Origin of the sequence: Arthrobacter sp. YC-RL1, assembly GCF_001454985.1 — a bacterium.
Lineage (GTDB): Bacteria > Actinomycetota > Actinomycetes > Actinomycetales > Micrococcaceae > Glutamicibacter > Glutamicibacter soli.
On record NZ_CP013297.1, the window covers coordinates 2,907,112 to 3,133,343 of the forward strand.

The 226,232-nt window shown below is 64.7% G+C and carries 209 protein-coding genes, 2 tRNA genes, 1 pseudogene and 1 riboswitch (1 of these 213 running past the window's edge); of the genes and pseudogenes, 77 read left to right on the plus strand and 135 right to left on the minus strand.

Features of this window, described 5'->3' with window-relative positions; genetic code table 11:
* The 3 genes from dnaG to dusB form a co-directional block, all read right to left on the minus strand.
* Window positions 1-379: the 5' end (the start) of a DNA primase gene (gene dnaG / locus ATC04_RS13475; RefSeq protein WP_047118575.1), read on the minus strand. The gene continues 1,505 nt to the left of window position 1, outside the view; 379 of the gene's 1,884 nt are visible here — the first part of the coding sequence; it begins with the start codon at window positions 377-379; its stop codon lies off the left edge, out of view.
* A 9-nt stretch (window positions 380-388) separates the two neighbouring features.
* Window positions 389-1,672: a deoxyguanosinetriphosphate triphosphohydrolase gene (locus ATC04_RS13480; RefSeq protein ID WP_047118574.1), complete on the minus strand. Its 1,284-nt coding sequence runs from the start codon at window positions 1,670-1,672 to the stop codon at window positions 389-391.
* 65 nt (window positions 1,673-1,737) lie between these two features.
* Window positions 1,738-2,922 carry a tRNA dihydrouridine synthase DusB gene (gene dusB, locus ATC04_RS13485; protein ID WP_113606695.1) on the minus strand — a complete coding sequence of 395 codons (1,185 nt, stop codon included), beginning with the start codon at window positions 2,920-2,922 and terminating at the stop codon, window positions 1,738-1,740.
* Window positions 2,923-3,025: 103 nt separating this feature from the next.
* On the opposite strand from dusB, the gene ATC04_RS13490 reads away from it, so the two are divergent.
* The 4 genes from ATC04_RS13490 to ATC04_RS13505 all read left to right on the plus strand — a co-directional run bounded on the left by ATC04_RS13490 (window position 3,026) and on the right by ATC04_RS13505 (window position 6,064).
* Window positions 3,026-3,487, plus strand: coding sequence for a hypothetical protein (locus ATC04_RS13490; RefSeq protein WP_047118573.1), 462 nt, complete (start codon window positions 3,026-3,028; stop codon window positions 3,485-3,487).
* A gap of 2 nt (window positions 3,488-3,489) precedes the next feature.
* Window positions 3,490-5,163, plus strand: a complete 1,674-nt coding sequence (locus ATC04_RS13495; RefSeq protein ID WP_047118572.1) for a DUF5671 domain-containing protein — start codon at window positions 3,490-3,492, stop codon at window positions 5,161-5,163.
* 209 nt (window positions 5,164-5,372) lie between these two features.
* On the plus strand, window positions 5,373-5,654 hold the full coding sequence (locus tag ATC04_RS13500) for an antibiotic biosynthesis monooxygenase (RefSeq protein ID WP_047118571.1): 282 nt from the start codon (window positions 5,373-5,375) through the stop codon (window positions 5,652-5,654).
* 50 nt (window positions 5,655-5,704) lie between these two features.
* Window positions 5,705-6,064 (plus strand): RDD family protein, encoded by a 360-nt coding sequence (locus tag ATC04_RS13505; protein ID WP_286158849.1) that lies wholly within the window; start codon window positions 5,705-5,707, stop codon window positions 6,062-6,064.
* Between the two features lie 184 nt (window positions 6,065-6,248).
* Here ATC04_RS13505 and chrA read toward each other — a convergent pair whose 3' ends face one another.
* The 4 genes from chrA to ATC04_RS13525 all read right to left on the minus strand — a co-directional run bounded on the left by chrA (window position 6,249) and on the right by ATC04_RS13525 (window position 10,940).
* Complete coding sequence (gene chrA / locus ATC04_RS13510) at window positions 6,249-7,472, minus strand: chromate efflux transporter (protein ID WP_047118569.1); 1,224 nt, start codon at window positions 7,470-7,472, stop codon at window positions 6,249-6,251.
* 55 nt (window positions 7,473-7,527) lie between these two features.
* On the minus strand, window positions 7,528-8,535 hold the full coding sequence (locus ATC04_RS13515) for a DMT family transporter (RefSeq protein ID WP_052772288.1): 1,008 nt from the start codon (window positions 8,533-8,535) through the stop codon (window positions 7,528-7,530).
* 82 nt (window positions 8,536-8,617) lie between these two features.
* Window positions 8,618-9,547 carry a GNAT family N-acetyltransferase gene (locus ATC04_RS13520; protein WP_047118568.1) on the minus strand — a complete coding sequence of 310 codons (930 nt, stop codon included), beginning with the start codon at window positions 9,545-9,547 and terminating at the stop codon, window positions 8,618-8,620.
* 7 nt (window positions 9,548-9,554) lie between these two features.
* Window positions 9,555-10,940 (minus strand): glycine--tRNA ligase, encoded by a 1,386-nt coding sequence (locus tag ATC04_RS13525; protein ID WP_047118567.1) that lies wholly within the window; start codon window positions 10,938-10,940, stop codon window positions 9,555-9,557.
* Window positions 10,941-11,121: 181 nt separating this feature from the next.
* Here ATC04_RS13525 and ATC04_RS13530 point away from each other — a divergent pair, with 181 nt between their 5' ends.
* Window positions 11,122-11,352, plus strand: a complete 231-nt coding sequence (locus ATC04_RS13530; RefSeq protein ID WP_047118645.1) for an RNA-binding S4 domain-containing protein — start codon at window positions 11,122-11,124, stop codon at window positions 11,350-11,352.
* A 300-nt stretch (window positions 11,353-11,652) separates the two neighbouring features.
* Here the strand turns inward: ATC04_RS13530 and ATC04_RS18905 are convergent, their stop codons facing one another.
* The 3 genes from ATC04_RS18905 to ATC04_RS13535 all read right to left on the minus strand — a co-directional run bounded on the left by ATC04_RS18905 (window position 11,653) and on the right by ATC04_RS13535 (window position 13,592).
* Window positions 11,653-12,207, minus strand: a complete 555-nt coding sequence (locus ATC04_RS18905) for a GNAT family N-acetyltransferase (protein ID WP_082123831.1) — start codon at window positions 12,205-12,207, stop codon at window positions 11,653-11,655.
* A gap of 367 nt (window positions 12,208-12,574) precedes the next feature.
* Window positions 12,575-12,862 carry a hypothetical protein gene (locus ATC04_RS19405; protein WP_152666802.1) on the minus strand — a complete coding sequence of 96 codons (288 nt, stop codon included), beginning with the start codon at window positions 12,860-12,862 and terminating at the stop codon, window positions 12,575-12,577.
* A gap of 76 nt (window positions 12,863-12,938) precedes the next feature.
* Window positions 12,939-13,592 carry an alpha/beta fold hydrolase gene (locus ATC04_RS13535; RefSeq protein ID WP_047118566.1) on the minus strand — a complete coding sequence of 218 codons (654 nt, stop codon included), beginning with the start codon at window positions 13,590-13,592 and terminating at the stop codon, window positions 12,939-12,941.
* Between the two features lie 182 nt (window positions 13,593-13,774).
* On the opposite strand from ATC04_RS13535, the gene ATC04_RS13540 reads away from it, so the two are divergent.
* Together ATC04_RS13540 and ATC04_RS13545 are read left to right on the plus strand one after the other, a co-directional pair.
* The gene (locus ATC04_RS13540) at window positions 13,775-14,155 is read left to right on the plus strand and encodes a hypothetical protein (RefSeq protein WP_052772287.1); all 381 of its coding nucleotides are present in this window, start codon (window positions 13,775-13,777) and stop codon (window positions 14,153-14,155) included.
* Window positions 14,156-14,204: 49 nt separating this feature from the next.
* The gene (locus ATC04_RS13545) at window positions 14,205-15,062 is read left to right on the plus strand and encodes an SGNH/GDSL hydrolase family protein (RefSeq protein ID WP_120989810.1); all 858 of its coding nucleotides are present in this window, start codon (window positions 14,205-14,207) and stop codon (window positions 15,060-15,062) included.
* A 65-nt stretch (window positions 15,063-15,127) separates the two neighbouring features.
* Here the strand turns inward: ATC04_RS13545 and ATC04_RS13550 are convergent, their stop codons facing one another.
* Both ATC04_RS13550 and ATC04_RS13555 read right to left on the minus strand, forming a co-directional pair.
* Window positions 15,128-16,276, minus strand: coding sequence for a homoserine O-acetyltransferase (locus tag ATC04_RS13550; protein ID WP_082123830.1), 1,149 nt, complete (start codon window positions 16,274-16,276; stop codon window positions 15,128-15,130).
* Window positions 16,277-16,278: 2 nt separating this feature from the next.
* Entirely contained in the window at window positions 16,279-17,622 is a 1,344-nt protein-coding gene (locus tag ATC04_RS13555) for a bifunctional o-acetylhomoserine/o-acetylserine sulfhydrylase (protein WP_047118565.1), read from the minus strand.
* Between the two features lie 89 nt (window positions 17,623-17,711).
* Window positions 17,712-17,830, minus strand: a riboswitch (SAM riboswitch).
* Between the two features lie 173 nt (window positions 17,831-18,003).
* On the opposite strand from ATC04_RS13555, the gene ATC04_RS13560 reads away from it, so the two are divergent.
* Entirely contained in the window at window positions 18,004-18,648 is a 645-nt protein-coding gene (locus ATC04_RS13560; RefSeq protein ID WP_047118564.1) for a VOC family protein, read from the plus strand.
* Window positions 18,649-18,734: 86 nt separating this feature from the next.
* On the opposite strand, the gene ATC04_RS13565 is transcribed toward ATC04_RS13560, so the two are convergent.
* The 3 genes from ATC04_RS13565 to ATC04_RS13575 all read right to left on the minus strand — a co-directional run bounded on the left by ATC04_RS13565 (window position 18,735) and on the right by ATC04_RS13575 (window position 21,381).
* Complete coding sequence (locus tag ATC04_RS13565) at window positions 18,735-20,039, minus strand: hypothetical protein (RefSeq protein ID WP_047118563.1); 1,305 nt, start codon at window positions 20,037-20,039, stop codon at window positions 18,735-18,737.
* A gap of 125 nt (window positions 20,040-20,164) precedes the next feature.
* Complete coding sequence (locus ATC04_RS13570) at window positions 20,165-20,578, minus strand: GNAT family acetyltransferase (protein WP_047118562.1); 414 nt, start codon at window positions 20,576-20,578, stop codon at window positions 20,165-20,167.
* Window positions 20,579-20,598: 20 nt separating this feature from the next.
* Window positions 20,599-21,381, minus strand: coding sequence for a type II CAAX endopeptidase family protein (locus ATC04_RS13575; RefSeq protein ID WP_047118561.1), 783 nt, complete (start codon window positions 21,379-21,381; stop codon window positions 20,599-20,601).
* Between the two features lie 92 nt (window positions 21,382-21,473).
* On the opposite strand from ATC04_RS13575, the gene ATC04_RS13580 reads away from it, so the two are divergent.
* A complete protein-coding gene (locus ATC04_RS13580) occupies window positions 21,474-22,328 on the plus strand; it encodes an aminoglycoside phosphotransferase family protein (protein WP_060617033.1) in 855 nt (284 codons plus the stop codon).
* A 40-nt stretch (window positions 22,329-22,368) separates the two neighbouring features.
* Here ATC04_RS13580 and ATC04_RS13585 read toward each other — a convergent pair whose 3' ends face one another.
* The 16 genes from ATC04_RS13585 to ATC04_RS13660 all read right to left on the minus strand — a co-directional run bounded on the left by ATC04_RS13585 (window position 22,369) and on the right by ATC04_RS13660 (window position 39,486).
* Entirely contained in the window at window positions 22,369-23,148 is a 780-nt protein-coding gene (locus ATC04_RS13585; RefSeq protein ID WP_047118560.1) for a DeoR/GlpR family DNA-binding transcription regulator, read from the minus strand.
* 12 nt (window positions 23,149-23,160) lie between these two features.
* Window positions 23,161-23,868, minus strand: coding sequence for a copper homeostasis protein CutC (locus ATC04_RS13590; RefSeq protein WP_052772284.1), 708 nt, complete (start codon window positions 23,866-23,868; stop codon window positions 23,161-23,163).
* Complete coding sequence (locus ATC04_RS13595; protein WP_231735983.1) at window positions 23,868-24,725, minus strand: carbohydrate ABC transporter permease; 858 nt, start codon at window positions 24,723-24,725, stop codon at window positions 23,868-23,870. Before ATC04_RS13595 ends, ATC04_RS13590 begins: the two co-directional genes overlap by 1 nt.
* A gap of 2 nt (window positions 24,726-24,727) precedes the next feature.
* The gene (locus tag ATC04_RS13600) at window positions 24,728-25,645 is read right to left on the minus strand and encodes a sugar ABC transporter permease (protein ID WP_231735984.1); all 918 of its coding nucleotides are present in this window, start codon (window positions 25,643-25,645) and stop codon (window positions 24,728-24,730) included.
* Window positions 25,646-25,777: 132 nt separating this feature from the next.
* Window positions 25,778-27,037 carry an extracellular solute-binding protein gene (locus ATC04_RS13605; protein ID WP_047118559.1) on the minus strand — a complete coding sequence of 420 codons (1,260 nt, stop codon included), beginning with the start codon at window positions 27,035-27,037 and terminating at the stop codon, window positions 25,778-25,780.
* Window positions 27,038-27,230: 193 nt separating this feature from the next.
* Entirely contained in the window at window positions 27,231-28,082 is an 852-nt protein-coding gene (locus tag ATC04_RS13610; protein ID WP_047118558.1) for a class II fructose-bisphosphate aldolase, read from the minus strand.
* A gap of 14 nt (window positions 28,083-28,096) precedes the next feature.
* Entirely contained in the window at window positions 28,097-29,029 is a 933-nt protein-coding gene (locus tag ATC04_RS13615) for a 1-phosphofructokinase family hexose kinase (protein WP_047118557.1), read from the minus strand.
* Window positions 29,026-29,964 (minus strand): ROK family protein, encoded by a 939-nt coding sequence (locus tag ATC04_RS13620; protein ID WP_047118556.1) that lies wholly within the window; start codon window positions 29,962-29,964, stop codon window positions 29,026-29,028. Before ATC04_RS13620 ends, ATC04_RS13615 begins: the two co-directional genes overlap by 4 nt.
* Window positions 29,965-29,969: 5 nt before the next feature.
* Window positions 29,970-30,872, minus strand: a complete 903-nt coding sequence (locus ATC04_RS13625; RefSeq protein WP_047118555.1) for an SIS domain-containing protein — start codon at window positions 30,870-30,872, stop codon at window positions 29,970-29,972.
* Window positions 30,873-31,147: 275 nt separating this feature from the next.
* Window positions 31,148-31,645: a thiol peroxidase gene (tpx, locus tag ATC04_RS13630; RefSeq protein WP_047118554.1), complete on the minus strand. Its 498-nt coding sequence runs from the start codon at window positions 31,643-31,645 to the stop codon at window positions 31,148-31,150.
* Between the two features lie 45 nt (window positions 31,646-31,690).
* Window positions 31,691-32,890, minus strand: coding sequence for an imidazolonepropionase (gene hutI, locus ATC04_RS13635; protein WP_047118553.1), 1,200 nt, complete (start codon window positions 32,888-32,890; stop codon window positions 31,691-31,693).
* Entirely contained in the window at window positions 32,887-34,116 is a 1,230-nt protein-coding gene (locus ATC04_RS13640; protein ID WP_047118552.1) for a formimidoylglutamate deiminase, read from the minus strand. Before ATC04_RS13640 ends, hutI begins: the two co-directional genes overlap by 4 nt.
* Entirely contained in the window at window positions 34,113-35,390 is a 1,278-nt protein-coding gene (locus ATC04_RS13645; RefSeq protein WP_082123828.1) for an allantoate amidohydrolase, read from the minus strand. The genes ATC04_RS13640 and ATC04_RS13645 overlap by 4 nt, the downstream gene beginning before the upstream one ends.
* Window positions 35,391-35,400: 10 nt before the next feature.
* Entirely contained in the window at window positions 35,401-36,750 is a 1,350-nt protein-coding gene (locus ATC04_RS13650) for a YjiH family protein (protein ID WP_082123827.1), read from the minus strand.
* A 4-nt stretch (window positions 36,751-36,754) separates the two neighbouring features.
* Complete coding sequence (gene hutU / locus ATC04_RS13655) at window positions 36,755-38,434, minus strand: urocanate hydratase (protein WP_047118550.1); 1,680 nt, start codon at window positions 38,432-38,434, stop codon at window positions 36,755-36,757.
* Between the two features lie 212 nt (window positions 38,435-38,646).
* The gene (locus ATC04_RS13660; protein ID WP_047118549.1) at window positions 38,647-39,486 is read right to left on the minus strand and encodes an IclR family transcriptional regulator; all 840 of its coding nucleotides are present in this window, start codon (window positions 39,484-39,486) and stop codon (window positions 38,647-38,649) included.
* Window positions 39,487-39,689: 203 nt separating this feature from the next.
* Between ATC04_RS13660 and ATC04_RS13665 the strand changes: the two genes are divergently transcribed.
* Window positions 39,690-40,307, plus strand: a complete 618-nt coding sequence (locus ATC04_RS13665; protein ID WP_082123826.1) for a HutD family protein — start codon at window positions 39,690-39,692, stop codon at window positions 40,305-40,307.
* 856 nt (window positions 40,308-41,163) lie between these two features.
* Here the strand turns inward: ATC04_RS13665 and ATC04_RS13670 are convergent.
* The 6 genes from ATC04_RS13670 to tdh form a co-directional block, all read right to left on the minus strand.
* Window positions 41,164-42,111, minus strand: coding sequence for a carbohydrate ABC transporter permease (locus ATC04_RS13670; protein WP_047118548.1), 948 nt, complete (start codon window positions 42,109-42,111; stop codon window positions 41,164-41,166).
* The gene (locus tag ATC04_RS13675; RefSeq protein WP_047118547.1) at window positions 42,108-43,247 is read right to left on the minus strand and encodes a sugar ABC transporter permease; all 1,140 of its coding nucleotides are present in this window, start codon (window positions 43,245-43,247) and stop codon (window positions 42,108-42,110) included. Before ATC04_RS13675 ends, ATC04_RS13670 begins: the two co-directional genes overlap by 4 nt.
* Before the next feature lie 68 nt (window positions 43,248-43,315).
* Entirely contained in the window at window positions 43,316-44,674 is a 1,359-nt protein-coding gene (locus ATC04_RS13680) for an extracellular solute-binding protein (protein WP_047118546.1), read from the minus strand.
* A 134-nt stretch (window positions 44,675-44,808) separates the two neighbouring features.
* Window positions 44,809-45,825, minus strand: coding sequence for a LacI family DNA-binding transcriptional regulator (locus tag ATC04_RS13685; RefSeq protein WP_047118545.1), 1,017 nt, complete (start codon window positions 45,823-45,825; stop codon window positions 44,809-44,811).
* Window positions 45,826-45,895: 70 nt separating this feature from the next.
* Window positions 45,896-47,095: a glycine C-acetyltransferase gene (locus ATC04_RS13690; RefSeq protein ID WP_047118544.1), complete on the minus strand. Its 1,200-nt coding sequence runs from the start codon at window positions 47,093-47,095 to the stop codon at window positions 45,896-45,898.
* Between the two features lie 32 nt (window positions 47,096-47,127).
* Window positions 47,128-48,180 (minus strand): L-threonine 3-dehydrogenase, encoded by a 1,053-nt coding sequence (gene tdh / locus ATC04_RS13695; RefSeq protein WP_047118543.1) that lies wholly within the window; start codon window positions 48,178-48,180, stop codon window positions 47,128-47,130.
* A gap of 134 nt (window positions 48,181-48,314) precedes the next feature.
* On the opposite strand from tdh, the gene ATC04_RS13700 reads away from it, so the two are divergent.
* The 4 genes from ATC04_RS13700 (at window position 48,315) to ATC04_RS13715 (ending at window position 52,218) form a co-directional block, all read left to right on the plus strand.
* Window positions 48,315-49,220, plus strand: a complete 906-nt coding sequence (locus ATC04_RS13700; protein WP_047118542.1) for a LysR family transcriptional regulator — start codon at window positions 48,315-48,317, stop codon at window positions 49,218-49,220.
* 229 nt (window positions 49,221-49,449) lie between these two features.
* Window positions 49,450-50,637 carry an MFS transporter gene (locus ATC04_RS13705; RefSeq protein WP_047118635.1) on the plus strand — a complete coding sequence of 396 codons (1,188 nt, stop codon included), beginning with the start codon at window positions 49,450-49,452 and terminating at the stop codon, window positions 50,635-50,637.
* A gap of 91 nt (window positions 50,638-50,728) precedes the next feature.
* On the plus strand, window positions 50,729-51,337 hold the full coding sequence (locus ATC04_RS13710; RefSeq protein WP_047118541.1) for a GNAT family protein: 609 nt from the start codon (window positions 50,729-50,731) through the stop codon (window positions 51,335-51,337).
* Window positions 51,338-51,540: 203 nt separating this feature from the next.
* Entirely contained in the window at window positions 51,541-52,218 is a 678-nt protein-coding gene (locus tag ATC04_RS13715; RefSeq protein WP_047118540.1) for an HAD family phosphatase, read from the plus strand.
* Between the two features lie 73 nt (window positions 52,219-52,291).
* On the opposite strand, the gene ATC04_RS13720 is transcribed toward ATC04_RS13715, so the two are convergent.
* From ATC04_RS13720 to ATC04_RS13755, 8 genes are all read right to left on the minus strand, one after another.
* Window positions 52,292-53,473, minus strand: a complete 1,182-nt coding sequence (locus tag ATC04_RS13720) for a Gfo/Idh/MocA family oxidoreductase (protein WP_047118539.1) — start codon at window positions 53,471-53,473, stop codon at window positions 52,292-52,294.
* 38 nt (window positions 53,474-53,511) lie between these two features.
* Window positions 53,512-54,549 (minus strand): dipeptide ABC transporter ATP-binding protein, encoded by a 1,038-nt coding sequence (locus tag ATC04_RS13725; protein ID WP_047118538.1) that lies wholly within the window; start codon window positions 54,547-54,549, stop codon window positions 53,512-53,514.
* On the minus strand, window positions 54,542-55,546 hold the full coding sequence (locus tag ATC04_RS13730; RefSeq protein WP_047118537.1) for an ABC transporter ATP-binding protein: 1,005 nt from the start codon (window positions 55,544-55,546) through the stop codon (window positions 54,542-54,544). Before ATC04_RS13730 ends, ATC04_RS13725 begins: the two co-directional genes overlap by 8 nt.
* Window positions 55,546-56,451, minus strand: a complete 906-nt coding sequence (locus ATC04_RS13735) for an ABC transporter permease (RefSeq protein WP_052772282.1) — start codon at window positions 56,449-56,451, stop codon at window positions 55,546-55,548. The genes ATC04_RS13730 and ATC04_RS13735 overlap by 1 nt, the downstream gene beginning before the upstream one ends.
* A complete protein-coding gene (locus ATC04_RS13740; protein WP_047118535.1) occupies window positions 56,448-57,371 on the minus strand; it encodes an ABC transporter permease in 924 nt (307 codons plus the stop codon). The genes ATC04_RS13735 and ATC04_RS13740 overlap by 4 nt, the downstream gene beginning before the upstream one ends.
* Before the next feature lie 85 nt (window positions 57,372-57,456).
* Window positions 57,457-59,055 carry an ABC transporter substrate-binding protein gene (locus ATC04_RS13745; protein ID WP_047118534.1) on the minus strand — a complete coding sequence of 533 codons (1,599 nt, stop codon included), beginning with the start codon at window positions 59,053-59,055 and terminating at the stop codon, window positions 57,457-57,459.
* A 123-nt stretch (window positions 59,056-59,178) separates the two neighbouring features.
* On the minus strand, window positions 59,179-60,366 hold the full coding sequence (locus ATC04_RS13750) for an ROK family protein (RefSeq protein WP_082123823.1): 1,188 nt from the start codon (window positions 60,364-60,366) through the stop codon (window positions 59,179-59,181).
* A 101-nt stretch (window positions 60,367-60,467) separates the two neighbouring features.
* Entirely contained in the window at window positions 60,468-61,376 is a 909-nt protein-coding gene (locus ATC04_RS13755) for an aminoglycoside phosphotransferase family protein (RefSeq protein WP_052772281.1), read from the minus strand.
* Window positions 61,377-61,399: 23 nt separating this feature from the next.
* Here ATC04_RS13755 and ATC04_RS13760 point away from each other — a divergent pair, with 23 nt between their 5' ends.
* Window positions 61,400-61,756 (plus strand): hypothetical protein, encoded by a 357-nt coding sequence (locus ATC04_RS13760; protein WP_147407212.1) that lies wholly within the window; start codon window positions 61,400-61,402, stop codon window positions 61,754-61,756.
* A 74-nt stretch (window positions 61,757-61,830) separates the two neighbouring features.
* Here the strand turns inward: ATC04_RS13760 and gatB are convergent, their stop codons facing one another.
* The 4 genes from gatB to ATC04_RS13780 form a co-directional block, all read right to left on the minus strand.
* Window positions 61,831-63,339 (minus strand): Asp-tRNA(Asn)/Glu-tRNA(Gln) amidotransferase subunit GatB, encoded by a 1,509-nt coding sequence (gatB, locus tag ATC04_RS13765; RefSeq protein WP_047118531.1) that lies wholly within the window; start codon window positions 63,337-63,339, stop codon window positions 61,831-61,833.
* 6 nt (window positions 63,340-63,345) lie between these two features.
* Entirely contained in the window at window positions 63,346-64,893 is a 1,548-nt protein-coding gene (gene gatA, locus ATC04_RS13770; protein ID WP_152666801.1) for an Asp-tRNA(Asn)/Glu-tRNA(Gln) amidotransferase subunit GatA, read from the minus strand.
* Window positions 64,890-65,186, minus strand: a complete 297-nt coding sequence (gatC, locus tag ATC04_RS13775) for an Asp-tRNA(Asn)/Glu-tRNA(Gln) amidotransferase subunit GatC (protein WP_047118529.1) — start codon at window positions 65,184-65,186, stop codon at window positions 64,890-64,892. Before gatC ends, gatA begins: the two co-directional genes overlap by 4 nt.
* 85 nt (window positions 65,187-65,271) lie before the next feature.
* Window positions 65,272-65,799, minus strand: coding sequence for a 1,4-alpha-glucan branching protein (locus ATC04_RS13780; RefSeq protein ID WP_157359289.1), 528 nt, complete (start codon window positions 65,797-65,799; stop codon window positions 65,272-65,274).
* A gap of 93 nt (window positions 65,800-65,892) precedes the next feature.
* Between ATC04_RS13780 and ATC04_RS13785 the strand changes: the two genes are divergently transcribed.
* Window positions 65,893-66,252: a hypothetical protein gene (locus ATC04_RS13785; RefSeq protein WP_047118528.1), complete on the plus strand. Its 360-nt coding sequence runs from the start codon at window positions 65,893-65,895 to the stop codon at window positions 66,250-66,252.
* Between the two features lie 407 nt (window positions 66,253-66,659).
* The gene (locus tag ATC04_RS19410) at window positions 66,660-67,250 is read left to right on the plus strand and encodes a hypothetical protein (RefSeq protein ID WP_146955883.1); all 591 of its coding nucleotides are present in this window, start codon (window positions 66,660-66,662) and stop codon (window positions 67,248-67,250) included.
* Window positions 67,251-67,306: 56 nt separating this feature from the next.
* On the opposite strand, the gene ATC04_RS13795 is transcribed toward ATC04_RS19410, so the two are convergent.
* Both ATC04_RS13795 and ATC04_RS13800 read right to left on the minus strand, forming a co-directional pair.
* Complete coding sequence (locus tag ATC04_RS13795; RefSeq protein ID WP_047118526.1) at window positions 67,307-69,217, minus strand: penicillin-binding transpeptidase domain-containing protein; 1,911 nt, start codon at window positions 69,215-69,217, stop codon at window positions 67,307-67,309.
* A 47-nt stretch (window positions 69,218-69,264) separates the two neighbouring features.
* Entirely contained in the window at window positions 69,265-69,798 is a 534-nt protein-coding gene (locus tag ATC04_RS13800) for a GNAT family N-acetyltransferase (RefSeq protein ID WP_047118525.1), read from the minus strand.
* Window positions 69,799-69,836: 38 nt separating this feature from the next.
* Here ATC04_RS13800 and ATC04_RS13805 point away from each other — a divergent pair, with 38 nt between their 5' ends.
* The 3 genes from ATC04_RS13805 to ATC04_RS13815 all read left to right on the plus strand — a co-directional run bounded on the left by ATC04_RS13805 (window position 69,837) and on the right by ATC04_RS13815 (window position 72,527).
* A complete protein-coding gene (locus tag ATC04_RS13805; protein WP_052772279.1) occupies window positions 69,837-71,147 on the plus strand; it encodes a glycoside hydrolase family 3 N-terminal domain-containing protein in 1,311 nt (436 codons plus the stop codon).
* 114 nt (window positions 71,148-71,261) lie between these two features.
* Window positions 71,262-72,068, plus strand: coding sequence for a glucosamine-6-phosphate deaminase (locus ATC04_RS13810; RefSeq protein ID WP_047118523.1), 807 nt, complete (start codon window positions 71,262-71,264; stop codon window positions 72,066-72,068).
* Between the two features lie 9 nt (window positions 72,069-72,077).
* Complete coding sequence (locus ATC04_RS13815) at window positions 72,078-72,527, plus strand: SRPBCC family protein (RefSeq protein WP_047118522.1); 450 nt, start codon at window positions 72,078-72,080, stop codon at window positions 72,525-72,527.
* On the opposite strand, the gene ATC04_RS13820 is transcribed toward ATC04_RS13815, so the two are convergent.
* On the minus strand, window positions 72,528-72,989 hold the full coding sequence (locus tag ATC04_RS13820) for a hypothetical protein (protein ID WP_147407214.1): 462 nt from the start codon (window positions 72,987-72,989) through the stop codon (window positions 72,528-72,530).
* Between the two features lie 189 nt (window positions 72,990-73,178).
* On the opposite strand from ATC04_RS13820, the gene ATC04_RS13825 reads away from it, so the two are divergent.
* Entirely contained in the window at window positions 73,179-73,745 is a 567-nt protein-coding gene (locus tag ATC04_RS13825; protein WP_146955885.1) for a hypothetical protein, read from the plus strand.
* 28 nt (window positions 73,746-73,773) lie between these two features.
* On the opposite strand, the gene ATC04_RS13830 is transcribed toward ATC04_RS13825, so the two are convergent.
* From ATC04_RS13830 to ATC04_RS13860, 7 genes are all read right to left on the minus strand, one after another.
* Window positions 73,774-74,571, minus strand: a complete 798-nt coding sequence (locus ATC04_RS13830) for an inositol monophosphatase family protein (RefSeq protein WP_047118519.1) — start codon at window positions 74,569-74,571, stop codon at window positions 73,774-73,776.
* 4 nt (window positions 74,572-74,575) lie between these two features.
* Window positions 74,576-76,846: an NAD-dependent DNA ligase LigA gene (ligA, locus tag ATC04_RS13835; RefSeq protein ID WP_047118518.1), complete on the minus strand. Its 2,271-nt coding sequence runs from the start codon at window positions 76,844-76,846 to the stop codon at window positions 74,576-74,578.
* A gap of 203 nt (window positions 76,847-77,049) precedes the next feature.
* Window positions 77,050-78,009: a protein phosphatase 2C domain-containing protein gene (locus ATC04_RS13840; protein ID WP_047118517.1), complete on the minus strand. Its 960-nt coding sequence runs from the start codon at window positions 78,007-78,009 to the stop codon at window positions 77,050-77,052.
* Window positions 78,009-79,217 carry an adenylate/guanylate cyclase domain-containing protein gene (locus tag ATC04_RS13845; protein WP_047118516.1) on the minus strand — a complete coding sequence of 403 codons (1,209 nt, stop codon included), beginning with the start codon at window positions 79,215-79,217 and terminating at the stop codon, window positions 78,009-78,011. Before ATC04_RS13845 ends, ATC04_RS13840 begins: the two co-directional genes overlap by 1 nt.
* Window positions 79,214-79,702 (minus strand): hypothetical protein, encoded by a 489-nt coding sequence (locus tag ATC04_RS13850; protein ID WP_146955887.1) that lies wholly within the window; start codon window positions 79,700-79,702, stop codon window positions 79,214-79,216. Before ATC04_RS13850 ends, ATC04_RS13845 begins: the two co-directional genes overlap by 4 nt.
* 147 nt (window positions 79,703-79,849) lie before the next feature.
* Window positions 79,850-80,716 carry a biotin--[acetyl-CoA-carboxylase] ligase gene (locus ATC04_RS13855; protein ID WP_052772278.1) on the minus strand — a complete coding sequence of 289 codons (867 nt, stop codon included), beginning with the start codon at window positions 80,714-80,716 and terminating at the stop codon, window positions 79,850-79,852.
* Window positions 80,717-80,758: 42 nt separating this feature from the next.
* Window positions 80,759-81,616 carry an NAD(P)-dependent oxidoreductase gene (locus ATC04_RS13860; protein ID WP_047118514.1) on the minus strand — a complete coding sequence of 286 codons (858 nt, stop codon included), beginning with the start codon at window positions 81,614-81,616 and terminating at the stop codon, window positions 80,759-80,761.
* Between the two features lie 195 nt (window positions 81,617-81,811).
* Between ATC04_RS13860 and ATC04_RS13865 the strand changes: the two genes are divergently transcribed.
* Complete coding sequence (locus ATC04_RS13865) at window positions 81,812-83,422, plus strand: acyl-CoA carboxylase subunit beta (protein ID WP_047118513.1); 1,611 nt, start codon at window positions 81,812-81,814, stop codon at window positions 83,420-83,422.
* A 49-nt stretch (window positions 83,423-83,471) separates the two neighbouring features.
* Window positions 83,472-83,693 (plus strand): acyl-CoA carboxylase subunit epsilon, encoded by a 222-nt coding sequence (locus ATC04_RS13870; protein ID WP_047118512.1) that lies wholly within the window; start codon window positions 83,472-83,474, stop codon window positions 83,691-83,693.
* A 103-nt stretch (window positions 83,694-83,796) separates the two neighbouring features.
* On the opposite strand, the gene ATC04_RS13875 is transcribed toward ATC04_RS13870, so the two are convergent.
* The gene (locus ATC04_RS13875; RefSeq protein ID WP_047118511.1) at window positions 83,797-84,369 is read right to left on the minus strand and encodes a TetR/AcrR family transcriptional regulator; all 573 of its coding nucleotides are present in this window, start codon (window positions 84,367-84,369) and stop codon (window positions 83,797-83,799) included.
* Window positions 84,370-84,408: 39 nt separating this feature from the next.
* Window positions 84,409-85,629 (minus strand): multidrug effflux MFS transporter, encoded by a 1,221-nt coding sequence (locus ATC04_RS13880; RefSeq protein ID WP_047118510.1) that lies wholly within the window; start codon window positions 85,627-85,629, stop codon window positions 84,409-84,411.
* Between the two features lie 182 nt (window positions 85,630-85,811).
* On the opposite strand from ATC04_RS13880, the gene ATC04_RS13885 reads away from it, so the two are divergent.
* Complete coding sequence (locus tag ATC04_RS13885; RefSeq protein ID WP_047118509.1) at window positions 85,812-87,482, plus strand: DUF885 domain-containing protein; 1,671 nt, start codon at window positions 85,812-85,814, stop codon at window positions 87,480-87,482.
* A gap of 91 nt (window positions 87,483-87,573) precedes the next feature.
* Here ATC04_RS13885 and ATC04_RS13890 read toward each other — a convergent pair whose 3' ends face one another.
* The gene (locus ATC04_RS13890; RefSeq protein ID WP_047118508.1) at window positions 87,574-87,963 is read right to left on the minus strand and encodes a VOC family protein; all 390 of its coding nucleotides are present in this window, start codon (window positions 87,961-87,963) and stop codon (window positions 87,574-87,576) included.
* Window positions 87,960-88,256, minus strand: a complete 297-nt coding sequence (locus ATC04_RS13895; RefSeq protein ID WP_047118507.1) for a metalloregulator ArsR/SmtB family transcription factor — start codon at window positions 88,254-88,256, stop codon at window positions 87,960-87,962. Before ATC04_RS13895 ends, ATC04_RS13890 begins: the two co-directional genes overlap by 4 nt.
* Before the next feature lie 350 nt (window positions 88,257-88,606).
* Between ATC04_RS13895 and ATC04_RS13900 the strand changes: the two genes are divergently transcribed.
* The 5 genes from ATC04_RS13900 (at window position 88,607) to ATC04_RS13920 (ending at window position 96,418) form a co-directional block, all read left to right on the plus strand.
* Complete coding sequence (locus tag ATC04_RS13900; RefSeq protein WP_231735985.1) at window positions 88,607-89,935, plus strand: dicarboxylate/amino acid:cation symporter; 1,329 nt, start codon at window positions 88,607-88,609, stop codon at window positions 89,933-89,935.
* A 166-nt stretch (window positions 89,936-90,101) separates the two neighbouring features.
* The gene (locus ATC04_RS13905; RefSeq protein ID WP_152666800.1) at window positions 90,102-91,523 is read left to right on the plus strand and encodes a heparan-alpha-glucosaminide N-acetyltransferase domain-containing protein; all 1,422 of its coding nucleotides are present in this window, start codon (window positions 90,102-90,104) and stop codon (window positions 91,521-91,523) included.
* 80 nt (window positions 91,524-91,603) lie between these two features.
* A complete protein-coding gene (locus tag ATC04_RS13910; RefSeq protein WP_052772276.1) occupies window positions 91,604-92,275 on the plus strand; it encodes a TetR family transcriptional regulator in 672 nt (223 codons plus the stop codon).
* A gap of 4 nt (window positions 92,276-92,279) precedes the next feature.
* Complete coding sequence (locus tag ATC04_RS13915; protein ID WP_047118505.1) at window positions 92,280-95,780, plus strand: MMPL family transporter; 3,501 nt, start codon at window positions 92,280-92,282, stop codon at window positions 95,778-95,780.
* Window positions 95,777-96,418, plus strand: a complete 642-nt coding sequence (locus tag ATC04_RS13920) for a nucleoside triphosphate pyrophosphatase (protein ID WP_047118504.1) — start codon at window positions 95,777-95,779, stop codon at window positions 96,416-96,418. The genes ATC04_RS13915 and ATC04_RS13920 overlap by 4 nt, the downstream gene beginning before the upstream one ends.
* A gap of 71 nt (window positions 96,419-96,489) precedes the next feature.
* On the opposite strand, the gene ATC04_RS13925 is transcribed toward ATC04_RS13920, so the two are convergent.
* Entirely contained in the window at window positions 96,490-96,930 is a 441-nt protein-coding gene (locus ATC04_RS13925; RefSeq protein ID WP_047118503.1) for a hypothetical protein, read from the minus strand.
* Between the two features lie 303 nt (window positions 96,931-97,233).
* Here ATC04_RS13925 and ATC04_RS13930 point away from each other — a divergent pair, with 303 nt between their 5' ends.
* Both ATC04_RS13930 and ATC04_RS13935 read left to right on the plus strand, forming a co-directional pair.
* A complete protein-coding gene (locus tag ATC04_RS13930) occupies window positions 97,234-97,731 on the plus strand; it encodes a hypothetical protein (RefSeq protein WP_152666799.1) in 498 nt (165 codons plus the stop codon).
* Between the two features lie 17 nt (window positions 97,732-97,748).
* A complete protein-coding gene (locus ATC04_RS13935) occupies window positions 97,749-99,035 on the plus strand; it encodes a glutathionylspermidine synthase family protein (protein ID WP_047118629.1) in 1,287 nt (428 codons plus the stop codon).
* A 30-nt stretch (window positions 99,036-99,065) separates the two neighbouring features.
* Here ATC04_RS13935 and ATC04_RS19415 read toward each other — a convergent pair whose 3' ends face one another.
* Window positions 99,066-99,269, minus strand: coding sequence for a hypothetical protein (locus ATC04_RS19415; RefSeq protein ID WP_113606745.1), 204 nt, complete (start codon window positions 99,267-99,269; stop codon window positions 99,066-99,068).
* Window positions 99,270-99,294: 25 nt separating this feature from the next.
* On the opposite strand from ATC04_RS19415, the gene ATC04_RS13940 reads away from it, so the two are divergent.
* Both ATC04_RS13940 and ATC04_RS13945 read left to right on the plus strand, forming a co-directional pair.
* Window positions 99,295-99,810 (plus strand): CGNR zinc finger domain-containing protein, encoded by a 516-nt coding sequence (locus tag ATC04_RS13940; protein ID WP_047118501.1) that lies wholly within the window; start codon window positions 99,295-99,297, stop codon window positions 99,808-99,810.
* Between the two features lie 284 nt (window positions 99,811-100,094).
* Window positions 100,095-101,882: a biotin carboxylase N-terminal domain-containing protein gene (locus ATC04_RS13945; protein ID WP_047118500.1), complete on the plus strand. Its 1,788-nt coding sequence runs from the start codon at window positions 100,095-100,097 to the stop codon at window positions 101,880-101,882.
* 85 nt (window positions 101,883-101,967) lie between these two features.
* On the opposite strand, the gene ATC04_RS13950 is transcribed toward ATC04_RS13945, so the two are convergent.
* Entirely contained in the window at window positions 101,968-102,315 is a 348-nt protein-coding gene (locus ATC04_RS13950; RefSeq protein ID WP_047118499.1) for a hypothetical protein, read from the minus strand.
* Between the two features lie 234 nt (window positions 102,316-102,549).
* Here ATC04_RS13950 and ATC04_RS13955 point away from each other — a divergent pair, with 234 nt between their 5' ends.
* On the plus strand, window positions 102,550-103,020 hold the full coding sequence (locus ATC04_RS13955; protein ID WP_047118498.1) for a hypothetical protein: 471 nt from the start codon (window positions 102,550-102,552) through the stop codon (window positions 103,018-103,020).
* Window positions 103,021-103,037: 17 nt separating this feature from the next.
* Here ATC04_RS13955 and ATC04_RS13960 read toward each other — a convergent pair whose 3' ends face one another.
* The gene (locus tag ATC04_RS13960; RefSeq protein ID WP_047118497.1) at window positions 103,038-103,778 is read right to left on the minus strand and encodes an SDR family oxidoreductase; all 741 of its coding nucleotides are present in this window, start codon (window positions 103,776-103,778) and stop codon (window positions 103,038-103,040) included.
* A gap of 299 nt (window positions 103,779-104,077) precedes the next feature.
* On the opposite strand from ATC04_RS13960, the gene ATC04_RS13965 reads away from it, so the two are divergent.
* A complete protein-coding gene (locus ATC04_RS13965; RefSeq protein ID WP_047118496.1) occupies window positions 104,078-104,689 on the plus strand; it encodes a DUF6308 family protein in 612 nt (203 codons plus the stop codon).
* Between the two features lie 84 nt (window positions 104,690-104,773).
* Here ATC04_RS13965 and ATC04_RS13970 read toward each other — a convergent pair whose 3' ends face one another.
* Together ATC04_RS13970 and ATC04_RS13975 are read right to left on the minus strand one after the other, a co-directional pair.
* Window positions 104,774-106,162: an MFS transporter gene (locus ATC04_RS13970; protein WP_047118495.1), complete on the minus strand. Its 1,389-nt coding sequence runs from the start codon at window positions 106,160-106,162 to the stop codon at window positions 104,774-104,776.
* Between the two features lie 321 nt (window positions 106,163-106,483).
* The gene (locus ATC04_RS13975; protein ID WP_047118494.1) at window positions 106,484-107,887 is read right to left on the minus strand and encodes an NAD(P)H-quinone dehydrogenase; all 1,404 of its coding nucleotides are present in this window, start codon (window positions 107,885-107,887) and stop codon (window positions 106,484-106,486) included.
* A 134-nt stretch (window positions 107,888-108,021) separates the two neighbouring features.
* On the opposite strand from ATC04_RS13975, the gene ATC04_RS13980 reads away from it, so the two are divergent.
* From ATC04_RS13980 to ATC04_RS14005, 7 genes are all read left to right on the plus strand, one after another.
* Window positions 108,022-108,822, plus strand: coding sequence for a purine-nucleoside phosphorylase (locus tag ATC04_RS13980; RefSeq protein WP_047118493.1), 801 nt, complete (start codon window positions 108,022-108,024; stop codon window positions 108,820-108,822).
* 75 nt (window positions 108,823-108,897) lie between these two features.
* Window positions 108,898-110,616 carry a phospho-sugar mutase gene (locus ATC04_RS13985; protein WP_047118492.1) on the plus strand — a complete coding sequence of 573 codons (1,719 nt, stop codon included), beginning with the start codon at window positions 108,898-108,900 and terminating at the stop codon, window positions 110,614-110,616.
* 43 nt (window positions 110,617-110,659) lie between these two features.
* Window positions 110,660-111,346, plus strand: a complete 687-nt coding sequence (gene deoC / locus ATC04_RS13990) for a deoxyribose-phosphate aldolase (RefSeq protein WP_047118491.1) — start codon at window positions 110,660-110,662, stop codon at window positions 111,344-111,346.
* A gap of 32 nt (window positions 111,347-111,378) precedes the next feature.
* Window positions 111,379-111,636 carry a hypothetical protein gene (locus ATC04_RS13995; protein WP_047118490.1) on the plus strand — a complete coding sequence of 86 codons (258 nt, stop codon included), beginning with the start codon at window positions 111,379-111,381 and terminating at the stop codon, window positions 111,634-111,636.
* A 121-nt stretch (window positions 111,637-111,757) separates the two neighbouring features.
* Entirely contained in the window at window positions 111,758-111,925 is a 168-nt protein-coding gene (locus ATC04_RS19420; protein WP_157359290.1) for a hypothetical protein, read from the plus strand.
* A gap of 145 nt (window positions 111,926-112,070) precedes the next feature.
* Window positions 112,071-113,969 (plus strand): heavy metal translocating P-type ATPase, encoded by a 1,899-nt coding sequence (locus ATC04_RS14000; protein WP_197413535.1) that lies wholly within the window; start codon window positions 112,071-112,073, stop codon window positions 113,967-113,969.
* A gap of 1 nt (window position 113,970) precedes the next feature.
* The gene (locus tag ATC04_RS14005; RefSeq protein WP_052772275.1) at window positions 113,971-114,471 is read left to right on the plus strand and encodes a tetratricopeptide repeat protein; all 501 of its coding nucleotides are present in this window, start codon (window positions 113,971-113,973) and stop codon (window positions 114,469-114,471) included.
* Here the strand turns inward: ATC04_RS14005 and mfd are convergent.
* Window positions 114,468-118,082: a transcription-repair coupling factor gene (mfd, locus tag ATC04_RS14010; RefSeq protein ID WP_047118489.1), complete on the minus strand. Its 3,615-nt coding sequence runs from the start codon at window positions 118,080-118,082 to the stop codon at window positions 114,468-114,470. The genes ATC04_RS14005 and mfd overlap by 4 nt on opposite strands.
* Window positions 118,083-118,326: 244 nt before the next feature.
* Here mfd and ATC04_RS14015 point away from each other — a divergent pair, with 244 nt between their 5' ends.
* Both ATC04_RS14015 and nhaA read left to right on the plus strand, forming a co-directional pair.
* Window positions 118,327-118,821, plus strand: coding sequence for a DUF2505 domain-containing protein (locus ATC04_RS14015; RefSeq protein WP_047118488.1), 495 nt, complete (start codon window positions 118,327-118,329; stop codon window positions 118,819-118,821).
* A 172-nt stretch (window positions 118,822-118,993) separates the two neighbouring features.
* Window positions 118,994-120,346: a Na+/H+ antiporter NhaA gene (gene nhaA, locus ATC04_RS14020; protein WP_047118487.1), complete on the plus strand. Its 1,353-nt coding sequence runs from the start codon at window positions 118,994-118,996 to the stop codon at window positions 120,344-120,346.
* An 80-nt stretch (window positions 120,347-120,426) separates the two neighbouring features.
* Here nhaA and sufU read toward each other — a convergent pair whose 3' ends face one another.
* From sufU to ATC04_RS14045, 5 genes and pseudogenes are all read right to left on the minus strand, one after another.
* Window positions 120,427-120,873, minus strand: a complete 447-nt coding sequence (gene sufU, locus ATC04_RS14025; protein WP_047118486.1) for a Fe-S cluster assembly sulfur transfer protein SufU — start codon at window positions 120,871-120,873, stop codon at window positions 120,427-120,429.
* Window position 120,874: 1 nt separating this feature from the next.
* Window positions 120,875-122,167 (minus strand): SufS family cysteine desulfurase, encoded by a 1,293-nt coding sequence (locus ATC04_RS14030; protein ID WP_047118626.1) that lies wholly within the window; start codon window positions 122,165-122,167, stop codon window positions 120,875-120,877.
* Between the two features lie 252 nt (window positions 122,168-122,419).
* The gene (locus ATC04_RS14035; RefSeq protein WP_152666797.1) at window positions 122,420-123,427 is read right to left on the minus strand and encodes a GGDEF domain-containing protein; all 1,008 of its coding nucleotides are present in this window, start codon (window positions 123,425-123,427) and stop codon (window positions 122,420-122,422) included.
* A gap of 190 nt (window positions 123,428-123,617) precedes the next feature.
* A complete protein-coding gene (gene pth, locus ATC04_RS14040) occupies window positions 123,618-124,199 on the minus strand; it encodes an aminoacyl-tRNA hydrolase (protein ID WP_047118485.1) in 582 nt (193 codons plus the stop codon).
* A 42-nt stretch (window positions 124,200-124,241) separates the two neighbouring features.
* A pseudogene (locus ATC04_RS14045) lies at window positions 124,242-124,514 on the minus strand (50S ribosomal protein L25); the annotation flags it as partial.
* Between the two features lie 281 nt (window positions 124,515-124,795).
* Here ATC04_RS14045 and ATC04_RS14050 point away from each other — a divergent pair.
* Complete coding sequence (locus tag ATC04_RS14050) at window positions 124,796-125,227, plus strand: DUF1801 domain-containing protein (protein WP_047118483.1); 432 nt, start codon at window positions 124,796-124,798, stop codon at window positions 125,225-125,227.
* A gap of 94 nt (window positions 125,228-125,321) precedes the next feature.
* On the opposite strand, the gene ATC04_RS14055 is transcribed toward ATC04_RS14050, so the two are convergent.
* The 3 genes from ATC04_RS14055 to ATC04_RS14065 all read right to left on the minus strand — a co-directional run bounded on the left by ATC04_RS14055 (window position 125,322) and on the right by ATC04_RS14065 (window position 128,030).
* Window positions 125,322-126,302 (minus strand): ribose-phosphate diphosphokinase, encoded by a 981-nt coding sequence (locus ATC04_RS14055; protein WP_047118482.1) that lies wholly within the window; start codon window positions 126,300-126,302, stop codon window positions 125,322-125,324.
* Between the two features lie 69 nt (window positions 126,303-126,371).
* On the minus strand, window positions 126,372-127,823 hold the full coding sequence (gene glmU, locus ATC04_RS14060) for a bifunctional UDP-N-acetylglucosamine diphosphorylase/glucosamine-1-phosphate N-acetyltransferase GlmU (RefSeq protein ID WP_047118481.1): 1,452 nt from the start codon (window positions 127,821-127,823) through the stop codon (window positions 126,372-126,374).
* A 135-nt stretch (window positions 127,824-127,958) separates the two neighbouring features.
* A tRNA-Gln gene (locus tag ATC04_RS14065) sits at window positions 127,959-128,030 on the minus strand.
* Window positions 128,031-128,232: 202 nt separating this feature from the next.
* Between ATC04_RS14065 and ATC04_RS14070 the strand changes: the two genes are divergently transcribed.
* The 3 genes from ATC04_RS14070 (at window position 128,233) to ATC04_RS14075 (ending at window position 132,659) form a co-directional block, all read left to right on the plus strand.
* Complete coding sequence (locus ATC04_RS14070; protein ID WP_047118480.1) at window positions 128,233-130,023, plus strand: ABC-F family ATP-binding cassette domain-containing protein; 1,791 nt, start codon at window positions 128,233-128,235, stop codon at window positions 130,021-130,023.
* A 794-nt stretch (window positions 130,024-130,817) separates the two neighbouring features.
* Window positions 130,818-131,354, plus strand: coding sequence for a GNAT family protein (locus ATC04_RS18910; protein WP_082123819.1), 537 nt, complete (start codon window positions 130,818-130,820; stop codon window positions 131,352-131,354).
* 189 nt (window positions 131,355-131,543) lie between these two features.
* Window positions 131,544-132,659: a DNA alkylation repair protein gene (locus ATC04_RS14075; RefSeq protein WP_231735986.1), complete on the plus strand. Its 1,116-nt coding sequence runs from the start codon at window positions 131,544-131,546 to the stop codon at window positions 132,657-132,659.
* Window positions 132,660-132,895: 236 nt separating this feature from the next.
* Here ATC04_RS14075 and ATC04_RS18915 read toward each other — a convergent pair whose 3' ends face one another.
* The 4 genes from ATC04_RS18915 to ATC04_RS18920 form a co-directional block, all read right to left on the minus strand.
* A complete protein-coding gene (locus ATC04_RS18915) occupies window positions 132,896-133,381 on the minus strand; it encodes an AAA family ATPase (RefSeq protein WP_160309070.1) in 486 nt (161 codons plus the stop codon).
* A 188-nt stretch (window positions 133,382-133,569) separates the two neighbouring features.
* Window positions 133,570-133,662, minus strand: a complete 93-nt coding sequence (locus ATC04_RS19425; protein ID WP_113606762.1) for an LPXTG cell wall anchor domain-containing protein — start codon at window positions 133,660-133,662, stop codon at window positions 133,570-133,572.
* Window positions 133,663-133,836: 174 nt separating this feature from the next.
* Window positions 133,837-134,358, minus strand: a complete 522-nt coding sequence (locus ATC04_RS19430) for a hypothetical protein (RefSeq protein ID WP_152666796.1) — start codon at window positions 134,356-134,358, stop codon at window positions 133,837-133,839.
* Between the two features lie 133 nt (window positions 134,359-134,491).
* A complete protein-coding gene (locus tag ATC04_RS18920; protein WP_082123817.1) occupies window positions 134,492-134,875 on the minus strand; it encodes a hypothetical protein in 384 nt (127 codons plus the stop codon).
* A gap of 200 nt (window positions 134,876-135,075) precedes the next feature.
* On the opposite strand from ATC04_RS18920, the gene ATC04_RS14080 reads away from it, so the two are divergent.
* The gene (locus tag ATC04_RS14080) at window positions 135,076-135,384 is read left to right on the plus strand and encodes a hypothetical protein (protein ID WP_146955896.1); all 309 of its coding nucleotides are present in this window, start codon (window positions 135,076-135,078) and stop codon (window positions 135,382-135,384) included.
* A 279-nt stretch (window positions 135,385-135,663) separates the two neighbouring features.
* Here the strand turns inward: ATC04_RS14080 and ATC04_RS14085 are convergent, their stop codons facing one another.
* From ATC04_RS14085 to ATC04_RS14110, 6 genes are all read right to left on the minus strand, one after another.
* Window positions 135,664-136,653, minus strand: coding sequence for an SRPBCC family protein (locus ATC04_RS14085; RefSeq protein ID WP_047118477.1), 990 nt, complete (start codon window positions 136,651-136,653; stop codon window positions 135,664-135,666).
* Complete coding sequence (locus ATC04_RS14090) at window positions 136,650-136,895, minus strand: hypothetical protein (protein WP_047118476.1); 246 nt, start codon at window positions 136,893-136,895, stop codon at window positions 136,650-136,652. Before ATC04_RS14090 ends, ATC04_RS14085 begins: the two co-directional genes overlap by 4 nt.
* Window positions 136,896-137,881: 986 nt before the next feature.
* Window positions 137,882-138,118 (minus strand): hypothetical protein, encoded by a 237-nt coding sequence (locus ATC04_RS14095; protein WP_047118475.1) that lies wholly within the window; start codon window positions 138,116-138,118, stop codon window positions 137,882-137,884.
* A gap of 193 nt (window positions 138,119-138,311) precedes the next feature.
* On the minus strand, window positions 138,312-139,655 hold the full coding sequence (locus ATC04_RS14100) for a DUF4240 domain-containing protein (protein ID WP_047118474.1): 1,344 nt from the start codon (window positions 139,653-139,655) through the stop codon (window positions 138,312-138,314).
* Window positions 139,656-139,835: 180 nt separating this feature from the next.
* On the minus strand, window positions 139,836-140,306 hold the full coding sequence (locus ATC04_RS14105; RefSeq protein WP_047118473.1) for a GNAT family N-acetyltransferase: 471 nt from the start codon (window positions 140,304-140,306) through the stop codon (window positions 139,836-139,838).
* Between the two features lie 164 nt (window positions 140,307-140,470).
* On the minus strand, window positions 140,471-141,151 hold the full coding sequence (locus ATC04_RS14110) for an SDR family oxidoreductase (RefSeq protein ID WP_047118472.1): 681 nt from the start codon (window positions 141,149-141,151) through the stop codon (window positions 140,471-140,473).
* Between the two features lie 60 nt (window positions 141,152-141,211).
* Between ATC04_RS14110 and ATC04_RS14115 the strand changes: the two genes are divergently transcribed.
* Window positions 141,212-141,937, plus strand: a complete 726-nt coding sequence (locus ATC04_RS14115) for a PIG-L deacetylase family protein (RefSeq protein ID WP_197413536.1) — start codon at window positions 141,212-141,214, stop codon at window positions 141,935-141,937.
* Window positions 141,938-142,036: 99 nt separating this feature from the next.
* Here ATC04_RS14115 and ATC04_RS18925 read toward each other — a convergent pair whose 3' ends face one another.
* From ATC04_RS18925 to ATC04_RS14145, 6 genes are all read right to left on the minus strand, one after another.
* On the minus strand, window positions 142,037-142,525 hold the full coding sequence (locus ATC04_RS18925) for a GNAT family N-acetyltransferase (protein WP_231735987.1): 489 nt from the start codon (window positions 142,523-142,525) through the stop codon (window positions 142,037-142,039).
* Window positions 142,526-142,675: 150 nt separating this feature from the next.
* The gene (locus ATC04_RS14125) at window positions 142,676-144,046 is read right to left on the minus strand and encodes an FAD-binding oxidoreductase (protein WP_047118470.1); all 1,371 of its coding nucleotides are present in this window, start codon (window positions 144,044-144,046) and stop codon (window positions 142,676-142,678) included.
* Window positions 144,047-144,160: 114 nt separating this feature from the next.
* Complete coding sequence (locus ATC04_RS14130) at window positions 144,161-145,093, minus strand: 4-(cytidine 5'-diphospho)-2-C-methyl-D-erythritol kinase (RefSeq protein WP_047118469.1); 933 nt, start codon at window positions 145,091-145,093, stop codon at window positions 144,161-144,163.
* A 2-nt stretch (window positions 145,094-145,095) separates the two neighbouring features.
* On the minus strand, window positions 145,096-145,977 hold the full coding sequence (gene rsmA, locus ATC04_RS14135) for a 16S rRNA (adenine(1518)-N(6)/adenine(1519)-N(6))-dimethyltransferase RsmA (RefSeq protein WP_047118468.1): 882 nt from the start codon (window positions 145,975-145,977) through the stop codon (window positions 145,096-145,098).
* Window positions 145,978-146,081: 104 nt separating this feature from the next.
* A complete protein-coding gene (locus tag ATC04_RS20040; RefSeq protein WP_047118467.1) occupies window positions 146,082-147,260 on the minus strand; it encodes a resuscitation-promoting factor in 1,179 nt (392 codons plus the stop codon).
* A gap of 255 nt (window positions 147,261-147,515) precedes the next feature.
* The gene (locus ATC04_RS14145; RefSeq protein ID WP_047118623.1) at window positions 147,516-148,451 is read right to left on the minus strand and encodes a TatD family hydrolase; all 936 of its coding nucleotides are present in this window, start codon (window positions 148,449-148,451) and stop codon (window positions 147,516-147,518) included.
* Window positions 148,452-148,701: 250 nt separating this feature from the next.
* On the opposite strand from ATC04_RS14145, the gene ATC04_RS14150 reads away from it, so the two are divergent.
* Genes ATC04_RS14150 through ATC04_RS14160 form a run of 3 tightly spaced genes read left to right on the plus strand, consistent with a single transcriptional unit; the run spans window position 148,702 to window position 153,436 of the window.
* Window positions 148,702-149,664, plus strand: coding sequence for a MoxR family ATPase (locus ATC04_RS14150; protein WP_052772273.1), 963 nt, complete (start codon window positions 148,702-148,704; stop codon window positions 149,662-149,664).
* A gap of 11 nt (window positions 149,665-149,675) precedes the next feature.
* Complete coding sequence (locus ATC04_RS14155) at window positions 149,676-151,001, plus strand: DUF58 domain-containing protein (RefSeq protein ID WP_047118465.1); 1,326 nt, start codon at window positions 149,676-149,678, stop codon at window positions 150,999-151,001.
* On the plus strand, window positions 150,998-153,436 hold the full coding sequence (locus ATC04_RS14160) for a DUF3488 and transglutaminase-like domain-containing protein (RefSeq protein WP_047118464.1): 2,439 nt from the start codon (window positions 150,998-151,000) through the stop codon (window positions 153,434-153,436). Before ATC04_RS14155 ends, ATC04_RS14160 begins: the two co-directional genes overlap by 4 nt.
* 67 nt (window positions 153,437-153,503) lie before the next feature.
* On the opposite strand, the gene ATC04_RS14165 is transcribed toward ATC04_RS14160, so the two are convergent.
* Both ATC04_RS14165 and rsmI read right to left on the minus strand, forming a co-directional pair.
* On the minus strand, window positions 153,504-154,988 hold the full coding sequence (locus ATC04_RS14165; RefSeq protein WP_047118463.1) for an NAD-dependent succinate-semialdehyde dehydrogenase: 1,485 nt from the start codon (window positions 154,986-154,988) through the stop codon (window positions 153,504-153,506).
* Between the two features lie 136 nt (window positions 154,989-155,124).
* Complete coding sequence (rsmI, locus tag ATC04_RS14170; RefSeq protein ID WP_231735988.1) at window positions 155,125-155,985, minus strand: 16S rRNA (cytidine(1402)-2'-O)-methyltransferase; 861 nt, start codon at window positions 155,983-155,985, stop codon at window positions 155,125-155,127.
* A 67-nt stretch (window positions 155,986-156,052) separates the two neighbouring features.
* Here rsmI and ATC04_RS14175 point away from each other — a divergent pair, with 67 nt between their 5' ends.
* Window positions 156,053-157,663: a phospholipid carrier-dependent glycosyltransferase gene (locus ATC04_RS14175; RefSeq protein ID WP_047118461.1), complete on the plus strand. Its 1,611-nt coding sequence runs from the start codon at window positions 156,053-156,055 to the stop codon at window positions 157,661-157,663.
* A gap of 90 nt (window positions 157,664-157,753) precedes the next feature.
* Entirely contained in the window at window positions 157,754-159,595 is a 1,842-nt protein-coding gene (locus ATC04_RS14180; protein ID WP_047118460.1) for an AMP-dependent synthetase/ligase, read from the plus strand.
* 85 nt (window positions 159,596-159,680) lie between these two features.
* Here ATC04_RS14180 and ATC04_RS14185 read toward each other — a convergent pair whose 3' ends face one another.
* Together ATC04_RS14185 and ATC04_RS18930 are read right to left on the minus strand one after the other, a co-directional pair.
* Window positions 159,681-161,117: a TIGR01906 family membrane protein gene (locus ATC04_RS14185; protein ID WP_052772272.1), complete on the minus strand. Its 1,437-nt coding sequence runs from the start codon at window positions 161,115-161,117 to the stop codon at window positions 159,681-159,683.
* A 277-nt stretch (window positions 161,118-161,394) separates the two neighbouring features.
* Window positions 161,395-161,778 (minus strand): DUF3499 domain-containing protein, encoded by a 384-nt coding sequence (locus ATC04_RS18930; RefSeq protein WP_053797515.1) that lies wholly within the window; start codon window positions 161,776-161,778, stop codon window positions 161,395-161,397.
* Window positions 161,779-161,845: 67 nt separating this feature from the next.
* Here ATC04_RS18930 and ATC04_RS14195 point away from each other — a divergent pair, with 67 nt between their 5' ends.
* Both ATC04_RS14195 and ATC04_RS14200 read left to right on the plus strand, forming a co-directional pair.
* Window positions 161,846-162,304, plus strand: coding sequence for a metallopeptidase family protein (locus tag ATC04_RS14195; protein ID WP_047118458.1), 459 nt, complete (start codon window positions 161,846-161,848; stop codon window positions 162,302-162,304).
* Between the two features lie 65 nt (window positions 162,305-162,369).
* Window positions 162,370-162,573, plus strand: coding sequence for a hypothetical protein (locus ATC04_RS14200; protein WP_047118457.1), 204 nt, complete (start codon window positions 162,370-162,372; stop codon window positions 162,571-162,573).
* Window positions 162,574-162,668: 95 nt separating this feature from the next.
* Here the strand turns inward: ATC04_RS14200 and ATC04_RS14205 are convergent, their stop codons facing one another.
* The 3 genes from ATC04_RS14205 to ATC04_RS20045 are packed head-to-tail and all read right to left on the minus strand — an operon-like array spanning window position 162,669 to window position 169,098.
* Complete coding sequence (locus ATC04_RS14205) at window positions 162,669-165,098, minus strand: DUF5719 family protein (protein ID WP_052772270.1); 2,430 nt, start codon at window positions 165,096-165,098, stop codon at window positions 162,669-162,671.
* Entirely contained in the window at window positions 165,095-168,628 is a 3,534-nt protein-coding gene (locus ATC04_RS14210; protein WP_082123813.1) for a glycosyltransferase family 2 protein, read from the minus strand. The genes ATC04_RS14205 and ATC04_RS14210 overlap by 4 nt, the downstream gene beginning before the upstream one ends.
* On the minus strand, window positions 168,574-169,098 hold the full coding sequence (locus ATC04_RS20045; protein WP_082123812.1) for a WhiB family transcriptional regulator: 525 nt from the start codon (window positions 169,096-169,098) through the stop codon (window positions 168,574-168,576). Before ATC04_RS20045 ends, ATC04_RS14210 begins: the two co-directional genes overlap by 55 nt.
* Window positions 169,099-169,385: 287 nt before the next feature.
* On the opposite strand from ATC04_RS20045, the gene ATC04_RS14220 reads away from it, so the two are divergent.
* On the plus strand, window positions 169,386-170,111 hold the full coding sequence (locus tag ATC04_RS14220; RefSeq protein ID WP_146955898.1) for a TIGR03089 family protein: 726 nt from the start codon (window positions 169,386-169,388) through the stop codon (window positions 170,109-170,111).
* Window positions 170,112-170,120: 9 nt separating this feature from the next.
* On the opposite strand, the gene ATC04_RS14225 is transcribed toward ATC04_RS14220, so the two are convergent.
* Entirely contained in the window at window positions 170,121-170,714 is a 594-nt protein-coding gene (locus ATC04_RS14225) for a GtrA family protein (RefSeq protein WP_047118455.1), read from the minus strand.
* Between the two features lie 234 nt (window positions 170,715-170,948).
* Between ATC04_RS14225 and ATC04_RS14230 the strand changes: the two genes are divergently transcribed.
* The 4 genes from ATC04_RS14230 (at window position 170,949) to manA (ending at window position 175,631) form a co-directional block, all read left to right on the plus strand.
* Complete coding sequence (locus ATC04_RS14230) at window positions 170,949-172,109, plus strand: 5-(carboxyamino)imidazole ribonucleotide synthase (RefSeq protein ID WP_047118454.1); 1,161 nt, start codon at window positions 170,949-170,951, stop codon at window positions 172,107-172,109.
* A 76-nt stretch (window positions 172,110-172,185) separates the two neighbouring features.
* Window positions 172,186-172,716, plus strand: a complete 531-nt coding sequence (purE, locus tag ATC04_RS14235; protein ID WP_047118453.1) for a 5-(carboxyamino)imidazole ribonucleotide mutase — start codon at window positions 172,186-172,188, stop codon at window positions 172,714-172,716.
* A gap of 18 nt (window positions 172,717-172,734) precedes the next feature.
* Window positions 172,735-174,357 (plus strand): LCP family protein, encoded by a 1,623-nt coding sequence (locus ATC04_RS14240; protein WP_047118452.1) that lies wholly within the window; start codon window positions 172,735-172,737, stop codon window positions 174,355-174,357.
* Window positions 174,358-174,422: 65 nt separating this feature from the next.
* A complete protein-coding gene (gene manA, locus ATC04_RS14245; RefSeq protein ID WP_047118451.1) occupies window positions 174,423-175,631 on the plus strand; it encodes a mannose-6-phosphate isomerase, class I in 1,209 nt (402 codons plus the stop codon).
* A gap of 104 nt (window positions 175,632-175,735) precedes the next feature.
* Here manA and glpX read toward each other — a convergent pair whose 3' ends face one another.
* A complete protein-coding gene (gene glpX / locus ATC04_RS14250) occupies window positions 175,736-176,770 on the minus strand; it encodes a class II fructose-bisphosphatase (RefSeq protein WP_047118450.1) in 1,035 nt (344 codons plus the stop codon).
* Window positions 176,771-176,918: 148 nt separating this feature from the next.
* On the opposite strand from glpX, the gene ATC04_RS14255 reads away from it, so the two are divergent.
* The 5 genes from ATC04_RS14255 (at window position 176,919) to ATC04_RS14275 (ending at window position 182,525) form a co-directional block, all read left to right on the plus strand.
* The gene (locus ATC04_RS14255; RefSeq protein ID WP_047118449.1) at window positions 176,919-177,599 is read left to right on the plus strand and encodes a DUF4245 domain-containing protein; all 681 of its coding nucleotides are present in this window, start codon (window positions 176,919-176,921) and stop codon (window positions 177,597-177,599) included.
* 72 nt (window positions 177,600-177,671) lie between these two features.
* A complete protein-coding gene (locus ATC04_RS14260) occupies window positions 177,672-178,307 on the plus strand; it encodes a carbonic anhydrase (RefSeq protein ID WP_082123811.1) in 636 nt (211 codons plus the stop codon).
* Between the two features lie 130 nt (window positions 178,308-178,437).
* Entirely contained in the window at window positions 178,438-179,850 is a 1,413-nt protein-coding gene (locus ATC04_RS14265) for a class II fumarate hydratase (protein WP_047118447.1), read from the plus strand.
* A gap of 126 nt (window positions 179,851-179,976) precedes the next feature.
* Window positions 179,977-181,296: a hypothetical protein gene (locus tag ATC04_RS14270; protein ID WP_047118446.1), complete on the plus strand. Its 1,320-nt coding sequence runs from the start codon at window positions 179,977-179,979 to the stop codon at window positions 181,294-181,296.
* 38 nt (window positions 181,297-181,334) lie between these two features.
* Complete coding sequence (locus ATC04_RS14275; protein WP_047118445.1) at window positions 181,335-182,525, plus strand: dipeptidase; 1,191 nt, start codon at window positions 181,335-181,337, stop codon at window positions 182,523-182,525.
* 16 nt (window positions 182,526-182,541) lie between these two features.
* Here the strand turns inward: ATC04_RS14275 and ATC04_RS14280 are convergent, their stop codons facing one another.
* Entirely contained in the window at window positions 182,542-183,108 is a 567-nt protein-coding gene (locus ATC04_RS14280) for a GNAT family N-acetyltransferase (RefSeq protein ID WP_047118444.1), read from the minus strand.
* A 98-nt stretch (window positions 183,109-183,206) separates the two neighbouring features.
* Between ATC04_RS14280 and ATC04_RS14285 the strand changes: the two genes are divergently transcribed.
* Window positions 183,207-183,872, plus strand: a complete 666-nt coding sequence (locus ATC04_RS14285) for a TetR/AcrR family transcriptional regulator (protein WP_047118443.1) — start codon at window positions 183,207-183,209, stop codon at window positions 183,870-183,872.
* Window positions 183,873-183,897: 25 nt separating this feature from the next.
* Window positions 183,898-185,601, plus strand: a complete 1,704-nt coding sequence (locus ATC04_RS14290) for an MDR family MFS transporter (protein ID WP_047118442.1) — start codon at window positions 183,898-183,900, stop codon at window positions 185,599-185,601.
* Window positions 185,602-185,704: 103 nt separating this feature from the next.
* Here the strand turns inward: ATC04_RS14290 and ATC04_RS14295 are convergent, their stop codons facing one another.
* Together ATC04_RS14295 and ATC04_RS14300 are read right to left on the minus strand one after the other, a co-directional pair.
* Window positions 185,705-186,172: an NUDIX domain-containing protein gene (locus ATC04_RS14295; protein ID WP_047118441.1), complete on the minus strand. Its 468-nt coding sequence runs from the start codon at window positions 186,170-186,172 to the stop codon at window positions 185,705-185,707.
* A gap of 4 nt (window positions 186,173-186,176) precedes the next feature.
* Window positions 186,177-186,695, minus strand: a complete 519-nt coding sequence (locus ATC04_RS14300; protein ID WP_152666795.1) for an A24 family peptidase — start codon at window positions 186,693-186,695, stop codon at window positions 186,177-186,179.
* Window positions 186,696-186,792: 97 nt separating this feature from the next.
* Here ATC04_RS14300 and ATC04_RS14305 point away from each other — a divergent pair, with 97 nt between their 5' ends.
* Entirely contained in the window at window positions 186,793-187,608 is an 816-nt protein-coding gene (locus ATC04_RS14305; protein ID WP_052772267.1) for a hypothetical protein, read from the plus strand.
* Here ATC04_RS14305 and ATC04_RS14310 read toward each other — a convergent pair.
* From ATC04_RS14310 to mca, 5 genes are all read right to left on the minus strand, one after another.
* Window positions 187,605-188,921, minus strand: a complete 1,317-nt coding sequence (locus ATC04_RS14310) for a PhoH family protein (protein WP_047118440.1) — start codon at window positions 188,919-188,921, stop codon at window positions 187,605-187,607. The genes ATC04_RS14305 and ATC04_RS14310 overlap by 4 nt on opposite strands.
* 262 nt (window positions 188,922-189,183) lie before the next feature.
* The gene (locus ATC04_RS14315) at window positions 189,184-189,945 is read right to left on the minus strand and encodes an isoprenyl transferase (protein WP_047118439.1); all 762 of its coding nucleotides are present in this window, start codon (window positions 189,943-189,945) and stop codon (window positions 189,184-189,186) included.
* A gap of 97 nt (window positions 189,946-190,042) precedes the next feature.
* Window positions 190,043-192,148 carry a DUF255 domain-containing protein gene (locus ATC04_RS14320; RefSeq protein WP_082123810.1) on the minus strand — a complete coding sequence of 702 codons (2,106 nt, stop codon included), beginning with the start codon at window positions 192,146-192,148 and terminating at the stop codon, window positions 190,043-190,045.
* Window positions 192,149-192,167: 19 nt separating this feature from the next.
* Window positions 192,168-192,467, minus strand: coding sequence for a hypothetical protein (locus tag ATC04_RS14325; protein WP_157359291.1), 300 nt, complete (start codon window positions 192,465-192,467; stop codon window positions 192,168-192,170).
* Between the two features lie 25 nt (window positions 192,468-192,492).
* The gene (gene mca / locus ATC04_RS14330) at window positions 192,493-193,395 is read right to left on the minus strand and encodes a mycothiol conjugate amidase Mca (RefSeq protein ID WP_047118616.1); all 903 of its coding nucleotides are present in this window, start codon (window positions 193,393-193,395) and stop codon (window positions 192,493-192,495) included.
* 206 nt (window positions 193,396-193,601) lie between these two features.
* On the opposite strand from mca, the gene ATC04_RS14335 reads away from it, so the two are divergent.
* Both ATC04_RS14335 and greA read left to right on the plus strand, forming a co-directional pair.
* Window positions 193,602-194,021 carry a DUF4307 domain-containing protein gene (locus ATC04_RS14335; protein WP_047118437.1) on the plus strand — a complete coding sequence of 140 codons (420 nt, stop codon included), beginning with the start codon at window positions 193,602-193,604 and terminating at the stop codon, window positions 194,019-194,021.
* A gap of 276 nt (window positions 194,022-194,297) precedes the next feature.
* Complete coding sequence (greA, locus tag ATC04_RS14340; protein WP_047118436.1) at window positions 194,298-194,792, plus strand: transcription elongation factor GreA; 495 nt, start codon at window positions 194,298-194,300, stop codon at window positions 194,790-194,792.
* Window positions 194,793-194,866: 74 nt separating this feature from the next.
* Here greA and ilvA read toward each other — a convergent pair whose 3' ends face one another.
* The 5 genes from ilvA to ATC04_RS14360 form a co-directional block, all read right to left on the minus strand.
* Window positions 194,867-196,138 carry a threonine ammonia-lyase gene (ilvA, locus tag ATC04_RS14345; protein WP_047118435.1) on the minus strand — a complete coding sequence of 424 codons (1,272 nt, stop codon included), beginning with the start codon at window positions 196,136-196,138 and terminating at the stop codon, window positions 194,867-194,869.
* Between the two features lie 4 nt (window positions 196,139-196,142).
* Window positions 196,143-197,444 carry an AI-2E family transporter gene (locus ATC04_RS14350; RefSeq protein ID WP_052772265.1) on the minus strand — a complete coding sequence of 434 codons (1,302 nt, stop codon included), beginning with the start codon at window positions 197,442-197,444 and terminating at the stop codon, window positions 196,143-196,145.
* A 115-nt stretch (window positions 197,445-197,559) separates the two neighbouring features.
* The gene (locus ATC04_RS14355; RefSeq protein WP_181728046.1) at window positions 197,560-198,372 is read right to left on the minus strand and encodes a Bax inhibitor-1/YccA family protein; all 813 of its coding nucleotides are present in this window, start codon (window positions 198,370-198,372) and stop codon (window positions 197,560-197,562) included.
* Window positions 198,373-198,774: 402 nt separating this feature from the next.
* Window positions 198,775-198,990: a hypothetical protein gene (locus ATC04_RS19435; protein ID WP_152666794.1), complete on the minus strand. Its 216-nt coding sequence runs from the start codon at window positions 198,988-198,990 to the stop codon at window positions 198,775-198,777.
* 34 nt (window positions 198,991-199,024) lie between these two features.
* Window positions 199,025-199,897, minus strand: coding sequence for a GAF domain-containing protein (locus tag ATC04_RS14360; protein ID WP_152666793.1), 873 nt, complete (start codon window positions 199,895-199,897; stop codon window positions 199,025-199,027).
* 163 nt (window positions 199,898-200,060) lie between these two features.
* Here ATC04_RS14360 and ATC04_RS14365 point away from each other — a divergent pair, with 163 nt between their 5' ends.
* Window positions 200,061-200,492, plus strand: a complete 432-nt coding sequence (locus tag ATC04_RS14365) for a hypothetical protein (protein WP_152666792.1) — start codon at window positions 200,061-200,063, stop codon at window positions 200,490-200,492.
* A 384-nt stretch (window positions 200,493-200,876) separates the two neighbouring features.
* On the opposite strand, the gene ATC04_RS19440 is transcribed toward ATC04_RS14365, so the two are convergent.
* Complete coding sequence (locus tag ATC04_RS19440; RefSeq protein WP_157359292.1) at window positions 200,877-201,038, minus strand: hypothetical protein; 162 nt, start codon at window positions 201,036-201,038, stop codon at window positions 200,877-200,879.
* On the opposite strand from ATC04_RS19440, the gene ATC04_RS14375 reads away from it, so the two are divergent.
* Together ATC04_RS14375 and ATC04_RS14380 are read left to right on the plus strand one after the other, a co-directional pair.
* Window positions 201,037-202,247 (plus strand): IS3 family transposase gene (locus tag ATC04_RS14375; protein ID WP_157359293.1). Its coding sequence is split into 2 segments (ribosomal slippage): window positions 201,037-201,283 and window positions 201,283-202,247, totalling 1,212 coding nucleotides; the frame shifts between segments, so codons are not numbered across the junction. The genes ATC04_RS19440 and ATC04_RS14375 overlap by 2 nt on opposite strands.
* A 38-nt stretch (window positions 202,248-202,285) precedes the next feature.
* Window positions 202,286-202,783: a site-specific integrase gene (locus ATC04_RS14380; RefSeq protein ID WP_052772263.1), complete on the plus strand. Its 498-nt coding sequence runs from the start codon at window positions 202,286-202,288 to the stop codon at window positions 202,781-202,783.
* A gap of 80 nt (window positions 202,784-202,863) precedes the next feature.
* Here ATC04_RS14380 and ATC04_RS14385 read toward each other — a convergent pair.
* Window positions 202,864-202,948: transfer RNA gene (locus ATC04_RS14385), tRNA-Leu, on the minus strand.
* A gap of 116 nt (window positions 202,949-203,064) precedes the next feature.
* The gene (locus ATC04_RS14390; RefSeq protein WP_047118429.1) at window positions 203,065-204,432 is read right to left on the minus strand and encodes an FAD-dependent oxidoreductase; all 1,368 of its coding nucleotides are present in this window, start codon (window positions 204,430-204,432) and stop codon (window positions 203,065-203,067) included.
* Between the two features lie 250 nt (window positions 204,433-204,682).
* Here ATC04_RS14390 and ATC04_RS19445 point away from each other — a divergent pair, with 250 nt between their 5' ends.
* The gene (locus tag ATC04_RS19445; protein ID WP_152666791.1) at window positions 204,683-204,925 is read left to right on the plus strand and encodes a hypothetical protein; all 243 of its coding nucleotides are present in this window, start codon (window positions 204,683-204,685) and stop codon (window positions 204,923-204,925) included.
* A gap of 137 nt (window positions 204,926-205,062) precedes the next feature.
* Here the strand turns inward: ATC04_RS19445 and ATC04_RS14395 are convergent, their stop codons facing one another.
* The 6 genes from ATC04_RS14395 to ATC04_RS14420 all read right to left on the minus strand — a co-directional run bounded on the left by ATC04_RS14395 (window position 205,063) and on the right by ATC04_RS14420 (window position 211,353).
* Entirely contained in the window at window positions 205,063-206,448 is a 1,386-nt protein-coding gene (locus tag ATC04_RS14395) for a S8 family serine peptidase (protein ID WP_231736106.1), read from the minus strand.
* Between the two features lie 154 nt (window positions 206,449-206,602).
* The gene (locus ATC04_RS14400) at window positions 206,603-207,535 is read right to left on the minus strand and encodes a Ppx/GppA phosphatase family protein (RefSeq protein ID WP_047118427.1); all 933 of its coding nucleotides are present in this window, start codon (window positions 207,533-207,535) and stop codon (window positions 206,603-206,605) included.
* Window positions 207,535-208,233 carry a DUF501 domain-containing protein gene (locus ATC04_RS14405; protein ID WP_047118426.1) on the minus strand — a complete coding sequence of 233 codons (699 nt, stop codon included), beginning with the start codon at window positions 208,231-208,233 and terminating at the stop codon, window positions 207,535-207,537. Before ATC04_RS14405 ends, ATC04_RS14400 begins: the two co-directional genes overlap by 1 nt.
* Window positions 208,234-208,256: 23 nt before the next feature.
* On the minus strand, window positions 208,257-209,159 hold the full coding sequence (locus ATC04_RS19920) for a septum formation initiator family protein (protein WP_231735990.1): 903 nt from the start codon (window positions 209,157-209,159) through the stop codon (window positions 208,257-208,259).
* A 124-nt stretch (window positions 209,160-209,283) separates the two neighbouring features.
* Window positions 209,284-210,564, minus strand: coding sequence for a phosphopyruvate hydratase (eno, locus tag ATC04_RS14415; RefSeq protein WP_047118425.1), 1,281 nt, complete (start codon window positions 210,562-210,564; stop codon window positions 209,284-209,286).
* Between the two features lie 90 nt (window positions 210,565-210,654).
* Complete coding sequence (locus tag ATC04_RS14420) at window positions 210,655-211,353, minus strand: MazG nucleotide pyrophosphohydrolase domain-containing protein (protein ID WP_047118424.1); 699 nt, start codon at window positions 211,351-211,353, stop codon at window positions 210,655-210,657.
* A 121-nt stretch (window positions 211,354-211,474) separates the two neighbouring features.
* Between ATC04_RS14420 and ATC04_RS14425 the strand changes: the two genes are divergently transcribed.
* On the plus strand, window positions 211,475-212,965 hold the full coding sequence (locus ATC04_RS14425; RefSeq protein ID WP_047118423.1) for an aldehyde dehydrogenase family protein: 1,491 nt from the start codon (window positions 211,475-211,477) through the stop codon (window positions 212,963-212,965).
* A gap of 91 nt (window positions 212,966-213,056) precedes the next feature.
* On the opposite strand, the gene ATC04_RS14430 is transcribed toward ATC04_RS14425, so the two are convergent.
* From ATC04_RS14430 to betT, 10 genes are all read right to left on the minus strand, one after another.
* Window positions 213,057-214,265 carry an adenosine deaminase gene (locus ATC04_RS14430; RefSeq protein WP_047118422.1) on the minus strand — a complete coding sequence of 403 codons (1,209 nt, stop codon included), beginning with the start codon at window positions 214,263-214,265 and terminating at the stop codon, window positions 213,057-213,059.
* A 91-nt stretch (window positions 214,266-214,356) separates the two neighbouring features.
* Window positions 214,357-215,046, minus strand: coding sequence for a DedA family protein (locus tag ATC04_RS14435; RefSeq protein ID WP_047118421.1), 690 nt, complete (start codon window positions 215,044-215,046; stop codon window positions 214,357-214,359).
* Window positions 215,047-215,292: 246 nt separating this feature from the next.
* Window positions 215,293-216,606: a thymidine phosphorylase gene (locus tag ATC04_RS14440; RefSeq protein WP_047118420.1), complete on the minus strand. Its 1,314-nt coding sequence runs from the start codon at window positions 216,604-216,606 to the stop codon at window positions 215,293-215,295.
* 28 nt (window positions 216,607-216,634) lie between these two features.
* Entirely contained in the window at window positions 216,635-217,045 is a 411-nt protein-coding gene (locus ATC04_RS14445; RefSeq protein ID WP_047118419.1) for a cytidine deaminase, read from the minus strand.
* A 9-nt stretch (window positions 217,046-217,054) separates the two neighbouring features.
* The gene (locus ATC04_RS14450) at window positions 217,055-218,329 is read right to left on the minus strand and encodes an ABC transporter permease (RefSeq protein WP_047118418.1); all 1,275 of its coding nucleotides are present in this window, start codon (window positions 218,327-218,329) and stop codon (window positions 217,055-217,057) included.
* The gene (locus tag ATC04_RS14455) at window positions 218,326-219,480 is read right to left on the minus strand and encodes an ABC transporter permease (RefSeq protein ID WP_231736110.1); all 1,155 of its coding nucleotides are present in this window, start codon (window positions 219,478-219,480) and stop codon (window positions 218,326-218,328) included. The genes ATC04_RS14450 and ATC04_RS14455 overlap by 4 nt, the downstream gene beginning before the upstream one ends.
* A 50-nt stretch (window positions 219,481-219,530) precedes the next feature.
* A complete protein-coding gene (locus ATC04_RS14460; RefSeq protein WP_060617037.1) occupies window positions 219,531-221,144 on the minus strand; it encodes an ABC transporter ATP-binding protein in 1,614 nt (537 codons plus the stop codon).
* A gap of 116 nt (window positions 221,145-221,260) precedes the next feature.
* Window positions 221,261-222,349, minus strand: coding sequence for a BMP family ABC transporter substrate-binding protein (locus tag ATC04_RS14465; RefSeq protein WP_047118415.1), 1,089 nt, complete (start codon window positions 222,347-222,349; stop codon window positions 221,261-221,263).
* Window positions 222,350-222,629: 280 nt separating this feature from the next.
* A complete protein-coding gene (locus ATC04_RS14470) occupies window positions 222,630-223,835 on the minus strand; it encodes an amidohydrolase (protein WP_047118414.1) in 1,206 nt (401 codons plus the stop codon).
* 133 nt (window positions 223,836-223,968) lie between these two features.
* A complete protein-coding gene (betT, locus tag ATC04_RS14475; RefSeq protein ID WP_047118413.1) occupies window positions 223,969-226,101 on the minus strand; it encodes a choline BCCT transporter BetT in 2,133 nt (710 codons plus the stop codon).
* Window positions 226,102-226,232: the final 131 nt, after the last annotated feature.

The window sequence follows — 226,232 nt, forward strand, 5'->3', positions numbered from 1 at the left end:
CCTCGGCGACCTTGTGCGCGTCGACCAGGCGCTGGCGCTTGCCGTAGTCCTCGCGGCGCGGGCCCGGGCCGCCGTCCTCGTAGTGCAGCTCGTAGTTGATGCGGGCGGCCAGCAGCTCCACGGTCTCGGTGAACGAGGAGTGGTCCATCTTCTGGATGAAGGCGATGACGTCGCCCGACTCCCCGCAGCCGAAGCAGTGGAAGGTGCCCAGCTGCGGGCGGATGTGGAAGGAGGGGCTGCGCTCGTCGTGGAACGGGCACAGCCCCTTGAAGGAGCCGATGCCCGCGGATTTGAGCGTGACATAGGATTCGACGACCTCGCGCAGGTCGGTGCGGTTGCGCACCTCGTCGATGTCTTCGCGCTTGATCAGCCCTGCCATGATTCCCTTCTAAAATAGCGTTGCGTCCGGGGCCTCGCCCTTGACCAGGTAGGAGTGCCACTGGGTGGCCGACACGTCGGTGAGCGAGGCAACCTGGTCGATCACCACGCGCAGCTGCGCGTCCGTATCCGCCGCGTCCTCCCAGTCCGCGGCGAAGATGGGCTCAAGGTTGTCCCGGCCGGTCTCCATCAGCAGCTGGACCAGTTCCGAGAGCAGCGTGCGCTGGTCCTCGTAGAGCGGCTGGCGCCCCTCAGAGGTCATCACGTAGCTGGCGGCGATGCCCTTCATCACCGCGATCTCGTGCGCGGTGGCTTCCGGGACGATCAGGCTCGCGTTGTAGCGGGTCAGGTGCCCGGTGCCGTAGCGGGCGCGGGTGGCGTCCATCGCGGCCGCGGCGAAGCGCCCGATGAACTGACTGGTCATGTCCTTCAGCCCTGCCATGGAGCGGCGCGATCCGTCGAAGTGCGCCACCCATTCCTGGCTCTGCTCCAGGCGGCGCAGCGCCGCCTCGATGTCCTCTTCCGCGGTGGTGGGCAGGTACCAGTCCTTGGTGACCTGCAGCGCCCGCGCACGGGCAGCGTCTTGCTTCAGCCAGCGCAGCTGCAGGTTGCCGCCGACGATGGCGTCCTCCACATCATGCACCGAATAGGAGATGTCATCGGCCAGGTCCATGACCTGGCCCTCCATGCACACCACGCCGGTTTGGGCCTCGGGCACCGAGCGCAGCCAGTCGAAGACCGGTGCGTCATCCGCGTAGACCCCGAACTTGCGGGTGGGTTTCCCGTCGACCTGCGGAGCGTCGGCGCGCAGCCACGGGTACTTGCAGGCAGCGTCCAGCGAGGCGCGCGAGAGGTTCAGCCCGGCCGAGTGGCCGTTGTGCCTGAAGGTCTTGGTTTCCAGCCGGGTCAGCAGCCGCAGGGTCTGGGCATTGCCCTCAAAGCCGCCGATGCCAGCGGCCAGCTTGTCCAGCGCCTTCTCGCCGTTGTGCCCGAAGGGCGGGTGGCCCAGGTCGTGGGCCAGGCAGGCGGTGTCCACCACGTCCGGATCGCAGCCCAGCGCGGCGCCCAGCTCGCGGCCCACCTGGGCCACCTCCAGGGAATGGGTCAGCCGGTTGCGCACGAAGTCGTCCTGGGTCGGGGCGACCACCTGGGTCTTGGCGCTCAGCCGGCGCAGCGCCGAGGAGTGCAGCACGCGGGCGCGGTCGCGTTCGAAGGCGGTGCGGTAGGATTTCTTGGCCGGCTCGGGCACCCAGCGTTCCGCATCGGCATCGGTGTATCCGGGGATCTGAGTCATAGCTCCAAGTCTAGTGACTAATTGGCGGGCCGCCGGGGTTATCCACCGTCGGCGTAGAAGCCGGCCTAGCCGCCGGAGATGTCCAGCTCGGCGGCCTTGATCATTTCGCGGTGCGCATCGGTCATGGTGCGGGTGTCCAGCCAGCCGTCAGGGACGTGGGTCTTCTTGGGGTGGCCGGCGCGTCCACGGGTGCCTTCGGCGGCCTCGCCCGGGTACGGCAGGTCCAAATCCAGCTGGTCCAGCAGTTCGCGCAGGCGCGCAAGGGACGGGACCTGGGCCAGCTGGGAGCGGATCTCCCCGCCCACCGGGTAGCCCTTGAAGTACCAGGCGATGTGCTTACGGATGTCGCGCATGCCCTTGCCCTCGTCCTCGAAGAACTCGGCCAGCAGCTCGCCATGGCGGTACACGGTGTCCGCGACCTTGCGCACGCCGGGGCGGATGCGGTCGGCACGACCCTCGAAGGCCGCCTGCAGGTCGCCGAAGATCCACGGGCGGCCCTGGCAGCCGCGGCCGACCATGACGCCGGCGGCGCCGGTCTGCTCCACCATCTCGATGGCGTCCTCGGCGCTGAAGATGTCGCCGTTGCCCAGCACCGGCATGTCGTCCATGGCCTCGCGCAGGGTGGTGATGGCCGACCAGTCGGAGTGGCCGGCGTAGTACTGGCCCGCGGTGCGCGCGTGCAGGGTCACCGCGGCGGCGCCGTGGTCGCGGGCGATCTTGGCGGATTCCAGGTAGGTCTGGTGGTCGTTGTCGATGCCGGTGCGGATCTTCACGGTCAGCGGGACATCTCCCTTGGCCGCCTCGCGGGTGGCCGCCTCGATGATCGAGGTGAACAGGTCGGTCTTCCACGGCAGGGCCGAGCCGCCGCCCTTGCGGGTTACCTTGGGCACTGGGCAGCCGAAGTTCAAGTCGATGTGGTCTGCGCGGTCCTCTTCCACCACCAGGCGCACGGCGGCGCCGACGGTGGCCGGATCCACGCCGTAGATCTGGATGGAGCGGATGTCCTCGTCGTCGTCATGGGAGATGATGCGCATGGATTCCGGGTTGCGCTCGACCAGCGCGCGGGCGGTGACCATCTCGGTGACATACAGCCCGCCGCCGTATTCGCGGCACAGCCGGCGGAAGGCGCGGTTGGTCACGCCGGCCATCGGGGCCAGCACCACCGGGGTCTCGATGGTGAGTTTGCCCAGCTGCAGCGGGGGCAGCTTGAGGGTCGGCGTTTCGCTTTGCACATCAGTCAGGGTCGTCACCACTCCATTATCGCCCATGGGGGCAAATCCAGTGGTGAGATCTTGATCAAACCGCAATGTCACAGTACTGGTTTATCAATCCGCGGTAGTAGAAAATTAGGCTATGACAAGTATTTCTATGCCTGCGAAGGGCGCATTGATCGCCCTGGCAACGCTCAGTGTGGGCTTGATTATAGCCGCCCTGATTGTTGTTTCCCTGCGCCCCGCCCCTCCGCTGCGCGATGCTGACACCCCTACCGGGGTGGTCCAGCGCTACGTGCTCGCGTTCCAGTCCTCGGACCTGTCCGCGGCGCAGAAGCTTGTCGAGGACGGCGGCGACAAGCAGGTCTGCGACCCCTACTCCAGCGAGGGTGAGATCGCACAGGTCAGCCTGGTTCGCGAGGCCACCACCGAACAGACGTCGACCATTACCGTATCCATGGCCTACGGGAGCGAAGGCGGGTTGTTCTTCGAATCCTACGAATCGCAGGACGTCTTCGAACTGAAGAAGGTCAACGGCACCTGGCTGATCACCGCCACACCGTGGCAGATGGGCCTGTGCACCGCCGAAGAAATGGGGCTCTAGCCATGAGCTCACCGTCTAAATCCGCCACCGGGCAGACCGTCAACGCCCTGCGCGGCCTGATCCTGCACGGCCTGCTGCTGGTCCTGCTGATCCTGCTGGGCACGGGGCTGTCGTTGCTCGTCGGCATGGCCCTGCGTGGCCTGGTCGTCGACGACGACCGGCAGCTGGTCCTGGCCACCGCCTTGGCCTTCACCGTCATCCCCGGGCCATTGGCCTGGCTGCTGTGGGTGTGGATCCGCAAGAAGCTAATCGACGCGCACCCCACCGATGCGGCCATCTGGTCCCTGCAGGGGGCGGCCGTCTACCTGATCGCGCTGGTGATGTCCTCGGTCGCGCTGCTACGGCTGCTTTCCGGGCTGGTCGACGGCATTGCCTCGAATTCCTGGCAGGAGTTGACCGGCACCGTCGTGGGCTGGGGCTTGGTGGCCTTCTGGCAATTCCGGATGCTGAATTCAGTGAAGTACGCGCCGCGCGAACTGCCGCACCTTGCGGCCTGCCTGGGCAACGCCTATGCGCTGGGCCTGACCGCATTCTCCCTGGCCGCGGCACTGCGCACCGCGCTGGATCTGCTGTTCGTTCCGTCCGTGATCTTGGTGGGCCAGAGCCCGCTGCCGCGCCTGCTGGGCTCGGTGATCTGGGTGTTGGGCGCCGCCTTATTGTGGTTCTGGCACTGGAAGCTGCAACGGGTCCAGGCCCTGCGCGATATCTTCAGCTCCTTCGTGGTGATGCTGGTCGGCGTCTGCCTGGCCGCGCTGGCCACGCTGCTGGCGGCCGCGGCGACGTTGAACATCGTCATCCCGCTGCCGTGGGATTTCACCGAGATGGGCCTACGTTTCGCGGACTCGGGGCCGCTGGCGATCTCCGCGCTGCTGTCCGGCGCCATTTTCTGGACCTACCACCACCGGCAGCTCGCCGGCCGCGGCCTGCTGGTGGTAACGGTGTCGCGGCAGATCATCAGCGGCATTTCGCTCGCGCTGTTGGCCAGCGGCTTGGGCATGGTCGTGAACGCGCTGCTCGCTTCGGTCTCCTCGCCGCTGAATTCCGACACCGCTCCGTCGGTGCTGCGCACCGGCATCGCGCTGGCAGTGGTCGGTGTGGTGTTCTGGGCATTGTACTTCCGTCCGGGGGTCCCGGCAGATCCTGAGTCCCGGCGCGTGTACCTGGTGCTCTTCTTCGGCGTCAGCGCCGTGGTCGCCCTGGTTGCGCTGTTGATTGTCGGTTACCGCGTCTTCGAGATCCTGGTGGCCGGCACGTCTGCTGCGCTGAACCTGTTGGACTACATCCGCGCCCCGCTGGGATGGCTGCTCGCCACCGCGGGGGTGTCGGCCTACCATTTCGCCCTGTGGAAGTCGGACCGGGAACGGCTGGCCGCCCAGCGGCCGCAAGCCCCGGCGGCCCCGTCCGCAGGCTCCCCGGTTCCGGCCGAGCCGGCCCCGGCAGCAGCACGGACGGTCATCGTGGTGGCGCCGCATGGCAGCGACCATCTGCTCGCCACGCTGCAGCTCACCGAAGGACTGGCGGTGCGCTGGATCGCTTCCAGCGGCCCGCGCCTGCCCGAGGAAATCACCCAGCAGCTGGCCAACCGGATCACCGAAACCCTGGCCGCCCGGCCCGGCTCGCTGCTGGCCGTGGCCGGCTCCGACGGACAGGTGAGTTTCACGGAACTGGCGGACTGATCCCGGGCACCGCCGCGAGGGGTGCGGCAAGGAAGGCGCGCTCCTGGCTGGAGACGACGCGTGATCCCACGGCGGACAACGACAGGCCAGGGCGCCTTCGCCTCTTGCCTTCGGGCTCGAGGCCTGCAGGGGTCGATCGGTATTGAACCCTTAGGCATCAACGGGCGAAGGAATCCGACCGGGACTCAACCGAAACGGAGAATTGACGAATGGACCACGTGCGCTTGAGCGGCCGGCTGCTGTGCAAAAACACGACGGAAGCCGAACTGATGACGGCTTATCTCCCCGGGCATATCGAGCTCACCCGCAAGGAGCCGGGCTGCATCCTTTTCGAGGTCGCACCGACGCAGGATCCGCTGATCTGGTTGGTCGAGGAACGTTTCACCGATCCAGAGGCGTTCAGGACCCACCAAGAACGCGGGGCTTCGAGCTTGTGGGGACGGATGACCAGCGCAATCACCCGCGACTACAAGATCAGCGGGCTGGGCTGATAACGCCGCAAGCCATGGCAGGCCCTCCGGAGCCGTGTTAGCGTACAGCCGTGGCGGGCGCGCAGGAGTCGACCAGACCCGCTTTTTGGGGTCGGGTTCTGGCTTCGCTCGTGGATTACCTGATGATCCTCGGGTGGATGCTGGCGCTCGCGGCCACCGTCGCTCTGCTCTGGTTAAGCACCGGCAAGATCTATAACTGGCTTGAGCTGAGCCCGACCGGCGCACAGCTGCTGGGTTTCGCGGTCCTGGCGCTGCCCGTGGGCAGCTCCCTGTTTCCCACCGAGTCCTCCGCCGCCCGGGCGACACTGGGCCAACGCCGGCTGCAGCTGCAGGTCGTCGACGAGCGCACCGGTGAACGGGCTTCCTTACCGCAGATCCTGCTGCGCATCGCGGGCAAGCTGCTGCCGTAGAAGATCGCGCCTTTCTCCGTCTGGAATTTCGCGGCCATCGCTTCCACCGCCAGCAGCATGTTTCCGGTCTGGCTCTACACGGCGGCGGTTGTCGCCAACGTGCTGCCGGCGATTTATCTGCTGATGCCCGAGGTACAGCGTGAGGGCCGCGGACCACATGACCAGGCGGCCGGCACCAAGGTCCTCAGGCTCCGGCCAGCGCCAGCAGAACTCCTCCCAGGGCGCCGATAACCACCACGCTCCACGGCGGAAGCTTCCACGACACCAGCAGCACGAAACACAGCAGGCCCAGGGCGAACTGTCCTGCTCCCGTGACCGCGCTGGTGAACACCGGGCTGTATAGCGCGGCGGCCAGGATACCCACCACCGCCGCGTTGGCTCCGCGCATGAGGGCCTGCGCCCGCGGATGCGCTGACACTTTGTTCCAGAACGGCAGCACCCCCACTAGCAGCAGGAAGCCGGGAAGGAAGATGGCCGCCAAGGCGATCGCTGCACCGAGCACGCCGCCAGGACCCACCGTGGAGATGGTTCCCAGATAGGCGGCGAAGGTGAACAGCGGCCCTGACACTGCCTGCGCCGCTCCGTATCCGGCCAGGAAATCCTGGTTCGAGACCCAGCCGGTGTCCACCACCGCGCCCTGCAGCAGCGGCAGCACCACATGCCCGCCGCCGAAGACCAGCGCGCCCGAACGGTAGAACGCGTCGAACAGCGACAGCGCTCCCCACCCCGTGGCCGCCGCCGCAATCGGGGCACCCACCAGCAGCAGGGCCAAAGTGCCCAGGCTGACAGCGCCGGCACGGCGGCTGACAGTGAAACGCAGCGGCGCCTCCGAGCTCCCTGCCTGTGCAAGCTCAGGCGTGCGGCAAAAGAAGTAGCCGGCCGCCAGACCCAGCACGATCGCCAGCACCTGTCCCAGGCTGCCGCCCAGCAGCAGGGCGGCCAGCGCGGCGACCACCGCAATCGTGGCGCGGGTGGCATCCGGGGTCAGCGTCTTGGCCATGCCCAGCACCGCCTGGGCGATGATGGCCACCGCCACGATCTTCAGCCCGGAGAGCACCCCCTGGCCTATCGTCCCGGAGAAGAGCGAGGCACCGTAGGCGAACAGGGCCAGCAGCACCGCGGAGGGCAGCGTGAAGGCGGCAAAGGCGGCCAGCGCCCCGCGCATCCCGGCGCGATGCAGGCCCAGGGCGAAACCCACCTGGCTTGAGGCAGGCCCGGGAAGGAACTGGCACAGGGCCACCAGCTGCGCATACTGCGTGTCGGTGACCCAGCGGCGGCGTTCGCTCAGCTCGGTCCGGAAGTAGCCCAGGTGCGCTATCGGCCCGCCGAAAGAGGTTAATCCTAGCTTCAGGAAGACCCGGAACACTTCCCACGCCGATCCCCTTGGGGTGTGCTGCTCGCTGTTCATGGAATCAGCCTACTCGGGCAAGGAAAACACCAGGTAAACGGCGTTTCGTCCAGAACTAGCGGTGGATTTTCTGCCGGGTTTCCACCGCTGCGGTGGTCCCGCGAGCCCCCGATACCGAAGCCAGCGCCACCGCCAGCAGGGTCAGCAAGGTGCCCAGCACCGTCGCGGTGCTCACGTGGCTGCCGGCGGCCGGCACCACGATGTCCAGCACCAGCGAACCGACCAGCTGCCCGCCCACCGCGGCCAGGCTGGTGACCAGCACCCCCAGCCGCTTGATCACGGTGGCGGTCAGGCCCACGAAGATGCAGCCCAGCAGCCCGCCGATGTAGTACCAGGGCTCGGTGGGCAGCGGCGCGAGTTCCACCCCGCCGGCCAAGCGCGCGAGCAGCACGGTGGCCAGCACCGCGAAGCCCACCACGAAATTCACCATGGTGGCGGCGATCGCACTGCCGTAGGCCGCTGACTGCGCCCCGTTGGCCGCGCCCTGGAAGCCCATCAGCATGCCCACCAGCAGGGCGAAGCCCATGGGCAGCAGCTGGCTGGCCAGCTCGGTTCCGGCCGCGCCGGGGTTCACCGCCCACACCACACCCGCAATGGTCAGCACCACGCCGGTCACGCGCAGCGCGTTGATCTTGCGCGGCACCGCCCCGCCGAATCCCACGCGGTCCATCACCATGGAGCCGATGGACTGCCCGGTGACCAGGCAGACGGTGAACAGGGCCACCCCGATCAGCGGGACCGTGGCGGACTGGCTGAACACGATCATCGCTCCGACCGCTCCGGCGGCCAGGTACCACCAGGGGAACCGGCGCGCGCGCAGCACCGCAGGGATCCGCCGCACGCCCCGACGGGCCGTGGGCGTCACCAGCGCGGTGAGCACCAGGGCCAGCATGCCCACCCCGAAGCTGAACGTGGCCGCGGCGATCGGGTCGCCCAGCGCCGTGGCCAGCGCGCCGTTGATGCGCGACTGGATGGACAGCAGCAGCCCGGAACCGACGCTGAGCAGGATGAAAAGCAGGGTGCCGCCGGTGCGGGAGCCCGGCGTGGTGGTGCGGGAGGTCAAGAGCTGGCTTTCGTGCGGTAGATGTCCGGTTCACAAACTGCAACGGGACCTGCAATGCAGGTCCCGTTGCGGTGTGCCATGGCTAGCGAGCTGCGTCGCTGGCCATGATGTGGGTTGTGGAGATGACGGTGGCCTGCTCCACGCTGGCCAGCGCATCGACCAGCGAGGAGAGCACGAACATCGACGAGTCGACTTCGAGCTTCACCGGGTACTGGTAGACCAGCATGGCGACCATGTCGCGCACCGCCTCGGCCACCTCGTCGTCGCTGAAGGCCGGGTTGTGTCCCACCAGCACGTCGGAGGGGGCGTTCTCGCGGGCAGGGATGTAGCTGACGGCGAAGGCCAGCGGCACCCCGCCCTCGGACTTCGGCTTATCGCGCAGCACCAGCGCGGCCTGCGCCCCGGTGTTCTCGTCCAGCAGCATACGCTGGGCCGAGCCCACGGTCATGGCCGCCGGGTCCCAGTCCGCGTGCACCGCATTGTAGAAGTCCATGACCAGGCGGGTCAGTTCCACGCTGCCGGTGGACAGCTCCTCGATGACGCGGTCATTGGTGTCGAACACCGGTTCCGCCAGGGCTCCGGGTTCGATGATGACGTCTCGCGAGACCTGGATTTCGCCCAGGCCCAGCGCGGCGCAGAACGCCGCGGCGGCCTGCGCGCTGTCGCCGGCGGTCACGGTGTAGCGGGCCTTGAGCTCGCTCGCGGTCCCCGCCGGGATCTGCTCGCGCAGCCGCGCCACCAGTTCGGTGCCCACGCCGTTGCGGCGCATGTCCGGGGCGACCTCGACGTACAGCCACAGCCGCTGCGGGTGCAGCGACGAGGCGAAGACGACGCCCGCGCCGACGGCCACCGTGTCGACGGTGGCCACCAGCGTGCGGGAGAACGGCGCATCGCTGTTCTCGCGCAGCATGGTGCGATCCTGGTGGGCCTGCGGGGACCGCGGGTCGCCGAAGATCTGCAGCAGCTCAAGGTCGTCCCCGGAACGCCAGGGGCGGAATTCCAGTTCATTCATCGGGCGCCTAGGCTCCGTTCAGACGCTCGGCGAGGTAGGTCGCCACCTGGTCCAGGGAGACGCGCTCCTGGGCCATGGTGTCGCGCTCGCGGATGGTCACTGCCTGGTCCTCGAGGGTGTCGAAGTCCACGGTGATGCAGAACGGGGTGCCGATTTCGTCCTGGCGGCGGTAGCGGCGGCCGATGGCGCCGGCATCGTCGAAGTCGATGTTCCAGCGCTTGCGCAGCTCGGCGGCCAGGTCCTTGGCCTTCGGCGAGAGGTTCTCGTTGCGCGAGAGCGGCAGCACCGCGGCCTTGACCGGAGCCAGGCGCGGGTCGAGCTTGAGCACGGTGCGCTTGTCCACGCCGCCCTTGGTGTTCGGGGCTTCGTCCTCGGTGTAGGCGTCGACCAGGAATGCCATCATCGAACGGGTCAGGCCGAAGGACGGCTCGATCACGTACGGGGTGTAGCGTTCGCCGGTGGCCTGGTTGAAGTAGCTCAGCTCTGCGCCCGAGGCCTTGGCATGGCTGGACAGGTCGTAGTCGGTGCGGTTGGCGACGCCCATGAGCTCGCCCCATTCCGAACCCTGGAAGCCGAAGCGGTACTCGAAGTCGATGGTGCCGGCCGAGTAGTGGGCGCGCTCATCCTCGGGAACGTCGAACTGGCGCAGGTTCTCTTCCTTGATGCCCAGGTCCAGGAACCAGTCCCAGCAGTCCTTAACCCACGCATCGAAGAACTTCGGTGCGTCTTCCGGAGCAGTGAAGAATTCGATCTCCATCTGCTCGAACTCACGGGTGCGGAAGATGAAGTTGCCCGGGGTGATCTCGTTGCGGAAGGCCTTGCCGATCTGGCCGATGCCGAACGGCGGCTTCTTGCGGCTGGCGGTGAGCACGTTGGCGAAGTTCACGAAGATGCCCTGGGCGGTCTCCGGGCGCATGTAGGCCAGGCCGGCTTCGGAGTCCACCGGGCCGAGGAAGGTCTTCATCAGGCCGGAGAACTGCTGCGGTTCGGTGAACTGGCCCTTGGTGCCGCAGTCGGGGCAGGCGATTTCGCTCATGCCGTCCTGCGGGGCGCGGCCCTTCTTGGCCTCGAAGGCCTCGATCAGGTGGTCCTGGCGGTGGCGCTTGTGGCACTGGGTGCACTCGACCAGCGGGTCGGTAAAGGTTGCGACGTGGCCGGAGGCCTCCCAGACGGCCTTGGGCAGGACGATAGACGAGTCAAGACCCACCATGTCCTCGCGGCCGCGCACGAAGTTCTGCCACCATTCGCGCTTGATGTTTTCCTTCAGTTCGGTGCCCAGGGGCCCGTAGTCCCATGCGGAGCGGGAACCGCCGTAAATTTCACCGGCCTGGAAGACGAACCCGCGACGCTTTGCGAGGGAAATGACCTGATCAAGCTTGGACTGTGGCGCCATATCAACTCCATAGGAAATTACGAGGCCGCTGGTTGCGGTCCGTAGAAAAATACATACCCTCCAAGACTATCGTTTCAAGGCCTGTGAAACTAAGTCGGTCCAAGTTATCGGCAGGTGAACTTCCCCGCTCTTTTGCCACAGCAGCGCATGGACACCCCGTGCATAGGGAAGAATGGAGCACATGAGTGCTTCCGAAGCTTTTGAACTTGAAATCCGCGACGAGTCCATCCGGCTGGGACAGCTGCTGAAGCTGGCCAATCTTGCCGAAGACGGCATCCACGCCAAGGAACTGATTTCCGAGGGCGAAGTGACCGTGAACGGCCAGGTGGAAACCCGCCGCGGCGCCCAGATCCGCCAGGACGACGTGGTGTGCGTCAACGGAGAATGCGTGAAGGTTTCCAGCCGCGCCTAGTTCAAGGAAGTTCGGCTTCTGGGGGCGAAGGCGCTTGCCGACTGATTGGGAAGAGATGTCGGTATCCACAGGGCAAGTCTCGATCTTCAAGCACCGGCTTGTCGCTGATGGAGACTGGACGCGGGCAACCGAACAAGAAGGATGCCGTTCTGCTACCAGGATGGACCGGACGGCGCATATTGTGTCAAAGCTTCTGGCTGCAAAGTGCCTGTTGGCAATCTGAAGCGACTATCTATCGCTTAGAACCGTAGACGGTCGTCTGGGTGTGCCATGAAGCCAACGCTGCCGATGACCGACCGTTCACCAAGGCGTCCCCCGAAGATCGATATCGCCTTCCGGCCATTCACTCGCATGGCGCTTGACGGAACAGACGAGATTCGGGGCTCCCGCTGACACAATTTTTGAGCTCTGGTCGAGACGAGACAAACTACGCTCCGTGGCGTAAATCCGAACCCATCCTGCAGACTCGTAAAACGGTACAACTTCTTCTCTGCATCCAAGAAAACCAAATTCGATGCCAGCATCGTCGCGCATCACAGTTTGAGCGCAGCGCATTGTTTGTCTACCGATGCCGGTCCCGCGAAAACGTTTGTCTACTAGGACGCCGCCTGTTCCTGCAACCAGGATGTCCCGTGTCCCGACTAAAATCAGTCGACGCTGGAAACCAACGTGTGCAACCAACTCTCGTCCATGGAACGCCAACACATGAGTATCGGCAGGAGAATAGCCGTAGGGTTGTTCGGAGTCCCATGCGCCGAACTCGTTTAGGTACTCACTGTCGAAAAGTCTCTCAAGTGCACCAATTTCTTCCGTCGTAAGCTCGAAGTGCCGACGCACCTGCATAACTCCGTCCATGCCTCGCGTCTAAGCCGATGCACTGGTTGTACAGTCGATGCCGGGCTGCCCGTAGACCGGGTTTTTACAGGTGACGATGGGGTTCATGTCCGTCTATCCGCGTAAAACAAAAATTTCGTCCGGTCCGTCGCCGAACGACACCGGCTCATTTGCAGAAAAGACGCTCACTGACCATGGCGATGTGAGGCGAAATGGGGTTAGGTGCCAATCGGAGAATCGGTGCATCAGGTTCCGCCCGTTCCGGCCACAGCCTTGTCATGAGCTTTCGGTCCGCCTTGGAAATCTGTAGTCGTACCAAGGACGAAAATGCCGCCATGATTCAGCAATTCTGCGACCTGGCGAAAACTTGCCTTTGGTTCATCAACCTTCAAGAATGAAGGAATGTTCCCCGACATGAGGATTGCATCATAGGATCGGGAAGACCTTTCAGAGCGAGGTTTCCGGATGTGGTGTCGATGGCCGCTATGTTGCGAAAATACGCATGGCCATAGAGGTCTGCTGCAACGTCGGGGACTTCAGTGGTTGGATCAACTCTGTAAGCATCATGCCCAAGAGTTCGCAACCCGTTGACGGCATTGCCGATGCCGCACCCGATATCAAGGACAATGGAATTTCGCTTGATCATCATGTCAACAAACCGAACATCGACTTCCATATCATAGTCCAGGCTGAGAGCCCTTCATCGCGGGCCACAGGGCCTGAGCCAAGTACTCCGGCTCCGCAGGTCCGGCCTAGGATTCCAGCTTCAAGACTTCGCGTTTGAGGAAGGCATCGACATCCTGGATTTCTTCCATGCTCACCGAGTGGGCAATCTGCGGGTAGGTCTCGCTGGTCAGCTCGGTGTGGGATGGAACCCAGCCAAGGGTGAATTCGATCTTGTCACGGGTGATGACCGGGTCAGCGAGGTCCCGACCCCAGAACAGCGGCAACGGGTTGGCTTTGAGCTTCGCGTCGTCGAAGATCTCCAGTTCCGGGGCTTCTACTGCGAAACCGGACAGGCCGACCACTGCGGACACCGCCTCGCGCTGGTAACGGGCCAGCGACGTGGCCATGGCCATGCCCTGCGAGAAGCCGAGCAGCGTGAGGGACGAGTGCTGCGCCGCAATCGGTTCCAGGAAGGCCCAGAGGCCTTTCACGCTTTGCGCCACTGCGTCGACAGAGTAGTCGATCTCCTGCGACAGCGGGAACCAGCTGAACCCCGGTCCGGCCTGCAGCGGAGCCCGCACCGAAAGATAGGTGAATTCCTGCGGCAAATAGCGCGACAGGCCCATCAGGTCTTCTTCATTCGAGCCGTAGCCGTGCAGGAACACCAGCAGCGGCGTGCCCAGTCGGGATTCATCATTGCGGGAAATCAGCGCAACCGTGGATGCTTCAGGATTAGTCATAGTGTTCTAAGCCTAGCGACCCCCGCCCCTCGCCAGCGCATCGGACGACGCCAAAAGTACCAATCGCCCCGTTGCAATTCTGTAACGTTTGGATTTACTCGGGGCGTTGGCTTAACCATCGTGGTTGACTTGTGGAAATAGATGAACGATGTTTTCTCCACCCACCGAAAGCAGCCTCCGCGATGAATTTTGATGACGCCCCGCCGGAACTGATCGAAGAGCTCAACGATCCGGAAACACTATTCGATTCCGACCCGACCGGCACCATGGACGCGGCCTTTGCCGGCGTCAGCATCTTGTCCATACTCTTCCTTGTCGTTTTCACGCTGGTAGTCGTATTCATCATCGTTGTCTGGGTGCGCAACTACCGGGCGGCGAAGAACGCCGGGGTTGACATCTTCACCGTGCAGACCGACATCGCGGCCAAGGCCTCGAAGTCCGCGCTGCTCGCCCCGGCCCAGTCAAAGGAGGACCGGCTGCGCGAGCTGGAGGATCTGCGTTCCAAGCAGTTGATCAGCGCCGAGGAATACGCCGAGGCCCGCAGCAAGGTCCTGCTCGGATAGTTTTCTCGAATCGTTGACACAACGTTACTAACGAGTAACAATGTAGCTTGTGGCTATTTCCCCAAGTTTCGAAACTCCTGATTCCGAGAATTCCACGGTGCACCCTTGGCGGCGCTATGTAGCGGTCGGCGATTCTTTCACCGAGGGCGTGGGAGACCCCGATCCCCTGGCCCCGCAGTCCTTCCGAGGCTGGGCCGACCGTCTGGCCCAGGAGCTCAGTCGGGGCGTGCCTGACTTCGCCTACGCCAACCTCGCGATCCGCGGCCGGCTGATTGCCCAGATCATCGAGGAGCAGGTCCAGCCGACCATTGATCTGAAGCCCGACTTGATTTCCATCTGCGCCGGAGGCAACGACGTGCTGCGCCCGGGAGGGGATCCGGACAAGATCGCCGACCAGCTCGATTCCACGATTTCCCGGCTGAATTCCACGGGGGCCACCATCCTGCTGTTCACCGGGCCGGATATCCGGGACACCCCGGTGCTCGGAAGCATCCGCGGCCGCGTGGCCATCTACAACGAGAATGTCCGCACCGTCGCCGCACGCTACGACGCGATCGTGGCAGACATGTGGGCGCTGCGCGAACTGCACCAGCCGGTGATGTGGTCTGCGGACCGCCTGCACTTCTCGCCGCTGGGCCACCAGCGCATTGCGGCGATGGCACTGGATGCCTTGAACGTCCCGCACACGCTTGACACCCGTATCGACGCAGTCGAGGACACCCGCAGCTGGAAGGAAGCGCGGATCGAGGACCTGCACTGGGCCCGTGAGCACCTCGCCCCATGGGTACTGCGCCGGCTGCGCCACCAGTCCTCGGGAGATGGCATCACCGCCAAGCGCCCCACCCCGATGCCCTTTGCGGACAGCGCCCCGAACGACTCGCTGGGCGCCGGCGACAGCGCCCGATAGCCCCCGGACACGGCGGAGGCCGCGCCACCGATAACTGGTGGCGCGGCCTTCGCTTTGTGCGTGGATCAGTCTTCGTCGAAGACCAGGGTACGCAGCACCCCATCCAGCTGGGCGGCGTCCGTCAGGAAGCCGTCATGGCCGATCGGCGAATCGATGTAGTGCACGGGCTTGGGTGTGGCCAACGAGGCGGCCAGCTTCACCGACTGCTCCGGGTAGTACAGGCGGTCCGATTTCACGGCGGCCACCAGCACATTGACCTGCTCCAGCCGAGCCAGCGCCTGCTCATAGGAGCCGTGCCCGCGCGCCACGTCGTGGCTCATCAAGGCCTCGGTCAGCACCAGGTAGCTGTTCGCGTCGAAGCGGTTGACCAGCTTGCTGGCCTGGTGGTCCAGGTAGCTTTCCACCTGGTAGCGGCCGCGCTTGCCTTCGAAGGGGCCTGCCGGCACCTCGCCCTCCTGCGCCTTGCGGCCGAAGCGGTGCTCCAGCTCCGCCTCGGAACGGTAGGTCAGGTGGGCCAGCCGGCGGGCCAGTCCCAGCCCCTCGTCCGGGCGCGCCTGGTTCAGGTAGTAGTCTCCCCCGGCGAAATGCGGATCAAGCCGGATGGATTGGGTCTGCACCTGCGCGAACGCTATCTGTTCTGCGCTGGCTTGGCCGGTGGAAGCCATGACCACCAGGTTCGCGACCTGCTCAGGGAATTCAACCGCGTATTCCAGGGCCCGGGCTCCGCCCATGGACCCGCCGAGCACGGTATGCCAGCGCTCAATTCCCAGCTGCGTAGCCAGCCTTTGCTCCAGCCGTACCGAATCCTTGATGGTGACGAACGGGAAACGCGAACCCCACGGCACACCTTGCTCATCCAGCGATGCGGGGCCGGTGGATCCATTGCAACCGCCGACCATGTTCACCGAGACCACGAAGAAGCGGTCGGTGTCCACTGTCAGGCCGGGGCCGACGAAGTCCTCCCACCAGCCGTCGGTCTGCGAATCGCCCCGGGAGACGTGGGCGTCTCCGGTCAGGGCGTGCATCACCAGCACTGCGTTGCTGCGCTCGGCATTCAGCTCCCCCCAGGTTTCGTAGGCCAGGGCCACCTGCGGCAGGTAGCCGCCGAACTCGAAGGAGTACTCGCCCACGGACGCACGGCGCAAAATGCCGTGGGTCCCTTCGGCGAGCTCTTCGGTGCCGATGGTGTCTTCGGTAGTCACAATGGATGCCATGCCTAGCGGGTTTCCTGCAGTTCCTTGCCCTCAAGGGCTGCGACCGCCTGGAACCCAAGCTCGAGGTCGGCCAGGATGTCGTTGATGTTCTCCAGCCCGACGCTCAGGCGCACCAGTCCCGGGCGCACCCCGGCGGCCAGGCGCTCCGCGTCGGAGAGCTGGGCGTGGGTGGTGGAGGCCGGGTGGATGACCAGCGAGCGGACGTCACCCAGGTTCGCCACATGGGAGTGCAGCTGCAATGCGTCCACAAAAGCCTTGCCGGCTTCGACTCCACCGGGCAGGTCGAAGGCCAGCACCGAGCCGGCGCCCTTCGGGCTGTACTTGCGTCCGCGCTCGAACCACGGCGAGGATTCCAAGCCGGCGTAGGCCACAGCTTCCACATCCGCGCGGGCTTCGAGCCAGTTCGCGACAGCGGAGGCGTTCTCCACATGGCGTTCGATGCGCAGGGACAGGGTCTCCAGACCCTGGGCGATCAAGAACGCGTTGAACGGCGCCGGGGCCGAACCCAGGTCGCGCAGCAGCTGTACGCGGGCCTTGAGGATGTAGGCCAGGTTGGCGCCGAGGATGCCGTTGACGCCCAAGTCGCGGGCGTAGACCAGGCCGTTGTAGGACTCGTCCGGGGTGTTGAAGCTCGGGAAGCGCTCGGGATCCTTGGAGAAGTCGAAGTTGCCCGAATCCACGATCACGCCGGCGATCGCGGTGCCGTGGCCGCCGAGGAACTTGGTGGCCGAATGGATCACGATGTCCGCACCCCATTCGATGGGACGGATCAGGTACGGGGTGGCCAGGGTGCTGTCAACCAGCAGCGGCACGCCGACCTCGTGGGCGATCGCGGAAATGCCCTCGATGTCCAGCACATCCTGGCGCGGATTGGAGATGGTCTCGCCGAAGAACGCCTTGGTGTTCGGCTGGACGGCGTCGCGCCATTCCTGCAGGTTGTCCGGGTCGGAAACGAAAGTGACCTCGACGCCCAGCTTCTTCAGCGTGTGCTTGAGCAGGTTCTGGGTTCCGCCGTAGAGGCTCGGGCTGGCCACCAGGTGGTCGCCGGCCTCGGCGATGTTCAGGATCGCGAAGGTGGTTGCCGCCTGGCCAGAGGACAGCAGCAGTGCGCCCACGCCGCCTTCGAGGTCGGCGATGCGCGTTTCCACGGCCTCGGTGGTCGGGTTGCCGATGCGGGTGTAGATCGGCTCCAGCTCCTGCAGGGCGAAGCGCGCTGCGGCGCTTTCGGCGCTCGGGAAGACGAAGGACGTGGTCTGGAAGATCGGCAGGGAGCGAGCACCGGTAACCGGGTCAGGGCTCTGTCCTGCGTGGATCTGACGGGTTTCAAACGACCAATTGTTGCTCATGGCAGCCTCCAAAAGTTCTGTAACTATGGGGGTACACCACTGAACACACACCACCGGGAAGAACCTCAACGAGGTGCTGCCAGAGGGGTAACCCGCGCTTGTCCTTGACGCCGAGCGGCTCAAGGGCCAGGTCTTCACCCGGGGCACCCCACCGCGGTTGGAGGGTTGCCGCCCAGTAAGCCGGGGCTTGTTACTGGGACTCATGACCTGCCACCAGTGTGCCCGAAAATCGAATATCTTGGCAACCCGAGGCCGGATCCAGAGTCTCAATCGGTCATATTCACGTCCGAGCGACGTCTTATTGCACAGAATTCGACAAGAGTCCAGATCTTAGGATCACCTAAGTAGAGACTGGGATCACATTGTTGTCATGATTGGCACATGATGAGGCTAGATCACGTTACGTACGCATGCGGCCCGGATGGGCTGATGCCAACCGCTGAAAGAATTGCAGAGTCCCTGGGCCTGGAATTCGTCAAGGGAGGCGTGCATCCACGGTTTGGAACTCGCAATGTAATTTTCCCGCTGAAGCACAACCAGTACCTTGAGGTCGTCGAGGTACTGAACCATCCTGCCAGCCTCAAGGCACCTTTCGGACAGGCCGTGCGCGCGCGCTCCGAGCTGGGCGGCGGCTGGATGGGTTGGTGCGTGTCATTGGACGACCTGAGCGGAGCGGAAGAACGCCTGGAACGCAAGGCAGTTCCCGGGAACCGCAAGTTCCCCGACGGCCGCGAACTGACCTGGCAGCAGATCGGCATCAAGGGCCTGATCGCGGATCCGCAGGTGCCCTATCTGCTGCGCTGGGACGACGGCACCGAGGACCTGCATCCGTCGCGCGCGCTGGAGCCTACCGGTGAAATCAGCGAGATCAACATTGCAGGATCCCGCGAGCGCGTGCTTGAATGGCTGGGGCAGCCGGAGAACGTGAATCTCGGACCGGTGACCACCAAGTACCAAGCTCCCAACGGGACGCCGGGCATCCTGTCGGTAACTTTCAATACCGCCAAGGGCACGGTCGTTCTCTAGGAACATCGGGGACCACAGCACAAGATAGGCGGGGACAATGGAGTCCCCACCTACCTTTGCTTGTTAATTGGACGGTTGGTGCAGCCCTAGGATCCGGGTAGCTGCACCAGCTGGCAGTTTTCGACTCCCGCGGCCGCCCGTTTCACCCAGCTGATTTGGGACTGCTCGTCCAGCGCGTTCAGCGCGTCGAGCTGCTCAGACTGGGCTGAGTCGACGAATTCCCGGTCTGCCTTTGTAGTCCACCATTGGTACAGCAGGTTGGACTGCGCCCACATGTGCCGCTGCGCTTCGGTAGCGGCACTCGAGGTGCCAACAATGCCGTGGCTCGCCGCAAGGCTGCCCAAACATTGTTCGGTGGGGTTGACCGACATTTTCATGGCCAGATCCCACTTGACGGTTTCCGGGGAATAGCGGTCCTCGAAGCCCAGCAGCAGACCGCCGGTTGCCTCGGCATGGGCCTTGCTGCTGGTGATGATGCGCGGCTGCTGGATTCCTGTGGCCTGTTCCAACTGGCCGACACCCGCGGTGATGTTAGACCTCCAGTCGTTCCAGTGCTCCGCTTCCCCGGGCCAGAAACAGTACTCGTGCCCGTCGCCGGGTTCTTCGCAGCGTAGCTCGGAGGTGCGGCTGAGCTGCTGCTCTTCGCCCGCATCCTGCGCCGCCAGCGCCCCGCCGCCCCAGAGCACTGTCAGCGACAATGCTCCGGCCACGGCCAGCGCGCGACGCGCCATTCGGTTCATGTTCTGCGCCTTGACGCAGATGGCCAACACGCCCAACATCGACCAGCCCAGATAGCACAGGGCGACTGCCTGGATGACTATGGGATTCGGTGCCGAATCCCGGGTGCAGCACTCTGAAAGCCCTGCCATGTTGCTCAGCATGGGGCCAGGGGCCACCAGGGAAAGCAGTTGCAGTCCGGAGAACAACACGATGCTCAGCCCGATGGCCAGCTTCGGGGCGAACAGCAGTCCCAGCCCCAAACCGCCCAGGCACAGGCCCAGCATCATGAGCATGGAGAGCAGGAATAGTCCGGGGTCGGGGACGAACACTTCGCCCATCCGGTACATCACCGTCGCGTAGCCCAGCAGGTAGGCGCTGGCGCCGACAACCAGCGGGGGCGCCAGCAGCTGCAGGGCGGTTGCCGCGATGCGGTGCGGTCCGCGTACCCGGCGCAGGGCCGCGATGCCGAAGCGGCCGCCCACCCATGCGGCGTAGGTGCCCAGCACGACGCCGCAGAAGAGCATGCCGAAGGAGGAGGCGACGCTCAGGCCTTCCCTGCTGGTATGTTCGGTCTCCACCGGAACCAGCAGCGCCAAGAGCTCGGTGAAGATCAGCATCGCCATCAGCGCGAGGCAGGCCCGCGACTTGCTCCAGAGTTCGGCGAACTGCATGTCTTCCCTTCGAGTTCCTGACGGATGCTCTCTCATCAGGAAGTCTTTCATCAGATTGGCGGATATTTTGTACCGGAGTAACTTTATCCGCTTTTTCTGGACGTCCGCTTCAAATACCCTGCTGGTTAGGGAACCAGCCGTTTGCCCAGCACTGCGACGTTCAGGCGTTCGAAACCGAGTTTTTCGTAGAACTGCGTAACCGAGTCATTGCCGGCGCGGACCATCAGCTGGACCTTGACGGTTCCCCGGGCGCGCAGCCATTCTGCTGCCGCTTCGACGATGCGCCACCCGCAGCCCTGGTCCTGCAAGTCGGGGTCGACGGCGACGTAGTAAAGCCAGCCGCGATGCCCGTCATCTCCGGCCATGGCGGTGGCGGCCAGCCGCTCCCCCTGGACGAGCGCCAGGATGGTGGACTCAGGGCCCGCGAGGGCCTTGCGGGCGTCGGCGTGCGGATCGTTCCACGGTCGGGTCAGCCCGGTGTGTTCCCACAGCGCGACAGCCCGCTCGACCCAGGCCTCGGAAAGTTCGATTAATTCCATGTCAGAAGGCTATGGGAAGGCTACGCGCCGATGCCAATCGCCGGTCCGAGCAGCAGGTAGCCGACGAAGCCGATGGCATCGAGCAGGAAGTGCGCGATCACCAAGGGCATGACCCGGGCGTAGCGGTGGTAGACCCAGCCGAACACCACACCCATGACCACGTTGCCGATCATCGGCCCGATGCCTTGGTAGAGGTGGTAGCTGCCGCGGATCAGCGCCGAGGCTAGGATCGTGGTCCACAGTCCCAGCTTGAGCTTGCGGACGTAGGTGAACAGGAAGCCGAGCATGATCACTTCCTCCAGCACCGCGTGGCGTGCGGCCGAGAGCATGAGCACCGGGACGCTCCACCAGTAGTCCCCGAGGTTCGCGGTGGACAGCGCCGTGGTGATGCCCAAAGCCCTGCCCGCAGCGTAGACTCCGAGGGTTCCCAGGCCCATGGCCAGGAACAGGCCGGCGCCCAGCAGCGTATCCCGCCCGGGTTTGCGCAGGTCGAAGCCGATCATCGACACGGTGGTGCCGGTGCTGCGCTTCATGAGATAAAGCGCCAGCAGCACGGGAACCAGGGCGAAAACGATGTCCAGCAGCTGGTAGGCCAGGTCGAAGTACTCGCGGGTGCTCAGCGGGTTGTTCATCGAGGTCGTCTGCTCGGACAGCGGCGCCTTGGTGACCTTGTCGGCGAAGCTGATGATCGAGTACACCGCGCTCTGTCCCAGGCACAGGGCCATCACCAGCGCGATCTCGATCTTCAGCGTGCGCCGGTCCACGGTTTGGGTGCTGGTCTGTGCATTCACGTCTTTGATCATAGACCGCGCACGCTGTGCGGACACCCAGCGATCGGGACGCCATGCGATAGCCTGAAGAAGCTGTTTTCCCTGATCCGCGAAGCGAGTTGCCTGTGTCCCGTCCCGCCACCGAAGCCGAGATGAACCTGGGCACGATGCTGCGCCCGGACCTGCCCTGGGAAGGAGGGGTCGTCAACGAGGGCGGACAGTTCCACACAGTGCTGCTGGCCAACGAGCAAGCTGTCATCCGCATGGCCCGTACACCCCAAGCCAGTGCCCAGATGCCGCGCAGCGTCCGGCTCCACCGGCTCCTTGCCGAGCAGCTGGATTACCTGCTTCCCACTGACTGCAGCGACATCCTGACCATCGACGGGCTATCTTCGGTGGCCACCGTATTCGTACCGGGGAGCGCCCACGAACCGCATAGCGGAGACCCTGCGCCACTTCGCCGCTTGGTTCGGGAGCTGGCCGAGGTGCACCTGCAGCCGCTGGAAGATGAACTGGCCGAGCCCTTTGCATTTCGAGGTCCGTGGACGCCGGCGCGCCAGCAGAAATGCTTCGATGCGCTTCCGGAAGAGCTCCGCTCGGCGTCCGCGCTCCTGTGGGATCAGTTGGATTACCTGGCGCAAAGCCCAACCAGCTTGGTCCACGGCGATCTCGCTGGCCACAACATGCACTGGGTGGACGGGAAGCTGGTCGGAATCCTGGACTGGGATCTTGCCTGCGCCTGGGACCCTGCGTTGAATACGGCCTACCTCTCCTTGTGGCATGGGCAGGACCTGATCGAGCAGATTGCCCCGGATGCCGAGCAGGCCCGCAGAGCCAGGATCTGGCTGGGCCTGATGAGCCTTGAACGGCTCTCCGACACGCTCACGCGCAGCGACAGTCCCCGGCTGGACAAGCTCATGCGCAAGATCGGCCCGCGCATCCTGTCCGCGGCCGAGGCGGCGGGCTCCCGCCCGCGTTAGTCTGCCGGGCTTCCGGTCGGGTCCTGCCATGCGGGTGCGGCTAGCCGAGGACAGGCATGCCCCCGGCGGCCAGGGCCTTGCGTTGGGCCGCGGTGATTTTGGCGTCGGTGATGATCCCGGTGAGGTGTTCGGTATCCAGGATGACGAACGAGCGTTGGCCGATCTTGGATGAATCCACCACCACGAAGCTGCGCGCGGACTGCCGGATCAGCTGTTCGTTGACCGCCGCTTCCATCTCGTCGCCGACCATCGGGCCGGTGTCCGCATCCAGCCCATTGACCCCCACGAAGGACAGGTCGAGGGTGATCTTCGCGAGCGAGGACTGCGCCATGGGGCCGACCAGCTCGTAGGAGCGGTCGTTGAGCACCCCGCCGGTGACCATGACCCGGATGTGCGGGCGCACCGCCAGCAGCGAGGCGATGTTCACGGCGTTGGTGACCACTGTCAGGGTGACCCGCCCCGGCTCCCCCACCAGTTCCTGGCGCAAGCCCAGCTCGGTGGCGATGGCCTTGGTGGTGGTGCCTCCGGACAAGCCGACCACCATGTCCTTGCGCACCAGCGCGGCGGCGGCCTTGGCCACCTGGGCCTTCTCTTCGTCGTGCTCCTCGCGCTGGTAGCGCGAGGGCAGCTCGTAGGCCACGGAGTTGGAGACCGCTCCGCCGTGGGTGCGGGTCAGCAGCGAGGCCGCGGCCAGTGAATCCAGGTCCCGGCGGGCGGTTGCCGGGCTGGTGTCCAGCTGCTGCACGATCTCATCGACGTCGATCTGGCCGCGGCTGGCCAGCAGGTCGAGGATGTGGTTAAGCCGCTCCTCGCGTTTCATGGATCCTGCCCCTTACTTGGTCAGTGCGTTCAGCGTGCTGCGCAGCTGGCGCACCTGTTGCTCCGACACCCTGATGGTGCCGGCATAGTGTGTCTTGGCGGAGAAATGCACGGCAGCCGCACCGGCGCCGCGCGCCGGGCCGATGTCCTGCGCCCTCATGCCGCCGCCGGCCATGATCTGGATCCTGCCGGCGGCCGCCTGCGCCATCCGGGCAATGACCTCCAAGCCCTCGCCGGCGGCGTCTCGCCCTCCACTAGTCAACACTCGGTGGATGCCAAGTGCCAAAAGCTGTGTCACGGAGGCCACCGGATCCGCGCTGGCGTCGATGGCCCGGTGCATGGTGATTTCAAGCTCCGGATTCACCTCCAGGCCGGCCGCGGCCATCCGTGCCACGGCTTCCAGGTCCACCGCGCCTCCGGCGTCCAGCGCCCCGAGCACCAGCCCGTCCACGCCGGAGCGGGCCAGCCGCCTCGCCTGCCGTTCCATGACCCGCAACTCCGCGTCCTCGTAGTGGAAGTCGCCGGGCCGGCTGCGCAGCAGCGCGTGCACCCCCAGCGCCGGGCGGTGTTCCAGGATGTCGTCCAGGACTTCGGGTCCCGGGGTGATGCCGCCCAGTTCCAGGGCTTCGCAGGCCTCGATGCGGTCAGCCCCGGCGGCCGTGGCCGTCCGGGAGCACCGCCCGCTGGTGGCGACGATTTCCAGGGCCGTGCTCGGTTCCATTACTTCACCGCTCCGGCGGCCAGGCCGCCGATCAGGCGCTTCTCGATGAGCGCGAAGAGGACGATGACCGGGACGATGGCCACGATGGAGACGCCGAAGACGTACTGCCAGGCGGTGGCGTACTGGCCGACGAACTTGGTCAGCGCCACGCTCAGCGGCTGGTTCTCGGCGGTGGACAGGATCACCAGCGAGGCGGCGAATTCATTCCAGCAGGACACGAAGGTGAAGATCACCGCGGTGACGATGCCCGGCCAGACCAGCGGCAGGTTGATGGTGAACAGCACACGCAGCTTGCCGGCGCCGTCGATCTGCGCCGCCTCGTCGATGCTGCGCGGCACCCCGGCGAAGAAGGAGTGCATGATCCACACCGCGAAGGCCAGGTTGAAGGCCGCGTTGATCAGAATCATGGCCAGCCAGGTGTCGTTCAGATCCCAGGCCAGCATCTGCTTGAACAGGCCGGCGGTGAGCACCGCCGGCTGCAGCATCTGGGTGACGATCACCAGGAACATGAACACCATCTTGCCCGGGAACTTGAAGCGCGCGGTGAAGTAGGCGGCCGGGGTGGCCACCAGCAGCACCAGCAGGGTTGCGAACACGGAGATCACGATGGTGGAGATGAGGTTGTAGGGCACCGGGGTTTCCGGGGTGTCCCACATGCTGACGTAGTTGGACCACTGCAGCCCGTCCTGCGGCATGAAGCTCGGCGGGATCTGCAGGATTTCGGCTTGGGTCTTCAGCGAGCCGATCATCATGGTGCCGTACGGGATCAGGAAGACGATAACGACCACCAGGCCGATGATCATGCGGCCGATTACTGTCTTGCGGCTGGCGCGGTCTTCGGTATCGAGGAAAGCCACGATCACACCTCCTGCATCGGCTTGACGGTTTTGACGTAGATGGCGACGATGACCAGCACAATCGCGAAGTTCACGACCGACAGGGCCGAGGACAAATCCAGCCGGCGGTCGAACTGCAGGACCTTGAAGATGTAGGTCATCAGCGTGTCGGCGCTGTTGCCCGGGATGGATCCGGTCATGACCTTCAGGATCGGCAGGTTGTTGAAGACGTTGATGATGTTGATCAGCACCGCCACCGCCAGCGCGGAGCGCAGCTGCGGCAGCACCACGAACAGGTAGGTCTTCCAGCGGCCGGCCCCGTCCATGCGGGCGGCTTCCAGGGTGTCGCCCGGCACGGCCTGCAGGCCTGCGAGCAGCGTGTAGGTCGTGAACGGGATCGAGACGAAGATTGCCACGACCACCGAGACCGCCATGGCCGGGATCGCGTTCTTGGTCCAGCCGAAGCCTTCGTCCATGAAGCCGATCTGCACGAAGAAGTGGTTGAAGATGCCGTAGTTCGGGTCCAGGCCATAGTAGAACACGGTGGTGGTCATGACGACGGAGGCGGCCCAGGGGACGATCACCGCCATGCGCACGATGGTGCGTCCGGGGAATGGCTTGGAGAGGAACTGCGCCAGCGCCAGGGAGATGACGACGGTGATCAGCACGACCGAGACCACCCAGAAGAAGGTGTTGGCCAGGATCCGCGGCAGCGCCGGATCGGCGAAGATCGTGGAGAAGTTGGCCAGGCCCGCCGAGTGCAGGTCGGTGCCGACCGAGGAGATCTTCCGGGTGGAGTTGTAGATCATGTAGCCGGCGGGGAACACCACGATGGCCAAGATCAGCAGCAGCGCCGGGCCGATCCACGGCAGCGAGGAGATGAATGACTGGGTATCGGTGCTGCGCCGGAGCTTGCGTCCGGCCGGTGCTTTGACTGGCACTGGGGAGCTCATGGAAGGCTCGCTTTCATTGCATGCTGTTCGGGAGGGGACCGGAAAATCATGTGCCGATCCAGCAGGAAAGGCCCGGCGTAGCGACGTCGGGCCTCCCCTGCGAACTAGGTCGCCTGCCGTTTACTTGGCGGCGTCGGCCTTCGCCTGGATTGCGTCCAGCACTTCCTGGGCGGACTTGCCGGTGGCGATTTCACCCATCAGCGACTTGAACGCGCCGTCGGTGGCGTTCCAGGCCGGGTTGGTGGTCGGGTAGAACACCGCGTTGGGCAGCAGGTCCAGGAACGGCTTGAGGGTTTCGTCCCCGGCCAGCTTCTCGGAACCCGACTTGGTGGTCGGCAGGAAGCCCTCGGTGGACACCCAGTCGGTGTAGACGTCGGCGGAGAAGAAGTAGTCGAAGAACTCCTTGACCGCGGCCGACTTGCTGCCGTCGTTCTTGAAGGACATCAGGCGGTCGGCGACACCCAGCGTGGCCGGCGAGCCGGTCTTGGTGGCCACGGCGGCGATGCCGTAGTCCAGGTCCGGGTTTTCCTTCTTGATCTGGCCCACGGTCTGCGGCAGCGCGTAGGCGAAGCCCAGCTTGCCCTGGATGAAGGTGTTCAGCATCGGGGTGCGCTGGGTGGCTCCCGGGTCGTTCTGGGTGACGCCGTCGTCGATCATCTTCTTCATGAATTCCGCGGCTTCGAGGTTGGCCGGGGTGTTCACCGCGATCTTCTGCGCATCGCCGAAGTTGCCGCCGTTGCCGGCGAACCAGATCAGGGACTCGCCCTGGGCTTCCTCGCTGCCCAGCGGCATGCCGTAGCCGTCGGCCTTGGTCTTGTCGCTGATGGCCTTGGAAGCGTCATGCAGCTGGTCCCAGGTGGTCGGGACGTTCTTGACCCCGGCTTCCTCCATCAGGTCCTTGTTGTAGAACAGGGCGCGGGCGGAGGCGATCAGCGGCAGGCCGTACTGGGTGTCCTGGTACTTCTCCGCGTCGGCGAAGGTGGTCTGGAAGTCGGCCAGGGTCTCGGCCGAGGCGACGTCGCTGGCAGGGGCCAGCAGGTCTTCCGCGGCGAATTCCGCGAAGGCGCCGCCGTTGTAGATGTCCGGCGCCTGGTTGCCCTGCAGCTTGGTCTTCAGGACGTTCTCGATGTTCTCCCACGACTGGACTTCGAGGTTCACCTTGATGTTCGGGTGCTCGGTCTCGAAGTCGTCGATGACGCCTTCCCACAGCGCCTTGGTGCCGGTGGAGTAGGTCGGGACGAGCATTTCCAAGGTCGTCTGTGCGCCTTCGGACTCGGCCGATCCGCCACTGTCATTGCCGCCGGAGAACCCGCAGCTGGTCAGGAGCAGTGCTGCTGCGGCCGAGAGAGCCAGTACCGCGGAGCGCTTGGTTCGTTTCATGGTGTTCCTCAGGGTTCGTGATGCCGCAGCACCAAAGCGAGTGATTCTTTTATGATTTTTTCGGGAACATTCAATCAAGAAAAATCATGTTCACCTCGAGTATGAAGTGCGCCACACCAAGCGTCAAGGGTGTGACTGATATTTTTCGACCAGGAAACAATTCAAGAAATCAGAAACGCTCACAGGCTGCCTGCTAGGCGCGGCTCCGTCCCGCGGAGGCGAACAACTCAAGCATCCGGGCGGCCTCTGCGGCCATGGCTGTGCGCCCCGCCCCCAGGTACTTGCGGGAGTCCACCGCCTGCTCATTAGCCGCCAGCCACTGGCGCACGGCGCGAGTGAAGAACCCGTTCAGGTGGGTGGAGACGTTGATCTTGCGCATGCCCGCCTCGATGCCCGCGACCAGGGTCGCATCCGGAACCCCCGAGGAGCCGTGCAGCACCAGCGGGACCTCCAGCGCCCGGTGCAGCCGGGAAATCAGGTCCAGGTCCAGCGATGCGCCGCGTTCCAGCATCGCGTGCGAGGAGCCCACCGCCACAGCCAGCGAATCGATGCCGGTCAACTCGACGAACTGCACGGCCTCGTCCGGGTCCGTGCGCACGCCAGGGGCGTGGGCTCCGTCCTTGCCGCCGATTTCGCCCAGCTCGGCTTCCACCGTGGCTGATGCGGCCCGTGCCGCGGCGACCACGCGCTGCGTGGCGGCCACGTTCTCTCCGAAGGGCAGTTTGGCCCCGTCGTACATGACCGAGCCGAAACCCAGGTCGAGGGCCCGGTACACCAGTTCCTCGTCCTCGGCGTGGTCCAGGTGCAGCGAGACCGGCACGCTGGCTTCCTCGGCCAACGCGAGCGAGGCGGCGGCGATGGGGCGCAGTCTCCCGTGGTACTTCACGCAGTTCTCGCTGATCTGCAGGATCACCGGCAATCCGGCCTGCTCGGCGCCGGACACCAGCGCCTGGGCGGTCTCCAGGTGGATGACGTTGAACGCCCCCTGGCCGTAGCCCCCGGCAACGGCGGCCTGCATGATCTGACTTGTTGGAACCAACGGCATGGGAGTTTTCTCCTTTAGATGTCCTCGCCCTCGGGCAGGATGCGGTAGGTAACGTCGGCGAGCAGCGCTTCGTGCTTCGGGGACAGCGCGCCGGCGGTGGGCATGAGCACCGTGGAGGCGGACCAGGCCACGGCCCGGCGCAAGGTGGACTCGCGGTCCAGCGACGCCACGCTGCTGGACAGCAGCGCGGCCACGGCCGAGTCCCCGGCGCCGGTGGGGTTGCCGGTCAGCTTGCGCGGCAGCTTGGCATGGGCCACCAGCGGGGTCTCCCCGGTGAAGTGGTACAGCCCGTTTTCGCCGGCGCTGAGATAGATTTCCGCCGCGCCCCGCTCCAGCAGGTCCGCGGCCCCTTCGGCCAGCGACCCGGCACCGGTGGCGGCGAGCAGTTCGTGGTGGTTGGGCTTGAGCACCGCGCCGCAGGCCGCGGCGTCCAGCAGCAGCGGGCCGCTGGTGTCCACCACGGTGTAGATTTCCCGCTGCACGGCGGCCTTGATCAGCGTGCGCATGGTTTCGCGTTCGGTCCCCGGAGGCCAGGATCCGCAGATCGCCACCGCCCGGGCGTGCTCCAGCAGTCCCTGGTAGGCCTGCGCCAGCGACTCCCATTCGGCGGGGTCCACGGCGGATCCGGCCTCGTTGAAGATGGTGGTGGTGTCGGCCTCCGGGTCCACGAAGGCCATGGAGCGCCGGGTCGCCCCAGCCACGGGGACCGCGGTGAATACGATGCCGGCGGCGGACAGCTCGGCGGTGAGCTCCCGGCCCGAGGCGCCTCCGGCGGGGAACAGCGCGTGGACGGCGAAGTCCTGCGAGTGCAGCACCCTGGCGATGTTCAGGCCCTTGCCTCCGGCCTGGCTGTGGCTGCGCACCACCGTGTGGCTGGCGTCCACCGCGACCCCGGGGGCGCTGTAGGTTTCATCGATGGCCGGGTTCGGCGTCAGCGTGAGGATCATAGGGCGATGCGGGTCGAGCGTCCGGCCGCGTCCCGGGCGAGGATCATCGCGCCCTGCAGGCCGGCGTCGGCTCCCAGGTGCGCGGGGATCAGCCGCGGTTCGCGGTGGAAGGACAGCCTGCGGTGCAGGGATTCGCGCAGTTCGGCGAAGAACGACGGCCCGGCCTGGGCCAGCCCTCCGCCCAGCACGATGCCCTCCGGGGCGACCGAGGAGCACAGCTGCGCCATGGTGAAGGTCAGCGCCTCGATGGCATCGTGGATGATGCCGGCGGCGATCTCGTCCCCGGCGGCCCGGGCGGCGAACACTTCCCTTGCTCCCCCGCGCTTGCCGGTGGCGGCGAGGTAGCGCTTGGCGATGGCGCCGGCGGAGCCCAGGGTTTCCAGGCAGCCGGTGGCGCCGCAGGCGCACGGCAGCCCGCCGGGCACCTGGGCGTGGCCCAGTTCCCCGGCGTATCCCCCGGCGCTGACCAGCCGTCCGTCGACCATCAGCGCGGTGGCGATGCCGGTGCCGATGACCATGACCACGGCGTTGCGGCGCAGCGCCGCGTCCTTGGCCCCGCTGCCCAGTTCCAGCTCGGCGCGCGCGGCCATGGCCACGTCGTGCCCAAAGCCGACCGGGATGCCAAGCGCCTTGGAGGCCATCGCCTGCAGCGGCGCGTCGCGCCAGCCCAGGTTGGCGGAGAAGATGCCGGTGCCGGTCTCCGGGTCGACCAGGCCGCAGACGGCCAGGCCCGCGGAAACCGGGGTGGTGCCGGAGTCGGCCGTCAGGCGGCGCGAGATTTCGCCGAGCTGGGTGACCAGTTCGGCGGCGGATTCCTCCGGTGCTGTTTTGCGGGTTGGTTCGCGCAGCACCTGGAGGATTTCGCCGTTGGTGTTGGCCAGCCCCGCCTTGATGTCGGTGCCTCCGACGTCAAAGAGCAGGAAATGTTCACTCATGGCCTTTAGCCTTCCAGGATGACCGATCGGGTCAGGTTGCGTGGGCTATCCGGATCGAGATTGCGCGCGCGAGCCCGGTCCAGGGTCACCCGGTGGATGTATGCAAGGTCGGCCAGCGGATGGCGGTCCTCGTTCACGTAGATCGCGCCGGTGCGGGTCACGTCGGCGTCCAGGCCTTCGGGCTGGGCGCCAAGCATCCACGTTACCCGGTTTGGCGCGGCGATGGAGATCGGGCCGTGGCGGTAGTCCATGGCCGGGTAGGCCTCGGTCCAGCCCTGCACGGCTTCGCGCATCTTCAGCGCGGCCTCGTGGGCCAGTCCCACGGACAGCCCGCGGCCCAGGAAGGTGAACTGCTCGGCATCCAGCAGTTCCTGCGGGGTGGCGGAGTTCACCAGCTGCTGCGCCTGCGCGATGGCCGGCTCCAGGTCCTCGCCGACGCTGGAAAGCAGGTAGGCCAGCGCGGTGGTGGCGAAGCGGGTCTGCACCACCGACTGCTCATCCGCGTAGGGCAGCTCCACCACTGCGTCGACCTGCTGCACGATCGGCGAGGTGGTGTCGCCGATGACCGCGACGGTGCGGAGGCTGCCGTCCAGCTCGGTCAGCAGTTGCAGCACCTCGGAGGTGGTGCCGGAGCGGGTGATGGCCACCAGCACGTCGTAGTCGCGGGTGGCGATGCGCGCCTCGGAGGCGGCGAAGGAGTCGGTGATGCCGTGGCCGGCGGCTTCGCGGGCGGCGGCGTAGGCTTCGGCCATAAACCAGGAAGTGCCGCAGCCGACGACCGCGACCTTGGCGCCCTTGGTCGGAAGCAGGTCTTCGGAATGCTGCTGGGCGATGGCGCGGCGCCACATCTCTGGCTGGGAAACCAGCTCCCGCTCCATGTGCGCACCCAGGACTGACTGCTCGCTCATCGATAATCTCCCTTGCTCATTCACAGTGAAACCGTTTGACTACTCAGTGAAACGTACCTGATGTTTTGTGATTCTTTTTCGCTCATAACAATCATAAGCAATCTACAAAGAGTATAGGGATAGAAGTGCGTCTTGAGAATCCCCTGGAGCAAAGTCGTTGGTGAATCTTGGACAGCGGGGCCGGGCGCATACAAAAATGGCGTCTTCGCCGACCACAGGTCGGCAAAGACGCCATTGGGCAATCACCTCAGCGGCGCACGGCCGCCGGCTGATTGCTAGTTCAGGACTGCGATAGCTGCATCGTAGTCAGGTTCGGTGGTGATCTCCGGGACCACCTGGGTGTAGATGACCTTGCCCGACTCGTCCAGCACGACAACCGAGCGTGCCAGCAGGCCGGCCAGCGGGCCGTCGATCTGGGTGACACCGTAGTCGGAGCCGAAGTCCGAGCGGAACACGGAGCCGGATACGACGTTCTCGATGCCTTCGGCACCGCAGAAGCGGGCCATGGCGAATGGCAGGTCGGCGGAGACGCACACCACGGTGGTGTTCTCCAGGCCGGCGGCCAGTTCGTTGAAGCGGCGGACGCTGGCTGCGCACACACCGGTGTCAACCGATGGGAAGATGTTCAGCACCACGCGGCGGCCGGCCAGCGACTCGCTGGTGACGTCGGCCAGGCCGGTGTCGGTCAGGGTGAAGGCGGGAGCCTGCGAGCCTACGGCCGGCAGGTCGCCAATGGTCTGGACAGGGGTACCTTTGAATGCAGTGTTAGCCATACACCTTGTTTACCACGAAGGTGCCCGGCATCACTAGCTGGCGCGCTAGAACCTGCCCGAGGCAAGCTCGCCGGCGCGGAAGACTGGACCGGAGAGGTTCATGCCGGGGCGGTAGGCCAGGTGCGCCACGGACGGGGCGTTCAGCAGCTGGATGTCAGCCCGCTTGCCCACCTCCAGGCTTCCCACCCGGTCCTGCACGCCCAGCGCCAGCGCGCCGCCGTAGGTGGCTGCCACGATGGCTTCCTCGATGCTCAGGTGCATCTGCAGCACTGCGGTGCTGACGCAGAAGGCCATGGATGAGGTGTAGGAGGTTCCCGGGTTGCAGTTCGACGCCAGGGCGATCTGCACCCCGGCGTCGATCAACTCACGGCCCGGGGCGAAGGGCATCCGCGTGGACAGGTCGCAGGCTGGCAGGCAGGTGGCCACGGTTCCCGCGGTGCCGGTACGGGACTGGGCATCCCAGTCCGCCCAGGATCCGGCGAGCGCCGCGACGTCCTGTTCGTCCAGGAAGTTCACGTGGTCGACGCTGGCCGCGCCGAATTCCACTGCCAGCTTGGTACCGGGGCCCGGGCCCAGCTGGTTGCCGTGCACGCGCAGGCCGAGCCCGGCGTCCTTCGCGGCGGCGAGCACCTGGCGCGACTGGGCCTCGTTGAACGCGCCGCGTTCGCAGAACACGTCAGCGAACTGCACAAAGGGCAGCACACGTTCCAGCATCTCTCCGCAGACCAGGTCCGTGTATTCCTGGGCATCCATGTCCGCGGGAACCAGGTGGGCTCCGAGGAATGTCACCTGGTCGACCACCGCGGAGGCGATACGCGCATGGCGCGCTTCCTCCTCGACGTTCAGCCCGTAGCCGGTTTTGGTTTCCAGGTAGGTGGTGCCTCCGGCCAGGGCTTCGGCGGCCCGTCCCATGACCAGTCGGGTCAGGTCGTAATCAGTGGTGGCGCGGGTTGCCTTGGTAGTCACCGCGATGCCGCCGGCGGCGTAGTCCTGCCCCGCCATGCGGGCCACGAACTCGCGGCTGCGGTCCCCGGCGAACACCAGGTGGCTGTGCGAATCCACCCAGCCCGGCAGCGCTGCGCGCTGGCCGGCGTCGATGACGGTGTCGGCCTCCGGGGCCTGCCCGGCTTCGCCGATCCAGGCGATGTCCTGGCCATCGATGAGGATGGCGGCGTTCTCGACCAGGGTGTGCGCCGCGTCCGAGATGAATGCCTCGGAGATGTTGGTGATCAGTGTGGTGCTCATGAAAACTCCGGGTACTCGGTGAAGAATGCTGCGTACAAATCCGCCGGGTCTCCCAGCGTGGTGTGCAGGCCATTGCTGGCTACCAGCTTGCCATTGACATGGACCTGCGCGACATCTGCGGCGGTGGCGCTCAGCGGCAGCTGGGCGGTGCGCGACCCGGAGGTGCGCATGGTGTCGGTGCGCACCACGAGGTAGTCCTCGTTCTCCGCCAGGCCCAGCGAGCGCAGACCGCCCTCGCGGGCGGCGGCGGAGATTTCCGCCGGGGAGAAGCGCCCGCGTTGCCCGCTGCGCAGCCGCTCGCCGTATTCAAGGGCGCGCTGCTCCAGGTAGGGGTCCAGCACCGCGTGCTGGTCGCTGCCCAGCGAAATCACGGCACCGGCGTCCGCCAGTTCGCGGGCCGGGCCGATCCCGTCGCCCAGGTCCGCCTCGGTGGTGGGGCACATGACGATGCCCGCACCGGCGGCGCCCAGCGCGGCGATGTCCGCATCGCTCAGGTGGGTGGCGTGCACTGCCGAGAGCCGCGGGGCCAGCAGGCCGTGGCGTTCAAGCAGCCCGGTCGGGCTCAGTCCGAAGGCCGCCTGGCAGGACGCGTTCTCGGCCGGCTGCTCGGACAGGTGCACATGCAGCGGCAAGGCAGGGTCCAGCCCGGCGGCGATGGCCTCCAGCTGGGCCGGCGGCACCGCGCGCACCGAGTGGATGGCGGCTCCCAGGCTCAGCAGCCCTTCCCCTGCGTCCAGCTCGGCCAGGGCCTCGCGCAGCCGCGCGTGGCGGGCCAGCCAGCCGGCGGTGTCCCCGTCGGTGAAGCGCCGCTGGGTTTCGTTCAGCTCGATGGCGTTGCCCAGGGCGTCCAGCCCGCCCTGCAGGTAGCAGGTGTCCAGCAGGACCAGGCGGATGCCCGCGGCCTTCGCCGCGCGGCCCAGCGCGAGCTCCATGCCGTGCTCATCTGTCCCGGCGTAGGGCGCACCGGTCGCGTCGTGGTGCAGGTAGTGGAACTCCCCCACCGCGCTGTAGCCGTTGACGACCATTTCCGCGAAGACCGCGGTGGCCAGCTGCTCGTAGCCGGCCGGGGTGAGCCCGGCGGCGGCGGCGTACATCTGTTCGCGCCAGGTCCAGAAGTTCCCGGCTCCGCCGTTTTCCCCCTGGTGGGTGCGGCCGCGCAGGATCCGGTGGAAGGCGTGCGAGTGCGCGTTGACCGGCGCCGGAACGGTAGTGGTTTTTCCGCTCACAGCAGGTCCTCCAGAGCGTCGGCCAGGGCCAGCACGCCGGCCTCGGCATCGGCGTCTTCCACGTATTCTTCCGGCGAGTGGCTGATGCCCGAAGGGTTGCGCACGTACAGCATGCCGGTGGGCAGGTAGGCGGCCAGCACGCCGGCGTCGTGGCCGGCGCCGGTGGGCAACGCCGGGGCGTCGGGAACCAGGCGGTGCACGGAGCGTTCCAGCGAGGCGCTCAGCGCGGCGTCGAAGTGCACGGTGCCGGAGAGCGATTCCTCGGTCAGCACCACGGAGCAGCCCTCGAAGGCGGCGATCTTCTGCGCCTGGCCGTGGATCTTCTCCACCAGCAGGGCGGTGACCGCGTCCTCCGGGTGGCGCACGTCCAGCCAGATGTCCACGCGGGAGGCGATCACGTTGGTGCCGCCGGGCACCGGCTCCAGCCGGCCCACGGTGGCGCGGGCGTCGGGCTGCGCCGTGGCGATCTCGCGGACCTTGAGCACCAGCTGGGCGGCGGCCACCATCGGATCGGCGCGGTCGATCATCAAGGTGGTGCCGGCGTGGTTGCCCTGGCCGCTGAAGTTCAGCCGCCAGCGGCCGTGGCCAAGGATGGAGCTGCCCACCGCGACGGCCGGCCCGCGGCCGGCGGCGTCGGTGTATTCCTCGGTGTTCAGCCCGCGGCCCTGCTCCACATGCAGCTCGATGAAGTCGCCGATCCGGGCCAGGGCCTTCTCGTCGCGGCCCATGCGCGCCGGGTCCAGCCCGTTGTCGGCGGCGATGTCAGCGAAGGTGTTGCCCTCCGCGTCGCGCAGGTTCAGCGCCTTCACCGGGTCGATGGCGCCGCTGAGCAGCCGGGAGCCCAGGCAGGCCACCCCGAAGCGCGAGCCTTCCTCCTCCGGGAAGACGGCCAGCGCCAGGGCACGGTTTCGCACCAGTTCGCCGGAGGCTTCCCGGTCGGCCAGCACGTCATAGGCGGCCAGCGCGCTGGCCACGCCCAGCGGGCCGTCGAAGGCCCCGCCGCCGGGCACGGAGTCCAGGTGGGAGCCGGTGACCAGCGAACCCTTGCGCGAGGCGTCGTCCCCGGCGGACCCCGGAAGATCCCACCAGGCCCAGATGATGCCGTTGGCATCCGTGGACACCTCCAGCCCGCGCACGGAGGCTTCGGCAATGAACCACTCGCGCAGCGTGATCTCGGCGTCCGAGTAGACCGGGCGCGAGTAGCCGCCGCGCTTGGCGTCGCGGCCCTCGCCGCTGATCGCGGCTAGCAGGGAATTTACGCCGTGTGTAGGCATTGTCATGGTCCTATCTGCCCACTATCAGGTAGGCGAGCGGGGTGGTGATCAGCAGGGTCAGGGCGACACGCTGCGCCCAGATGACCAGCAGATGCCATACCTTGATGGGAATGCGGGTTGCGAGGATGCAGGGCACCAGGGCGGAGAAGAAAATGATCGCCGACACGCAGACTACCGCAATGACCAGACGCAGCGCGTCGGACTCATGCCCGGCGACGATGGTCGCCGGAAGGAACATCTCCGCGATGCCCACCGAGGAGGCCTTGGCCGCCAGCAGCGGGTCGGGCAGGCCCAGCGCCCAGGTGATCGGCAGGAACAGGTAGCCCAGCCAGTCGAACAGCGGGGTGAAGCGGGCCAGCACCAGGCCGATCAGGCCCACGGAGAGGATGGAGGGAAGGATGGCCATGGCCATCAGGATCCCGTCCTTGAAATTCTCGCGGATGTTCGCCCCGAGTTTCGGGGCGTTGCCCAGCATGCCCATCGCTTCCTTCCACGCCGTGGCGAAGCGCCGGCTGGTGACCTTGGCTTCCGGCTGCGGCGTGGATACCGGGAAGTACTCATCCGGGATGCGGCTGAGCGGCGGGATGCGCACGGCAATCGCGGTCACCAGGAAGGTGACTCCGAAGGCCAGGAAGAAGTACGGCAGCCACAGGTGCATGATGTCCAGGGTCTTGGCCACGATCACCATGAATGTCACCGAGACGGTGGAGAAGCCCGTGGCGATGATGGCCGCCTCGCGCCCGGTGTACCGGCCGGCCTGGTACATGCGGTCGGTGATCAGCAGGCCCAGCGAATAGCTGCCTACGAAGGAGGCCACCGCATCGATGGCCGAGCGGCCCGGGGTCCGCCAGACGGGGCGCATGACCGGTTGTACCAGCACCCCAACGAACTCCATCAGGCCGTAGCCCACCAGCAGGGCCAGGAAGACGGCGCCGATTGGAACGATCATCCCTACCGGGATCACCAGCTTGTTGAACAGGAAGGGTCCCATGTCCGGGTCGAAGAGCCAGGCCGGGCCCACGTTGAACACCAACGCGATGCCCGTGGCCAGTCCCAGCACGTTCAGGAACGCGAACAGCGTCTTGAGCCGTGATTCCTTCCACCGTCCGGTCGCGAAGGGATAGATGGTCCCTGCGAGGATCACTCCCAGGATCAGGTACTTCACGGCCGGACCCAGCAGGCCGGTAATCCAGCCCACCAGGTGGTCCAGCGGAATGGTCTCCTTGCCCCCGATATTCACGGGGATGAAGAACATGAAGATCCCGATCAGGGAGTAGACGAAGAATCGCCAGACTCCGCGCGGGCCCCCGTCCTTGCGTTCGCGTTCTACAAGCCGTCCAATGGCGCCGTCGTTCGACATGTCGCTACTCCGCCATCGGGATGCGCACGCCGCGCTCGTTGGCAACCTCGACCGCGCGCTCGTAGCCTGCATCCACGTGCCGGATGACACCCATGCCCGGGTCGTTGGTCAGCAGCGCTTCGAGCTTGGCCGCTGCCAGCTCGGTGCCATCGGCCACCGAGACCTGGCCGGCGTGGATGGAGCGGCCAATGCCGACTCCGCCGCCGTGGTGCAGCGAAACCCAGCTGGCGCCGGAGGACACCGCGGTCATGGCGTTGAGCAGCGGCCAGTCGGCAATCGCGTCTGAGCCGTCCTTCATGGCTTCGGTTTCGCGGTACGGGGAGGCTACCGAACCGGAATCCAGATGGTCGCGGCCGATCACGATCGGTGCGGAGATTTTGCCCTCGGCGACCAGCTTGTTGAACAGCAGGCCGGCCTTGTGGCGCTCGCCGTAGCCCAGCCAGCAGATGCGGGCGGGAAGACCCTCGAATTCAACGTGCTCGGCGGCCGCATCGAGCCAGCGGCGCAGGTGCTCGTTCTGGGGGAAGAGCTCCTTGAGCGCCTCGTCGGTGACGCGGATATCCTCCGGATCGCCGGACAGGGCCACCCAGCGGAACGGGCCAAGGCCCTCGCAGAACAGCGGGCGGATGTAAGCCGGAACGAAGCCCGGGAATTCGAAGGCCCGCATGTAGCCGCCCTTGCGTGCCTCGTCGCGGATCGAGTTGCCGTAGTCGAAGACCTCGGCGCCGACGTCCTGGAAGCCGACCATGGCTTCGACTTGGGCGGCCATGGCGGCCTGGGCCTTCTTGGTGAAGCCGATTTCGTCGGCCTTCGCCTCGGCGTCCCACTGCTCCACGGTGTATTCCACCGGAAGGTAGGACAGCGGGTCGTGGGCCGAGGTCTGGTCGGTGACGATGTCGATGGAGATCTCGCCGGCCTTCTGGCGGCGCAGCAGTTCAGGGAAGACCTCGGCGGCGTTGCCGACGTAGCCCACGGACAGTGCGCGGCCTTCGTTCTTGGCTGCGGTGACCTTGGCGACGGCCGCGTCCAGGTCCAGCTCCACGTCGTCCAGGTAGCGCTTGCCCATGCGGCGGCGCAGGCGGTCCTCGGAGACGTCAACGATCAGGCAGGCGCCGCCGTTGAGGGTGACGGCCAGCGGCTGGGCGCCGCCCATGCCGCCGCAGCCGCCGGTCAGGGTCAAGGTGCCGGCCAGGGTGCCGTTGAATCGCTTGACACCGATGGCGGCGAAGGTCTCGTAGGTGCCTTGCAGGATGCCCTGGGTGCCGATGTAGATCCAGGAACCGGCGGTCATCTGGCCGTACATCATCAGGCCCTCGGCCTCGAGCTTGCGGAACTCGGGCCAGGTGGCCCAGTCGCCCACCAGGTTCGAGTTGGCGATCAGCACGCGCGGCGCCCACTTGTTGGTCTTGAACACGCCGACCGGCTTGCCGGACTGGACCAGCAGGGTCTCATCCTCTTCAAGATCGGTCAGGGTCTTGATAATGGCGTCGTAGGCTTCCCAGGAGCGGGCGGCGCGGCCGGTGCCGCCGTAGACCACCAGGTCTTCGGGACGCTCGGCGACCTCCGGGTCGAGGTTGTTCATCAGCATGCGCAGCGGGGCTTCGGTGGCCCAGGACTTGGCGGTGAGGGTGGTGCCGCGAGGTGCGCGGATGACCCGTGACGGGTCGTGCTGGGTGAAGCTCATCGAAATTCCTTCGTTCGTAATAATGAAGACGCAGGTTGGTGTTCTGCGGCCCGTTGCTTGATTTCCATCCAAGCATTCATACGAGCGGAAATGTGCCCTGAGGCACACTAATCAGTCTGGGATACGAGACTTTGATGCGATGTGGGCAGGAATCTTCTGATTTGCCGGACGGGGCGGTCCTTGCGCGGGGCGTCACCGCTGACAAGTTCGTCTTAACCGGCCGGACGTAGGCGGCGGGAAATTTCGGTTGCTGTTCTGGTCACCTCGGGAAGCCACTGGGACACCAGGTCTTCCAAGTGCACCGTTCTCTCTGCCGCGAGCCCGGGCGATGCGCTGCGGGCCGAAACCGCTTTGCCGGCTTTCGCCCTGTTGGCGATGGTCAGAGTCACGCTGGCAACTGCGTGCCCCGCGTGGTCCTTTACGGGGACGGCGATGGACGAGAACCCTTCGGTCACTTCGTCCTGTTCCCAGGAGTAACCCACCTCGCGAATTTGGGCCAGAAGTTCTTTGAGCGCTTCGACGGAATGAACTCCGGTCTCGTATCTCGTGGGAAAGGCTTCCGGGCCCGGGTACAGGGCCGCCAGCTGATCCGCGGAAAATGTCGCCAGCATGGCTCGCCCGCTGGCGGTGAGATGGGCCGGCAGCCTCACCCCGGGGTTGGTGACAAGTTCAGCTTGTCTTTTGGCACGCTCCTCAATGACGTAGATGACGTCGCGGCCGTGCATGATGGCCAGGTGCGCCGTGCGCTTGGTCCGTTCAACAAGCCGCTGCATCGGGAACCGCGCGATCCGTTGCAATGGTGCTTGCCTGGAATACCCCGTACCCAGTTCATGGGCGGTCACACCCAGCGCGTATTTGCGTTCCTCGGGCAGGTGGACTACAAATCCGTCATCGATTAATGCGGCCAGCAGGTGGTAGGTCGTCGACCGGGGCAATCCGACATCCCTGATGATCGTGCCCGCGCCGACAGGGCCCGCCTGTGCCGCGATATAACGCAGCACCGAGAGAACATTTTTTGCGGCCGGCACCTGCGGATGGTTGTTTTTCCCCATGCGCTGATCCTATGCGCATAGAAGGGGCTCCGCGCCTCCCCTGGCATTGGGGCCCACCGGCGAGCGGCTCGGCGTCCCATTGGTTGTTCCAGTTGGTTCCAGCGGCGGCAGCGCACGGTGTTGCTCCCGTGCACGGCAAATTGTAGCTAGCTCAATAAGTGTCAGGGCCCGCATTCACGAGTCCGGACGATTAGGCTCGAACCATGAGCCAAAGCAATGCCTCGCTGTCCACCGGAACTCAGATCCAGCTTTCTTCAAGCCCCAAGAAACCGTGGGGAGCAGCCCAGGGGCAGATCCGTGAAATCGCCAAGGGCATCCTGGCCGATGACGGATCACTGGCCACTGCTCCGGAAGGCGGTTGGGACTGGCGGATTTCGGTCGCATCCATCGAGAAAGCCGGGGACTTCACGCCCTACGACGGTTGCGAACGCACCCTCACGGTCATCGCCGGGGAGCTGCTTGAACTCACCGTCGACGACGCCTCGCAGGCGCTGGAGATCTACCGTCCCTTCAAGTTCCCCGGCGCGGCGGCCACCTCCGCGGCGCTGCCCACCGGGGAGATCCTGGCGCTGAACCTCATCACCCGCAACGGCAAGGTACGCGGCAACGTGCGCATCGTGGAGCTGTCGAAGAAACGTGAACAGCACCTGTTCGGCTCCCAGTTCGGGGTGCTGCTGCAGGGCAAGGCCAGCGTCCTGCGCGAGAACTCCGAGTCGGCGCTGGAGCTTCGCGACACCGTGATCGGCGGCGAAGAGGATTCGCCGCGCATCAGCGGCCGCGGCTTCATGGCGGTCATCTCACTGGATCTCACAGATGAATAAGTCCTCATACCCCGGACCTGAGCAAAGCCCCTTGAGCAGAACAAAAATCTGGTCGCGGGGCCTTTTAAAGCTTGGATCAAAAAGAGCACCGGTCTGATTTGTCCCCCAAAGTTGGAACGAGCACCGTGAAAACAAACCGATGAGGGAACAAACCGGGTAGACGAGATGACTTGGCAGAGACCCCGGCACTCCGACCGGGGTGAACGGCTTGGAATCGAAGCCGGTCCCATGGCCATCTTTGGAGCCCCGACCCGCGACGAGGCCCTAGCTAGGGTCAAAGCCCGGGCATTGGCGAAGCTGCACAAAACTCGGGACTGCCGCGAAGGATCCCACCGGTCCTCGAATCTTCACGTATGTTCATTCGCGAAATCGCCCGGGGAAACCTGGCCATTGCAGCCGCAGGAGACTTCATGGGTTTTGCCTTCTGATCCCTGCGGTTCCGGGCAGACCCATGCCCACTGACAAATCAGAATGCGAAGTTCACCGTTACCGAGCTAGCTGGTTTTCGATCGGGTCAATGCAAGGCCACCAGTCCCGTAGTACTTTCCGGACAAACGCCTCGCGGCTTCCGCGGCGTGATCCGCACCGAGTGCCAGACGCTAGCAAGAATCGGGCAATGTGGTGAGGCGAGTCGGCACTGGAATCACGCAGTTTCCCAGAACAGTTCCGATTGCGTCGTCAATCAGAAGCTACGCGTTATTCGGAAAGCGCATCCATTGTCAGATCCTGCTGCGCTCTGGGATTCCAGACGCAGCTTGCCAGCATCCGGCTAATTGACCAATGCCTAGCTCCCCGGGCAAATGCCAAATGCATCGGGGAGCCGAGGGCCAAGTGCGCTGATGCAATCCACGTTGTCTCAACCCTTGGTGGCGCCAGCCAACAATCCGCGCACGAAGAACCGCTGCAGCGCGAAAAAAACGGCCAGCGGAATGATCATCGAGATGAAAGCACCTGCGGTGAGCAGTTCCCAGGATTGCCCGTACGTACCCGAGAGGTCCTGGAGCGCCTTCGTAATCGGCAATTCTCCACCCGAAGTGAAGACCGTTGCCACCAGCAGGTCATTCCATACCCAGAGGAACTGGAAAATTCCGAAGGAAGCAATGGCCGGCATTGTCAAGGGCAGGACGATTTTCGAGAAGATCTTCCCGTGCCCGGCACCGTCAACGCGCGCGGCCTCTATGACCTCATCCGGGATCTCCGAAATGAAGTTGTGCAACATGAAGATCGCCAACGGCAAGGCGAAGATCGTGTGGGCGATCCAGACCTTGGCGTAGGCGCCGTCCAATCCGTTGACTCCCAAACCGGGCAGGATGTATAGCCCGCCAATTTTCACGCCGTCCGAGAAGAGCTGGAGCAGCGGAACCAGCGCCATCTGGATTGGGACGATCTGCAGTGCGAAAACCAGCACGAAGAGCGTATTGCGTCCCTTGAAGTTGATCCAGGCGAAAGCGTAGGCTGCCAAGCTGGCGATCAGGATCGGCACAACGGCCGCCGGGATGGTGATGACCAGCGAATTCAGGAAGGCCTTGGACAGCGGAAGGCTGTCGCCGGAGGCAAAGGCCTGCGCGTAGTTATCCAGCGTGAACGACGGGTTGGACAGGGCCGTCCACCAGCCCGAGGTCTTGATGTCGTCAGCCTGCCGGAAGGAGGAGACGAACAGCCCGAAGGTGGGAATGGTCCACACTGCGGCAATGATGAACGCCGCAATCGTGGCTCCGCGGGAGGTGGTGGCTTTGCGCAGTTTCCCGCTGGTTCTCTCGGTGGCCGCCATCAGGCGCTGAGAGGATTCACCCACGGTGCTCATCGCATTACCCCTTGCTTCTTATGCTGTCGGACGTTGTAGATGATGATCGGCAGTACCAGGATGAACAGGATGACGGCCAGGGCCGAGCTGTATCCGGTGCGTGCCCCGAGCTGGAACTGGCGCACCATTTCGTAGGCCAGGACCGTCGTATCCGAGCGGCCGCCGGTCATCGATGAGACGATGTCGAAGACCTTGAGCGACGCAATGGAAATGGTGGTCAAGACGACGATAACCGTGGAACGAATCCCCGGCAGGGTGACATTGGCGAAGCGCTGCCATGGGCTGGCTCCGTCCAGGGCCGCTGCTTCCAATTGCTCAGCCGGCACGCCCTTGATGGCCGCGGACAGGATGACCATGGCGAATCCCGCCTGTGTCCAAATCAGGATGACCACCAGGAACAACGTGTTCCACGGTTCAAGCCCGAGCCAGTCGACCGGCTTGGCGCCGAATGCCGTGATGATCGCGTTGAGCACGCCGATTTGATCGCCCTGGCGAACGTCGTAGAAGAATTTGAAGATAATCGAAGCGCCCACGAAGGAAATCGCCATGGGCATGAATACCAGAAGCTTGAAGTACTTCTCGCCGCGGCTCTTGTCGATGAAGACCGCATAGGCCAATCCGATGATGGTGGAGACCACGGGCGCCACCAGAACCCAGATCAGGGTGTTGAGCAGTGCGGTCAGGCCATCGGGGCTGGTGAACACCCAGCGGAAATTGCCCAGGCCCACGAAGCCCGACCCGTCATTGGCCATGAAGGCGCTGATGGCGGTGCGGATCGTGGGGTAGATCAATCCGATCGCGAGCAGCAGCATGGCCGGAGCCAGGAAGCCGGACAGCTGCAGCAGCGAGCCGGCTCCGGATCGCGAGCGCCGGTCCACGAAGAACAGCACCGCGCCGAGCACCGCGGCCAGCGCGGCCACCCACATCACCGAGTTGTACAGGCCCAGTACCAGCAGGATCGCCACAGGAACCACGACCGCGGCGAGAAAACGCACCACGGTAAATGCTCGTCCGCCATTGGTCGCTACCTCGACAAAGCCGAGGATCGCCCCGATCAGGATCGCGAAGGCAAGCAGCACCACCGGCACCTGGATCAGCGGCGGGACGCCGGCAAGCCATTGGAAGAATTCGGACATGGCCTCAGGCTCCTGTAATCTCGCCAACGGCCGGGGTTCCCGGCCGTTGGCGGCTGGCAAGGTGGTGACTAGGAGTCATAACCGGACTGGATGTTTTCAAGCACTTCCTTGGTCGGTTTGCCGTCGATCCAGTCCACCAGGCCCTTCCAGAAGGAGTCGGAGCCGACGCTCTTGGGCATCAGATCAGAACCGTCGAAGCGGAAGGTGGTGTTCGGATCCTGTAGCAGTTCAACGGCGGAGCGCAGCAGGTCGCTGCTGGCGTTCGCTGGATCAAGTCCGGAGTTGGCGGAGATCACGCCGCCGAGTGAGACTCGGCTATTGGCCCAATCCGCGCTGGCCAAGTATTCCTGGACCTTGGCGGTCTCTTCATCGTTGGAGAAGGCTGCCACGAATTCGCCGCCGCCGACGATGGATACCGGGTCATCGGCCTTGACTGGCGGGGCGACGAAGGCCCAGACATCTCCGTCAGGTGCCACGGTGGCCTTCTCGCCATCGGCGTTCTTGGAATCCAGTACATATCCTTCCAGGAAGGAGGCCTGGTGGGTCAGCGGGCAGGTTCCCTTGGCCACTGCAGTACCGACATCGCCGAAGGCGGTGGCGTTGATCGACTTCACATCGCCATATCCGGCGTTGACCTGCTCGGGGTCAAGCAGGATCTTTCCAACGGAATCGAAGGCGCTGGCAATTTCTGGCGAGGTGAATTCCAGCTCGCCGGCTACCCACTTGTCATAGGCCTCGGGTCCGGACTGGCGCAGCACCGCGTCTTCAATCCAGTCGGTGCCCGGCCATCCCGATGCCTCGCCCGAAGCGAATCCGGCGCACCAGGCCGGCTCATCGGTCTTCTTTGAGATTTCGGCGCCCAGTGCGGTCATCTCATCCCAGGTCTGAGGCACGCTCACACCCCACTGCTCGAACTGCTTGGGCGAGTACCAGATGTAGCCCTTGACGCTGGCCATCAGCGGCACGCCGTACTGCACACCATCGACCTTGCCGTAGTTCTGCCAATCCTCGGACCAGTTGTTCTGCAGCTGGGACTGCACTGCTTCGGGCAGCTGCTGCACCTTGCCCTGGGCCACGGTGGCCTGCAGCAGGCCGGGCTGCGGGAAGACTGCCAAATCCGGGGTGTCGCCGCCTTGGACCTTGATCCCGATCTGGGATTCGAAGTTCTTGTCGCCGGTGTAGCGGATCTTGATGCCGTTCTCCTCGGACCACTTGGCCCACGACTTTTCCAGCAATTCCGCTTCAAGGCCGGTGACCGGACCATAGATGTCGACGACCCCGTCGGCTTGGCCCACCTGGGCGGCCGCGCCGCCGGAGGCGTTGGGGTCATTGGGGTCTGCTCCGCCCGAGCAACCGGCCAGGAGCATGCCGATGGCTGCCATCGAGATAACCGGCGCGAGCTTCAGCCTGCGTTGTGCTTTCTTCATGATGCCCTCCACGTTGACTAGTACCTTGCCGAGTGAAGCGGCCTGGCACGAATGATCCCCTCAATAGTGACGCAGGTCATCGACGCGCGTCAACACCTATGCGGGAACAGCGTGGAGAATTTGGCGTGGAACTGTCAGCGCGGTGCCGGGCCGGTGCTGTCGCGGACCGTCATCAGCGGCGCGATGAGCTGTTGCACGGCGCCTTGGGAACTGCCTTCGATTTTCTGCACCAGTGCGTCGACCGCCGCATGGGAAACGACCTCCCCCGGCGGTGCCACCGTGGTCAGTGCCGGGGCAACCATTTCGGCCGATCGATCACCGACACCCAGTGCAATCACCGAGAGGTTTTCGGGGATGCGCAACGATGCCATGCCCGCGGCGTTGACGAATCCAGCGGTGGCGAATTCCTTGAGCGCCAGCACCGCAGTAGGGCGCGGGTGCAGGTCCAGATAGGCGTCCAGCGCCGCGCGGCCGCCGCGCGCGTTGTTTTCCACCGGCACCTCCCGCATCGACATGCCTTGGACGCGCACGGCATCTGAGATGGCACGGGCCGTGCGGATGGCCGGGCCGTTGCCGGCGTCCTGGTCTTCCACGGAGACGTTGATGTACATGATGGATTGGTGGCCGAGGCCTGCCAGGTAGTCCACCGCCATGCGCCCGGCCTCGGCAAAATCATTATCGACATAGGACAGGTCAGCGCTGTCATCGGGCCGGCCAATGGAAGCGAAAGGTATGCCCGCGCGCCGCAAGACATCGAAGCGCGGGTCATTGATCGACACTTCCATGAGCAGCACCCCGGCCACCAGCTTCTGCCCGACCAAGCTTTCCAATCCCATGACATCGGTCATCGGATTGGACCACAACAGCATGTGGTAGCCCAGCGCGCGGGCACGCTCCATGGCGGCGGTGACGTATTCGAACTCGGTGGAAGAATAGCCGTCCACGCTGGTAGGAAAGTGCAGGGCAAGGATCCCCCGGCGCGACCCGGCCAGGCCCTGGGCAAAGGCATCCGGGGTGTAGCTCAGCTCCCGCATGGCCGCCAGGACCCTGGCCTTGGTCGCCTCGGAAATGGTGCGCCGGCCGCTGATCACGTAGGACACGGTACTGGGAGATACGCCGGCCAAGCGCGCCACCTCATCCCTGGTAGCCATGAGCCCTCCGCCTTTGGTTATGCCAACTCGTCATCCCTATTGAAACACGGCGCCGGGCCAACCGAGCTGGTCAGCGGCTGGCGACGAAGGCCTGCACGCAAGCCTCGATGTCCTCGGCCGAGTGGGCGGCGGAGAGCTGCACGCGGATGCGCGCTGCGCCCTTCGGAACCACCGGGAAGCTGAAGGCGGTCACGTAGACGCCGTGCTCCAGCATCTTGCCTGCCACCTCTGCGGCCTTGACCGCATCCCCGAACATGACCGGGACGATGGCGTGCTCCCCGTCCAGCAGGTCGAAGCCTTCCTCGCTCATGCGGCGGCGGAAGAGCGCTGCGTTCTCGAGGAGCTTCTCGCGCAGCTCGCCGGAGCCCTCCACGAGCTCCAGCGCCTTCAACGTCGCCGCCACGATGGCCGGGGCCAGCGAGTTGGAGAACAGGTACGGGCGGGCCTTCTGGCGCAGCATCGCAACGATTTCGCCGCGGCCGGACACGTAGCCGCCCGAGGCGCCGCCCAGCGCCTTGCCGAAGGTGCCGGTGTAGATGTCCACGCGGTCCGAAACCCCTGCATGCTCCGGGGTGCCGGCGCCGGTGGCGCCCATGAAGCCCACGGCGTGCGAGTCATCCACCATGACCAGCGCGTTGTACTGCTCGGCCAGGTCGCAGATGGCTTCCAGCGGAGCGATGAAGCCGTCCATGGAGAAGATGCCGTCGGTGACGATGATGGTGCGCCGTGCCCCGGCCCCGTCGTTCATGGCGGCCGCGGCCTGCAGCTGGACTTCCAGGTCTGCCATGTCCTGGTTGGCGTAGCGGAAGCGGGCGGCCTTGGACAGACGGATGCCGTCAATGATCGAGGCGTGGTTCAGCGCATCGGAGACAATGGCGTCTTCCGGGCCGAACAGCGACTCGAAGACGCCGCCGTTGGCGTCGAAGCAGCTGGAGAACAAGATGGTGTCCTCGGTGCCCAGGAATTTGGAGACGGCTGCCTCCAGTTCCAGGTGTAGGTCCTGGGTGCCGCAGATGAAGCGGACCGAAGCCATGCCGAAGCCGCGCTCGTCCATGGCCTGCTTGGCGGCCTCGATGATGCGCGGGTCGTCGGCCAGCCCCAGGTAGTTGTTGGCGCAGAAGTTCAGCACCTTGCGGGAGTCCTGGCCCAGCGAACCGGCCAGGATGGACGCGGACTGCGCCGAGTCGATGTGGCGTTCGGCCTTGAACAGGCCCGCGGTGCGCAGCTCATCCAGTTCCCCGGCAAGCTGTCCCTTGAGGTCGGTATACATTCCCAATTACTCCTTGTTGATCCGAGCGATTCTTAGCTGCTGAAGACTGTCCAGTCCAGCACGACCTTGCCTCCGTGGCCGCCACGGGCTGCCTCGAAGCCCTGCTGCCATTCGCTGGCCGGCAGGAAATCGGTGACGACCGAGGAGATGCGCTCGCGCATCAGCTCGGAGCTGGTGAGCATGGCGCTCATGGCATACCAGGTTTCGAACATTTCGCGGCCGTAGATGCCGCGCAGGGTCAGCATGTGGGTCACGACCTTGCCCCAGTTGATGTCGATGGACTCGCTGGGCAGGCCGAGCATGCAGATCTTGCCGCCGTGGTTCATGTTCTCGATCATTTCCGGCAGCGCGGTCTTGTGACCGGACATCTCCATGCCGTAGTCGAAGCCTTCGATCATGCCCAGCTCGCCCTGGGCGTCCTTGATACGCTGCTTGGCGACGTTGACCGCCAGGTCCACGCCCATGGTCTTGGCCAGCTCCAGACGCTGCTCGGAGATGTCGGTGATGGCGATCTTGCGGGCGCCGATGTGGCGGGCCACTGCGGCGGCCATCAGGCCGATCGGTCCGGCGCCGGTGATCAGTACGTCTTCGCCGACCATCGGGAACTGCAAGGCGGTGTGCACGGCATTGCCGAAGGGGTCGAAGATGGCGCCCAGCAGCGGGGTGATGCGTTCGTCGCGGTGCACGTAGACGTTGCTCTCCGGGATGGAGACGAATTCTGCGAAGGCGCCGTCGCGCTGCACGCCGACGGAGCTGACGTTGATGCACATGTGCTTGCGGCCGGCGCGGCAGTTGCGGCAAAGCCCGCACACCACGTGGCCTTCGCCGGAGACGCGGTCCCCGACCTTGACGTTATGCACGAAGTCGCCCACCTCGACAACCTCGCCGTAGAACTCGTGGCCCGGGACCAGCGGGGTGTTGATCATGGCCTTGGCGGCTTCGTCATAGGCTTCGATGTGCAGGTCGGTGCCGCAGATGCCGGTGGTCATGACGCGGATCTTGACGTCGTGGACGCCTACTTCCGGCTCCGGACGTTCAACGAGTTCCAAACCGGCGTGTGGTCCGGACTTGTACAAGGCTTTCATCAGGGATTCCTTTGATCAAGAAGCTGCGTCATGAGCACGAATGGTGGGATCAGTTCAAGTGTCGCACCGACCAAGCACGGATGACACCTTAGTTGATCATCGAAATACTGATCTGACGATTTAGTATTTACTTCATGGAATTACATCAGCTGAGAATCCTGCGCGAATTGGAGGACCTGGGAAGCGTCAACGCCGTAGCCAAGGCACTCTACGTCTCCCCCTCGGCCGTTTCCCAGCATCTGGCCCAGCTCCAGCGCAATTTCGCGGCACCATTGACCATGAAGGACGGCCGGCGCCTGGTTCTGACCGCCGAAGGCAGGCTGCTGGCTTCGGCCGCGGCGCAGGTCGCCTCGACCCTGGCCGAGGCTTCGGCGAAGATCCAGGCGCAGGATCAGGACCGGCAGACCCCCGTCAAGGTCGCAGGATTCCATTCCATCGGCCAGACGATCTTCGCCCCGCTGCTGACGTGGACGGAGCGCTCGCTGCCACCCCTGAGGTTTTCCGACGAAGATGTCTCGCAACAGGACTTCCCTGCGCTGACATCCGCCTACGACCTGGTGCTGGCGCACCGCATGCCCCACACCGCGCCGTGGCCGCAAAACCATGTGGCAGTCATCCCGCTGGCCTTCGAGCCCTTGGATATCGCGCTGCACCGGGATCACCCGCTGGCAGCGTTCGAAGAGCTCTCTCCGGAACAGGTGATCGGCGAGCGCTGGGTTGTGTCGAGATCCGGCTACTCCCCTGCCGACGTCTTGGAAACGATTGCCGCCCTGGCCGGCCGTGCACCGACGGTCGAGCATCGGGTCAACGACTACGCCACCGCAGGGTCGCTGATCGAGTCCAGCGGCTGCCTCGGGATCCTGCCTCGCTATACCGCGCGGAAATCCCTGGACGACACGGTGACTTTACGACCAATCAAAGGCCTTTCAGCAGGTCGACAAATCGACGTCTTGATCCGCGCGGAGCATCTTTATCGAGAGCCCGTCGTGGCTGTCGTTGAAGCGATCCGGCAGACCATCCAAGAGCTTGTCGGAGGATAGCTTCACGCGTACATGCACCCTGAGGTGAATGCACATGTTCAAGAGCTCCTCGCGCTCTGGATTCGACGAATTCAGCGCGCGCTGGGGGCTCTGAGGAAAACCACTGCGACGGACCTGCTTGGCGAACGCCGCCGATGGCCCGTGCCACGCCGATTTCCTTCGCGTAACGTGCCAAGAATTCATCCGTTTCCTCTCGTCCACGCCAATCCACCACGGTTACGCTGGGTGCGTGGTTGATCAGAAGGGCGGATTGGGTCCGCTGTACTTGGCGGGATTCACGACGGCATTCGGCGCCCACGGCGTTGCTGCTGCGCTGGGCACCGAAACGGAGAATCTCGGGCTGGCCTTTGCCACGCTCGGCTTGATCCTGGCGACATATGACATCGCCGAGGTGATCCTGAAACCCGTCTTCGGCACGCTAAGCGACCGGGTCGGCGTGAAGCCGGTAATCGTGGGAGGACTGCTGGTTTTCGCGGCGGCCTCGCTGCTCGGCGTCTTCGCCGCATCACCGTTGCTGCTCGCCCTAGCGAGGCTGGCCCAAGGTGCGGCCGCCGCAGGCTTCTCCCCCGCTTCTTCCTCGGCCGTTGCCCGGCTGGTGGGGCCTTCTCTCGCTGGACGCTACTTTGGCAAATACGGTTCGTGGAAGGGGCTCGGGTATGCCGGCGGCCCGCTGCTCGGAGCGGCCCTCATCACGTGGGCGGGCTTGCCGGCACTGTTCCTGGTGCTGGCTGGGCTCTCACTGGTCGCATCCCTGTGGACGGCCATCTCAATGCCTTCCGTGCCGGTCCTGCCGAAACACTGTTCCACGCTGGCAGATATTGTGAAACAATCCACGGCGCCGGCATTCCTCGGACCAGTACTCCTGTTGGCCGTTGCCACCGCGGTTTTGGGCGTCGCGGTGGGTTTCATCCCGTTGCTAGCAGCCCGACTCGGTGCTGACCCGATCATCGGCATGGGCGCTGTTAGCATCCTCGCCGTCATATCTGCCCTCGTGCAACCTCTGACCGGACGGATCCACGATTCTGCCCCGCAACGGGTCAATACCCTGATATCCGCCGGCGCAGCACTGCTGCTTGCCGCAGTAGCTCTGCTCGCGGTGGTCCCGTCCCTGCCGGTGATTCTGCTTGGCGCCGCGGCAATCGGCCTCGGGGTCGGGCTGATTACGCCACTAGGATTTGCCCGACTCGCCGCAACCACGCCGCCAGAACGCATGGGGCGCACCATGGGCAGCGCCGAGCTCGGGCGGGAGGTCGGAGATGCCGGGGGCCCGATCCTCGTGGGGCTGGTGGCCGGGGCGGCGACGCTGCCCTTGGGCCTGGGCGCACTAGCAGTCGCCTGCGCGGTGGCGGCGGCAGGCGGGGCAATAATGATGCGCTCACCGGCTTCGTCTGCGGATCATCCGAAGGGCACCGAATGAACCGGTCCCCGGTCCGGCGTTTGCCTTCCGCCCGGGAGAACGTAGACGCGCAGGGGTGCCGCAGAGATTTCTCAGCACGTACAGTATTCGCATGAAAATCCTTGACCCCGTCACCCTGCGCGGCACCCATGTCACCCTCGAGCCGCTGTCCATGGACCACCATGACGATCTGGTACAGGCAGCCAGCGACGGCGAACTGTGGAACCTCTGGTATACCTCGGTACCGCGTCCCGGAGACATGCGCGAAGAAATCCGCAAGCGCCTGGCGAGGCAGTCGGAAGGCTCAATGCTGGCCTTCACCACCCGACTCAATGATCCCGCTACCGGATTGCCCGGCAGGATTATAGGCATGACCACCTACTGCGGCATCGACCTCGGACTGCCCCGCGTGGAGATCGGCTACACCTGGAACGCCGCCAGCACCCACGGTTCAGGGGCCAATGCCGAGAGCAAGCGCCTGTTGCTGGGCTACGCCTTTGAAACGCTGGGCTGCGAAGTCGTGGTGTTCTGCACGCACTGGATGAATTTCCAGTCGCGCATGGCCATCAGCCGCTTGGGCGCCAAGCAGGACGGAGTGTTGCGGGCCCATTGTCGGATGCCGGACGGATCGCTGCGCGACACCGTGGTCTTCTCGATCTTGAAGACGGAGTGGCCGCAGGTGCGCAACGAACTGGACCGCCGAATCGCCGCCTATTCGTAAGGTTCCGCTCCATCCATCGCAGGCCGGAACAAAACAGCAGCCGGAGCGGAGGCAAGTGGGCTGGCGCTGATGGAACAGCGTGGTGCCCGGGAACAAACTAATCTTGTTCTAGGCGGCGGCGAATGCCCGCTGCCCCAGTGTTGCTCCTGCAATCCGCGGTCAAACACTCTCCACGTCTTCTAATCGAATGGGAATCCCACGCCTTGCAGCAGAAATTCTCCGCCGTCCTCTTCGACTGCGACGGGGTCCTGGTGGACTCCGAGCTCATCACCAACTCCGTCCTGCGGGACATCCTGCGGGAAAACTGCTGGGAGATCAGCATGGAAGAGAGCATCAAGATCTTCATCGGCAAGGCGCTGAAGGACCAGTGGGAACCGATCTACCAGCACACAGGGGTACGCATCGACGATGCCTGGCTGGCGCAGTTCCGGGCCCGGCGCGACCAGGCGCTGCGCACGCAGCTGCGCCCGGTGGAAGGGTCCGCCCAGGCCGTGGCGGCGGTCGCCAGCGTCTACGGCTCGAAGATCGCCTGCGTCACCGGCGCGGACCGCGCCAAGGTGGAAATGCAGCTGGAACTGACCGGGCTCGACCAGTATTTCGGCGACCGGGTGTTCAGCGGCATGGAGTTCCCGCGCAGCAAGCCGGCCCCGGACGTGTACCTCGCGGCCGCCACAGCGCTGGGCATAGATCCCCGAGAGGCGCTGGTCATCGAGGACACCGCCACGGGCGTGACTGCCGGAGTCGGCGCCGGGGCGACGGTCTACGGATATTCCTCCGGCGGTCCGACCAGCACCGACCCCGAGTCACTGCGCCAGGCCGGTGCCAGCAGGATCTTCACCCACATGGACCAGCTGGCGGAACTGGCCATAGAGGTCGAGTAGCACGACGGGCCAAAACGACAACGCAGGGCTCGGTGAACCGTCCGGTTCACCGAGCCCTGCGGTCATTTTCCGGCTATTTGACTGCTTCGGCCTGCTGGCCGGCTTCGAAGTAGCGCACCACGGCCTGGCCCGGGGAAGGGATCTGCAGCGTCTGCCCCTGATCGCGCAGCGAGCGGGCGCCCAGGTCCCCCACGGCCACCGCTGCGCGGGCCGCCAGCGGTGAGGTCTCGGTGGCTCCCCCTTCACGGGCGAAACGCAGGAATTCGGCGATCAGGTTCGGGTCCGCGCCGCCGTGCCCTTCCTCGTCGCCGTGAATTTCCACCTTCACATCCGGTTCGGCGAAACCGTGGGTGGTGCGGGTGTTCCAGACATGGATGAAGTCTCCCGGTCCGTCGCCGAAATTCTCCAGCCGCCCCTCGGTGCCGATCACCGTGTAGTTGCGCCAGTAGTCGGGGGTGAAGTGGCACTGCTGGTAGGAGGCGAGCACTCCGTTGTCCAGCTTCATTTGCACCATGGATAGGTCTTCAACGTCCAGGTTCGGGTTCAGGTCGCGCTGTTCGGCAGGAGGCCAGTTCTCCAGGGAGAACCAGTCGCGCATGCGCCGGTCGGCATTGTCCCGGCGGTCCTGTACCCCGCCGTAGACGGCAAGTGCCCCGACTCCGGAGACCTGGGTGCTGTAGCCCCCGGCCAGCCAGTGGATCACGTCGATGTCATGGGCGCCCTTCTGCAGCAGCAGGGTGTTGGCGTAGCGGCGTTCGGCGTGCCAGTCCTTGAAGTAGTAGTCCCCGCCGTTGCCCACGAAGTGCCGGCACCACACGGCCTTGACCTCGCCGATGGCACCCGAGTCGATCAGCTGCTTCATCTGCCAGATCACGGGCATGTGGCGCATGTTGTGGCCCACGTACAACCGGGTTCCGGTGCGCTGCGCGGTGGCCAGGATGTCATCTGCCGCCTCCAACGTGATGTCCAGCGGCTTTTCCACGAAGGTGGGGATGCCCGCCTCCAGGGTGCGGACCGCCACCTCGCGGTGCGTGAAATCAGGGGTGAGCACCAGGACCGCGTCGAGGTCAGCTGCCAGCAGCTCGTCCAGCTCGGCGGTGATCAGCGCCTCGGGCAGGGCCTGCGCGGCATCGGCACGGCCGCGTTCGCTGATGTCGCACACCATGCTCACCACGCTGCCCTCGCCGGGGCGCTGCAGATAGCGGTGCAGGGAAGCACGCAGGCCGAAGCCTACGATTCCAACTTTAAGATCCATGGGAATTCTCCTTGTCGTCACCTGTCGGTGCGCTCTGACTAATTGTTGGTCGGGCCAATAGGCCCGGGGAAAAAGCACCGTGCCGCATGGCCCTCGCCCACCGGGTCGAGGCCCGGCTCGGCGGTGGCGCAGGATGGGCGGGCCACGGGGCAGCGGGTGTGGAAACGGCAGCCGCTGGGCGGATCGATCGGAGACGGCGGGTCGCCCTGCAGCATGATCAGCTGCCGGGACTTGCCTGGCTCCTGGCGAAGCTCCGGCGCGGCGGACAGCAGCGCCTGCGTGTAGGGGTGCGCGCTGCGGTCGTAGACCTGGTCGTAGGTGCCGGTTTCAATGACGCGTCCCAGGTACATGGCGGCCACCGTGTCGGAAATATGCCGCACGATCTGCAGGTCATGGGCGATGAACACGTAGCTCAACCCCAGTTCCTGCTGCAGCGAGGCCAGCAGGTTCACCACCTGCGCGCGCACCGAAACGTCCAGGGCGGAGACCGCCTCGTCGCAGATGAGCACCTTGGGATTCAGCGCGATGCCGCGGGCGATGCCGATGCGTTGCTGCTGCCCGCCGGAAAAGTTGTGCGGATAGCGTTCCAGATGGTCAGGATTCAGCCCCACCAGTTCCATCAGTTCGGCGATCTTGGCCCGCCTCCCGGACCGCGGCACGGCGTCGGGGTGGATTTCGAAGGGTTCCATGAGGATCTGCTCGATCGTCATGCGCGGATTGAGCGAGGCGTAGGGGTCCTGGAAGATCAGCTGGATGTTCCGGCGCATCTGCGCCCGTTCAGCTCCGTGCAGGGTGTTGATGTCCTGGCCTTCGAACAGGACCTGTCCCTCGGTGGGCTTCTCCAGTCCACTCAGCACGCGGGCCAGCGTGGACTTGCCGCAGCCGCTTTCCCCGATGATGCCAAGGGTTTCGCCCTGCCGGATTTCCAGGTCCACCCCGTCCAGGGCCTTGACGGTCTTGCGCGGGCCGAAGGGCATCGCCCGGGCCACCGGGTAGTGCATCTTGACGCCGCGAAGCTCCATGAGCGGGCCTTGGACTGAATCCTTCGGCTGTTGTTCAAGCTGGGTATTAAGCATGGACCAGCACCTCCTCGGATTTGAAGCACGCGGTGTCGCGCTGCAGCGCAACTGGCTGCAGGACGGGAATCGTGGCCGTGCATGCCTGGTCGGCCAGCGGACAGCGGGCGGCGAAGGAGCAGCCCTGCGGAAGGCGCAGCAGATCCGGCGGGCTGCCCGGGATGGCAGGCAGCTGCTGCCCCTTGAGCTCTTCGCTAGCGATGGACGCGGCCAGGCCCCGGGTGTAGGGGTGCGCCGGATGCGCCAGCACCTCGGCGGTCGGGCCACGCTCGATGATGCGTCCTGCATACATGACTGCCACCTCGTCGGTCACCTCGCGGACCACCGAAATGTCGTGGGTGATCAGGATCAGCCCCATGTTGTTTTCCGATTGCTGTTCCTTGAGCAGTTCAAGGATCTGTGCCTGGACCGTGACGTCCAGCGCGGTGGTCGGCTCGTCGGCGATCAGCAGTTCCGGATCCAGGGCCAAGGCCATGGCGATCACGATGCGCTGGCGCATGCCGCCGGAGAACTGGTGCGGATAGTCGTTCACGCGCTTGGCCGCGGCCGGGATGCGCACGCGGTCCATCATCTCGATGGCCGCCCGCTTGGCCGCCGCCCGGCTGTAGCCACGATGCACCCGGTACAGCTCGCCGATCTGGCGTCCCACCGGATGCACCGGGTTCAGCGCGCTGAGCGCATCCTGGAACACCATGGCCACGCTGGCGCCGTTCAGGCTGCGCCGGCGCTTGGCGCTGACCGCCAACAGGTCTTCCCCGTTGAGCAGGATCTGCCCATGGGTCACCCGCGCCGGAGGAGTATCCAGCAGGCCCATGATGGTTCGGGCGGTCACCGACTTGCCGGAACCCGACTCGCCCAGGATTCCCAGCGAGCGCCCGCGCTGCAGCGAGAGGTTGACCCCGTTGATCGCGGTCGCCACCCCCTGGCGGGTTGCGAATTCCACCCGGAGGTCCTTGATCTCCAGCAATGACGGTGCTGCTTCATGCGGCTTGTTCATCACTTGCCCTTCGGGTCGAATTCATCGCGCATGGCCTCGCCGAAGAGGACGAAACCGAGCACGGTAATGGTCAGGAAGATCGCCGGGAACATCAGCAGGTGCGGCGCCGCATCGATATACTCACGGGCTGCCGCCAGCTGCAGGCCCCAGGAGACCGCCGGCGGGGTCAGGCCGATGCCGATGAAGGTCAGACCGGCCTCGGCGGAAATCATGCCGCCCACACCAAGGGTCTGCAACACCAGCAGCGGGGTGATCGCGTTGGGCACAATGTGCTTGCGCAGGATACGGCCGTTGCCGGCGCCGAGCAGGCGGGCGGCCTGCACGTATTCGCGGTTGCGCACCTCCAGCACGGAAGAGCGCATGAAGCGCACGCCGCCGGGCCAGCTGAACAGGGCAAGCGCGAAAATCACGGTCCAGACATTGCGTTCGCCGAACAGCTGCAGCACCACGATGGCGGCGAGGATGAAGGGCAGGCCGAAGGCCATGTCGCAGATGCGGGAAATCACCGCATCCACCCACCCGCCGAAGTAGCCGGCCAGGGCGCCAACGAGGGCGGCGATGCCGAAGGCGATGGCCGAGACCACGATGCCCACCAGGATCGAGGCGCGGGCGCCGTAGATGACGTTGGTGTAGTAGTCGCAGCCCTGGATGTCTATGCCGAACAGGTGCTCGGCACTGGGTGGCTGGTTGGACTTGAGGATGTCGCAGTTCTCGGTTGGACCCGGACCGAATCCGGTGAACAGCTGAGGGAACGCGGCCATCACGATCATCAGCAGCACGATGGCGCCCGAAATGACGAAGCGCGGTTTCAGCCACCAGCGTCGGTGGGCGCCGCGCACCTTGTCCGGGGCGCGGTCCACTGCCTTGGCGCCGTCGAGGGGATTAACCGTTGTTGTCGTGCTCATATTCTCACCCGTGGGTCGATCAAGCCGTAGGTCAGGTCAACCAGCAGGTTGAAGACCAGGTACACCAGCACCAGCAGGGTGGCGATGCCGACCACGATGGTGCCTTCCTTGTTGTTGATGGAACTGACCATCAGTCCCCCGATGCCCGGGATGTTGAAGATCGCCTCGATGATCACCGCGCCGCCGAGCATTCCGGCCAGGCTCAAGCCCAGGTAGGTGACCACCGGGATCATCGCGTTGCGCAGGGCATGGCCCCAGATGATGCGCTTGGGCGAAAGGCCCTTGGCCTTGGCGGTGCGCAGGTATTCGGCCCGCAGCACGTCCACCAGCGAGGTGCGCGTGAGCCGGGCCAGGCCGGCGGCCGCTTCCAGGGCCATGACCAGCGCCGGCAGGATGAAGGCCATGGGCCAGCCCGCGCGGATGCCGGCCGGATCCACCCAGCCAAGGTGCACCCCGAAGTAGGTCTGCGCGCCCAGGGCGATCACGAACCCGGGAACACCCATGAACAGCACCGTGAATACCAAAGCGAAATGGTCTCCTGCCTGGCCGCGGCGCAGTCCGCCGTAGACTCCGATGATCAGGCCGACGAACAGCTTGAGCACCCAGGCGGTCATGGCCAAGGCGAAGGTCGCGGGGAGGCGTTCGAGGATCAGGTCGAGCACCGGACGGCCGAAGAAGTCGATGCCGAAGTCTCCGCGGAAGACGCCCAGGATGTAGTTTCCGTACTGGATGATGAACGGGTCATCCAGGTGGTAGGCCTGGCGGATCTGCGCCACCGTGGCCTCCGGCAGCGGGCGCTCGCCGGTCAGCGCGGAAATCGGATCGCCGGGCATCAAGAATGTCAGTGCGTAGATGATGAAGGTGGCGCCCAGCAGCACCGGGATCATCTGCAGGATGCGCCGTACGGTATAACCCAGCATTGGTTACCCCTTTTGTCTGTGTGTTTCCGGCAAGCCGGGCGCCGGAAAATCATTTCCGGCGCCCGGCTTCCTGTCACGGTTCGTGCTAGCAGCCGTAGCCGGCGCGGTAGTACTGTAGGTCGCCCTGGACGTCGTTGAGCACGGCGCACTTGGACTGCAGTCCGTAGTCGGTAGGGATGAACAGCGGGATGGCCGGCAGGTCCTTGATGATGATCGCTTCGGCCTGTTTGAACAGCTCGGCCGACTTGGCGTCGTCCATTTCGGCGCGGGCTGCCTGGAGCAGCTTGTCGACCTTCGGGTTGGAGTAGGCGGTGGCGAGGTTTCCGTCGCCGCCGGTTTCATACTGGCTCAGGTACTGGTCCGAAGACTTGTAGGACCAGCCCCACAAACCGAAGGCGGCGCCTTCGAGCTTCTGGCTGTTGCGGCGCTCCGAGAGCTCGGTGCCGAGCATCGGCTTCATCTGCACGCTGATGCCCAGGTTGTCCTGGATCTGTTTGGCGATGGCCTGGACCAGCTGCTGGTCCGAAGCGGAGTTGCTTTCGATGACCAGGGTGCCGTCGAATCCGCCGTCATCGGCCAGGATCTTCTTGGCCTTCTCAGGATCGAAGGTGCAGGCGTCGCAGGAGCCTTCAACGTAGGAGTCCAGCGCCGGAGGCACCAGCGAATCCGATGGCTGGGCATGGCCCTTGAGCAGCGAGGTCGCGATGGCCTCCCGGTCGATGGACATCGACACGGCGTCGCGCAGCGCCTTCGAGGACAGCTCGTCGACATAGGCCGGGATCTGCAGGGTCTGTTGCTTGGAGCCGATCTTGACCTCGAACAGCGATTCCTCGCCCAGCTGGCTCTTGGCCTTGTCGACCATGGTGGCAGGCACGTTGCGGATCATGTCCAGGTTGCCGGCGGTCATGTCGGTGTAGGCGGGGTCGATCGAGGTGTAGATTTTTCCGACCAGCTGCTGCGCGCCGCCGGAGAAGCCGGCAGCGCCCTTGAATCCGTCCCACTTCTCCATGACGACCTGCTGGTTGTGGTCCCAGGAAACGAACTTGTACGGGCCGTTGGAAACCGGCGCCTCATCGTAGGCTGCCTCGTCGTCGAAGGCGCTTTCAGGCATCGGGCAGGTCGGGTTGGTGCTCAGGATTGCCGGGAAATCACGGTTCGGGGCCTTGAGGGTCACTGTCAGGTGGGTGTCGTCCACGACCTTCACGCCGGACAGTTCGGTGGCCTTCGCCGTGGAGCCGTCCAGCGGGTTCAGCTCGTCATAGCCCGCGAAGGAGACGAAGGTTCCGTTGCCCTGCCAGGCGTTAGCGCCGGTGGCGGTGGCGTTCCAGGCGTCGGCGAAGGAGTTCGCGGTGACCGGCGTTCCGTCATGGAAGGTCCACCCGTCCTGCAGTTCGATGTCCCAGACCTTGGCGTCATCGCTGGACACGGACTTGGCGGCCAGCGGTTCGAGCTCCTGGCTCTCGACATTGACTTCCATCAGGTTGGCGCACAGCGCCATGCCGATCTGGCTCCCCGGATCCTTCTGCGGAACGATGCTCTTCGGCTCGCTGGTCATGAACGACAAGGTCGCGATGTCCGAGCCGTTGCCAGACGCGGCCTGGCTGCCGGAGCCCGAGCAGGCGGTCGCGGCGAGCATCAGCGATGCGGCGCCGGCGACAAGCGCCAATTTCCTGGATTGCTTCATCCTGTTTCCTCCTACATGCGGCATTCCAGGCCTGTTCGCCGAGGTGTTGCTGCCGTCACATTTATTTATTTTATGAAATAAAGTAAACATGACAGGGGTGTGATGTCAAGAACAGGAAAAAAATTACTTAGCGCTAACCAGCTGCTGCAGGTTCTCGATGAACGCCAAAGGACTGCTCAACACCTCGTTGACCATAATGCTCGCGGCAAAAATCGACAGCGAAAGCTCGTGGTCGCTGGAGTACACCACACGCTGCCCGGCAACTCCTTGCTGCACGGACTTCTCGGTAACAGTCCGCTGCACGTGCGCCAGGGTTTCCGGCCGCTCGGCAGGCGTTCCCGCGATCACCAGCAGCCCCGGGTCCAGCAGGTCGAACAGCAGGGCGGCGGCCGTGGCGACATAGCCGTCGCGCTGTGCCACGAGCTGCCGAATCTGGGCATCCCCGGCATCATAAAGCCGGTCGATGTCTCCGTAGTTAATGACGTCGGTGCGATTGAGATCATGGGCACGGCGCACGGTCGCTTCATCGGTGGCCATGACCTGCAGGCAGCCTCGCCGGCCGCAGGCGCAGGGATAGCCAGCTGCGTCAACCTGGATGTGGGCGATGTTTCCCGCATGCTGGGAACGCCCGGCCCGGATCTGGCCGTCGCTGACCAGTACGGCCCCGAGGTCGGAGGTAATCACCATCAGCAGGAAGTCGGATTCCTTGGCGCCTTGCCCGTAGAACAACTCGGACTGGGCTGCGGCGCGGGCGTTGTTATCCAGGACCAGCGGTTGGGGAAGGGCTTCGAGCATCCGCTGCGCAGGAACCTGCGACCATCCGGCTCCGGCGTTCTCGACGATCAGCCCTTGCTCCCGATCTACGATGCCTCCGGTAGCCACCCCGGTGCCCAAGACCGGCCGTCCGTCGGCATGGTCCGCGACCAGTGTCTCTGCCTGGGCGATCACCAGTTCAAAGGCCTCTGCTGCGGTCATCCCCGAGTGCGGGACGAGCACGGAGGCTTTGGCAACTCCGTCCAGCCCGGTCAGCACGATACCCGTGACTCGCGGGCCGAGGTGGATCCCCATAACCAGGTTCGAGTCGGTGTCAACGCTCAGCGGAACCCTCGGACGGCCCTGCCCCGCGGCGACCGGGGCAGATTCGCTGATCAGCCGATGTTCCAGAAGGCTGGCGGCAATGCTGGTCACCGAGGCGGCGCTGATGCCGATGGCATTCGCGATGTCCTTGCGCGAGCGCCCGGGCTCCGCGAAGATTTCCTGGAGCACCGACGCGAAATTCCTGGCACGAGCCGGATCTGACCTGCGGGTCATGGCAAGGGCACCTTTCTCTCTGACCTCGCACTCTGGCAAAGGAAGACTCTCATCATTCTGTCATCTGCGATGCTTTCTTTCGCAATGCGCCGGGCGACTAGTTAGTGTCGAAGCAGCCCCCGCAGAGTTTCCAGGCCGATTCTTCCCAGCGGGTCATCGGGTCCCAGCGGTGAGGTGAGCATGGCGTAGCGCAGGGCCCAAGCCCGGGACCGCAGCCACGTGTCACTGCCTTTGAGGACCCCGTACTCGGCCAGCGCGCTGTCGCGGCTATCCGCGCTGAAGTGCAGCCACAGCATGCCCAGATCCGACGAGGGATCGCCCGCGCACAGATCGCCGAAGTCCACCAGCGCAGCTAGTTCGAAACCGTCCGGCCCGTTCTGGACGATGGTGTTGTGCGGGTGCGGATCACCGTGGAGCCAGTGTGCCGGTCCGTTGTATTCGGCGGCCTTCAGCCCGGCTTCCCAGATGGACTGGGCTGCTGGCCGTTGCGCGGTGGGCAGCAGCTCAATGCGTCCGCGGGTTGCATCGTCCAGCTCCCGCAACGGCCTTCCGCGGAAGGCGCTGCGCGGCGCCTCTGGCGGGGCCACTGCGTGCAGGGAGCGCAGGTATCCCGTAAATTGCCGCGCATAGTGGTCACGTTGGACACGGGAAATGCCGGCTGCACTCACTCCGGGAACATAACGGCAGATGGAGAAGCTCCAGGGATATTCCGCGGTCGGCATCCCGGAAAACAGCGGCGCACTCAGATCCAGTCCGCTGTCGGCCGCGGCCCGGTCCAACCATAGCCGTTCGCGCTCGGCCAGCTGCGCGGCCAAGGCCCGGCGGGGCACGCGCACCAGCAGCCGCTCCCCCAGCCGATAGACCTCATTGTCCCATCCCGTGGCCAGGTAGGAGATGGGAAGCCGCACCCACTGCTTCGGCGCCTGGCTAGCGACCAGCCGCTCCACGAGGGCCAGATCGATGGACGTTTCAGCCTCGGGAAAACCCGAAAGTGGTTGGGCGGTGGTCATCCAGCAATCCTAATGCAGACCTGGTGATGACCCGATCCGCTGGGGCCAAATGGTCGGAGCGGACGGGCTTACCGGGTGATTTGCAGCAGCTTGATCGGGATGACGCAGGAAGTACGGTCAAGATCATCCGTGGTTTTCAGCCGATTGTTCGTCCCAGTGTCATCGCACCCGACCACGTCAGCGGGAATTGCGATGACTTCCAAGGTGCCCGGAGGCAATTGCTGCGGGACAGCGAACCCACCGATACGTTGACCTACCGGTATTCGTTCATCTTCGATTCGGCCACGGGACATTTGAACGCTTTCGAAGAAGTCGCGGTCAATGTCGACGGATTCGTCCAGGGCGGAACGCTCAACAGCATTACTGTCGCGCCCCTCTGATCCGATTCAACAAACGAGGCTCCCATTTCCGTCAGCGACGGAAACGGGAGCCTCAGTTGTTTGAGCAGCGAACCTTAGAGGCCCAGCTTCTCCATTACGATCTCGCGGACGCGACCGGCGTCGGCCTGGCCGCGGGTGGCCTTCATGACCGGTCCCATCAGCGCACCGATGGCCTGCATCTTGCCGCCCTTGATCTTCTCGACCACGTCTGGCATGGCCGCGATGGCGTCATCCACGGCCTTGCCCAGCGCGTCGTCGTCGTTCACGACTGCCAGCGAGCGCTTCTCGACGATCTCCGCCGGGGAGCCCTCCCCTGCCAGCACGAATTCCAGGACCTGGCGGGCGATCTTGTCATTGATCTTCTTCGCTTCGATCAGCGAGTTCAGCTCAACGATGGTCTGCGGCGTGACACCCAGATCCGCAATCTCCTTCTCGGCGGCCTTGGCCAGACGGGCGATCTCGCCCATCCACCACTTGCGGGCCACGGCGGCGGAGGTACCGGCGGCGATGGTCGCCTCGATCTCATCCAGCACGCCGGCGTTCACGACGTCGCGGAACTCCTTGTCCGCGTAGCCCCACTCGGCCTTCAGCCGCTTGCGGCGGTCTGCCGGAGGTTCCGGCAGGCGGGAGCGAAGCTCCTCGACCCATTCGGCGGTGGTGACGATCGGCACCAGGTCCGGCTCCGGGAAGTAGCGGTAGTCATCCGCATCCGACTTCGGGCGGCCCGAGGTGGTGGAGCGGGTGTCCTCATGCCAGTGGCGGGTTTCCTGGACGATCTTGTTCCCGGAATCCAGCACTGCCGCGTGGCGCTCGATCTCGAAACGCACGGCGTGCTCCACTGCGCGCAGCGAGTTCACGTTCTTGGTCTCGGTACGGGTGCCGAACTTCTCGGCGTCCTTCGGCATCAGCGAAACGTTGGCATCGCAGCGCACGTTGCCGCGTTCCATCTTCGCGTCCGACACACCCAGGTTCTTCACGATCTCGCGGATCGCTGCCACGTAGGCGCGGGCCAGCTCCGGGGCGCGCTTGCCGGCGCCCACGATCGGCTTGGTCACGATCTCCACCAGCGGCACGCCGGCGCGGTTGTAGTCGACCAGCGAGTAGTCGGCGCCCTGGATGCGGCCTGCGGCGCCGCCCATGTGGGTCAGCTTGCCGGCGTCCTCCTCCATGTGGGCACGCTCGATCTCCACGCGGAAGACCTCGCCGTCCTCCAGCTCGATGTCCAGCCAGCCGTCATGGGCGATCGGGTCATCGTACTGGGAGGTCTGGAAGTTCTTCGGGGTGTCCGGGTAGAAATAGTTCTTTCGGGCGAAACCGCACTTTTCGGCGATCTGGCAGTTCAGCGCCAGGCCGATCAGGATGGAGTACTCCACGGCGGTCTTGTTGACCACCGGCAGCACGCCTGGCAGACCCAGGTCCACCGGGGTGACGTTGGTGTTCGGGGCGTCGCCGAAGGCGTTCGGGGCGTCGGAGAACATCTTGGTTTTGGTGTTCAGCTCCACGTGGACTTCGAAGCCCAGCACCGGATCATAGCGATCCAGGGCCTCGTCGAAATCGACTAGTTCATCGGTGTAGTTGCTCATGATTCCCTAGGCCTCCTGCGCGATCGAAGCGGTGTCAATGGCTGGTGCCTGCGAGATGAGGGTGTGGCCCCACTGCTTTTCCAGCAGGGTCTCCAGTGCGGCACCGGCGCGGTACAGGCGGGCATCCTCGTAGGCCGGAGCCAGGAACTGGATGCCCACCGGCAGGCCCTCGGACAGGCCGCCGGGCACGGTGATGCCCGGGACGCCGGCGAGGTTTGCCGGGATGGTGGCCACGTCGTTGAGGTACATGGCAACCGGGTCGTTGTCGTTCGCGCCGAGCTCGAAAGCCACGGTCGGAGCGGTCGGGGAGATCAGCACGTCGGCCTGCTCGAACGCGGCGTCGAAGTCGCGCTGGATCAGGGTGCGGACCTTCTGGGCCGAACCGTAGTAGGCGTCGTAGTAGCCGGCGCTCAGGGCGTAGGTGCCCAGGATGATGCGGCGCTTGACCTCGTCGCCGAAGCCGGCGGCGCGGGTGGCGCCCATGACGCGTTCAATGGTGAGCGGACCCTCGGTCGGCAGCACACGCTGGCCGAAGCGCACGCCGTCGAACTTGGCGAGGTTCGAGGAGACCTCGGAAGGCATGATCAGGTAGTAGGCGCCCAGCGCGTACTTGAAGTTCGGGCAGGAAACCTCAACGATTTCCGCGCCGGCGTTCTTGAGCAGCTCAAGGGACTCGTTGAAGCGCGCCTGCACGCCCTTCTGGTAGCCCTCGCCCTGCAATTCCTTGATGACGCCAACACGCACGCCGGACAGGTCGCCGGCGGCGCCGGCCTGCGCGGCGGCCACCAGGCCTTCGAGGTCCTGCGGCAGCGAGGTGGAGTCCTTCGGGTCGTGCCCGCCGATCAGTTCCTGCAGCAGCGCCGAGTCCAGCACAGTGCGGGACACCGGGCCGATCTGGTCCAGCGAGGAGGCCATGGCGATGGCGCCGTAGCGCGAGACCGCGCCGTAGGTCGGCTTCACGCCCACGGTGCCGGTGACCGCGCCCGGCTGGCGGATGGAGCCGCCGGTGTCGGTGCCCAGGGCCAGCGGGGCTTCGAAGGCCGCCACGGCTGCTGCCGAGCCGCCGCCGGAGCCGCCCGGGATGCGGCCCAGATCCCACGGGTTGCGGGTCACGCCGTAGGCCGAGTGCTCGGTGGAGGAACCCATCGCGAACTCGTCGAGGTTGGTCTTGCCCAGCATCGGGAGCTTCGCGGCGCGGATCTTCTCAATCACCGTCGCGTCGTATGGGCTCATCCAGCCCTCGAGCATCTTGGATGCGGCGGTGGTCGGCTGGCCCTTGGTGACGATCAGGTCCTTGATGGCGATCGGCACGCCGGCCAGCGGGTGCAGCGCTTCGGCTTCGGCGCCGCCGGCGGCGCGGATGGCGTCCACCTCTGCGGCCACGGCGAGCGCTTCCTCGGCGTTAACGTGCAGGAAGGCGTTCAGGGTGCCGTCGACCTCGGCGATGCGGTCCAGGTGCGCCTGGACGGCTTCCACGGAGGTGGTTTCGCCGGCGCGCAGCTTGGCTGCCAGTTCGGCGGCGGAGAGCTTAATCAGTTCGTTCACGTGGATTATTCACCATCCAAAATTGCCGGGACCTTGAAGCGATCCGAGTCCGAATCCGGCGCGTTGAGAAGCACGTCGTCAATGCTCAGCGTCTGGCCCACCACGTCCTCGCGCAGGACGTTGGTCAGCGGGATCGGGTGGCTGGTTGCTGGAATGTCGGAGGAGGCGACTTCGCTGACAGACGCGATGGCACCGACGATAGCGTCGAGTTCACCGGTCATCTTGTCCAGCTCTGCGTCGCTCATCTCGATGTGGGCCAACTGTGCCAGGTGCACAAGGTCCTCACGGCTGATGGCAGACATATATCTCCCTAGAATGGGCGGATGGGTTTCATAGACAAGTCTATCCCGTGCCGGACTGCCATCAGGCCGTAATGTGGCGCATCAGCTACGCTGTGCGCAATACCAAACCGGTCAGCTCCTGCCCCAGGGCGTTCTCCCAATATCCCACGACCCCGGACTGGGCTCCGGCCAAGCGCACCGGGCGGCGGATGATCTGCAGCTTCTTTCCGGCGGCGTCCTTGGTCAGGGCGACCCGCGGTTCGTCCATAAAGGATTCGGTGTGGTGCTGCGGGACGGCCTTGCCGTCGGCGAACGCCTGCAGCTGCGCGGTGAAGACCGGGTCTCCTTCGGCGTCGTAGATGTAGCGGGTGCCGAGGATGCCATGCTCGCTGGTACCCAGCAGATACTTCTGGGCCCCGGGCAACGGCGCGTCCCGGTAGGTCAGCGGTACGTGGTAGATGACGTCGCTCAGATCGGCGTTATCCGCATAAAGACGGAACTCGATGCCGACCTCCCCGGCAGGGTCTTCCAGCCGGAACCCCCCGACGTGGATGAGCTGCGGCTTCTTCTTGCCGGTGAAGAAATCCTGGCGGACCAGCCAGTCTTCAACCAGCTCGTTTTTGCTCGGCTTCATCGTCGTGTTGTAGATGATTCCCATGCGCATCGACTTTCAGGTGGGTTGTTTTGGCACAAGCACTGCACCAAATGATCAGGAGCCAGGTCGTTTATGCCTAGCATAGACGGCATGGAAACTAACTGCGAGTGGACCACCGGGGAGCAAACCCAGGCCTACGGGACAACGCTGTTTGAAGTCGATGCAGTTGTGCTGCGAGAGTCCGAGCCGGAGGACTTCGCGGTGCTATCTCTGTCGTTGAACGATCCGCGGTGGGCCGGGGCGCAGCAAAAGGTTGCCAAGCCCCAGCTTTCCCAGCATCCGGCGGACCGGTTCGCGTCCTGGTGCCGCAATCGGTCGGAGGGCGGCGATGCAGGCTTCAGCATTTTCGAGGAAACCACCGCTCCCCTGGTGGGGCATGCGACGTTGTACGGCGGCACGCTCCCCGTCGCATTGCCGACCTGTCGATCATGACCGGCCCGAAATACGTGGACAAGGGATTGGTCACCCGCGCGATGAAACTCATGTGCAGTTATGGTTTCAAGGCATTGGGCCTGCACCCCGTCAGCCTGCGCGTGGCTTCCTATAACCCCGGGCCATCCGAGCCTGGGAAAAGGCTGGTTTCAATATCGAGGGCAGTGAACGGGATTCGCATTTCCATGACGAGCTCATCGTGGGAATCGTGGACTGCGGCTACTTCGCCAGCTGACACCGTATTCTTGGCCGGTTGTACAGTTCGAAGGTGCACAGATAGGCTACCGGCAAGCAACCGAAGCTGTCCGTGGCTGCACAAGGATATCTGCAGTCTGACTTGAAGTATCATTCATACTCACCGGCGGCCAAAGCCGCAGTCAAGCGGTAGACCGACAAGGAGAAAATAGATGAAGCAAGGCCGCATCGCAGCGTTGGCAGCTTGCCTGTCCTTGGGACTTGTCTCCTGTACGAGCCCTGGTCTGCCGCAAGGGGAGGAAATCCCGACGCCAACACCCACCACTTCTTGCGATCGACCATATGTGGTCAGTGCGGGGCAGTCCGAAGGAAAACCCCAATTCATCCGGGTCGACAGGTTCTACGATCAGGATCTGGGCAAAACAGTGCTCGATCAGGAAGTTGCATCTTCCGTCGCGTGGACCCCGCTGCCCGCATGGGACAACCTTGATGCGGTTGTCACTGCAGTGAATGCCGTATCTCCTGACCGGCTCGAAGAACTGCCCTTCCCCCGCGCCGGCGAATTTGATTCGCTGCTCGCCAATTCCGATCGATCTGCCGGCAATTTGGTGTACCTCGCCGCGACGCCGCTGACCCATGAATTCAGCGTCCAATGCCAGAATGAGCCGGAAAACCGGTACAAGCTGGAATTCTCCACGTGGATCGATCCCGACTCGGGAGTTCTGGACTGCTCCTTGACGCTGGATGCGAAAGCTCCGGATGCGGCGCGCAAGGCGTACGGGGCCTACTGCCAAGAGGCGTAAGCCGCAATCAGAAACTGCCCTCCAGAAATTCCTGGAGGGCAGCGCGAACCTGATGCCTACTGTGCAGCCTTGAGCATGTCCTTCACCAGCGGACCTGCGGTCTGCGCTCCGCCGTTGCCGTCCTCGACGAAGGCGGCAATAGCGATGTCGCCCTGGGCGGCAATGGCCCAGGCGTGGGCGTTGCGCTCGCTGTCGTATTCGGCGGTGCCGCTCTTGCCGATGATCTTCCCGGTGCCGGTGCCCTTCAGGTCCTTGAGCGTTCCGTGGTCGACTACGGCGGCCATCATCGTGGCCAGCTCGCTGGCTTCCTCCTCGGTGAGCTTGGACTTCGCGGTTTCAGGCGCCTTGGGTTCCGGTGAGATCACCAGCTTGGGCGACACGGTTTGTTTGGCCTGGACGGAGGCTGCGACAGTTGCCATGCCCAGCGGCGAGGCTTCCACCACGCCCTGGCCGATCATGTTCGCCGCCTGCTCGGTTCCGGTGGAATCGGTGGGCACCGAACCGAGGACCGCGCCGGCGCCGGTGCCGTCCTCACCGGTCAGCCCCAGGGCTGCTGCGGCCTCGGCCAGCTTGGTTCCGCCGATCTTTTCGCCTTCGTCGACGAAGACCGTGTTGCAGGACTGGGCGATGGCTTCGGACAGCGGGATTTTGCCCAGTGCTGAGGCCGGGTAGCCGTCGAAGTTCTTGAAGGTCTTGCCGTCAATCACGGTGGTGGCCTTGCAGTCGAATTTGGTGCTGGCGCTCGCGCCGTCACGGAGCATTGCCAGGGCGCTGATGACCTTGAAAGATGAGCCCGGGGCATATTTCCCCTGCAATGAGGTGTTCAGTCCCGAGGACACCGGGCCGGAGGATGCGGCAAGCACCGCGCCGTCGGACGGCCGGATGACCACGATGGCCGAGTTGGATTCGGCCTCCTGCAGCAAATCGTCGGCTTCTTTCTGCAGGTCCTGGTCCAGCGTCAGCTGCACGTCCTTGCCGTCCACCGGGTTGCTGGAGAACAGCTCGGACTGGGCTTCCTTGGCCGCGTTGTAGCGTGAGATGGTTACCCCTGAGGTGCCCGAGAGGGTGTCGTTGTAGGTTGCCTGCAAGCCGGAGAGGCCTACCTGGTCCCCTGCATGGATCTTGCCCTCGGACTTCTCGACGATTTCCGCGGTGGCTTCGCCGACCGAGCCGAGCAGCGGCCGGGCGAAGGAGCGGGTCGGAGCGAGCGGGATCTGGTCGGCCTGCCCGACGGCTCCCGGGATCTTGGCGATCTGCTCGTCGGTGACCTCGCGGGTTGCGTCATCGCGCAGGACGATGGCCTGCACCCAGGCTTTCTCGCCGGCGGCCTTGACCTTGGCCACGAAGGCGTCTTCGTCGATGTCCACGAGCTTGGCCAGCGCCTTTGCCGAGGATGCCCATTCATCGCTGGTCGCACGGGTCTTGTCGATGCCGACATTGATCACCGGACGCTCGGTGACAATGTTCTTGTCTTCACCGTCAGTGATGTTGCCGCGCTGGCCTGGCTCGAATCTGGCCGCCAGGAAGTCGCCTTCGGCCATGTCCGGCGCAAGGATCGAGGGGTCGAAGCGCAGCTGCCAGCTCTTGCCTTCGTCGTCGTATTGCCAGACGGCTTGGGTCTGGTAGCTCAGATCCGTCTCGGTCTCATCCACATCCCAGACGGTCTGGATGGTAGCGGTAGCGGTGGTGACCCCGTCCTGCTTCTGGTCATCCGTGGCCACCGAATTGACGGTGCTGGTGCGCTTGATGTCATCTAGTTTGCCGAATGCCGTGTCCAGCGTCGCCGCGGCCGCGGCCGCATCAGAGTTGCTGAATGCAATGCCGGAGAAGTCGCCGGAATTCAGCGCGGCGGCCAGCGCGTCTGCCGACGGAGCCGGGTCTGCAGGGGCTGAACTGCAGGCGCTCAGGGTGCCTGCAACAAGGCTCGCAACTGACAGGGCAATGACTTTTCGGCGAAGTGCACTCATGGCGCCATTCTATGGCCCGGCGCTGAGAACCAACAATGACATGACCGTTAACGGAGATCCATGGTGTAAACGACCAGCAGGATCTCGGTATTGGGCACGTACCAGTCGCGCTGCGCGCAGTGCGCAAATCCCAGGGATTCGTAAAAGGCCCGGGCCGCGGTCCAGTTTCCTCCGGTGGTCAGCGAGACCGCGTGCACCTCCGGAAGCTGCCGTGCGCGCTCGATCGCGGCAAGCACCATGGCCTTCCCTGCACCCGAACGCTGCGCCGCGGGATCCACGCTGAGCATGCGGATCTCCAATTCGCCTGCGCGGGCGATGTCGGCATATTCGCTGCCGAAGGGAACCAGGGTCATGGAGGCAATGACCGCGCCCTCGCGACGGGCCACGTAGACTTCCGCCTTGGCCGCGCGGTCCGCGATCCTGCGGACGAACTGCATGTACTCGTGCTGGGGGTCGTCGAAGTGCCCGGCCGCCAGGTAGGCGTCAACGGTGAGGTCGCCGACTCGCTCAAAGTCGGCTGGCGCGGCTGGTTCGATAACCAGTCCGTCGCAGGTCACGCGAAATTCATCAATCAAAGACATGGTTCGTTAATAGTGCCACCGTTCGACTACCGGATCCCATGGGGTCGCTGTGCATCTACGGCGGCAATATCCAGGACACCCAACAGCTCTCCGACCTCATGACCCAGATCCGCCAGGCGTCCCCCAACGCCATTCTGGCACTGGATGAAGAGGGCGGAGACGTCACCCGGCTGCACTACCGCGACGGCTCCAATCAGCCGGGCAACGCGGTGCTGGGCCGACTCGACGACCCGCAGCTGACCCGCGCCAGCGCCCGGGCCATCGCCAGGGAAATGCGCGCCTACGGTTTCAACCTGAACCTGGCGCCCGACGCGGACGTGAACACCAACGCGCAGAATCCGGTCATCGGGGTGCGCTCCTTCGGGATCAGCCCGCGCAAGGTGGCAATGCACACGGCCGCGTTCACCGTGGGGCTGCAGGGGGAAATGGTCGCCGCGTGCGCCAAGCACTTCCCCGGCCACGGTGACACCTCCACGGACTCGCACCTGTCGCTGCCGGTGGTCGCGGTGGATCCCTTCACCCTGGCCGAACGCGAGCTGGCCCCGTTCACCGCGGCGATCCAGACCGGCATCGCCGCCATCATGACCAGCCACATCATGGTCCCGGCGCTGGACGCGGAGAACCCCGCCACCTTCTCCAGTGCCATCTTGGGCAAGTTGCTGCGCGATGAACTGGGGTTCACCGGCGTGATCGTCACCGACGCCTTGGACATGGCCGGCGCCAGCGCGGAAACCGGAATCCCTGTGGCCGCCGTGCGTGCGCTGCGCGCCGGGGCCGACCTGCTGTGCCTGGGCACCGACATGAAACGCGAAGACTACGAACAGGTTGTCAACGCCATCCTCCACGCGGTGCACGAAGGCGCCTTGGATCCCCAGCGCCTGCGCGATGCGGCGGCCCGCAACACCGCCTTGGCCACCCACTACCGGGTGCAGGACGAGGCCTGCGAACCATGCGAGCTGGTGACCGGCGATTGGTCCAAGGCCTTCGAAACCTCCTCCGAGGTCGAAGGCTGGATCGCGGATCCTGCCGAAGTGCAGCTGGTCCAGGTGGACACCGACAGCAACATGGCCGTGGGACACGTGCCGTGGGGCCTGTCGAGCGTCGCTCCGACCGAGGCCGCGGAGGACCTGCGTCCCGGCGCCAAGGTGCTGCTCGCGGCCCGCGCCCTGTCCGAGACCCATGCCGTGCATGAGCTCGCCGCCCAGCTGCGCCAGGACGGACACCGCGTACTGGTGGTCAACTTCGGTTGGCCCGCCCCGCGCGCCGACATCACCACCTACGGCGCCTCACCGGTGCTGGCGCGCACCGTGATCGAGATGTTGCAGATTCCTGCGGCGCAAAAGTGCTAGCGACGCAGGAAACCTGCAAGAATAGTAATTTCACGGTCCTGCCCTTGCCCTGACTCCGGCTGGCCGCGGCGCCGCCCGGCGCACCCCGTTATTTGAAGATTGGATCCTCCTTCTATGCGCGTACTGATTGGTTCGAGCGCCGACCAGGTAGCTCGTATCGCCGCTGACAACGTCCTGGCCGGCCTGGCCGAGCACGGGAACGGCAAGCGGCAGGTGCTGGGCTTGGCTACCGGTTCATCCCCGTTGGGGCTGTACCGCGAACTGGGCAAAGCGGTCTCCGAATCACGCGCGGACTTCTCTGACACGCTCGGTTTCGCGCTGGACGAGTACATCGGCATCCCGGACACCCACGAGCAGTCCTACCGCCAGACCCTGGTCAACGAGGTTTGCAACGTCATCGGCCTGCGCCCGGAGAACCTCTGCGTGCCGCAGGGCACCGGCGACTCGGTAATCGCGGTCCAGGCAGCAGCGGATGCCTACGATGCCGCAATCAAGGCAGCCGGCGGCGTCCAGGTCCAGATCCTTGGCATCGGAGCCAACGGCCACCTGGGCTTCAACGAGCCAGGCAGCGCGCTGACCAGCCGCACCCGCATCAAGCGGCTGGCATCCAAGACGCGCGAGGACAACGCCCGCTTTTTCGCCGGCATCGAGCACGTGCCGACCCACTGCGTCACCCAGGGCCTTGGCACCATCCTGGATGCCGGCCGCCTGGTTCTCGTGGCCACCGGCGCCGGCAAGGCCGACGCCATTGCCGCCGCGGTCGAAGGCCCGCTGTCCGCAGCATGCCCCGGCTCGGTACTGCAGCTGCACCGCGACGCCGTTGTGGTACTGGACGAGGCAGCTGCCTCCAAGCTGACCCAGCGCGAATACTACGACGATGCGGCAGCCGGAATTTCCGAAGAGAATCTGGTCGTCGTCTAGTCTGGCCTTATGGCCGTCTACTTCGAGTGCGTCTCCCGCACGTCCCAGAGCGTCCAGGCGCTGTGGGACAAGTCCCTGAATATCGACGCTCACACGGAATCCATGAAGGATTCCGCAGAGCGGGCCGTCGCCGGTGTCACCACTGGAATGATCGGTCTCGGCGAGCAGGTGACTTGGCGGGCGACGCACTTTGGCGTTCTCCTGCGCATGACCTCACGGATCACCGCGCTGGAGAAGCACACATCATTCACGGACGAGCAGCTGCGTGGCCCGTTCAAGCACTTCCGGCACGTCCACGAGTTCATCGACTGCGGCCATGAAACCGTGATGATCGACAAGATCAGCTTCGCCGCGCCGTGGGGCCCGCTGGGCTGGCTGGCGGAAAGACTCGTGCTGAGCTGGTACATGCCACGGCTGATCCGCAGCCGGAATAGTTTCCTTCTGGGAACCGTAGGCTGACTATTTCAAGACTTCAATGCGAGTATCCAGTTCATGGATCCATGCGGCACACGCGGCGTAGTCTTCGTCGCAGCCCGGAACGCCGCCGTGGACCGTCACCACCAGCTGGCCGCTCGTGTTCCGCGGATCCACCGGCAGCATCGCGTGCATGGAGCCGTCCGCCGGCATCTGCGCCTGGCTCTGGCCCTCTTGCGGTACTGGGGCATCCGTCACCGAGAATTCAAGATAGATCAGCTGCCCATCGCGCAGGTCCAGGTCGCATCCAGCAGGATCCACCACCACTTCGAGGTCTTCTCCTGCAGCGCCCTTGCCGCCAACCAAATACGGCGTATTCAGTTCGCAGGATTCATCTTTTCCTGTATCGGGTAGGAGCATTGAGGCCACGATTCCAGTTGCGGCAACTCCCACCAGCCCGGCCAGGATCAAGGCCGTTCGTGTTACCCAACTGGCTATCTTGAGCATGCTGTCCCTCCCGCATCTCCTGCCACGCGTGGCCTGCCCGGTGGAGACGGGATGCCTCCGCAAACTGCCGCGCCGGAGCGAAAACCCCGGTCCGCACTAGGCTTGGGAGCATACCAAAGACGACAACTTGCGAGGTACTACTCCATGCAGCTCACCGGGGATGCTCCCGCTGCCCAGAAAGTCCGACAGTTGGCACTCGTTTTTTCGCATGTGCTTTCACCGGCGGCCTTGGCGACCTTGCTGCGGCTCTCAACGCCGCTGCGCCGCGCGCAGATGGGCTGGTCCGACGCGCTGGTCGCCGCCTTGTTCACCACGATCATCCCGTGGCTGGTGCTGCTGGCGGCGAAGCTGCGCGGCATGGTCACCGACATGCACGTGACGCAGCGGCGGCAGCGGCACCGGCTGTACGCGCTGGCTGCCGGGTCCATCCTCGGCGGCCTGCTGCTGCTCCAGGTCATGAATGCCGGCGCAGCGATGTTCCGCGAAGTTCTGGCGATCTTGCTTGGCCTGCTTGTCGTGTCGGTGGTCAATTTGTGGTGGAAGGTCTCCGTGCACCTGTCGGTGGGAACCTATGTGGCATTGCAGGCCGCCGACGGCATGGGCGGGTACATGCCTGTGGTCGTCGCCGGCATCGCGGTGCTGTCCTGGGCGCGGATCCGCAGCGGAGAGCACACCGCCTCACAGGTGTGCGGCGGTGTGCTGGTCGGCGTGGCGATCCACTATGCGAGCAATCTGCTCGGCACGGTATTGAATTAGGCGGCTGGGACGTTCACGGCGCTTACGCTCACTCGGGCATCGGCAGCTTGGAAGAGTCCACCAGTCCCGCGTACTGCCATCCCGGATAACCCACGGGCCGCCCGACCAGGGTTCCGGCTTCCTCGGCGATCAGCGCGCCGGCGGCCCAGTCGTATTCCCGGGTGCCGAATTCGGCGTAGGCATCCAGCGCGCCCTCGGCCACCAGGCACAAGTCCAGCGCCGCAGAGCCCAGTCGGCGCACGTTCACGTAGTCCCCGATGACCTCTTGCAGCACCGATGCCTGGAATTCCCGGCGTTCGGGGTCGTAGCCGAAACCGGTAGCGAGGATTCGGGCCTCGGTGTCGGCCGGTCCGTGCAGCTGGGTGATCTTGCCGGTGTGCAGGTCCTGCTTCCAAGCGCCCAGCCCGCGTCCGGCGAAGTATTCGACGTGCAGCGCCGGGGCCACAATGGCAGCGGCCACCCAGCGCTCGATCCCGTCCTCGGTCTTCTCGCAGGCCGCCACCGATGAGCAGTAGTAGGCGATATTGCGCACGAAGTTCGTGGTGCCGTCCAGCGGATCGATGCTCCAGCGCAGGCCGCTGGGATTGGCCGGCCGGTCGCTGGGGTATTCCTCCCCGGTCAGCTCGTCATTCGGCCTTGTGGTCACGATGGTCGCCCGGATGGCTTCTTCCGCGGCGCGGTCGAAGTCGGTGACCCAGTCCCCCGCTGCGGACTTCTCATTGGTGTTGAACTTCGACTCGTCACGGCGGGCAAGGACCTCGGCGCCGGCTGCTGCCGCCCTGCGCGCCAGCAGCACCAGCGGATCGTGGGAAATGGCTCGATCCATGGCCTTATGCTCCTTCCGGTGCGGACAGCGCCGCTTCGCGGGCTGCATCCGGCCCCTGGCCGAGCAGGATGCCGAAACCTGCTTCATCCAGCACCGGCAGCCCCAGCGACTGGGCCTTGTCCAGCTTGGATCCGGCGGCCTCGCCGGCCACCAGGAAATCGGTTTTCTTCGAGACGCTGCCGGTGGCCTTGCCTCCGCGCACGATGATCGCTTCCTTGGCGGTGTCGCGCGAGTAGTTCTCCAGCGTCCCGGTGACCACGATGGCCAGGCCTTCGAGGTTCTTGGTGATGTTCGCGTCGCGCTCGTCGACCATCTTCACCCCGGCCGCCTGCCAGGCGCTGACGATCTCGCGGTGCCAGTCGACCTTGAACCAGTCGACCAGGGCCTCGGCGATGATGGAGCCCACCGAGTCGATCTGGCTCAGCTCCTCCACCGCGTTGCCGGCATCAATGACCTCAAGCAGCGCGTCCATGGAACCGTAGCGGGTGGCGATGGCGCGGGAGGCGTTGGGTCCGACATGGCGGATGGACAGCGCCACCAGCACCCGCCACAGCGGATTGCCCTTGGCCTTCTCCAGCTCGTCGAACAGCTTCTCGGTGCTCTTGGTCGGCACCGAGGGCTTCTTCGCGGTGGCCTTGGTGAAGAAGTAGGGCACCAGATCGAACCTGCCCGTTCCCTCCCCCTTGACCCGCTTTTCGCGCCAGACCTTGACCTCGGCCAGCTGATCCAGCTTGTCCTTCAGGTCGAAGAGCTCGGCTTCGTTGCGCAGCGGGCCCGGGCCCGCCGGCAGGATCAACCCGCCCTGGGTGGCCGGGTCCTCGCCCGGCCCGCTGGTCAGCGCGGCGGCGGCCTCGTAGCCCAGCGCCTCGATGTCCAGGGCGCTGCGTCCGCCCAGGTAGGCGACGCGTTCGGTGAGCTGCACCGGGCAGGATTCCGCGTTCAGGCAGCGGATGTCCACGTCGCCTTCCTTGGCCGGGGCCAGCGGCTGGCCGCAGGAGGGGCATTCGGTGGGCATGATGAAGTCGACTTCGGTGCCGTCGCGCAGCGCGAGCACCGGGCCGACGATCTCCGGGATCACATCTCCCGCCTTGCGCAGGATGACGGTGTCCCCGATCAACACGTTCTTGGCCTTGACGACCTCCTGGTTGTGCAGGGTCGCGCGGGCCACGGTGGACCCTGCCACCAGCACCGGTTCCATGACGCCGAAAGGGGTCACCCTGCCGGTGCGCCCGACCTGAACCTGGATGTCCAGCAGCTTGGTGTGCACTTCTTCCGGCGGGTACTTGTAGGCCACGGCCCAGCGCGGCACGCGCGAGGTGTAGCCCAGCTGCTCCTGGGTGGAGAGGTCGTCGACCTTCACCACGATGCCGTCGATGTCGTGGATCAGTTCATGGCGCTTCTCGCCGTGCTCGGCAATGAACTCCCTCACCTGGGCCAGCGACTCGACCACGCGGCCGTACGGGGACACCGGCAGTCCCCACTCGCGCATCAGCTCGTAGGCCTGGGACTGCTCGGTGATCGGGAAGTCGCGGCTGCGCCCCAGCCCGTGCACGAACATGCGCAGCGGGCGCTTGGCGGTCTGTTCCGGGTCCTTCTGGCGCAGCGAGCCGGCGGCGGCGTTGCGCGGGTTGGCCAGCGGCGCCTTGCCCTGCTCGATCAGCGCCTCGTTGTAGGCGTTGAAGTCGTCGGTGGCGATGAAGACCTCGCCGCGGACCTCGAATTCCGCTGGCCAGCCCGAACCGGAGAGCTGCTGCGGGATGTCGCTGATGGTCATGGCGTTGTGGGTGACGTCTTCGCCGGTAGTGCCGTCGCCGCGGGTGGCGGCGCGGACCAGCTTGCCGTCGCGGTAGGTGAGGTTCAGGGCCAGGCCGTCGATTTTCACCTCGCACAACCAGCGCACGGGAATCTGCGGGTGCAGGCGGTTGGCGTTGGCGCCGGCGCGTTCCAGCCAGGCATCCAATTCCTCCAGGGAGAACACGTCTTCCAGCGAGTACATGCGGCTGGCGTGGGTCACCGGGGCGAAGGCCGCGGACACCTCGCCGCCGACCTCCTGGGTGGGTGAATCCTGGCCCGCCAGGATGGGGTATTGGGCTTCGAGCAGTTCCAGCTCCTGGAACAACGCGTCGTATTCGGAGTCCGAGACCAGCGGGGCATCCTGCTGGTAGTAGGCTTCCCGATGCGTCCGGATTGCCTCGACAAGCTCGTCGTGTCGTTCACGCGCCGGTGCAGGCGGGGCGTTCGTGGTCTCAACTGGCGTTACGTCATTTTCACTCACGTATCCAATTGTGCCCCAGGGAGCCGACGGATTCACCACGCCCACACCACATTGCCAGAAGCCCTCCCCGGCCCGCCGACGTGGGCTTGCGGCGACTGGATCAGCGGCGGAGGGCGCGCCAGGGAACGGCGGCAGGAATCCAATGCCCTGAACCAGCGGCAGCGTGCGCCCCTGGCCCAGGAGCCGCCACGACGCCGGCGGGCCTACAGTGCCGGAGCCTGGGTTGCGGTTCCAGGCGGCACGGGGGGCGCCAGCACGTCGATGACAATCACAGCGATGTTGTCCCGCCCTCCGGCTTCCAGCGCGGCGCCGGTCAGCACCTCGGCGGCAACTTCGCGGTCCTTGTAGCTGACCAGCAGGCTCTGCAGCAGGTCCTCGGTCAGCTCGCCGCTCAGCCCGTCCGAGCACAGCAGATAGCGGTCCCCGATGCGCGGCTGCAGCACGGTGATGTCCGGATGGCTTTCGGCCCCGGCGCCCAGCGCGCGGGTGATCAGGTTGCGGTGCGGGTGGTTCCGCGCCTCCAGCTCGGTGATCTGGCCGGCATCAACCATTTCCTGCACGGCAGAGTGGTCGCGGGTCAGCTGCTGCAGGGCCCCGTCGCGCAGACGGTAGCCGCGCGAGTCGCCCACGTTGACCAGCGCCAGGTTCGGCACTTCCTCGATAACAGGCATCGCGGCGGTGGCCGGGTCCTGTCCGCGGCGGTGGGCCTCGAGCATTTCCGGGGTGATCTTCGAAATGACGTCGGTGGTGCCCTGGGCCGCGAAGCCCTGGGTCCACGGAGGGATGGCCACCGGCGCGGTGACCGAGTCGCGGCCCTGCCCGGAGGCCTTGATCAGCACCAGCGCGCACAGCGTGGTGCCGCCGCGGGACTCCAGCGCCTCGCGGATGCGGTCATCGGCCAGCTGCACCTGCCGCTGGACCTGCTGCACGGTGGGCAGGCTCGGCACGGAGGTCTTGGCCGCGCGGGTGCACAGCTCTTCCATGGTCTCCACGGCCAGCTGGCTGGCTACTTCGCCGGCCTCGTGGCCGCCCATGCCGTCCGCCACCGCATAGGCCACCTGGCCCAGCAGGATGCGGTCCTGGTTCTCGGTGCGCCGCCGGCCCACGTCGGTGCGCCCGGCCGCGGCGAGGACGAAGGGGACGGACTGGGCTTCTGCGTGCATCAGTCCACCACCAATCCGGTACCCTCGCCATGGGACAGTTCAAAGGGCTGGATCTCCCCGAAGCCGCGCACCGCGGTGATTTCCTGGGCGGTGAGCACGAACCGCGGATCGTTTTTCAGCGTATTGGCGGTCAGCGCGTCGGTGAGCACCGTGCCGGGTTCAGCCAGCGAGGTCAGCCGGGCGGCCATGTTCACCGTCGGTCCGTAGATGTCTCCCAGCCGGGAGAGGATGCGTCCCCAGACCACCGCGCCGCGGGTCTGCGGCAGCATTTCATCGGCTTCGAACTCCTGCGACAGCGCCAGCGCGATCCGGGCGCCTGCCTGCGGGGTTTCGGCCACGTACAGCACTTCGTCGCCGATGGTCTTGACCAGCCGGCCGCCGCCCACGGAGATGATCTCCGCGCTCTTGGATTCGAAGCGCTGCACCATCTTGGCCAACGTGCGTTCGTTCATGCGCCGTGACAGCGAGGTGTAGGAGACCAGGTCCGCGAAACCCACCGCGCGGGCCAATGGCAGCGGGGTGTCGTCGTCCCCGCCCCCGCCCTGGTTGTAGGCGGCCACGCCGGCCTCGGCGCGCAACGCCATGCGGTGCACCGCGGAGTTCAGCTGGCGGCGCCATGAGTAGAGCAGCAGGTTCTCGATCTGCGGAATCAGGTCCGGCAGCATGTCGAACAGCTGGCGCCGGGCCTGGCGGTCGGACATGTTCTGGTTGGCGATCATGTCCTCCACGAGCGCCTCGATCTGCCAGACCACCATGCGGTCGGTCATCTGGCCCACCGAACGCATCAGGGAGATGGCGGTTTCCTCGGTCAGCTGCCCTTCGCGCACCATGCCGACCATCGTGGCCAGCGCTTCCTCGTCGCGCTTGGTGAAGAAAACGTCGTCGTCGCTGAGTTCCGGGAAGCCGATCGCGCGCCAGAGCTTGCGGGCCGAATGCAATGAGATGCCGGCGTCGGCCGCCACCTCGCGGCGGCGCAGCTCGCGTTGCCCGCCGATCAGCTGGCGTTCCAAAGCCGCGACGGTGTCGCGGATGGCGTCGGGGGTGTGGGCCGGGACCTGCAGCGGTTTCTCCATGGCCTGGGCGAGTTCCAGGATCGGATCCGCTTCGGGGGCGGTCTCCACCGGGGCGTGTTCGCGGGCCTGGTGGGCCGCGACGGAGGCGGACTGCGGAGTGTCGGCCCGTGGCGTATTGCTGTGCTCGGTGCTCATGGAGCCATGCCCTCACTCTTGGATGCCTCGGTCTGCACCGGGGACTGGTTGTTGCGCAGGTTGGTTATCGCGTCGATGGCCAGGGACCTGAAGTACGGGACGGAGGGAACGTGGGCAATCCTGACGTAGCCATGGCCCAGCACGATATCCAAGGTGCCGGCGCGGGTCATGGCGTTCTGCTTCTTGGTGTGGGCAATCAGGTCGCGCACCGTATACAAACCCACCGACTGCAGCTTGCCGGAGGTGAAGGACGAGCGGAACAGGATCCGCTCGGTGGTCAGCACGATCCGGCTGCGCAGCCAGCGCACCCACGGGGCCACGCACCAGATCAGCGTCAGCGCCGCCCAGAGGACCAGCGTCACCACGACCCACAGTCCGGCGTTCTCCGCCAGCCAGGGCGAAAGGTCGGTGCGGCTGAGGTAGCCGAGCAGGAACGTGCAGACCACGGTCAGCAGCAGGAAAACGACAATTGGTTGTCTCAGCACTTTGGAATGTTCACGCGTCTTGATGATCACGCGTTCCCTCTCATGCAGCGGCACCTTCATCGTCAGTATCCTCGTCCCTCCTGCCCTGGTTGGTCCTTGAAGCCTCAGTTCTACTAATACTAGTCCCGGTGCAGTTGCACTAGCAGGTTAGGCGTACTTTCCATCGGCGCGCCGCACATGGTGGACGTCCCCGGCCAGCACCCGGTGGGTGCGTGCGGCGCCGTCGCGCACCAGCAGCGCGCCGTCGGGTTCAAGGTCCACCGCTTGGCCTTCAAGCAGGCTCCCATCTGGGAATTCAACACGGACGTCGTGTCCGAGCGTAGCCAGCTTCGCGGCGACCATGCCAGCCAGGCTGGCCCCGGAGAAGCCATTCATCCCGGCCGCGGCATTGCCGCGGACTTCGCGGAAGGCGATATCCAGGGCGGCGAAGCGGCGCAGATAGCCGGTTAGCAGGGCGCTGCGCGACACCGGCGATCCGCTGGCCAGGCGCAGCGAGGTGGCGGTGGGGACCGGCAGCTCGGTGGCGTCCTGGTCCACGTTCATGCCGGTGCCGACCACCACGCCGAAGCCCTTCGGCGTGGAGACCAGCTGGGCCAGGATGCCGCAGATCTTCTTGTCCCCGGCCAGCACGTCGTTGGGCCACTTGATGCGGGCTGCCACCCCGGTGAGTTCTTCAACGGCCTGGCACCAGGCCAGGGCCGCGAGCATGGTGTACCAGGACAGCGAGTCGGTGGGCATGCTTTCTCCAGGCACCGCGAGCACGCTGACGGTGAGGGAGGACCCGGCCGGGGTGACCCAGTCGCGGCCCAGCCGCCCCTTGCCCTGCTGCTGGTGCTCGGTGAAGTACACGCTCAGGTTCCCGGCCTGCCCGGAGGCGGCCAGGTCCGCCAGCTCGGTGTTGGTCGAGCCGGAGGTTTCACGGATGCTGACCAGGCCCAGTCCCAGCTCGCCGGCCAGGGCGTCGAAGACGGCCGGATCCAGCGCGGCGCGGGCACAGTGCTTCTCAATGCTCATGAAAACCACCCTAAGCCACGCGGGCCTGTGCGGCAGCTGGCTTTACAGGAAGATGTCTTCCACCAGCGGAACCTCGGGATCCAGCGCATAGCCGCTCAAGTCGTCGACCCCGGCCAGCTTCAGCACCTGGCCGTCGGTGAAGAAATTGCCGCTGACTCCGGCAGGATCGCTGGAGAGGATCGCCATGGCGGCGTCCGCAACGATGTCCGCGCTGCGCGCGCCGTGGACCATCTGCTGGCCGCCTGGCAGGTTGCGGATCGCGGCGGTGTCGATCAGCGTCTCCGGCCACAGGGAGTTCACCGCGATGCCGGCGTCCTTGAGCTCTTCGGCCAGACCCAGCGTGGTCAGCGACATGCCGTACTTGGCCATGGTGTAGCCCAGGTGCATCCCTGCCCACTTGGGATCCAGGTTCAGCGGCGGGGAGAGCGTCAGGATGTGGGCGTGAGCGGACTCGCGCAGGTGCGGCAGCGCGGTCTTGGACAGCAGGAAGGTGCCGCGCACGTTGATGTCCTGCATGAGGTCGTAGCGTTTCATGTCCAGCTGGTCGGTTTTGGCCAGGTTGATCGCCGAGGCATTGTTCACCACGATGTCGATGCCGCCGAAGGCATCGATGGCTTGCTGCACCGCGCGCTGCACGTCCTCGTCCACCCGCACGTCGCCCACCACGGCCAGTCCCTTGCCACCGGCGTCGTTGATCTGCTGCACGGCGGTATGGATGGTGCCTTCCAGGCTCGGGTGCGGCGTGTCGGTTTTGGACAGCAGCACCACATTGGCGCCGGCCCGGCCAGCGGCGGTCGCGATGGCCAGGCCGATGCCGCGGCTGCCGCCGCTCATCAGGATGGTGCGTCCGGCCAGCCGGGAATGCTCGGGGGCGATGAGGGTTCGCGATTCAATAGTCATGTGATCTAGGTTACGGCAGATGGGGCGCGCAAGCTACTGTTGAGTAACTTATTCTGGGGTGGGTCATGCTCAGGATTGCCCCAATTTGTAAGATTCCTACAAACAAACTGGCTGTTTTCCCAGTTAGACTGGCTTGGTTGGCAATTTTCTTGTGCCATTCCTACACATTGAGACCGATCCGAGGGAGACCAGGGCATGACGCAGGGCCGTACCGAGGCAGACGAAGCAATCGACCTGTCCACCACCGCCGGCAAGCTCGCTGAGTTCCGCCGCCGCCAAAAGCTCTCCGAAGCACCCAGTGGACAGGCAGCCGTCGAGAAGCAGCATGCGCGCGGCAAGCACACCGCCCGCGAGCGCATCGAGATGCTGCTGGACGAGGGTTCCTTCGTAGAATTCGATGCCCTGGCAGTCCACCGCTCGACCGCCTTCGGCATGGAGAAGAAGAAGCCGATGGGCGACGGCCTGGTCTCCGGCTACGGCACCGTGGACGGCCGCCAGGTCGCCGTCTACTCGCAGGACTTCACCGTCTACGGTGGTTCCCTCTCGCAGGTCAACGGCGAGAAGATCGTCAAGGTCCAGGAATTCGCGCTGCGCAATTCCTGCCCGGTCATCGGCATCCTGGACGGCGGCGGCGCCCGCATCCAGGAAGGCGTGGCCTCCCTGGCCATGTTCGCGGACATCTTCCGCAACAACGTGCACGCCTCCGGCGTGGTCCCGCAGATCTCGCTGATCATGGGCCCGAGCGCCGGCGGCGCCGCCTACTCCCCCGCGCTGACCGACTACGTGATCATGGTCGACAAGACCAGCCACATGTTCATCACCGGACCTGACGTCATCAAGACCGTCACCGGCGAGGAAATCGATATGGAGACCCTGGGCGGCGCGCGCCAGCACAACGCCAACACCGGCACCGCCACTTATCTGGCCGCCGATGAGGAAGACGCCATCGAGTTCTGCAAGGACCTGCTGGACTACCTGCCCTCCTCCAACCTCTCCGATGCGCTGATCGCCGAATTCGACGAAGAGCTGGAGGTCACCGAGGACGACCTGGAACTGGACACCCTGATCCCGGACTCGGCCAACCAGCCCTACGACATGCGCACCGTCATCGAGTCCGTGGTGGACGACGGGCAGTTCTTCGAGATGCAGGCGCTGTACGCGCCCAACGTGCTGATCGGCTACGCCCGCATCGAGGGCCGCACCGTAGGCCTGGTGGCCAACCAGCCGATGCAGTTCGCCGGCACCCTGGACATCAACGCCTCGGAGAAGGCGGCGCGCTTCGTGCGCCACTGCGACGCCTTCAACATCCCGATCGTGACCCTGGTGGACGTGCCAGGCTTCCTGCCCGGCAAGGACCAGGAATTCCAGGGCATCATCCGCCGCGGCGCCAAGCTGCTCTTCGCCTACGCCGAGGCCACCGTGCCGAAGCTGACCGTGATCACCCGCAAGGCCTACGGCGGAGCGTACATCGTGATGGGCTCCAAGAAGCTGGGCGCGGATCTGAACCTTGCCTGGCCTACCGCGCAGATCGGCGTGATGGGCGCGCAGGGCGCGGTCAACATCCTGTACCGCCGCGACCTGGCGGCGGTGGAGGCCGAGGGCGGAGACGTCGAGGCGCGCCGCAAGCAGATCATCGACGACTACGAGGCCGAGCTGCTCAACCCGTACCAGGCCGCCGAGCTTGGCTACGTGGACGCGGTCATCGCCCCGAGCGAGACCCGCCTGCAGCTGGTACGCGGGCTGCGCGCGCTGCGCGAGAAGCACGCCAGCCTGCCTCCGAAGAAGCACGGCAACATCCCGCTGTAAGGACCCTGCGGCACACACCCTTCTTCCACGACGCACAAGGAGTTCTCCCATGGATCAGCAGGCCCTCGCCTCCGCTGCCGCGCAGCTGACCGTCACCCGCGGCAACCCGACGCCCGAAGAGCTGGCCGCGGTGACCGCGTTGCTGATGGCGCTGGACTGCCAAGAGCAGCAGACCGCACGCGCCGTGCCGGCGGCCAAGCGCGTGACGCGCTTGCGCAAGCGCAATGCGCTGAGCACCCCGCGCCTGTCCTGGAACCTGGGACGCCGCTAAACACGCCAGCGACAAGAATGCCGGAGCACCTCCCTTGGGATGCTCCGGCATTCTTGTCTGCACTATGACTGCATGGCCGCTTCGTGCCGGTGGCAATATTGCGTCACTGCGCCGCGGCGAACGTCCCCAGCATCAGGCGCATGGCATCGCGCCGCACCTCGAAGGTCTGCGGGGAGTTGTAGATCAACTCGACCTGCAGGCTGTCGACCACTCCGAGAAACGCCTCGGCCAGCAGAATCGCCCGGTCCTCCGCGAGGTTCGAGTCAAGGCCTTCCATAAAGGCCGCCCGAAGCTCGGACTCGTAGCCGCGGTACTTCTCGATGACCTGCTCGCGCAGGGCCACCGGTGGCGCGTAGACGGTCCGCAGCAGGAATTGGAAGTGCGGCGAACCGTCATAGCGCTCCTGGAGCCCGGAGATATAGCCGTCTCCCGGAACCTCCGAAGACCCGCCCCCTGCGGCCAGGGCCGCGCGGGCCACCACTTTCTCCTCGTCCAGCGCGGTTTCCAGCACCTGCAGGAACAACGCGTCCTTGCCGGCGAAGTGCGCATACAGCGAGGGCTTGCGCATGCCCGCCCCCTCGGCGATGGCTGCCAGGGACGAGGCGTCGTAGCCGAACTGGGCGAAGTGCTTGACCGCGACGTCGCAGATCTTCTGGGCCGAGGGGGAAAGTGACATGGTGCGCTGATTGCTCCGCTTGATCCGTGCTCGTGGTTCCTAGTGGCTTTCCAAATCGGTCAGCACCGGCGCCCGCTTGGCGCTGATACCCACAATAACAAGAGCCGCCGCCGCGCCCGCCATCAGGAATCCCAGCCAGGCAGGAACCCCGGCTTCGACCGCGAGGCCGGACAGCGGGGTGGCCGCCGAGGAAATGGTCAGCTGCAGCGCGCCGAGCAGGGCGGCGGTTGAACCCAGCGAAACGTCCTGCGAGCCCATGGCCAACGCCATCAGCGTCGACTCGGCAACCCCCAGGCCGAACAGGGAGAGGAACATGCCAGCCACGATGCCGCCCAGCCCCAGCCCGGCCGCATGCAGGGCGAAAGCCAGCACCGCCCCGCCCAGCACCAGCGCGGTGCCGATGAACGCGAGCTTGGCCGCGCCCCAGCGGGAAACCATCCGCCCGGTGACAATGGCGCCGAGCATCACTGCCAGCCCGGTGCAGCCGAAGAGCAGCCCGAACTGCCCTGCGTCCAGGCCGAACTCGCCCTGGTAGACGAACGGCGCGCCGCCGATGTAGCCGAACAGGAAAAAGAAGACCAAGGACAGCCCGAGCGTGGGCAGCAGTAAGGCAGGGTCCTTGGCGATGCGCGCGTAGGTGCGCAGGATTTCCCTCGGGCGAAGCTGGATCCGCGAGGACTTGGGAAGGGTTTCGGGCATGGTGAAGGTGGTGTTCACGGTGGCGATGGCGGTCAGGCCGGCCAGCACCAAAAACACCATGCGCCAGCCGAAGTGCTGGTCGATGAATCCGCCGGCGGTCGGTGCCAGCACCGGCAGCAAACCCTCGATGGTCATCAGCAGGGCGAACAGCTGCGCCGCCCGCACCCCTTGGGCTGCGTCGCGCACCATGCTCAGCGCCACCACCAAGGTGAGCGCCGCGGCCAGCCCCTGCAGGGCACGAGCTCCGAGCAGAACCTCGAGGCTCGGGCTGCCGGCCGCCCACAAGGAGGCTGCGAGGAAAGCGACCAGCGCCGCCAGCAGCGGCTTGCGCCGGCCAAAGGCATCGGTGAGCGGGCCGAAGACCAGCTGCCCGACACCCATGGCGAGCAGGTAGACCGTCAAGGTCAGCTGGCCCATGGATTCAGTGCCCTTCAGGTCCGCGACGATGTCAGGAAGGGACGCAAGGTACATATCGGTGCCGGCCGGCCCCAGGATGGTGACCAGAGCCAGCGAGATGGCGAACCAGGCACCGACCTTGGCGGCGGTCTGGGTTGCGGGCATCTGCTTCTCCTCAAAAAGGTTGACGCGAGGTGATTCTCGATTCCTACCTACCGATAGGTAGGCAATAGTTAACCACCATAGCCCCGTTTCCTCCGAGGCGCCATTCAGACGCCGGTAGGCACCGTCGATTCATTTTCACTTCATCTCTTCAACATCTGTTTCAGATCAACTAGGCTTGCCGCATGAACAACGAGACATCACCTCGCGCCGCCACGGCCATCGACGCCGTAGCAGATGAACACTTCGAGCACACCCTGCGGATCTACCCGGACCTCGGGGCGGAACTCGGACTGCCCGGATACGAAAGCCTGTACGGCGACTACTCCCCCGAGGGAACCCGGCGCTACGCCGAGGCCGCCCGCAACACATTGGCCAAGCTCGGAGAGCTGCAGCCCGTGGACGACATCGACAAGGTCACCCTCGATGCCATGCAGGAACGCCTGGGGCTGGAGCTGGAGATCATTGCCACCGGCCGCACCGAACTGAACAACATTGCCTGCCCGGCCCAGGGGATCCGCGCCATCTTCGACCTCATGCCGCAGGACTCGGCCGAGGACTTCGGGCATATCGCCCGGCGACTGGCGAATCTGCCGGCCGCCATGGACGGCTACATCGAGTCCCTGCGCGACTCTGCTTCCAAGGGGCTGGTCGCCGCACACCGCCAGGTGAAGATCGTCATGGAGCAGTCGACGGACTACGCCAAGGACGGCGGCTTCTTCGACGAGCTGGCGGCTCACGGCGCCAAGCTGGACGCCTCGCTGAGCGAAGCCTTGGCCTCCGGCGCCGACGCATCCAAGGCTGCATACCGCAAACTGGCCTCGGTCCTGGAAGACGAGCTGCTGCCCGCGGCCCCGGCCAAGGACGCCGTGGGACGCGAGCAGTATGCCCTCGCCTCGCGCGATTTCCTGGGCGCCGAAGTCGATCTCGAGGAGACCTACGCCTGGGGCGTCGAGGAGCTGGGCAGGATCATCGCCGAGCAGGAACGCGTGGCGCAGCAGATCAAGCCCGGTGCCTCCATCGCGGAGGCCAAGGAGATCCTGAACGCGGATCCGGAGCGCAAGCTGGCCGGCAAGGACGCGCTGCGCGAATGGATGCAGTCCAAGGCGGACGCCGCGGTCCGGGACCTGGCCGGAACACACTTCGACATCCCGGCGCCGATGGACCGCATCGAGTGCATGATCGCCCCGACCGAGGACGGCGGCATCTACTACACCGGCCCGTCCGAGGACTTCTCCCGCCCCGGACGCATGTGGTGGTCCATTCCGCCGGGCGAGGACGAGTTCACCACCTGGTCCGAACTCACCACGGTGTACCACGAGGGCGTTCCGGGCCACCACCTGCAGATCGGCACCGCGCAACTGCAGGCGGACACGCTGAACAAGTGGCGCCGCAACCTGTGCTGGGTTTCCGGACACGGCGAAGGCTGGGCCCTGTACTCGGAGCGGCTGATGCAGCAGCTGGGCTACCTGAACGACCCGGGAGACTACATGGGAATGCTCGGCGCGCAGCGGATGCGCGCGGCCCGCGTGGTCTTCGACATCGGTGTGCATCTCGAGCTGGAGATCCCCGCCGCATGGGGCGAAGGAATCTGGACCCCGGAGAAGGGCTACGACTTCCTGCGCGCCAACTTCGACGATTCCCCCGGACAGCTGGACTTCGAATTCACGCGCTACCTGGGCTGGCCGGGGCAGGCTCCGAGCTACAAGGTCGGGCAGCGCCTGTGGGAGCAGATCCGCGATGAGCTGGCCGCCCGCGAGGGCGAAAACTTCGATGTGCGGGCCTTCCACACCCGGGCGCTGAAGCTGGGTTCGGTCGGCCTGGACACGCTCAAGCGCGCACTGCTGGACGGCTGAGAAGCCGCCGGAAAACTTATATGAATGCGACAGGGTTCCCTCGACCACGCGGTCGAGGGAACCCTGTCGCCGTTTGCGGACTGCCGCGAATTCAGTCCTTGTAGTTGGACAGCTGGATCAGGTTGCCGCAGGTGTCATCGAAGACCGCGGTGGTGACCGGACCCATTTCTGTGGGCGGCTGGGTGAAGACGACACCCAGGGCAAGCATCCGCTCGTATTCGGCGTTGACATCCTCCACGGCAAAGGACGTGAACGGGATGCCGTCGCTGACCAGTGCTTCGCGGAACGGAGCCACCGCCGGGTGGCCGGAGGGCTCCAGCAGCAGCTCGGGACCGGCGAGCGCATCCGGCGAGGTCAGCGTCAGCCAGCAGTCCTCCCCCACCGGGATGTCGTGCTTGACCACGAAACCCAGCACCTTGGTATAGAACTCGCGCGCCTTGGCTTGGTCGTCGACAAAGACGCTGGTGATATAGATCTTCATTGGTTCGTCCCTTGGTCGTTGGTATGGGTTTGCGGCCACCGTTCGGCGATCTCCCGCAGCGGAGCGGTATCCAGGTGGTGCAACTTATAGCGGCCCTCCCGGCGCGAGATGACCAGACCGGCGTCTTCCAGCACCGCCAGATGCTGCGAGACGGCCTGCCGGCTCATGGCCAGCTCGTGGATCATGGCCAGCCGCCCGCAGATTTCGAACAGGGTCTGGCCATCGCGCAGCGCGAGTTCGTCCATGATGATGCGCCGCGTGCTGTCTGCCAGAGCCTTGAATAGATCCGCCATGCAACGAGAATAGGCAAGTATCCACTTGCCTGTCAATGTTCGCGGCGAGGCTTTTCCCGCCTGGCGGAGACCTGTTGGCCGGAGCGCCGCGTTGTCAACTACCACCGGCGTTCGGCGTGTAGCGCTCACGTTTCATGCCGTCTAATCCAGCCGTCATATTTCGAAATCCCGGCAGGAAATTCCCCACTTGACAGTGATCCGCGGCTCAATCCCGCTTTCCAGGGGCGTCACAAATCACAGAAAATCCGCATTCGTCATGTTGCGTAACAGAAACTGCGCGCCCCGGGAATTTAAGGCCTACGGTGTGTGACATGTCAAAAACCGCACCTTCTTCCCGACTACCACGTTGGATGACAAGCTTTGGGCCGCAGATCATCGCGGCTCTCATTGTCGGCCTGTTGCTCGGCCTGGCCGCCAAGTACACCGGCAGCACTGCCGAACAGCCCAACGGTCTGGGTGAAGCCCTGCAGATCATTGGCTCAAGCTACGTGGCCCTGCTGCGCACGGCGGTCATACCGCTGATCTTCTTCGCTGTGGTCGCCTCGATTGCAAACCTCTCCAAGGTCACCAACGCGGCCCGACTGGCCTGGCAGACCCTGCTGTGGTTCGGCATCACCGCGCTGATCTCCGTGACCATCGGCATGGCCCTCGGACTGGTCTTCCAGCCGGGAGCCAACACCGGGCAAGGAACCCCGGAAGAGTACACCGGCAAAACCGGCGACTGGCTGGGCTTCCTCACTGGGTTGATCCCGTCGAACTTCCTGGGCCTGGGCGCCAGCACCCGGATGGAGGACGGCGTCGCCAGCACCTCGGTCAGCTTCAACGTGCTGCAGATCCTGGTGATCGCCATCGCCGTGGGCGTGGCGGCGCTGAAGGTCGGCAAGGCCGCCGAGCCGTTCCTGAACTTCTCCGCATCGATCCTGGCCATCATCCAGAAGGTGCTGTGGTGGATCATCCGTCTTGCGCCAATCGGCACCGTGGGCCTGATCGGCAACGCCGTCGCCACCTACGGCTGGGACACCATCGGCGCGCTGGGCAAGTTCACCCTGGCGATCTACGTCGGCCTGGCCCTGGTGCTCTTCGCGCTCTACCCGGTCCTGGTCCGCCTGCACGGTCTGTCCATCAAGCAGTACTTCTCCGGCGTCTGGCCGGCGGTCCAGCTGGGCTTCGTCTCCCGCTCCTCGATCGGCACCCTGCCGCTGACACAGCGCGTGACCGAGCGCAACCTCGGCGTGCCCTCGGGCTACGCTTCCTTCGCCGTGCCGCTGGGCGCCACCACCAAGATGGACGGCTGCGCGGCGATCTACCCGGCGATCTCCGCGATCTTCGTGGCCCAGTTCTTCCAGATCGACCTGACGCTGGCCGACTACCTGCTGATCGCCCTGGTTTCGGTTCTGGGCTCGGCGGCCACCGCTGGCACCACCGGGGCCATCGTGATGCTGACCCTGACGCTGTCCACCCTGGGACTGCCATTGGCCGGCGTAGGCCTGCTGTTGGCAGTGGACCCGATCGTGGACATGGGCCGCACCGCGGTCAACGTCGCCGGCCAGGCGCTGGTCCCGACCATCGTCGCCAAGCGCGAAGGCATCCTGGATCTGGACCTCTACAACGCGCCGCGCAACGGGAATCCGTTCGCCGAGGACAACCTGTCCGAGGAACTGGAGCCAGCCAAGGCCTAGCTCCCGAATATTCGCCGTCGTTTGACCACCAAACCCTTTGGGGTTTGGTGGTCACTTCGGTTAAGCCCCCAGAGCTCTTGCCGGGAAATGGCAAAGCGACGTCAAGGCAATAAAAGTATCCAAATTGTTACAGGTCACACACGAAATCGACTATAAGATTCAGCTTGTGACGACCATCGAACAGAGCGAAGATCCGGTAGCTCCCGCGCATTCCCAGGCAAGCTTCAGAACCCGGCTGCAGAATTTTGGACGGCCCCCACGTGTCATGGGATTGGACCTGGCTCGCGGCTTGGCAATTCTGGGAATGGTCCTCGCGCACCTTGATATGCCCGAAGAAGTCGACTTGTTCACACCGGGCACCTGGGGCGCGTTGGCCAACGGCCGGTCTTCTCTCCTTTTCGCCCTGCTGGCAGGCATCTCCATCAGCCTCATGACAGGAGGCAGGTCGCGCCCCTCGGCTGCTGAGCTCCCCCAGATCAGGCTTGCCATGTTGGGTCGAGGCGCCTTCATCTTTGCCATTGGCCTGGTCCTAGAATTGCTGAACACTCCCATCGCGGTGATCTTGACGATCTACGGAGTGCTTTACGTAGCGGCAATACCCTTTCTACGTTGGAGCGCAGGCAAACTCTTGGTGTTGTCGGTTATTTGCGCTGTGCTGGGCCCCGCCACACTAGCAGTGTTGAAGACCGTCCTCTTGGAACCCTCCGCCCCCGGAGCCATGCTGACGTTCTTCGGCATCTACTCGGCCGCCGCCTGGCTGGCGCTGATCTTTGCGGGGATGGCCATTGGACAATTCCGACTTGCCTCAGCAGCCACGGCCGGCAAGCTCCTGGCCGCGGGAATGGTGCTGGCATTCATCGGCTATGGTGCAGCCATCATCCCCGCGCCGGGATCCGTCACGCCATTCTTGGAAGAAAGCTTTGACGGTGAGGACCTGATCGGTGATTCCAGCATGCCAATGCCCGAGTATGTGCCGGCAGAGAAACTCGATCTGGGCGGGATGTACTGTGAAGGCGAGCCCGGTTCCTACGTGAGCTGCGTGCCGCCGGAGGAGGTCCCCGAGCGGCAAAGCATGGATGAGCCGGGGCTTTCTTCAGACCAATGGCCCGATAGCTCCTCCTACGATGCTTCGTATTTCTCCGGCATAGGCTGGGCAGAGCTTGCGCAGACAATCAGCCCCGAAGAAATCGGGGCCTCCGCATGGCTGGCGTTTTTCAGCGCAGAACCGCACTCCGGCGCCACTGCGGAAATTATCGGCTCGGGCGGGTTCGCCATCATCGTTCTCGGCCTGTGTCTTCTGGTTGCTGCGCCGCTGCGCTGGATAGCTCTGCCCGTGGCCGCCATGGGCTCGATGCCGCTGACCGCCTACTGCGCCCATCTGGTCAGCTATTTTATTGCTGCCGGGCCCGGGGGCATGCTCATGTCGGATACGGCCTTGCCCCTCACCGTGATGGCGCTGTTGATCGGAAGCACCCTCTGGGCCATTTTCCTGGGACGCGGTCCGCTGGAACGGCTGGCCGGCTTGTCAGCCCGTGCTATGGCTGGAGCCCCCAATCCAGTTCAGACCGGCAACCGCACCACGGAATAGCCGAAATCATCAGTGCCGCAATGCACGTTGCACTCATTTTTGTTTTGCACAGAGTGCAACTTTGCACGTAGTGTAAGTATGTGACTTCCCTCAGCGTCGGCAATCGCCGCGAAAAAAACAAGCAAGCCACCCTGCAGGCGATCGTCGCCGCCGCATCGGATCTCCTTCACGAGGGGCACGGCGCCGGCATCACCGCCACGCAGATCGCGGAGGCCGCCGGCATTTCCCGGCGCACGCTGTTCAACTACTTCCCCACGGTGGACGCGATCCTGTCCTACCCGCTGCATGCGGTGCTGGAAACCATGGTCGAGTCGATCAACGAGCTGACCGACACGATGCCGCTGATCGAGGCCATCGTGCTGGCGCTGAAATCCGACGAGGTCGCCAAGCTCCTGGGCCAGGTCGCCTTGTTCGGCGCCTATCTCAAGACAGATTCCCCGACCGGCTGCTACCCGGCCAACATGGACGAATGGCAGATCGCTACCACGGATGTCATCCAGCGGGTCGCCCGCCGTTATCCGCAGGCCGACAGCTTCTCCATCCGCGTGTTCACCCACGCCATCCTGGGCGCCGGACAGGCAGCCTTCGATGAATGGATCGAACGGCTCCCGAGCCCCAACGGATCCCCCATGGAACTCTCCGACGAGCTGGTCGCCGAGTTCCACCATCTGATCACCCAGGCGATGAAAACCCTCGACGAGGGATTCGCCGCCCTGCCCACCACCGCCGCGCTACCACTCCAGGAAGACTGATCCCATGGCTTCAATGCTTTACCGCCTCGCCCGGTGGGCTCATCGGCACCACTACCGCGTGATCGCGATGTGGCTGGCCGCATTCATTTTCATCGGCGTTTCCGCCAGCCTCTTCATGGGGCAGCTGTCCAACACCTTCACCATCCCGGGCACCGAAACCCAGCGCACCCTGGACCGGATGAAGGAAGAGCTGCCGGATCTCGCCGGCGGCTCGGGCTCCATCGTGTTCCGCGAAAGCTCGGGCAAACCGCTGAACGAAGCGCAGAAGCAGTCGATTGCCGACTCGCTGGAGCAGCTGGGCCTGCACCCGCAGGTGGTGGACGCCACGAGCCCGTTCAAGCTGCAGGAGCAGCTTGACGATGCAAAGCCTGAGCTGGACAAGGCGCAGCAGAAGCTGGTCGACGGGCAGAAGAAGCTGGACGACGGCAAAAAGCAGATCGCCGACGGCAAGCAGCAGCTGGCAGACGCCAAGCAGGACATCACCGACGGCTGGGCCGAGTACAACAAGGGCCAGGACCAGATCGCCGCCGGGCAGCCGCAGATCGATGCGGCCGCGGCGCAGCTGGCCACCGGCCGCGCCGAGCTGGAGCGGGCCGAAGCGCAGCTGACCAGCGGCCAGGCGCAGCTGGATGCCGGGCAGAAGAAGTACGACGCGGGCCTGCAGGAGTACAACGCCGGCCGCTCGCAGTACGACAAGGGACTAAAGCAGTTCCAGGCCGGAGAGAAGAAGCTCGACGCCGCCCAGGCCAAGATCGACTCCGGCGAGAAGGAATACGCCGCCGGCATGGATGCCATCCTGCAAGGCCAGCCTCGCGACAAGGTCGAAGCGCAGCTTGCGGCCGGCAAGACACAGGCCACCACCGGGCTGAAGCAGGCCGAGGAAGGCCTCGCGGCCTCAGAGGCCGGGATCAAGCAGGCAGATGCCGCCATTGCAGGGTTGACCACCCAGATCGACCAGACCCAGAAGCAGCTGGACCAGGCGGAGGCTGACAACAACGAAGCCGATATCGCCAAGTACACCGGCATGTTGGAGCAGCTCACCGCCGGTCGGGCCAAGGCTGAAACCCAAAAGGCAGTAGCCGTTGCCGGACGCGATCAGGCAACGACAGGAATCGAACAGGCCCAGGGATCGCTGGACCAGATCAATGCAGCACAGAGCGGCTTGGCCAAGCTGGACGCCGCCCGCAAGCAGCTGGATGCCGGCGCAGCCGAGCTGAAGACCGGCCAGGCTGAACTGGACAAGAACCGCGGGAAGCTCGTGTCCGCCAAGACCGAACTGACCGGAGCGAAGTCCCAGCTGGACGCCGCCAAGTCTGAGCTCGCCGCCAACCGCGCCAAGCTGAACAGCGGCTGGGCCGAACTGCGTGCAGGCAAGTCCCAGCTGGCCGCCGGGCAGGCTGAATTCGACCAAAAAAAGGCGGAGTTCGAGGCAGGCAAGGCCGAGCTGGCCGCGGCCAAGACCAAGCTTGAAGAAGGCGAAGCGACCGTCAAGGAAAAGACCGCCGAGCTGGAGCAGGCGGAAAAGGACATTGCCACCGCCGAGAAGGACCTGGAATCAGGCCGGGCCGAGCTTGAGTTCGCTTCCCGCCAGGTCAACTCCAGCAATGGCATGCGCTTTGTCTCCGAGGACGGCAGCACCGCCGTCGCGCAGGTGACCTTCAAGGTGCAGACCGATGCGCTGACCACCTCCGAACGAGACATGATCACCGCCATCGCCGCCGGCCCGCAGGCCAACGGCGTCGAGGTGCTGTTCTCCAAGGAGATCCTGCAGGACATGTCCTCGATCTTCGGCGCGGCCGAAGTCATCGGCGTGGTGATTGCCGCGATCGTGCTGCTGGCAATGCTGGGCACGCTGGTCGCCGCCGGGCTGCCGCTGCTGCTGGCCATCCTCGGCGTCGGCGCCGGCGTGGGCACCACCTTGGCGTTCTCCTCGCTGATCGACATGGCCTCGATTACCCCCGCGCTGGCGCTCATGCTGGGTCTCGCGGTGGGCATCGACTACGCGTTGTTCATCATCCACCGGCACCGGTCGCAGCTGCTGGGCGGCATGGACGTGGGCGAATCCATCGCGCGCGCCGTGGGCACCAGCGGCAACGCGGTGGTCTTCGCCGGCCTGACCGTGATCATCGCGCTGGCTGCGCTGACCGTGCCGGGCTTGCCGTTCCTGAGCGTGCTGGGCCTCTCGGCCGCGTTCACCGTGCTCTGCTCGGTGCTGCTGAACATCACCTTGCTGCCGGCGCTGCTGTCGCTGGCCGGCAACCGGCTGGTCTCCAAGCGGGCCCGTGCCAAGGCCGCCGTCGAGGCGGAGAACCCGACGATCAAGGAACCGATCTCCTCGCGCTGGGTGCGCACGGTGACCAAGGTGGCCATCCCGGCCGTCCTGCTGGTGGTTGTGGTGCTCGGCGCCATCGCCCTGCCCTCGGCCCAGATGCGCACCGCGCTGCCGGACGGCAGTGCCGAGCCGGCCGACTCGCAGGCCTTCCAGGCCTTCGAGCAGACCAGCGACAAGTTCGGCGCCGGCTACAACGGCCCGCTGCTGGTCCTCGCGGACCTGCCGGAAGGACTGTCGCAGCGCGACGCCGACACCATGTCGCTGGACGTGGCGGATATGCTGCGCGACTACGACGGAGTGGTGGCTGCCATCCCCGTGACCATGACCGAGGACCGCACGCTGTCAGCGATCCAGGTCATCCCGACCGACGGCCCGTCCTCGGAAGCCACCGAGGCGCTGGTGCACCAGCTGCGCGCGGACTACTCGAAGTTCCATGACGCCACCGGCGCCACGATCTCGCTGACCGGCCAAGTGGCCGCCCAGATCGACGTGTCGGAGAAGGTCACCGAGGCGCTGGTTCCGTACCTGGCCATCGTGGTGGGCCTGTCGCTGATCCTGCTGCTGCTGGTCTTCCGTTCAGTGGTGGTGCCGGTGCTGGCCACCGGCGGGTTCCTGCTGTCGCTGGCCGCGGCCTTCGGTGCCAGCGTCATGGTCTACCAGTTCGGCTGGATGGCCAGCGTCTTCGACGTGAACGTGCCCGGCCCGCTGCTCAGCTTCCTGCCGATCCTGCTGACCGGCATCCTGTTCGGACTCGCCATGGACTACCAGGTCTTCCTGGTCTCCGCGATGCGGGAGCGCTTCGCCCATGGCGAGCCTGCCCGCGACGCGGTGCGCTCCGGATTCTCCATGGCCGCCCCGGTGGTCACAGCCGCCGCGCTGATCATGATCTCGGTGTTCGCAGGCTTCGTGTTCTCGCACCTGTCCATGATCCGCCCGCTGGGCTTCGCCCTGGCGGTGGGTGTGCTCTTCGACGCCTTCGTGGTGCGCATGACGCTGATCCCGGCGCTCATGCACCTGCTCGGCGACAAAGCCTGGTACCTTCCGAAGTGGCTGGACAAGATCCTGCCGGATGTCGACGTGGAAGGCTCCAAGCTGAACGCCATGCTTGAGGCCGAGGACAACAACAACCCGCATGGCGGCGCCGCCGGCGCCAAGGAGGATGTCACCGTATGAGTGAAGTCGTAGAGACTCCGGCGCGCTTGCTGCTCGCCTCCGCGTCCTGGGGCCGCAAGAAGGTGCTCACCGATGCAGGTCTGGCGTTCGATACCCAGGTGTCGAATGTCGATGAGGATGCAGTGCTCCAGTCCGCAGTGGACGAGCTCGGCCCGCGGACTCCGGCGCAAACAGCGTTGCTGCTGGCCAAGGCCAAGGCGGAGGATGTCGCAGCCGCTGACCACCGGGAAGGCACCCTGGTGCTCGGCTGCGATTCGGTGTTCGAGCTGGACGGCGTGGCCTACGGCAAACCGCACACTCCCGAGGTGGCGCGCGAGCGCTGGCAGCAGCTGAGCGGTTCGACCGGAGTCCTGCACTCGGGCCACTGGCTCATCGACACGCTCAACCCGGAGGCGGCCCAGGGCCGGATCTCCTCCACCGTGGTGCATTTTTCCAAGGTCAGCGAGGCGGAGATCGAAGCCTACGTAGCCAGCGGGGAGCCGCTGCCCTGCGCCGGGGCATTCACCATTGACGGACTGGCGGCTTCCTTCATCGAGTCAATCGAGGGAAATTTCCAGAACGTTGTGGGGCTGGACGTTTCCACGCTTCGCGCCCTGCTGGGCCAAGCGGGAGTGCAGATCATCGACCTCTGGAAGTAGCATCCAGCTAGATCACCACAAAGCGGAGCCTGCCACGAATTCTTCGTGGCAGGCTCCGCTTTGTGGTTCGGTCAGGGACCCTTGATGAAGATGTTCTCGTGGATTTGCTGCCATCCCTCGGACTCGTAATTGCGGATCTCGGCGTCATTGCGCACGAGTGCCGTGTGGCCCTCGGGCGTTGAAAATTCGACGATAAAATCTGTTCCGCCCAGCCCGCCGCATCCACCCATCGCCCCTTCACTGGGATCAGCGTGCTCGAATTTGAACAGGCATGCCATCTTTTGGTCTTCGGAGGTGGTGACGTAGTAGTCCAAGTCATTGTGGCTGGCCAGCAGCCTGGACGTGTCAACGGCCATGCCGCTGTCGGAAAGCAATGCTTGGTCGCCGGGCCAACGGTCTTCTTCCTGCGCCTGCTGGTGGATGGCGGGAATGCCCGAACCGCTTGCGCAGCCGGAGAGCATTGCGACGCTCATGCCGAGCAGCAGGGCCGGGCCAAAAAAACGGATTCTCACTAGGCATGCTCCTTAGTTCCCGTTGACCAGAGCCTATCGGAGAGCGTGAGGACCGCGTTTGATTGCTCGAAAACGAGTCAGAATCGTTACCTCGTTGGCGGCTGGTTGCTGGAACAATCACCGGGTATCCCCCCGGCCGCAGGCAGCGGTTATCGGCTCCGGGTGTCGGCGTCTAGCTGCGGCCCGGTGTGAGCAGTCCCGCTAGTTGCGCGCGGCGGCAGGTACTGTCATTGCACCGACCTGCTGCCTGAACTAGATAGCATGGCTGTAGGAATCCTATTCCCTTCAGAAAGTACCTAGATCTTGAACGTCCAACGACGATTCACCTTGCCAGCGGTAGCCACCGCTGCGGCTCTGGTGTTGACCAGCTGCGGCAGCGACTCCGGTTTCGAGTCCACTCCAGACCCTACCACTGCGGCCGCAGAGGACACGGTGTACTGCGTGGATGAAGACAATGTCATTGTCGACGAGACCCAGTGCGATGATGCCCAGCAGACTTCCACGCAACACCACGGGCCCGGAATCGGCACCGCGCTGATGTTCTTCATGATCGGCCGCTACGCCGGCGGCCTGCGCCCTGGCACCAAGCTCGATCCATCGCAGTCCACCCAGCGTTTCCGCTCCGATGATGCGGCCGCCCGCAGCAAGGCAGGCCTTTCCGGCACCGTGCGCAACGGCTACTCGGCGTCCACCGGCAAGCCGGCCGGATTCGGCTCGCCCTCCAAGCAGAACTCGACTTCCAAGCAGAACAGCGGCAGCGGCCATTCGGGCGGCTTCGGCGGCGGGTCTTCGGGAGGCTAAGCACGATGCAGCGCAAAATGACTACCGCCCGCCCGGACTACCTTGCCAAGGTCAATGCGGCCGGGCTGGTCTACACCCATGAGGATCGGGTGAGCACGTCTCCCGAGCTCTACCGCTATTGGCGCGATGACGCCTACTACGAGCTGTCGCCTAAGGAAATCGAGGTCCTGCACCGCGCCTCGGCATCGGTCTTCGCGATGCTGGAGGAGGCCGGGGACTACCTGCTCTCCCCCTCAGGCGCCGCCGACCTTGCACGATTCGGTATTCCCCGCCGCGCCATGCGCGCGATCATCGACAGCTGGAACGAGGAGCCTGCCTGCGGCTCGGTGTACGGACGCTTCGACTTCCGCTTCGGCGGGCTGGACCATCCGGAAGCAGACCAGCGCATCCCGAAGCTCTACGAGTTCAACGCCGACACCCCGACCTCGCTGGTCGAATCCCTCGTGCAGTGGCAATGGTTCGAGGACAACCGCAACCTCGGCGCCACCCAGTGGACCAACATGTACGAGGACCTCGTTGTCGCCTGGCAGCGCAACCTGGATTTGGTGACCCGCAAGATCGGTAGCATGCCCACGGTCTACTTCGCCTGCAGCGCAGAAGACACATCCCACGAGGATGAGATGAATACGCTGGTGCTGCGCGACACCTGCGCCGCGGCCGGCTACCGTACCGAGACCATCTATATCGAGAACCTGTGGGTAGACGGCGAAGGGCGCTACCGCGCCGGGGAAGACGGACCGGCTATCCAGGTCATCTTCAAGCTCTACCCGTGGGAACACATGGTCCACAGCGAGCACGCCGATGCCCTGTTCAACGACATGCTTGATTCCGGGTTCAACGGCGCCTCCTACCAGGGCGGCACCATCTGGATCGAACCGCCCTACAAGATGCTGTGGAGCACCAAGGCCATCCTGCCGGTGTTGTGGAAGCTCTTCGGCAACGACCCGGACCGCTCGCAGTACCTGCTGCCTGCCTGGTTCGAGGGCCAGCAGCCGTCATATCTGGAACGCCTGGGCTACGTGCGCAAACCGCTGCTCAGCCGGGAAGGCGCGGACATCACCCTGCACAGCCCCAACGGGGAACTCACCCTGGGCGAGGTACAGGGCTACGGCGAGGAAGGGTTCATCCTCCAGGAGCTCGCCCTGCCGCCGGTCTTCCACCGCGAGGACGAGCGCAAGGATGTCAGCACGGTGCTGGGCGTCTGGATGATCGATGGCGAGCCTTCGGGGCTGGCCATCCGCGAAAGCCACGGGCCGATCACCGACAACTTCGCGAATTTCATTCCGCACGTCGTGACGCGCTAGCAGGCCGGGGCGCCGGCGCGTCCCGTCGAGTTATAGACGCAATTCATGGCTGCCCATCGATAATTGCTGCGCAACTGGCCGGAGCTGCATGCGGCGGGTAACGCAAGCGCTGCATTGCGTGTAGACCACCTCGCCTTCGGAAGTCCAGTGCCGGGATTCGACTTCCCAGCTGTGCTCGTCGCATGCGCGGTGGTTCAGGGTTTCCGGCTGTTCTGCCTTGGCTGTGTTCGTCATGAGTTCAGCATGGTGTAATGTCCTTATGCAACTCAACCCTTACGGAGAATACGCCGTCCTGCTCGCGTCTTCCCTGGCCAATCATTGGCCTTCGGACCGTGACGGCATCGAGGAACGCACCCGCGAGGTAGGCATGTCCATGCCTTTCCCGCGGCTGCCCGACGACCATGCCCAGGTGCGTTCGGTGATTGACGATTGGCTTGCCGTGGTCGATGCGCCCTCGGACCTGGAGCGCGCGCAGCTGCTCAACACCCAACTGGCTTCGGCCGCCGCCTATCCGCGCCTGGTCGACCACGACAACGAGGGCTGGCATCTGCACTACCGCGACGATGGCCAAAGCATGCCCCAAGTACTCAGATCGGTCATCTGCACCGGTACCGCGTTGCACCTGACCACCCGCGGCATACACCGGCTGCACCGTTGCGAAGCTTCCCCGTGCGCCAACGTCGTGGTGGACGTGACGCGCAATGGACGCCAGCGATACTGCTGTGTCCGCTGCGCGAATCGTGCGGCCGTGCGGCGCCACCGGGCACGTGCCTGAGGCCGCCTCGGAGGGAACAAGCAGGGACCTGTTGCCGGCGCTTATGGGCTAGTGCCAGCGGAATTCATCCCGTCGAGCCGTTTGCGACTTCCGGACCCTCGACCCGTGCGCCACGGATGCGCCGGAGCCGGCCGCAACAGGCATTCATCATCGGGAGACTCATTTTGTAGGAATCCTCCAAAGTTTCTGGCCAAACACCCGGGTTTGAGCGGTTAACTACATATAGTTCCCACAAAAACGATAGGCTCCTAGATGAGAAACCCCAATTTTTGAAGACAAGGTTCATGATGAATCCATTGACGAAGGTACTTATCGCCAACCGCGGCGAAATTGCAGTGCGCATTATCCGTGCCGCCCGCGATGAGGGAATCGAGTCGGTTGCCGTCTATGCAGACTCCGACCGCGATGCCCTGCACGTGCGCCTGGCCGACGAGGCCTATGCGCTGGGCGGCACCACCGCTGCAGAATCGTACCTTCGCATTGAGAAGATTCTTGATGCGGCAGAGCGCTCCGGCGCCGACGCAATCCACCCGGGCTACGGCTTCCTCTCGGAGAACGCCGAGTTCGCCCAGGCGGTTATCGACGCCGGCCTAACGTGGATCGGCCCATCGCCGGAGGCCATCGACAAGCTGGGCGACAAGGTCAAGGCGCGTCACATCGCAGAGAAGGTCGGCGCGCCGCTGGTTCCGGGCACCAAGGATCCTGTCGAGTCGGCCGAGGAAGTCTACGCCTTCGCCGACGAGCACGGCCTGCCGCTGGCCATCAAGGCTGCCTACGGCGGGGGCGGACGCGGCATCAAGGTGGTGCGCAACCGCGAGGAAATCGGCGAGCTCTACGAATCCGCAGTCCGCGAGGCCGTGGCGGCCTTCGGCCGCGGCGAATGCTTCATCGAACGCTTCCTGGATGCCCCGCGCCACGTGGAAACCCAGTGCCTGGCCGATGTGCACGGCAACGTCGTGGTGGTGTCCACCCGCGACTGCTCGCTGCAGCGCCGCAACCAGAAGCTCGTGGAAGAGGCTCCGGCCCCCTACCTGAGCGAGGAGCAGATCACCCGCCTGTACGAGTCGTCCAAGGCCATCCTGCGCGAGGCCAACTACTCCGGCGCCGGCACCTGCGAATTCCTGGTGGGCCAGGACGGGGTCATCTCCTTCCTGGAGGTCAACACCCGTCTGCAGGTCGAGCACCCGGTTTCCGAAGAGGTCGCCGGCATGGATCTGGTGCGCGAGCAGTTCCGCATCGCCCGCGGCGAAGAGCTGGGCTACGGCGACCCCGAGCTGCGCGGCCACTCCTTCGAGTTCCGCATCAACGGCGAGGACGCAGGCCGCGGCTTCATGCCGACCCCCGGCACCATCACCAAGATGACCCTCCCGTCGGGCCCCGGCGTGCGCGTCGACTCGGGCATCGAGCAGGGCGAGAGCGTCTCGGGCAACTTCGACTCGATGATCTCCAAGCTGATCATCACCGGCCCGACCCGCGAGATCGCCGCCGCCCGCGCCCGCCGTGCCCTGGAGGAATTCCAGATCGAGGGCATGGCCACCGTGCTGCCGTTCCACCGCGCCGTCATGAGCGACCAGGCCTTCGTTCCGGCCGAGGGCCCGTTCCGCGTGCACACGCGCTGGATCGAGACCGAATTCGACACCTTCATCGCCCCGCATCCGTTCCCGACCGAGCAGGCCGAGGAACAGGACACCGAGCGCACCTCGGTGACCGTCGAGGTGGGCGGCAAGCGCCTGGAGGTGACCCTGCCGGCATCGCTGGGCTCGGCATCCTCCAACGGCGCGGAGAAGAGCACCGCAGCCAAGAAGAAGCGCAAGCCGGGCCGCAAGGCAGCCGGGGCCGCGGGCGGCAACAGCGCCGAGCTGCGCTCCCCGATGCAGGGCACCATCGTGAAGGTTGCCGTGGACAACGGCGCCGAGGTTTCCGAGGGCGACCTGATTGTGGTGCTGGAAGCCATGAAGATGGAGCAGCCGATCACCGCACACCGCGATGGCATCATCTCGGGTCTGGAAGTCACCCCGGGTGAAACCCTTTCGTCGGGCGCCGTGATCGCCACGATCAGCGACGAAAAGTAAAACGCTTGGCGCTGCCGGAGCTCCCGGCAGCTCACGCAACGGCCGCCGCCACCCGGTAACTTCGGGTCGCGGCGGCCGTTGCGTATCAACGGGATTCCAGATCGATGTCTTCCAGCTTCGGGTGCGCATCGCCCACCCAGCTGATCTCCACTGACTCGATGTAACCGCCTTCATGCCAGAGCAGGACGTCCACAGCCGTCGTCGCCTCCGCGGTTTCAGCTATGTCGAAGGACACCGGGCGGCCGACGCCTCGGGGCAAACGGACACTGCGATTGGCGGGTTTCAGCTTGAAGCATTCCGAGCAGTGTTCCTCCGGGGCTACCAAGGCTCCCTCGAACTGGCTCTGCAGGGCAGCGGCAAGTCCGGGTTCAGCCGCGGCGATGAGCTTGTCGAGCAAGGCGCGCTGCGTCTTGCTGGGCGTCATGTAGTCCATGAAACCAGAGTAGTTGCCTGGCCACGGAACATCGTGTATCCCGGAAAGCCGCCCGCCATGGCGGACATGGCATGTCGGGCGACTCCGGGCCGAGAATCCCGGCGAGACGGAACGAAACCCAGCGGTACCTGATGGCAGCCGTTGCCGCTCCACAGCGGCCCTTTCAGGGACTGCAACGATAGCGCGTCGGCGACAAAGAACCTTGCCCGTTCGCTCTCCCGCTAGACTGAAAAAATGCGAAGCGGCGTGGTTATTTTTGGTGTGCTCGGCATCTGCCTGCAAGCTCTTTTCGGCGCATTCTTGATGAATGATTGGGCTGTCACCGCAGCAAGTGAATTGCCGCTAGAGGAAACTGTCGCTGAAATGCGCCGGGCCGAGCAGAATTACTCGAAGAACGGAGGAATCGTCTTCGCGTCGTTGGGCGTGGTGTTGGCGATGGGTTGGGGATTCCTTGTTTCACAGCGCCGGTTCATTGCCGCAAACTGGGCCGCGCTGGCTTCCTGGGGAGCAATAATCGCGCTGGGAGCTCCGGCATACTTCTTCTTCTCTTTCGCAAACATGAACTCCGTCGGTGACACATTCTACGATTGGAACTCCGACGCCGCATTCTCCTTGGAAGAGCCACTATACGTGACCAGCGGGATTGCTGCGCTCATTGCCGTCATCGGACTTGTAGAGGTTCTTCGCCGACCCTCGAGCAATTAGTTCACCGCCCGCGCCGGCTATTGCCTGCCTAGCCATTCGGTATAGGTTTCGGTGCCCAGCCTGGCTCCAGGCCCCGGCAGGATCCCGCCGTCGCGCATGGCCTTGCCCATTGCGCCGGGCAAGGGCACCTCGATGATTTTCGGCGACTGGTTCTGCTTGGCCAAATACTGGGCGAAGAGCTGCGGCATCCATTCTTCCTTGGGGCCTGCCAGATCCTGCACGATTCCCGCTGCTGGCTGCACCGCCAGTTCAACCAGTGCCTGCGCCACCTCGCTACCGGCAATCGGCTGCAGGCGCATCTTGGGCGCCACCTGGACCGGTCCAGCCGACATTCTGTTGATGTTCTGTCCCACGAATTCATGGAACTGGGTGGTGCGCAGCAAGGTGTAGCCGCCGGGCAGGACGCGCAGCATCCGTTCCTGCGCCGCCTTGCCCGCGTAGTATCCGGCGTCGATCTGAGCCGCGCCGACGATGGACAGCGCCACATGGTTTTCCACTCCGGACTCGCGGCCGACGATCAGGAGGTTGGCGGTGGACTGCGTGAAATAGCGCATGGAGGCCGAGGCGCTGGTGGTTGACGATCCCGAAACATCGATCACCGCGGGGCAGTCGACAAGCCATTGCCGAACCGAGTGCTCATTGGTCAGATCGCAACCCGCTGAACGCGACAACACAACCGGTTCGTGCCCTGCCGCAAGAACCTGCTCGACAACTTGTTTCCCGATGACGCCGGTCCCTCCGGCCACTGCGATTCTCATGCTGGATCCTCACCTCTGGATGTTTGGCGCGACACTGCAATGCTTCCACTAATTCCCCATGATCGTAAGGTCAGCATTTTCGAGTCTTCGTTATTATGGTGGCGTCGATTCCCGTTCAAGGTCGTATCAACGGCACAATGAATTCAATATCTACGCCCACAAAATTCCTTCGTTAGGGACATACCTTGCCACAAAATTCTCCTGACAACCTTGGCCGTCTAGTACTGGACTATCTTGGTACAGAGCTGGGCACATTCGAATCAGGGCAATTGATACCCTCCCCAAACGCAACAAAATACTTGGCTACGTACTTGAATGGCGATCCTGATTCAGAAACCCTTCCGTTCGTCGGCCGACATTTCGACGAGCTCTCCATTCCCGACGAGAACCCGAATGAGATCACCGCAAGTGACATCGTGGCGGTCTCATTTCTTTCCGTTAGTATTCCACCGGCTGCAGCGTGGGCCTTATTGCATTCACGTAAAAATAAGATCACCGAGATTCTTTCCGAGATCACACCAGATCTCGCGATAGACGACCCAAACTGCGACTACGGCGTGTTCGACGAAAATTCTTCGCTCCAGCAGTTGTGGACTACTCTGCGCCGAAACGCCTCGGGAGACCGATGGGGCATGGGTCCGGTCTTGACAAGCAAGCTCATGGCTCGCAAGCGCCCGCATCTGGTTCCGATTCAGGACAGCATCGTCCTCGCGGAACTCAATGCCACGGACCGCGACTTCTGGCGCATGTGGTGGCAGGCCATGCAGCTAACCGACAGCGGGCACCGGCCCGTGCGCCACTACGCCCGCAAGCTGCGCGACAGCGTCCCGGCCGCGCATGAACTGTCGCTGCTTCGGGTCCTGGACATCGTCATCTGGATGAACGGCAAGGCCAGAAGAGCAACGGCATAGCGTCAACGAACAAGGGCTCGCATCACCCCGTTTGGGTTGATGCGAGCCCTTGTGCATTGCCTGCTTACATGAAGCCGCGACGAATTACTCGACGAACTCTTCCATGTCCACGTCCGAGGTATCCCGGGTCATGAACAGCGCGATCAAGGTCAGGACTGCACCGATGGCCAGGTAGATGCCCACGCCCACGGTGTTGCCGCCACCGGCGTTCCACAGTGCGATGGCCACGAAGGAGGCCGGGGCCGCGCCGATCACGGAGGACATGTTGTAGGCGATGGCCGACCCGGTGTAGCGGACGTTCGACGGGAACAGCTCCGGCAGGTAGGCGGCCATCGGGCCGAAGGTCAGGCCCATCAGGGTGAAGCCGACAATCAGGCCCACCATGGCGGCGCCCTGGCCCGGTCCGAAGAACAGCGTCCAGCCGGCTCCGAAGATCAGGATGGCCACGGTGACCCAGATCAGGAACTTGCGGCGGCCGAACTTCTCGGCCAGCGGGCCGGAGGCCACGGTGAAGATGCCGAAGAACACCACGCCGATGATCAGCATCGTCAGGAAGACCGGACGGTCGATGCCGAGGCCCGGAACGAATCCTGCCGCGTCGAAGACCTTGCCCTTGGCCTCGGCCGCGGCACGGGCCGCTTCCTCGGTGGCCGGGGCGGTGCCGTAGGTCAGGGTGAAGGAAGTCATCAGGTAGAACAGCACGTAGGTGGCCACCATGATGAAGGTGCCGGCGACAACCGGGCGCCAATGGTGCTTCATGGTCGCCTTGAACGGCGACTTAAGGACCTTGTCCTGGGAAACCACCTTCTGGAAGGACAGCGATTCAACCAGCTTCAGACGGACCCACAGGCCGATGATGACCATGACTGCGGAGAAGTAGAACGGAATGCGCCAGCCCCAGGCCATGAACTGCTCTGGCGTCAGCGAGGTCTGCAGGAAAACGAACATCAGGTTGGCGATGATGAAGCCGACTGGGGCTCCCAGCTGCGGGAAGGTGCCGTAGACGGCGCGCTTGTTCTTCGGGGCGTTCTCGGTGGCCAGCAGCGCGGCGCCCGACCATTCACCGCCCAGCGCCAGGCCCTGGGCGAAGCGCAGCAGCACCAGCGCCAGCGGGGCCAGCACTGTCCACATGCCCTGGGCCGGCGGCAGGAAGCCGATCAGGAAGGTGGAGATGCCCATCAGCAGCAGGGACGCGACCAGGGTGCCCTTGCGGCCCAGCTTGTCGCCATAGTGGCCGAAGACGACCGAGCCCAGCGGGCGGGCCAGGAAGGCCACGCCGAAGATGGCGAACGAGGAGAGGATCGCATTGATCGTCGTGGCATTCGGGAAGAACAGGGCCGGGAAAACCAGCACAGATGCAGTGGCATACGCGTAGAAGTCGAAGAACTCGACCGTGGTGCCGATCATGCTGGCGAACAGCACCCGGCCACGGGTATTCTCCTTAGGCGCTACCGCGGGGTTGGCCTTCGACATGGAGGCGTCTCCTTAGTGATGAGCGAGAATCGAATGTAACAATTCTATGCCCGGGTGCTCAGCATACGGATATCCATGTCCAGCATTTGGACACCTGATTCGATTGCGTCAATCTCGAACCCTCGATTCGACATCCCACTTGCGAAAATACGCATACCCTCGAATCCGGCACGATTTGTAATGTATTCGCATACTCCAATATCAGAGCAATGGCGTCTTAGGAAGAGCCTGGCAACAAGTCAGTTTTAGTCGAGGTCACAAACGAGAAGAGCCGCCGCTCGTCCGGAAGTCGGAAGAACGGCGGCCCTGCGCATGCGGCGCTTAGCTGTGGCGATGCAGGCGGCGTGCCGCCTCGGCCAACGAGCCGGAGAGCGACGGGTAGACCGTGAAGGTCTCAGCCACGTCATCCACATGCAGCGAATTCTGCACGGCGAGAGCCAAAGAGAAGATCAGTTCGCTGGCGCGCGGCGCCACGACCACGCCGCCGATGACGGTTCCGGACCCCTTGCGGGAAACGATCTTGACGAAGCCCTGGTCCACGTTCATCATCTTCGCGCGGGCATTGGTGTTCAGGTCGACCTTGATGATGTTGGCCTGGTACTTGCCTTCGGCCACGGCCCGCTGGGTCACGCCGACGGTGGCGATCTCCGGGGAGGTGAAGATGTTGGAGGCCACCAGGTCGAGGTTCAGCGGCTTGACCGAGTCGCCCAGCAGGTGGGCGACGGCGATGCGTCCCTGCATGGCGGAGACGGAAGCCAGCGCGAACACACCGGTGCAGTCGCCGGCGGCGTAGATGTTGGTGGCGGTGGTACGGGATACGCCGTCAACCTGGATGTGTCCGGACTTGGTCAGCTGCACGCCGGCCTCTTCCAGGCCCAGGCCTTCGGTGTTGGGAATGGAACCCACTGCGACCAGGCAGTGGCTGCCTTCCAGCACGCGGCCGTCGGCCAGGGTCACGAAGACCTTATCGCCCTTGCGCTCCACGCCTTCGGCGCGGGCCTGGGCCACGACGTTCACGCCATTGGACTTGAACACGTCCTCCAGCACGCCGGCCGCGTCCGCGTCCTCGCCTGGAAGCACGCGGTCGCGCGAGGAGACCAAGGTCACCTTGGCGCCCAGCAGGTTGTAGGCGGAGGCGAACTCGGCACCGGTGACACCGGAACCGATGACGATCAGGTGCTCGGGCACCTCGTTCATGTTGTAGATCTGGGTCCAGTTGAAGATGCGCTCCCCGTCCGGCTTCGCGGTCGGAAGCTCACGCGGATGGGCGCCGACCGACAGCAGGATCGCGTCGGCTTCGACGGTCTGCTCGGATCCGTCGGGGCGGGAAACCTGGACGGTGCGGTTGTCCACCAGGCGGCCTTCGCCAATGATGATGCGCACGCCGGCACGTTCGAGGGTGGTGCGGATATCGCCGGACTGCTCCTTGGCAAGGGCCAGCAACCGGTGGTTGACCACCGAAAAGTCGGTTACTGCCGAATCCAGTCCGTCCACGTGGACGCCGAAGGTCTCCGCGTGCTTGACGCGGCGCACCGCGTCCGCGGTGGCGATCAGGGTCTTCGACGGCACAACGTCGGTCAGCACGGCTGAACCACCCATGCCCGCACGTTCCACCACGGTGACATTGGCTCCCAGCTGGGCCGCGCCCATGGCCGCTTCATAGCCGCCGGGACCGCCGCCGAGAATTACCAATCGGGTTGCTTCATTCCTACGTTCTGCGCTCACGCTTCCTATTGTTCACCATGGGCGGATATTGCGCACATCGCCGCCGTTGGCCGCCGGGCGTGATTTTGGTTGTGAAGCACTGGTTTCGCCTGACAAAGCGCCTTGTGGACGGTAGCGTATTTCACGTGACTGATATGCATAATGACCCACAAGTTCTCGCTGCCGAGGCTGCCCAGGCGATCGCCGAGCAGACCGGAGTAGCAAAGCATGACATCGCCCTGGTCCTGGGCTCCGGCTGGGGACAGGCCGCAGAGCTGGTCGGCGAAACCACCCACACGCTGGACGCCACCACGATTCCGGGCTTCCACGCCGCCGCGGTCCCAGGCCACAAGGGCACCATTTCCTCGATCCTGACCGAGTCCGGCAAGCGCGTGCTGGTGCTCGGCGCCCGCACCCACTTCTACGAAGGCCGCGGCGTGCGCGCGGTGGTCCACCCGATCCGCACCGCGGCGGCTGCAGGCTGCACCCAGCTGGTGCTGACCAACGGCTGCGGCGGCCTGAACGAAAACTGGGCCCCGGGCACCCCGGTCATGATCTCCGACCACATCAACCTGACCGCTGCCTCCCCGCTGGAGGGCGCGACCTTCGTCGACCTGACCGACCTGTACTCCTCGCGCATCCGCGGCATCGCCCGCGAGGTCGATTCCACCCTGGACGAGGGCGTGTACGCCCAGTTCACCGGCCCGCACTACGAGACCCCTGCCGAGGTGCAGATGGCCAAGCGCATCGGCGCCGACCTTGTGGGCATGTCCACCGCGCTGGAAGCCATCGCCGCACGCCATGCAGGCATGGAGATCTTCGGCATGTCCCTGGTGACCAACCTGGCTGCCGGCATCAGCCCGGTGCCGCTGAGCCACGAGGAAGTCATCGAAGCCGGCCAGGCCGCCGGCCCGCGCATTTCCAAGCTCCTGGCGCAGATCATCGCCCGCCTCTAGGCCCGGGCCGGGGCGGCGGCCAACCGGTCGCCGCTTCGTAACGCGCGTGTGAGTAAGAACTAGGCAGGGAGAAGAATGGAAAACGTATCCGCACAGGGCCAGCTGCTGGAGACCGCGACCGCTTGGGCGGCCGCGGACCCGGACGAGGCGACCCGCACCGAGCTGCAGGAGCTGGTTTCCCGCGCGGGGACCGACGCCGCGGCAATGGAGGACCTGTCCGACCGCTTCAGCGGGGTGCTGGAATTCGGCACCGCCGGGCTGCGCGCCGAATTGGGCGCAGGCCCCATGCGGATGAACCGCGTCGTGGTGCTGCGCACCGCAGCGGGCATCGCCCGCTTCCTTGAGCAGCAGGCCGACGGGGCCTACACCCCGAAAGTGGTCATCGGCTTCGATGCCCGCTACAACTCGGACGTATTCGCCCGGGATTCGGCCGCCGTATTCACCGCCGCGGGCTTCGATGTGCTGCTGATGCCGGCGCCGTTGCCCACCCCGGTGCTGGCCTGGGCGGTACGCCGCTTTGCCGCGGAAGCCGGCGTCATGGTCACCGCAAGCCACAACCCTCCGCGCGACAACGGCTACAAGGTCTACATCGGCGGCCGCGCCTCTAACGACGCCGGCCGCGGCGCGCAGATCGTCTCCCCCATCGACGCCCAAATCGCGGCGCTGATCGACCACGAGCAGCCGGTCTCGCGGATCCCGCAGGCGGACTCCGGATGGCTGGTGCTGCCCGCCGCGGGCGCCGAGGGCGATATCGAAGCCGAGTACCTGGCCGCCATCGGCCCGGTTGTCGAGCCGCAGCCGGATCGCGACCAGCTGCGCGTGGTGGTCAGCGCCATGCACGGCGTGGGCGGGCACACCATGCGCCAAGCCCTGCTGAACGCCGGGTTCGGCGACGTGCACATGGTCGCCGCGCAGGAGCATCCGGACCCGGAGTTCCCCACCGTGAAGTTCCCCAACCCCGAGGAGCCGGGAGCCATCGACCTGTCGCTGGAACTGGCCCGCGAAGTGGGGGCGGACCTGGTGATCGCCAACGACCCAGACGCCGACCGCTGCGCCGCGGCAGTGGAAGACCAGGGCGCCTGGCGCATGCTGCGCGGCGACGAGGTGGGCTGGCTGCTGGGCGACCACCTGGCCACCCGCCTGCCCGAAGGCCGCAAGCTGGGCAATTCCATCGTTTCCTCGCGCATGCTGGCTGCCATCGCCAAGGATGCAGGGCGCGAGCATGAGGAAACCCTGACCGGCTTCAAGTGGATCTCCCGCGTGGAGAACCTCGGCTTCGGCTACGAGGAGGCGCTGGGCTACTGCGTCGCCCCGGACCTGGTCCTCGACAAGGACGGCATCTCCGCCGGCGTGATGCTCGCAGACCTGGCCGCGCAGCTGAAGGCCGCCGGAAGCAGCATCCCGCAGCGGCTGGATGAGCTGGCAGCCCGCCACGGCGTGCACGTGACCGACCAGCTCTCGCTGCGCTTCACCGACCTGGCGCAGATTCCAGTGCTCATGGACAAGATCCGCACCAATCCCCCGGAGCATCTGGGCGGATCCGCGGTCAGCGAGGTCACCGACCTTTCCCAGGGCTCCGAGAAGCTCCCGGCCACCGATGCCATGGTGCTGCACACATTCTCCGGTGCGCGGGTCATCATCCGCCCGTCGGGAACCGAGCCGAAGCTGAAGTGCTACCTGGAAACCATCGAGCCGGTGGATGACATCGCGCAGGTTGCCCAGGCCCGCCTCGATGCCACGACTCAGGTCCTGGCCATCAAGGAACAACTGGCCGCGTACCTGAACGCCAACTAGTACCTGCCGCCCACGTAGGCGGCACCAACAATTCGAGGACATCATGACTGAACTAAGCGCCCGCGACATCGCCGGCTACATCGACCACACCCTGCTGGCGGCCAACGCCTCGCGCGAGCAGATCGTGGCGATCTGCGAGGAAGCCAAGAAGTACGAATTCAAGTCCGTGTGCGTGAACCCGGTGTGGACTTCGACTGTCGCCCGCGAGCTGGAGGGCTCGGACGTCCTGACCTGCACGGTGATCGGATTCCCTCTGGGAGCTTCCGCCACCGCCACCAAGGTGTTCGAAACCACCCAGGCCGTCGCCGACGGCGCGAACGAGATCGACATGGTCATCGACATCGCCGCCGCCCTGCGCGGGGACCGCGACGCACTGGTCAATGAGATCTTCGCCATCGCCCAGGCCGCCCATGACGGCGGAGCGATCCTGAAGGTCATCATCGAGACCTGCCTGCTGACCGAAGATGCGAAGGTCCTGGCCTGCGAAGCAGCCAAGGCCGCCGGCGCCGATTTCGTCAAGACCTCCACCGGCTTCTCCACCGGCGGGGCCACCGTGGAAGACGTGGCACTGATGCGCCGCACTGTTGGCCCCGAGATGGGCGTGAAGGCCTCGGGCGGCGTGCGCAGCCTGGAAACCGCGCGCGCAATGATCGAAGCCGGTGCAACAAGGCTAGGTTCCAGCTCAGGAGTTGCTATCCTAGAGGGAGAGCAAAGCGGTTCCAGCTACTAGGCAGCCGCATCGAAAGTCAACAAGGAGCAAAAGTGTACTCGAACGGCAAGAACACTGCCCATTCCGGTGAAGGTCGCCTGGCTGGCAACCTGGTCGCCTTCGTTATCTTCTTCGTGGTCTTCGCAGCCGCGTTGTACTCGCTGTCGTTCTGGACTTTTGAAAACGCCTGGATCCCATCCATCCTCTGCTTCGGCCTGACCATCATCGCCTTCGCAGTGCCGATGCACCTCATGGGTCGCGCCGACAAGGCCGAGGACCTGGTTGCCTCCGCTTCGGAGTTCCAGAAGTAAATCGCTTCATCACAGCGGGGAGGCCTTCGGGCCTCCCCGCTGTTGCTTTAACCGGGGTTCGGCCCAGGTCCCAGGCGCTGGTTCCGGCGCGGCCGGCATCCCGGCTTGTAGTGTAGGACCCATGAATCCTTTGATACCCAACGCGTTTGAAGTAATTGTCTTTTACGTTGTCCCCCTGATTGTCACCGTGGTTCTGGCCGTCGTGGTCTACAAGCTCATCAAGGGTCCAGCGAAGGAAACTAACCGCCGCTGGATGTCGGAGGACCAGGATCCCGGCCACGAGGCTTAGGCAGTTGTGAAGATCTGCCTGATATTTCCGTCACGACTGGCCCGTTGAACTTCATCCACGAACTTATCCCGTCTCCATGCCGGACATCGTTGCTATGGTGAGATTATTCGGTTCACAGGCGCTGACCAGTCGATAGGGAGACATCGTGAAGCTGGGACAACAGATTCGACGCTATCCGCTGTTGGCCGTTGCGGTCATCGCCCTGCTGGCCACCGGTGCCACGGCACTGGCCGGTATGGGCACCGCCAGCCGGTGGATCGCGTGGACTGCCATCGCAGTCGCCGTGCTGTGGATCGGCTCGGGAATGGTCAAGGACCTGCTGCGAGGCCGCTACGGGCTGGATATCCTGGCGTTGGTGGCGATCATCGCCTGCCTGCTGGTCGGCGAGTACCTGGCGTCCCTGATCATCGTGCTGATGCTTTCCGGCGGCGAGGCCCTTGAGGACTTCGCCCAGCGCCGGGCCACCAGCGAGCTCTCTGCGCTGCTTGACCGCTCTCCCCTGCAGGCCCACCTCGCTGCCGACGAATCCGGCCAGGATGTCACCGACGTCCCGGTGGAGCAGGTGGAGGTCGGGGACCTGCTGCTGGTGCGTCCCGGCGAGCTGGTGCCGGTTGACGGCCTGATGCGTTCCGAAGCAGGAAGCTTCGACGAATCCTCGCTGACCGGCGAACCGGTTCCGGTGGTCCATGCCAGGGGTTCCGAGGTGATGTCGGGGTCGGTCAACGGGTCGCAGGCCGTGTACCTGCAGGCGTTGCGGCACAGCGGCGACAGCCAGTACCAGCAGATCATCGAGCTGGTGCGACAGGCCCAGGATTCCAAGGCGCCGGTGGTGCGTTTGGCCGACAAGTTCGCGATTCCCTTCACCCTGCTTTCATTGCTGATTGCCGGGATCGCCTGGGCGGTGTCCGGGGATCCGGTGCGTTTCGCCCAGGTCCTGGTGCTCGCCACCCCCTGTCCCCTGCTGATTGCCGTGCCGGTCGCCTTCCTGGGCGGCATGTCCCGTGCGTCCAAGGAGGGCGTGGTGGTCAAGGGAGGTTCGGTGCTCGAACAGCTCGCCAGGGTACGCAGCGCGGCCTTCGACAAAACCGGCACGCTGACCGCGGGCCGGCCCACGCTGGTAGGCATTCGGAGCCAACTTGATCCCGATGACCTGCTGCAGCTCGTGGCCTCCGCAGAGCAGTTCTCCACCCATGTCATGGCCGCAGGCCTGACCGCGGCGCTCGCCGACCGCGGGCTGCCGCTGCTCCCGGCCGAAGACGCGCAGGAAGTCGCCACCAACGGCGTCAGCGCCCTGGTCGACGGACGCCGGGTGGCCGTGGGCAAGCCGTCATTCATCGCCGCCTTGGACCCGTCCCTGCAGCGGGTCGAGCTTGAGCCCGGGCAATCCGCCGCCTACGTCGCGGTGGACGGAAAGTTTGCCGGCGCACTCCTGATGGCCGATGCCCCGCGTCCGGAAGCCTCCGCGGTGCTGCGCTGGATGCGCGACCACGGCGTGGAAAACCAGGTCATGCTCACCGGCGACGTGGAACAGACCGCGCACGGCGTCGCCGCCCAGGTGGGCATCGGCAAGGTCGAAGCGGAGCTTCGCCCGGGACAGAAGGTGCAGCTGCTCAAGGACATGCAGCCGCGGCCGGTGCTCATGCTGGGCGACGGCACCAACGACGCCCCGGCACTGGCCGCCGCGGACATCGGCATGGCCATGGGTTCGCGCGGTTCCACCGCTGCCGGCCAAGCCGCCGACGCCGTGGTCCTGCGCGATTCGCTGGAACCCGTGGCCCAGGTGATGGCCATCGGCCGTTACACCCTGAGCGTTGCGCTCAGCGCCATCTGGATCGGCATCGGGCTGAGCGTGGGGCTGATGCTGATTGCCACCACGGGCGTGATCCCTGCAGTGACCGGAGCCCTGTTGCAGGAAGTCGTGGACCTGGTGGTCATCGTCTATGCGCTGCGCACGCTACGCGGACCCCGCCCCGCCAACTTCCACGGTGCGCTGTCTACCCCGTCGACCGTCGCCTTGGCACAGCACGTGCGCAGCAGGGACTGAGATGATCTTGGATTCTTGGCAACTACGGCTCGATGACTTTTGGGAAGCAGCCCCGGGCAAGGATGCCACGACGCTGGGTGTGGAGCTGGAGTGCCTTGTGGAGTCCGGGATTCCTGCCGGGCATGCGGCATTCGAGCGGGCCAGCCTGCACGACTACCTCGGTGAGGAAGAACAAGCGATACCGCTGCACCGGATGGCTCTGGAAAGCGGGACTCTGAGCCCCGCCAAATGCAGCGAGGCAAGAATCCAGCTCGCCAGCAGCCTGAGGAATATCGGTGAACCCGGACCGGCGGCCGCCATTCTCCAGGACATCGGGCCTGACAACCCGCTGCATGCCGATGCGCAGGCGTTCCTGGGGCTCGCGCTCTTCGACGCCGCAGAAGCGTCGGCAGCATTGAAAACCGCTCTGACGGCGCTCGCACCGGCCCTGCAACTTTGTGCTGGACCGGTGCGCCGCTACGCGCAAGAGCTAGCGGACGGCCGGCTGTCCGAAACCAGTTAGCCCTTCACCGCAGCCGCCGGGGTCGGTTCGAAGATCGCGTAGACCAGGTTCTCCGCCCAGTCCAGCATGGCTTCGTCCGCCAGGTCCCGACCCCCGACTGGGGAGGTCTTCGGCTTGGGAATGAAGATGGCGTTCAGCGCCGGCTTGTTGGCCGACCCCGGGTACAAGCGTTCCAGGCGCACCTGGCGACTGGCCGGCAGGTCCTCGATCTTCGCCGGCGACAGCTTGATGTGGTTACCGACCTGCTGGATGTCGTGAAGCCCCACCGCGCGGGCGCGGATGCGCAGGGCCGCAACGCGCAGCAGATTCTCCACCGGCAGCGGGAGCTTGCCGTAGCGGTCTTCGAGCTCCTCGCGGACCTCGGCCAGCGCCTCGCTGGTTTCCGCGGAGGCGATGTTCCGGTAGGCCTCCAGGCGCAAGCGCTCGCCCGGCACGTAGTCGTGCGGCAGGTGCGCGTTGACCGGCAGGTCGATCTTCATCTCCGTGGCTTCTTCCTCGCCCTCGCCCTTGTAGTCGGCAACCGCCTCGCCGACCAGACGCAGGTACAGGTCGAAGCCCACCCCGGCAATGTGGCCCGACTGCTCGCCGCCGAGCAGGTTGCCCGCACCGCGAAGCTCCAGGTCCTTCATGGCCAGCTGGTAGCCCGAGCCCAGCTCGTTGTGCGCGGCCACGGCCTTCAGGCGTTCCAGGGCCACCTCGCCCAGCGGCTTCTCCGCGTCCCACAGGAAGTAGGCGTAGGCGCGTTCGCGGCCGCGGCCCACGCGTCCGCGCAGCTGGTGCAGCTGCGAGAGCCCGTAGTTGTTCGCTCGGTCGACAATCAGCGTATTGGCGTTGGAGATGTCCAAGCCGGTTTCGATGATGGTGGTGGAGACCAGCACGTCGAACTTCTTCTCCCAGAAGTCCTGGATGATCCGTTCAAGCCGCGACTCGCTCATCTTGCCGTGGGCCACCTCGACGCGCGCCTCGGGAACCAGCTCGCGCAGTTCCGCGGCGACCCGGTCGATGGAGGAGACGCGGTTGTGCACGAAGAACACCTGGCCGTCGCGCATCAGCTCGCGCTTGATCGCGGCGCTGATCTGCTTGTCGCTGCGCGGACCCACATAGGTGAGCACCGGGTGGCGCTCCTCCGGCGGGGTGGCCAGGGTGGAGGTTTCGCGGATGCCGGTCAGGGACATCTCCAAGGTGCGCGGGATCGGGGTGGCGCTCATGGCCAGCACGTCCACGTTGGTGCGCATCTTCTTGAGCTCTTCCTTGTGCTCCACGCCGAAACGCTGCTCCTCATCGATGATCACCAGGCCCAGGTTCTTGAACTCCACGGTCTTTGACAGCAGGCGGTGGGTGCCGATCACGATATCCACGCTGCCGTCCTTGAGCCCGGCCAGGATTTCCTTGGATTCCTTGGCGGTCTGGAAGCGGGAGAGCGTCTTCACACGGACCGGGAAGCCCGAATAGCGTTCGGTGAACGTCTGGTAGTGCTGGGAGGCCAGCAGCGTGGTGGGCACCAGCACGGCGACCTGCTTGGAGTCCTGCACGGCCTTGAACGCTGCGCGCACCGCGATTTCGGTTTTGCCGAAGCCCACGTCGCCGGAGATCAGCCGGTCCATCGGGATTTCCTTCTCCATGTCCGCCTTCACCTCGTTGATGGCGGTGAGCTGGTCGGGGGTCTCGATGAACGCGAAGGCCTCCTCCAGTTCGCCCTGCCACGGGGTGTCGCTGGCGAATGCGTGGCCGCGGCTGGCCATGCGCGCGGAGTACAGCTTGATCAGGTCTCCGGCGATCTCCTTGACCGCCTTGCGGGCCTTGGACTTGGTGCTGGCCCAATCGGAGCCGCCCATCTTGGAGAGCGTCGGGGCCTCGCCGCCCACGTAGCGGGTGATCATGTGCAGCTGGTCCATCGGGACGAAAAGCCGGTCCCCTGGCGCGCCGCGCTTGGAGGAGGCGTATTCGACCACCAGGTATTCGCGCTTGGCGTCCTTGCCGGCGCCGTTGACCTTGCGGGACACCAGTTCCACGAACTTGCCGATGCCGTGCTGCTCGTGGACGATGAAGTCCCCGGCCTGCAGGCTCAAGGGGTCCACGGCATTGCGCTTGCGCTTGACCGTGAGCTTGCGGGACTTGCGGTTCGGGTAGGCGCTGGAGCGTCCCAGCAGGTCCGCCTCGGTCAGCAAACCGGTTTTAAGCTCCTCGAACACGAACCCGCGACCGGCGGCGGCCTGGGTGATTTCGATCAGCCCTGCGGTGGGCTCGGCCGAGAGGTCTTCCACGCGGTGGGCCGGGATCTTGTATTCGCCGAACAGCTCGGACAGGCGCGCGGCCGGGCCGGGGCCTTCGGTGGCAACCACCAGGCGCCAGCCGTCCGCCACCCGGGAGGCGATGAATTCCATCATCGCTTCGATATCGCCCTGGTAGCCGTGCGGTTCGCGGGCCGGGACGCGGATGGTCGCAGCGCCCAGGTCCAGTTCCTCGTCGGAGCCCAGCGAGGTGACCGCCCACCAGGAGACCTTGGCCTGGCGCGCGTGCTCGACGGTCTGGGCGAGCGAAGCGAAATCGCCGGTTTCGAGCTTGCGCCCGGCTTCGGCGGTGCTCAAATCCAGCGGGGCGCTGGCTCCGTCCGAGGCCGAGGCCCAGGCCGCGGCCAGGAACTCGGCGTTGGTTTCGTTCAGGTCGTGGGCGCGGGCGCGCACGCGTTCGGGCTCCATGACCAGTGCGATGGAGGATTCGGGGAGCAGGGAGAGCAGCGGCACCATCTTGTCCACCAGCAGCGGGGCCAGGGACTCCATGCCTTCCACTGCGATGCCTCCGGCGATCTTGGTGAGCATTTCAGTGGCGGCCGGGAAGCTGGCCTTGAGATTCGCCGCGCGGCTCATCACCTTGGGGGTGATGAGCATTTCACGGCACGGGGTCGCGGTGATCGATCTCGGCCCGGCCCCGTCGTGGGAGCGCTGGTCTGCGATGGAGAAGTAGCGCATCGTGTCGATCTGGTCGCCGAAGAAGTCCACGCGCACCGGATGCTCCAGGGTGGGTGGGAAGACATCGATGATGCCGCCGCGCACTGCGAATTCGCCGCGGTGGGTCACCATGTCCACCCGGGCGTAGGCCGCCGCGGCCAGGTCCCGGATCACGGTGTCGAAGCCGGGCTCGGCATCCAGTTCAAGGGTGACCGGGCGCAGCTCGCCCAGGCCCGCCACCAGCGGCTGCAGCACGGCGCGGATCGGCGCAATGATGATCTTCAGGTCCGGGTCCCCGTCATGCAGCCGGCGCAGTACCTCCAGGCGACGGCCCACGGTGTCGCTGCGCGGGGAGAGCCGTTCGTGGGGCAGGGTTTCCCAGGAAGGGAATTCGGCAACGTGCTTGGACGGGAGGTAGGCGGCCAGCGACGCGGAGATGTCCTCGGCCTCTCGGCCGGTCGCGGTGACGATCAGCGTGACCGCGCGCTCGTGTCCCTCGGACAGGCCCTGGCTGACGTGGGCTCCGAGAATCGGGCGCATGCCCTGCGGCGCCGCGATCTCCAGCTCTTCGCTGCGGGTCGAAAAGCTTTGTGATGCACCTTGGCGGATACGGCGGAATGACGATTCCTCGCGCAGGAAATCATGAAGTCCAACTAGGCTCATGCGGCTTTCGTGTCCTCTCGGGCAGGTTAGGGGCCAACGCGCACGAGGCGTTCAGCCCGGTATGACACCACGAACACCGACCGCAAAACGATTCGGCGGCCGGCTAAATGCCAATATGTTGTTTTGATGCCTTCCTAGCCTACCTAATCGAGGTGAACAGATAGGGTTAATGGTGTCCAGTACCCGGGACCGGCAGCTGCCGGTTCTCCCGGCCGCCCAGATTTCTAGATTGGGATACCCATTCATGGCATTGAACGCAAGCACGCAGATCGCCCATCCGGCCGACCAGGTCATCGCCACGCTGGCTGACCGCGGCTTCGCTGAGCACCTGACCTCGCTGGCCAACGGCACCCTGCAGGACTTCACCGTCAGCGGCGACACCGCAGGAGCTTTCACCCTGACCACCGTTCGCGCCATGCCTACCGACCGCGTGCCGGACATCGCCCGCAAGTTCGTCGGCGCCTCGATCCAGGTCACCCAGGTCGAGCAGTGGAGCGCCCCGGATGCCGCAGGCAACCGCTCGGCCAGCGTGAAGATCGATGTCGCCGGTGTGCCGGTGTCGGTGTCGGGCAGCGAGAAGCTGACCGCCCAGGGCGACACCACCGAATTCGCGATTGAGGGAAAAGTCTCCTCATCGATTCCGTTCATCGGCGGCAAGCTCGCCTCGGCAGCCGAGCCGTACCTCGGCAAGGCCCTGAACCTGCAGGCTTCGCAGGTTAACGCCTGGCTTTCGAAGTAGCCTCGACGGCGTCGATTATGACGCCCGACACAGACGCCCGGACCTGCGATTTTTCGCCAGGCCTCCGGGCGTCTGCGTTTTGGGACGTGAATTACGTTAGGGTTGAATACGGTGTGCCGGGAAGTCTGGTCGGCGTGAAATGTTCATTTAACGAAGTAAGCGAGTACAACGCATGACCAACACTCCCTCTTCGGGTTCCCCAAAGAACCTATTTTCCCGGCCGAGCTATAGCGAATCCGTGCGTATCGGCGACATCCTGCGCAAGGAGACCGTCGGCGGCCTGGTCCTGATTGTCGGCGCGGTGCTGGCACTGATCTGGGCCAACACCCCAATGCGCGATTCCTACTTCGCGTTGCGCGACTTCCATTTCGGCCCCACCCTCTTCGGGGTCGACCTGAATCTTTCCATCGGCCACTGGGCGGCCGATGCCCTCTTGGCAGTGTTCTTCTTCCTCACCGGTCTGGAGCTGAAGAAGGAATTCGTCATCGGCGACCTGCGCAACGTCAAGACCGCCGCGGTTCCCGTGGCGGCGGCGTTTGGCGGCGTGGCCGTCCCGGCCATCATCTTCGTGATCGTGGCTGCAGCCTCCGGAGGCTTCGGCAGCGAGCTGATGCAGGGCTGGGCGATTCCCACGGCAACCGACATCGCCTTTGCGGTGGCGGTGCTGGCGGTCATTGGTTCTTCCCTGCCGACCGCGCTGCGCATTTTCCTGCTGACCCTTGCAGTGGTTGACGACTTGATCGCCATCGTGATCATCGCGTTCGTCTTCACCGACGATCTGAAGCCGACCTACTTGGCCTTGGCCCTGATTCCGATCATCCTGTTCACCGTCCTGGCCCGCACCTTGGCGAAGTTCTTCGCCACCCGCCTGTGGGCCGCCTGGGTCATCCTGCTGCCGCTGGGCATCGTCACCTGGATCTTCGTCTTCGGATCCGGCATCCACGCCACTATCGCCGGCGTGATCCTGGGCTTCTGCGTCCCGGTCAAGCGCACCGACGGACGCGAAGGCATCGGCCTGGCCGAGCAGTTCGAGCACCGTTTCCGTCCGCTGTCCTCTGGCTTCTGCATCCCGGTCTTCGCGTTCTTCGCCGCCGGCGTGACCGTGATTTCCCCGGAATCAGGCAGCGGCGGGCTGCTGACCGACCCGGTCTTCTGGGGCATCGTACTAGGACTGGTGCTGGGCAAGCCGATCGGCATCATGGGCTCGACCTGGGTGCTGACCAAATTCACCAAGGCATCCTTGGACAAGGACGCCAAGTGGGGCGACCTGTTCGGCGTGACGCTGCTGGCAGGTATCGGCTTCACCGTCTCGCTGCTGGTCTCCGAGCTGTCCTTCGGCCTGGAGTCGGCGCACTACGAGCACGCTAAGGTCGCCATCCTGGCCGGTTCGTTCATCGCCGCCATCCTCGGCGCCCTGTGGCTGATTCCGCGCAACCGCCGCTACAAGGAGATCGCGGCGCGCGAGTCCCGCGACGACAACAAGGACGGCATCCCGGATGTCTACCAGCAGGGTGAGGACAACTAGTCCCTGACTGGATCGCAACGAGAAAAATCTCTGGTTCCGCCCTCGGGCGGAACCAGAGATTTTTTTGGCTCAGCGTGTTGTTATGCTGCTTCCAGCATGGCGACCTCTGCCGCCACCCAGGCCAGCATGGCGCACTTGACGCGGGCAGGGAACTTGGACACCCCGGCAAAGGCCACCGCATCCTCCAGGACCTCCTCATCAGGGGTCATGGTTCCCTTGGAGCGCATCATTTCCCGGAAGAGATCCAGCTTGTCCAGGAACTCTTCGCGGGTCAGCTCCGGGAGCATTTCGCTGAGCACGGAGGCTGAGGCCATGGAGATGGAACAGCCGTCGCCTTCCCAGCTCATGGCGGTGAACTTCTCGCCTTCCAGCTCCACGCGCACGCGGATCTGGTCCCCGCAGATCGGGTTGTGCTGGTGCGATTCACCGTGGCGGTGGCCGCCCTCCGGTTCCACGAGCGGGGAACCGATGCGGCGCTTTGAATGGTCGAGGATGACCTGCTGGTACAGCTGATCGAGTTCGTTCATTTTAGACTCCAAAATACTCACGCACCGAAGCGACTGCCTCAATCAGGGCCTTGATGTCTTCTTCGGTGTTGTACAGATAAGTGCTGGCGCGGGTGGTCGCGGTGACACCTAGGGCGCGGTGCAGCGGCTGCGCGCAGTGGTGGCCAACGCGCACGGCGATGCCGCGCGAGTCCAGGAACTGGCCTACGTCGTGCGGGTGCACTCCGATGACCTCGAAGGGAACGGTGCCTATCCGCTTGGCATCGGCCGGGCCGAAGACCCGCACGCCTTCCAGGGCTGACAGGCCCTGGTACAGCAGCTCACCCAAGTGCTCTTCCCAGTCCGCGATGCGGTCCATGCCGATCTCGTCGAGGTAGCTGGCGGCCGTGGCGAGACCATGGACCTGGGAGATGCGCTGGGTTCCGGCTTCGAAGCGCTGCGGAGCTGGAAGGTATTCCGCGTGCTCCATGTCCACCACCGTGATCATGGATCCACCGGTGAGGAACGGCGGCATGGCGTTGAGCAGCTCTTCACGGCCATAGAGGCCGCCGATGCCGGTCGGGCCGAGCATCTTGTGCCCGGAGAAGGCCATGAAGTCCACGTCCAGGGACTTGACGTCCACCGGAAGGTGCGGAACGGACTGGCAGCCGTCCAGCACCGTCAGGGCGCCGACTTTCCGGGCGGCGTCCACGAAGCGACGGGTATCGGTAATGGTGCCCAAGACGTTCGAAACATGGGTGAACGCCACTAGCTTGGTGCGTTCGGTGACCAGCGAATCGATCAGGTCGTAGCGCAGCGAGCCATCCTCTGCGATCGGCACGTAGCGCAGGGTCGCACCGGTGCGGAAGGCGAGCTCCTGCCACGGGATCAGGTTCGCGTGATGCTCAAGTTCAGTAGTGAGAATCTCGTCGCCCGGGCCGAGTCGGAACCGCGCGGCGGCTTCTCCCCCGCGTCCCAGCGAGGCGTTGGACATCGAGTAGCTGATCAGGTTCAGCGCTTCGGTGGCATTCGAGGTCCAGACCAGTTCGTTGGTCTTGGCGCCAATGAACTTCGCCACGGTTTCGCGGCCCTGTTCGAAAAGGTCGGTAGCCTCCACGGCAAGGGTGTGCGCACCGCGGTGCACCGCGGCGTTGGCGTTTTCGTAGTAGTGCTGTTCAGCCTCGTAAACGCAGCGCGGCTTCTGGCTCGTGGCGCCTGAGTCGAGGTACACGATATCGGCACCGTTGACCTGGTGCTCAAGGATCTCGAAGTCCGCCTTGATGCGTGCCACCTCGTTGGCGGTAAGCGCCTCGGCCGTTCCAGTCTGACCAGTCATGGTGTGCACGGGTCCTCCGAATTCTCGTCATGAATCGCCGCGCACTCCGCCGTCCGATCCGGCTGCAATGCGATTAGGCAATAGGTACATTAGGTAATTATTCCACTCCGGACTCCGTTGCACACCTAAGTTAGTCCTTAGTAAGTTTCGCCTTAAGGACGTGCCAGTTGAGGTCTCGAAGGGCCCCAGCCATAACGAAGGCGGAATCCGCGCCAATCGCCCGAGAGACCCGAATTTGCCCGAATTCCGGAGCTACCTCGCGCCGTGCTTGCGCTGATACATCATGCGATCCGCCGTGGACAAGCAGTCCGCGAGGCTGGCCAGTCCCGGCTCCGCCGCGGCGAAACCGCAGGATGCCGCGATGCCGGCGGACTCCAGCGCCGCGTCGAAGGTCTCGAAGAATGTTGCGGCTTGTGACGGAACAACCCCGTTGGCCAGGATCGTGAACTCGTCCCCGCCATATCGGGCTACATGGCAGGCGGTCGTGCCTGCTTCCCTCAAGGTCCGGGCGGCACGCACGATCAGGTCATCGCCTGCAGCGTGCCCCAGGGTGTCATTAACCTGCTTCAGTCCGTCGAGGTCGACAATGGCGACTGCCACGGCATCGCCGAAGCTCTCCAGCCGCTCTTGGGCATCGGCAACGATGGCGTCCCATCCACGGCGGTTGAGCAGGCCGGTCAACGCGTCCGTGTTCGCCAGCGCCTCGGACATCTCGATCCGTCGCCGTTCCCGGTCGATGCCTCGCGCCAGCTCCAGCTGCGTGGACAGCAGCTCGCTGAGCAGGTTCAACAGCTGCTCGTCGAGCTGCTCGTCATCGGACAGCGGCTCGGGTCGGACTCCGCACAGCACGCCGAACATCTCGCCGCGGTCGTCGCTGATAATATAGCCCGCATAGGCCCCCACATATTCGGAGGCGCCGAGGTCCGAGTAATCCGGGTCGGCGCGGGAATCGCGCACCACGTGAGCGGCACCGGATGCCATGCGGCTGCAGAACGACTCGTTCCAGTCGATTCGCGCCCCGGCACTCAGCAGTTGTTCTTGATGGACATGCACGTGGACCTGCTCCCCGTGCACCACGCGCGACACCGACCAGTCGGCCAGCGGGGTATGCGCGTTGAGGTAGGCGACGACTCTCTCCGAGGACTCGCTGAAGGACTGGGCGCCGTTCAGCGGCAAGCCGTTCTCGCCCCGCGGCAGCCCACCGTTGTTCCGGCGCTCGAGTTGCAGAGATTGGTCGTGAGGGGTGTGGTGTGAGGGCACCGGTATCACTCGCTTTGCTTGATAACTTCCTGCTGGTCAGCGAAGACTAATATGCTCAAAAACAATAACAGGGAAACGGAGAAGAATTCTCCTCATTCAGGGCATGTGCCCCGGCCGCGCTGAATTGCGCTGGACTGCAGCGGATATGGAAAACTCCGGACCGGTTGGTCCGGAGCATTCCCGAAAGTTTTCAGGCCGTATGGAACTTGCCCTGGGCTGCTTCCAGCCCCTGCGACATCAACAACTCCACCGCGTCGGCCGCGTTGTCGATCAAGAATGGCAGCACCTGCTTTTCGGACTTCGAGAAGTCCTGCAGGACCCAGTCGGCGGTGTCCATGCGTCCGGGCGGGCGGCCCACTCCGGTGCGCACGCGCAAGTAGTCCTTGGAGCCCATGGCCTTGGAGATGTCGCGCAGGCCGTTGTGGCCTCCTTCTCCCCCGCCGCGCTTGAGCTTGATGGTATCGAACGGAATATCGATCTCATCGTGAACCACGATCAGGTTCTCAACCCCGATGCCGAAGAACTTCGCCAGATTGCCCACGGGGCCGCCGGAGAGGTTCATGTAGGTCATCGGCTTGGCCAGGACCACGCGAGGACCGCCCACGCCCATGCGGCCCTGGACGATCTGGGCGCGCGATGCGTGGGTCTTGAATTTCGAGCCGGCGCGGTTGGCCAGCTCGTCGAGCACCATCTGCCCGATATTGTGCCTATTGCCAGCGTAGCCGGGCCCGGGATTCCCGAGCCCGGCTACGAGCCAAGTGTCATTGCTCATGATGCTTAGCTAAATGCCTTATCGCAATGCTTAGGCAGCGACCAGCAGGTCCAGGTGATCAACGGTGCGGTTCAGCGCGTGGATCTGGATGTCCTTGATGGTGGTCTTCACTTCGGTGCCCTCGATGTTCAGGACCAGCTCAACGCCGCGGTCGCGAACGGCCAGGGTGGTGGCCTGTGCTGGCAGCAGAACGTGCTGCGGCTCGGAGCCTGCACCGTAAACGACTGCTGGGATCTGGCCTGCGCGGCGGGCCTGGCGGGCAGCGCCCTTGCCGAAATCGGTGCGTACAACGGCGTCAAGGTTGACAGATGCCATGATGATTCTCCTTAGGAAATGATTGCTTCGTTTAGGCCCTTGCGTGGACTCGGGAAGCAACCAACATCTAGGAGATGAAAGAGCTTTTCCGGCCTTGTCGATAACGGTCACACCATCGCTGGTGGTTCCCTCGCCTGGGCACAGTGAATAATTCTAGCAGTCGGGGGCGCGTGTACGAAAATCTGTCGCCCAGAACACTGTAGGCTGCGGAGCTTGCAGGTAGCGTTGAGTCAGTTCTCCGCAACCAGCTGCAGCTACCCTACGGTGCAGGAAGGAATCCCATGGCCACCAAGCAGCCCGCAATGTCCCCTTCCGATCTTCCGGTCGCCCCGGTGCTGGACCGGGCAACCGGTCCCCGGCGCGCCGAGGCAGATGAGCTGCTTGCGCTGTTCAAGGAGATCTCCGGCGCCGAGCCGGTGGTCTGGGCAGGGCGAATCCTGGGTTTCGGCCAGTACGAGTACCGCTACGACTCGGGGCACGGAGGCATCGCCCCGCTGCTGGCATTCGCACCGGGGCCGAGCAACCACACCATCTATCTGGTTTCCGGCTTCACCGAACGTTGGCCGGAGCTGCTGGAGAAGCTCGGCAAGCATCGAAGCAGCAAAGCTTGCCTTTATCTGACCCGGCTTTCGTCGGTGGATCAGGGGATCCTGCGCGAATTGATCGAGAAATCGTTGCAGGAAACGCTGTCCGATGACTCGACCCTGGGCTGAGACCAGCGCTCCATGAGTCTGTTGGCTCGGTTTTAACGGCTTTCGGCCGGCACCCCCGAAGGGTGCCGGCCGAAAGCTTGCGAAACGAGGGCTGCTAGGCGCGGCCGTCGAAGAGGTTCGTGACCGAACCGTCGTGGAAGACCTCGGAGATCGCGCGAGCGAGCAGCGGGGCGATCGAAAGAACGGTAAGGTTCTCGAAGCGCTTCTCTTCAGGGATCGGCAGGGTGTTGGTGACAACAACCTCGGTGGCCCCGCACTCGGCCAGGCGCTGCGCGGCTGGATCCGAGAAGACTGCGTGGGTTGCGGCGATGATGACGTCCTTGGCGCCGGCTTCCTTCAGCACGCGCACTGCGCCTGCGATCGTTCCGCCGGTGTCGATCATGTCGTCGATCAGGATCGCGGTGCGGCCCTTGACCTGGCCCACCACGGTCTTCGACTCGGCCTGGTTCGGCACGGTCAAGTCACGCGACTTGTGCACGAACGCCAGCGGGGCACCGCCCAGGCGCTCTGCCCACTGCTCGGCAACGCGCACGCGGCCGGTATCAGGGGAAACCACGGTCACGTTGGCCACATCGACCTTGGACTTGATGTAGTCGGCCAGCAGCGGGAAGGCGAACAGGTGGTCCACCGGGCCGTCGAAGAAGCCCTGGATCTGCGCGGTGTGCAGGTCGCAGGAGATCACGCGGTCGGCGCCTGCGGTCTTGAACAAGTCGGCAACCAGACGTGCCGAAATCGGCTCACGGCCGCGGCCCTTCTTGTCCTGGCGGGCGTACGGGTAGAACGGCGCCACGACGGTGATGCGGCGGGCGGAAGCGCGCTTCATCGAATCGATCATGATCAACTGTTCCATCAGCCAGTTATTCAACGGGGCCGGGTAGGACTGCAGCAGGAACACGTCCTTGCCGCGGACCGATTCGTCCGAACGCACGTAGATCTCGCCATTGGCGAAGTCATAGGCATTTAGTGGCAGCTTCTCGATATCGAGGGCCTTGGCCACCTCGTCAGCTAGTTCCGGGTGCGCACGTCCGCTGGCAAGCACCAGCTCTTTGTTGACGTTATGGCGGATTTCACTCATTGTTATGCTTTCTCGCTCGCTTCGCTATCACGTATGAGGTGTACTGAGGAAATAAAATCCGTCGCGGAACTACTCGGAGGCCGAGGTGTTCAGCGAGGACTTGAACGCGGCGTCTGCCGAAGAGGTACCCGGACGCTTTTCCAACGTCCATCCCTCGGTGTTGCGCTGCGGGGCCACGGACAGCGCCAGGGCACCGGCCGGGACATTCTTGCGGACGACTGCACCGGCACCGGTGTAGGCGCCGTCCCCGATTTCAACCGGGGCGACGAACACGGTATTCGAGCTGGTGCGCACGTGCGAACCGATCTTGGTCCGGTGCTTCTTTTCTCCGTCGTAGTTGGCGGTGATGTTGCCACAACCAATGTTGGTGAACTCACCGATTTCAGCATCCCCGGCATAGCCAAGGTGCGAGAGCTTGGAGCCGCGACCAATGGTCACGTTCTTGGTTTCGTAGAAGGCGCCGATCTTGCCGTCGGCCCCCAGGTCGGTGCCCGGACGCAGGTAGGCGAACGGGCCCACCGAGGCACCGTCGGCAATGCGCGAGTCGGTCGCGTCGCTGCGCTTGACCGTTGCGCCCTGGCCAACCACGACGTTGGTCAAGGTGGTGTCCGGGCCGACCGTCGCATTAGCGCCGATGATGGTTTCGCCGTGCAGCTGGGTTCCCGGCTTGAGGGTGGCATCCTGGCCGATCATGACCTCGGCGTCGATCCAGGTGGTGGCAGGGTCAACGATGGTGACACCCTGGCGCATCCAGAATTCGTTCTTGCGCTGGTTGTAGATGCGGGCCAGGTTGGAGACCTGCACGCGGTCGTTGGCGCCCTCGATCTGCCAGCGGTCCTCGATCCGCGAGGAGGCCACGCGGCCGCCGTGGGAGCGGGCGATGGCCAGCACATCGGTCAGGTACATTTCGCCCTGCGCGTTGTCGGTGGTGACTTCGGTCAGCGCCGAACGCAGCATCTGCGCGTCGAAGGCGTAGATGCCGGAGTTGATTTCCTTGACCGCCAGTTCCTCAGGCGAGGCGTCCTTCTGCTCGCGGATGCCGGAGACGTCCCCGTTCGCGTCGCGCAGGATGCGGCCGTAGCCGGAAGGATCGTCCAGCTCGGTGGTCAGCACGGTTACCGAGTTGCCGTTGGACTCATGGGTGGCGACCAGTTCCTGCAGCACCTCGCTGGTGAGCAATGGCACATCGCCGTAGGTCACCACGACGGTGCCCTCAAGTTGCGGGTCGATGGCTTCGAGGCCCTGCTGCACTGCGCGGCCGGTGCCCGGCACGTCGTCCTGGTCCGCGATGGTGATGTTCGGGAACTGGTTCAGGATGTGCTCGGCAACAAGGTCGCGCTGGTGGCGGACCACCGCAACGAGGTTCCGGGGTTCAAGCGCAGAGGCCGCATGCAGCGCATGGGAAACCATTGAGCGACCTGCGATTTCATGCATGATTTTCGGCTTGGCCGATTTCATTCGGGTTCCTGCGCCTGCGGCGAGGACGATGACGGCTACTGGTGCGTTGACCTGGTCGCTCAAGTTGCTTTTCTCCTGCGGGTCGCTTCGGGGTTTTGGGCAGTGAAGAAAAACCCCTGATCCAGTCTATCGCGCAGATTGGGGGCAACCGAACTTTAATACCAAGAAAGCGCCGCGGCGGCGGCGCTTGGAAAGTTGTTCCGCCCCTAGGATTCGAACCTAGAATGCACAGCTCCAAAGGCTGGCGTGTTGCCATTACACCAGGGCGGAAAATGTGGCCAGCAGGTAAACCAGCCAAGCACGCTATGTATTCTGCCATGTCCTGCGGTGCTGTGTGAAATCGCAAAACACCGTATTGAGACTCACTTTTATTCTCTGCTTTATTCCACACGCGGTGCGGAGGCAACTTTGGAATATGGCTGTTCCCCCACAGTTTGGCGTCTCGATTTGCCCCGGAAAGTAAACTGGAGACGTGGCACATTTACTCGGGGGCGAAGCCCTGCATCTGGAATATCCAACCCACGTCGTTTTTGACTCGGTGACCATCGGCATTTCCGACGGCGACCGCATCGGACTCGTTGGACGCAACGGCGAAGGCAAGTCCTCGCTGCTTGGCATGCTCTCGGGCAAGATCGAGCCTAATTCAGGACGCGTGACCCAGCGCAACGGCCTGCGCGTGGGAGTCCTGGACCAGAGCGACACCCTGGACTCTGACTCGACCATCCATTACGCCGTGGTGGGCGACATGGCCGACCATGAATGGGCCGGCGACGCCCGTACCCGCGACATCATCTCCGGCCTGGTCGCAGACCTGGACTGGGAAGCAACAGTGGGCACGCTCTCCGGCGGCCAGCGCCGCCGCGTGGCCTTGGCAGCCCTGCTGGTGCAGGACTGGGACGTTGTGATCCTCGACGAGCCGACCAACCACCTGGACGTCGAAGGCATCTCCTGGCTAGCCGAGCACATCAACAACCGCTGGTCCAAGAACTCCGGCGGGCTGATGGTCGTCACCCACGACCGCTGGTTCCTCGACGCGGTCTGCACCACCACCTGGGAGGTGCATGACGGCATCGTCGAGCCCTTCGAAGGCGGCTACGCGGCCTACGTGCTGCAGCGTGTGGAACGCGACCGCATCGCAGCGGTCACCGAATCCAAGCGCCAGAACATGATGAAGAAGGAACTGGCCTGGCTGCGCCGCGGCGCACCGGCCCGTACCTCCAAGCCGAAGTTCCGCATCGAGGCCGCCAACCAGCTCATCACCGACGTACCGCCGGTGCGCAACCCGCTGGAACTCAAGCGCATGGCCACCAGCCGGTTGGGCAAGGACGTCATCGACCTGCTGGACACCTCGGTGTCCTTCGGCCCGAAGCAGATCCTCAAGCCTTTCACCTGGCGCATCGGCCCCGGCGAGCGCACCGGCCTGCTGGGCGCCAATGGCGCGGGCAAGTCGACCCTGCTGGGCCTGATCGCCGGCACCGTGGAGCCCTCCAGCGGCAAGATCAAGCGCGGCAAGACCGTGAAACTGGCAGTGCTGGACCAGCAGTTCCGCGAGCTGGACCAGATCGGCGAGGACCTGGTCCGCGAGGTGCTCGGCCGTTTCCGCACCACCTTCAACGTGGACGGCAAGGACCTGACCCCTGCCCAGCTGCTTGAACGCCTGGGATTCTCCTCCGCGCACCTGTCCACCAAGGTCCGCGAGCTCTCCGGCGGCCAGCGCCGCCGACTGCAGCTGCTGATGATCCTTATGGACGAGCCGAATGTCATGATCCTCGATGAGCCGACCAACGACGTCGACACCGACATGCTCGCCGCATTGGAAGACCTGCTGGACTCCTGGCCGGGCACGCTGATCGTGGTTTCCCACGACCGCTATCTGCTGGAGCGCGTCACCGACCAGCAGTACGCGATCCTGGACGGGAACTTCCGTCCTGTTCCGGGCGGCGTGGACGAATACCTGGCACTGCGCAGCGCCCAGGGTACCGGGTCGGGCTCCAACCCCACCCAGTCATCCGGCACCGAGCAGGCCAAGCCCGCAGGCCCCAGCGGCGCCGAGCTGCGCGCCGCACAGAAGGAACTGAACGCCAACGAGCGCAAGGTCGGCCAGCTGCAGGAGAAGATCGCCAAGATCCATGAGAAGATGGCCGGCCATGACCAGTCTGATTACGAGGGGCTGGGCAAACTCACCGCAGAGATCAACGAGCTGCAGGACCAGGTTGACCAGCTGGAAGAACGCTGGCTGGAACTCTCCGAAATCGTCGGCTGATCCCGAAGCCAGCTTGATCAATACTTGCCGGGCCTAGCTCGGGCAGCGATGGCTACCCCGAACGCGAAAAGTTGAGAACCATTGTGAGGCTCGACAACCGTTCGATGGTAGCCATCGCTTTGCTTTTGCTTCGCGGCAAGCTTGCAGAAGGCGGATTCTCAACATGTCTTGCCCGCCTACCAACTTCATGAAATCCGATTGGTAGTTTGTCGCAGCCTTCTGGTTCACCTCCGTGTAAAAGCAGCAGGCGCTCTTCGAGACACAGATCCGACAACGTTGTATTTCCTTCCAGTTGCGGTCTAGCGTCATTCTTGTTCATTGCATTGCGGGGATCGACTATCCCGCCCTGACCGTCACGCAAATTCCTGAGAGCTACAGTGCAGTGCATTAGGTTTGAAGCGTGAGAATCAAATCAAGTGTTCGAGAATTTTCGGGCCTGGATTCCGTGCCTCTCCATGACGGGTACTCGCAGAGCGGCAGGGGTATCCAGATGCCGGTTTGCGATGCCTGCGGCGCGCTGGTCGCGTACGAATCCCAGTTGGCCCATACCGATTGGCATGGGAAAACGACCCATTGAGCTGGAACTTGATCCCTCGAAGCATTCCTCTGCGGCAAGGCCGATCCCGTCAGTTTCGAATGGCTTTTCGGCTCTCGGATCCCGTTTGTGCAATCGACCTGCCAACCATGATGTGTTGAAAATGCTGCCGACTGGTTTCCATCCCGAGGCATGATCTGTGAGCCGCACCGCAAGATTCGCGGAACCAGTGGCCCCATCGACCAGTTAGTCTTTCAAGATGGACCCGTTGATTCAGCCTGTCATAGATGCTTGCGGCTATCGTCTTCGCCCGTTTAACGCAGGGGACGCACCGTTGATTCAAGATGCTTCCTCTGATCCGCTGATTCCACTGATCACAACAGTTCCCTGCAACGGTACTCGGAAAGAAATCAGCGAGTTCATCGATCGGCAGCACCACCGACTCGTTGAACGATCAGGCTACTCTTTTGCCATCGCGGATGCAGACTCGGATCAGGCGCTGGGCCAGATCGGACTATGGCTGAAAAACTCCAATCATGGCCGAGCCAGCATCGGCTATTGGGTTGGTCCGTCGCACCGCAACCGAGGAATTGCCTCTGCTGCCTTGGAATCGATCTCTCGATGGGGGCTCGGGCAGCCAGATATTCATCGTTTGGAACTTTATGTCGAGCCCTGGAACGAAGGCTCATGGAAGACAGCCGAGCACTGCGGCTACATGCGAGAAGGTCTGCTGCGCAGTTGGGAAGAAATTGGTGGAGAACGTAAGGACATGTACATGTATTCACGGCTTGGCTGAATCCGGCACTCGATTCGACAGTCAGGAGGCTTCTGTCTTTGATCGCCAAAGCGTGGGACGCCGCCTCTGCCGGGAAGCAGACGAAATACCCCGAATTTATTCCCCTCGATCGTTCCGGCCCGCCAGCCGTCTGACGGGCTAAGCAGCTCACCCCTAGCAAGCGGACTTGAAGGACAACCTATGGGATCCATGGACGAACTCATCAACCCAACCGTGATTGCGCAATTGCGCACTTCGCTGCAAGACGTTTCACCCGGAAGCGGACTGGACCATCTCCATGATTCAGCGGGACGCATCGCAGGCATGCGTCTGCGGGACCGAGTTGATATCGTCCGGAACGCCTTGCTGAAAGACCTTCCCGCGGACTTCTCCAGCACCAGGACAATCATCCACGAGGCGCTCAGTGACCCCTTGCTCACAGGATGGATGATCTGGCCAGTTTCCGAGCTCATCACCGCCAAGGCACTTGATTCCGGAACTATCGAAGACTTCGATGCGGCCACGGAAACCCTTGCCCTGCTGACCGACAGACTGACCTGCGAATTCGCGATCCGCGCGATGATAATCGCTCGCCCAGAACGGGCGCTCCAGCACGCGCAAGGCTGGACCCAGCACGAGAACGAACACGTTCGCCGTCTGGCCACCGAAGGGACTCGCCTGTATCTCCCTTGGGCAAAACGCGTCCCCTGGCTCGTTGCCAACCCCAGGGAGACCCGCGCCATTCTCGACGCCAGCTATCGAGATCCCGCGGAATACGTTCGCCGGTCTGTGGCCAACCACCTCAACGACCTCAGCAGGGTTGATCCGGAAGCCCTCATCGAGACGGCCACCGCATGGGCTGGCAACGCCGACGAAAACACCGCGTGGGTGCTTCGGCACGGATTGCGAACACTGGCCAAGCAGAGCCACCCCGAAGCGTTGTCCCTCCTCGGTTTTTCCGGTGACGATCTTTCGATCTCCGCGCCGCTGCTTGCCAGCGACCGCATCCTCTGGAACGGTGAGATCGCATTCAGCACACAGGTCACGAACCATGGTGGCACTGAAGCCAACGTTGCCATCGATTACAGCGTCGGCTTCCTGAGGGCGAATGGCTCCCATGGGGCCAAGACATTCAAACTTGCCACACGGAAAATCGGGCCAGGCGAGACTGTCACCCTGGGCAAAACCCATTCGTTCAGGCCCATTACGACACGCAAGTACTACCCCGGAGTGCACACTGTGACGGCTCAAGCAAATGGCAAGAAATCCGAGCAAACTGACTTCACGCTTGAAGCAGAATCGGTCGAAATCAGCCGAGCGAAATAGTCAATGGCCAATGCATTTCCAGCAAATAAGCTACGACATGTTTGTACTGGATCCCATCCCAAACCCACCAACTTTGATATCCGCATAAGGCACCTTCACCGGGCATTTTTGTGGGCGGGGTATACGGGAATCTGAAATCTTTGGAAACCCGGAGATTCGAAAATATGCCAAGCCAACAAGACTTATGTCCCGAATGAGGACCGGCTTACGGGACACCTATAGGTGAAAGGTTCCTTCTAGCGGGTGGGACGCTGCAAAATACGTTCTACGATTTGCTCGGGAGTTTCATCAGCAACAATTCGCATCTCTGAAACGAACGGAAGAGGCTGCCATCCGTGGTACCAACCGCGCATATCTTTATCGCTGAATTCAGAGGCTTGCGGCCTCGTCGAATGTCGATTGACAGTTTCTTCGAAAGCGAGATCGAATGAATAAAATCGGGCATCATCAGTATGCGCGGCCACTCGCTCTAACATACCGCCGTATCTGGAGGCGTTAAAGATCCCCTCTAGGATTACGTTGTGTCCACGGTTTAAGCAATGTATTGCTGCGATTTCGAGTAGGTCTGCGTGAGCTAAGCTTTCCTGCTCTCGCTCATGGTAAATAACTTTGCGGAAGTGGTCTTGTTGAAGCACCGCTGTAAGTTTGCCGAGCCTGGTTTGCAACATGCGCGCGATCGTGCTTTTTCCTGAGCCTGAATTTCCGCGAATCACTACCAACATTGACGACACACGCATTCCTTACGATCTAAACATGAACCTGCTCCGCAGCGCTGGACGCAGGCGGTCTCAGTCTAGCTCTGGAGTAGAGAACGGCGTCCCACAAAGCGTTCCTCTGCGAACACTGAACCGTGGAGCCTGCCCTCCGCCGAGGTCCAGTAAATACGTCCAGGGAAGTGCAAGTAGACTGACTAGTCTCGATTTTTCTTCTTCGCGAAGAAGCCCGCGCCAATCAATCCGATTGTCACGATTACGCCGATCATGATGAAGTCGGCACTTTCCATTTCGTTACCCCCTTCGGTTCTCGGACTTCTTGTACTCCAGCTTTGCACAGGGCGGCCATATCAAGGTGAAGCCCCGCTGTCCCACTATGCGTTCCGCTTGCGGTCACCCAATCTCAGTGGAGACGACTTTGGAAAACGACATCAGTGGAGACGACTTTGGAAAACGACAATTGCTCAGCCGGAAATTGCATCAGCCTCTGCAACGGCAGCTAAAGTTGTATCTTCTACACTCAGCATCACAGTGCTGTCCCGACGGTTGAAGAGGTGCGTAGTGATCGTCCGGCCGTTGGCCTCCCAAATGCAGGGTGGCGTCTCTTCGTTCTCCCACGGATGTTCTGGTTTTCCAAAGAGTTCGGTGAGTTGGATACGTAGTTCGTTGAATCCGCTTTGAACTGCAGGTGCACCGGATTCTTGAGTGCTGTAGAGGTGGATTGTCACGCCTAGGAACTCACAGTTATACGTGTCCCATGAACCAAGCACTTGTCCACCGACGCCGATATCCAGCTCATTCATCTGGTGGGGTGATTCTTCGTTCTCTAGCTCGTACCGGCTCCCTGATATGAATCCAAGGTGCGCGAAAAGATTTTCGCGTTCTTCATCAGACCGTGGCCAAGGCTCGTCGACTAATTTCTTGACGAGCTTCACGACGGTGCCAGGAGTGGGATTCAATTCCAACAAAGGGTCAGTCTCGGACATAGTGTGAGCTTACCTCGCAAGAATTGAGACACGGCCGTTAGAGGCTCCCCCCTACGGACCGTCTTGCGGGACACGGATAAATTTTCATCGAACTGGCGGTAGCCGGCAGCATGTCATCGAAGTTGAAAAGTTTTTAGGTTGAAGCTCCGTAGGGAACTACGACGATCTGCACCGAATCTTCGTAGATGATTTTGCCCGGATCGTCGCTGATGAGTCGCACAACTTGCACGTCATGCCGTTTAAGAAGTTCCAAATATGGCTCGACCCGTTCTAGCAGATGCGTAGCAGTGCCCTTGAACCAAGCTGCTGCGCGAGGGTTCACCTGAGGGTCGTAGATATCGGGAATCGATTTGGTCGGATCTGGGTAGGCCGCATTGAACCAGTCATTTCCAGATCTCCAGGTAACCCATTCTGCATCGCTCAGTTGGCCTTTGTGGGCGAGTACATTGGCAAGACCGAAAACCCTTGGGTATATTGCTCGATGATTAGGAACGCTCGATTGGTACCGGATATACATTTGTTACCGTGGCTCCTTACAATCGCTCACTTTTTCAATTTAGATCGTCCAAGTCAACCATATCGAGCAGCCAAAGCCTTTTTGCAGAGTCTACCCATGTGAATATTGCGTTAAGAGGCAATAGCCTCAGATCTACTGTCCCGTAGAACGTTGAGACACATTGGGGAAGAGGGGAATTGAAGATGAGGGAATCCAAGAAGATGAATCTCGTATTCGAGCGGCTCGAATCGATTCAGTCAATGATGTTTCCCCCGACCCTGTTTGACGGAAAAATTGAGCGCGAACTGAACCTATCTGATGAATTTGTTGATTCTCGTGTCATTGCCTTCGGGCTCGTTGACGAACTACTCGCCATGGTGGCTGCCAGTCGAACGACGCACGCGGATGTGGTCGCCCATGGGATGGCAATCGAGTCCGGAACCTACGAGAACGAATACACGAAACTGTCGAAATCGGAATTTGGTCGAGTCGTGATTTATTTGATCGAGTCAGCCATACACCTGAGATAGCAGTCGAAAGGTGTTATGCCTACTGCAGATGACTGAGCTTCATGCTTGTTCCGCGCCTATGCGTTGCATCTTCAACTGTCCGGTCGCAGGGTGTGCGGTCAGCGGCATCGAAGTTGATGGGTTTGCCAGCACCGCAAGACTCTGTCCCGTTCAAGGTTGGCCTTGCCGGCGCGATTCGCAGACGAAGTCGATGACGTGTGGCTATGAGTCGCAGTTCCCAATGTCGGCTTTAGGCGTCAGGTGCGGCTCCAACTAGCCAGTTGGATCTTGCCGCTGGGATTAGCGGAATGCCCGGCTGATCGCACTGCCAGTCTGGAACAGTGTGATCCACGCGAGGAATTTCTGGATGGGTCGCAACGGCAATGCGACGAGACTCCGCCAACCATTGCGTCGAGACCATGACTTAGTGATCTGAACCTGGGTGCCACCGGTCGTGTTCACCAAGGTAAACTCCATCAGAACCGAACTACTTCGGGAAACGTCGGGATGCGCGAAGTTCCACGCGATCCTTTCCGGCCGGTGCGCGGAGACGAGTTCAATGCTGCGGCGGCGATACTGCGGCTTTATGTTCACCGGCTTCCCGTCTGGGTGACTTGCGGGTGCGAGACCCTGCCAGACCCCACCGAGCGTCGCTTCCTGTCCGGTGTGTTCAATGGAGCCGATGCTGGGTTCCCACTCGGGAACGAGTATCGGATCTGCGAGGAATTCCCAGACCTCTTCCATCGGGGCGGGAACGAATGTCTCCATCGAGCCCGAGGCCCGCCCTTTCACCTTTGCAGCGACAGGCTTGGTATTCTCAGCTGGTGAGTCGATCTGGTCGAGTTGATTGAGCAGAGCTTCGGGCGTCGTTCCCAGCCGGTCAAGGATCTCTGCGATCAAACCGCTGGGCTCTGCGACCAGCTCTCGCAATACAGCCGCGGCATCGCCCGTCTTGTTTTTACCACTTGATTTGGTGATGAGGTCAAGAGCGCGAGGACTCCACGCATACCCGTCCGTCTCGTGGAACACGATCCGTCCTGCCTCCGGGAATGAGGCCTCGATGCCGAGCGAAGCAAGTTGCGCTTCGTGTTGTTCCTCGACCGCTCGACGGGCGGCATCAAGGTCAATGCCCATGCTGCGAAGTGCGCGTCCGGCGGATTGGTTATTAATAACAAGGGCGAGGAACAGATGCCCAATGCCTGCTTCCCGAAGGCCAACCCGAGAGGCTTCCTCCATGGCGGCAAGCGAGAGAGATTGACTTGTCTGAGCAGCGCGAACGAGCTTATTCATGCGTTCCTCCTGAGAGTCGGTATCGTGGGGTCAATTCGTTTGGAGTGCTTCTTGTGAGCGGCTTGCCGTGTCACCCCGAGCGCGTCAGCAATGTCCTGCCAACTCATGCCCGAACGCAGCGCGGCCTCGACTTGCAGAAGCTCCAGGGTGTCCGCGAGCAAGCGCAACGACGACACCGCCCGCAGCCCCGCTCTCGGGTCGCTGGTGTCGGCTGCCACTGCCGCGATTTGTGAAGACTCCATACTGTCAACCTACGTTGCTGAAGATCCTCCTGTCAACCAAAGTTGCTAACGACCCCGCGGCTTGCACCTGTCCAGCCTCACTGTCCCCGTAGAAGGTTCCGCTTGCGGGCGGTGCGGCTCAGTGCTGAGGACTTGTGGACAGAAGTGCTGACGACTTCGGAAACTGACACTTAGTCAGGGTGGGTGTTCCCGTATGGGGGGGGGTATGTAGTTGGAAATCCAAACCCCCTTGTTCAATTCATTGCCACCAACACGGGATTCTTCTACCTCTTGTCATTAGCTTTGCTCTTTGGGAGCGTACTTACTACCCTTTGCTTTCTCCATATCTCGAAGCGTTCCCTGCACTCTCTCGTCGACGCGCGCTAATTTCCCGCCGCCTCGGCCGCAGGGCCATTTGTGCAACCGAGGTTGAAGCCTGTCCAACCGTCTACGAAGCTACTCGGTGGGGTTCCTTGCTGGCATACGACTAACAGTGACAAATAAAAAAACGACGCACAGGCTGTGGGAGACATTTCTATTCAGAGCAGCTGCTACAGTCTGAGCCAGAACCGTCCTCACCAGGAATTCAACTTTCGACCTCCGAAATCGACAGGACTAGCTATGGATTCTCATCAGCGAAAACCCATCAAGTGGTGGCCGTTTGGGCTTTTTCTGCTTGCCTTCGCAGCTGCAAACGTAGTCCTGATACTGGTCGAGGCTCCCACTTGGGCAAGGCTAATTCCCGTCTGGATCCTGTTGGCCGTTTCGGTAACTGCCCTGACTCTGTTTTTCATTCGACGCAGTCGCAATGACAAAGACTCGGGCCGCTAGAACCTGTACACGCGCGCGATGGGAATTGAGCACCATGGCAGGGGCTTCAATGCGGGGACAGGTTCACCCCATCCCTTAACGGCGTTCCCGCTTAGCGTTCCTCTTATGGACATGAAATCGAACTTTAGAGGTCACCCAGCATCTAAATCTGCCGAATTGGGACAGGGCTACGAGATCTACCGAGGAAAATCGGTTTCTTCTAAATCGTAGGATTCTCGAAGAGCAATGGACATGAATTCCCAGCCCTGGATGATCGGCAGCAGATCTGAAGAATCGCGATTCAGCCTACGGAGCTCGCGCTCCTCCCACTGCAACAGCAAGACGTTACGCTCTGCGTAGGAAACTAGCTCAACTACTTTTTCTCTATCCAAATGGGGCGGGCTAGGAGGCTCAGGCTGCTGGTCAGTATTCATAGTTGCCCTTCAATTTTCATGCCGGTAACCGGGTTTCTTTCGACCCAAGCCTCGGTCGTACCCACAAGGCTACAGCCATTCATGTCCATGCCGTACAAGCACAGTTCTCGCCCCATAGAGGGTTGGACTGCGGGACACGGAAACCGCTATCGGACCGGTGAATCAACTGCCCTCCCAGAGCTGTCAACTGCAGTCACAATCCTTCAAGCGCACGGATATGCGGGAATCGGGCTTCGAGCCCTCCAATGTACTCATCCCAGGGCATCCCAGCCGGGGCCTGCCCTGCCATCGATGCCGAGGGCTGGTCGCGATATTGCTCCTCGATTGAGGTTCCGGTCATCTCCATGAAGATCTCCTCGGGGATGTATCGAATCTCTTCCGCGTCCATCACCACGGCCGAGTCCTTGAGTTGCCCGTTGCCCAGCAGCGTCGGATCCGCGAGACAGGAGTGGTAAAAGTCCCGACCCTGCGCCACGACCCAAGTGCGCACGTCGGTGAATTCATCGTCGCCGCATCCACCTAGCAGCAAGTACGCCACACCCCACAGCTCCCAGGAGTACAAGGCATGGGTCTTGAGGGCGAACAGCCGGTCGAAGGCCACGATCTCTTGCTGGGTGGATTGCCGTAGTTCTTCGCGCAGTGCCTCGGACAGACCCTCAGCATCCCCGTCACAGGATTCCCGTGCCCGGCCGATGATGTGCCAGAACCTCTGCTCGGTGATTTCTTCGAGTACAACCGCGGTGGCTTCGATATCGGCGTCCTGAGCGGAAAAGTCCCCTTCGACAACAGGTCCGCAGTAGCCCTCAAATAGATCCCCAGAGCTTCCCTCAGGGTCTAGATCGGCAGCCAGTCTTTCACCGAGACGGACCCGATCAGCCCAATCATCAGGTCGATCGGGCCAAATCTTGTACAACCACCGAAGGTTCCTGCCGTAGCCCCTCACGACGATGCGTTGGGCTTGAATGTCCCAGAAAGTTTCGGGATCCGGAATTTCGATGTTATCGAGGACCAGGAGGTTCAGTTCTCCTTGGTCGGCGAAGTGGGCGAGATTTCGCACCCTCGAAACCTCCGAGAACTCCAGACGTTCAATGCGGCCAAAGGCTCCAGCTCCGGCAAAATCGACCTCTGGACACCTCACTATCCCAACGCGGTCAGCTTCAAAGTATGGCATGAACCAGGAATCACCGGCCGAGATTCGAGGCCTGACTAACTCAAGCACGCCAGGGGCGTCTTTGTTAGTGAGCTTCCTGTCCAGCGTCGATAGTGCATCCTGCGTCGCGTTGAAAATCCAGATGTCGTTGATCTGGGGTTGCCGGAGCACCGGGACCCAACATTCATGCCACCGAAAACCAACGGCTGTCACCGGGGACCAGTCGTATCCAGCCGGAAGGCTCGTTACCTTTGCGTAAAACACACCCACAGACCACAGCGGTCCTAGCTCGGCCAAGTTCTTTAAGTCGATGGCGCTGTATCTGTCGTAAATCAGATTCCCGTGGTCAACGGTACTGAGGTAGGAGGCCAGCGTTGATGTTCTCATTCGGTGGTGTCCTCACGCGTTCAGGGTCAACTGTCGTTCTAATGTAGACCATGAATAGCGGGTGGGCACCCGAATTTGGCCCTTGGCGCGTAGCCGCAATTGTCCGGTCATCGCCAAGTCATGGCTGGGCTCTGCGAATCCGCGGTTGCTCGTTCATATTCGTCCTGCAGAGGGTTCGTCTTATGAAACTGATGCTAGCCGCCGGACAAGAATAAGCGTCGGTCCCGCCCAGTCGAGGTTGTGGTGCTCTTCCAGAGGATAAAAATCGGTAGCTCGGTAAAATGCCCGAGTTTCGGCGTATGACTCGCTATCGAAGGACGGACCGACCGTGTGAACGGAGAGCAATGCGCACCCGTCGTTGGCAAGGTCAGCTGCCACCCTATCGATAAGTGCCCGTCCGGCTCCTTTACCTCTAGCTTCGGGGGACAAAGCGACGAGGTGTAATTCTGCGGACTCGGGGAAGTGTCGACGGATAAGGGCCACGCCAATCGTGGTTCCGGATTGGCGAGCGACGATACTCAGATAATCGTCGTTTCCTGCATCTATAACGTACTGTTCGATCGCTTCCGGATCTCCGAACCATTCCGGCAATGCTTTCAAGATGCGGCGGACTGCCTCTGGGTCTTGCATATATTCAAGCTGAAATGCCATGCGGTTTATCTTCTCATCCTTATCAATTCTTTGCCACGATGCGAAGTGAACGGCAGGCACCTCAATCAGGTGTTTTTAGTCCAAAGCGTCGCTCTACGAATAGGCAACTCACGTTGTCCCACAGAAGGTTCGGCCTATGGGACACCAAAACGACTGCTTTTGCCTTACATCGATACGACGCCGCGCACCCTGTGCCCGACGGCCATCGATTCACCGCTGAGCCCCGCAGCCCGCGGTGAGAGCAGGAAGGCAATCACCTCGGCGACCTGCGTCGGCGTCGTATCGCCGAAACCGCCAGGCGCTACCGAGGTCGCCGGATGCTCGCTGACGATTCCCGGGCTGACGGTATTGATTCCGATCCCCGTCCCCGCATGCTCATCGGCCAGGTGCTTCGCGATGGTGATCAGCGTCCCGTTGCGCACCGAACCTGCGATGTTTCCGGTCACCAGTGCGTTCTGGCCAGAGACCCCGACAATCCGTCCGGAGCCGGCTGCCCGCATATGCGGCAGCACCGCGTTGGCTACACGCAGGAAACCCAAGGCCTTGCCCTGCAGCGCTTCCATGACACGGGCCGGGTCGGAGTTCCCCGCCGGGGCCAAGGTCCTGGCACTGGGCGCCGCGGCATGAACCAGGCTGTCGATCCGTCCATACATGTCCATCACCTGCGCGATGCCACGCTGAACCGAGTGCTCATCGCTTGCATCCAGCTGCAGGTCCGTACTGGCGGAACGCGCGGCACTGATGGCAATAGCGCCTTCAGCTTGCAGACAACCAACCACTGCATGGCCGATCAGTCCGGTCCCGCCGACGACAAGCACAATTTTTCCATCAAGTTCCAAGTCCATGCCGTTTAGCGTATCCGTCATTGCTGGTATTGCGCAGCCCTTTGGGGAAGAATCGAGCCCATGGATACCACGCGAATCGACAAGCCCGAGTTGGAAATCTTCGACGAGAACTGGCAGCGGGCGCTGGTGCTCATGGCGCACCCCGACGACCCCGAGTACGGGACCGCGCTGGCGGTGAGCCGGTGGACCCGGCAGGGCAAAGAGGTAGCCTACGTCTTGGCGACGGCCGGCGAGGCAGGAATCGAGACCATCGCCCCGGCGCAGGCCGGGCCGTTGCGCGAAATCGAGCAGCGCCGGGCCATAACCCACGTCGGCGTGCAGGAGCTCGAATTCCTAGGCCTGCCCGACGGCCGGCTGGAATACGGCATCGAGCTGCGCCGCGCCTTTGCCGCAGCGATTCGCCGCCACCGTCCGGATGTGGTCATCACGCTGAACTTTGAACGCACCTTCGGCGGGGTCTCCCGGAATTCAGCAGATCACCAAGCTGTGGGCCGAGCCGTTCTCGATGCCGTCTCCGACGCAGCCAACTCCTGGATCTTCCCCGAACTCACCGATCCGCCGCATACCGAAGTGCAGATGATCGCTGTTTTCGCCGACGAAGCTCCGACGCACTGCGTGGAGATCGAGCAGCAGGATATTGACGCGGCGATTGCCGCGCTGAGCGAACACCGCGAATACCTCGCGGCCTTGAGCCCTGACTCGATCGAGGACCAGGCGCGGGCACAAGTTGAGATGGTGCTGGGAGAACACCTCCCGGCAAGGGTGGGGTTTCGCGTCTATCGATGACTGACCGCCCCCGGGCGAATGGCAAAAGCGTTCAGCTCCCTGAGGTCCACGCCGGTGGCAGGCAGGCCGTACAGGTCTACCCGCTGGCGGACTGGCAGCTCACAGCCAATGCTTGAATCCCACATGGGTCGGGTCGAATCCCAGCCGCCCATAGAATCGATGTGCTGCTTTCCTTGATTGGTTGCTTGTCAGCTGGACGAATTTCGCGCCGCGGCGTTCTCCTTCGGCGATAGCCCACCGGATCATCCAGGTTCCCAGGCCTTTGCCGCGCAGTTGATCGGCGACCCGCACTTCCTCAAGCTGGAGCCGGCTTGCGCCGCCCCGGGAAAGCCCCGGAAGGATTGTGAGCTGCATGGTGCCAACCACGCGGCCCTGCGCATCCTCGATGACCACGAGCAGATGCGCAGGATCCGAATCTATGGCATAGAACGCTGCCAGATGTCGGTCACCGGCGCCTGTCTTGCGTTTCGGTTCGCCTTCGCGAAACTCATCATTCTGCACCAATTCGAGAATGGGATCGATATCCTCGACCCGGGCGCGCCGAAGCGCGTACTTCTGCCCGTCGACTTCCACGATGTCCATGTTCATGGCACACATTCTGCCACCGACGACGAAACCACGATGCTTCACACCCTGCTCAGCGACTACGACAAGGCCCTGTATCTTCTAGCCGGGCCGCGGCCGGAAGCAGATTAGCAACCGGCCGTGCATCAGGTTTTCAATGCAGAGGTTGCCCGGCTAGGGCTTGCCGGTAATCAAATCCGCCATGCGGGCAATCGGCGAGGTGGTGCCGCGCCCGTCCAACTCGCTGCGGTCGGCCCAGCCGTACGCGGCGTACAGTCCCTTGGTGGCGATCCAGCGCAGTGGTTCCGGCTCCCACTGGCGCACGCGATGGTTGACCCACGGAAGCTCGGTCAGCTCGGTGGGTTCGCCCAGCACCAGGTCGCGCAGGGTGCGCCCGGAAAGGTTGGTGGTGGCCACGCCGGTGCCGACGTAGCCTCCGGCCCAGCCAAGGCCGGTGGCCGGATCCAGGCCCACGGTGGCCGCCCAGTCGCGCGGCACCCCGAGGACACCTGACCAGGCATGATCGACGCGGGCGGAGGCGGTCTGCGGGAACATCCGGTGCAGCACCTCGGTCAGCCCGTCGACGGTGACCTGCGGCGTCTGGCCGTCGGTGTCCGTGCGCGAGCCGAACTTGTACGGCACCCCGCGCCCGCCGATGGCGATGCGGTCATCCGCGGTGCGCTGGGCATACATGTAGACGTGGGCGAAGTCGCCGAGCACCTCGCCCTGGCTCCAGTTCAGCTCATCCCAGATGCCCTGGCTCAGCGGCTCGGTGGCGATCATCGAGGAGTTCATCGGCAGCCACAGGCGCTTATGGCCCTTGATGCCGGAGGTGAAGCCCTCGGTGGCACGCAGGATGAATTCAGCATTGAGCGTTCCACCCTCGAATTCCAGCTGGCGCGGGCGGATGGTGGAGACGTGGGTGTTTTCGTAGATCGTGACGCCGAGCTGTTCGACCACCTCGGCCAGGGCCTTGACCAGCTTCGCCGGCTGGATGCGCGCTGCATGCGGGTGCCACAGCGCCGCCCGGGTTCCGGCGACGTTGATTTTCGCGGAGGCCTCGGAAGCTTCAAGGAGCTTGGTGTCCGTGTGCGCCCACTGGGCTTCGGCTTTCGCGTGCGAGCGCAGGCGGTGTTCCTGGGGCGGGGTGTAGGCGACCTCGTATTCGCCGCCCTGCTGGATATCCGCGTCGATGCCTTCGGCTTCGCAGACGGCGATGACCTCTGCGACGGTGCGGTTCATGGCGTCCTGGAAGGCCTCGGCCGCGCTGCGGCCGTGGCTCTTCACATAGCGTTCGCGGCCGCCGGTGACGGTGTTGGTCAGCCAGCCGCCGTTGCGCCCCGAGGCGCCGTAGCCTACGTGGCGCGATTCGACCACGGTGATCTTCAGCCCCGGCTGCGCCTTGGCCAGGTAGTAGGCGGTCCACAGTCCGGTGAATCCAGCGCCCACGATCGCCACATCGGCGGTGTGGTGGCCGGTAAGGGTAGGGCGAGGATCGGGCAGACCGATGTGCTCCCACCAATGGGAGACGTGACCGTTGATCATCAGAATCCTTCACTGCCGCATCGCAAAATGAACGTGCTTCACTTTGAGGGTTCAGGATTCACCCTATGATCCAGGCAACAGCCTGACAAGAGCTTGGCGCAAAATAACCGGAGGTTACTCGGAGAGCTCGACCTTCGCACCGGGCGCCGGAGCGCTGACAGCCAGCGTGGCCACGCCCACCTCGTCGCCCAGCTGGGCCCGCACCTGCTCGGCATGCTCGGCATCGCGCACCAGCAGAGCCAGTGTCGGGCCGGAGCCGGAGACCATGGCCCGCAGCGCGCCGGCACCTTCGGCCAAGTCGCGCACGGTGCCCAGCTCCGGGGCCAGGGCCAGGGAGGCCTGCGTCAGGTCGTTGACGAGCACCTGGGAAAGGGCCTGCGCGTCCGAGTGCATGAGCGCCTCGATGACGTCTGGATCCACCTCCTGCGGCACCGCGATTTCCTGCCCGCTGCGCAGCCGGTCGAGCATGGCGTAGACGCGCGGGGTGGACAGCCCGTAGCTGGCGGGAATCAGGACCCACTCGGTCTTGGCGCGGGTGAGCAGCGGGGCGAGCTTGTCGCCGATGCCCAGGCCGATGGCCGCGCCGCCCATCAGGGCGAAGGGCACGTCCGCGCCCAGCCGAGCTCCGAGGCGGCCCAGTTCCTCGCGGTCCAGGCCGGTCTGCCACAGCTCGTTGCAGGCCACCAGCGTCGCGGCCGCATCCGCGGAACCGCCGCCCATGCCGCCGGCGATGGGCACCCGCTTGGTGATATGCAGGTTCGCGCCGAGGGTGCAGCCGGTGTGCTCGCGCAGCAGCTGCGCGGCCTTGTACACCAGGTTGTGCTCGCCCAGCGGGAAGTTCTCCGGGTCTGAAACCACCGCGGAACCAGGTTCAAGGCTCAGCTGCAGTTCGTTATCCTCGCGCAGCGTCGCTTCGATCTGCTCCAGCAGAGACACCGCGACATACAGGCTGGCGACCTCGTGGTAGCCGTCTTCGCGGGGCGGGCCGACACGGAAATAGACATTGATCTTGCCCGGCGCAGTGGCAATAACTCGCTGTTTGGCCATGCCTAGGACTCTGGCTTCGGTTCGGTCGGGACCTGCTCGGCGGCGCGGGCGATTGCGATGAACCCGTCGATATCCAGCTTCTCGCCGCGTTCCTTCGGGTCGATGCCCGCCAGCGTGAGGATCTGCTCGGCGCGCATGCCGGACCCTGCCCAGCCGGAGAGCGCTGCGCGCAGGGTCTTGCGGCGTTGGGCGAAGGCGGCGTCGATGATCGCGAAGACCTGCTTGCGGTCCGGCGCATCGCTGCGGTCCTTGTCGCGGGTGAACCCGACCAGGCCTGAATGGATCTTGGGGGCCGGCCAGAAGACGTTCATGCCGATGACCCCAGCCTTGCGCATGGTTCCGTACCAGGCGCCCTTGACCGACGGCACGCCGTAGATCTTGCTGCCCGGGCTCGCGCTCATGCGGTCGGCCACCTCATCCTGGACCATCACCAGACCGTGGCGGATCGAGGGGAAGTGCTCCAGCAGGTGCAGCACCACGGGAACCGCGACGTTGTAGGGGAGGTTTGCCACCAGCGCGGTGGGCTCCCCGGGAAGCTCGGTGACCTTCATGGCATCCGAGAGGATCACCGTCAGGTCCTTTTCGCGGCCCGGACGGAACTCGGCCATGGTCTGCGGCAGGCGCTTGGCCAGCGGCGGATCGATCTCCACGGCGACCACCTTGGCGGCGGCGTCCATGATGCCCAGGGTCAGCGAACCGAGCCCCGGCCCGACCTCCAGCACGGTTTCCTCCGGGGAGAGGTTGGCGGCCGCCACGATGCGACGGATGGTGTTCCCATCGATCACGAAGTTCTGGCCCAGGGTCTTGGTGGGCCGGATCCCCAGCTCATCGGCCAGGCGACGGATTTCGGTGGCCCCAAGCAGCGGCAAAGATTCCTTAGACATCACGTTCTCAATTCTAGTTCAGCCTGAGTCGGGCGCGGAAAAAGCGCAACGCGCCGGTTCGCTGAACCGGCGCGTTGCGCTCAATGAAGTGTCCGGGGCGGTGCTTAGCGCAGGCCCAGCTTGGACGAGCAGGCTGGCCAGTGGCCCCAGCCGCCGCTGGCACGCAGCTTCTCGGCTGCGGCAACCTGCTCGGCAGGAGTTGCCTGGTGCGGCAGCGGCGCGTACTTGGTGCCGCCCACTGCACGCCACGAGGAAGCCGAGAACTGCAGGCCGCCGTAGTAGCCGTTGCCGGTGTTGATCGACCAGTTGCCGCCGGACTCGCACTTGGCCAGTGCCGCCCAGGTCGAGGAGACGCTGCCGGACGGGGCCTTGGTGGACTTGGAAGAGGATTCCTTCTTCTCTTCCTTCTTTTCTTCCTTGGTGCCGACCTTGACGACCTCGGCAACAGGCTTCTTGGTGACCTTGGCCTTCAGGACTTCTTCCTCGCCCTTCTTGCCGTTGCGGGTCTCCTGGCGCAGGGTCAGCTCGCGCTCGCCCTTTTCGCCCTTGGTTTCCACCTTGGTCTTGCCCTTGGCCAGATTCTTGTCCTTGACCTTCTCGGTCTCGAAGGCGATGTCGCGGGTCTCATCCCAGGTCTTGATGCTGACCTTGATGACCTCGATCTGCTGGCCGTCGGCGATCTTGGTGCTGGTCTCGACGTCTTTCTCGGTGTCCTTCTTGACCTTGACGTTGACCTCGTCGTCGTTGCCCAGGGAGACGTTTTCCTCGGCGAGCAGTTCCTTGACGGTCTGCGCGGTGGTCGAAACCTCGGTCTTCTTCTTGTCCACCTGCAGGGTGACTGCCTTCGGGGTGATGATCTCGATGTCGCTGGCGACTGCGGCCAGGTTCTGCGATTCATCCATGGAGATCTCGGCGCCCTTTTCCAGGTCGAGCTCCTCGACCAGATCGGCGACGGTCATGCCGGTGGTGTGCACCACGCGTTCGGTGCCGTCCAGGTTGACCTGGACCGACTTGTTGCGCTTGATCTCGATGTTCTGTGCGTCGACCACCGGGGCGTCGGTTGCCACGGAGATCTCGTCGCGCTCATCCAGGGTGATGTCCTGCTGCTCGAGCACGGAGGCTACGGTGGCGGCGCGGGTGGTAACCACCTTGCTCTCGCCATCCACGGAGATGGTGATTGATTTCTGGCCGGCGATATAGAAAACGGTGCCGGCAATCACCAGGGCCACGGCGAGCGCCTGGACCAGGTATTTAGCCCAGCGGTTCTTGAGCAAGTGAGTCACGGTAGTGAGATCCCCATCGTTTGTAGGCCGGGCTCCGGAAGGTGCCCCGGAAATGCTGTCCGGCCCGGCGGCTTGGCCGCCTGTCTATCATTCAGTTTCTGCGCCGTGTTTCCCAAGCTGTGGAACCAGGATCAGGCTGCGCGTCAACCAGCCGCCCTGTAATTGGGCGCCGTCGTGCAACACATCTGCATCTACCGTAACCGAATTGTTATATTTCAAGCAACAGTCATATGGCCATCGACACATTCGACGGGTCTAAAATGCCCCGTACACCTCGCGGGTATTCGCCTCCAGCTGCGCGCAGAATTCCGCCAGCTGGGCGCCGCGGGTTTCGGCCATGAAACGCACCGTGTACGGGATCATGTAGCTGGCGTTGGGACGCCCCCGGAAGGGGTGCGGGGTGAGGAACGGCGCGTCAGTTTCCACCAGCAGCAACTCGGGTTCGGCAAGGCTCAATGCCTCGCGCAGCTCGTGCGAGTTCTTGAAGGTGACGGTCCCGGCGAAGGACATGTACCAGCCGTTCTCGTTGCAGATCCGCGCCAGCTCGGCGCCGCCGGAGAAGCAGTGGAAGACCACACGCTCGGGCAGGGTCGAATCCTTCAGGATCCGCACCACATCGTCGTGTGCGTCACGGTCGTGGATTTGCAGGGCCTTTTTCTGCTCCACGGCGATGCGCAGATGCTCGCGGAAAGAGTATTCCTGGGCGCCGTACCCTTCTTCGCCGGTGCGGAAGTAGTCAAGTCCGGTCTCCCCGATGGCGCGCACCCGCTCGTCGGCGGCCAGCTGCTCGATCCGGGCGATTGCCCCATCCAGGGCACCGTGTTCGGCCAGCCGCGCCGCATCGTTGGGATGGATGGCCACGGCGGCCAGCACGTTGGGGAAATCGTTGGCCGCCTTGACGGCGTATTCGGAGGACTCGACGTCGCAGCCGACCTGGATCAGGCCCTTGACCCCCACGGCCGCCGCGGCGGCCAGCGCGTCGGCGGCTTCGACCCGGACCTCTCCGTCCAGGAAGTCCATGTGCGTGTGGTTGTCCACCACCGCCACCGGCAGCGGGTCTGGCGCTTCGGGATACCGCAGGTTGCGCTTCGATCCGCCCTTTTCATTGGTCCCGGAGCGGCCCCGCTCCCCGTCCTCGGCCGCAGCCTGCTGGGCGTCGGGGCGGTAGGCCGTGGGGATGCCGGCGTAGATATCGCCGGAGTTCGTCGCTTCGTTCTTTGCTGGCACCGCTGGTCCTTCACATCCGCTGGTCTTCCGGGCGCTGGGCCCACCAGTCATTCTCTCACCCCGCCCGCGCGCAGGTGAAGCCGACGGGGCCGGATTCGGGCAATTAGAGTCTGTTACTGGATAAAAGAACCCCATACGATATGTGCAACAGCTATCAGGATTCGACTGTCCGCAACGACCTTGCGGACAGGCTGAACCCGTCAGGAGGATGCGCATGAGCGCAAACCCAACGTTGCCTTCGCTCGACTCGTCGTTCAGGCACAATTGCCAGCGCGTCCTCGAAGCGGTGCAAACCGTCATCACCGGCAAACCCGAAGCGGTCACCAACGCCCTGGTGGTGCTGCTGGCCCAGGGCCACCTGCTGGTGGAGGACGTGCCGGGGGTCGGCAAGACCATGCTGGCCAAGTCCCTGGCGCGCAGCGTGGACGGTTCGGTGCACCGCATCCAGTTCACCCCGGACCTGCTGCCCAGCGACGTCACCGGCGTCTCCGTGTATTCCCCGCAGACCCACGAGTTCACCTTCCACCCGGGCCCCATCTTCGCGAACATCGTCATTGCCGACGAGATCAACCGCGCCAACGCCAAAACCCAGTCCGCGCTGCTCGAATGCATGGAGGAGCAGCAGGTGACCGTGGATTCCATCACCCACCCGTTGCAGCGCCCGTTCATGGTGGTCGCCACCCAGAACCCCATCGACTCCGAAGGCACCTTCGCGCTGCCCGAGGCCCAGCGCGACAGGTTCATGGGCAGGATTTCCATGGGCTACCCGCGGCGGGACGACGAGCTGGCGATGCTCGGCAGCCACCACCGGGACGAGCCGCTGCAGTCGCTGGCTCCGGTGCTGCAGCTGGAGGAGCTGGTCCGGATGATCGAGCAGGTCAAGCTCGTCACGGTCACCGACCGGCTGAGCGCCTACGTGGTGGATCTGGGGCGCGCCTCGCGCGAGCACCCGCAGGTGCAGCTGGGCGCTTCGCCGCGCGCGCTGCTGCAGTGGGTGCGCGCCGCCAAGTCCCACGCCGCGATCTCCGGGCGGGACCACGTGCTGCCCGAGGACGTGCGCGCGGTGGCGGAAATGGTGCTCAGCCACCGGCTGATCCTCACCCGCCGGGCCTTGGCCGACGGGGTGGAACCGACGGCCGTCGTGCAGCAACTGCTGGCCAGCACGCCGGTCGGCTAGGCGGTGAGCCCATGGACAAGCCCCAGCGCTTCGACTCGCGCAACGCCCTGTCCTGGACGCGCTCCGAGCCGGGCCCCGAAGCCCTGCGCCGGTGGCATCTGGACCTGTTCACCCCGCGCGGCTGGTACACCCTGGGGGCCGGGGCGGGGCTGATCGCCCTGGCCTATGTCCTGGGGCGCCACGAGCTCATGGCCCTGGGCGTCGGGCTGGCCGCGCTGGCAATTGCCAGCTGGCTGCTCGTCCTGCGCGCCCGGCGCACCACCAGCCTGCGCCGGGCGCTGCACTCCCCCGCGGCCACCGTGGCGGAGCCCGCGCTGGTCACCCTCGAATGCCCTGACGAGGTGCGCATCCGCGAAACCCTGCCCGAAGAATTCGGCCCCGGACCCGAGCTGGAGGGCCCCGGCGCGGTCGACTACGAGCTGGTGTTCCGCTCGCGCGGCGTCCACCTGCTGGGCCCGGCCCGGCAGGTGATCTCCGATCCGCTGGGATTGATCCGCGGCATGGTGTCCATCGGGCAGCCGCAGCCGGTGCCGGTGCGCGCCCAGATCCACCCGCTGGCGCGTTTCGCCTCGCTGGGTGAACGCATGCTCACCGGCGACGCCCGGTTCTCCCGCAGCACCACCGCCGACTACTACGACGTGGCCACGCGCGACTACCAGCAGGGAGATTCGATCCGCCAGGTGCACTGGAAGGCCACCGCGCGCCACGGGAAACTCATGGTGCGCCAGGAGAACCACGTGGCCACCGCCCAGGCGCTGATGGTGCTTGACCGCACCGCGGAGCATTGGCAATCCGGCGGTGCTGACCTGCGGATCGGCATCCCCCAAGGCCTGGGCCCGGAACTGTCCAGCAGCCGCCGCTTCGAGAACGCGCTGTCGCTGGCCTGCAGCATCGGCCAGCGCTACGCGGACAGCGGCTACCAGCTGTTGTTCCGGGACCTGGACGGCAGCCCGCTGGTGGGCGGGGAATCCCTGCGGCTTTCCGAGCATGCCGCGCGCTGTAGCTTCGAGGACTTCCACCTGGCCAGCGCCGAACTCGGTCCGTTGCCCGCCGCACCGGGCCAGCACCAGGCCCAGGACCTGATCGGAGCGAATCTGCACCGCGAGCTGCTCTCGATGCGCGAAGAACCGGTGATCATGATTCTCGGCCAGGTGAGCCTCGACCAGGCCGCCGCCTTGGCGGCCCTGTCCCGCACGGTGCGCCACGTGGAGCTGTTCCTGCTGGCCGCCCATCCCGAACGCTACGCGCAGGTCCAGCAGCTGATGGCCCGCACCGGATGGAACATCCACCTGCTGCACGGCAATAGTTCCCTGGACGACGCGCGAGGTGTCTCATGAGCGCAACCCTGCACGACTCCCCCGCCCTCCCGGCCCCGGACCCCGAATCCCGGCGGCCGGGGCCCGCCGCGCCGATGACCCACAACCTGCTGGCCCGCACGTCGGCAGCGCTCTGCCTGGCCGTGGCGGTGCTCGCCGGATTCGCCTCGTTGACCGGCGTGGTGGAAGGCCGGGCGTGGTTCCCGGCGCTGGTGCTGCCGGTGCTGGCCATCCACCTCAGCGCAGGGGTGCTGCGCGGAATCACCGGGCTGCGCTGGGTCGCCTACCCGGTCGCCATGCTGGTGGCGCTGGTCGCCCTGGTCCAGCACGAAGCCATGCTGTCCACCGGGTACACGCTCACCGGATTCCAGTGGTTCAACGCGGTGCTCTCCGAGGCGGCTCTGCAGCTGTCCACCCAGGTGCCGCCGGTGGCCTACTCGCGCTACGTGGCCTTCGCCATCCTGGTCTGCGCGGTGGAGATCAGCCTGCTCATCGAGCTGCTGGCAAGCTTCCGCAAGGTCGCGTTGCTGGTGATCGCCCCGCTGTGCTTCGCCCCGGTGATCGCCTCGCTGTTCAAGCAGGAAGGCGCCGGCATCTGGAACCTGGCGCTGCTGCTCGCTGCGGTGCTGGGCTACACGGCCCTGCTGCCCTACCTGTTCCGCGGCGGCCAGCCGCCGGCCCATCCGAAATTCCCTGCCCCGCGGCAGCTCGGATTCCTCGGGGCCACCGCGCTGGTCTGCATTGCGGCGATGCTGGCTGCCGGCTTCTGGATGCCGGGCTTCCGCAAGGGCATGTTCCCGGAAGGCATCCGCCCCTCCGGAGACCTGCTGGCCAGCAACGTCGATCCGCTGCTGACCCTGGGCCGGGACCTGCGCGCCAACAACGGCAGCACCGTGCTCAGCTACTACACCAGCTCGGACAAGGCCCCGTACCTGCGCACCTCGGTCATCGAGGACCTGTCGCAGGCCCGCTGGGAACCCAACGAGGCGCTGCCCAAGGACACCTACTTCGGCAACACCGCCATGCAGGAGGACTTCACCACCTTCAACGCCAACGAACAGGTGGCAAGGCTTGAATGGGCCAACGGCATCTCCTCCCCGGTGCTGCCGCTGCCGAACCGCAGCTACTTCGTGGAGGGCATCGTCGGCAACTGGAACTGGGTCCCCGAATCCTCGGTGGCCCGGCTCAGCGGCGATGCGGTAGCGGCGACCGGGGATGTTTCGGTGGCGTACTCGGAATTGGACCTCAGCCCGCAGATGGCCCGCAATCTGGGCTTCTTCGGCGGGGTGCGGCAGGACGAGCCCGGCGAGGTCTACCGCCAGCTGCCCGAGGACCCGGAAAATACGCTGCGCACCTCCCTGGACGGCGCCCTGGACGAGGCCTACAAGGATGCCGACTCGACCGGCAGCGACTTCGAGAAGGCCGTGGCGATCCAGGATTTCCTGCGCTCGCGCAAGTTCGTGTACTCGGAGCGCACCCCGCTGCGCGAAGGCTATGACGGCGCGAACAAGCGTGTGGTCGAAGCCTTCCTTGAACGCCGGCAGGGATACTGCGTGCACTTCGCCTCCGCCATGGCCCTGATGGCCAGGGAGGCGGGGATCCCCTCGCGGATCGCGGTGGGCTACGCGCCGGGCAAGGCCAACGGCAAGACCGTTCAGGTCGGCAAGGACACCGCCGAAAGCGAGCTGGAGTCGAGGCTGGAGCCGGGCACCAAGCTGACCGGGTATTCGGTCACCGGCCAGCAGTCGCATTCCTGGCCCGAGCTCTACCTCCAGGGGCTGGGCTGGGTGCCCTTCGAGCCGACCCCTGGCCAGGGCCAGCCGCCGAGCTACGCCCCGCAGGAAACCAGCACCGCCGGGCCTGCGGAATTCGGCGACGAGGAGGTCCCCACGGACCGCGCCACCCAGCGCCCCTCGGAATCGACCGAGGCCAGCGCCCCGGCCGCCGCGCCGCAGGCGGCTACGGGAGAACCCGCCAACGGCTGGTGGGCGCTGGCGCTGCTGGCCGTCGTGGTCGGCGGGGCGCTCTCGCTGGCCCCGCTGCGGCGCCGGCACCTGGCCAGGCAGCGCCAGATGCTGATCGCCGCCGGCGGCGAACCCGCGGCCGAGGCGCTGTGGGTGGAGTTGCAGGCCATCGGCGCCGATGCCGGACGGCGGGCCGGGGAGCAGGAATCGGTCAGCGACTACACCCGCAGGCTCGGGGACGATTTCACCGGGCTCGATGCCGAACTGCGGCGGCTGGAAACTGCCATCCAGGCCAGCTTCTACGCCTCCCGGCATCCGGAACCCGGTGCCGCAAAGCAGCTGGTTTCCGACCTGCAGTCGGTGCGCGCGCAGTTGCACCTGTCCCTGCCGCTGCGCGCCCGGCTGGCCGCAGCGCTCTTCCCCGCGTCCCTGCGGACGGCGAGGCTGCGGCGGCTTGACGATTCCCGGGCCGCCCGGAGCACGGCGAGCTAGGACGGTTTAAAGCAGCCGACGGGCGGCCCCGCAAGGGGACCGCCCGTCGGCGTTCTACCGGTACCGCCTACTTGGCCGCGTACGGATCAGCGATGCCGATGTACTGCACGGTGGTGTACTCGGCCAGGCCCTCGGCGCCGCCTTCGCGGCCGAGGCCCGACTGCTTCACGCCGCCGAACGGCGCCGCGGCGTTGGAGATGACGCCGGCGTTGAAGCCGACCAGGCCGAACTCGATCTGCTCTGCCACGCGGAACAGGCGGTTGAAGTCCTTGGAGTAGATGTAGGACGCCAGGCCGTACTCCGAAGCGTTGGCCAGCTTGATGGCGTGCTCCTCGGAGGTGAAGGTGGTCACCGGTGCCACCGGGCCGAAGATTTCCTGGCCCAGGATCTCGGCATCGTTGGCTACGTTGGCCAGCACGGTCGGCTGGTAGAAGTAGCCCGGGCCCTCGACCGGCGCGCCGCCGACGATGGCGGTGGCGCCGTTGGAAACGGCTGCCTCAACCAGTGCGTGGACCTCGTCGCGGGCCTTTTCCTCGACCAGCGGGCCGACGGTGGAGTCGGCCTCGGTGCCGCGCCCCGGCTTCAGCGCCTTCATGGCGGCGGCGAACTTGGCGGTGAATTCCTCGGCCACGTCCTGGTGCACCAGGAAGCGGTTGGCAGCGGTGCAGGCCTCGCCCATGTTGCGCATCTTGGCGGCCATGGCGCCCTCGACTGCAGCGTCCAGGTCGGCGTCTTCGAAGACGATGAACGGCGCGTTGCCGCCCAGTTCCATCGAGGTGCGCAGCACCTTGTCCGCGGCGTCCTTCATCAGCTGCTTACCCACCGGGGTGGAGCCGGTGAAGGACACCTTGCGCAGGCGGTCGTCCTGCATCAGCGGGCCGGAGATCTTCGAGGCCGAAGCGCCGGAGACCACGTTCAGCACGCCTGCCGGCAGGCCGGCTTCCATCATGGTGGCGGCGAACAGCTGGCTGGTCAGCGGGGTCAGCTTGGCTGGCTTGAGCACCATGGTGCAGCCTGCGGCAACTGCCGGGCCGACCTTGCGGGTGGCCATGGCCAGCGGGAAGTTCCATGGGGTGATCAGCAGGCACGGGCCGACAGGCTTGTGCTGGACCAGGACCTTGTTCTTGCCCTCAGGGGTGGTGATGTAGCGGCCGTAGTGGCGCACGGTCTCTTCGGAGAACCAGCGCAGGAACTCGGCGCCGTAGGTGACCTCGCCGTAGGCCTCGGCCAGCGGCTTGCCCATTTCCAGGCTCATCAGCAGCGCGAAGTCGTCCTTGCGCTCGGTGACCAGGTCGAAGGCGCGGCGCAGGATCTCGGCGCGTTCGCGTGGAGCGGTCAGGGCCCATTCGGCCTGTACTGCATCGGCGGCGTCAAGGGCGGCCATGGCGTCTTCGCTGGTGGCGCTGGCCAGGGTCAGCAGCTTCTGTCCGGTGGCCGGGTCGAGCACGTCAAAGGTGCCGCCATCCGAGGCATCGCGCCATTCGCCGTTGATCAAAAGGCCGGTTGGCACCTTGGCGAGCAACTCGGCTTCGCGCTGAGCAGTAATCGACATACGCACATCTCCTGAAACTCTAAATGAAGCTAATCTTCGTTGATCCCAACGCTATTCTCGGCACGCTGGCGCTGTAAATCGCCCGTTGCACTACGAAAGCGCAGATTCATTGTGCATTCAGCCTACGCCAAGACGCCTATATTTCACTTTCCTTACGTTCAGCCAAGACTGCCTCGTATAGGTCTCGTTTTTTCACGCCGTGCTGCTCCGCCACGTCCGCGACTGCCTGCTTCATCCGGGTCCCGCCGTCGACCAGTTCCGCGACCTTGGGCAGCAGGTCCTCGATGGAGGCCGCTTCCGGTTCAGGAGCCCCAGACACCACCACCACGATTTCACCGCGAAGCCCTTCCAACGCCCAACGGTGCAGTTCACCCAGGCTGTCGCGGCGGACTTCCTCGAACTTCTTGGTCAGCTCGCGGGCCACGGCCGCCTGCCGGTCGGCGCCGAAGGCCTCGATCGCCGCTTCCAGGAAATCTGCGACGCGGTGCGGGGCTTCGAAGAACACCATGGTGCGTTCCTCGTGCAGCAGCGCGTCCAGGCGCTTGCGGCGTTCGCCGGCCTTGCGCGGCAAGAAGCCCTCGAAGGTGAAGCGGCCGGTCGGCAAGCCCGACAAGGCCAGCGCGGTGAGCACCGCTGACGGGCCGGGCACCGCGGTGACGCGGATTCCCTCGTCCAGGGCGGCGGCCACCAACGGGTAGCCGGGATCCGAGACAGCGGGCATGCCGGCGTCCGAGACCACCAGGATGGTGGCTCCGGTTTTGGCCAGCTCCAGCACCTCGGAGAGCTTGTGGGCCTCGTTGTGCTCATGCAAGCTCATGACCCGGGCGTTGATCTTCAGCCCCAGCGCGTTGGCCAGGTGGTGGAAGTTCCTGGTGTCTTCCGCAGCGATGATATCTGCGCTCACCATGATTTCCTTCAGGCGCGGTGACGCGTCGGACAAATTGCCAATGGGGGTGGCTCCCAGGACGATGACGCCCTCATTCTCTGAGTTCTGCACATTCTTTAGCCTACGCGAAGTAGGAAAAGCGCACATTCTCCCAAGCGCGCCGGTAGCATGACTCTTGATGAGCCCCACTGCCTTGCAAACCCCGGACACCGGTCACGTGCGATCAGCGCGCCAAGCCTTCACCTTGGAGAGCCTGAAACTGCGGTTGCTGACCGCGACGGCTCCCCGGGGGCCGCTGATGTGGATCATTCCGCTGGCGGTCACGCTCATCGCAGGGCTGCTGCGCTTCATCAACCTCTCGCACCCCCACATGCTCATCTTCGACGAGACCTACTACGTCAAGGACGCGTACTCGATGCTGCAAAGCGGCTACGAGCGCGAGTGGGAAGAAGACATCAACGAGCAGTTCATTGCCGGCGATCCGCGGCTGACCAACGAGCCCTCCTTCGTGGTGCACCCGCCGCTGGGCAAATGGCTGATCGGCCTGGGCATGCTGCTCTTCGGGGACTTCAACGGCATGGGCTGGCGTTTCTCCGCCGCGCTGTTCGGCACCCTGGCGGTCCTGCTGGTCACGCTCAGCGCCCGGCAGCTGTTCGGCTCGCACTACCTGGCAGGCATCGCCGGGCTGCTCATGGCAGTCGACGGGCACTCGATTGTCATGTCGCGCACCGCGCTGTTGGACATCTTCCTGATGTTCTTCATCAGCGCCGCGTTCTACGCGCTGCTCAAGGACCGCGCCCACGGCAGGCTGTCGCTGGCGAAAAAACTCGCGGTGCCCGCCGGCAACCGGCCCGACGACTTCCTGCTGACCCACGGCCCCATGCTCTGGTGGCGGCCGTGGCGGCTGGCCGCCGCGGTGATGCTCGGCTGCGCGGTCGGCGTGAAATGGTCGGCGCTCTCCTTCGTCGCGGTGTTCTGCGTGATGGCCGTGCTGTGGGACTTCTCCGCACGGCGCACCGCCGGCATCCACAAGTGGTTCAGCTCCGCGCTGGCGCGCGACGGCATCTACGCCTTCGCGACCATGATGCCGGTGGTCCTGCTGACCTACCTGTCCACCTGGGCCGGCTGGTTCGCCACCAACGGCGGGCGCTACCGGCACTGGGCCGAGGAGCATCCGGGCGAGGGAATCAGCTGGCTGCCGGCGCCGCTGCGCTCGCTGTGGGAATACCACCAGGCCGGCTACATCTTCCACACGGGCCTGGGATCCCCGCACGGCTGGCAGTCCTCCCCATGGACCTGGCCCTTCGCCGGACGTCCGGTGATGTTCTATTTCGAAGGCTACGACCAGGGTGTCAACGGGTGCGACGTCTCGCGCTGCACCGAAGTCATCACCGACCTGCCGAACCCGGTGATGTGGTGGGCCTGCTCGCTGAGCATGCTGCTGCTGATCCTGTGGTGGATCGGCGCCCGCGACTGGCGGGCCGGGGCCATCCTCTCGGCCGGCGCCGCCGGCTTCCTGCCCTGGCTGATGTACCCCGAGCGCACCATGTATTTCTTCTACACCCTGCCGATGGTTCCGGCCATGGTCCTCGCGCTGACGTATATGATAGGGAAGTTCATTTCCAGCGATCCTCGCCGGGGCGCGGCTACACGCCCCCGGGTTGCCGCGGTCTCCGTGTTCCTGGCAGTTCTGCTGCTGGTTTCCGCCCTGTTCTGGCCGATCTGGAGCGGCGAGCTGATCGATGATGAGTACTGGCGTGCGCTGCGCTGGATCCCCAACTGGGGATAGTCCCGCGCTGCCGCCGCGCCCCACGCACCACCTAATGGCGCGGTTTTCCTATGGAACGCGTCACCAACGATGTCAAAGGAATCATCTTCCATGCAAGAAGTGCACGTCGAGCAGCTGACGGACCTGGCGCCCGAAGTGAACGCCACCAACCTGCTCCTGGACCGCGTCGCGGCCTCCGGCGGGCAGGCCCTGTTCATGGTCCAGCGCTCGGGCACCTGGCATGAAGTGACCGCCGCCGGATTCCTGGCCGACGTCAAGCGCCTGGCCATGAAACTGGTCTCCGACGGCCTGCAGCCCGGCGGGAAGGTCGCCATCATCTCGCGCACCCGCTACGAGTGGGCGCTGGCAGAGGAAGCCATCTGGTTCGCCGGCGGCGTCTGCGTGCCGATCTACGAAACCTCCAGCCCCTTCCAGATTGAATGGATCCTGCGTGATTCCGGGGCGCGTGTGGTGTTCGCAGAGGACCACGAGCTGCGCTCGCATGTGCGCCAGGCCGCAGCCCAGCTGGGCGAACCGGTCATCACCCACATGTTCGAAGGCTCCGACGGGTCGAACAAGGAGCTGATCCCCTCGGTGGGGCTGCACAAGCTGCTGGTCGACCAGCACGAGGTCGATGAGCAGCTCATCGAGCAGCGCCGCGCGTCGATGAAGCTGTCAGATACCGCGACGATGGTCTATACCTCCGGCACCACCGGACGCCCCAAGGGCTGCAACATGACCCACGCGAACTTCGCGCTGGTGGCGCACAACCTGGCGGCGCACATGGAAGACATCCTGGGCGAGCGCCGCCGCACGCTGATGTTCCTGCCGCTGGCCCATGTGCTGGCCCGCGCCGTCCAGCAGACCTGCATCCACGGCGGGACCGTCATCGCGCATTCGAATTCCACCGCCACCCTGGCCCAGGACATGGCAGCGATCAAGCCGGGCTTCCTGCTGGCAGTCCCGCGCGTGTTCGAGAAGATCCGCACCACCGCGCTGTCCACGGCCGAGGCGAGCGGCAAGGGCGAGTTGTTCCTGAAGGCCGAGCAGACCGCCATCGAGGTCTCCCGGATCCGCGATGCCAAGGCCCGCGGGCAGAAGGCCCGCATGCCGCTGGGGCTGCGCGCCCGCTATGCGCTGTTCAGCAAGGTCCTCTACCCGAAGCTGCGCGCGGTCTTCGGGGGCGAGTGCGGCTACGCGATCTCCGGGGCCAGCGCGTTGAATGAGGAACTGGCGCACTTCTTCCGCGGGGCAGGCATCCAGCTGGTCGAAGGCTACGGCCTGACCGAGACCACCGCCCCGGCCACCGTCAACCAGGCCACCCGCACCCGGGTCGGCACCGTGGGCCGCCCGATCCCGGGCACCAGCGTCCGGATCGCCGAGGACGGGGAAATCCTGATCAAGGGCATCGGCGTCTTCGCCGGCTATCACCAGAACCCCGCAGCCACCGCCGAGGCCTTCGACGCCGACGGCTATTTCAAGACCGGCGACACCGGCGTGCTGGACGAGGCCGGCTACCTGAAGGTCACCGGCCGCAAGAAGGAACTGATCGTCACCGCGGGCGGCAAAAACGTCTCCCCCGGCCCGTTGGAGGAAATGGTCCGCGCCGGGCGCATCGTGGCGCAGTGCGTGCTGGTCGGCGAGAACCGCCCGTTCATCGCCGCCATGGTGTCCCTGGATCCGGAGGAGCTGGTGCTGTGGGCCAAGGCCAAGGGGCTCGGTTCCATGTCGCTGGCCGAGGCCGCGGCCAACCCGCAGGTGATCCAGGAAGTGCAAAGCTACCTCGACCTCGCGAACTCCACCGTGTCCAAGGCCGAGTCCATCCGCAAGTTCGTGGTGCTTCCGGTGGAGTTCACCGAGGAATCGGGGCACCTGACCAGCACGTTGAAGCTCAAGCGCCAGGACGTGCTGCGCGATTTCGCGCAGCGCGCCGATGAGCTCTACCAGCGCTAGGAATCGTTGTCCCGCAAAAGCAGTGAGGCTGGCCCACCACGATGCGTGGTGGGCCAGCCTCCGTGCTTTGCAGCCTGCGTGCGGCCTAGTTGCCCAGTCCGAAGGCGCGGGCTTCCTGGCGCAGGCGCGCCGCTTCGCGGCGGCGTCCGGTGGGCCAGCAGGAGATCAGCACAATGACCACCGTCAGCAGGATCAGTCCGGCGACGGCCGCGGCCGAATCGATCCAGAACTGCTCCGGGTACAGGCGGATCAGGGTGTCGCTGAGCTTGAAGGTCCAGGTTCCCTCGGAGAAGAACAGCGCGTGGAAGTCGCTGAAGAATGACTGCCATCCCATGAACGCCATGGCGACCAGCGCAGCGATCAGCACCAGGGTGGCGATGGCTCCGGAGAACAGCGCGCGGCGCACGCCGCCGGCGTAGCGCTTGGCCAGGTACCAGATGCCGATGACCATAAGCACGGCCAGGCAGGCGCCCAGCACGTAGGCGAATCCGATCAGGTTCTTCACGTCCACCATGTGCTGGACTTCCCCGGCGGTGAACATGGCCGAGCCGGTGGGCAGCACCAGCCCCGAGAGGAACTCCGGGCCGGCGAAGTTGTTCAGGTAGTCGACCCCGTAGCTGCCGTAGGTCAGCCGTTCGGCGGCGCTGAACCCGTAGATGTCGTCGGGGAATCCAGGGCGCCCGTAGGACAAGGCCAGGAATCCGGGGGTCGCCACCAAGCGGATGGCGGCGATCAAGGTCAGGATCGGGAAGATCACCGCAACCAGGATCTGCGCCGGGCGGGCCATCGCGGGCTTGGAGTTCAAGGCGCGCTCACGGGCCACGCGACGCTTCATGGCGGCTTCCGAGGGCTCCTCTTCGGGGCCCGAGCTGCCGAAAACCCGGGAGCGGGCCTGGGCCACGGCAGCAGCGGTGGAGGCGTTGGATTCGTTCTGGGGTGCCACGGACACCGGCGGGACCACGGCGTCCGCCGCCGTGGCGGGGGCTGGGGCGGCCTGCGCTTTCGCAGCCTTTTCCGCCGCGATTTCGTGGGGCAGCTTGATCGCCCGGATGACGTCCTCCACCGGGGTTTCCGCCTTCGCGGAGGCCGCCGGAGCAGCGGCGGCGGCCGGCGCGGCCTTCACCGCTGGCTGCACGGTGGTCTTGGCCGCGGTCTTTGCTGGCGCCGCCGCTGCGGCCGGCTTGGCGGCAGCGGTTTTGGCGGCAGCGGGTTTGGATTCCGCTGGCTTGGCCGCAGCTGCAGGTTTCGCCGGAGCAGGCTTCTGCGCCGGCTGCTCGGCCGGCTTGGCCGGTTCAGGCTTGGCGGCTTCCGGCTTGGCAGCGGGAGCGTCGCCCTTGATCACGGCCTTGGCAGCGGCCCGGCGTTCGGCCGCGGCCTTGGCCGCCGCGTCCGCCTGGGCCTTGTTCTTGTGCTCTTCCAGGCGAGCGGCCAGCTCTTCGGCCTTCTGGCTCAGCGAGGCCTTGGGCATCTGCGTGGTTCCGGGATCCGGGGCCCCTACGGGGTCCTTCGCAGCCTCAGCCATGAGGAGTCCTCCTGCAATTTGCGCGATCAAGTGATGTTTGGGGTGGCGTGCGGGCGTGGTGACAGGCCTCGCGCCTTTAGCATATCCAGCAGAAACTCGCATCCAGCGCATAGCCACACCTGATTTGGCCACCGGGTGCGCCACATGCGCAGTTCCGCGAGGACGCCTGTCGTGCCGTGGAAACGCGAAAGCCGCCGCCCGGTTCCCCGCACGGGGTCCGTTGGCAGCGGCGGGCGCCCGCTACGGGGCGGCGCGTGGCGTGGTGCGTGGTGCGGCGCTACTGGTTGTCCGGGGCATCCGGCAGCATGGCCAGCCGCACGCGGGCATCGAAGCGCGGGCCGCGCGATTCGGCGGCATCCGGCTCGGCGATGGCTGCATGGCGCGGGGCGCGATCCCTTGGCCGGGGTTCACGGACGGCTTCGACCAGCGCGTTCAATTCGTCCTCGGGCTCGATGACATCCGGGATGGTGCCGCGGATCAGGCTCCACCCGCTGGGCACTGTCAACCGGTTGGCATGCCTCGCGCACAGGTCGTAGCAGTGGGGTTCCGGATAGGTCGCCAGCGGCCCCAACACCGCGGTCGAATCCGCATAAACGTAGGTGAGGGTTGCGCGGGCCGTTTCACGGCAGGCTGGGCGAGAGCAAATACGAAGACCATCCACGCCCTCCAGTCTACTCGCGTCCGCGACGGTTGACCGGCAATTAGGTTCCCGGGGGTAGTCTGGAGGCATGAACGCCAAACTGCCGGATGAACCCAGCGGGCCACGCCGCAACCGGCATGGCAGGGGCCGGCGCGGGCCGTTGGTTCCCATGCACCTGCCGGCGTACCGCAACCGTCCCGAGCGCTTCGACGACGCGGTCATGGCCAGCGCCCAGCGCCTGGCCGAACGCTGGGAATCGCGGATGCTGAAAATCGATTTCCTCATTGAGCCGGTGCCCTCCGATACGCTGCTCTCCCAAGCCGAAGGCGCCGGCGAACGGGTGCCGCTGTCCTGCTCTCGCACGGCGACCGCGCATGACCGCGCCCAGATTACGATTTTCCGGCTGCCGCTGGAGCAGCTGGCCGCAAGCCCGGTGGAATTGGTGGATCTGGTGCACCAGTGCGTGGTGCACGAGGTATCCGAGCTCTGGATGATCCCGGTGAGCGAAGTCGATCCCGACTACTTCCCCGAAGACCCGGATTTCTGACGCACCCAAGCCTTGGCGCGCGCCGGCGCGGAACCTACACTTGATGAACCGATGAAAGGTTCGTCATGGACAAGCTGGCTTTTTCGATTCCCGCTGATGACGGGTCGCAACCCGCCCAGGACGTGCAGCTGGTCCTCGAAGCATCACCGGGCGACAGGATGCCTAGGTGCGCGGACACCGGCCAGCCCGGAAGCCTGGCATTGCTTGAGCCCCCGCACTTCGAATGCCTGGTTGTGGCCGCGGCCGAATGCGACGGCGACGGCGATTAGCCCCGCTCCCCCGCCCTGCGGCGGGCGGCTTCCCGAGACAGCACAGGGCCTGGAACCGTTGCCGGTTCCAGGCCCTGTGCTGCAGGAGGGGAATCTCATCCCCCGACGTTGACCACGATGCCTTCGCGCCCGGCGTTCACCGCCGGCATGGAGGCCCAGCCGATGGACTGCTCGGATCCCAGGATCACCTGGCCGATATAGGCGTTGGCGTCCGAGGAGAAGATCACCGCTTGGGCGTCTTCGCTGGTTTCGCGCGGATCGAAGACCGTGCTCGTCCCGGCCTTGATGTTCAGCTTCTGCGTCTTCTGCAGCTTGCCGTCCTTGGCGACGACCACCGCGTCAATCGAGGAATCGGCATCAGTCGCGGCAATCACGAACTTCCCGGTGCCGTTGGCGGACAACGGCATGACCTGGTTGCCTGCCAGCGGGTTGGAGCTGACCGCCCATGCGGTGTCCGAGGCGTCCTTCGGGTCGGCGCCGCGCACCATCTTCACGGAGGCGGTGACCGGGGCGTCGGCCTCGACCACCAGGGTGTAGTAGCCGCCGGCTAGCTGGTCCAGGTTCTGGACCGAGGTCGCGTTGGAGGACGCGGCCAGGTTCTGCTCGAAGCTTGCCGCCACCTCGCCGCCGGCGCCCAGCACCTTCACCTTGTAGCCGGCGCCCTGCGCGCCTGCCGCGGCGACGTGCAGCTGCGGAACCAGGGACTTGTTGTCCTTGGACAGCTTGGCGGAGTTGTTCTTGTTGTCGATCCACACCCCCGGAATCACTTGGGTGTTGGAAGCCGAGGCGTTCCCGGCGACCAGGTCCACACCCGAAGGCGTGAGTCCGCGCAGCGCTGCCTGCTGGACATATCCGGTCACCTTGCCGCCGGTGCTGGTCACGGTGGCGGCCACCGCCGAAAGGTCCTGGGCGTAGCCGCCGAGCACGATGGCCCGCTGCTCGCCCGGGGCGATCACCACATTCTGCAGCGTCGAGGTGTCGATCGGCCCCTCGGGGCCGCGCAGGTCCACTGCCACCTGGGCCGAGGTGCTGGTCGGGTTGGCCAGGTGCAGCACCGAGGTGGACCCGGTGGTGGTCTGCAGCCCGGTGAAGCGCCAGGTCGACGCAGGCACCTGGCAGCTCGCCGCGGCCAGGCCGGCGAGGTCGCCGTCCTTGGCCTGGTAGCTGCGCAGGGTGCTGCCGATGGAGGGCAGCTGGCCCAGCGGCTGCACCTCGAAGAGCTGCTTGCCGTCGGCGTTGTTCACGGTGCTGACCTTGGCCGAGCGTCCGGTCAGGCCCTGATCGTCAGCGCTGCGCGACTCGGAAGCCTCTGCGTCGTCGATGCGTTCGGTCAGGGTCTGCCGGGAACTGCCGCCCAGAGCGGAGAAGGTGGAGCCCGGGATGCGCTTGGCCAGGTCGGAGACCACGACGCTGCGCAGGTTGCTGGAGATTTCCTTGGCGCCCGGCGCGAACTGCGGATCGGTCCCGTCCACGCCCTTGAGCAGCTGCGGGGTCGAGGCGCAGACGCTCAACGCGTCGCCGGCCGGCAGGCTGGTCACCGCGGCCGGAAGGGTGGTGGTGTCAGGGCTCGGGGCCAGCAGCGAGCCCGCCGCGACCAGTCCGCCCGAGGCGAGCACCGCGGCCAGGCTCAGCAGCACCGCGCCGGTCTTCCGGCGGGTCGGTGAATGCTCGGCATCCCGCGCGGCGGCCGCGCGGGCGCGTTCGAGCTTCTCGCGGCGGCGTGCGGCCTTGGGGCTTTCCTGCGGCTTCTGTGCCGCCTCAGGTGCTTCCGACGTGTCGGCCTGTTCTGCGGATGTTGTGGAGCCCTTGGTTTTCTTGGACGCCGTCGGCGCTGCCTCGGCGGCCTTGACCTCGGCCGCTTTCCCGGCCTCGGGTGCTGGCTTGTTCGGGGACGTCGGTTGTACCGCGGCAGAAGCAGCGGCGGCAGAAGCGGTCGAAGGCGCGGGCGAAGTGTCGTTCTTCTGCGGTGCGCTGGCTGCGGCATCGGCCGAAGGCTCCGGGAGCGAGCCGGCGTCGGCCTTGCCCTGTGCGGGGACCTCTGTTGCGGGCCTCTGGGCGGCGTCATCAACGGACGGCGCCGCAGAAGACTTCACTGCCGGGGCAGGGGCCGCAGGTTCTGCCGGTGCGTCGGGAATCTTGGCTTCGGCAGGTCCTGGATCGGCGGCCGGAACAGCCGGTTCGGGCTTGGCCGGTTCCGTTGGCGCGGGTTCGATCTTCTTCGATTTCGCGGCCTTGGCCTGTGCCTTGGCATCAGCCTTGGCTTGGATCTGCGCTTCTTTCTCGCGCACCTTGGCCAGCTTGGCATCGACCTTAGCCTTGGCCTTGGCGGCCTTCAGCTCGGCCTTGGTGACGGCTGCCGATACCGGGGCCGCGGCAGGCACCGCGGAGGGAACCGCCTGGGGCTGCGCCGGTTGCGGCTGCGCGGATTGCGTGGACGCGGATCCAGTCTGAGTTTCGGGCTGGCCCGCAGGCACCTGGGGTTCGGCGGAGGAACCCTGGGTGTTCTCGTTGTTCTGCTCGCTCACTGGTTCTTCTCCTGCTCCGGCTCATCGTCCGAAATGCGGTCGCTGAGCTTCGGGGTCAAGTTTTCACGAATCTGGCTGGCCTGGGCGCGTGCCTCGCGGCGGCTGCGCGGACGGCCGGCCTCTTGAACCTGGCTGGCTCCGGGCTGCGCGGCGGCGAGCACCTGCTCGCCGTCGGCGACTTCCTGGGGATCGCGTTGGGTTTCGCGGATCCGGTAGGAGTCGTTTCGGTAGTTCGCCAGGCGGCGGGTGCTCGGCACCGGGATCGCCAGCAGGACGGTGATCAGCAGGACCAGGCCGCTGAGGACCAGCATCGGCACGGCCAGCGGTTCGCGGTGGCTGAGCGCCAGGGTTCCGCCGGAGGCCGGGACCTCGTAGGCCTGGGCCCAGCGGGTCTGCGAATCCTCCGGGTAGGACACCATGCGCAGCGCCTGCCCGTCGATCGAAGCGCGCAGCTTCGGGTCGGCGGCGGTGGCCAGCACCAGGGTCCGGCCGGAATCGGAGGCGGGAATCTGGACGTTCTGGATCTTGGCCCGGTTGCTCGGCAGCACCGTGACGGTGCCGTCTTCCGCGACCAGCCGTGCGAAGCCCGCGCCCCGGGCGGCCTCGGTGGTGGAATAGTCCACCCGCCACAGCCAACCGCTGTCGGTCTGGCCCACGGAGGCAAGGCCCGTGGCGGAGTCCAGCAGGCGGACGGTCGAGGAGACCGCTTCGCCGGTTTCGTTCAGCACCACGTAGCCGACACCCAAATCGCGCAGCTGCTCGCGGGCGTCCAGCCCGGATTCGGACAGCAGCATGGCCACCGCTTCACGCTGCACGGCATCCACGGCGGGCTTTTCGTTGCGTTCAGGGTCCAGCAGCGAACCGGTCAGCGTGGATACCTGCGAATAGCGGCTGAGCGTATCCAGGCTTTCGCCGTTGCCGGAGACCACGATGCTGTCGATTTCCCCGGACGACCGGGGCGTGAGCACCAGGGTGCGTTCGTGGAAATCGGAGCGGCCCGCGTCGGAGGCGGTGGCAGGGATGGTGCGTTCCTGCGAGGAGCCGACCTGCTGGGGCGCGTTCAGCGCGGTGAGCGTGCCATCCGGGTTGGCCGGATTCAGCTGGGCGCCGAGCAGCACCGCACCGCTGGCGAGGATCGCCACGGTGGACAGCGCCGCCATGAAGCCCAGCGCCGGGCGTCCGCCGGGCAGCCGCAGGGCGCGCGGAAGGTCTTCGCGGCGCAGCGCGGCGCTGGCATTGGCCGCGGCCGCCAGCAGCGCGAAGGACGCCATGGAGACGAACGGGCCGGTGTAGGCGCTGACGGTGGTGTGCGAATCCAGCCCCACGGGGATGAATCCGACGGCCCATCCGGCGGCCAGCGACAGGGCCGCGCCCCACAGCAGGCGGCGCGAATTGCGGCGCATGGTGGCGCTCGCGCTGGCGGAGCTGCTCAGCGTGCCGAAAACCGCCAGCAGCACCAGCGGGGCGCCGACCAGCAGCGCGGCGACCAGGGCCCACGGGCCCTCGGGCAGGAAACCCCAGCCCACCGGGGTGGCCGCGGCGTCGAAGGATTCGGGGAAGCCCAGCGCCATCTGCCACAGCGAGGCCGGGGAGAACGCGCTAAGCGCTCCCGGCTCGGTGAACAGCAGGCGCGGGGTGCCCAGCGCGGAGATCAATAGCGGCAGGTTCCAGATCAGTGCGGGAACCGGGATCCACCACAGGGTGCGCGAGCGGTGCGGGGAAACCAAGGCCAGCACGTAGACCAGCACCGTTGCGCTCAGGAAGAAGGCCATGGAGCCGGCGGAGATGACCCACAGGATCAGCGCGGCGCAGGCCGAAGCGGTCCACGCCGAGGTGGTGCGCTGCTTGGCATCGCGCACGCCCTGGCCTTCGGGGGCCACCTGGGAATCCATGGCGCGCAGCACCGCGAGGAAGAGCAGCGGCAGCATCAGGTGCACCAGCACCGAGCCGACCCGGCCCGAGGCCAGGGAGGAGACCAGCGACGGGGACAAGGCCCAGAGCAGCGCGGCGATGAAGCGCACGGCGCGCGAACGGCTCAGCGCTCCCACACCCCACCAGGCGGACAGCGCCGCCAGCGGCATGGCGGCGAAGTACAGGTAGACCGAGGCCTGGTTCGCGTGGTCCAGGGTCAGCAGGGAGAAGAACCAGAACAGCGAATCGCTGTTGTCCGGGGCGGCGCTCAGGCCGGTGGCGGTGTTCTGCCACCAAGAGGACGCGTTGGCGCCGATCTCGCCCAGGGTCTGGGAGAACGGCCGGGCCGCGCCCCCGGACAGCGCGCCCGCGCCAAAGAGCGTACGCCAGGCCACCAGCGAGGCGGCGGCGGCGAGCAGCAGCGCGAAGACCAGGGAGAGCACCGCGGTGGTGCGCGGCGGCCGGGCGATGGAGACGAAATCCGAGAAGTTGTCGCCGCTGGGTTCCAGCGTGCCCTCGGAGCCGCTGCCGTCGCCAAAGACCTGCGAGTCCTCGCGGCCGGTGTTCAGGTTGCGGCGGTATTCGCGCACTTCCGAACCCGACACCATCAGCTTGCGCACCTGGCGGCGCGGCACGGTGCGGATCTGCTTGATGTTGCGGCGCGAGGCGCCGAGCTTCACCGGGGAGAACAGCCCGCGCAGGGTCGAGCCCAGGTGGCTGAAGCCGTGGCCCGGGTCCTTGGCCAGCAGCGAGACCAGGAAATGGCCGATGCCGCCGAGCAGGATGCCGATCCAGACGAACGGCAGGCCGGGGCCGGAGGCGTACTTCAGCCGCTGGAAGACCTCGGCGCGCTTGGCTTCGCGCGGGCCAGCCAGGGTTTCGACGATCTCCACCTGGTGGTAGATCTTCGCTTCGGGCACCACGATCACGCGGTGGCCGGCCAGCCGGTTGCGCCAGCAGATGTCGACGTCGTCGCCGCGGCCCGGCAGCGCCAGGTCGAAGCCGCCAAGCTGCTCGAAGATGTCGCGCCGGATGAACATGCCGGCGGAGGACACGGCGAAGTAGTCGCTGCGTCCGTCGTACTGCCCCTGGTCGACTTCGTCGGTGTCGATCATGGTCAGCCGCTGGGCCTTGCGGTCGACGCTCAGGCCCACCTCCACCAGGTGGCGGGGGTTGTCGATGTCCAGCAGCTTGCAGCCGGCAATGGTGACCGACTCGGAGGCTTCAACCGTGCGGGTCAGAAATTCAAGCGCGTCGGGAGCCGGCATCGAGTCGTCGTGGATGATCCACAGCCATTCGTCGCGGTCCTCGCGCGCCTGCGGCAGCTCGGCGACCGCGGTGTCCAGGGACAGGCCGAGCGATCCTTCATCCGCGACGACCAAGGCCGCGTTCGACGGCAGGTTCGCCTTCAGGACTTCCAAGGAGCCGTCGGTGGACGATGCGTCAACACCGATGAAACGTTCAATGGGCCGGGACTGGTTTCGCAGCGCGGCTAAAGTGCGTGGTAAAAAGTCAGCGCCATCGTGCGTAGCAACGATGGCGGTGACATGAATTGGCGGGCGAATTAGATTGCTCGTTTCCGTAGACGGCGGCGTTCGCGCTCCGAGAGCCCTCCCCAAATGCCGAAGCGCTCATCATTGCTCAACGCGTATTCCAAACATTCCGAACGTACAACACATGCCCCGCAAACTCTTTTAGCATCGCGGGTCGAGCCGCCCTTTTCAGGGAAGAACGCCTCGGGATCGGTCTGCGCGCACAGGGCGCGGGCCTGCCAGCCAAGTTCGCCTTCATCCACTTCCCCGCCGACGCCCAGCCATACGGCCTTGATCGCTTCGCGGGTTTCGTCGTCTTCATCCAGTTCCGGGGCCCACGAACCTGCCGAGGGAATCTCCTCGACGGTTTCAGCGGTCTCGTGGTCCTTCAGGAAGTTGTCAGCGGCTGACTCCAGGTCCGCCGCGACAGCAAGGCGTGCGAACTCTCCGGCTTGCGGATCGACAAACCAATCCGACGGTGCGTCTTCGAGCCCGTATTGGGCGGACGCAACAGCCGAGGTCGAAAATTCGGAGTACCCCTGCTCCAGCTTCGCCATGGTGATGTTGACCTTTCACGTTGGTTTGAGAAGATCGGGGCATCCTAGCGCCCGATCCATTCGGCTTCATTTATTCCATCGAAATATCGAAAATGATGGTGCGAGCCGAACTCACCATCTAATTACATCTTTGTAACTAAGCCTGAGTCAAGCGGGGAAGGTATTCTAAGAACACTTCCCAGCAAACTCTCGGCACAACACGCCGTCTAAACGGGCAGATCAACCGGGCGAGTCGCAACTTGCCTGAATTCCCGGCGAATTCTCAGTTAAGAAGATTAAAGGTACAGGTGAGTTTCAACTTGATTTCCGGCACTTTCGTGGAAAACCTCCTGGCGCCCCACCGGGCTTCGGCTTCGCCGTGGCTCACCTGGTACGGAGCCAGCGGAGAACGTATTGAATTATCGGGACGGGTGTTCGACAACTGGGTGGCGAAAAGCGCGAACCTGCTGGCCGACTCCTTCGACCTCGAAGAAGACCAGGTGGTCGTGGTCGACCTGCCGACGCATTGGAAGTCGCTGGTGCTGGCCTTGGCCTCGCTGCACCACGGGGCGACCCTGGTAGCTCCCTCGCATGAGCGCGCTGCCGAAGCCGTCCTGTGGGTCACCGCCACCCCGACCGACCCAGGCATTCCCGCGTCCTGCGAAATCCTGGCCGTCGACCCCGCAGCGCTCGCACTATCCTTCGGCGGCGATTTGGGACCTGTGGCCGAGGACTTCAACGCTTCGGTCCGCTCCTTTGGAGACCAGTTCTTCCCGTCCTCCGTATCCGGCGCGGCGACCGCGATTGCCGGCGACGAACACCGCATCGACCTGGAGACCCTGTTCGCCACCTCGGCCGAAGCCAAGGGAACCATCCTGGTGCGGGCCGGCCTGCCGGTTCTGGAATTCCTTCCCTACGCCATTGCGCAGTGGGCCGCCGGGGACGCCCTGGTGTTGCTGGAGGACGGGGTGGAAGCGACCGAGCGGCTGCGCGAAGGCGAGCGCATCACCGCCGACTACTCTCCCGAGGCCTGATCCAGCCGGCTAGTTGACCACGGTGGGAACGCTCCCGGTGTCCGCGGGATCCGAATCCCCGGACCTCGCGGCGCCGGTTGCCGGCTTCGCGCCGCCCGGCGCCTGGTGCGTGGATGGTGCCAGCAGGTCGTGGTCGTGGGCGAACTGCTCTTCCTGGTCCATTTCGGCTCCGAAGACCCAGAAGCGGTATGCGAAGAAGCGGAAGATGGTGCCGAGCACCAAGCCCACCACCGAACCGGCGATGAACAGGCTCGTCGGGTCGGTCAGGCCGATCCAGTATTTGGTCACCCAGACGCAGGCGGCCGCGATGCCCAGGCCGATCGCGTTCATGATCAGGAACATCACCAGCTCGCGCACCACATTGGCCTGGCGGCGGTGGCGGAAGGTCCAGAAGCGGTTCGCCAGCCAGGAGAACAGCGTGGCCACCACGCCGGCAATGATCTTCGCCTTCACCTGGGAATCGCTCATGGGGCCGTGGAGCAGCCAGACGTAAATGCCGGAGTCGATGATGAACGCGACGCCGCCGACCACACCGAACTTGGCCACCTCGCGCCAGAGCAGCGAAATGAGTCCGGTGATTTTCAGTCTGATGCGCTCGAACATTTTCCTCCAGCCAGCCCTGCACCGCGTCGCAGCCAGCGTCCTCGCGGCACTGGCTGCTCGGTGTCCCGGGGGCGATCTGCCCCGCAGGTTATGTATTAACCGTCGCCCTCGGCGGCAAGCGCAGAGACGACATCCCGCCATTTTAGCGAGAATTCCTGATAGTTGGCCGGACAAAGCGAGTCATCCGGCTTCCCCCATTCAAGGCATCCACCGCTGGTTCGCTAATCTAGTAGGGTGAGCTTTCCAAAAATTGGTGTAATTGGTGGCGGGCAGCTAGCCCGAATGATGGCCCCTGAGGCCCTGAACCTTGGTTTTGAACTTCATGTCCTGGCCGAAGGCCCGGACGTCTCGGCCGCACGCAGCGTCCCGGATGCACCGGTGGGCGACTACAAGGACCTGCAGACCCTGCGCGAATTCGCCCAGGGCAAGGACGTGGTGACCTTCGACCACGAGCACGTTCCCAACGAGTTCCTCACCACCTTGATCAACGAGGGCGTCAACATCCAGCCGCGACCGGCGGCGCTGATCCATGCCCAGGACAAGCTGGTCATGCGCGAAGCCATTGAAAAGCTCGGACTGCCCAACCCGGCCTGGGCCAAGGTCGACTCGGTCGACGAGCTGGTCGCCTTCGGCGACAAGATCGGCTGGCCAATCGTGCTGAAGACCCCGCGCGGCGGCTACGACGGCAAGGGTTTGCGCATCCTGGATGACGCCGGCGAGGCCCGCGATTCGGCCGACTGGTTCGAGAACGGCCCGCTGCTGGCCGAGGACAAGGTCGATTTCTCCCGCGAGCTGTCCGCCATGGTGGCCCGCACCCCGTCGGGACAGGCCAAGGCCTGGCCCGTGGTCCACACCATCCAGGTCGACGGCGTCTGCGACGAAGTCATCGCCCCGGCCCAGGACATTTCCGAGCACACCGCCCGCACCGCGGCCAACGCAGCGCTGCGCATCGCCGAGGAATTCGGCGTCACCGGCGTGATGGCCGCCGAGTTGTTCGAGACCCCCGGCGTCGGCGCCGGCTTCGTGATCAACGAGCTGGCCATGCGGCCGCACAACACCGGCCACTGGACCATGAACGGTTCGGTCACCAGCCAGTTCGAGCAGCACCTGCGCGCGGTGCTCGACCTGCCGCTGGGCGAAACCCGTGAATTGGGTGTCACCGTCATGAAGAACTACCTGGGCGGCGCCAACCAGGACCTGTACTCGGCGTTCGCCGCGGCCCTGGCCGCCGCGCCCGAGGTCAAGGTGCATGCCTACGGCAAGTCGGTGCGCCCGGGCCGCAAGATCGGCCACGTGAACGTGGTGGCAAACGCCGGGCAAAGCGTAGATGAACTTCGCCAGCGCGCCGACCTCGTTGCCGCGTTGATCCGCGACGGCGTGCCCGCCACCGCCTAGCCTGTTACCTAGAGCGCTGCCGCTCCCCCTGCGGGGGCGGCAGCGTTTGACCACCTGACCCAAGGAAAATTTCGTTATGACTGAAGCACCTCTTGTCGGCCTCGTAATGGGCTCGGATTCGGACTGGCCGGTCATGCGCCTGGCCGCCCAGGCCCTGGCCGAATTCGGCATTCCCTTCGAAGCGGACGTCGTCTCGGCCCACCGCATGCCGACCGAAATGATCGATTACGGCAAGCAGGCCCACGAACGCGGCCTGCGCGTGATCATCGCCGGAGCCGGCGGCGCCGCCCACCTTCCGGGCATGCTTGCATCAGTTACACCGCTTCCTGTCATCGGAGTACCAGTTCCGCTGGCTAAGCTGGATGGAATGGACTCCCTGCTGTCCATCGTGCAGATGCCGGCGGGGGTCCCCGTGGCAACTGTTTCGATCGGCGGAGCCCGCAATGCCGGACTGCTCGCAGTGCGCATGCTTGCGTCGGGAACCGACAAGCTGGCCGAGTCGTTACAGGTAAAGTTGCTTCAGTTCGCTGAATCTCTGCGCGATTCCGCCCATGCCAAGGGCGCATCGCTGCGTGAAGAAGTCGCGAACGAGAATTTCGCCTCCTAGGGAAAGTCATATAAGTACATGGGTTCTGCCAGTCACCGCGCTCCAAATCCGTTGCGCAATCCGGAGAGCATCAGCTCGCCGCAGCGCAGCAAACGCGCCCTGATCCTGGTCATTCTGACCATTTTCTTCCCGGGCAGCGCCCAGCTGATTGCGGGCAACCGCAAGCTGGGACGCATTGCAGTGTCTGTCACCATGCTGTGCTGGCTGGCCGTCATCGGCCTGGCGGCCCTGTACTTCATCAACAGGTCGGTCATCCTCGGATGGGTGGCCCACCCGAACTTCCAGATGGTGCTGGTTATCGTGCTGGGCACCCTGGCGGTGCTCTGGTTGATCATGTTCATCAACACCCTGGTGATCATCAAGCCGAAGATCCTCGCCCCGGGCATGCGCGTGATCGTAACGGTCTTCACCCTGGCGGCAGTGGTCGCCACCAGCGGCCTGTTCATCTACGGCGCGTCGCTGGTCAACACCGGACGCCAGACCATTGAAAAGGTCTTCGAAGCTGGACCGGCCTTCGAGCCGGTGAACGGACGATACAACATCGCGGTGTTCGGCGCCGACTCCGGCGACAACCGCGAGGGCGTGCGCACCGACTCGGTCGCCCTGCTGTCCGTCGACGCGAAGACCGGCAAGACCCTGCTGATCTCCATGCCGCGCAACTTCCAGGGCGCCCGCTTCGCGGACGACTCGCCCATGAAGAAGGCCTGGCCCGACGGCTACAACTGCGGCAACGAATGCCTGTTCAACGCCATCTACCGCGACGCCGAGGACAACCACGCCGATTTGTTCCCCGATTCGGTGAAGAACGTCGGCGCCCAGGCGGCCATGGATGCCCTGGAGGGCACCACCGGCCTCGCGGTCCAGGGCTACGTCATGGTCGACATGGCCGGCTTCTCCCAGTTCGTCGACGCGCTAGGCGGGGTCACCATCGATTCGGGCGGCTGGGTGCCGTACAACGGCAAGAAGTGGGAAGGCACCAACCTGCGCACCCACTGGTTCGCCCCGGGAGTCCAGACGTTCAACGGCAAGCAGGCGCTCTGGTTCGCCCGCTCGCGCGACTTCACCGACGACTACCACCGCATCAAGCGCCAGCAGTGCCTGCAGCAGGCGATCATCAAGCAGTTCACCCCGCAGACCATCCTGACCAACTTCACCAGCATCATGTCCGCCGGCGAGCAGCTGGTGGAAACCAATATTCCCGCCAGCCAGCTGGGCTCCTTCGTATCGCTGGCCGAGAAGGTGTCCTCCACCCCGTTCGCCCGACTGACCCTGGGCGCCCCGGACTTCCCGCGCTCATTCTCCACCTACCCGAAGTTCGACCAAATCCAGGAGCGCATCCAGTCGATCATCGACAAGCAGAACGCCCCGAAGAAGGAAAAAAAGAAGACCGAGGAGTCCGCGAAGACCGAAGAGTCCAAGAAGACCACCGAGGCCTCGCAGGCTCCGGAGCAGTCCGAGGCTCCCGAGGATGCAACCGACGTGAACAACGCCCCGAAGCTCTCCAACGGAGAGCAGGAGGAGTTCACGCAGCCCGACGGCAGCCCGATCACCGAGGAATACCTGGTGCAGCTGGAGCTGATGGGGTACACGACCCGCATCGCCCAGATTGCCGCGAACAACGACGAATGCTCGGTGCCGTAAACGGTTAAGACCCCCCGACCGACTGGCAATCCACATCCGTTTGTGAAAGGCGAAGGCTACAAGACGTGTTCGAACTGAACAACACGATTAGGGACTACCACTGGGGATCTGACAGCCAGATCACCGACTTGTTGGGGCTGGAAAATACGACAAGCCCGCAGGCCGAGCTCTGGCTCGGCGCCCACCCGGGATGCCCGAGCCGGGTGGCCGGCACCGGGCAGGGGCTGGACGCGCTCATCGCACACGACCCCGCGGCCATGCTGGGCGCGGATGTCGCCGAGCGCTTCGGCCGGCTCCCGTTTTTGTTCAAGGTACTTTCGGCGGCCCAGCCGCTGTCCATCCAGGTGCATCCGACCCTGCAGCAGGCCAAGACCCGCTACGCCCTGGAAAACGCCGCAGGCAAGGCGCTGGATGCCGCCGACCGGAACTACCGGGACGACAACCACAAGCCGGAAATGCTCTACGCGCTGACCGATTTCACCGCGCTGTCCGGATTCCGCCGGCCCGAGGAAATCCTCGCTGATCTGGAGCTGCTGGGCCCGGCCCTGGCCGATGAGGCACGCACCGCCGTCGCCCAGCTGTCCGGCCTGCTGCGCGGCGAGGATCCGCTGGCCGCGGCGCTGGAGTTCGTGCTGGCCCGCCCGGGCGGGGTCGCCCCGGTGGTGCAGCAGATCTGCGCAGCCATCCAGGCCAGCCCGGAACTTCGCGAACGCGAGCATTTCGCGCAGCTGGTGGAGATCAACGAGATCTACCCGGGAGATGCCGGGGTGCTGGTGGCGCTGCTGCTGAACCTGGTTGTCCTCGAACCCGGCCAGGCCATCAGCCTGGCCGCCGGCAACGTGCACGCCTACCTGCGCGGGCTGGGCATCGAGGTCATGGCCAACTCGGACAACGTGCTGCGCGGCGGCCTGACCAGCAAGCACATCGACGTCCCGGAGCTGTTGGACGTGAGCATCGCCCAGCCTTCGGCTCCCCCGCTGCTCACCCCGCAGGCGCTGGGCGCCTCCAGCCGGCTGTACCAGCCGGAATTCGACGAGTTCCAGCTCCAGGTGATCAGCGGTGCCGGGGACCCGCTCCCGCAGCCGCTGGACCTGCACGGGGCCGGCATCCTGCTGTGCACCCAGGGCGAGTTCAGCGTGCGCGGAACGCAGGGCGAACAGCTGCTGCGCCGGGGCGACTCGGTCTTCCTGTCCGCCGCGGAGCTTCCCGCCACCGCCACCTGCCTGACTCCGGGCACCGGATGGCTGTTCGCGGCCAGCGCGCAGCGCTGCTAGGCAGGCACCCGCCGCCACGCCATTAAACGCATCGAGCCGCAGACTTCCACGGAAGTCTGCGGCTCGATGCGATTCCGGCCAGCTGTTCTGCGACCGTCAGGGGCCTAGCGGGTGTAAGCGTCCCACTTGTCCTGCTTGTGCTCGCCTTCGACGAAGCGGATGGTGCCGGACTTGGCGCGCATCACGATCGACTGGGTGTGGATGCGGTTGTTCTTGTAGCGGACGCCGCGCAGCAGATCGCCATCGGTGATGCCGGTGGCTGCGAAGTAGCAGTTGTCGGAGGTGACCAGGTCGTTGGTGGTCAGCACGCGGCCCAGTTCGTGGCCCGCGTCGAGAGCCTTCTGCTTCTCTGCCTCGTCGGTTGGCCACAGACGGCCCTGGATCACGCCGCCCAGCGCCTTGATGGCGCAGGCGGTCACGATGCCCTCCGGGGTGCCGCCGATGCCCATCAGCGCATCCACGCCGGTGCCCTCGCGGGTCGCGGCGATGGCTCCGGCCACGTCGCCGTCCAGGATCAGTTTGGTGCGCGCGCCGGCTTCGCGGATTTCCTCGATCAGGTCCGCGTGGCGTGGGCGGTCCAGCACGGTCACGGTGACCTGGCTGATCTTCTTGCCCTTGGCCTTGGCGATCAGGTGCAGGTTCTGCTTCACCGGCAGACGCAGGTCAACCAGCTCGGCGGCTTCCGGGCCGGTCACCAGCTTCTCCATGTAGAAGACTGCCGACGGGTCGAACATGCTGCCGCGGTCGGCCACTGCCAGCACGGACAGGGCGTTGTTCAGGCCCAGGGCGGTCAGGCGGGTGCCGTCGATCGGGTCGACTGCCACATCGCACTCGGCGCCTGAGCCGTTGCCGACCTGTTCGCCATTGAAGAGCATGGGGGCTTCGTCTTTTTCGCCTTCGCCGATCACCACGACGCCGTTGAAGTTCACGGTGGACAGCAGGCCGCGCATCGCATCCACTGCAGCACCGTCAGCGGCGTTCTTGTCACCGAATCCAACCCATGGCGAGGAGGCGATAGCCGCCGCCTCCGTGGCACGGACAAGTTCCAATGCCAGGTTACGGTCCGGCTCCGCGTCGGTTACCGACAGTCGCGAAGATAGGTGGGCGTAGTTGTTCTTTTCGGTCACGAAAGATCCCATCACTGAGTCGTAGTCATTGCGCCTATGCAAACACTGCCATTCTATCCTCTTTGCTTTCTGCGACGCATGTTGTGTCGCAGCTATCCTGCGCACACTGCGACGTGGGCTTGGGCACTGTAGTTCGAAATCCACAGAAACTTCGGGGAGAATGGGTATCGTGCAGCCCGAGAATACTGAGAACAACACCCCAGCGACTGATGCCGGGACCGCTCCCGCGATCAGCGATGAGCCCACGCGCCGCGACCTGAACGACCCGAAGGCTACCTTTGCGGATCTTCCGTACAAGCCGCAGCTGACGGAAAAGCAGTCTAAGCGTGCCAACCAGACGCTCAAGGGCATGATCATCTCGGTTGCGTTCTGCATCGCCGTGTTCATCCCCCTCTACCTGCTCAATCCGACCCCCAACGAGAAGGCCTTCGAGTCCACCGTGGACCTGCAGGCCACCGCGCAGGGCGCCTCGGAAATGGCCGGCACCGAACTCTTCGCCCCGGAGCTTGCGGAGGACGAGTACGCGAACTTCGCCCGCTGGCAGGCAAACACCGCCCAGGGTGTGCCCTACTGGGAGTTCGGCGTAGTCATCGAGGACAGCAAATTCGTCTGGGTTCGCCAAGCCGTCGACTCGAACCCGACCTGGGTCGCCCTGATCACCGACTCCGCGCTGCCTGCCGGCACCAAGCAGATCGACGGGGTGCAATGGGAAGTCCGCACTAAGGATGCCAAGACCTACCTGATCTCCGAGGAGAAGGACTCGACCTTCGTGCTGTCCAGCGACACCGGCGAGGCTGAACTTCTCGAGATGGCCCGGCTGGTCTCCGCGGACGCCAAGTAGCTTCTTCACTTTTGACGTCGAGGCGCGTCATTTATTCGATATCCGAACACTGCACCGGATAGAATCCAAATCATGCCTCAAGAAACCACACAGCATTCCATGACCCCGAACGAAGCGTGGGCGAAGCTCCGCGACGGCAACCTGCGGTTCGTCAATGACGAAACCGAGCACCCGAACCAGGACAGTGCCCGCCGCCAGTCGCTGGTCGCCGGCCAGGAGCCTTTCGCAGTGATTTTCGGCTGCTCCGACTCCCGACTTGCCGCGGAAATCATCTTCGACGTCGGACTGGGCGACATGTTTGTGGTTCGCACCGCCGGCCATGTGATCGATCTGGCCAGCATCGGCTCCCTCGAATTCGCGGTGGACGAGCTGAATGTCCCGCTGATCGTGATCCTGGGCCACAACTCCTGCGGCGCGGTCACCGGAGCCATCAACAGCCGCAACAGCGGCGTCATGCCCAAGGGCTTCGTGCGCGACCTGGTGGAGCACATCGCCCCCTCGGTCCAGGCCGCCGAGCGCCAGGGCATCACCGATGTCAACGGCACCGTGGTGGAGCACGTCAAGCAGACCACCGACCGCCTGGTGGAGCTCTCCACCGTCCTGTCCAAGGCCATTTCCGAGGGCCGCACCGCGGTGGCAGGCGTGGCCTACCACCTGGACGACGGCAAGGCGCAGCTGGTTTCCAGCCTCGGCCTGGATGTCGCCTAGGCGCTCTGGCCACGAAGCCTAAACCATCTTCTGACAGGGCTTATTCCCTGTTCCGGACATCGTCACTGTTGGTTGTGATGTTTTCGCCGAAACCTGTCTTTCGCTGGCGGTTCAGGCGTACGCTGACCCTATGATCAACAGTGACGATTTCCGTATCGAACATGACACCATGGGCGAAGTCCGGGTTCCGGCACAAGCCCTGTACCGCGCCCAGACCCAGCGCGCCGTGGAGAACTTCCCGATTTCGGGCAAGACCTTGGAGCCGGCCCACATCAAGGCCCTGGCCCAGGTGAAGAAGGCGGCGGCGCACGCGAACCGCACGCTGGAGGTACTCGACGCAGAGCGCGCCGAAGCGATCATTGCGGCGGCCGACCTGGTGGCCAGCGGGAAGTACGACGCCCACTTCCCCATCGACGTGTTCCAGACCGGCTCCGGCACCAGCTCGAACATGAACGCCAACGAGGTCATTGCCGAGCTGGCCACCCGCGCGCTGAAGGAGTCCGGCAGCGGCACCGAGGTCCACCCGAACGACCACGTGAACGCCTCGCAGTCCTCCAACGACGTCTTCCCGACCTCGGTGCACGTGGCGGCGACCGCCGCGCTGATCAACGACCTGGTCCCCGCGCTGGAAACCCTCGCCTCCTCGCTGGAAGCCAAGTCCGCGCAGTTCGCCGACGTGGTCAAGTCCGGGCGCACCCACCTGATGGACGCCACCCCGGTCACCCTGGGCCAGGAATTCAGCGGCTACGCGGCCCAGATGCGCTACGGCATCGAACGCATCCAGGCGGCCCTGCCGCGCGTGGCCGAGGTTCCGCTGGGCGGCACCGCCGTGGGCACCGGCATCAACACCCCGGACGGCTTCCCGGAAAAGGTCATCGAGTTCCTGCGCGAAGACACCGGCCTGCCGATCACCGAGGCGCGCAACCACTTCGAGGCGCAGGCCAACCGCGACGGCCTGGTCGAGGCCTCGGCGGCGCTGCGATCCATCGCGATCTCCCAGATGAAGATCGCCAACGACCTGCGCTGGATGGGTTCGGGCCCGAACACCGGCCTGGGCGAAATCGCCATCCCCGACCTTCAGCCGGGTTCCTCGATCATGCCGGGCAAGGTCAACCCGGTGATCTCCGAAGCTGCCATCCAGGTGGCCGCGCAGGTCATCGGCAACGACACCACCATCGCCTGGGCCGGTACCAACGGCGCCTTCGAGCTGAACGTGGGCATCCCGGTCATGGCCTCCAACCTGCTGGAGTCGATCCGCCTGCTGGCCAACGTCTCCACCGTCATGGCCGAAAAGATGATTGACGGGATCACCGCCAACGTGGAGCGCGCCCGCTTCCTGGCCGAGGCCTCCCCGTCCATCGTCACCCCGCTGAACAAGCTGATCGGCTACGAGAACGCGGCCAAGATCGCCAAGAAGGCGGTGGCCAACGGGCTCACCGTCCGCGAGGCCACCGTCGCGCTGGGCTTCGTCGAGCGCGGCGAAGTCACCGAAGCGCAGCTGGATGCGCTGCTGGATGTTTCCACCATGGTGGGCAAGCACTAGCGGAACCACCTTCAAGCCCGGCGCAGGCACATGCCTGCGCCGGGCTTCGCTCTGTTCCCCTCAGGGCACCAGTTGTGTGTCCTGCATGATTCGGTTCACTTCGCGGCCACATGCCACACTGGAAAAATGAAGCATCCGCATCAGGGCCTGGACTGCACCCTGCTCAGTCCCTCCCGCGACCAGTGGACTGGGATTCCGCTGCGCCTTTCGCGGCCGTTCGTTGGTCGCGTCGCGTGGCTGATCCTGGCATCCACGACGGTGGGTATCTACGCGGGATTCCGCCGCTGGGAGGATTCCGGGCCGAGGGCCCGGGTTGGCGGTTACACGCTGCTTGATGTACTGAACATTGCCGGAATCTGCCTGATCGTCGCGTTCAGCGCCGTTGGCTGGCTCATCTATCGATTCAACCATGGGCTGGCGCCGTTGTTGCTTGGTCTGATGGCGATGACCCAGACGCTGGAATCGCGCGTCGAGGCACCGTTCTGGTGGCTGGGGGCGCTGTTTGCCTCCTTGTGGGCATTGCTTGATTCCGGGTTCATGCTCCGCCAGATGCTGCACCTGCGCGCACTGGTTCGCGACTTGAGCCCGGGAACCGCGCTGAGCCTTACCGAAGACTCCCGCTACCAGCTGCGGTTCGGTGCCGGGGTGAATCTAATGCTCGCGATCGCCTGGTGGCTGCTGGCGGCAGTGCTCTGGTGGATCACACTGCGGATCTTCAACAGCATGCCCGGACCGGGTGCTGCCGATCCGGGGCGTTCTTGGTGGTCCGATTTCCTGGCCAGTGCTGCGGTGCTGGCTTCGGCGATGGGATGCTACCTGTTGCTGCGGTTTGCCTTGGGAGGAGTCGCCCGGTCCCTGACAGGCGTCCATGCTTGGCAGTTGCCCGCCGGCCCTGGCCCCGTCGCGGAGTTGTCGCCGGAGTCGGACATCGAAGCGGGAATGATCGATGTCGGGCGTGATACCGCCGAAGCGCGCTGCATTTGCCTCACCGAGCTCCTTCAGGTCTTCCCTGACGATGCCCTCGATATCCGCTCAAGCCCCGAAGTCAGCGCCAACAACCACTGCCCCATCCACGGGATCGACGCGCTCAATGCGATGACCCCCGAGGAATTCCGGCGGGCGGCCAGCTCCACTTGGCTGTGGGACCCACTGTCCAAGGTCCCGTTCAGCTGCGACGACCCGGGCGCGATACCGGTGGTGGTCGGCTTCTCTGGCGCGGCCTATACCGGCTACTACGGTACCGCTACGTCCCAGGGAACCATTGAGTTCCCGGAAACGCCGGACAGGGCTGTCGAACGCGGCCAAGGCGAAAAATCCAACGAACCGGAACCCGCCGCCGCGCCCTCGGTAGGGGCCGTGGACCGGGTTGATCTCCGTCCTGCAGGGATCTCCGGGCACGCGGTGCGCTACCGGCATGCGCGGGCGTGGTTCGTCCCCGAGACATAGCCTCCGCAAGCCGGCGGAACGTTGCTACCCTCAACACTATGAGCCGCACCACACGCACACTGTCCAGGCGACTGGCACTGGGCCTCGGGCCGTTCCTGGTCCTCGCCCTCGCCGCGTTTTTCATCTTCGCCCCGGGGATCGTCGAACGCAGCCACAACGAGCTGGCGGACACTGCGCTGCCTCAGCTCGGCGACGAGGCGAAGGCCGTCCATGGCAAGCTGCAGATCGTGGACATGCACTCGGACACACTCATGTGGGATCGCTCCCTGCTCAAGCGCGCCACCCGCGGCCACGTCGACCTGCCGAGGCTGCAGGAAGGCAATGTGGCCCTGCAGGTCTTCTCCTCCGTGTCCAAGTCCCCGGTGGGCCAGAACTACGAGTCGAACAGCGCGGATTCGGACAACATCACGCTCCTGAGCATCGCCCAACTGCAGCCTCCGAAGACCTGGTTCTCGCCGTTTGAACGATCGCGCTTCCACGCCACGAAGCTGCGCGAGGCCGCACAGCGCTCCGAGGGGGCGCTGCGCACCATCACCACGAAGGCCCAGCTGAAAGACCTGCTGGCCCAGCGCGCCCAGGGCGCCAATGTCACCGGGGCGCTGTTCTCGGTCGAGGGGCTGCAGAACCTAGAGGGAGATCTCAAGAACCTGGACGTGCTCTTCGCCGACGGCATGCGCATGGCCGGGCTGACGCATTTCTTCGACAACGAAGTGGCCGGCTCGATGCACGGCGAGGCCAAGGGCGGGCTCACCGACCTGGGCCGCGAAGCGGTCACCCGCATGGAGCAGCTGGGGATCGTCATCGACCTCGCCCATGCCAGCAACCAGAGCATCGACGAGGTATTGGCCATGGCCACCCGGCCCGTGGTCTTCAGCCGCGGCGGAGTGCAGGCCACCTGCCAGGTGAACCGCAACCTGAGCGATGCGCAGATCCGCGCCGTGGCCGCCACCGGCGGGGTCATCGGCATCGGCTACTGGGATGCCGCCGTCTGCCGGCTGGACGTGGATGCGGTGGTGGACGCCATCGAGCACGTGATCGCGGTGGGAGGCCTGGACAGCGCCGCGCTGGGCAGCGACTTCGACGGATCCACCGAGGTCGTCTGGGACACCCGTCAGCTTGCGTTGGTCACCCAAGAGCTGATGGATCGCGGCCGTTCCGCGGCGGAGATCCAGGCCATCATGGGCGGCAACACCCTGCGGGTGCTGGGCCAGGTGCTACCGGCCGGCTAGCCCGGCCCGTCCGCTGCTACAGGCTGATCCAGTAGCGGCGCAGGTCCTCGACGGCGCCGAAGGGCTCGGCGATTTCCTCCCGCGGCACGATGCGCTCCATGTCGCCGCCGCAGGCCTCGATGGTCTTGGCTGAGGCGATGTTCGAGCCATTACAGGTGACCAGCACGCGTCGCAGGCCCAACGCCCGGGCCTGCTCCAGCGCCCCGGCGAGCGCGAGCTTGGCCAGCCCTTGGCCTCGGGCTGCTGGGCGGATCCCGTATCCGATATGCCCGCCGATTTCCTGAAGGAAGTCGTTCACCAGGGCGTGGCGCAGGCTCACCGCCCCGAGGTACTCTCCCCCGCGCTCAAGCCACAGCGTGCTTTGCGCGGCGAAGCCAACCGGTGGCACCGCGCCCGGCTCGCCCATCTCATTGAGCAGCTGCACCCACTGGGCAAACCCCTGCAGCGTGCGCAGGTCCCAGCCGAACTTCGACGCAAAGAAGACGCTGGCCCCGTCCTGGTCGGTGGTTTCCCACTCGTCCCAGCTCTTCAGCCAGGAGTTGTGCAGGGCGGCGGTCGGCGGGCGGAGCTCAATACTTGTCATTCCCCGAGCCTATGTCGCAGATCCGGCAGCTGTCGAAGCCGGTGTGCACCCAGTCACCTTATTTGCACTATCAGAGTTAAAGTGCAAAACTGCACTTTATGGAGAATAGTGCAAAAGATGATCCCGCGGCGAAGGGCAAGGGCCCTCATCTGAGCGCCCGCATGCTCAAGACCCGGCTGGCGATCACCCGGCAGGCCCGCACGCTGACGGCGGAGCACGGCTACAACGGCTTCACCGTCGAGCAGCTGTGCGAACACGTGGGCATCTCACGCCGCACGTTCTTCAACTACTTCCCCACCAAGCTGGACGCGGTCTTCGGCCACGACACCGACGAGATCCCCGAGGGCGCCGTGGAACGCTTCATGGCCGCCCGCCCGGAGGGGCTCACCGGGATCTCCCCCACCCTGCTGGCCGACCTGGTCGAGCTGGCGCTGGAACAGCTGACGCACGACGAGCAGGCCATCGTCAGCACCCACGGCTTCTTCTCCGTCATCCACCGCGAGCCCGAGCTGCTGCAGCGCATGATGCAGGTCGGTCCCGAAAAGGAAGCGGAATTCCTGCAGCTGATGGCCACCCGCGAAGGCGTGGAACCGGACGACCCGCAGCTGGTGGTCCTGGTCCACATCCTGCATCTGGCAGTCATGAAATCCGTGGACCGCTATGTGAAGGGCTCTGGCGAGCGCTCGATCACCGAGGAATTCCTGGAGTACATGGAAAAAGCCCGAAATATCCTCGCCCAGCCCCTGACGCGGCCGAACCCGTAAACCAAGAACTCCTGCAAGGACAGCCATGACCACCACCACTTCCCGCGGCAAGCCCTCGGGTGATGCACCGCTGGCACTGACCCAGCGGCGCATCTGGATCATCTTCTCGGCATTGATCGCCGGCATGATGCTCTCCTCCCTGGACCAGACCATCGTCTCCACCGCCATGCCCACCATCGTGGGCCAGCTCGGCGGCGTGGAGCACCAGGCCTGGATCACCACTTCCTACCTGTTGGCCACCACCATCGTCATGCCGATCTACGGCAAGTTCGGCGACGTGCTGGGCCGGCGCAACCTGTTCCTGATCGCCATCGCCCTGTTCACCCTGGCCTCGGTGGGCGCGGCGTTCTCCACCGACTTCTGGACCTTCGTGGTGTTCCGCGCCATGCAGGGCTTGGGCGGCGGCGGCTTGATGATCCTCTCGCAGGCCATCATCGCCGACATCGTTCCGGCATCCGAGCGCGGCAAGTACATGGGCCCGCTGGGCGGCATCTTCGGTTTGTCCGCGGTGGCCGGGCCGCTGCTGGGTGGCTTCTTCGTCGACCACCTTTCCTGGCAGTGGGCGTTCTACATCAACATCCCGATCGGCGTCGCCGCCTTCCTGATCGCCTGGTTCACGCTGACCCTGCCGAGCAAGAAGGCCGAGAAGAAGATCGACGTCCTGGGCGTGATCCTGCTGTCCATCGCCACCACCTGCCTGATCTTCTTCACCGACTTCGGCGGCTCCGCCGACCACGGCTGGGCCGCACTGGAAACCTGGGCGTGGGGCGCCGGTTTGGTGACCGCCGCGCTGCTGTTCGTGCTGGTCGAGTCCCGCGCCGCGGACCCGATCATCCCGCTGGGCCTGTTCAAGAACAAGGTCTTCATCAATGCCACCGCCATAGGCTTCACCCTGGGCATCGGCATGTTCTCCGCCATCGCGTTCGTCCCGACCTTCCTGCAGATGTCCTCGGGCACCTCCGCGGCGGTTTCCGGGCTGCTGATGCTGCCGATGATGGCTGGCATGATGGGCACCTCGATCTACTCGGGTATCGCCATCACCAAGTCGGGCCGCTACAAGGGCTACCCGATCGCCGGCACCGTGGTCACCGCCATCGCGATGCTGTGCTTCACCACGCTGACCGCGCAGACCCCGCTGTGGCTGATCTGCGTGTACCTGTTCTTCCTGGGCGCGGGCATGGGCCTGATCATGCAGGTGGTGGTGCTGGTGGTGCAGAACGCCGTGGATCCGCAGATGGTCGGCGTGGCCACCTCCACCAACAACTACTTCCGCGAGGTCGGCGCCTCGCTGGGTGTCGCGATCTTCGGCGCGATGTTCACCAACCGGCTCTCCGAGAAGCTGATGGAGGTGTTCTCCGGCGCCGGGGCCGACCCCGAGGATGCCGGACGGGCCACCGCCACGCTGGATCCGGAAACCCTCTCGCAGCTGCCCGAACCCCTGCGCGACGGCATCGTGACCGCCTACGCGGACTCGCTGGCCCCGGTGTTCTGGTACCTGATTCCGTTCCTGGTCGTGGCCTTCGGGCTGGCGCTGTTCCTGAAGCAGGTCCCGCTCTCCGAGCAGGCGGGCATGGTGGCCCGTGGCGAGGCCATCGCCGGCGAGGAAGCCGAAGCCGTGGAGGCCGCCCAGCGGTCAGGTGGCGCCGCCCGGCCGGAGGCTGCCACGCAGGTCGAGCCGGACTCCGGTTCGGTGCCGGTTCAGGACCCGAAGGAGCAGCGCAACAGCTGACCCGGTGTCGGATCTGAACTGTTTCGGAAAAGAGCATGCCCCGCACCGTGGTGCGGGGCATGCTCTTTGCCTTGTGGGGACCGAGGGCCGGCCGCGGCACCGGTCAGGCGGCGAAGTAGCCGCCCGGGCGGGGATTCAGCGCCCAGTCGATGGCCCGCTCATGCAGCGGCGGAAGCTGCGGCCGCTCATCGAGCTGGAAGTAGCCGACCTCGAGGTTCTCGTCATCACCCCGGACCGCGTGGCCGGACCGGTGCGCCGCCTTGAACACCAGGTCCAGGTACTGCGCATGGTCGCCATTGGGGTACACGGTCGGCGCGGTGATGCCCACGCCGAGCAGGTCGGTGATTTCGCATTCCACCCCGGTTTCCTCCAGCACCTCCCGCGCTGCGGTGTGCGAGGCTTCTTCCCCGGGTTCGATGATTCCTGCCGGCAGGGTCCATTTGCCGTTGTCAGCACGGCGCACCAGCAGCACCCGGTCCTCGTCGAAAACCACGACCTTCACCCCGGACAGCCACAACATTTCGTGTCCGATATGGGTTCTCAGATTCGTGATGAATTCAGGGGTGGGCATGAACCTATCGTGCCACACCCAGCGCAATGAGCGCACCGAGGATCATGAACGGGCCGAAGGGCACCGCCGACTTCAGGGTCAGCCGGCGCAGGATCGTCCCGCCCAGCACGAACAGCGCTGCCATGACGAAGGCCAGCAGCGTGGCGAGGAACAGCGAGGGCAGGGAGAAATACGCCAGGTTCAACCCGAGCACGGAGGCGAGCTTCACGTCCCCCATGCCCATGGCCCCGGAGGATACCAGCGACACCAGCAGGTACCCGCCGCACAGCAGCGCCATGCCGAACAGGGCCCGCAGCACCGGCCAGAAATCCATGCGGACCGCGCCCAGCAGCGCGAGGATGACCACTGAGGCCAGCAGCCACCTAGCGACCAGCCGGTTGGGCAGCCGGTGCCCGGCGATATCCGCGGCGGACAGCGCGTACCCGAACCCTGCATAACAAAGCAGCAGCGCGGCGACCAGCAGCGCCGTCGCCCACGATTCCCGGGCGACCGCCAGGATCTGCACCGTGCTGTGCTCCATCATGCTTCCAGCATAGGCGCGGGCGCCGACGGTGTCGGCGGGCCCGGCGGGAATGTGCACAACCGGTGCTATTCGCGGCTTCGGCTCCTAGACTGGAATCATGACCCAGCCAGCAGCACCCCCGCTTTTCCCCGGACACCCGCTGCCCGATTCGGCGGCCCGGCGGCATGTGCGCGCCCTGGCCCGCTCCGCGCCCTGGCTGAGCACATCGGTGCGCATCTCCTTCCAGGTGCCGCAGGAGTTCCAGGACCCGGCCCGGGGCTTGGAAGGCCGCCTGGAGCTGATCCTGCGGCAGCGCGAGGCCGCCGCGGCCTTCGACGAGGCCGGCCGGCCGGTCTACCAGCGCGAGCATTTCACCGCCGACCGCGGACGCGATTACGTGGCCACCGCCTCCGCCTCCTCGTGGAAGCTGCCTGCCAGCCTGACCTCCCCGGTCTTCACCAGCGACCGGCTGGTGCTGCGCCGCCCAGAGATCGCCGGGTTCGGCGACCTGCTGCCGCTGCCGTTCCTGTCCACGATGCTCGACCCGTTCGAGATTGCCGGCGCGGAGCCAGCCTCGCTGGATCTGGCCTTCGACCATCCGACCTACATCCACGAGCTGGCCGAGACCGAGTTCGCCGGGCGCCCGGCGCTGGCGGCGGTGTTGTCCGCCGGGTACAGCTACCGGCCGTGCCTGGCTGACTTCGCGCTGGTGCCGCCCGAAACCAGGACGCTGGTCATGCTGGATGCGGACACCGGGATCTGCGTGCACCGGCGCGTGCTGGATGCCGGCAGCCGGGTTCCGGAAATCAGCCTGCAGGTCTTGGCGCACGACGAGTACTACATCGACTCGCTGTTCACCGCCCCGGCTCCCACGCTGACCGATGTCAGGGCACCGATCCCGTGGGAGCTGCGCAAGGACGCCGGCCGCGGCTAACCCAGGTAGGGGCCGTCCAGCATCTCGGTGACCAGCGCGGCGATGGCCGAACGCTCGGAGCGGGTCAGCGTGACGTGCCCGAACAGCGCGTGCCCCTTGAGCTGCTCCACCACCGCGGCCACGCCGTCGTGGCGTCCCACATGCAGGTTGTCGCGCTGGGCCACGTCATGGGTCAGCACCACCTTTGAATTCTGCCCGATGCGCGAGAGCACGGTGAGCAGCACATTGCGTTCCAGGGACTGCGCCTCGTCCACGATCACGAAGGCGTCATGTAGCGACCGGCCGCGGATGTGGGTCAACGGCAGCACCTCCAGCATGCCGCGGTCCACCACCTCGTCGATCACGTTCTTGGACACGATGGAGCCGAGGGTGTCGAAGACCGCCTGGGCCCAGGGGCCCATCTTCTCCCCTTCGGAGCCCGGCAGGTAGCCCAGTTCCTGCCCGCCGACCGCATACAGCGGACGGAATACGGTGATCTTCCGGTGCTCCCGGCGCTCCATGACAGCTTCCATGCCGGCGCACAGCGCCAGGGCGGACTTGCCGGTGCCTGCATTGCCGCCCAGCGAGACGATGCCCACCCCGGGGTCCATCAGCAGGTCAAGGGCGATGCGCTGCTCGGCGCTGCGCCCGTGCAGCCCGAAGGCCTGCTGGTCGCCGCGCACCAGCTTCAAGGTCGTGGCATCCGTCTTGCGCCCCAGCGCGCTGCCGCGCGGGGAGGTGATCACGAAACCCGTGTTGACCGGGGCGTCGGCGATCTCCGGCAGGTTGGCCAGCTGTTCGCGTTCGTAGAGGGAAGCCATCGCGTCCTCGCCCAGTTCCAGCTGCTGGATTCCGCTCCAACCGGTAGAGGTGATCAGTTCGCTGCGGTAGACCTCCGCATGGATGCCGATGGCCGAGGCCTTGATGCGCATCGGCAGGTCCTTGGTCACCAGGGCGACGTCCTGGCCCTGGTCCAGCAGGTGCTTGGCCACGGCGAGGATCCGGGTGTCGTTCTCTCCCGTCCGCATTCCCACCGGCAGCACCTCGGCGGCGATGTGGTTCAGCTCGATACGCAGCGTTCCACCGAGCTCGGAGACCGGCACCGCGCGGGATAGCCCGCCGTGGCTTGCAATCAGGTCGTCCAGCAGCCGCAGGGCCTGGCGGGCGAAGTACCCGAGTTCCGGGTCCTTGCGCTTGTTCTCCAGCTCGGTGATGACGGTCAGCGGGATCACCACGTGGTGCTCCTCGAAGCGGTACATCGCCCGCGGGTCGGAGAGCAGCACCGACGTATCGATCACGTAGGTCCGGACAGCCTCGTCAGCATTTCGGGTCATGGCAGCGCACCTATTCTCGGTTCCGGCGTGGGGAGCATTCCCCACGCATGTGTGGGGACTCCCGGCACCGGATGTCCAAGGGCGAATCCGGCGGTGAAACCGGTGAACGCTGCTGTGGTCATCTAGTGGGAAACCCTTCGCTCAGCGGGGGCTGCTTGCCCCCGCCTTAGTGCCCACGATAGCCCCAAAACCCGGGCAGCGAACATCGTGTCGGGTTACGAGTAGGCAACGTTTTTCCCAATATTTGCCGCGCCGCGGATTCCTAGGTGCCGAAGCGGCGCTGGCGGTCGGCGAAATCACGCAGGGCGCGCAGGAAATCTACCCGCCGGAAGTCCGGCCACAACGCTTCGCAGAAGTAGAACTCGGAGTAGGCGCTCTGCCAGGTCAAAAAGCCGCTCAGGCGCTGCTCCCCGCTGGTGCGGATCACCAGGTCCGGGTCGGGCTGTCCCTTGGTGTACAGGTAGGACTCGATGTCATCGGTGCACAGCTGGTCGGTGACCTGTTCGAGGGTGCGCCCGTCCTTGGCTGCATCGCGCAGCAGCGACTTGATGGCGTCCAGGATTTCCCGGCGTCCGCCGTAGCCGATGGCCACGTTCACGTGCACCCCGCCGCGGTTCGCCGTTGCGGATTCCAGCGCAGCCAGCTTCTGCGCCAGCTCCGCAGGCAGCAGGTCGCGGGCCCCGACCTGCTGGACCTTGACCCGGTTGGTCTCTCCCAGCCGGTCCAGCGTGGACCCGATGACTTCAAGCAGGTCGCGCAGCTCCCCCGGCTCGCGGTTCAGGTTGTCCGTGGAGAGCATGTACAGGGTGACGACCTTGATGTTCAGGTCTTCGCACCAGTCCAGGAACTCCAGGATCTTGTCCGCGCCGGCCTGGTGGCCGGCGACCGTCGGGGTTCCAGCGAGCTTGGCCCAACGGCGGTTGCCGTCCACCATCACGCCGATGTGGTGCGGCAGCTTGTCGGCAGGAAGCGACTTTGCCAGGCGCCGTTCATAGAAACGGTACGCGAGGTTGGGAAGCTGCACCGCGCCCTGCCTTTCCTTGGAAATCAAAAACCCTAGATTCTAAATCTACCGTGTCCGCCCGCCCGTTCCCTTCATCTTGCGTGGCGGAAGCGGTGATTCAGCGGTGGTGCAGGGTTTGCACAAAGCGCTCCAGCGAATCCACCGGGGCCTGGCACAGCTCCTTGCGGCATCCCTGGATGCGCAGCGTCCCCGCAGGACCCGCTGCGTCTTTCTCCTCGCGTAGTTCCAGTCGCATCGACCGGCCCAGCCGGCGCAGCCGCGCCAGCTGATCCGGCTGCGCGCCGCCCACGGTCACGTACTGCACGGGAGCGTTGAGCACGGCCTGGACTTCCAGCGCGGTGGCGACCTGGGTCGGGACTTCGGTGGCCAGCGCCAGCGCATGCACGGTCAGCTCCCCCGCCCGCTCCAGGCCGGCGGCTTGGGCGTCGGTCCAGGCGCCGTCCGCCATGGCCGTGACCGCCCGGCGCGCCAGCGCCATGGCGTACAACGCACCGGCGGCCGGGATGGCGTCATCCAGGACTGTCGCCGCGCCGGCCGCTCGCTGGGCGCTCAGCCGCGCATCCAGCTGCACCGCATCGCGCGGCACCCCGGTCCCAGGATCGATGAAGTCGCCAGCGCGTTCCAGCAGCGCATCGGCGCGAGCTGCCCAGGGCCCGTTGCCCCGCGCGGAGTCCAGGGCCAGCAGTCCCAGGGCCAGCGCCGCGTAGTCCTGCAAGGTTCCCTCGTTGGAGTGCTCGGCCTTCCCGGCGAAGCTGACCCGGGCCAGGCGGCGGGTTTCGGGGTCCCAATGCGCCTGCCACACTGCGATGGCGGCGTCCTCGGCCATCTCCAGCAATTCGGGTGCGTCCAGCAGTGCGCCGGCCTCGCATAGGGCCTCGATAGCCAGTCCATTCCATCCGGCGATGACCTTGGCATCCCGCCCGGGCCGCTGGCGTGTGGCCCGCACCAGGCCGAGCTCCTGTTTCAGCTGGTTCCACAGCGGCTCTTCCCCGGCATGGGGGAATCGGGCCAGCGACAGGCAGTAGCGTCCGGGATCCTCGGCGACCTCGGCGAGCCGGACCAGGTTCGGCGGCAGGGCGTCGAGCCCGTCGAGGGCCGCGTTCAGTTCGGCCCGGGAGAACGTGTAGTAGGCGCCTTCGATGCTCTTCCCCTCGCGCGGCGAATCGGCGTCCAGCGAGCTGGCCAGGGCCTGCGGCCCGCCGCCGTCCGCGCCGACACGCATCTCGCGGCGCAGGAATTCGGCGGTGTCCAGGGCGGCGGCCCGGGCGGCTGCGGCAAGGGCTTCGCCGCGCTGCTGCTGGGCGCCGGCGGCGCCGCGCGCGTATTCCCCGGCGAGCACGGCGCTGCGGGCGCACAGCGAGAGCAGCCCGGCGTTGTCGTAGAGCATTTTCTCGAAGTGCGGTACCGACCAGTGCTCGTCTACGCAGTAGCGGGCGAAGCCGCCGCCCAGATGGTCCTGCAGGCCGCCGCGCAGGATCGCCTCCAGCGTGGTGGCTGCGGCGTTGAAGGCCTCGTCGCCGCGGCTGCCTCCGGCCAACGCCGAGCGCCACAGGGTTTTCAGCGCCCAGGTGGGCGGGAATTTCGGTGCGGGCGTGGTGCCGCCCTCAGGTCGGGTGGCGGAGATCCAGTGCGTCACTGCAGCTTCCTGGGACTGCTGCGCGGGCAGCGCCGAATGCAGGGACAACAAGGCGCCCTGCCTGGCGCCGAGCTCCGCCAGGTGGCCGGCGAGCATGTCTGCCTGTTCGGCCAGCCCGTCGCGCTTGGTTTCCCAGGCTTCATTCACGGCGTTGAGCACCTGGGTGAAGGAGGGGGTCTTGCCCCGGGGCACGGCCGGATAGTAGGTTCCGGCGTGGAAGGCCCTGCCGTCGGGCAGTGCGAAGATGGTCATGGGCCAGCCCCCGGCGCCGGTGAGCGCCTGGGTGGCCATCATGTAGGTGTCGTCCACCAGCGGGTGTTCCTCGCGGTCCACCTTGATGGCGACAAAACGCTCGTTGAGCAGCTGCGCGATGGCGGGGTCGTCAAAGGACTCATGGCTCATCACGTGGCACCAGTGGCATGCCGAGTACCCGATGGAGAGCATCACCGGGACATCGCGCAGGCGCGCCTGTTCGAAGGCCTGGTCCCCGTAGGGGAACCAGTCCACTAGCTGGTGCGCATGTTGCCTGAGGTATTGGCTCGAAGAGCCTGAAAGTCGCTGAGCCACGACTTCAAGCTAGCACGGACTACTTGTCTTCGCTGGTCTTCGGGTCGATCGGCTCGTCCGGCTCTTCCAGCGTGCGCTTTTCGACTTCGTCCATCATCTGCTGCTGGCGCTGCTCGGCCTCGGACTGGTAGCGCACACGGCGTACGCGACGGACCATGTCACGCATCAGGAAAATGCCGGCGACAACCATCACGGCGGTGAAGACGAAGCCGAGGAAACCGGGACCGTAGTCGCTGGCCTTCTCGGTGCCGAAGGTATTGCGGGTCGATGCCAGGATCACGGACGCGTAAATCGCATTCACGGTGTACAGACAACTCATTTCTACAGCTGGAAGGTATTGGGAACTATCTTAGTCCGGCAAACAGGTCGGACTCCGGCAGTTCGGTGGCCACCTTGGAGGAAATCAAGGTGTAGTCCTCCCACGGCCAGCTTTCAGCATAGACGTGTTCCGGAACGGCGAAGAAGAATCCCTCGGGATCTATCTGGGTTCGGTGGGCCAGCAGGGCCTGATCGCGCTGGGAGAAGTAGTCTGCGCACAGGATCTGGGTGGTCGTGGTGTGTGGCGAAACCCACTTGAACATCTGGTTGTCCTCGTCGGCTTCCCACTGGGCCACGCGCTCGGTGTAGGGCGATTCGTAGCCCGACTCGAGCATCGCGTAGTGCAGGGTGCGGAAGCGCTCCGGGGAGAACGCGCGGTCGTAGTAGAGCTTGCCGACCTGCCACGGGTCGCCCAGCTCGGGGTACATTTCCGGGTTTCCGGCGTGCTCGAAGGCGAAGGTGGAAACCTTGTGGCACTGGATGTGGTCCGGATGCGGGTAGCCGCCGTTTTCGTCATAGGTGACGATAACGTGCGGGCGGAATTCGCGGATCAGCTTGATGATGCCGACCGAGGCGGTCTCCACCGGCTGCAGGGCGAAGGCGCCGAAGGGAAGCTCGGGCAGCGGGTCGCCCTCGGGGAGCCCGGAGTCGACGTAGCCCAGCCAGCGGTGCTTGATGCCCAGGACCGCGGCGGCTTCAGCCATTTCGGTGCGGCGCACTCCGGCCAGGTCACGGTGCGCGTGGGCCAGCTCGCCGGCCGCCGCGTTGAGGATGTCCCCGCGTTCGCCGCCGGTGCAGCTGACGACCATGACCTCCGCGCCGGCGTCGACGTAGGCGGCCATGGTCGCGGCGCCCTTGGATGACTCGTCGTCGGGATGCGCATGGATCGCCATGAGCCGCAGGCCCTGGGAAGGGGCGATCTTTTTCATCACGTGGTTCTCCACTGGTCAACTTCCTTCAGCACTTTGTACACTCGCGCGGGGCTTTCGCGCCAGCCCTCTATCTCAACCACTGTCCGACCTCCCGTTATTCCCCGGAGCAAGTCAACGGTAGACTTAACACCCAGGACCCAATGAACGGAAGGCCCTTGAATACCGGGCCACCGCCAAGGCAAGAGAGTGGTGCAAGGCGCGCAATGTCTGATCCAAGCTTAACGGCTCGCTACAACAACCCCAAGAAACGCCACCTGTCGAAAAAGAACCGCAACATCCTGATCGGTTCGGCCCTGGTCATTGGAATCGCCGGCGCAGCCTATTTCGCTTCCTCAAACTATGACGCGCTTTCCTACCAGGACGTCAGTTTCGACGTCGAGTCCCCCACCATGGCCCAGGCGACGATCGCCGTTGAATACAACGCCAAGGACCGGGTACAGTGCGATGTTCGCGCCATGAACAAAACCAAAGCCATCGTCGGATTCAAGACCATCGTATTGGATCCGGGCGAACAGACCGGCGTGGTGAAGCAAACGCTCACCGTGGATCTGCACACCGACAACCTGGCCGTCACCGCCGGGATCGAGGAATGCACTGTCGTCCCGCAGGACTTCAAAGGCTGACATTTCCCCTGTTGACTCACCTGATAGCTGAAACTATTGGGTTTATTCAGGTTTGGCGACTACTATCGATGAAAAGATACGTTTCGCCCCGCATCGGCGCATGACCGGAAAGACAAACCGGAACATGTTGCTGGCGGGGTCTTTGCTTGCATCTGTAGGAATGCGGCATCCGCCAAACGTACCGAATCCGACTTCGTCGAGGCCACCGTACAGGTGGCTTTCCACTTTCCTGAGGAAGGTGCGGCGAGGTCCCGACTGACCAAAGGAAGTACAACCGTGAGCACCAACAGCAACGAACCCATCGTTTGGCTGACTCAGGAAGCCTACGATCGGCTCAATAATGAACTGACCTTCCTCTCCGGCCCGGGCCGCGCCGAGATCGTTGCCCGTATCGAGCAGGCCCGCTCCGAGGGCGATCTGAAGGAAAACGGTGGATACCACGCAGCCCGCGAGGAGCAGGGCAAGGCCGAAGCGCGCATCCTGTACCTGAAGGACCTGCTGCGCCGCGCGCATGTCGGTGAAGCTCCAGCCGATGACGGAGTTGTCGAGCCGGGCATGCTGGTCGTGGCCAACATCGCCGGCGACGAGACCACTTTCCTGTTCGGTTCGCGCGAGGTTGCCGGCGACACCGACCTGGAGGTCTACTCCGAGCAGTCCCCTATCGGCGTGGCAGTGCACGGCGCCAAGGTGGGCGACAAGCTGACCTACGCCGCCCCGAACGGCCGCGACATCAAGGTGGAGATCATCTCCGCCAAGCCGTTCTCCGCCTAGCACCCGCCAGGCAAGACCATAAGCCGCTGGCCGCCCCCTTCCGGGGGCGGCCAGCGGCTTTTTGCGGGTTCCGGCTAGGCGACGGAGCCGCCTGCGGTATTGGTGATGTGCGGGTCGAATCCTTCGGCGCGCAGGTTGTTCAGCACCATCTTGGAGTGCTCGTGGCCCTTGGTCTCCAAATCGATGGTGATCGCCACGTCGCCCATGGACAGCGAGCCGCCGATGCGGGTGTGGTCCAGGCGGGTCACGTTGGCATCCGATTCGGCGATGATGCGCGAGATCTGCGCCAGGGCGCCTGGGCGGTCCGGAAGCATCATGCGGATGGTCAGGAAGCGTCCTGCGGCGGACAGGCCGCGCTGGATCACCTTGAGCATCAGCAGCGGGTCGATGTTGCCTCCGGAGAGGATCACCGCGGTGGTCGCCGGGTTGATCCCGTGCTCCTCCAGCTTGTTCTCCAGCAGCGCCGCGACGCCCACGGCGCCGGCCGGCTCCACCACCAGCTTGTTGCGCTCCAGCAGCACCACCAGGGCGCGGGCCAGCGCGTCCTCGGAGACGGTGACCACGTCGTCCACCAGCTCCTTGATGATCGCGAAGGGCAGCTGGCCGGGTTTGCCCACGGCGATGCCGTCGGCGATAGTGTGCACGGTGTCCAGCGGCACCAGGGCGTCCGCCGCCAACGACGGCGGGTAGGCCGCGGCGTTCTCCGCCTGCACGCCCACCACGCGGATCTCGCGGCCCAGCTCGCGGGCGCGTTCCTTCAGCGCGATGGCCACGCCGGCCAGCAGCCCGCCGCCGCCCACGCCCATGAGCACGGTGTCCACCTCCGGCAGCTGCTCCAGCAGCTCCAGCCCGATGGTGCCCTGCCCGGCGATGATGTCGGGGTGGTCGAAGGGATGCACGAAGACCGCGCCGGTTTCATCCGCGAAGCGCTGTGCCTCGGCCAAGGCCTGGTCCACCGTGTCGCCGAACAAGACGACCTCGGCGCCGTGGTCCCGCGTTGCGGTGAGCTTGGGCAGGGCGACACCCAGCGGCATGTAGATGCGGGCCTTGATGCCCAGGTGGCTGGCGGCCTGCGCGACGCCCTGGGCATGGTTGCCTGCCGAGGCGGCGACGACACCGCGGGCCTTCTCCTCCTCGCTGAGCTTGGCCATGCGCACGTAGGCGCCGCGGACCTTGAAGGATCCGGCGCGCTGCATGTTCTCGCACTTGAGGTAGACCTCGCTGCCCAGATGCTGGGACAGTACGCGGGAGTGCTCCACGGGGGTCAGCGCGATGACCGGCTTGAGGACCTTCGCTGCTTCTTCGATATCCGCCAGGCTGACCGGCAATTTGGTTTCAGTGCTCATGATTCTAGTCCTCGGGATGGTCGGTAAGCCGGGGTGTCGGCGCAGGTGATGATTTGGATGAAGGAGTCGCGATGGCCGGAGCCTCCGGCTCGGCGGCAGGGGCTCTGGCGCCGGCCAGATCCGTGCCGTAGGTTTCGGCGACGAACGGGTCGTCTTCCCAGCCTCGCCGCGAAAGGTATTTGACCACGGTGTTCAGCACCGCCAGCAGCGGCACGGCGAACAGCGCGCCGGCGATGCCAGCCAGCATGGTGCCTCCGGCCACCGACAGCACCACTGCCAGCGGGTGCAGGCTCACGGCCTTGCCCATGATCAGCGGCTGCAGGATGTGCGATTCAGCCTGCTGCACCAGCAGCACGATGGCCAGCATGATCAACGCATTGACCCAGCCGTTGGAGACTAGCGCGAGTAGCACGGCCAGTGCTCCGGTGACCAGCGCGCCGACCACCGGGATGAAGGAGCCGATGAACACCAGCACGCCCAGCGGCAGGGCCAGCGGGACACCCAGGAAGAATGCGCCGAAGCCGATGCCCAGCGCGTCGATCAGCGCCACCAGCATCTGCACCCGCACGTAACGCACCAGCGAGGACCAGCCCCGGGTCAGCGCCCCGTCCATGGCAGGCCGGGCTCGGCGCGGCAGCAGGTTGATCAGGAACAGCCCGACACGGCGCCCATCCAGCAGCAGGAAGATCAGGCAGAAGACCGTCAGCAGGACCCCGGTGAGGATCTGGCCCAGCGCCGAGCCCCAGCTGATGGCTTCGCTCAGGATGTTGCTCGCGTTGCCGCGCAGCTCGGTCAGCGCGTCGTCCAGCACCGTCTGCAGATCGTCATTGGTCAGCTGCAGGGGCCCGTTGAACAGCCAGTCCTGGATCTGCTGGATGCCGGTCAGCGCTTGCGTCCACAGGTCGGCGAACCCGGCGCCGAGTCGCTGGCCCGCGATCGAAAGACCGGCCGTCACCAAGGCCAGGAAGCCGATCAGCGTGATGCCCACGGCCAAGCCGTGGGGCACCGCGAGCTTGGCGTGCAGGATCTTGACGACCGGCGACAGCAGACTGGTCAAGAGCGCGGCAACCATGACGGAGATCAGCAGCAGCGAGACCTTGGACAGCAGCCAGAAGACCACCCCCAGCGCGGCGACGATGATCAGCAGGCGCCAGGCCCAGCTCGCCGCCAGGCGCACCCCGTACGGCAGGTCCTCAGCCGTGCGCAGATCCAGCGACTCGACGGGGACCACGGCGGGCTGGGCGGACTTCAGGGTCGGCAGGTTGCCTCGCAGACGGCGCAGACGCTCTAACCGATTACTTTTCATGTCCCTACGCTACCGCGCCGAGTGCACGCCGATGGATTCCATGTCCAAATTGTGACAAAAAACAAGGACCAGTACCCGATATGGGCACTGGTCCTCGAAATCTAATTCAATATGGCTACTCGTCACCACGCAGGATTGCCAGAATGCGCAGAATCTCGGTGTAAAGCCAAACCAAGGTCACCGTCAGGCCGAAGGCGCCGCGCCAAGCCATGATGGCCGGGGCACCCTGCTTGGACAGTTCCTCGATCATGGTGAAGTCCGAAACCAGCGCGTAGGTGGCCAGCAGGATCGCCAGCACGCCGATGATCAGGCCCAGCGCCCCGCCGCCGGCGCTGCGCAGGCCGAACATGCCGTCGACGACGCCGGTGAGCATGAGCACCATGTTCAGCAGCGAGAAGACGACCATGCCGATCATGGCGACCATGAACATCTTGTTCAGCTTCGGGGTCATGCGGTACTTGCCCGAGCGGTACAGGGCCAGGGTCACGCCGGCTACGGCGAAGGTGGCGACCACTGCCTGGATGGCAACGCCTGGGTACAGACCGTCGAGGAACTGCGACAGGCCGCCGAGGAACAGGCCTTCGGCTGCCGCGTAGAGGAGGATCAGCGCCGGGGAAGGCTTCTTCTTGAAGGCGTTGACCAAGCCGAGGACAAAACCGACCAGGGCGCCGGGAAGCATCAGGGCAGGAACCACCCAGCCAATGGCCGCGCCGATCACCACAAGGCCGAGGGTGAAAATGGTCTTGTTGATGGTGTCGCCGATGGTCATGCGACCCATGTCGGCGCTGGTGGCGGCCGGCTGCTGGTACATGTTGTCCAGCTGCTCGGCGCTCAGGTTGGCGGTGTCACGGAATCCAACCGGAGCACCGGGCTTGGTGGCCCATGCGTCGGCCTGGTTCTTCGAACCAAAGATTGGGTTGCCGCTCAAGATTATTCCCCCGTAGGTTGTCTGGTCAGTAGGCAGGCAGTACGAAATATTGCTGTTCTTAACAGTATTGATAATTGCTGTGAATCTGCTCAGTCAAAGGGATGATTTCAGCCTTTGGAGACCGAAATTTCTACTCCATGAGCGAAAATCCCGGATTGGGCCGCGGGACGGCCGCAGAGGCTGCGCTTGGATGCACTAAAGCTCCGGCCGCCCTTGCGGGAAGTCCGGAGCTTTCAAATGTGGTGCCCCCAGTGGGACTCGAAACCTTTTGCATCTCTTGAGACTGTGCAACTTCCCCGGAATCTAGCGGTTTTCGACTACGTCGAATAACGGCAAATCACCGGGATTCAGCGCAAGGTGTGCCCCTTTTGTGCCCTTGGCACGGACAGAGCGCGCACCTTTCTACGCTGGCTGATGATTACCAGCCGATTTGGGTAGTTCAATGTCAAAATCAAAGTACGATTCAGCCCGTTCGGAAATTGAGACATTCCGTCCCGAGCGGAAAAACAAGCCTCTGTTCTTTCGCACTTCAGTGTCTCGAAGCGAAGCAATCTTGTCAGCAATCGAGATACGTGAGTTTGTTACGCTCGGCACGTCGAGCGATTTCTTTTGCTTCATGCTGCCTCCAATGCTTGCTGTTACTTACAGTATGTCATTCAACCGGTGGGGTTAAGCTACGTTCCTCATGTAATTTTCCTATGAGTCTCGCTATACCTGAGATATACACAACGTGTTGTTGCTGAAAGTAGTTTTTTTGGTCCGCATTCACTGACAGCATACCGATCACTTCAGGGCGGGGGGAGCCGCCGCTACGGTTCTCGATTACGACGGGCACCGATAAGAAGCTTTTGTAAGACCTTTCCTGATTAGGGTCAAGTGAGAGCCGTTCCTGTTCAGACTCGTCATTTATGTTATTGCAATGAGCTGTTAGCTGTTTACAAACGCGGGTGATAACCGCAGCTTCTTCCTTTGCGGTGTCCGACTGGAATCTAGTTGCCCTACTCCCATTGAAAACGGCACGTGCGCCTGTCTCAGTTTCATTTATCCTGACAAGCTTTCTCTCATGCAAACCACTGTTGCCATTTATCAGCAAATAGAAGTTAGCATCCGCCGAAAAACCCAGCGGTTTGCCCGCCTTCAAGTACTCTCGCAATCGGCCAACAATCCCCGTAACAACTTGCCGCTCGCTAGACTCATTCGTGCTCGGAAGGGCCATGAAACCAATTAGAAGTTTCGCCGTTGGGATCAATGTTGAATCCATTAGCACGGCCCCGTCAGCCAGAATTGCTGTTTCACGCCGAATGGCTGCGGCGGTCGCCCCCATGGAGCCCACGACGCCTAGAACGATCCCAAGTGTTGCTGTAACCCAATAGTCAGGAGCGCCCAGCCATCCTTTCATCCATTCGAAGCCGAGGCCGATAAAGGCCAGAATCAGGGACGACAGCAAACCACAAAGCACAAAAACAAAGACACTAAATCGATTCCAAGATCGCTGCAACCCGCCTCCTCTGAAGTCTTTATTCACAGGTCTATTATGGGGGAAGATAAAGATTATTCAGTTAGGCGAGTCATACCTTGAGTAATTTATGTAGGCAACTGAATTCCAACCTGCCCAGGTAGCCTCAGCGGCGACACCCTGTAAAGGATTCTACCGCTGACTTGTCCGCTCACCAATGTATGGTGCCACCATGGGCACACTCACGAAACAGCAGCAATACAGGACCGTATCGGCCGGCTTCGCACTTGGCCTACTAATGAACGGGTACAACCAAATCCCAAACGACAAAGTCAAAGTAGAACTGATCTTTGTCTCCGCATGGCGCCAGTGGTCACATCGCCAAGAATTGCCAGCGGCAGACAAGAGCATCGCAGGCACTCGGAAAGACTGGGACATTCTCAGGATCATTACCGACCTCGACAAGGACAAAAAACAACCATACGTACCGTTCCAATGGGATGAACATGCACCCGGCGGGCCCCGTATCGAGATCCGTAATGCTACTGACTTCGACCCAAGCAACCAGAACGACACAGAGTTCTACGCAAAGAACATCAGTGATCAGATTCCGGTGTCAGCCTGGAAAGAACTAGCCAAAAACTTCCTCGAAAAATACGAATAGCAACAAGAAAAGCCCCCAGTATCCGAAGACACTGGGGGCTAAACTTTGCCAACTGAAAGCCACGCTGGAAGAAAGGCTCACTCCTAAAACATAGAACTAAACCATGGCCACATTTGCCAGCTGGCGGCACTGGGGGATCATCGCCCGATAACGTAAAAGCTCCCCGCCCATCGCTCCGGCACTTGCCTTATCGCAGCCCGCCAGTGGCGTTCACGCCTAAACCTGTTTGGAAAAAAAAGCCGGGGAGAGATATCGCCTAACCCCGGAGGACTAGGCTGAGAGCGTTCGGGGGTACCCCGCCCACCCTCACATGACACAAAGTTTGGTACATAATTTGGAGAGCCGACAGTGTGTTGTCGGCTCTCCATTTTTTGTTGGTTGTTGCTAGATAATTGTTGCGCCCTTGAAGGCGCTGAGTAGTCGCGCTCCTTCTTCCTTATGGAACTTTTCACGCGACTTGTCGTTTTCCGCTTGCTTGCTGTCGGCCATGATGCGGTGAGCTGTCATGATGTTGTGAGGCACGCGTTCGTAGGAGAATGAGTGCATGACCAAACGTCAGAAGTTCACCCCGGAATTCCGCGCCGAAGCGGTCGAATTGGTGATCTCGTCCCAGAAGAGCCTCATCGAGGTCGCAGCATCGCTGGGCATCAACGAAAGAACCCTGGGCAACTGGGTCCGCGCCTATCGCGCTGAGCACCCTGAAGCGGAAACCGAAGAACGAAGCCCGGTGGAGTGGGCTCAATACGAGAAACTGCGCAAGGAACTGCTGGAGGTGAAACGGGAGAACGAATTTTTAAAAGATGTCAGCGCCTATTTCGCGTCAAACAGCAAGAAATAAGCGCAATCTTCGACTTCATCAAATCCCATACCGGCCAGTATCCGGTGAAGTGGATGTGCCAGAAACTCAGCGTTTCCAGAGCTACTTACTATCGGTGGCTAAACCCCTCCGAACAGCTGAGCGAAGCCAAAGTTTTGCGGGCGCACCGGACGAAACTGGTTCAGGACGAATACGAGGCGTCCAATCAGGTTGCTGGCGCCGGCCAGTTGGTGAACTTGATCCGCAATAACCAGGACGAAGAGATCCCGAAATCCACAATCCTGTCGATCATGAAAGACCTGGGTATCCAGGCTAAGCGGATGAGCGCGTTCAAGACCACGACTGTGCGTGATCATCAGGCTCGGACGGCACATATCAAGAACCATATGGTCGATAAGCTCGGCCGGCGCGACTTCCGTTCCTCGCGTCCTGGGGCGAAGTTGGTTGGCGACATTACTTACCTGCGAACCGGGGAGGGCTGGTTGTATCTGGCGACGGTGATCGATTTGTACTCGCGTCAGATCGTGGGTTGGTCGATGGCGGAGAACATGCAAACGCAGTTAGTCATCGACGCGATGGAAATGGCTGTATCCCGGGGTTTCATCCGTCCTGGCAGCGTTTTCCACTCAGACCGAGGCACACAGAACACCTCGGATGCGTTCCAGGGGTGGTGCGCCGGGCAGGGGGTTCGGCAGTCGATGGGCCGCACCGGGGTATGTTGGGATAATGCCGTCGCCGAGTCGACCTTCTCGACGATCAAGAACGAAATGTTCCATCACCGGGCGTTCACCAGTAGGGTGGCGGCGCGGACCGCGGTGATGGAGTACATCGAGGTTTGGTACAACCGGAAACGGCCTCATACGGCCAATGGAGGGGTCAGTCCCCAGACAGTGCTGGACTCGTATTGGGAAAGGAATTCTTTGGCCCTTGCGGCTTGAGGGTATTTAGGAAAAATCAAAGATTGTGTCTCAGAAACTTGACCAGCTCAACCGCGCTGCGAGTCCAAGACGTAGACATGATCCGCAGGCGTTTGAACGTCAATCAGAACGCGGTTGATGTTGGTGGGAAGATAAAGGTTGGCACGCCGAAAAGCCATGAGCAGCGGTCAGTGCCGTTCCCTGAGTTCATGGCACCTGCCATCGGGGAGCTGTGCAAAAACAAGCATCGTGAAGACCTGGTGTTCCCAAATCCTGATGGAACCTACCTGCGTCGTATCGACATGCGCGGACGTAAATCCTGGTTCGGTTCAGCCGTCATAGATTCAGGCGTTCCCAGGGTGACACCACACGATCTACGGCACACCGTTGCAAGCTTCGCGGTCAGTGCTGGGGCGAACGTAAAAGCGGTTCAGAGGATGCTCGGGCATAGCTCTGCTGCGATGACTCTAGATGTGTACGCAGAGCTCTTTGATGACGATTTAGACGGGGTTGCAGTGGCCTTGAATGAGGCTGTTTCACGGATGAATGTGCCCTAAATGTGCCCTTTTGACCGTTTCCAGAAACAACAAAGGCCTCTACTTCCTTGTAAATAAAGGGAAGTAGAGGCCTTACGTGTTGGTACCCCCAGTGGGACTCGAACCCACAAGCCTTGCGGCAGCTGATTTTAAGTCAGCCGTGTATGCCAATTCCACCATAGGGGCAGGACTCTAAAATCCTACGCGATCGATTCGGGAAACGGGAAATTGCCCGGCACGCAGGTTGGGGACCGCCTGCAAGGCGATCCCCAACCCGTGATTCGATCATCGGCCGCGAAGTGCTACTTCTTCGGCTTGGCGGTTTCCTCGAAGGCGGTGCGCGGTGCTTCGAGGTTGTTCAGCTGCAGCGCGTCGCGGGTGAAGAACCAGGCAACCATCCAGTCGCCGACCACGCGGAACTTGCGCTCGAAGGTCGGCATGGCCATGCCGTGGTAGCCGCGGTGGGCCATCCATGCCGGCCAGCCCTTGAGCTTGATGCCGACGACCTTGGCAACACCCTTGTTCTTGCCGAAGCCTGCCACGGCGCCGAGGTTCTTGTGCTTGTATTCCTTGATGCGGCCAACGCCGTAGCGGGCTGCGTACAGGTTCTTTGCCAGCAGCTTGGCCTGGCGCACGGCGTGCTGCGCGTTCGGCACGCAGGTGCCGTCCGGCAGGCCGCCGGTGACGTCCTTGACTGCCGAAACGTCGCCGGCTGCCCAGGCGCCTTCCAGCGCATCGCCATTCGCGTCCTTGATGCGCAGGTCGGTGCGGGTCTCGATGCGGCCGCGCTGCTCGATCGGGAAATCGGTGGAGCGGACCATCGGGTTGGCCATGACGCCGGCGCACCAGATCAGGGTGTCCGAGTAGAAGGCGTCGGCCGGGGACTTGTCGGCCATGTTGATCAGCTGCAGGTAGCCATCGGTGGCGTCGGCCAGCGAGGTGTTCAGCAGGACCTCGATGCCGCGGCTGCGCAGGTGCTCGACAACCCATTCGGCCTGCTCGGCGGTCACTTCAGGCATGATGCGGCCCATGGCCTCGACCAGCACGAAGCGGACTTCGCTCTGCTGCACGCGGTCGTTCAGGCTAACCAAGTGGCGTGCCATGTCCTCGAGCTCGGCGATGGTCTCGATGCCGGCGAAGCCGCCGCCGACCACCACGAAGGTCAGGGCGCGCTTGCGGGCTTCAGGATCAGTCATGTTCGAAGCCGACTCGATGCGCTCGGCAACCTTGTTGCGCAGCGCGATGGCCTCTTCGATGGTCTTCAGGCCGATGCCCTGCTCGGCCAGGCCGGTGATCGGGAAGGTGCGGGTGACCGCACCGGCGGACATCACGACATCGGTGTATTCAAGTTCGTACTCTTCGCCGTTGACCGGAGCAATGACGGCCTTCTTGCTGGCGTGGTCGATGCTCAGCACGCGGCCGTTGATCAGCTCGGAGTGCTTGAGGTGCTGACGGTGGGAGACCACGACGTGGCGCGGTTCGATCTGGCCGCCTGCAACTTCCGGCAGGAACGGCTGGTAGGTCATGTATGGGTTCGGGTCGACCACGGTGACGATGCCGCCGTGGGACTTAACCTTCTTCTGCAGATTCATCGCAACGTACAGGCCAACATAGCCACCGCCAACGACGAGAATGCGAGGACGCTTCTGGGAGCTTTCGATGATCGACATACTGTCGATTCTACGCGGATTTTCGGAGTTAGTGAAAATATTCACTAACTTAATGAGTATGTTTAATCACGTATCCATCCCCCTTCCGGCCACGGTGCGGAGCATTCGCCATGGCAGCCGGTGATCAGGGTACGGATTCCGTGTTTTTCACGGCTGTTTCACTGCCCGAAAGCGCCGTCCCGGCAAGCTGGCGGACGGCACGCGGTGGTGCCGCCCGGCCGAGGCGCGTCGGACGTGCGATGGTTGGGTCGTGCGCGCATTCCGAAGGTTCCTGATTTGCCTGGCCACCTTGCTGACGCTGCTGGGAGCTGCCGGCAGCGTGATCATGTTCCTCCAGCCCTGGCGAAGCTGCCCGGAGATCGATGACAGCTCCGCCGGCTGCCCCGCCACCGAAAGCGACCTCGCGCTGCTGGGGCTGGCCGTTGCCGCAAATGCTGATCGGGCTCGTCCTCTGGATCGCCGCCGTTCCCCGGTACCAGAGGATCACCGGTGAATTCGCGGCGCCGTTCGGGGCCCTGCCGGCCCCGCCGGCCCCGGGCGCCCCGCCCGTCTCTTCCGACAGGGAATCCACGGACAAAGAGCAGTGAATAAGGAGATGACCCGGCATCCTTGCGGACACCGGGTCACCATCTACTTCTCGTCCTCGGGAATATCGTCGAACAGGTCGCGTCCCTCATTGGGCTTGCCGACCGGCAGGTCGCTGAGCTTGGCCGAGTGCACTTGGGCTGTCAAGGCCTGCTTCCGGGCCCTGGAGCCGACCTGCACCCCGCCGATGACCAGCACCAGCAGCAGGATCAGCGATCCGCCGATGACCAGCACCGGCTGCAGCGCCGGGGTCGAGGTGTCCGGGGCGATCGGTTCCGGAGCCGCCACCTGCTTCAGGTCCGACTTCTCCTTGGAAACGCCCGGGTCGGGCACGTCCGAGGCCTGGTCGCTATTGCGGCGGTGCACCCGGATCCATTCGGCGATGGTGCCCAGCGGATTCTCGCTGACCGCCGGGACGTCCGCATTCACCGCGGCGTTCGCATCGATGATGCCGTAGCCGTAGAGGTTGTCGACCCCGTCGGCACCGGTGTCCTTGGCGGTCTTCAGGATGCGGTTGATGACCTGCTCCGCGGGCATGTCCGGGTACTTGGAGCGGATCAACGCCGCCACGCCCGCCACGAGCGGCGCCGCGCCGGAGGTGCCCGACCAGCGGGCGTAGCCGTTGTCCGGCAGCCCGCCGACCAGCTTCTCCGCCGGGGCCGCCACGCCGATGGAGATGCCCTCCGTGGAGGAGTCCTGCGAGGCCTTGCCGTTCTCGTCGACGCCCGCGACGGTCAGCACACCCGGGATCGTGGCCGGCGCGCCGACCTGGTTCATGCCGCCGGAGCGGTTGCCTGCGGCGGCCACGACAACCACGTCGCGCTCCTCGGCGTACTTGAATGCTTCGTCCCAGCTTTCGGGCCAGGCCGGGCTGGTGGAGCCCAGGGACATGTTGATGACCTTGGCTCCGGAGTCCACGGCGTACTTCACCGCCTTGGGGATCTGCTGCTCCACGGAAATGCCCGATGGGTTGCCGTCGCCCATCCACAGCGACACGGACAGCAGCTCGGCCTTGGGCGCCACGCCGAGCACCCCGTCCTTGCCGCCGGTCAGTGCCGGGACCTTTTCGTATTCGGGTTCCTCCGGGACGTCCTTGTCATCTTCCTCGGCGGTCTTCTTGGCCTGTTCCCAAGCCGACTTCAATCGCTGGTTCTCTGAGGTGACCCGGTCGATTTCCCCCTGGTTGTTGCCGCGGCCGGCCAGCAGGGTGGCCACCAGAGTGCCGTGCTCGCTCATCACGCCGATGGGCTTATCGCCCTTGGCACCCCCGGCCCCGGACATGTCGGCGCCGCCCACCACGGCTCCTTTCAGGTCGCGGTGGCTCGTGTCGATGCCGGTGTCGATGACGGCGACCTTCACGCCCTCGCCCTTGGTTTCCTTCTGCGCCTCGGTGACTCCCAGCGACTTCAGCCAGTATTCGGCGTTGCGCATGTCGTCAGCCTGCGCCACGGAGCTGGGCAGCAGGAACGCGAAGGCCAGCAGGGTCGCGAGCAGGGCCGAAACGGCGGTGCGCGCGCCGGCCGGGCGGCCGGAACGTACTGGTTGTTTCAAGGTCATCTCCTGCCCTGTCTTGCCTGCGGTGTAATCAAGCGCGCTGCGCGGCAGAGGCCGCGATGCCGTCGAGGATGTCGTGCTCCGAGGCGACCAGCAGCATCTCGCGGTGTCCGCTAGCGCGCTCAAGGTAATCCAGGATGCGCTCGACGATGACCGCGCCGGCCTGGATGACGTCCACGCGGCCCGGATGCATGAAGCCCAGCGCCTGGCGCTGCTCGCGGGTATAGGAGAGCATCGAGGCGGTAGCCTGGCGCATCTGGGCGAAACTCAGCTCGGCTCCGTGGATGGCCGCGGAATCGTACTGCCTCAGCCCCAGCGCCTGCGCGGTGAGGGTGGTGCAGGTGCCGGCGACCATGATCACCGCGTCGACCTGGCTCACGTCCACCACGCCGTCCAGGGTCTGCAGGGTCGAATCCAGGAATTCCAGGCTCTGTCGCGAGCGCAGCCCATCGAGGTGGAAGCGTTCGGTCACGCGCACGCAGCCCATGTCCAGGCTTGCGGCCGCGAGCGGGCCGCTCTGGTCGCCCAACACGAACTCGGTGGATCCGCCGCCCAGGTCGATGACCAGCACCTGCCCGGGTTTGCCGGCGCGCACCGAGGCGGCTCCGGCGAAGGACAGCTGGGCCTCCTCCTGGCCGCTGATGACCTCCGGCTCGACGCCGAGGATCGAGGTGATCTTGCTGGTGAACAGCTCGCGGTTCGAGGCGTCACGGGCGGCGGAGGTGGCCGCGAAGCGGATGGCCTGGACCTGGTGCTCGTCGCACAGCTTCTTGTATTCCTTGACCGCCGCGAAGGTGCGCTCCAGGGCTTCGGGGGCGAAGGCGCCGGTGGCGTCCACTCCCTGGCCCAGGCGCACGACGCGCATGGTGCGCACCACGTCGCGCAGCTCGCTGCCATCCGCGGCGACGTCGGCGATCAGCAGGCGGATGGAGTTGGTCCCACAGTCGATTCCGGCGACGCGCATTACTTCTGCTCCCCGGCGTTCCGCGCGGCCTCGCGGGCCGCGCGCTTCGCGGCGCGTTCGGCGCGCTTGACGGCCGGGTCGACCTTTTCCTGGGTCTTCACGTGGCGCGAACGGTCCTGGCTGGGGGCCTGGCCCTCGGTGTCCCAGGCGCCCACGCAGAAGCACTTGTCCTTGGTCCACCATGGCGCGATGGCTTCCAGCGCCTCGTCGCCCAGCGGGTTCACGCCCTCGCCGGCGGCCAGCGAATGGCCCACCAGCACGTGCAGGCACTTCACGCGCGTCGGCATGCCGCCGGCCGAGACGCCGGCGATCTCCGGCACCGCCCCGGTGCCCGAACGCTCGCCGATGGCGTCGCGGTTGGCCAGGTAGGAGTCGTGGGCCGCGGCGTAGGCGGAGGCCAGCGGCGCCTCGGCGGCCAGGCGATCGTTCATCTCGTTCATCAGCCCGGCGGCTTCCAGCCGCGACACGGCGGAGGTGATCACCGGGTGGGTCAGGTAGTAGGTCGTCGGGAACGGAATGCCCGAGGAAAGCCGCGGCGCGGTGGTGGCGACCAGCGGGTTGCCGCACACGCAGCGTGCACCGATTTCCACCACATCCCGCACCGGACGGTTCAGCTGGCGGCTGAGGGTGTCCAGGTCCTGCTCGCTGGGTACTCGTCCGGCGGCGTCCAGGGCTTCGCGGATGGGCTGTTCAGTCACGTTTCGTCTCTTTGCGTCGTCGGTCAGTCTGTTGCGGAACGGGTGATCGAGTCGATGAGCGCATCGACCCAGGGCAGTTCCTGGCGCACTTCGTAGGTGCTGCCGTTGCCGGATTCGGCGCTCTGGTCTTCGGGCTTCTCGCCAACAACCATGTAGAGCTTCTCACCGGGCATCACCAAGTTTATCCGCTCGCGGGCCTGCTGCTTGATGTACAGCGGGTCATCCCACCGGGCGATCTCCGCTTTCAGCTCGTCGCGCTGGGCTTCCATCGCCGCGATGGAAGCGCGCAGCTCGTTGATCTGGGCCATCTGGGTGCGGTAGTAGTTCACCGTGGGAACCAGCATGACCGCGAAGAAGGCGAAGACCACGATCAGCGCGGCGATGCGTCCGGAGAAGCGGTGGGCCGCCACCGGTTCGCCCTGCTGGACCGGCGCCTGCGGCTCGGGCTTCTGGCCCGGCTTGCGGCGCACTGCCATGGAGAACTTGGCCCGGTCTTCGCGGCGCCGCTCGTTCTGCTTTTCCTTGGCGCGCTCGCGCAGCGGACGCTTGGAACCCTCGGGGTGGGCGGCGCGCTGGGGAGCAGGGGCGCCCGGTTCCTCGGGTTTGGCGCGGCGGCCGGCCGGTGCTGCCGGTTTGCCGGCGGCAGGCTTGGCGGCCGAAGGCTTGGAGCTGCCGGGCTTGGAGCCACCCGGCGTGGAATGGGCCTGCGTGGACCGCGAGGGGCTGGGAAGCTTGCGGACCTTCGGCGCGGACGCGGGGCGTTCGGTGTCCCGCACGATATGCAGTGCATCGGTCGCCGGTTCGGGCTCGGGGGCCGGCGCCTGGCCGGCGGCGGCGCGGTTCGCGGCCTCCGGGAATTCCAGCGGCTTGCCCTGTCCCTGGTGAGGGGTGTTCCTTCGTGGCATGCGCGGTGGTCGCTGGGCCATATTCCCCCATTCCCCATGGTGTTCTGCAAGTGGTACATCCGTGGAAAATCCACGATATCTCCATTAAATAACGAAAAGCCCGCCGGTATCCACTACCGACGAGCTTATTCGCTTTAGCTGGTGATTAGCTGTTGAAACGCGGGAACGCGCTCTTGCCAGCGTAAACTGCCGAGGCGCCGAGGTCTTCCTCGATGCGCAGCAGCTGGTTGTACTTGGCCACGCGCTCGGAGCGGGCTGGGGCACCGGTCTTGATCTGACCTGCGTTGGTGGCCACGCAGATGTCCGCGATGGTCACGTCCTCGGTCTCGCCCGAACGGTGCGAGGTGATGGTGGTGTAGCCGGCACGCTGGGCCAGGGTGATGGCGTCCAGGGTCTCGGTCAGGGTGCCGATCTGGTTGACCTTCACCAGCAGCGAGTTGGCGGTGCCCTTTTCGATGCCGTCGGCCAGGCGCTGCGGGTTGGTCACGAACAGGTCGTCGCCCACCAGCTGCACCTTGTCGCCGATGGCGTCGGTCAGGGTCTTCCAGCCGTCCCAGTCGTTCTCGTCCAGCGGATCCTCGATGGAAACCAGCGGGAAGTCGGCAACCAGGGCTGCGTAGTAGTCGCTCATCTGGGCGGCCGTGCGGGCTTCGCCTTCGAACTGGTAGGCGCCGTTCTCGTAGAACTCGGAGGAGGCGACGTCCAGGGCCAGGGCGATGTCCTCGCCCGGGGTGTAGCCGGCGCGCTTGATTGCCTCGGTGATCAGTTCCAGTGCCGCGCGGTTGCTCGGCAGGTTCGGCGCGAAGCCGCCCTCGTCGCCCAGGCCGGTGGAAAGGTTCTTTTCCTTCAGCACGTCCTTGAGGTTGTGGTACACCTCGACGCCCCAGCGCAGGCCCTCGGAGAAGGACTCGGCGCCCAGCGGGGCGATCATGAATTCCTGGATGTCAACATCGGAGTCGGCGTGCGAGCCGCCGTTGAGGATGTTCATCAGCGGAACCGGCAGGACGTGGCCATTCGGGCCGCCCAGGTACTTGAACAGCGGCAGGTTCGCGCTGACTGCGGCGGCGTTGGCCACGGCCAGCGAGACGCCCAGGATGGCGTTAGCGCCGAGCTTGGACTTGTTGCTGGTGCCGTCCAGGTCCAGCATTGCCTGGTCGATGGCACGCTGGTCGGTGGCGTCAAGGCCCTCCAGCTCGTCAGCGATTTCCTCGATGACGGACTCGACTGCGCCCAGTACACCCTTGCCCAGGTAGCGGCTCTGGTCACCGTCGCGGCGCTCTACTGCCTCGAACTGGCCGGTGGAGGCGCCGGATGGAACGGCGGCGCGGCCGTGCGAACCATCGGTGAGCAGGACCTCGACCTCAACGGTCGGATTGCCGCGGGAATCAAGGATTTCGCGCGCGTGAATGGCGTCAATCAATGCCATGAGTATGGACTCCTTGTAGAAAGGGGTGGTCAATGGGCTGGCCAGCCAGCGGTCGCTGAGTGACCGTTGGCGCCGTTGCCTGTCTCTAGCCTAGCGCTTTGAACCTGATTCGGGCGACGATGTTTCGTCCGCCTTCACCCCGTAGCTGCGCTGCAGCTGGTCGCGGAGCACCGATTCCGCGTCCAAGCCCAGTTGTTCGGCGCGCGCCGTGAGCGCCATCAGCTCGGCGGCGAGGCTGCGTTCATCGACCACGCGGCCGCGCACCTCGGGACTGATCCGGTGTTCCCCGGCGGCCGGGGAATCCGCCCTGGTATGGCGGTCAAGCAGCTTCTGCGCCAGCGTTAACGAGGGAAGGCCGGCAGGCAGGCCGGCGTTGCGGCGCACCCGCGGGGCGCCGCCCCGCTCGGCCTGCTTGGCCGCGTCCCAGACCCGGATGATTTCATCGACGTCGCTGACGACGTCCTGGCGGACATTCCCCTGGGCATCGAAAACATGGCGATTGCGGCGCAGCAGCTTGGCGTCCAGGGTGGCTGCGACCTCCTCCAGCGTGAAGCTTTCCTGCTCCTCGGCGATGAGCGAATGCAGCAGGATCTGGAAGAACACGTCGCCCAGTTCTTCCTTGAGCGCCGGCGCGTCCCCCGCTCCGATGGCATCCAGGACCTCGTAGCTTTCCTCGATCAGGTAGGTGCGCAGCGATTCGTGGGTCAGCGCCGCAGTCCACGCGCATTTCTCGCGCAGGGTGCGCACGGTCTGGATCAGGTGGTCCATGGAAGTTCTCTCGCTGGGCATGCATTCATCCTATCCCCGCGGAATCGGCCCCTGACAGGGCCGGAACACCGCCGCCTGTAATGAGCGTTACATCCGGGCTAGCATTGCGTTAAGCCTCACCCTCCAAGCCAAAGGACTGACCATGACCGTGCAGGAAACCGAACGCCCAGCCTTCCTTGCGAAGCTGCCCTCCTCGTTGTTCATCAACGGCCAGTGGGTACAGGGCACCTCCGCCTCCACGCTGACCTCTTCCAATCCCTTCGACGATGCGGTGCTTGCCGAAATCCGCCAGGCTTCCACCGCTGACGTGGACGCCGCCTACCAGGCCGCCGCCGAGGCCCAGTCCGCATGGACTGCCCTGCCGCCGGCCGCCCGCACCGCCGTGCTGGAAAAGGCCGCCGACTACCTGCAGGCCAACTACAAGGACATCCTGGCCCTGCTCAGCGCCGAGTCGGGTTCCGCGCAGCTGAAGGCCAACATCGAGTTGGGCGGCACCATCGCCGCGATCCGCGAAGCGGCAACCTTCCCGTCCCGCGTGCACGGGAAGATCATGCCCTCGAACTTCCCCGGCAAGGAGAACCGCGTCTACCGCGAGCCGCTGGGCGTGGTCGCGGTGATCAGCCCGTGGAACTTCCCGATGCTGCTCTCCGCCCGCTCGGTGGCCCCGGCCCTCGCGCTGGGCAACACGGTGGTGCTCAAGCCCGCCTCCGACACCCCGCTCTCCGGCGCCCTCGTCCTGGCCAAGGCCTTCGAGGAAGCTGGGGCGCCGGCCGGCGTGCTGAACGTGCTGGTCGGTTCCGGCTCGGAAATCGGCGACTACTTCGTCGCCCATCCGGCCCCCTCGCTGGTGTCCTTCACCGGCTCCACCGAGGTCGGGCAGAATGTCGGCAAGATCGCGGTGACCGGCGAGCACATGAAGCGCGTGGCCCTGGAGCTCGGCGGCAATGCGCCGTTCGTGGTGCTTCAGGACGCGGATCTGGAGGAAGCGGTGAAGGCCGCGGCGCTGGGCAAGTTCCTGCACCAGGGCCAGATCTGCATGGCGATCAACCGGATCATCGTGCAGGCGCCGGTCTACGACGAGTTCGTCCAGAAGTACGCTCAGCTGGTGTCCACCCTGGGCTTCGGCGATGCTGCGGAGCGCAAGAACCTGATCGGCCCGGTCATCAACGACGCGCAGCTGGCCTCCGTCACCGCCAAGATCGAGCAGGCCCGGGCCGAGGGAGCCCGCGAGGTGCTCTCCGGGGCGATCCAGGGCCGGGTCATCCCGCCGCACGTTTTCGCCGACGTGACCCCTCAGATGGAGCTGTTCCGCGAGGAGATCTTCGGGCCCGTGGTCGGCATCGCCAAGGCGGACAGCGAAGAGCATGCGCTCGAATTGGCCAACGACACCCGCTACGGGCTGTCCAGCGCGGTCTTCACCCGCGACATCGAAAAGGGCGTGCGCTTCGCCCGCGGCATCAAGGCAGGAATGACGCACATCAACGACATCCCGGTGAACGACGAGCCGCACGTGATGTTCGGCGGCGAGAAGAACTCGGGACTTGGCCGCTTCAACGGTGAGTGGGCCATCGAGGAGTTCACCACCGACCATTGGGTGGGCGTGCAGAGCACTCCCAAGAAGTACCCGTTCTAGAAATTGAACATCTAGAGATTGAACAAGGCAGCCTACCCGGAATGATCCGGGCAGGCTGCCTTGGTGCTGTTGTGCTCAGCAACTGGCGAGGCTAGTTTTCCTCGTAGTCCTCGTCATCGAAGTCTTCATCGTCGTCATCTTCGTCGTCGCCGTCCAGCAGGTGGTCGTAGAAGTCGTTGATGTACTCGACGAGCAGTTCGCGCATCTCCAGCGGCACGAAGGCCGCCTCAGCGGCGTTCAGGGTCAGGTCCAGCAGGTCTTCAAGGTCGTAGTCGAAGGCCTCGACCAGCAGCTCGAACTCGTCCGACAGGGTGGTGCCGGACATCAGGCGGTTGTCCGGGGAGATCGTGACATTGAACCCGGTCTGCACCAGCAGGTCGATCGGGTGCGATTCGATGCCCTCGCCGAATTCGGCGGTAGCCCCGGTCTGCAGGTTGGAGGAAGGGCAGATTTCCAGCGGGATGCCGCGTTCGCGCACCCAGTTGGCCACCGGGCCCAGCGAGACCAGGCCGGTGTCCTCGCCGACTTCCTCGCCGTCCTCGTCCACGCCGCCGAACTCGATCTCGATGTCCTCGGCCACGCGCACGCCGTGGCCCAGGCGCTGGGCGCGGCCCACCAGGATGGCGTCCTTGATGGAGTCCAGGCCCGCGGCTTCGCCCGCGTGCACGGTGGTCGGGAACAGATTCTCGGCCAGCAGGTCGAAGGCTTCCTTCATGCGCGAAGGCGGGAAGCCCTCCTCGGCGCCGGCGATGTCGAAGCCGACCACGCCGTGGCCGCGGTGGCGCAGCGCCAGCTTGGCGATCTCCACGCCGTTGTCGGCATGGCGCATGGCGATCAGCAGCTGGCCGACCTGCATCGGGTGGCCTTCGCTGTTCAGTTCTTCGCAGGCCTGGTCCAGTCCTTCCTGCACGGCGTCCACGACATCGTCCAAGCTCAGGCCCTGGCGCTGGTGCTGTTCCGGGGCGTAGCGGACTTCGGCGTAGATCACGCCGTCCTCGGCCAGGTCTTCGACGAACTCGCGAGCCACGCGGATCAGGGCCTCGCGGGTCTGCATTACTGCAAGGGTGTGCTCGAAAGTTTCCAGGTAGCGCGGCAGCGAGCCGGAATCGGCCGATTCACGGAACCAATTGCCCAAAGCCTCGGCATCGGTTGCGGGCAGCTCGTGCCCAGCCTCTGCGGCAAGCTCGATAATGGTCGACGGGCGCAGACCACCGTCGAGGTGGTCGTGCAGAGAAACTTTTGGCAGGTCCCGGAAGTCGAACTCGGGATCGTAGGCAGCATGAATCATTTCTTCAGTCACACCATTGAGCCTAGTCGCATTTCGGGCTGACTGATAGCCACCACGGCTGAAGTTCTGGACACATCTTGTCGACGGCTACCGGCCCCGGAGGTTAAATCTCCGGCTGCTCACCCGGAGGCACGGTTTGGATAGCTTTTCCCAGCGTCCCGCCGCGCTTCGCGGCCAGCTGGCGCAGCTTGCGGCGGTGGACCCGCTCCAGCACCCGGCTGACGATCTTGTCGATGACGTAGCCGAGCACCACGGCGATGACCACTGAGACGCCGATGCCCAGCAGCTTGTTCTCCGAGAGCCAGTTGCCGGCCAGCGCGCCGATGCCCACGGAGTAGGCGCCCCAGGTGATGCAGCCGATGACGTCGAAAAAGGTGAAGCGGTGGTAGGAGAAGCCGGTGGCCCCGGCCGTCATGTTCACCGCGACGCGTCCCAGCGGGATGTAGCGGGCGGTGAAGATCAGCAGCGCGCCGGAGGTTTCCAGCTTGCGGGTGGCGAAGTCGAGGATCTTCTTGGCCCGGCCCTTTTGCATCCACCCGTACTGACGGTAGCCGATGCTCCGGCCGATGCGGAAGGTGATCTGGTCACCGATGATCGCCCCGGACACGCCGATCACGAAGATCAGCAGCAGGTTGGGGCTTCCGGTGCTGATGCCCACGGCGGCCAGCGACACCAGGAAGGTTTCGGAGGGGACGACAGGGAAGACCCCGTCGATGAGGCAGAAGGCAAAGAGCAGCGGCAGGATCCACCATGCGGTGGCCGCATGCATGATCGCTTCGTTGACCAATTCCATCGGTGGGTGTATCGCTTCCTCGCTGCACGCGGTGGCTCGCTACCGCGCTCTTAGTCCATTCTCCACCAGAATCCCGCCGGCGCGCACCCTACCAAGGTCGTGATTTGCACCGGACACTTCTCCATCCCGGGGATGAGTTGAATCTTTTAACGCCCGGAGGCTTCCTCGAGTTCCTTGGGCCCAGCGTGGCTCCGGTTTAGACGCCGACAGCCGCCCCCGTGCGGGGGCGGCTGGCGGTTTGGCAGGCTACTTCGCGGCGATGCGGTCCAGGATCAAGCGCATGTCCGGGCGGTCGCTGTCCGCGCCGATCAGGATGGAGCGCTGCACCAGTTCGATGGCGCGCTCCATCTTCTCCGGGGTGTCGGTCAGCAGCGTGGCGATCGGCTCCCCGCGGCGCACCAGAGCTCCGGGCTTGACGTGCAGCCGCACGCCGGCGCCGGCCTGCACCGCGTCCTCCTTGCGGGCGCGCCCGGCGCCCAGGGTCCAGGCGGCCAAGCCGATGTCCATGGCATCCAGCTTCAGCAGCACGCCCTCCGCCGGGGCCAGCACGGTGTGCGATTCGCGGGCCACCGGCAGCTTCGCGTCCGGGTCGCCGCCCTGCGCTAAGATCATGGCACGCCACTTGTCCATGGCGCGGCCGTCCTTCAGCGCCGCACGCACGTCCACGTCGCGGATGCCGGCGCCGGCGAGCATCTCGGTGGCCAGGGCCACGGTCAGCTCGATGACGTCTTCCGGGCCGCCGCCGGCGAGCACCTCGACGGACTCCTGGACCTCGATCGCGTTGCCCGCGGTGAGCCCCAGCGGGGTGTCCATGTTGGTCAGCAGCGCCACGGTGTTCACCCCGGCGTCGGTGCCCAGGTTCACCATGGTCTCGGCCAGCTCACGGGCCATGGACTCGGTCTTCATGAACGCGCCGGAGCCCACCTTGACGTCCAGCACCAGGGTTCCGGTGCCCTCGGCGATCTTCTTGCTCATGATCGAGGAGGCGATCAGCGGAATCGCCTCCACCGTCCCGGTCACGTCGCGCAGCGCGTAGAGCTTCTTGTCCGCCGGGGCCAGTCCGGCGCCGGCGGCGCAGATGACCGCGCCGACGGTGGAAAGCTGGGCGAAGAGCTCCTCGTTGGACAGTTCCGCGCGCCAGCCCGGGATCGACTCGAGCTTGTCCAGGGTGCCGCCGGTGTGGCCCAGCCCGCGGCCGGAGAGCTGCGGGACGGCCACGCCGAAGCTGGCCACCAGCGGGGCCAGCGGCAGGGTGATCTTGTCCCCCACGCCTCCGGTCGAGTGCTTGTCGGTGGTCGCCAGGCCGCGTCCGGCCGGGTCGGCCAGGGTGGAGAAGTCCATGCGTTCGCCGGTGTTGATCATGGCGTTGGTCCAGCGGGAAATCTCCGCGCGGTGCATGCCCTGGAAGTAGATGGCCATGTTCAGCGCGGCCATCTGTTCCTCGGCGATGACGCCGCGGGTGTACGCGTCGATGGTCCAGTCGATCATCTCGTTGCTCAGCTCGCCGCCGTCACGCTTGGTGCGGATGACTTCGACGGCGCTGAATTGTTCGGCAGCCATGGGTGGGGCCTTTCGTTCTGTTCTCTGGTCAGTCGATGATGTTGTGCGGTCCGAAGGCGTCCGGCAGCAGCTGGTCCATGCCCACGATCCCGGAGGCGGTCTTGATCCTCAGGTCGGGCCCGCGATGCTCGAAGAGCAGCTGGCGGCAGCGGCCGCACGGGGTGATCAGCTCCAGCGGGCCGTCCTTGAGCTGACCGAAGCACACGAAGTAGTCCAGCGTGCCGCCGCCGGTGGCGAACAGCTCGCCGAGCATGGAGCATTCGGCGCACAGGGTCACCCCGAAAGCGGCGTTTTCGATGTTGCAGCCGGAAACCAGCCGCCCGTCGCTACTCAGCGCCGCGGCGCCGACCCGGAAATTCGAGTAGGGTGCATAGGCCTTGGACAACGCGGCCGCGGCCGCAGCTTCAAGCTGCGACCACGGCGCGGTGGTGTTATTCATGGGAACGGGTCATTCCTTCACATAGGGATCGCCCACGGCGGCGGGGCCGCGCGAGCGTCCCACCAGGCCGGCGACCGCGAAGATCGTCACCAGGTACGGCATCATGGCCATGAACTGGCTCGGCACCGGGGTGCCGATGATCGTGAGCATCACCTGCAGGTTGTCCGCGAAGCCGAAGAGCAGCGCCGCGGCGAACGCGCCGAGCGGGTTCCAGCGTCCGAAGATCACCGCGGCCAGCGCGATGAAGCCGCGGCCGCCGGAGATTTCCTTGGTGAAGGAGTCGATGGCGACCAGGGTGAAGAACGAGCCGCCGATGCCGGCGACGATGCCGCCCAGGGTCACGTTCCAGAACCGGGTGCGGTTGACCTTGATGCCCAGGGTGTCGGCGGCCTTCGGGTGCTCGCCCACCGCGCGCACGCGCAGGCCCCAGCGGGTCTTGTACAGGCCGAACCAGACCAGGAACACGGCGATGTACATCAGGTAGCCGATGACCGACTGCTTGAACAGGATCGGGCCGATCACCGGGATGGCGGACAGGCCCGGGATCGCGATGGTCGGCAGGTGCACCGGCGAGTTGTACAGCTCCGGGTCTTCCTGCATCACGGTGGTGAACAGGAAGCCGGTGATGCCCGAGACCAGCACGTTCAGCACCACGCCGACGATGATCTGGTTGACCAGGTACTTGATGGAGAACAGCGCCAGCACCAGGGAGACCACCGCGCCGGCGATGCCGGCGGCGACCAGGCCCGCGAAGGCGTTCTGCGTCACCGAGGCCACGATGGCCGCGGTGAACGCGCCGCCCAGCAGCTGGCCCTCGATGGCGATGTTGACCACGCCGGAGCGTTCGGAGAGCACACCGGAGAGCGATCCGAAGACCAGCGGCACCGCCAGCACCACGCCGCCGGCCAGCAGGCTGGCCAGGGAGATGGAGTTGATGTTGGCGCCGGAGACGACCCAGATCAGGAACGCGAGCACAAACAGCACCGCGCCCACCGCGACGGCCCAGACCGGGAGCACCCGGCCCTTGGCCCGCAGCATCCAGGAGTAGGCGGCCAGCGCCGCCAGCAGCACGCCGATGACGATGTTCGAGGCGCGGCCCGGGAAGACCAGGTCGGGCAGGGAGAACGCGTCGCCGGCGGAGGTGAGCGAGAAGCTCGCGGTCTGTGAGTTGCCCAGCAGGCCGAAGCTGACCAGCACGATGACTGCCAGCACGCTGAAGATGATCGGGGTCTTCTTGCTCGGAAGCACCGAGATCGCTGACGTCGAGGGAAGCGTGGCGGTCACTTGGCACCTGCCTTAATCGATTCGGTAGCGCTGGTGCGCTTCTTCTTGCGGTTCAGTCCGAAGATCGCCTTGACCAGCGGAGGAGCCGCGATGAACAGCACGATCAGCGACTGGACAACCAGCACGATGTCGATCGGGGTGCCGGTGGTGATCTGCATGTTGACCGCGCCGGCGCGGAAGGCGCCGAAGAGCAGGCCGGCGAAGAAGGTGCCCCACGGGGTGGAGCGTCCCAGCAGCGCCACGGTGATGGCGTCGAAGCCCAGCGAGCCTGCCACGCCTGCGGTGAGCACCTTCTCGGTGCCCGCCACCTGCGCCACGCCGGCGGCGCCGGCCAGCGCGCCGGCGAAGGCCATGGCCAGGATGGTGGAGCGGGCCACGTTCACGCCGGCGGTCCGCGCGGCGTCCGGGTTGTGCCCGACGGCGCGGAACTCGAAGCCGATGGTGGAACGGTTCAGCAGCCAGGCCACCCCGATGGTCAGCAAGATGGCCATCAGGAAGCCCAGGTGCAGGCGGGAGCCGGGCAGCGAGGGGAAGATCGCGTTGGCGTCCAGGATCGGGGAGATCGGGTTGGTCTCGCCCGGGCGGCGGAACGCCTCGGTGTTCATCAGGAAGTCCAGCAGGTACAGCGCCACGTAGTTGAACATGATCGTCAGGATCACTTCGTGGGCGCCGGTGCGGGCCTTGAGCAGGCCGACCAGCCCGCCCCACAGCGCGCCGCCGAGCAGGCCGAAGACGATCACCAGCAGCAGGTGGACGACCACCGGCAGGTGCCAAGCGAAGCCGACGTAGGCTGCCATGGTGGCGCCGATGATCAGCTGGCCCTGGGCGCCGATGTTGAACATGCCGGCGCGGAAGGCCAGTGCCACGCCCAGGCCCGCGCAGATCAGCGGGGTGGAGACTGTCAGGGTTTCCAGCAGCGGGGCGAAGCCCTGCGAGGAGTTGTAGATGGAGCCGTTGAACAGCGCCACGTAGCTTTCGGTGCCCGCGCTCCACAGCGCGGAGAAGAAGTCCGAAGGGCGGGCGAACAGGTAACCTGCGGCCTCGCCGACCTTCTCGTCGGTGATCGCGATCAGCAGGCCGCCGATGACCAGCGCCACGATGACGCCCAGCACGGAGACCAGTCCAGGTCCCTGGGTGATGGACTTGAACAGGTCGTTGCCCGGTTTCTTGGGGTCGGGAAGAACAGGCGCCTTGATCTCGCTCACTGTGCTTCTCCTTCCTGGGTGTCGGTGGGTTCGGTGGTCTCCAGCGGCACCGGCTGGGCTTCCACCGGTTCGTTGGCGGAGGTGGCGAAGTCTGCCTGGGCGAAGGCCTCTTCGGCGCTGACGCCTGCCATCATCAGGCCCAGCACCTCGCGGGAGGTGTTGCCCGGCACGATGCCGTTGACCCGGCCCTTGTAGAGCACGGCGATGCGGTCGGCCAGCTCCATGACCTCGTCCAGCTCGGTGGACACGATCATCACCGGGGTGCCCTTGTCGCGTTCGGCGACGATGCGCCGGTGCAGGAACTCGATGGAGCCCACGTCGACGCTGCGCGTGGGCTGGGAGGCGATGAACAGCTTCAGGTCTCGGGACAGCTCGCGGGCCATCACGACCTTCTGCTGGTTGCCGCCGGAGAGGCTGGAGGCCGGGTTCAGCTGGTTGTCGGTGCGCACGTCGAAGTCCGCGATCTGCTTGGTCGCGTTCTTCTTCACTTCGCCCAGGTTCATCGAGATGCCCTTGGCGAACGGCGGGCGGTCGTAGAGGTCCAGGACCAGGTTCTCCTCGATGGTGAACTGCGAGACCAGGCCGTGGACCGAGCGGTCCTCGGGGACGAAGCCCAACCCGGAGCGCAGCACCTGCTTGACCGACTTGCCGACCAGTTCGGTGCCGTCCAGCGAGATCGATCCGGCGGCCACCGGCTGGGTGCCCAGGATCGCCTCGGTCAACTCGGTCTGGCCGTTGCCCTGCACGCCGGCCACGGCGAGGATCTCGCCCTCGTGAATGTCGAAGCTGACCGCATCCAGGGTGGTGGCGCCCAGCTCGTTGACCACGCTCAGCTCGCGCACCTGGAAGCGGGCGGCCCCCGGGGTGGCTGGCTCCTTGTTCAGGTTCAGCTCCACCGCGCGGCCCACCATCAGGTTTGCCAGTTCGGTGGTGCTGGTTTCGGCGCCGACCGAGTCGATGACCTGGCCGCGGCGGATCACGGTGATCACGTCGGAGACCGCGCGCACCTCGCGCAGCTTGTGCGAGATGAACACGATCGAGGTGCCGTTGGCCTTGAGCTGGCGCATGATCTCCAGCAGCTCGTCGGTTTCCTGCGGGGTGAGCACCGCGGTGGGCTCGTCGAGGATCAGCACCTTGGCGTCGCGGACCAGCGCCTTGATGATCTCCACACGCTGCTGCACGCCGACCGGAAGGTCCTCGACCAGCGCGTCCGGATCCACGTCGAAGCCGTAGCGGTCGGAGATCTCGCGGATCTTCTTGCGGGTGACTTGCAGGTCAAGCACGCCTGCGGCCTTGGTCGCTTCGGCGCCCAGGGCGATGTTCTCGGCCACGGTGAAGACCGGGATCAGCATGAAGTGCTGGTGCACCATGCCGATGCCGGCGGCCATGGCATCACCCGGGCCGTTGAATTCAACTGGTTTTCCATCCAGCAGGATCTGTCCTTCGGTGGGCTGGTACAGCCCGTAGAGGACGTTCATCAGTGTCGACTTTCCAGCGCCGTTCTCACCGAGCAGACAGTGGATTTCGGCATCATCGACGACCAGGTCGATGTCCTTGTTGGCGTAGAAAGAACCGAAGGCTTTCGAGATTCCCCGGAGTTCGAGTTTCACGATTCCACCATCTTCATTGTTCGGTGTGTTGCAGTGGGCAGTCTTAGAGCGCGTCTCCGTTCACCGCTGCTGCGGCGAGCGGTGACGCGCTCTGTGACGTTATTGGCTCAAGACCCTTACTTGGGGCTCGACGGCGATTCGACCTTCAGCTCGCCGGAGATGATCTGCGCCTTCAGCGCCTCGATCTCGGACTTGGTCTCGTCGGAGACCTTCGAGTCGAAGTCGTGGAACGGCGCCAGGGCTACGCCCTCGTTCTCCAGGGTGCCGATGTATGGGGTCGAGTCGAACTCGCCCTTGGAGTCGGCGGTGACCAGGTCCTCAACGGCCTTGTCCATGGTCTTGATGACCGAGGTCAGCATGACGTCCTTGTAGTCAGGAGCGGTCAGGTAGCCGTCGGAGTCAACCCATACCAGCTTGGCGTCCTTGCCGCCGGTGTTGGCTTCCTTGACTGCGGCGCCTGCGCCCTTGCCCACGGGGCCGGCTACTGGCATGATCACGTCAGCGCCGCTGGCGATGAAGTTGCTGGTGACCTGCTTGCCCTTGTCCTGCTTCTCGAAGTCGCCGGTGAAGGTGCCGTCCTGCTTGTCCTTGTCCCAGCCCAGCAGCTTGACGTCCTTGCCCTTGTCCTCGTTGAACTTGGCAACGCCGTCGGCGAAGCCGTCCATGAAGATGGTGACGGTTGGGATCTTGATGCCGCCAAAGGTGGCGACGGTGCCGGTCTCGGAGGAAGCGGCGGCGGCGTAGCCTGCCAGGTAGGCGGCCTGGGCCGTGTCGTAGATCATCGGCTTGATGTTCTTGATCGGCTCGTCGTACTGGAAGTCGACGATGGCGAAGTGCTTGTCAGGATTTTCCTCTGCGGCCTTCTTGGTGGCGTCGCCGAGCAGGAAGCCGATGGTGACGGTCAGGTCGCAGTTGTTGTTCATCATGCCCTGCAGGTTGGTGGCGAAGTCGGCGTTGGACTTCGACTCTGCCTCCTGCATCTTGATGCCGAGGTCCTTCTCGGCATTCTTCAGGCCGCGGTAGGACGACTCGTTGAAGGACTGGTCATCGAATCCGCCGGAGTCCGAGACGATGCAACCGGTGTAGTCTGGGTTTTCGGCCTTCGGGGCCGTTTCTTCCGGGGCCGCGCCACAGGCGGTCAATGCCAAAGCAGAAATGCCGATCATGGCCGCGGCCATGCCGGTCTTGCGCGATACGAAGCGCATCTAATCCTCCAAAAAGTTATGCGAGATAACCGGGAGCCGTGAGGCCTTTCTTCCCACGCAGGGCGCCGTTGCCGATGCCCACCGCACGCGCCTCAGAGGAGCGAACGTTCCCATCGTCTCCATAGCCTATCGGAGATATGTCACTGGTAAAGACGGCAAACATTACAATTCGCTAAATTCCGGAGCGGCATACGGCAAGCGCTTAACGTCAATGCCCAAGTCAGTTCGCCAATTCACGGTGTGACTAGTGGAGTCGAAAAATTATTGGCAAATTCTCCGGTTATTTGGCCCGAATGCCGTTCGCCGCGTCGATTGCCTGCAGCGCGGCCGCGCACATGATCCGCACGCCTACCGCAATGCACCTCTCATCAGGCACGTAGTCGCCGCGGTGCAGGTCGAAGATCTTGCCGCCCGGGGTGCGGGTGCCAAGGCGCAGCATCGCGCCGGGCACCTTCTGGGTCATCCAGGCGAAATCCTCGCCGCCCATGGACTGCGGGGTCAGCTCGATGGAATCGGTCCCGAACTCCTGGCGGGCCGCCGATTCGATCAGCGCGGTTTCGGCCGGGGCGTTGACCACCGGTGGGACGCCGCGGGTGTGCTGCAGCTTGATTTCCACCCCGTACGGCGCGGCGATCTGGCGCACCGCTGCATCCAGCAGCTCCCCGGCTTCGTACCAGACGTCGCCGTCCAGGCAGCGCATGGTGCCGGCCAGGTAGCCGGTGGCGGGAATGGCGTTGGGCGCGCTGCCGGCGTGGATCTGCCCCCAGACCACCGACACGGCCGAACGCACGTCGACCTTGCGGCCGAGCACGGCGGGAACCTGGGTGGCGATCTGACTCATCGCGAAGACGATGTCCTCGGTCAGGTGCGGGCGGGAAGTATGCCCGCCGCGGCCGTTGACCTCGATGCGGATGGTGTCGCTGGCCGAGGTGATGGCGCCGATGCGGGTGCCGATCTTCCCGGCGTCGATGCGCGGCTCGCAGTGCAGGGCCAGGATCCGCGGGACCTCGTCGAGAATTCCCTGCTCGATGACCGAGACCGCTCCCCCGGGAAGCTTCTCCTCGGCGGGCTGGAAGATCACGCGGATCCGGCCCGCGAGCTGTCCTGCCTGCTGGATGCGGCCCAACGCAAGCGCGGTTCCCAGCATCACGGTGGTGTGGATGTCATGGCCGCAGGCGTGGGCGATGCCCTCGATGGTCGAGGCGTAGTCGAGCTCGGTTTCCTCCAGCACCGGCAGCGCGTCGATGTCGGCGCGCAGGGCCAGGCGGATGGGGCCTTCACCGACGTCCACGTAGGCTCCGGTGCGTTCCATCTTCACCGGGTTCAGCCCGGCAGAGCGCAGGGCTTCAAGGATGCGTTCGGTGGTTTGGAATTCAGCGAAAGAAAGCTCAGGGTTGCGGTGCAGTTCGCGGCGGAACTCGATCAACTCGGGCGTTAAGGACTCGGTCCAGTCCTTGACCGACCCTAAATTTCCTAATTCACTCACTGAAGACACCTTTCGACAATACGCGTCTTGAGCCTGAGGAAGACAGTTTATCCGTAATGTGGCCGCCAACCGCGAAACACGGGACACGGCGCCGCGGCGGGACGCAACGCTGCGCCGGCCGCCGCGCCGGGTCCTAGGACTCCTCGCGCACGGTGTGCTCGAAGTCCGATTCCCAGCGGGTGGTCATCACCGCTTCGGCGTTGACCTGGCTGGGCTCGTCGGCCTGCAGCTGCCCGTCGAGATAACCCAGGTGCGCCTCGTACTGGTCCAGGATGTCCCCGATCACCTGCTCCTTGCTCAGCCCCATCAGGTCGTAGCCGTGGCTGCCCTCCTGGGAGAACACCTCGATGCGGTAGTAGACGTCGTTGCCCGGAGCCGAACGCGCATACCGGGGCACCGGCAGCTGCACCGGGTAGACCTGGTACTTGAACGGCCGTTCGGCACCCGTGGCCACCAGCAGGTCCAGGGAGGGAAGCTGGAGGTTCGGCACCGGCTCGAGGGTGACTTCCACGTCCGCCCCGCGGCGGCGGAATTCCTCGGCCACCTCGTCCAGCGCCGTCCGGGCAACCTCGTCCAGATAGCGCCGGGCCGCTTTCAGCCCCGGATAGGTCATCGAGCGGGCCAGGCGCTGCTTCCAGCTGCGCCGGTCGTTCACCGAACCCAGCCGGCTGGTCAGCGCTTCGTGCATGGTGTTCTTGTAGCTGCTGGCCAGCGCGGATTCTATGCGCAGCGACTTGAACAGGCCGAGCATGATCAACAGCAGCACAAACGAGAACGGCAGCCCCATGATCACCGTGGCTCCCTGCAAGGTCGGCACTCCGTCCACGAAGAGCATCCCCAGGGTCAGCAGGCCGGTGGCCAGCGACCAGAACAGCCGCACCGGCTTGGAGCCGTCGGCCTGCGGGTCCTTCAGGTGGGAGGTGAAGTTGGCCATGACCAGCGCGCCGGAGTCGGCGCTGGTCACGTAGAACAGCAAGCCGGTGAAGGTGGCGACAGCTGCGGTGAACGGCGCTGCCGGGAACTGTTCCAGCAGGCTGTAGAACGCGCGTTCCGGGGTGTTCATGGCGACCTCGCCGAATGCCTCGTTGCCCGAGCGCACCAGCTGCAGGGCGCTGTTGCCGAAGATGGAGATCCACAGCAGGATGAAGGCGAAGGGGACCACCAGCACGCCGGTGACGAACTGGCGGATGGTGCGGCCGCGGGAGATGCGGGCCAGGAACAGGCCGACGAACGGGGCCCAGGCGATCCACCAGGCCCAGAAGAACAGCGTCCACCCGTTCAGCCAGGATTCCGGGCGGTCGTAGGCGAAGGTGTCCAGCGCCATGGACGGGAACCGGGCGATGCTGTCCCCGACGTTGGTGATGATGCCGTCCATCAGGTAGGCGGTGCCGCCGGTGACCAGGATGAAGAGCATCAGCGCGACGCAGAGCAGGACGTTGAGCTCGGAGAGCCGGCGGATGCCCTTCTCCACGCCGGTGAGCACCGAAATGGTGGCCATGACCACGGCGATGACGATCAGGATGATCTGCCAGCTGCGGTTCTCCGGGATCCCGAACATGAAGTGCAGCCCGTAATTCAGCTGGGCCACGCCGATGCCCAGCGAGGTGGCGATGCCGAAGATGGTGCCCAGCATCGCCGCGATGTCCACGGTGTGCCCCCTCCAGCCCGAGGTGCGTTTGCCCAGGATGGGATACAGCGCCGAGCGGATGGACAGCGGCAGGTTGCGGCGGTAGGAAAAGTAGCCCAGGGCCATGCCGATCAGCGCGTACAGCCCCCAGCCGAGCAGGCCGTAGTGGAAGAGCGTCCAGACCATGGCCTGGCGCGCGGCCTCCACGGTGGATCCCTCCCCGGTCGGCGGGGCCAGGTACTGGGTGATCGGCTCGGAAACGGAGAAGAACATCAAATCGATGCCGATGCCGGCGGCGAAGAGCATGGCCGCCCAGGTGAACATGTTGAAGGCGGGCCGGGCGTGGTCGGGGCCCAACCGGGTCTTGCCGACCTTCGAGACGGCTGCCGCGATCACGAACAGCAGCGCCGCGACGATGATCAGCGTGTAATACCAGCCGAAGTTCCTGCCGATCCAGTCGACGGCGGTGGAAATGGCCAGGTCCGCCGAATCGCGGTCGAAGATGGCCCAAAGAGCAATGCCCAGCACCAGAGATGCTGAGCCGAAAAATACCACTTTGTTGATCCGGGTGCGTGGCGTTCCGGGGTTTTGCGCCGTATCGGCATCGGATGAATCGGACTCGCTATTGGCCGTAGTCATGACTTCAAACATACCAACCGGCCAAGGATCCACCCCGGTTACGCACAGCAGAAGCACAGGCTAACGTGGCCGAAGGCAGTTGCCTTCGGTGTGGTCACGACCCGGTTGGCCAATTTATTCGTGAAACTGGA

Coding starts and splice junctions, on each gene's coding strand:
- ATC04_RS14080 (WP_146955896.1), top strand. CDS start 135,076: ATGAATCTCGTATTCGAGCGGCTCGAATCGATTCAGTCAATGATGTTT.
- ATC04_RS14255 (WP_047118449.1), top strand. CDS start 176,919: ATGGGTATCGTGCAGCCCGAGAATACTGAGAACAACACCCCAGCGACT.
- ATC04_RS13885 (WP_047118509.1), top strand. CDS start 85,812: ATGAACAACGAGACATCACCTCGCGCCGCCACGGCCATCGACGCCGTA.
- ATC04_RS13585 (WP_047118560.1), bottom strand. CDS start 23,148: ATGAAACGCGAGGAGCGGCTTAACCACATCCTCGACCTGCTGGCCAGC.
- rsmA (WP_047118468.1), bottom strand. CDS start 145,977: ATGTCTAAGGAATCTTTGCCGCTGCTTGGGGCCACCGAAATCCGTCGC.
- ATC04_RS13915 (WP_047118505.1), top strand. CDS start 92,280: ATGGCTTCAATGCTTTACCGCCTCGCCCGGTGGGCTCATCGGCACCAC.
- ATC04_RS13830 (WP_047118519.1), bottom strand. CDS start 74,571: ATGGATCGAGCCATTTCCCACGATCCGCTGGTGCTGCTGGCGCGCAGG.
- ATC04_RS14285 (WP_047118443.1), top strand. CDS start 183,207: ATGGAGAATAGTGCAAAAGATGATCCCGCGGCGAAGGGCAAGGGCCCT.
- tpx (WP_047118554.1), bottom strand. CDS start 31,645: ATGGCTAACACTGCATTCAAAGGTACCCCTGTCCAGACCATTGGCGAC.
- ATC04_RS14400 (WP_047118427.1), bottom strand. CDS start 207,535: ATGCGCGTCGCCGGAATCGACTGTGGGACCAACTCCATCCGCCTGCTG.
- ATC04_RS13650 (WP_082123827.1), bottom strand. CDS start 36,750: ATGTCGAACGACGGCGCCATTGGACGGCTTGTAGAACGCGAACGCAAG.
- ATC04_RS14395 (WP_231736106.1), bottom strand. CDS start 206,448: ATGCGCAACGCCGAATACTGGCTGAAGTCGCTGGGAGTCACCGAGGCG.
- ATC04_RS14275 (WP_047118445.1), top strand. CDS start 181,335: ATGAGCCGCACCACACGCACACTGTCCAGGCGACTGGCACTGGGCCTC.
- ATC04_RS14005 (WP_052772275.1), top strand. CDS start 113,971: ATGATCTTGGATTCTTGGCAACTACGGCTCGATGACTTTTGGGAAGCA.
- ATC04_RS13845 (WP_047118516.1), bottom strand. CDS start 79,217: ATGAGCACCGAGCACAGCAATACGCCACGGGCCGACACTCCGCAGTCC.
- ATC04_RS14445 (WP_047118419.1), bottom strand. CDS start 217,045: ATGAATAACACCACCGCGCCGTGGTCGCAGCTTGAAGCTGCGGCCGCG.
- ATC04_RS13815 (WP_047118522.1), top strand. CDS start 72,078: ATGGCCGTCTACTTCGAGTGCGTCTCCCGCACGTCCCAGAGCGTCCAG.
- ATC04_RS13530 (WP_047118645.1), top strand. CDS start 11,122: ATGAGTGCTTCCGAAGCTTTTGAACTTGAAATCCGCGACGAGTCCATC.
- ATC04_RS19410 (WP_146955883.1), top strand. CDS start 66,660: ATGAAGCAAGGCCGCATCGCAGCGTTGGCAGCTTGCCTGTCCTTGGGA.
- ATC04_RS13860 (WP_047118514.1), bottom strand. CDS start 81,616: ATGACTATTGAATCGCGAACCCTCATCGCCCCCGAGCATTCCCGGCTG.
- ATC04_RS14165 (WP_047118463.1), bottom strand. CDS start 154,988: ATGTCGATTACTGCTCAGCGCGAAGCCGAGTTGCTCGCCAAGGTGCCA.
- ATC04_RS13780 (WP_157359289.1), bottom strand. CDS start 65,799: ATGAAGCCGAGCAAAAACGAGCTGGTTGAAGACTGGCTGGTCCGCCAG.
- eno (WP_047118425.1), bottom strand. CDS start 210,564: ATGGCATTGATTGACGCCATTCACGCGCGCGAAATCCTTGATTCCCGC.
- ATC04_RS14465 (WP_047118415.1), bottom strand. CDS start 222,349: ATGCGCTTCGTATCGCGCAAGACCGGCATGGCCGCGGCCATGATCGGC.
- ATC04_RS14325 (WP_157359291.1), bottom strand. CDS start 192,467: ATGAGTTGTCTGTACACCGTGAATGCGATTTACGCGTCCGTGATCCTG.
- ATC04_RS13535 (WP_047118566.1), bottom strand. CDS start 13,592: ATGACTAATCCTGAAGCATCCACGGTTGCGCTGATTTCCCGCAATGAT.
- ATC04_RS19430 (WP_152666796.1), bottom strand. CDS start 134,358: ATGTCCGAGACTGACCCTTTGTTGGAATTGAATCCCACTCCTGGCACC.
- ATC04_RS14440 (WP_047118420.1), bottom strand. CDS start 216,606: ATGGCTGCCGAACAATTCAGCGCCGTCGAAGTCATCCGCACCAAGCGT.
- ATC04_RS19405 (WP_152666802.1), bottom strand. CDS start 12,862: ATGGAAGTCGATGTTCGGTTTGTTGACATGATGATCAAGCGAAATTCC.
- ATC04_RS13480 (WP_047118574.1), bottom strand. CDS start 1,672: ATGACTCAGATCCCCGGATACACCGATGCCGATGCGGAACGCTGGGTG.
- ATC04_RS13690 (WP_047118544.1), bottom strand. CDS start 47,095: ATGTATACCGACCTCAAGGGACAGCTTGCCGGGGAACTGGATGAGCTG.
- ATC04_RS13985 (WP_047118492.1), top strand. CDS start 108,898: ATGGAAAACGTATCCGCACAGGGCCAGCTGCTGGAGACCGCGACCGCT.
- ATC04_RS13755 (WP_052772281.1), bottom strand. CDS start 61,376: ATGACCACCGCCCAACCACTTTCGGGTTTTCCCGAGGCTGAAACGTCC.
- betT (WP_047118413.1), bottom strand. CDS start 226,101: ATGACTACGGCCAATAGCGAGTCCGATTCATCCGATGCCGATACGGCG.
- ATC04_RS13730 (WP_047118537.1), bottom strand. CDS start 55,546: ATGAACAAGCCGCATGAAGCAGCACCGTCATTGCTGGAGATCAAGGAC.
- ATC04_RS13490 (WP_047118573.1), top strand. CDS start 3,026: ATGACAAGTATTTCTATGCCTGCGAAGGGCGCATTGATCGCCCTGGCA.
- ATC04_RS13670 (WP_047118548.1), bottom strand. CDS start 42,111: ATGAGCACCGTGGGTGAATCCTCTCAGCGCCTGATGGCGGCCACCGAG.
- ATC04_RS13620 (WP_047118556.1), bottom strand. CDS start 29,964: ATGAGTGAACATTTCCTGCTCTTTGACGTCGGAGGCACCGACATCAAG.
- ATC04_RS13895 (WP_047118507.1), bottom strand. CDS start 88,256: ATGGCGGATCTATTCAAGGCTCTGGCAGACAGCACGCGGCGCATCATC.
- ATC04_RS13680 (WP_047118546.1), bottom strand. CDS start 44,674: ATGAAGAAAGCACAACGCAGGCTGAAGCTCGCGCCGGTTATCTCGATG.
- ATC04_RS13955 (WP_047118498.1), top strand. CDS start 102,550: ATGCGAAGCGGCGTGGTTATTTTTGGTGTGCTCGGCATCTGCCTGCAA.
- ATC04_RS13880 (WP_047118510.1), bottom strand. CDS start 85,629: ATGCCCGCAACCCAGACCGCCGCCAAGGTCGGTGCCTGGTTCGCCATC.
- ATC04_RS14150 (WP_052772273.1), top strand. CDS start 148,702: ATGAGCGCAAACCCAACGTTGCCTTCGCTCGACTCGTCGTTCAGGCAC.
- ATC04_RS13570 (WP_047118562.1), bottom strand. CDS start 20,578: ATGGAATTAATCGAACTTTCCGAGGCCTGGGTCGAGCGGGCTGTCGCG.
- ATC04_RS14335 (WP_047118437.1), top strand. CDS start 193,602: ATGTCTGATCCAAGCTTAACGGCTCGCTACAACAACCCCAAGAAACGC.
- ATC04_RS13855 (WP_052772278.1), bottom strand. CDS start 80,716: ATGAGCATTGAGAAGCACTGTGCCCGCGCCGCGCTGGATCCGGCCGTC.
- ATC04_RS13710 (WP_047118541.1), top strand. CDS start 50,729: ATGAAAATCCTTGACCCCGTCACCCTGCGCGGCACCCATGTCACCCTC.
- ATC04_RS18915 (WP_160309070.1), bottom strand. CDS start 133,381: ATGTTGGTAGTGATTCGCGGAAATTCAGGCTCAGGAAAAAGCACGATC.
- ATC04_RS14265 (WP_047118447.1), top strand. CDS start 178,438: ATGATCAACAGTGACGATTTCCGTATCGAACATGACACCATGGGCGAA.
- ATC04_RS18910 (WP_082123819.1), top strand. CDS start 130,818: ATGGACCCGTTGATTCAGCCTGTCATAGATGCTTGCGGCTATCGTCTT.
- ATC04_RS14270 (WP_047118446.1), top strand. CDS start 179,977: ATGAAGCATCCGCATCAGGGCCTGGACTGCACCCTGCTCAGTCCCTCC.
- nhaA (WP_047118487.1), top strand. CDS start 118,994: ATGACCAACACTCCCTCTTCGGGTTCCCCAAAGAACCTATTTTCCCGG.
- ATC04_RS13810 (WP_047118523.1), top strand. CDS start 71,262: ATGCGCGTACTGATTGGTTCGAGCGCCGACCAGGTAGCTCGTATCGCC.
- ATC04_RS14260 (WP_082123811.1), top strand. CDS start 177,672: ATGCCTCAAGAAACCACACAGCATTCCATGACCCCGAACGAAGCGTGG.
- ATC04_RS13525 (WP_047118567.1), bottom strand. CDS start 10,940: ATGGCGCCACAGTCCAAGCTTGATCAGGTCATTTCCCTCGCAAAGCGT.
- ATC04_RS14200 (WP_047118457.1), top strand. CDS start 162,370: ATGGACAAGCTGGCTTTTTCGATTCCCGCTGATGACGGGTCGCAACCC.
- ATC04_RS13750 (WP_082123823.1), bottom strand. CDS start 60,366: ATGACCCGCAGGTCAGATCCGGCTCGTGCCAGGAATTTCGCGTCGGTG.
- ATC04_RS13540 (WP_052772287.1), top strand. CDS start 13,775: ATGAATTTTGATGACGCCCCGCCGGAACTGATCGAAGAGCTCAACGAT.
- ATC04_RS13900 (WP_231735985.1), top strand. CDS start 88,607: ATGACAAGCTTTGGGCCGCAGATCATCGCGGCTCTCATTGTCGGCCTG.
- ATC04_RS14300 (WP_152666795.1), bottom strand. CDS start 186,695: ATGATGGAGCACAGCACGGTGCAGATCCTGGCGGTCGCCCGGGAATCG.
- hutU (WP_047118550.1), bottom strand. CDS start 38,434: ATGAGCTTCACCCAGCACGACCCGTCACGGGTCATCCGCGCACCTCGC.
- ATC04_RS14175 (WP_047118461.1), top strand. CDS start 156,053: ATGAGCCCCACTGCCTTGCAAACCCCGGACACCGGTCACGTGCGATCA.
- tdh (WP_047118543.1), bottom strand. CDS start 48,180: ATGAAAGCCTTGTACAAGTCCGGACCACACGCCGGTTTGGAACTCGTT.
- ATC04_RS19440 (WP_157359292.1), bottom strand. CDS start 201,038: ATGCACTCATTCTCCTACGAACGCGTGCCTCACAACATCATGACAGCT.
- ATC04_RS13560 (WP_047118564.1), top strand. CDS start 18,004: ATGATGAGGCTAGATCACGTTACGTACGCATGCGGCCCGGATGGGCTG.
- ATC04_RS13935 (WP_047118629.1), top strand. CDS start 97,749: ATGACTACCGCCCGCCCGGACTACCTTGCCAAGGTCAATGCGGCCGGG.
- ATC04_RS13980 (WP_047118493.1), top strand. CDS start 108,022: ATGCATAATGACCCACAAGTTCTCGCTGCCGAGGCTGCCCAGGCGATC.
- ATC04_RS13575 (WP_047118561.1), bottom strand. CDS start 21,381: ATGATCAAAGACGTGAATGCACAGACCAGCACCCAAACCGTGGACCGG.
- ATC04_RS13875 (WP_047118511.1), bottom strand. CDS start 84,369: ATGTCACTTTCCCCCTCGGCCCAGAAGATCTGCGACGTCGCGGTCAAG.
- ATC04_RS13785 (WP_047118528.1), top strand. CDS start 65,893: ATGCCTAGCATAGACGGCATGGAAACTAACTGCGAGTGGACCACCGGG.
- ATC04_RS14420 (WP_047118424.1), bottom strand. CDS start 211,353: ATGCCCAGCGAGAGAACTTCCATGGACCACCTGATCCAGACCGTGCGC.
- ATC04_RS14155 (WP_047118465.1), top strand. CDS start 149,676: ATGGACAAGCCCCAGCGCTTCGACTCGCGCAACGCCCTGTCCTGGACG.
- ATC04_RS13605 (WP_047118559.1), bottom strand. CDS start 27,037: ATGAAACGAACCAAGCGCTCCGCGGTACTGGCTCTCTCGGCCGCAGCA.
- ATC04_RS14280 (WP_047118444.1), bottom strand. CDS start 183,108: ATGACAAGTATTGAGCTCCGCCCGCCGACCGCCGCCCTGCACAACTCC.
- ATC04_RS13520 (WP_047118568.1), bottom strand. CDS start 9,547: ATGAATGAACTGGAATTCCGCCCCTGGCGTTCCGGGGACGACCTTGAG.
- ATC04_RS13805 (WP_052772279.1), top strand. CDS start 69,837: ATGGGGTCGCTGTGCATCTACGGCGGCAATATCCAGGACACCCAACAG.
- ATC04_RS14100 (WP_047118474.1), bottom strand. CDS start 139,655: ATGAGAACATCAACGCTGGCCTCCTACCTCAGTACCGTTGACCACGGG.
- ATC04_RS14365 (WP_152666792.1), top strand. CDS start 200,061: ATGGGCACACTCACGAAACAGCAGCAATACAGGACCGTATCGGCCGGC.
- ATC04_RS14425 (WP_047118423.1), top strand. CDS start 211,475: ATGACCGTGCAGGAAACCGAACGCCCAGCCTTCCTTGCGAAGCTGCCC.
- ATC04_RS14095 (WP_047118475.1), bottom strand. CDS start 138,118: ATGAATACTGACCAGCAGCCTGAGCCTCCTAGCCCGCCCCATTTGGAT.
- ATC04_RS13555 (WP_047118565.1), bottom strand. CDS start 17,622: ATGAGCAACAATTGGTCGTTTGAAACCCGTCAGATCCACGCAGGACAG.
- mfd (WP_047118489.1), bottom strand. CDS start 118,082: ATGAGCCTAGTTGGACTTCATGATTTCCTGCGCGAGGAATCGTCATTC.
- gatC (WP_047118529.1), bottom strand. CDS start 65,186: ATGTCTGCCATCAGCCGTGAGGACCTTGTGCACCTGGCACAGTTGGCC.
- ATC04_RS19420 (WP_157359290.1), top strand. CDS start 111,758: ATGAATCCTTTGATACCCAACGCGTTTGAAGTAATTGTCTTTTACGTT.
- ATC04_RS14240 (WP_047118452.1), top strand. CDS start 172,735: ATGGGTTCTGCCAGTCACCGCGCTCCAAATCCGTTGCGCAATCCGGAG.
- ATC04_RS13865 (WP_047118513.1), top strand. CDS start 81,812: ATGACGCAGGGCCGTACCGAGGCAGACGAAGCAATCGACCTGTCCACC.
- ATC04_RS14160 (WP_047118464.1), top strand. CDS start 150,998: ATGAGCGCAACCCTGCACGACTCCCCCGCCCTCCCGGCCCCGGACCCC.
- ATC04_RS14085 (WP_047118477.1), bottom strand. CDS start 136,653: ATGAATAAGCTCGTTCGCGCTGCTCAGACAAGTCAATCTCTCTCGCTT.
- ATC04_RS13890 (WP_047118508.1), bottom strand. CDS start 87,963: ATGAAGATCTATATCACCAGCGTCTTTGTCGACGACCAAGCCAAGGCG.
- ATC04_RS13685 (WP_047118545.1), bottom strand. CDS start 45,825: ATGGCTACCAGGGATGAGGTGGCGCGCTTGGCCGGCGTATCTCCCAGT.
- ATC04_RS14125 (WP_047118470.1), bottom strand. CDS start 144,046: ATGATCAACGGTCACGTCTCCCATTGGTGGGAGCACATCGGTCTGCCC.
- ATC04_RS13660 (WP_047118549.1), bottom strand. CDS start 39,486: ATGGGGAAAAACAACCATCCGCAGGTGCCGGCCGCAAAAAATGTTCTC.
- ATC04_RS13800 (WP_047118525.1), bottom strand. CDS start 69,798: ATGTCTTTGATTGATGAATTTCGCGTGACCTGCGACGGACTGGTTATC.
- ATC04_RS14390 (WP_047118429.1), bottom strand. CDS start 204,432: ATGTCGATCATCGAAAGCTCCCAGAAGCGTCCTCGCATTCTCGTCGTT.
- ATC04_RS13675 (WP_047118547.1), bottom strand. CDS start 43,247: ATGTCCGAATTCTTCCAATGGCTTGCCGGCGTCCCGCCGCTGATCCAG.
- ATC04_RS13795 (WP_047118526.1), bottom strand. CDS start 69,217: ATGAGTGCACTTCGCCGAAAAGTCATTGCCCTGTCAGTTGCGAGCCTT.
- ATC04_RS14110 (WP_047118472.1), bottom strand. CDS start 141,151: ATGGACTTGGAACTTGATGGAAAAATTGTGCTTGTCGTCGGCGGGACC.
- ATC04_RS19435 (WP_152666794.1), bottom strand. CDS start 198,990: ATGAAGCAAAAGAAATCGCTCGACGTGCCGAGCGTAACAAACTCACGT.
- ilvA (WP_047118435.1), bottom strand. CDS start 196,138: ATGAGCACTGAAACCAAATTGCCGGTCAGCCTGGCGGATATCGAAGAA.
- ATC04_RS14105 (WP_047118473.1), bottom strand. CDS start 140,306: ATGGCATTTCAGCTTGAATATATGCAAGACCCAGAGGCAGTCCGCCGC.
- ATC04_RS13610 (WP_047118558.1), bottom strand. CDS start 28,082: ATGCCGTTGGTTCCAACAAGTCAGATCATGCAGGCCGCCGTTGCCGGG.
- ATC04_RS13665 (WP_082123826.1), top strand. CDS start 39,690: ATGAGCCAAAGCAATGCCTCGCTGTCCACCGGAACTCAGATCCAGCTT.
- ATC04_RS13725 (WP_047118538.1), bottom strand. CDS start 54,549: ATGCTTAATACCCAGCTTGAACAACAGCCGAAGGATTCAGTCCAAGGC.
- ATC04_RS13590 (WP_052772284.1), bottom strand. CDS start 23,868: ATGGAACCGAGCACGGCCCTGGAAATCGTCGCCACCAGCGGGCGGTGC.
- hutI (WP_047118553.1), bottom strand. CDS start 32,890: ATGAGCACCACACTGATCACCAACATCTCCGAGGCATTCATCTCGGAC.
- ATC04_RS13565 (WP_047118563.1), bottom strand. CDS start 20,039: ATGCAGTTCGCCGAACTCTGGAGCAAGTCGCGGGCCTGCCTCGCGCTG.
- ATC04_RS13950 (WP_047118499.1), bottom strand. CDS start 102,315: ATGGACTACATGACGCCCAGCAAGACGCAGCGCGCCTTGCTCGACAAG.
- ATC04_RS14295 (WP_047118441.1), bottom strand. CDS start 186,172: ATGCCCACCCCTGAATTCATCACGAATCTGAGAACCCATATCGGACAC.
- ATC04_RS14130 (WP_047118469.1), bottom strand. CDS start 145,093: ATGGCCAAACAGCGAGTTATTGCCACTGCGCCGGGCAAGATCAATGTC.
- ATC04_RS13500 (WP_047118571.1), top strand. CDS start 5,373: ATGGACCACGTGCGCTTGAGCGGCCGGCTGCTGTGCAAAAACACGACG.
- ATC04_RS14195 (WP_047118458.1), top strand. CDS start 161,846: ATGAACGCCAAACTGCCGGATGAACCCAGCGGGCCACGCCGCAACCGG.
- ATC04_RS13645 (WP_082123828.1), bottom strand. CDS start 35,390: ATGCCTACACACGGCGTAAATTCCCTGCTAGCCGCGATCAGCGGCGAG.
- deoC (WP_047118491.1), top strand. CDS start 110,660: ATGACTGAACTAAGCGCCCGCGACATCGCCGGCTACATCGACCACACC.
- ATC04_RS14350 (WP_052772265.1), bottom strand. CDS start 197,444: ATGAAAAGTAATCGGTTAGAGCGTCTGCGCCGTCTGCGAGGCAACCTG.
- ATC04_RS14310 (WP_047118440.1), bottom strand. CDS start 188,921: ATGACCCGAAATGCTGACGAGGCTGTCCGGACCTACGTGATCGATACG.
- ATC04_RS13625 (WP_047118555.1), bottom strand. CDS start 30,872: ATGAGCGAGCAGTCAGTCCTGGGTGCGCACATGGAGCGGGAGCTGGTT.
- ATC04_RS13700 (WP_047118542.1), top strand. CDS start 48,315: ATGGAATTACATCAGCTGAGAATCCTGCGCGAATTGGAGGACCTGGGA.
- mca (WP_047118616.1), bottom strand. CDS start 193,395: ATGAAAAAGATCGCCCCTTCCCAGGGCCTGCGGCTCATGGCGATCCAT.
- ATC04_RS14290 (WP_047118442.1), top strand. CDS start 183,898: ATGACCACCACCACTTCCCGCGGCAAGCCCTCGGGTGATGCACCGCTG.
- ATC04_RS13870 (WP_047118512.1), top strand. CDS start 83,472: ATGGATCAGCAGGCCCTCGCCTCCGCTGCCGCGCAGCTGACCGTCACC.
- ATC04_RS18925 (WP_231735987.1), bottom strand. CDS start 142,525: ATGAACATGGACATCGTGGAAGTCGACGGGCAGAAGTACGCGCTTCGG.
- ATC04_RS13920 (WP_047118504.1), top strand. CDS start 95,777: ATGAGTGAAGTCGTAGAGACTCCGGCGCGCTTGCTGCTCGCCTCCGCG.
- ATC04_RS14305 (WP_052772267.1), top strand. CDS start 186,793: ATGACCCAGCCAGCAGCACCCCCGCTTTTCCCCGGACACCCGCTGCCC.
- ATC04_RS13550 (WP_082123830.1), bottom strand. CDS start 16,276: ATGGCATCCATTGTGACTACCGAAGACACCATCGGCACCGAAGAGCTC.
- ATC04_RS19920 (WP_231735990.1), bottom strand. CDS start 209,159: ATGGCCCAGCGACCACCGCGCATGCCACGAAGGAACACCCCTCACCAG.
- ATC04_RS18905 (WP_082123831.1), bottom strand. CDS start 12,207: ATGGACGGAGTTATGCAGGTGCGTCGGCACTTCGAGCTTACGACGGAA.
- pth (WP_047118485.1), bottom strand. CDS start 124,199: ATGAGCAATGACACTTGGCTCGTAGCCGGGCTCGGGAATCCCGGGCCC.
- ATC04_RS14115 (WP_197413536.1), top strand. CDS start 141,212: ATGGATACCACGCGAATCGACAAGCCCGAGTTGGAAATCTTCGACGAG.
- ATC04_RS14180 (WP_047118460.1), top strand. CDS start 157,754: ATGCAAGAAGTGCACGTCGAGCAGCTGACGGACCTGGCGCCCGAAGTG.
- ATC04_RS14435 (WP_047118421.1), bottom strand. CDS start 215,046: ATGGAATTGGTCAACGAAGCGATCATGCATGCGGCCACCGCATGGTGG.
- ATC04_RS18920 (WP_082123817.1), bottom strand. CDS start 134,875: ATGTATATCCGGTACCAATCGAGCGTTCCTAATCATCGAGCAATATAC.
- ATC04_RS14225 (WP_047118455.1), bottom strand. CDS start 170,714: ATGTTCGAGCGCATCAGACTGAAAATCACCGGACTCATTTCGCTGCTC.
- ATC04_RS13720 (WP_047118539.1), bottom strand. CDS start 53,473: ATGGATCTTAAAGTTGGAATCGTAGGCTTCGGCCTGCGTGCTTCCCTG.
- ATC04_RS13740 (WP_047118535.1), bottom strand. CDS start 57,371: ATGCTGGGTTATACCGTACGGCGCATCCTGCAGATGATCCCGGTGCTG.
- ATC04_RS14030 (WP_047118626.1), bottom strand. CDS start 122,167: ATGACTGGTCAGACTGGAACGGCCGAGGCGCTTACCGCCAACGAGGTG.
- chrA (WP_047118569.1), bottom strand. CDS start 7,472: ATGAACAGCGAGCAGCACACCCCAAGGGGATCGGCGTGGGAAGTGTTC.
- purE (WP_047118453.1), top strand. CDS start 172,186: ATGACTGAAGCACCTCTTGTCGGCCTCGTAATGGGCTCGGATTCGGAC.
- ATC04_RS13735 (WP_052772282.1), bottom strand. CDS start 56,451: ATGAGCACGACAACAACGGTTAATCCCCTCGACGGCGCCAAGGCAGTG.
- ATC04_RS13495 (WP_047118572.1), top strand. CDS start 3,490: ATGAGCTCACCGTCTAAATCCGCCACCGGGCAGACCGTCAACGCCCTG.
- gatB (WP_047118531.1), bottom strand. CDS start 63,339: ATGAGCAACTACACCGATGAACTAGTCGATTTCGACGAGGCCCTGGAT.
- ATC04_RS13960 (WP_047118497.1), bottom strand. CDS start 103,778: ATGAGAATCGCAGTGGCCGGAGGGACCGGCGTCATCGGGAAACAAGTT.
- ATC04_RS14050 (WP_047118483.1), top strand. CDS start 124,796: ATGGCCACCAAGCAGCCCGCAATGTCCCCTTCCGATCTTCCGGTCGCC.
- ATC04_RS13615 (WP_047118557.1), bottom strand. CDS start 29,029: ATGATCCTCACGCTGACGCCGAACCCGGCCATCGATGAAACCTACAGC.
- ATC04_RS13840 (WP_047118517.1), bottom strand. CDS start 78,009: ATGCACGCAGAAGCCCAGTCCGTCCCCTTCGTCCTCGCCGCGGCCGGG.
- ATC04_RS13940 (WP_047118501.1), top strand. CDS start 99,295: ATGCAACTCAACCCTTACGGAGAATACGCCGTCCTGCTCGCGTCTTCC.
- ATC04_RS13970 (WP_047118495.1), bottom strand. CDS start 106,162: ATGTCGAAGGCCAACCCCGCGGTAGCGCCTAAGGAGAATACCCGTGGC.
- ATC04_RS14075 (WP_231735986.1), top strand. CDS start 131,544: ATGGACGAACTCATCAACCCAACCGTGATTGCGCAATTGCGCACTTCG.
- ATC04_RS13745 (WP_047118534.1), bottom strand. CDS start 59,055: ATGAAGCAATCCAGGAAATTGGCGCTTGTCGCCGGCGCCGCATCGCTG.
- ATC04_RS14090 (WP_047118476.1), bottom strand. CDS start 136,895: ATGGAGTCTTCACAAATCGCGGCAGTGGCAGCCGACACCAGCGACCCG.
- ATC04_RS19415 (WP_113606745.1), bottom strand. CDS start 99,269: ATGACGAACACAGCCAAGGCAGAACAGCCGGAAACCCTGAACCACCGC.
- ATC04_RS14185 (WP_052772272.1), bottom strand. CDS start 161,117: ATGGCTGAGGCTGCGAAGGACCCCGTAGGGGCCCCGGATCCCGGAACC.
- ATC04_RS19425 (WP_113606762.1), bottom strand. CDS start 133,662: ATGGAAAGTGCCGACTTCATCATGATCGGCGTAATCGTGACAATCGGA.
- ATC04_RS13945 (WP_047118500.1), top strand. CDS start 100,095: ATGATGAATCCATTGACGAAGGTACTTATCGCCAACCGCGGCGAAATT.
- ATC04_RS13820 (WP_147407214.1), bottom strand. CDS start 72,989: ATGCTCAAGATAGCCAGTTGGGTAACACGAACGGCCTTGATCCTGGCC.
- sufU (WP_047118486.1), bottom strand. CDS start 120,873: ATGAACGAACTCGATCAGCTGTACCAGCAGGTCATCCTCGACCATTCA.
- ATC04_RS20045 (WP_082123812.1), bottom strand. CDS start 169,098: ATGGCGAAGCTGGAGCAGGGGTACTCCGAATTTTCGACCTCGGCTGTT.
- glpX (WP_047118450.1), bottom strand. CDS start 176,770: ATGGGATCTTTCGTGACCGAAAAGAACAACTACGCCCACCTATCTTCG.
- ATC04_RS14055 (WP_047118482.1), bottom strand. CDS start 126,302: ATGAGTGAAATCCGCCATAACGTCAACAAAGAGCTGGTGCTTGCCAGC.
- ATC04_RS14015 (WP_047118488.1), top strand. CDS start 118,327: ATGGCATTGAACGCAAGCACGCAGATCGCCCATCCGGCCGACCAGGTC.